The 230686-nt window shown below is 59.6% G+C and carries 199 protein-coding genes, 5 tRNA genes, 2 other RNA genes and 1 pseudogene; 66 read left to right on the top strand and 141 right to left on the bottom strand.

Translation table 11 applies throughout. From position 1 onward, the window contains the following. Positions 1-228 precede the first annotated feature (228 nt). A tRNA-His gene (locus tag DFR37_RS13120) sits at positions 229-304 on the bottom strand. Positions 305-515: 211 nt separating this feature from the next. Between DFR37_RS13120 and cls the strand changes: the two genes are divergently transcribed. After that, a complete protein-coding gene (cls, locus tag DFR37_RS13115) occupies positions 516-1967 on the top strand; it encodes a cardiolipin synthase (RefSeq protein ID WP_242341835.1) in 1452 nt (483 codons plus the stop codon). Between the two features lie 27 nt (positions 1968-1994). Here cls and DFR37_RS13110 read toward each other — a convergent pair whose 3' ends face one another. From DFR37_RS13110 to DFR37_RS13025, 18 genes are all read right to left on the bottom strand, one after another. Further along, positions 1995-3557, bottom strand: a complete 1563-nt coding sequence (locus DFR37_RS13110) for a malonate--CoA ligase (RefSeq protein ID WP_113933767.1) — start codon at positions 3555-3557, stop codon at positions 1995-1997. Between the two features lie 209 nt (positions 3558-3766). After that, entirely contained in the window at positions 3767-3979 is a 213-nt protein-coding gene (locus DFR37_RS13105) for a hypothetical protein (protein ID WP_113933766.1), read from the bottom strand. A 274-nt stretch (positions 3980-4253) separates the two neighbouring features. Further along, positions 4254-4964 (bottom strand): dethiobiotin synthase, encoded by a 711-nt coding sequence (bioD, locus tag DFR37_RS13100; RefSeq protein ID WP_113933765.1) that lies wholly within the window; start codon positions 4962-4964, stop codon positions 4254-4256. After that, the gene (gene bioF / locus DFR37_RS13095; protein ID WP_242341844.1) at positions 4961-6154 is read right to left on the bottom strand and encodes an 8-amino-7-oxononanoate synthase; all 1194 of its coding nucleotides are present in this window, start codon (positions 6152-6154) and stop codon (positions 4961-4963) included. The genes bioD and bioF overlap by 4 nt, the downstream gene beginning before the upstream one ends. A gap of 131 nt (positions 6155-6285) precedes the next feature. Then, a complete protein-coding gene (gene bioA / locus DFR37_RS13090) occupies positions 6286-7623 on the bottom strand; it encodes an adenosylmethionine--8-amino-7-oxononanoate transaminase (RefSeq protein WP_113933810.1) in 1338 nt (445 codons plus the stop codon). A 94-nt stretch (positions 7624-7717) separates the two neighbouring features. Next, positions 7718-8584 (bottom strand): alpha/beta hydrolase, encoded by an 867-nt coding sequence (locus DFR37_RS13085; RefSeq protein ID WP_242341834.1) that lies wholly within the window; start codon positions 8582-8584, stop codon positions 7718-7720. Between the two features lie 232 nt (positions 8585-8816). Further along, positions 8817-9515, bottom strand: coding sequence for an ABC transporter ATP-binding protein (locus tag DFR37_RS13080; protein ID WP_113933763.1), 699 nt, complete (start codon positions 9513-9515; stop codon positions 8817-8819). Between the two features lie 60 nt (positions 9516-9575). Next, a complete protein-coding gene (locus tag DFR37_RS13075) occupies positions 9576-10343 on the bottom strand; it encodes an ABC transporter ATP-binding protein (RefSeq protein WP_180148074.1) in 768 nt (255 codons plus the stop codon). Beyond that, positions 10340-11338, bottom strand: coding sequence for a branched-chain amino acid ABC transporter permease (locus DFR37_RS13070; protein WP_113933762.1), 999 nt, complete (start codon positions 11336-11338; stop codon positions 10340-10342). Before DFR37_RS13070 ends, DFR37_RS13075 begins: the two co-directional genes overlap by 4 nt. Before the next feature lie 31 nt (positions 11339-11369). After that, positions 11370-12290 carry a branched-chain amino acid ABC transporter permease gene (locus tag DFR37_RS13065; protein WP_113933761.1) on the bottom strand — a complete coding sequence of 307 codons (921 nt, stop codon included), beginning with the start codon at positions 12288-12290 and terminating at the stop codon, positions 11370-11372. Between the two features lie 161 nt (positions 12291-12451). Beyond that, the gene (locus DFR37_RS13060) at positions 12452-13615 is read right to left on the bottom strand and encodes an ABC transporter substrate-binding protein (RefSeq protein WP_113933760.1); all 1164 of its coding nucleotides are present in this window, start codon (positions 13613-13615) and stop codon (positions 12452-12454) included. A gap of 116 nt (positions 13616-13731) precedes the next feature. Then, positions 13732-14757 (bottom strand): 4-hydroxy-2-oxovalerate aldolase, encoded by a 1026-nt coding sequence (gene dmpG / locus DFR37_RS13055; protein ID WP_113933759.1) that lies wholly within the window; start codon positions 14755-14757, stop codon positions 13732-13734. A 17-nt stretch (positions 14758-14774) separates the two neighbouring features. Beyond that, on the bottom strand, positions 14775-15722 hold the full coding sequence (locus DFR37_RS13050; RefSeq protein ID WP_113933758.1) for an acetaldehyde dehydrogenase (acetylating): 948 nt from the start codon (positions 15720-15722) through the stop codon (positions 14775-14777). A gap of 40 nt (positions 15723-15762) precedes the next feature. Further along, a complete protein-coding gene (gene dmpH, locus DFR37_RS13045) occupies positions 15763-16551 on the bottom strand; it encodes a 2-oxo-3-hexenedioate decarboxylase (protein WP_113933757.1) in 789 nt (262 codons plus the stop codon). A gap of 13 nt (positions 16552-16564) precedes the next feature. After that, positions 16565-17350, bottom strand: a complete 786-nt coding sequence (dmpE, locus tag DFR37_RS13040) for a 2-oxopent-4-enoate hydratase (RefSeq protein WP_113933756.1) — start codon at positions 17348-17350, stop codon at positions 16565-16567. Positions 17351-17359: 9 nt separating this feature from the next. Beyond that, positions 17360-18814, bottom strand: coding sequence for a 2-hydroxymuconic semialdehyde dehydrogenase (locus DFR37_RS13035; RefSeq protein WP_113933755.1), 1455 nt, complete (start codon positions 18812-18814; stop codon positions 17360-17362). 26 nt (positions 18815-18840) lie between these two features. Continuing rightward, positions 18841-19539: a class II aldolase/adducin family protein gene (locus DFR37_RS13030; protein ID WP_113933807.1), complete on the bottom strand. Its 699-nt coding sequence runs from the start codon at positions 19537-19539 to the stop codon at positions 18841-18843. Positions 19540-19562: 23 nt separating this feature from the next. Beyond that, a complete protein-coding gene (locus DFR37_RS13025) occupies positions 19563-20426 on the bottom strand; it encodes a VOC family protein (protein WP_113933754.1) in 864 nt (287 codons plus the stop codon). A gap of 208 nt (positions 20427-20634) precedes the next feature. Between DFR37_RS13025 and DFR37_RS13020 the strand changes: the two genes are divergently transcribed. Continuing rightward, complete coding sequence (locus DFR37_RS13020) at positions 20635-21375, top strand: GntR family transcriptional regulator (protein ID WP_242341833.1); 741 nt, start codon at positions 20635-20637, stop codon at positions 21373-21375. A 93-nt stretch (positions 21376-21468) separates the two neighbouring features. Here DFR37_RS13020 and DFR37_RS13015 read toward each other — a convergent pair whose 3' ends face one another. From DFR37_RS13015 to DFR37_RS13005, 3 genes are all read right to left on the bottom strand, one after another. Then, positions 21469-22605 carry an ABC transporter substrate-binding protein gene (locus DFR37_RS13015; RefSeq protein ID WP_113933752.1) on the bottom strand — a complete coding sequence of 379 codons (1137 nt, stop codon included), beginning with the start codon at positions 22603-22605 and terminating at the stop codon, positions 21469-21471. Positions 22606-22718: 113 nt separating this feature from the next. After that, positions 22719-23678 carry a 3-carboxyethylcatechol 2,3-dioxygenase gene (locus DFR37_RS13010; protein ID WP_113933751.1) on the bottom strand — a complete coding sequence of 320 codons (960 nt, stop codon included), beginning with the start codon at positions 23676-23678 and terminating at the stop codon, positions 22719-22721. 46 nt (positions 23679-23724) lie between these two features. After that, complete coding sequence (locus tag DFR37_RS13005) at positions 23725-24630, bottom strand: alpha/beta fold hydrolase (RefSeq protein WP_113933750.1); 906 nt, start codon at positions 24628-24630, stop codon at positions 23725-23727. A 137-nt stretch (positions 24631-24767) separates the two neighbouring features. Between DFR37_RS13005 and DFR37_RS13000 the strand changes: the two genes are divergently transcribed. Next, positions 24768-25607, top strand: coding sequence for a DNA-binding transcriptional regulator (locus tag DFR37_RS13000; protein WP_113933749.1), 840 nt, complete (start codon positions 24768-24770; stop codon positions 25605-25607). 7 nt (positions 25608-25614) lie between these two features. Here the strand turns inward: DFR37_RS13000 and DFR37_RS12995 are convergent, their stop codons facing one another. Next, positions 25615-27114 (bottom strand): amidase, encoded by a 1500-nt coding sequence (locus DFR37_RS12995; RefSeq protein WP_113933748.1) that lies wholly within the window; start codon positions 27112-27114, stop codon positions 25615-25617. Positions 27115-27411: 297 nt separating this feature from the next. Here DFR37_RS12995 and DFR37_RS12990 point away from each other — a divergent pair, with 297 nt between their 5' ends. Next, positions 27412-28350 (top strand): tripartite tricarboxylate transporter substrate-binding protein, encoded by a 939-nt coding sequence (locus DFR37_RS12990; protein ID WP_170139910.1) that lies wholly within the window; start codon positions 27412-27414, stop codon positions 28348-28350. 97 nt (positions 28351-28447) lie between these two features. Here DFR37_RS12990 and DFR37_RS12985 read toward each other — a convergent pair whose 3' ends face one another. Both DFR37_RS12985 and DFR37_RS12980 read right to left on the bottom strand, forming a co-directional pair. After that, positions 28448-29086, bottom strand: coding sequence for a prepilin peptidase (locus tag DFR37_RS12985; RefSeq protein ID WP_242341832.1), 639 nt, complete (start codon positions 29084-29086; stop codon positions 28448-28450). Positions 29087-29174: 88 nt separating this feature from the next. Further along, positions 29175-29639 (bottom strand): type II secretion system protein N, encoded by a 465-nt coding sequence (locus tag DFR37_RS12980; RefSeq protein WP_113933745.1) that lies wholly within the window; start codon positions 29637-29639, stop codon positions 29175-29177. A 317-nt stretch (positions 29640-29956) separates the two neighbouring features. Here DFR37_RS12980 and gspG point away from each other — a divergent pair, with 317 nt between their 5' ends. From gspG to DFR37_RS12920, 12 genes are all read left to right on the top strand, one after another. Then, the gene (gene gspG / locus DFR37_RS12975) at positions 29957-30427 is read left to right on the top strand and encodes a type II secretion system major pseudopilin GspG (RefSeq protein WP_113933744.1); all 471 of its coding nucleotides are present in this window, start codon (positions 29957-29959) and stop codon (positions 30425-30427) included. 19 nt (positions 30428-30446) lie between these two features. Beyond that, positions 30447-30971 carry a prepilin-type N-terminal cleavage/methylation domain-containing protein gene (locus tag DFR37_RS12970; protein WP_170139909.1) on the top strand — a complete coding sequence of 175 codons (525 nt, stop codon included), beginning with the start codon at positions 30447-30449 and terminating at the stop codon, positions 30969-30971. Next, complete coding sequence (gene gspI, locus DFR37_RS12965; protein WP_113933742.1) at positions 30968-31339, top strand: type II secretion system minor pseudopilin GspI; 372 nt, start codon at positions 30968-30970, stop codon at positions 31337-31339. The genes DFR37_RS12970 and gspI overlap by 4 nt, the downstream gene beginning before the upstream one ends. Further along, entirely contained in the window at positions 31336-31941 is a 606-nt protein-coding gene (locus DFR37_RS12960) for a PulJ/GspJ family protein (RefSeq protein ID WP_113933739.1), read from the top strand. Before gspI ends, DFR37_RS12960 begins: the two co-directional genes overlap by 4 nt. 68 nt (positions 31942-32009) lie before the next feature. Continuing rightward, on the top strand, positions 32010-32876 hold the full coding sequence (gene gspK / locus DFR37_RS12955) for a type II secretion system minor pseudopilin GspK (RefSeq protein WP_113933806.1): 867 nt from the start codon (positions 32010-32012) through the stop codon (positions 32874-32876). Position 32877: 1 nt separating this feature from the next. Continuing rightward, entirely contained in the window at positions 32878-33903 is a 1026-nt protein-coding gene (gene gspL / locus DFR37_RS12950; protein ID WP_113933738.1) for a type II secretion system protein GspL, read from the top strand. Next, positions 33900-34499: a type II secretion system protein M gene (locus DFR37_RS12945; RefSeq protein WP_170139908.1), complete on the top strand. Its 600-nt coding sequence runs from the start codon at positions 33900-33902 to the stop codon at positions 34497-34499. Before gspL ends, DFR37_RS12945 begins: the two co-directional genes overlap by 4 nt. Positions 34500-34507: 8 nt before the next feature. Next, on the top strand, positions 34508-35248 hold the full coding sequence (gene gspN, locus DFR37_RS12940; protein WP_170139907.1) for a type II secretion system protein N: 741 nt from the start codon (positions 34508-34510) through the stop codon (positions 35246-35248). Between the two features lie 34 nt (positions 35249-35282). Continuing rightward, on the top strand, positions 35283-37751 hold the full coding sequence (gene gspD, locus DFR37_RS12935) for a type II secretion system secretin GspD (RefSeq protein ID WP_113933732.1): 2469 nt from the start codon (positions 35283-35285) through the stop codon (positions 37749-37751). Then, positions 37748-39169 (top strand): type II secretion system ATPase GspE, encoded by a 1422-nt coding sequence (gene gspE, locus DFR37_RS12930; protein WP_113933730.1) that lies wholly within the window; start codon positions 37748-37750, stop codon positions 39167-39169. The genes gspD and gspE overlap by 4 nt, the downstream gene beginning before the upstream one ends. Positions 39170-39190: 21 nt before the next feature. Next, positions 39191-40402 carry a type II secretion system inner membrane protein GspF gene (gene gspF / locus DFR37_RS12925; RefSeq protein WP_113933728.1) on the top strand — a complete coding sequence of 404 codons (1212 nt, stop codon included), beginning with the start codon at positions 39191-39193 and terminating at the stop codon, positions 40400-40402. Between the two features lie 256 nt (positions 40403-40658). Continuing rightward, positions 40659-42815, top strand: a complete 2157-nt coding sequence (locus DFR37_RS12920; RefSeq protein WP_113933726.1) for a sulfatase-like hydrolase/transferase — start codon at positions 40659-40661, stop codon at positions 42813-42815. An 80-nt stretch (positions 42816-42895) separates the two neighbouring features. Here DFR37_RS12920 and DFR37_RS12915 read toward each other — a convergent pair whose 3' ends face one another. From DFR37_RS12915 to DFR37_RS12905, 3 genes are all read right to left on the bottom strand, one after another. After that, entirely contained in the window at positions 42896-44053 is a 1158-nt protein-coding gene (locus DFR37_RS12915) for a formylglycine-generating enzyme family protein (protein WP_113933724.1), read from the bottom strand. Then, positions 44040-46217: a sulfatase-like hydrolase/transferase gene (locus DFR37_RS12910; protein WP_113933722.1), complete on the bottom strand. Its 2178-nt coding sequence runs from the start codon at positions 46215-46217 to the stop codon at positions 44040-44042. The genes DFR37_RS12915 and DFR37_RS12910 overlap by 14 nt, the downstream gene beginning before the upstream one ends. 180 nt (positions 46218-46397) lie before the next feature. Further along, positions 46398-46474 (bottom strand) — tRNA-Arg (locus DFR37_RS12905). Between the two features lie 244 nt (positions 46475-46718). Between DFR37_RS12905 and DFR37_RS12900 the strand changes: the two genes are divergently transcribed. Beyond that, on the top strand, positions 46719-48002 hold the full coding sequence (locus DFR37_RS12900; protein ID WP_113933720.1) for a phospholipase A: 1284 nt from the start codon (positions 46719-46721) through the stop codon (positions 48000-48002). A gap of 90 nt (positions 48003-48092) precedes the next feature. Here DFR37_RS12900 and DFR37_RS12895 read toward each other — a convergent pair whose 3' ends face one another. Next, complete coding sequence (locus DFR37_RS12895; protein WP_113933718.1) at positions 48093-50348, bottom strand: xanthine dehydrogenase family protein molybdopterin-binding subunit; 2256 nt, start codon at positions 50346-50348, stop codon at positions 48093-48095. Positions 50349-50749: 401 nt separating this feature from the next. On the opposite strand from DFR37_RS12895, the gene DFR37_RS12890 reads away from it, so the two are divergent. Beyond that, positions 50750-51226: a (2Fe-2S)-binding protein gene (locus DFR37_RS12890; protein WP_113933716.1), complete on the top strand. Its 477-nt coding sequence runs from the start codon at positions 50750-50752 to the stop codon at positions 51224-51226. Next, positions 51223-54171: a cytochrome c gene (locus DFR37_RS12885; RefSeq protein ID WP_113933714.1), complete on the top strand. Its 2949-nt coding sequence runs from the start codon at positions 51223-51225 to the stop codon at positions 54169-54171. Before DFR37_RS12890 ends, DFR37_RS12885 begins: the two co-directional genes overlap by 4 nt. A 111-nt stretch (positions 54172-54282) precedes the next feature. Here DFR37_RS12885 and DFR37_RS12880 read toward each other — a convergent pair whose 3' ends face one another. The 12 genes from DFR37_RS12880 to DFR37_RS12825 all read right to left on the bottom strand — a co-directional run bounded on the left by DFR37_RS12880 (position 54283) and on the right by DFR37_RS12825 (position 68193). Continuing rightward, a complete protein-coding gene (locus DFR37_RS12880) occupies positions 54283-54987 on the bottom strand; it encodes a Crp/Fnr family transcriptional regulator (protein ID WP_113933712.1) in 705 nt (234 codons plus the stop codon). Between the two features lie 34 nt (positions 54988-55021). Next, positions 55022-56059 (bottom strand): PEP/pyruvate-binding domain-containing protein, encoded by a 1038-nt coding sequence (locus tag DFR37_RS12875; protein ID WP_113933710.1) that lies wholly within the window; start codon positions 56057-56059, stop codon positions 55022-55024. A 23-nt stretch (positions 56060-56082) separates the two neighbouring features. Continuing rightward, positions 56083-57909 (bottom strand): PEP-utilizing enzyme, encoded by a 1827-nt coding sequence (locus DFR37_RS12870; protein ID WP_113933708.1) that lies wholly within the window; start codon positions 57907-57909, stop codon positions 56083-56085. Positions 57910-57960: 51 nt separating this feature from the next. After that, positions 57961-58863 (bottom strand): HAD-IIA family hydrolase, encoded by a 903-nt coding sequence (locus DFR37_RS12865; RefSeq protein WP_113933706.1) that lies wholly within the window; start codon positions 58861-58863, stop codon positions 57961-57963. A gap of 5 nt (positions 58864-58868) precedes the next feature. Then, on the bottom strand, positions 58869-60374 hold the full coding sequence (locus DFR37_RS12860) for a pyruvate/oxaloacetate carboxyltransferase (protein ID WP_113933704.1): 1506 nt from the start codon (positions 60372-60374) through the stop codon (positions 58869-58871). Position 60375: 1 nt separating this feature from the next. Further along, on the bottom strand, positions 60376-61740 hold the full coding sequence (locus DFR37_RS12855) for an acetyl-CoA carboxylase biotin carboxylase subunit (RefSeq protein WP_113933702.1): 1365 nt from the start codon (positions 61738-61740) through the stop codon (positions 60376-60378). Then, a complete protein-coding gene (gene accB / locus DFR37_RS12850) occupies positions 61737-62252 on the bottom strand; it encodes an acetyl-CoA carboxylase biotin carboxyl carrier protein (RefSeq protein WP_113933700.1) in 516 nt (171 codons plus the stop codon). Before accB ends, DFR37_RS12855 begins: the two co-directional genes overlap by 4 nt. 324 nt (positions 62253-62576) lie before the next feature. Then, positions 62577-63320, bottom strand: a complete 744-nt coding sequence (locus tag DFR37_RS12845) for an ABC transporter ATP-binding protein (RefSeq protein WP_113933698.1) — start codon at positions 63318-63320, stop codon at positions 62577-62579. Beyond that, the gene (locus DFR37_RS12840) at positions 63317-64093 is read right to left on the bottom strand and encodes an ABC transporter ATP-binding protein (protein WP_113933696.1); all 777 of its coding nucleotides are present in this window, start codon (positions 64091-64093) and stop codon (positions 63317-63319) included. Before DFR37_RS12840 ends, DFR37_RS12845 begins: the two co-directional genes overlap by 4 nt. Then, positions 64080-66005 (bottom strand): ABC transporter permease, encoded by a 1926-nt coding sequence (locus tag DFR37_RS12835; protein WP_113933694.1) that lies wholly within the window; start codon positions 66003-66005, stop codon positions 64080-64082. The genes DFR37_RS12840 and DFR37_RS12835 overlap by 14 nt, the downstream gene beginning before the upstream one ends. A gap of 69 nt (positions 66006-66074) precedes the next feature. Next, positions 66075-67220: an ABC transporter substrate-binding protein gene (locus DFR37_RS12830; protein WP_379881472.1), complete on the bottom strand. Its 1146-nt coding sequence runs from the start codon at positions 67218-67220 to the stop codon at positions 66075-66077. 487 nt (positions 67221-67707) lie between these two features. After that, positions 67708-68193 carry a MarR family winged helix-turn-helix transcriptional regulator gene (locus tag DFR37_RS12825; RefSeq protein ID WP_113933690.1) on the bottom strand — a complete coding sequence of 162 codons (486 nt, stop codon included), beginning with the start codon at positions 68191-68193 and terminating at the stop codon, positions 67708-67710. A 230-nt stretch (positions 68194-68423) separates the two neighbouring features. On the opposite strand from DFR37_RS12825, the gene DFR37_RS12820 reads away from it, so the two are divergent. The 7 genes from DFR37_RS12820 to DFR37_RS12790 all read left to right on the top strand — a co-directional run bounded on the left by DFR37_RS12820 (position 68424) and on the right by DFR37_RS12790 (position 75996). Then, positions 68424-70316 carry an LTA synthase family protein gene (locus DFR37_RS12820; RefSeq protein WP_113933805.1) on the top strand — a complete coding sequence of 631 codons (1893 nt, stop codon included), beginning with the start codon at positions 68424-68426 and terminating at the stop codon, positions 70314-70316. A gap of 73 nt (positions 70317-70389) precedes the next feature. Continuing rightward, positions 70390-70466 (top strand) — tRNA-Pro (locus DFR37_RS12815). A gap of 327 nt (positions 70467-70793) precedes the next feature. Beyond that, on the top strand, positions 70794-71321 hold the full coding sequence (locus tag DFR37_RS12810; RefSeq protein ID WP_113933687.1) for a Csu type fimbrial protein: 528 nt from the start codon (positions 70794-70796) through the stop codon (positions 71319-71321). 40 nt (positions 71322-71361) lie between these two features. Further along, the gene (locus DFR37_RS12805) at positions 71362-72117 is read left to right on the top strand and encodes a fimbrial biogenesis chaperone (protein WP_113933685.1); all 756 of its coding nucleotides are present in this window, start codon (positions 71362-71364) and stop codon (positions 72115-72117) included. Between the two features lie 127 nt (positions 72118-72244). Next, complete coding sequence (locus tag DFR37_RS12800; RefSeq protein ID WP_170139906.1) at positions 72245-74467, top strand: fimbria/pilus outer membrane usher protein; 2223 nt, start codon at positions 72245-72247, stop codon at positions 74465-74467. Next, entirely contained in the window at positions 74455-75456 is a 1002-nt protein-coding gene (locus tag DFR37_RS12795; protein ID WP_113933680.1) for a Csu type fimbrial protein, read from the top strand. Before DFR37_RS12800 ends, DFR37_RS12795 begins: the two co-directional genes overlap by 13 nt. 165 nt (positions 75457-75621) lie before the next feature. Beyond that, complete coding sequence (locus tag DFR37_RS12790; RefSeq protein WP_147251625.1) at positions 75622-75996, top strand: hypothetical protein; 375 nt, start codon at positions 75622-75624, stop codon at positions 75994-75996. A 22-nt stretch (positions 75997-76018) separates the two neighbouring features. Here DFR37_RS12790 and pstB read toward each other — a convergent pair whose 3' ends face one another. From pstB to ppk1, 5 genes are all read right to left on the bottom strand, one after another. Beyond that, the gene (gene pstB, locus DFR37_RS12785; RefSeq protein WP_113933676.1) at positions 76019-76795 is read right to left on the bottom strand and encodes a phosphate ABC transporter ATP-binding protein PstB; all 777 of its coding nucleotides are present in this window, start codon (positions 76793-76795) and stop codon (positions 76019-76021) included. Positions 76796-76846: 51 nt separating this feature from the next. Next, positions 76847-77707 carry a phosphate ABC transporter permease PstA gene (pstA, locus tag DFR37_RS12780; protein ID WP_113933674.1) on the bottom strand — a complete coding sequence of 287 codons (861 nt, stop codon included), beginning with the start codon at positions 77705-77707 and terminating at the stop codon, positions 76847-76849. A 13-nt stretch (positions 77708-77720) separates the two neighbouring features. Continuing rightward, entirely contained in the window at positions 77721-78659 is a 939-nt protein-coding gene (pstC, locus tag DFR37_RS12775) for a phosphate ABC transporter permease subunit PstC (protein ID WP_113933672.1), read from the bottom strand. Positions 78660-78871: 212 nt separating this feature from the next. Continuing rightward, on the bottom strand, positions 78872-79915 hold the full coding sequence (pstS, locus tag DFR37_RS12770) for a phosphate ABC transporter substrate-binding protein PstS (protein WP_113933669.1): 1044 nt from the start codon (positions 79913-79915) through the stop codon (positions 78872-78874). 124 nt (positions 79916-80039) lie between these two features. After that, entirely contained in the window at positions 80040-82124 is a 2085-nt protein-coding gene (gene ppk1, locus DFR37_RS12765; protein WP_113933668.1) for a polyphosphate kinase 1, read from the bottom strand. 258 nt (positions 82125-82382) lie between these two features. Here ppk1 and DFR37_RS12760 point away from each other — a divergent pair, with 258 nt between their 5' ends. After that, positions 82383-83870: a Ppx/GppA phosphatase family protein gene (locus tag DFR37_RS12760; protein ID WP_113933666.1), complete on the top strand. Its 1488-nt coding sequence runs from the start codon at positions 82383-82385 to the stop codon at positions 83868-83870. Positions 83871-83908: 38 nt separating this feature from the next. Here DFR37_RS12760 and DFR37_RS12755 read toward each other — a convergent pair whose 3' ends face one another. From DFR37_RS12755 to DFR37_RS12735, 5 genes are all read right to left on the bottom strand, one after another. Then, entirely contained in the window at positions 83909-84691 is a 783-nt protein-coding gene (locus DFR37_RS12755) for a GNAT family N-acetyltransferase (protein ID WP_113933664.1), read from the bottom strand. 65 nt (positions 84692-84756) lie between these two features. Then, positions 84757-86106, bottom strand: coding sequence for a phosphoglucosamine mutase (gene glmM, locus DFR37_RS12750; protein ID WP_113933662.1), 1350 nt, complete (start codon positions 86104-86106; stop codon positions 84757-84759). After that, positions 86103-86942 (bottom strand): dihydropteroate synthase, encoded by an 840-nt coding sequence (folP, locus tag DFR37_RS12745; protein ID WP_113933660.1) that lies wholly within the window; start codon positions 86940-86942, stop codon positions 86103-86105. The genes glmM and folP overlap by 4 nt, the downstream gene beginning before the upstream one ends. 21 nt (positions 86943-86963) lie before the next feature. Next, positions 86964-88868: an ATP-dependent zinc metalloprotease FtsH gene (ftsH, locus tag DFR37_RS12740; RefSeq protein WP_113933657.1), complete on the bottom strand. Its 1905-nt coding sequence runs from the start codon at positions 88866-88868 to the stop codon at positions 86964-86966. A 148-nt stretch (positions 88869-89016) separates the two neighbouring features. Then, positions 89017-89652 carry an RlmE family RNA methyltransferase gene (locus DFR37_RS12735; RefSeq protein WP_113933654.1) on the bottom strand — a complete coding sequence of 212 codons (636 nt, stop codon included), beginning with the start codon at positions 89650-89652 and terminating at the stop codon, positions 89017-89019. 17 nt (positions 89653-89669) lie between these two features. Here DFR37_RS12735 and DFR37_RS12730 point away from each other — a divergent pair, with 17 nt between their 5' ends. Further along, positions 89670-90257 carry a YhbY family RNA-binding protein gene (locus tag DFR37_RS12730; RefSeq protein WP_113933652.1) on the top strand — a complete coding sequence of 196 codons (588 nt, stop codon included), beginning with the start codon at positions 89670-89672 and terminating at the stop codon, positions 90255-90257. Positions 90258-90540: 283 nt separating this feature from the next. On the opposite strand, the gene greA is transcribed toward DFR37_RS12730, so the two are convergent. Next, positions 90541-91017: a transcription elongation factor GreA gene (greA, locus tag DFR37_RS12725; RefSeq protein WP_113933650.1), complete on the bottom strand. Its 477-nt coding sequence runs from the start codon at positions 91015-91017 to the stop codon at positions 90541-90543. A gap of 308 nt (positions 91018-91325) precedes the next feature. Next, positions 91326-92648 carry a solute carrier family 23 protein gene (locus tag DFR37_RS12720; RefSeq protein ID WP_113933648.1) on the bottom strand — a complete coding sequence of 441 codons (1323 nt, stop codon included), beginning with the start codon at positions 92646-92648 and terminating at the stop codon, positions 91326-91328. Positions 92649-92777: 129 nt separating this feature from the next. Between DFR37_RS12720 and DFR37_RS12715 the strand changes: the two genes are divergently transcribed. Continuing rightward, on the top strand, positions 92778-93206 hold the full coding sequence (locus DFR37_RS12715) for a YchJ family protein (protein WP_113933646.1): 429 nt from the start codon (positions 92778-92780) through the stop codon (positions 93204-93206). Positions 93207-93318: 112 nt separating this feature from the next. Here the strand turns inward: DFR37_RS12715 and DFR37_RS12710 are convergent, their stop codons facing one another. From DFR37_RS12710 to carA, 3 genes are read right to left on the bottom strand one after another with little or no spacing between them, the layout of a single operon-like run. Then, positions 93319-94080, bottom strand: coding sequence for an SDR family oxidoreductase (locus DFR37_RS12710; protein ID WP_113933644.1), 762 nt, complete (start codon positions 94078-94080; stop codon positions 93319-93321). A 16-nt stretch (positions 94081-94096) separates the two neighbouring features. Further along, complete coding sequence (gene carB / locus DFR37_RS12705; protein ID WP_113933643.1) at positions 94097-97336, bottom strand: carbamoyl-phosphate synthase large subunit; 3240 nt, start codon at positions 97334-97336, stop codon at positions 94097-94099. Between the two features lie 9 nt (positions 97337-97345). Then, entirely contained in the window at positions 97346-98500 is a 1155-nt protein-coding gene (gene carA, locus DFR37_RS12700) for a glutamine-hydrolyzing carbamoyl-phosphate synthase small subunit (protein WP_170139905.1), read from the bottom strand. Between the two features lie 247 nt (positions 98501-98747). Here carA and tal point away from each other — a divergent pair. After that, positions 98748-99704 (top strand): annotated as a pseudogene (tal, locus tag DFR37_RS12695) (transaldolase). Positions 99705-99819: 115 nt separating this feature from the next. Here tal and recR read toward each other — a convergent pair. From recR to DFR37_RS12665, 6 genes are all read right to left on the bottom strand, one after another. Continuing rightward, on the bottom strand, positions 99820-100428 hold the full coding sequence (gene recR / locus DFR37_RS12690) for a recombination mediator RecR (protein ID WP_113933638.1): 609 nt from the start codon (positions 100426-100428) through the stop codon (positions 99820-99822). Further along, positions 100428-100754 (bottom strand): YbaB/EbfC family nucleoid-associated protein, encoded by a 327-nt coding sequence (locus DFR37_RS12685; RefSeq protein ID WP_113933636.1) that lies wholly within the window; start codon positions 100752-100754, stop codon positions 100428-100430. The genes recR and DFR37_RS12685 overlap by 1 nt, the downstream gene beginning before the upstream one ends. 30 nt (positions 100755-100784) lie before the next feature. Beyond that, positions 100785-103022, bottom strand: a complete 2238-nt coding sequence (locus DFR37_RS12680) for a DNA polymerase III subunit gamma/tau (protein ID WP_113933634.1) — start codon at positions 103020-103022, stop codon at positions 100785-100787. Between the two features lie 96 nt (positions 103023-103118). Beyond that, positions 103119-103216: signal recognition particle sRNA small type (gene ffs, locus DFR37_RS12675), an RNA gene on the bottom strand. 81 nt (positions 103217-103297) lie between these two features. Then, the gene (locus tag DFR37_RS12670) at positions 103298-106621 is read right to left on the bottom strand and encodes a UvrD-helicase domain-containing protein (RefSeq protein WP_113933632.1); all 3324 of its coding nucleotides are present in this window, start codon (positions 106619-106621) and stop codon (positions 103298-103300) included. Further along, entirely contained in the window at positions 106611-109265 is a 2655-nt protein-coding gene (locus DFR37_RS12665; RefSeq protein ID WP_113933630.1) for a PD-(D/E)XK nuclease family protein, read from the bottom strand. The genes DFR37_RS12670 and DFR37_RS12665 overlap by 11 nt, the downstream gene beginning before the upstream one ends. A 201-nt stretch (positions 109266-109466) precedes the next feature. Here DFR37_RS12665 and xerD point away from each other — a divergent pair, with 201 nt between their 5' ends. Continuing rightward, positions 109467-110366, top strand: a complete 900-nt coding sequence (xerD, locus tag DFR37_RS12660) for a site-specific tyrosine recombinase XerD (RefSeq protein ID WP_113933628.1) — start codon at positions 109467-109469, stop codon at positions 110364-110366. Positions 110367-110375: 9 nt separating this feature from the next. Continuing rightward, on the top strand, positions 110376-110870 hold the full coding sequence (locus DFR37_RS12655) for an aminoacyl-tRNA deacylase (protein ID WP_113933626.1): 495 nt from the start codon (positions 110376-110378) through the stop codon (positions 110868-110870). Positions 110871-110882: 12 nt separating this feature from the next. Here DFR37_RS12655 and DFR37_RS12650 read toward each other — a convergent pair whose 3' ends face one another. From DFR37_RS12650 to DFR37_RS12635, 4 genes are all read right to left on the bottom strand, one after another. After that, positions 110883-111800 (bottom strand): SDR family NAD(P)-dependent oxidoreductase, encoded by a 918-nt coding sequence (locus DFR37_RS12650; protein ID WP_113933624.1) that lies wholly within the window; start codon positions 111798-111800, stop codon positions 110883-110885. A gap of 6 nt (positions 111801-111806) precedes the next feature. Continuing rightward, positions 111807-112625 carry an enoyl-CoA hydratase/isomerase family protein gene (locus DFR37_RS12645; protein WP_113933623.1) on the bottom strand — a complete coding sequence of 273 codons (819 nt, stop codon included), beginning with the start codon at positions 112623-112625 and terminating at the stop codon, positions 111807-111809. After that, the gene (locus DFR37_RS12640) at positions 112622-114349 is read right to left on the bottom strand and encodes an AMP-binding protein (protein WP_170139904.1); all 1728 of its coding nucleotides are present in this window, start codon (positions 114347-114349) and stop codon (positions 112622-112624) included. The genes DFR37_RS12645 and DFR37_RS12640 overlap by 4 nt, the downstream gene beginning before the upstream one ends. 72 nt (positions 114350-114421) lie before the next feature. Then, positions 114422-115582: an ABC transporter substrate-binding protein gene (locus DFR37_RS12635; protein ID WP_113933619.1), complete on the bottom strand. Its 1161-nt coding sequence runs from the start codon at positions 115580-115582 to the stop codon at positions 114422-114424. A gap of 137 nt (positions 115583-115719) precedes the next feature. On the opposite strand from DFR37_RS12635, the gene DFR37_RS12630 reads away from it, so the two are divergent. From DFR37_RS12630 to DFR37_RS12610, 5 genes are all read left to right on the top strand, one after another. Further along, a complete protein-coding gene (locus tag DFR37_RS12630) occupies positions 115720-116562 on the top strand; it encodes a helix-turn-helix transcriptional regulator (protein WP_113933617.1) in 843 nt (280 codons plus the stop codon). Between the two features lie 188 nt (positions 116563-116750). Further along, positions 116751-117521 (top strand): ABC transporter ATP-binding protein, encoded by a 771-nt coding sequence (locus DFR37_RS12625; protein WP_113933616.1) that lies wholly within the window; start codon positions 116751-116753, stop codon positions 117519-117521. Next, positions 117518-118519 (top strand): ABC transporter substrate-binding protein, encoded by a 1002-nt coding sequence (locus tag DFR37_RS12620; protein WP_113933614.1) that lies wholly within the window; start codon positions 117518-117520, stop codon positions 118517-118519. The genes DFR37_RS12625 and DFR37_RS12620 overlap by 4 nt, the downstream gene beginning before the upstream one ends. A gap of 110 nt (positions 118520-118629) precedes the next feature. Next, the gene (locus tag DFR37_RS12615; RefSeq protein ID WP_113933804.1) at positions 118630-119403 is read left to right on the top strand and encodes an ABC transporter permease; all 774 of its coding nucleotides are present in this window, start codon (positions 118630-118632) and stop codon (positions 119401-119403) included. 12 nt (positions 119404-119415) lie between these two features. Next, complete coding sequence (locus DFR37_RS12610; RefSeq protein WP_113933613.1) at positions 119416-120291, top strand: type 2 periplasmic-binding domain-containing protein; 876 nt, start codon at positions 119416-119418, stop codon at positions 120289-120291. On the opposite strand, the gene DFR37_RS23010 is transcribed toward DFR37_RS12610, so the two are convergent. The 11 genes from DFR37_RS23010 to DFR37_RS12550 all read right to left on the bottom strand — a co-directional run bounded on the left by DFR37_RS23010 (position 120272) and on the right by DFR37_RS12550 (position 130075). Next, positions 120272-120430, bottom strand: a complete 159-nt coding sequence (locus DFR37_RS23010; RefSeq protein WP_170139903.1) for an alpha/beta fold hydrolase — start codon at positions 120428-120430, stop codon at positions 120272-120274. The genes DFR37_RS12610 and DFR37_RS23010 overlap by 20 nt on opposite strands. A gap of 486 nt (positions 120431-120916) precedes the next feature. Continuing rightward, positions 120917-121933, bottom strand: coding sequence for a TRAP transporter substrate-binding protein (locus DFR37_RS12600; protein WP_170139902.1), 1017 nt, complete (start codon positions 121931-121933; stop codon positions 120917-120919). Positions 121934-121962: 29 nt separating this feature from the next. Beyond that, positions 121963-123240: a TRAP transporter large permease gene (locus DFR37_RS12595; RefSeq protein WP_113933610.1), complete on the bottom strand. Its 1278-nt coding sequence runs from the start codon at positions 123238-123240 to the stop codon at positions 121963-121965. Further along, positions 123237-123728, bottom strand: coding sequence for a TRAP transporter small permease (locus tag DFR37_RS12590; RefSeq protein WP_170139901.1), 492 nt, complete (start codon positions 123726-123728; stop codon positions 123237-123239). The genes DFR37_RS12595 and DFR37_RS12590 overlap by 4 nt, the downstream gene beginning before the upstream one ends. A gap of 44 nt (positions 123729-123772) precedes the next feature. After that, positions 123773-124567 carry a class II aldolase/adducin family protein gene (locus tag DFR37_RS12585; protein WP_113933608.1) on the bottom strand — a complete coding sequence of 265 codons (795 nt, stop codon included), beginning with the start codon at positions 124565-124567 and terminating at the stop codon, positions 123773-123775. 10 nt (positions 124568-124577) lie between these two features. Then, a complete protein-coding gene (locus tag DFR37_RS12580) occupies positions 124578-126065 on the bottom strand; it encodes an aldehyde dehydrogenase family protein (RefSeq protein ID WP_113933605.1) in 1488 nt (495 codons plus the stop codon). Between the two features lie 62 nt (positions 126066-126127). Beyond that, on the bottom strand, positions 126128-127750 hold the full coding sequence (locus DFR37_RS12575; protein ID WP_211317248.1) for a GMC family oxidoreductase: 1623 nt from the start codon (positions 127748-127750) through the stop codon (positions 126128-126130). A 1151-nt stretch (positions 127751-128901) separates the two neighbouring features. Continuing rightward, the gene (locus DFR37_RS12565) at positions 128902-129168 is read right to left on the bottom strand and encodes a hypothetical protein (protein ID WP_147251623.1); all 267 of its coding nucleotides are present in this window, start codon (positions 129166-129168) and stop codon (positions 128902-128904) included. Then, complete coding sequence (locus tag DFR37_RS12560) at positions 129165-129416, bottom strand: hypothetical protein (protein ID WP_113933598.1); 252 nt, start codon at positions 129414-129416, stop codon at positions 129165-129167. Before DFR37_RS12560 ends, DFR37_RS12565 begins: the two co-directional genes overlap by 4 nt. Positions 129417-129489: 73 nt before the next feature. Then, entirely contained in the window at positions 129490-129768 is a 279-nt protein-coding gene (locus DFR37_RS12555) for a hypothetical protein (RefSeq protein ID WP_147251622.1), read from the bottom strand. Positions 129769-129850: 82 nt separating this feature from the next. Further along, positions 129851-130075 (bottom strand): hypothetical protein, encoded by a 225-nt coding sequence (locus DFR37_RS12550; RefSeq protein WP_113933596.1) that lies wholly within the window; start codon positions 130073-130075, stop codon positions 129851-129853. A 345-nt stretch (positions 130076-130420) separates the two neighbouring features. Between DFR37_RS12550 and DFR37_RS12545 the strand changes: the two genes are divergently transcribed. Next, positions 130421-130738, top strand: coding sequence for a hypothetical protein (locus DFR37_RS12545; protein WP_113933595.1), 318 nt, complete (start codon positions 130421-130423; stop codon positions 130736-130738). Positions 130739-130795: 57 nt separating this feature from the next. Here the strand turns inward: DFR37_RS12545 and DFR37_RS12540 are convergent, their stop codons facing one another. The 17 genes from DFR37_RS12540 to DFR37_RS12460 form a co-directional block, all read right to left on the bottom strand. Next, the gene (locus tag DFR37_RS12540) at positions 130796-131014 is read right to left on the bottom strand and encodes a hypothetical protein (protein WP_147251621.1); all 219 of its coding nucleotides are present in this window, start codon (positions 131012-131014) and stop codon (positions 130796-130798) included. A 73-nt stretch (positions 131015-131087) separates the two neighbouring features. Then, positions 131088-133622 carry a transglycosylase SLT domain-containing protein gene (locus DFR37_RS23440; RefSeq protein ID WP_113933591.1) on the bottom strand — a complete coding sequence of 845 codons (2535 nt, stop codon included), beginning with the start codon at positions 133620-133622 and terminating at the stop codon, positions 131088-131090. A gap of 23 nt (positions 133623-133645) precedes the next feature. Next, the gene (locus DFR37_RS12530; protein WP_113933590.1) at positions 133646-134662 is read right to left on the bottom strand and encodes a hypothetical protein; all 1017 of its coding nucleotides are present in this window, start codon (positions 134660-134662) and stop codon (positions 133646-133648) included. Between the two features lie 5 nt (positions 134663-134667). Then, the gene (locus tag DFR37_RS12525) at positions 134668-134952 is read right to left on the bottom strand and encodes a hypothetical protein (RefSeq protein ID WP_113933588.1); all 285 of its coding nucleotides are present in this window, start codon (positions 134950-134952) and stop codon (positions 134668-134670) included. A 205-nt stretch (positions 134953-135157) separates the two neighbouring features. Beyond that, positions 135158-135778: a helix-turn-helix domain-containing protein gene (locus tag DFR37_RS12520; RefSeq protein ID WP_113933586.1), complete on the bottom strand. Its 621-nt coding sequence runs from the start codon at positions 135776-135778 to the stop codon at positions 135158-135160. Continuing rightward, positions 135778-136509 (bottom strand): hypothetical protein, encoded by a 732-nt coding sequence (locus tag DFR37_RS12515; protein WP_113933584.1) that lies wholly within the window; start codon positions 136507-136509, stop codon positions 135778-135780. The genes DFR37_RS12520 and DFR37_RS12515 overlap by 1 nt, the downstream gene beginning before the upstream one ends. Beyond that, a complete protein-coding gene (locus tag DFR37_RS12510; protein WP_113933582.1) occupies positions 136506-136910 on the bottom strand; it encodes a hypothetical protein in 405 nt (134 codons plus the stop codon). The genes DFR37_RS12515 and DFR37_RS12510 overlap by 4 nt, the downstream gene beginning before the upstream one ends. Continuing rightward, a complete protein-coding gene (locus DFR37_RS12505; protein ID WP_170139900.1) occupies positions 136903-137616 on the bottom strand; it encodes a helix-turn-helix domain-containing protein in 714 nt (237 codons plus the stop codon). Before DFR37_RS12505 ends, DFR37_RS12510 begins: the two co-directional genes overlap by 8 nt. Positions 137617-137711: 95 nt before the next feature. Continuing rightward, positions 137712-138662 (bottom strand): AAA family ATPase, encoded by a 951-nt coding sequence (locus DFR37_RS12500; RefSeq protein WP_113933578.1) that lies wholly within the window; start codon positions 138660-138662, stop codon positions 137712-137714. Next, entirely contained in the window at positions 138659-139000 is a 342-nt protein-coding gene (locus DFR37_RS12495; protein WP_113933576.1) for a hypothetical protein, read from the bottom strand. The genes DFR37_RS12500 and DFR37_RS12495 overlap by 4 nt, the downstream gene beginning before the upstream one ends. Further along, a complete protein-coding gene (locus DFR37_RS12490) occupies positions 139000-139872 on the bottom strand; it encodes a hypothetical protein (protein ID WP_147251620.1) in 873 nt (290 codons plus the stop codon). Before DFR37_RS12490 ends, DFR37_RS12495 begins: the two co-directional genes overlap by 1 nt. After that, on the bottom strand, positions 139869-140225 hold the full coding sequence (locus tag DFR37_RS12485) for a hypothetical protein (RefSeq protein WP_113933572.1): 357 nt from the start codon (positions 140223-140225) through the stop codon (positions 139869-139871). The genes DFR37_RS12490 and DFR37_RS12485 overlap by 4 nt, the downstream gene beginning before the upstream one ends. Next, positions 140226-140489: a helix-turn-helix transcriptional regulator gene (locus DFR37_RS12480; RefSeq protein WP_113933571.1), complete on the bottom strand. Its 264-nt coding sequence runs from the start codon at positions 140487-140489 to the stop codon at positions 140226-140228. Positions 140490-140581: 92 nt separating this feature from the next. Beyond that, the gene (locus DFR37_RS12475) at positions 140582-141568 is read right to left on the bottom strand and encodes a hypothetical protein (protein ID WP_113933570.1); all 987 of its coding nucleotides are present in this window, start codon (positions 141566-141568) and stop codon (positions 140582-140584) included. A gap of 1 nt (position 141569) precedes the next feature. Continuing rightward, complete coding sequence (locus tag DFR37_RS12470; RefSeq protein WP_113933569.1) at positions 141570-142802, bottom strand: tyrosine-type recombinase/integrase; 1233 nt, start codon at positions 142800-142802, stop codon at positions 141570-141572. A 165-nt stretch (positions 142803-142967) separates the two neighbouring features. Beyond that, positions 142968-143042 (bottom strand) — tRNA-Arg (locus DFR37_RS12465). 59 nt (positions 143043-143101) lie between these two features. Further along, positions 143102-144022 (bottom strand): tripartite tricarboxylate transporter substrate binding protein BugE, encoded by a 921-nt coding sequence (locus tag DFR37_RS12460; RefSeq protein WP_242341842.1) that lies wholly within the window; start codon positions 144020-144022, stop codon positions 143102-143104. A 454-nt stretch (positions 144023-144476) separates the two neighbouring features. Between DFR37_RS12460 and tsaE the strand changes: the two genes are divergently transcribed. Next, complete coding sequence (gene tsaE, locus DFR37_RS12450; RefSeq protein WP_113933566.1) at positions 144477-145028, top strand: tRNA (adenosine(37)-N6)-threonylcarbamoyltransferase complex ATPase subunit type 1 TsaE; 552 nt, start codon at positions 144477-144479, stop codon at positions 145026-145028. Beyond that, complete coding sequence (locus DFR37_RS12445) at positions 144962-146329, top strand: N-acetylmuramoyl-L-alanine amidase (protein ID WP_113933565.1); 1368 nt, start codon at positions 144962-144964, stop codon at positions 146327-146329. The genes tsaE and DFR37_RS12445 overlap by 67 nt, the downstream gene beginning before the upstream one ends. A gap of 149 nt (positions 146330-146478) precedes the next feature. Here the strand turns inward: DFR37_RS12445 and DFR37_RS12440 are convergent, their stop codons facing one another. Further along, a complete protein-coding gene (locus tag DFR37_RS12440; RefSeq protein WP_113933564.1) occupies positions 146479-147117 on the bottom strand; it encodes a VTT domain-containing protein in 639 nt (212 codons plus the stop codon). A 137-nt stretch (positions 147118-147254) separates the two neighbouring features. Here DFR37_RS12440 and mutL point away from each other — a divergent pair, with 137 nt between their 5' ends. Both mutL and miaA read left to right on the top strand, forming a co-directional pair. Beyond that, positions 147255-149126: a DNA mismatch repair endonuclease MutL gene (gene mutL, locus DFR37_RS12435; protein ID WP_113933563.1), complete on the top strand. Its 1872-nt coding sequence runs from the start codon at positions 147255-147257 to the stop codon at positions 149124-149126. Continuing rightward, a complete protein-coding gene (gene miaA / locus DFR37_RS12430; protein ID WP_113933562.1) occupies positions 149123-150073 on the top strand; it encodes a tRNA (adenosine(37)-N6)-dimethylallyltransferase MiaA in 951 nt (316 codons plus the stop codon). Before mutL ends, miaA begins: the two co-directional genes overlap by 4 nt. A gap of 150 nt (positions 150074-150223) precedes the next feature. On the opposite strand, the gene purM is transcribed toward miaA, so the two are convergent. Next, positions 150224-151273, bottom strand: coding sequence for a phosphoribosylformylglycinamidine cyclo-ligase (gene purM, locus DFR37_RS12425; RefSeq protein WP_113933561.1), 1050 nt, complete (start codon positions 151271-151273; stop codon positions 150224-150226). Between the two features lie 78 nt (positions 151274-151351). Here purM and hda point away from each other — a divergent pair, with 78 nt between their 5' ends. The 4 genes from hda (at position 151352) to folK (ending at position 154734) form a co-directional block, all read left to right on the top strand. After that, positions 151352-152044, top strand: coding sequence for a DnaA regulatory inactivator Hda (gene hda, locus DFR37_RS12420; RefSeq protein ID WP_113933560.1), 693 nt, complete (start codon positions 151352-151354; stop codon positions 152042-152044). A 16-nt stretch (positions 152045-152060) separates the two neighbouring features. Further along, positions 152061-152762 carry an HAD family hydrolase gene (locus DFR37_RS12415; RefSeq protein WP_113933559.1) on the top strand — a complete coding sequence of 234 codons (702 nt, stop codon included), beginning with the start codon at positions 152061-152063 and terminating at the stop codon, positions 152760-152762. Between the two features lie 9 nt (positions 152763-152771). Next, the gene (pcnB, locus tag DFR37_RS12410) at positions 152772-154133 is read left to right on the top strand and encodes a polynucleotide adenylyltransferase PcnB (protein WP_113933558.1); all 1362 of its coding nucleotides are present in this window, start codon (positions 152772-152774) and stop codon (positions 154131-154133) included. 127 nt (positions 154134-154260) lie between these two features. Then, a complete protein-coding gene (gene folK / locus DFR37_RS12405; protein ID WP_113933557.1) occupies positions 154261-154734 on the top strand; it encodes a 2-amino-4-hydroxy-6-hydroxymethyldihydropteridine diphosphokinase in 474 nt (157 codons plus the stop codon). 87 nt (positions 154735-154821) lie between these two features. On the opposite strand, the gene DFR37_RS12400 is transcribed toward folK, so the two are convergent. Then, entirely contained in the window at positions 154822-156345 is a 1524-nt protein-coding gene (locus tag DFR37_RS12400) for a fumarate hydratase (RefSeq protein ID WP_113933556.1), read from the bottom strand. Between the two features lie 41 nt (positions 156346-156386). After that, a complete protein-coding gene (locus DFR37_RS12395; protein WP_113933555.1) occupies positions 156387-157154 on the bottom strand; it encodes a crotonase/enoyl-CoA hydratase family protein in 768 nt (255 codons plus the stop codon). 292 nt (positions 157155-157446) lie between these two features. Here DFR37_RS12395 and glyQ point away from each other — a divergent pair, with 292 nt between their 5' ends. Genes glyQ through gloA form a run of 6 tightly spaced genes read left to right on the top strand, consistent with a single transcriptional unit; the run spans position 157447 to position 163088 of the window. Further along, complete coding sequence (glyQ, locus tag DFR37_RS12390; protein ID WP_113933554.1) at positions 157447-158355, top strand: glycine--tRNA ligase subunit alpha; 909 nt, start codon at positions 157447-157449, stop codon at positions 158353-158355. Continuing rightward, complete coding sequence (glyS, locus tag DFR37_RS12385) at positions 158355-160505, top strand: glycine--tRNA ligase subunit beta (RefSeq protein WP_113933553.1); 2151 nt, start codon at positions 158355-158357, stop codon at positions 160503-160505. The genes glyQ and glyS overlap by 1 nt, the downstream gene beginning before the upstream one ends. Continuing rightward, positions 160502-161038: a D-glycero-beta-D-manno-heptose 1,7-bisphosphate 7-phosphatase gene (gene gmhB / locus DFR37_RS12380; RefSeq protein WP_113933552.1), complete on the top strand. Its 537-nt coding sequence runs from the start codon at positions 160502-160504 to the stop codon at positions 161036-161038. The genes glyS and gmhB overlap by 4 nt, the downstream gene beginning before the upstream one ends. A gap of 3 nt (positions 161039-161041) precedes the next feature. Next, on the top strand, positions 161042-161779 hold the full coding sequence (locus DFR37_RS12375) for a lysophospholipid acyltransferase family protein (protein ID WP_113933551.1): 738 nt from the start codon (positions 161042-161044) through the stop codon (positions 161777-161779). Further along, complete coding sequence (locus DFR37_RS12370; RefSeq protein WP_113933550.1) at positions 161757-162641, top strand: M48 family metallopeptidase; 885 nt, start codon at positions 161757-161759, stop codon at positions 162639-162641. Before DFR37_RS12375 ends, DFR37_RS12370 begins: the two co-directional genes overlap by 23 nt. Positions 162642-162698: 57 nt before the next feature. Continuing rightward, positions 162699-163088: a lactoylglutathione lyase gene (gloA, locus tag DFR37_RS12365; protein WP_113933549.1), complete on the top strand. Its 390-nt coding sequence runs from the start codon at positions 162699-162701 to the stop codon at positions 163086-163088. Here gloA and DFR37_RS12360 read toward each other — a convergent pair. Further along, entirely contained in the window at positions 163085-165307 is a 2223-nt protein-coding gene (locus DFR37_RS12360) for an acyl-CoA dehydrogenase (protein ID WP_113933548.1), read from the bottom strand. The two genes, gloA and DFR37_RS12360, sit on opposite strands and share 4 nt — an antisense overlap. A gap of 278 nt (positions 165308-165585) precedes the next feature. Here DFR37_RS12360 and DFR37_RS12355 point away from each other — a divergent pair, with 278 nt between their 5' ends. Beyond that, positions 165586-166815 carry a nucleoside recognition domain-containing protein gene (locus DFR37_RS12355; RefSeq protein ID WP_113933547.1) on the top strand — a complete coding sequence of 410 codons (1230 nt, stop codon included), beginning with the start codon at positions 165586-165588 and terminating at the stop codon, positions 166813-166815. A gap of 43 nt (positions 166816-166858) precedes the next feature. On the opposite strand, the gene rsmA is transcribed toward DFR37_RS12355, so the two are convergent. From rsmA to DFR37_RS12340, 3 genes are read right to left on the bottom strand one after another with little or no spacing between them, the layout of a single operon-like run. Beyond that, entirely contained in the window at positions 166859-167644 is a 786-nt protein-coding gene (gene rsmA, locus DFR37_RS12350; protein ID WP_113933546.1) for a 16S rRNA (adenine(1518)-N(6)/adenine(1519)-N(6))-dimethyltransferase RsmA, read from the bottom strand. Between the two features lie 6 nt (positions 167645-167650). After that, the gene (locus tag DFR37_RS12345) at positions 167651-169129 is read right to left on the bottom strand and encodes a peptidylprolyl isomerase (RefSeq protein ID WP_245954022.1); all 1479 of its coding nucleotides are present in this window, start codon (positions 169127-169129) and stop codon (positions 167651-167653) included. After that, positions 169129-171513, bottom strand: a complete 2385-nt coding sequence (locus DFR37_RS12340) for an LPS-assembly protein LptD (RefSeq protein ID WP_379881470.1) — start codon at positions 171511-171513, stop codon at positions 169129-169131. Before DFR37_RS12340 ends, DFR37_RS12345 begins: the two co-directional genes overlap by 1 nt. Before the next feature lie 155 nt (positions 171514-171668). On the opposite strand from DFR37_RS12340, the gene DFR37_RS12335 reads away from it, so the two are divergent. From DFR37_RS12335 to DFR37_RS12325, 3 genes are all read left to right on the top strand, one after another. Next, positions 171669-172721 (top strand): aminoglycoside phosphotransferase family protein, encoded by a 1053-nt coding sequence (locus tag DFR37_RS12335; protein ID WP_113933545.1) that lies wholly within the window; start codon positions 171669-171671, stop codon positions 172719-172721. Then, positions 172721-173434, top strand: a complete 714-nt coding sequence (murU, locus tag DFR37_RS12330; RefSeq protein WP_113933544.1) for an N-acetylmuramate alpha-1-phosphate uridylyltransferase MurU — start codon at positions 172721-172723, stop codon at positions 173432-173434. Before DFR37_RS12335 ends, murU begins: the two co-directional genes overlap by 1 nt. A 172-nt stretch (positions 173435-173606) precedes the next feature. Next, a complete protein-coding gene (locus tag DFR37_RS12325) occupies positions 173607-174314 on the top strand; it encodes a DUF6776 family protein (RefSeq protein WP_113933543.1) in 708 nt (235 codons plus the stop codon). Between the two features lie 16 nt (positions 174315-174330). On the opposite strand, the gene DFR37_RS12320 is transcribed toward DFR37_RS12325, so the two are convergent. From DFR37_RS12320 to mnmC, 17 genes are all read right to left on the bottom strand, one after another. Then, a complete protein-coding gene (locus DFR37_RS12320) occupies positions 174331-175032 on the bottom strand; it encodes a TetR/AcrR family transcriptional regulator (protein WP_113933542.1) in 702 nt (233 codons plus the stop codon). A gap of 181 nt (positions 175033-175213) precedes the next feature. Next, positions 175214-176413 (bottom strand): FAD-dependent monooxygenase, encoded by a 1200-nt coding sequence (locus tag DFR37_RS12315; RefSeq protein ID WP_113933541.1) that lies wholly within the window; start codon positions 176411-176413, stop codon positions 175214-175216. A 100-nt stretch (positions 176414-176513) separates the two neighbouring features. After that, positions 176514-177146, bottom strand: coding sequence for an isochorismatase family protein (locus DFR37_RS12310; protein WP_113933800.1), 633 nt, complete (start codon positions 177144-177146; stop codon positions 176514-176516). Further along, on the bottom strand, positions 177146-178186 hold the full coding sequence (locus tag DFR37_RS12305; RefSeq protein ID WP_113933540.1) for a 2,5-dihydroxypyridine 5,6-dioxygenase NicX family protein: 1041 nt from the start codon (positions 178184-178186) through the stop codon (positions 177146-177148). The genes DFR37_RS12310 and DFR37_RS12305 overlap by 1 nt, the downstream gene beginning before the upstream one ends. A 24-nt stretch (positions 178187-178210) precedes the next feature. Further along, a complete protein-coding gene (locus tag DFR37_RS12300; protein ID WP_113933539.1) occupies positions 178211-179035 on the bottom strand; it encodes an alpha/beta fold hydrolase in 825 nt (274 codons plus the stop codon). A gap of 17 nt (positions 179036-179052) precedes the next feature. Beyond that, positions 179053-179787 carry an ABC transporter ATP-binding protein gene (locus DFR37_RS12295; protein ID WP_113933538.1) on the bottom strand — a complete coding sequence of 245 codons (735 nt, stop codon included), beginning with the start codon at positions 179785-179787 and terminating at the stop codon, positions 179053-179055. Beyond that, positions 179784-180542, bottom strand: coding sequence for an ABC transporter ATP-binding protein (locus tag DFR37_RS12290; protein WP_113933537.1), 759 nt, complete (start codon positions 180540-180542; stop codon positions 179784-179786). Before DFR37_RS12290 ends, DFR37_RS12295 begins: the two co-directional genes overlap by 4 nt. Beyond that, positions 180535-181494 carry a branched-chain amino acid ABC transporter permease gene (locus tag DFR37_RS12285; protein WP_113933536.1) on the bottom strand — a complete coding sequence of 320 codons (960 nt, stop codon included), beginning with the start codon at positions 181492-181494 and terminating at the stop codon, positions 180535-180537. The genes DFR37_RS12290 and DFR37_RS12285 overlap by 8 nt, the downstream gene beginning before the upstream one ends. Beyond that, positions 181495-182370 (bottom strand): branched-chain amino acid ABC transporter permease, encoded by an 876-nt coding sequence (locus DFR37_RS12280; RefSeq protein WP_113933535.1) that lies wholly within the window; start codon positions 182368-182370, stop codon positions 181495-181497. It abuts the gene before it with no gap. 52 nt (positions 182371-182422) lie between these two features. After that, on the bottom strand, positions 182423-183556 hold the full coding sequence (locus tag DFR37_RS12275; RefSeq protein WP_113933534.1) for an ABC transporter substrate-binding protein: 1134 nt from the start codon (positions 183554-183556) through the stop codon (positions 182423-182425). Between the two features lie 172 nt (positions 183557-183728). Then, a complete protein-coding gene (locus tag DFR37_RS12270) occupies positions 183729-184199 on the bottom strand; it encodes an MgtC/SapB family protein (protein WP_113933533.1) in 471 nt (156 codons plus the stop codon). A gap of 115 nt (positions 184200-184314) precedes the next feature. Next, positions 184315-184390, bottom strand: a tRNA-Lys gene (locus DFR37_RS12265). A gap of 74 nt (positions 184391-184464) precedes the next feature. After that, positions 184465-184881 (bottom strand): c-type cytochrome, encoded by a 417-nt coding sequence (locus DFR37_RS12260; protein WP_113933532.1) that lies wholly within the window; start codon positions 184879-184881, stop codon positions 184465-184467. After that, entirely contained in the window at positions 184878-185459 is a 582-nt protein-coding gene (locus tag DFR37_RS12255; RefSeq protein ID WP_113933531.1) for a ferritin-like domain-containing protein, read from the bottom strand. The genes DFR37_RS12260 and DFR37_RS12255 overlap by 4 nt, the downstream gene beginning before the upstream one ends. 128 nt (positions 185460-185587) lie before the next feature. After that, positions 185588-186295 (bottom strand): RNA polymerase sigma factor, encoded by a 708-nt coding sequence (locus tag DFR37_RS12250; protein ID WP_113933530.1) that lies wholly within the window; start codon positions 186293-186295, stop codon positions 185588-185590. Positions 186296-186364: 69 nt separating this feature from the next. Further along, a complete protein-coding gene (locus DFR37_RS12245) occupies positions 186365-188587 on the bottom strand; it encodes a glycoside hydrolase family 31 protein (RefSeq protein WP_113933529.1) in 2223 nt (740 codons plus the stop codon). A gap of 122 nt (positions 188588-188709) precedes the next feature. Beyond that, positions 188710-190581, bottom strand: coding sequence for a bifunctional tRNA (5-methylaminomethyl-2-thiouridine)(34)-methyltransferase MnmC2/FAD-dependent 5-carboxymethylaminomethyl-2-thiouridine(34) oxidoreductase MnmC1 (mnmC, locus tag DFR37_RS12240; RefSeq protein ID WP_113933528.1), 1872 nt, complete (start codon positions 190579-190581; stop codon positions 188710-188712). 188 nt (positions 190582-190769) lie between these two features. On the opposite strand from mnmC, the gene DFR37_RS12235 reads away from it, so the two are divergent. Beyond that, a complete protein-coding gene (locus DFR37_RS12235) occupies positions 190770-191636 on the top strand; it encodes an inositol monophosphatase family protein (RefSeq protein WP_113933527.1) in 867 nt (288 codons plus the stop codon). Between the two features lie 3 nt (positions 191637-191639). Here the strand turns inward: DFR37_RS12235 and DFR37_RS12230 are convergent, their stop codons facing one another. Further along, positions 191640-193313: an AMP-binding protein gene (locus DFR37_RS12230; protein WP_113933526.1), complete on the bottom strand. Its 1674-nt coding sequence runs from the start codon at positions 193311-193313 to the stop codon at positions 191640-191642. Between the two features lie 91 nt (positions 193314-193404). On the opposite strand from DFR37_RS12230, the gene DFR37_RS12225 reads away from it, so the two are divergent. The 3 genes from DFR37_RS12225 (at position 193405) to mgtE (ending at position 196702) form a co-directional block, all read left to right on the top strand. Continuing rightward, positions 193405-194613, top strand: a complete 1209-nt coding sequence (locus DFR37_RS12225; protein ID WP_113933525.1) for a M20 aminoacylase family protein — start codon at positions 193405-193407, stop codon at positions 194611-194613. A gap of 250 nt (positions 194614-194863) precedes the next feature. Then, positions 194864-195208, top strand: a complete 345-nt coding sequence (locus DFR37_RS12220) for an acyl-CoA thioesterase (protein WP_113933799.1) — start codon at positions 194864-194866, stop codon at positions 195206-195208. Positions 195209-195223: 15 nt separating this feature from the next. Next, entirely contained in the window at positions 195224-196702 is a 1479-nt protein-coding gene (mgtE, locus tag DFR37_RS12215; protein ID WP_113933524.1) for a magnesium transporter, read from the top strand. Positions 196703-197273: 571 nt separating this feature from the next. Here the strand turns inward: mgtE and secA are convergent. Then, a complete protein-coding gene (gene secA, locus DFR37_RS12210) occupies positions 197274-200003 on the bottom strand; it encodes a preprotein translocase subunit SecA (protein ID WP_113933523.1) in 2730 nt (909 codons plus the stop codon). Between the two features lie 98 nt (positions 200004-200101). After that, complete coding sequence (locus DFR37_RS12205; protein ID WP_242341827.1) at positions 200102-201079, bottom strand: M23 family metallopeptidase; 978 nt, start codon at positions 201077-201079, stop codon at positions 200102-200104. A 38-nt stretch (positions 201080-201117) separates the two neighbouring features. Between DFR37_RS12205 and DFR37_RS12200 the strand changes: the two genes are divergently transcribed. Next, entirely contained in the window at positions 201118-201603 is a 486-nt protein-coding gene (locus tag DFR37_RS12200) for a DciA family protein (protein WP_113933522.1), read from the top strand. A 57-nt stretch (positions 201604-201660) separates the two neighbouring features. Here DFR37_RS12200 and lpxC read toward each other — a convergent pair whose 3' ends face one another. Beyond that, entirely contained in the window at positions 201661-202584 is a 924-nt protein-coding gene (lpxC, locus tag DFR37_RS12195; protein ID WP_113933521.1) for a UDP-3-O-acyl-N-acetylglucosamine deacetylase, read from the bottom strand. A 245-nt stretch (positions 202585-202829) separates the two neighbouring features. Between lpxC and DFR37_RS12190 the strand changes: the two genes are divergently transcribed. Genes DFR37_RS12190 through DFR37_RS12180 form a run of 3 tightly spaced genes read left to right on the top strand, consistent with a single transcriptional unit; the run spans position 202830 to position 207699 of the window. Continuing rightward, complete coding sequence (locus tag DFR37_RS12190) at positions 202830-205889, top strand: xanthine dehydrogenase family protein molybdopterin-binding subunit (RefSeq protein ID WP_113933520.1); 3060 nt, start codon at positions 202830-202832, stop codon at positions 205887-205889. Continuing rightward, positions 205886-206440, top strand: coding sequence for a (2Fe-2S)-binding protein (locus DFR37_RS12185; protein ID WP_113933519.1), 555 nt, complete (start codon positions 205886-205888; stop codon positions 206438-206440). The genes DFR37_RS12190 and DFR37_RS12185 overlap by 4 nt, the downstream gene beginning before the upstream one ends. Further along, a complete protein-coding gene (locus DFR37_RS12180; RefSeq protein ID WP_113933518.1) occupies positions 206437-207699 on the top strand; it encodes a c-type cytochrome in 1263 nt (420 codons plus the stop codon). Before DFR37_RS12185 ends, DFR37_RS12180 begins: the two co-directional genes overlap by 4 nt. A gap of 116 nt (positions 207700-207815) precedes the next feature. On the opposite strand, the gene ftsZ is transcribed toward DFR37_RS12180, so the two are convergent. The 16 genes from ftsZ to rnpB form a co-directional block, all read right to left on the bottom strand. Beyond that, positions 207816-208988, bottom strand: a complete 1173-nt coding sequence (ftsZ, locus tag DFR37_RS12175; protein WP_113933517.1) for a cell division protein FtsZ — start codon at positions 208986-208988, stop codon at positions 207816-207818. Between the two features lie 173 nt (positions 208989-209161). Beyond that, a complete protein-coding gene (gene ftsA, locus DFR37_RS12170; protein ID WP_113933516.1) occupies positions 209162-210388 on the bottom strand; it encodes a cell division protein FtsA in 1227 nt (408 codons plus the stop codon). Between the two features lie 7 nt (positions 210389-210395). After that, the gene (locus DFR37_RS12165) at positions 210396-211187 is read right to left on the bottom strand and encodes a cell division protein FtsQ/DivIB (protein WP_113933515.1); all 792 of its coding nucleotides are present in this window, start codon (positions 211185-211187) and stop codon (positions 210396-210398) included. Between the two features lie 12 nt (positions 211188-211199). Continuing rightward, positions 211200-212156: a D-alanine--D-alanine ligase gene (locus tag DFR37_RS12160; protein WP_113933514.1), complete on the bottom strand. Its 957-nt coding sequence runs from the start codon at positions 212154-212156 to the stop codon at positions 211200-211202. Next, entirely contained in the window at positions 212153-213559 is a 1407-nt protein-coding gene (murC, locus tag DFR37_RS12155; RefSeq protein WP_113933513.1) for a UDP-N-acetylmuramate--L-alanine ligase, read from the bottom strand. The genes DFR37_RS12160 and murC overlap by 4 nt, the downstream gene beginning before the upstream one ends. Continuing rightward, positions 213556-214629: an undecaprenyldiphospho-muramoylpentapeptide beta-N-acetylglucosaminyltransferase gene (murG, locus tag DFR37_RS12150; RefSeq protein WP_113933512.1), complete on the bottom strand. Its 1074-nt coding sequence runs from the start codon at positions 214627-214629 to the stop codon at positions 213556-213558. The genes murC and murG overlap by 4 nt, the downstream gene beginning before the upstream one ends. Then, entirely contained in the window at positions 214626-215819 is a 1194-nt protein-coding gene (gene ftsW, locus DFR37_RS12145) for a putative lipid II flippase FtsW (RefSeq protein ID WP_113933511.1), read from the bottom strand. The genes murG and ftsW overlap by 4 nt, the downstream gene beginning before the upstream one ends. Beyond that, entirely contained in the window at positions 215816-217348 is a 1533-nt protein-coding gene (gene murD, locus DFR37_RS12140; RefSeq protein ID WP_113933510.1) for a UDP-N-acetylmuramoyl-L-alanine--D-glutamate ligase, read from the bottom strand. The genes ftsW and murD overlap by 4 nt, the downstream gene beginning before the upstream one ends. After that, positions 217345-218517 carry a phospho-N-acetylmuramoyl-pentapeptide-transferase gene (mraY, locus tag DFR37_RS12135; RefSeq protein WP_113933509.1) on the bottom strand — a complete coding sequence of 391 codons (1173 nt, stop codon included), beginning with the start codon at positions 218515-218517 and terminating at the stop codon, positions 217345-217347. Before mraY ends, murD begins: the two co-directional genes overlap by 4 nt. Next, positions 218507-221296: a bifunctional UDP-N-acetylmuramoyl-L-alanyl-D-glutamate--2,6-diaminopimelate ligase MurE/UDP-N-acetylmuramoyl-tripeptide--D-alanyl-D-alanine ligase MurF gene (murF, locus tag DFR37_RS12130; RefSeq protein WP_113933508.1), complete on the bottom strand. Its 2790-nt coding sequence runs from the start codon at positions 221294-221296 to the stop codon at positions 218507-218509. Before murF ends, mraY begins: the two co-directional genes overlap by 11 nt. Next, positions 221293-223029: a peptidoglycan D,D-transpeptidase FtsI family protein gene (locus DFR37_RS12125; RefSeq protein WP_113933507.1), complete on the bottom strand. Its 1737-nt coding sequence runs from the start codon at positions 223027-223029 to the stop codon at positions 221293-221295. Before DFR37_RS12125 ends, murF begins: the two co-directional genes overlap by 4 nt. Continuing rightward, complete coding sequence (ftsL, locus tag DFR37_RS12120) at positions 223026-223328, bottom strand: cell division protein FtsL (RefSeq protein ID WP_113933506.1); 303 nt, start codon at positions 223326-223328, stop codon at positions 223026-223028. The genes DFR37_RS12125 and ftsL overlap by 4 nt, the downstream gene beginning before the upstream one ends. Continuing rightward, a complete protein-coding gene (gene rsmH / locus DFR37_RS12115; protein ID WP_113933505.1) occupies positions 223328-224398 on the bottom strand; it encodes a 16S rRNA (cytosine(1402)-N(4))-methyltransferase RsmH in 1071 nt (356 codons plus the stop codon). Before rsmH ends, ftsL begins: the two co-directional genes overlap by 1 nt. Positions 224399-224406: 8 nt before the next feature. Beyond that, on the bottom strand, positions 224407-224835 hold the full coding sequence (gene mraZ, locus DFR37_RS12110; protein ID WP_113933504.1) for a division/cell wall cluster transcriptional repressor MraZ: 429 nt from the start codon (positions 224833-224835) through the stop codon (positions 224407-224409). Positions 224836-225106: 271 nt separating this feature from the next. Then, complete coding sequence (locus DFR37_RS12105) at positions 225107-225703, bottom strand: VOC family protein (protein ID WP_113933503.1); 597 nt, start codon at positions 225701-225703, stop codon at positions 225107-225109. 76 nt (positions 225704-225779) lie between these two features. Further along, positions 225780-226191: RNase P RNA component class A (rnpB, locus tag DFR37_RS12100), an RNA gene on the bottom strand. 112 nt (positions 226192-226303) lie between these two features. Between rnpB and DFR37_RS12095 the strand changes: the two genes are divergently transcribed. After that, positions 226304-228097, top strand: a complete 1794-nt coding sequence (locus DFR37_RS12095) for an ATP-binding cassette domain-containing protein (protein ID WP_113933502.1) — start codon at positions 226304-226306, stop codon at positions 228095-228097. A gap of 73 nt (positions 228098-228170) precedes the next feature. Here DFR37_RS12095 and pyrC read toward each other — a convergent pair whose 3' ends face one another. Then, positions 228171-229235 carry a dihydroorotase gene (gene pyrC, locus DFR37_RS12090; protein ID WP_113933501.1) on the bottom strand — a complete coding sequence of 355 codons (1065 nt, stop codon included), beginning with the start codon at positions 229233-229235 and terminating at the stop codon, positions 228171-228173. A 331-nt stretch (positions 229236-229566) separates the two neighbouring features. Between pyrC and DFR37_RS12085 the strand changes: the two genes are divergently transcribed. After that, positions 229567-229839 (top strand): SWIB/MDM2 domain-containing protein, encoded by a 273-nt coding sequence (locus DFR37_RS12085; protein ID WP_113933500.1) that lies wholly within the window; start codon positions 229567-229569, stop codon positions 229837-229839. Between the two features lie 231 nt (positions 229840-230070). On the opposite strand, the gene DFR37_RS12080 is transcribed toward DFR37_RS12085, so the two are convergent. Beyond that, positions 230071-230436 carry a DUF4870 family protein gene (locus DFR37_RS12080; RefSeq protein ID WP_113933499.1) on the bottom strand — a complete coding sequence of 122 codons (366 nt, stop codon included), beginning with the start codon at positions 230434-230436 and terminating at the stop codon, positions 230071-230073. Positions 230437-230686: the final 250 nt, after the last annotated feature.

Below are 230686 nucleotides of genomic sequence, written 5' to 3'. Positions count from 1 at the left end.
TTCCACATGCTGCAGGTGAAGCTTGCCTGCCTCTTCACGGCAATGCCAGCTACAAAACGAGCTCAAGCAAAAACTGCCGCCGTCGCCTATCTACCTATATTTCAGTAAACACAGGCAAGCGTATCGTGGCTTTTCGGGGCCCAGCTTCTAAAGTTTTTATTATTGCTTCTAATTTTCGTATTGCAAAATAGACTGGAATTCGCAATTCATCGAAAATAAAGGAATTTTTGGGGTGACCGATGGGGCTCGAACCCACGACAACCGGAATCACAATCCGGGACTCTACCAACTGAGCTACGGTCACCACTGTTCTTGCCAGGCATTATGCCTCGAAGAAACCGAGATTCTAGCATGAACTTGAAATAAGTTCATGGCGGCGTATTTGGAATCTTGCGGGGCTTCTATATACTTAGCTTGCGCTTGGCTTAAAGCCCGTTTATCCCGCCTTAACTTATTGATTGCCCGGCGGAATGCTTGTTAGCATTCAACGGGCGTTACCGCGAGCCCTGGTATTTATGACGCTGCATATACTATTGCAAGAGTACTGGCCCCACCTTGTCTTCCTGGTTACCGTAAGTGCCAGCGCGGCGGCGGCCGTCCATGCTGCCATGACTAAAAACGACGTGCGCGCCGCCATCAGTTGGGTGGGCGTAGTCATTATGTCGCCGCTGTTCGGGCCGTTTTTATACTTGATAGCCGGGATCAATCGCATCCGGCGCGACCAGATTTCGCAACAGCGCGACAAGTCGCTTAAAGAATATGCCCGGCTGCCGGTGCCCAAAGCCCTGGACATTGCCAGCCATTCCGCGCCACAGTTCGAATCGCTAAGCATACTGGGCGACAAAGTCAGCCACCACCCTTTGCGCAACGGCAATCATATTGTGCTGCTGCAAGGCGGCGATGAAACCTATCCGGCCATGATCCAGGCCATAGACGAGGCCACCAAGTCTATTGCCTTGCAAACCTATATTTTCGATCACGACAGCGAAGGCCAAAAAATCGTCGATGCCTTGACTCGAGCTCAAGAACGCGGGGTCGAGATCCGTGTCCTGATCGATTCTATTGGTTCGAAATATTCGCGTCCGCCCATCATCAAACTGCTGCGCAAGCGGGGTATCCGCACTGCCCTGTTCATGACCAACCCGCTGGGCATGCGCATGCCCTACGCCAATTTACGCAGCCACCGCAAAATCCTGGTCGTCGACGGGCGCATCGGGTTTACGGGAGGCATGAATATCCGCGCCGAATTCGTTACCGCCGTGGCCGGCGAGAAGACCTGCGGCGATACGCACTTCAAAGTGGAAGGTCCCATCGTCCTGCAATTGATTTCGGTTTTTGCGCAGGATTGGGAGTTCACCACCAAGGAGATGCTGCCGTACGACACGTGGTGCTGCGAGACCTGGGACCCGCCCCAGCCTCACGCTCCGGCCCGCTGCATCCGCTCGGGGCCGGACCGGTTCATTGAAAACACGCACAATATGTTGCTGGGCGCGTTTGCCGTGGCGCAAAAGCATATCCGCGTGCAGTCGCCCTACTTTCTGCCGGACGCCACGCTTCTAGGAGCCATCAATACCGCCGCGCGGCGAGGTATAACGGTGGACATCGTCATTCCGGGCAGCAATAATTTGCGCCTGGTGAATTACGCAATGACCGCGCAACTGGATCAGGTCATACGCAACAACTGCCGCGTATGGAGTGCGCGCGGCAATTTCAATCACTCCAAGCTTATAACCATAGATGGGGCCTGGTCATATGTGGGCTCGTCCAACCTGGACCCGCGCAGCCTGCGCCTGAACTTCGAACTGGATATCGAGATTTACAGCCACGACACGGCGCGGACCATAGAACAACTGATCGACGCCGAGATCCGCAACTCGGATCGCATCACTCCCGAAAGCCTTGCCGCCATGCCCTTCAGGAAGCGTTTGCGCAATAGGATCATCTGGCTGGCCAGCCCTTATCTGTAGACGGCAGCACGATGCCATCTCGGGACACTACGCCCATAAACTCTTGTAGTTGTCGCGCAGCATGTTCTTCTGTACTTTGCCCATGGTATTGCGCGGCAACTGGTCGATAAGTTCGATATGCTTGGGCACTTTGAAATTGGCGATCAGCGTTTTCAAACGGGACTGCAACGCGGCAACGTCGATATCCGCCCCGGCCCGAGGCACCAGCACGGCCACTACGGCTTCGCCGAAATCAGGGTGCGGCACGCCGATGACTGCCGACTCGGCAACGCCGGGCATATCGTCGATGATCATTTCAATTTCCTTGGGGTATACATTGAACCCGCCAGAAATAATCAAATCCTTGCTGCGCCCGACTATCGTCAAATAATCGGAAGGAATATCCTGGGTCGGCTCGCCGTCGTTGCTTGACGCCGCCCCCCAATGCCCGACGTCCCCGGTTTTGAACCAGCCGCCGGGCGCGAACTCTTCGCGGGTTTTCTCGGGCATGCGCCAATATCCGGCGAATACATTGGGCCCACGCACCTGCACATTGCCGATTTCGCCGGCGCCAAGCACCGTATTGGCGTCGTCCACTACCCGGGCCTCTACCCCCGGCAAAGCCCGCCCCACTGTGCCGCCAATGCGCCGGCCGGCCGACTCATCGTAAGGATTGGAAGTAAGCATGACGGTTTCGCTCATGCCGTAGCGCTCGAGTATCGTGTGTCCGGTACGCTGCTGAAAGCTGGCGAAGGTCTCGGTCAGCAAAGGCGCCGAACCGGAAATGAACAGGCGCATATTGCGGCAAAGCGGCCGGGTAAAGCGCTCGTCGGCCAGCAAGCGTACGTAATATGTCGGCACACCCATCATGACTGTGCATTCAGGCAGATACCGCAAGGTGTCTTCGACCTGGAATTTGGGCAGCCATATTGTTTTTGCGCCTGCCAGCAAGGCGCCGTGCGACGCCACGAACAAGCCGTGAACATGGAAGATAGGCAGCATATGCAGCAATACGTCGTCGCTGCGCCAGCCCCAGTAGGCCTTCAGGGTTTGGGCATTCGCCGCCAGGTTGCCATGCGACAACATCGCGCCCTTGCTGCGGCCTGTGGTGCCCGAAGTGTAAAGAATGGTGGCCAGGTCGTCTTTGCCGCAAGCCACGGTGGCAAAGCTGCGGGCCTGGCTTTGCGCCATTGCCGGCAAGGAGCCGCTGCCATCCTCTTCCAGGGTCAATACCCGAGCACCGCCGGCATCGCGCGCCAAGGCTTGCATCCATGGCAGGCTGCTTTGCGGGTACACCACGACAGAGGGTTCGGCATCGCTCAAAAAGTACGCCACTTCGGCTTCGCGGTAGGCCGTATTGAGCGGCAGATACACAAGGCCGGCACGCAATGCCGCCAAATACAGCATGAGAGCTTCCGGCGATTTTTCGACTTGCACGGCTATGCGGGCGCCCGCTTCAAGGTTGAAGCTGGCCAACAAGTTGGCATACTGCGCGGACAGCGTTTCTATGTCATTCCATGAATACGATTTGTTGGGCGTCTGGATGGCGACAGAGAAACGGTCGGCGGGAAAACCCGACTCCAGTAATGCATACAAGTTGGCGTTGCTCACGACTCTAGACTCCTGAAATAGCGAATTGCCCATTGGAAAACGCGACCTGGTCGGCGCGCCACTGGCAACTTTACCCTGATTCAAGCCCAGAGAGAAAAGCCCGCCCGGGAAGTCCTTTGAAGAAAGGGGGAAAACGGCAAAAAAGAACCCGAGCGATGCCGGGTTCTTTTTGAACGGCTTGAAAGAGCCGCTATAACGTAGCTATCTATTTATTGCGCCTTGGCTGCGGGCTGTGCAGACTGTTTCGCTGCCGGGGCCTTGGCAGCCGACTTGGCCTTGCTAGCCTTGTGGTGATGCGCCGATTTAGCGTGTGTCGTCTTGGCTTGCTGCGTTCCGGCCGCAAAAGCGGTTGGCGCCAGCGCTACGCCCAGAGACAAGATCGAAGAAGATAAAGCTAGTGCAATACGCGTAGTTTTGGTCATTTAAACGACTCCAATAACAGTTGCCTGGCGGCCTATGCCTCCCGGCGAGAGCCTGCTGATGTGCAAGACTCTGAAGCTAAGAACGGCGCGCACCGATTTAGTTCGGCGCACAGCGCTACGTTTCCGATTCGACTGTAAAAATGAGCAACATGAATGCAAGCTGAAAACGAATGCAAATGCGGGACTGTGCGCAGCCACCGCGTGCTGTTGTTACCTTGCATAACAACGTTGAATTCCAGTTGAAAGATAGATCAAAGCAGCGCCCGCCGCCGGCCTAGGCGCCGGGCCACCCGGGCAACATCGAGAAGTCGGCAAAACCAGCGGCCGCTTTGGCCGACGGCGCGGCCAACCGGGGAATGACGCCCAGCAAAGGCGCCGGCAGCCGGGCCCTTAAAGTATCGACGTTCTCGGCCAGAAACGGCATGTCGGCATCGACGGTGTTGGCCACCCAGCCCGCAAGCGGAAGGCCCCGCTGCGCTATGGCTTCGGCAGTCAGCAAAGCATGGCTGATGCAACCCAGGCGCAGACCCACCACCAGCACTACCGGCAAGGCCAGGCGGGCGGCAAGGTCGGCCGTATCGAACCCCGGCGACAGCGGCACGCGGAACCCGCCCACTCCTTCGACCACCACGGCATCGGCCTGCGCGGCAATGGCGGCATAGCAATCCAGAATGTGCTCGAGCCGCATCTCCACCCCTTCGCGGTGGGCGGCAATGTGGGGCGCAATGGCATCATGGAACAAATATGGGGTAACAAGTTCCAGCGGTAAATCAAGATTGCCCGCCGCGACCAGGCTGTCGACATCCTCGTTGTGCCACTCCCTTTGCACCAGTTGCGTACCTGCGGCGATCGGCTTCATTCCCGCCGCCCGCCCGCCCTTCTGGACCAATGCATACAACAAGGCGCTCGAAACCAGCGTCTTGCCTATTTCAGTATCCGTGCCCGTCACAAAACAGGCAAAGCCCGTTGATGCTTCTTTGCTCATATCGCCCAGCCTTTACCCAATTCATTCAATGCCAATATCAATTGCCGCAGTTCGCCAGCGGTGTGCGCGGCCGACAGTGTGACGCGCAACCTTGCCGTCCCCGGCGGTACAGTAGGGGGCCGGATAGCCGGCACCCACAAGCCCTGGTCCAGCAATCGGGCCGCCACGTTCATGGCGTCCCCATTGGCGCCGACAATGACAGGCTGGATACTGGTGTCGGATTCAAGCAATTGCCAGGGCCGGGAAACCAGTTCGGCCCGCAGGATTTGAATAAGGGACTGCACGTGGGCGCGCCGTTGCGCCCCTTCCGGACTCTCGATAATGTCCAGGCTGGTCAGCAAAGCATGAGTCAGGGCCGGCGCCGAAGCGGTGGTGTAAATATAGGATCTGGCCTTTTGCACCAACCAGTCGACAACGCTGGCATGAGCGGCCACAAAGGCTCCGCTGACCCCGGCCGCCTTGCCCAGGGTGCCCAAATAAATCAGATGTTCGGAGCGAATATTGAAATGCTGCAACACGCCATGGCCTTCGGAACCCATGGTGCCAAAGCCGTGGGCATCGTCGACCACCAGCCAGGCGCCATGACGTTCACATAATTGCAATAGCTGCGGCAACGGAGCCAGGTCGCCATCCATGCTGAAGACACTGTCCGTCACTACCACCTTGGTCGCTGCCGTGCTGGCCGTCAACAACTGCTCCAGCGCCTGTATATCGCCGTGGGCATAGACTTTGACAGTCGCACGCGCAAGGCGCATGCCGTCGATGATCGAGGCGTGGTTCAAGGCTTCCGAAAAGAATTCGGCCTGTCCGTCCATGGCGGCCAGTGCGGTCATGATGCCCAGGTTGGCCATATAGCCGGTACTGAAATACAAGGCACGGGACGAAGGCACGAACGGCGCCAGCCAACCGGCCAGCCGTTCCTCCAGTACCGCGTGAGAGCGGCTGTGCCCGCTGATAAGATGCGACGCCCCGCTACCCGCTCCGTACTTCAAGGCGCCTTCCCGCAGGGCCTCTACAACGCGCCCGTCGGCAGCCAGGCCAAGGTAGTCGTTGCTGCAGAATGCCAGCAAGGGACGACCCTGCACTTGCACCCGCGGGGCGCACGGCGTGTCGGCCTGACGCAAACTGCGGCGCAGGCCGCGCTGCTCCAGCGAGGCCAGTTCACGCTGAATCAACGCCAACGACTTCAGGTTGGAAAATTCCGGCTGCAAGGGCAAGGCCGAAGCTTCCGCGCCATTGCTCGGCGAGGATTTGGGTGATGGGGCAGCATTGCCTTGCTTGGCCTCGCCTGTAGCGGCGGAGTCCGCGCTTTGCTTCGTAGTCATGACAAGTTCAGCACTTCATTCAAAACAGTCAGTGTACGACTGGCAAGGTGCTCGATATCGTCGTCGTCAAGAATATACGGCGGCATCAAATACACCGTATTGCCGATAGGACGAAGCAAAAGCTCGTGCTGCAAGGCGGACGTAAAGTAGCGGCGCGCGAAACCGGACTGCTGTTCCGGGCCATCGAATACCACGTCGAAAGCCCAAATCATGCCCTGGTTGCGAAAGTGCCGCACGCGTGGATGCTTCGCCAGCGGTTGCAATGCCTGGGTCAGCCTGGCAGCCCGCTGACGGTTGACGTTGAGCACATCGTCTTCGGCAAAAATGTCCAAAGTCGCCAACGCGGCCCGGCATGCCAGGGGATTGCCGGTGTAGGAGTGGGAATGCAAAAAACCGCGGGTTACGTCGTTATCGTAAAAAGCCCGGTATATATGTTCGCGCGTCATGACCAGCGACAAGGGCAGGTAGCCTCCGCTTATACCCTTGGATAAACACAAGAAATCGGGCCATACGCCGGCCTGCTCGCAGGCAAAGAAAGTGCCGCTGCGCCCGCAGCCCACGGCGATCTCGTCGGCGATCATGTGCACATCGTAAGCGTCGCATACCCGCCGCAGCTCGGTCAGGTAGAGCGCATCGTACATGGCCATGCCGGCGGCGCACTGGACCAGCGGCTCGACAATGACGGCCGCGATCCGGTCGGCGCGCTCTTGCAGCAGCGCTTCCAGCCCCGCAATTGCCCGGTGGGCGACACCGGCGGCAGTTTCGCCGGGCCGCGCACCGCGAGCGTCGGGCGACGGCGCGATATGCGCCTGGCGCAGCAAAGGCCCATAAGCGTCTTTGAACAAAGCCACATCGGTCACGCCCAGGGCGCCAACGGTTTCGCCGTGATAGCTGTCCTTGAGGCAGACGAATTCCTGCTTTTGCTCGCGGCCGCTGTTGCGCCAGAAATGAAAGCTCATTTTCAAGGCTATCTCGACCGCCGAAGCTCCGTCGGAAGCATAAAAACAGTGACCCAGCACATTCTGGGCAAGCGTGGACAAGCGTTCCGAGAGCTGGACCACCGGCTCGTGGGTGAAGCCGGCCAGCATGGCATGCTCGAGGCGATCCAGTTGATCTTTAAGCTGGGCGTTGATGCGGGGGTTGGCGTGGCCGAAAAGATTGACCCACCAGGAGCTGATGCCGTCCAGATAACGGCGGCCTTCGTGGTCGTACAGCCAGGCGCCGCGCCCATGGCTTACCGCAACCAGCGGCATGGTTTCATGATGCTGCATTTGCGTGCACGGATGCCAGACGCTGCGCAGACTGCGTGCAACCCAGTCGGACGAGACGGGCACTGCCGTGTGCCCGGGAACAAGACTACTTTGCTTGGCCTTGCCTTGAAAGGCGGGACTCGCACTTTGCTTCGTGGTCAAAACGACTCCAGATTGTTCAGTTGCTGATAGCCTTGACGATGGTCTGGCTATAGATCGATGCCGGATCGCCCAGCAGATCCAACACCGTGAAGTGATGGGTATCCGGCACGCTGTAATGCGCTACCACCGCCTGCCCCCACGACTGCGCCAGCGCTGCCGCCTGCAGATGGAACTGTTCGGTTTCGTTTTCACCTACAAACGTGTGCACGCGAGTAGTCTTGGGAGCTGCCTTGGCAATCGGGCTTAGCGCTTCGGCGCGAGCGGCATCCAGTCCCAATGCATTGTTAATGGACGACGGCACCAAAGGCGGCACATCGTACACGCCGCTAATCCCAAACACATGCTCAAATACCGGCAAATCATCGTTCGCCTCGTCAGAGGCGGCCATCATGGTGACGAGATGACCGCCAGCCGAATGGCCCATCAGGGAAATACGCCGTGGATTCACGGAAAGATGCTCGGCATTGTCTCGCAGCCACCTCAGGGCGTTGCGCACCTCGACAACCATGTCTTCGATGCGCGCAGCGGGCGCAAGCGAATAATTGATGACCGCGACACTGATACCGGCCTGAATATAGGGCGCGGCAATAAAGCCTACATCCGCCTTGTCGCCGCCCTGCCAATATCCGCCATGAACAAAAACAAGCAAGGGCGTGTTGTTTGCCGGGGCTCGATAAAAGTCCAGATTTTGCAGTGCTTGATCGCCATAGGCAATATCGACCGCGGGGCGCTGCTTCAGCAGCAGCTCGCGGCTTGCACTTTGCCATCCCTGCAGCACCTGCGGAAAATCGGGAAAGGCGACTCGCAAGTTATAGCCCGCTTCACTGTCCTGCGGCGGGCACTGCACGCGCCCCTGCATAACGCCGTCCATACTATTCGACATAAACCTGCCTCCAGATGATAGTTTCAATTATTGCCGGCCGAGCGCGGCAGCGCTGCCAGCGGCTCCGGCTTCAAATCGCCAATTCTATTTGCGCAAGACAATATAATCCATAACCGCCAGCTTACGCTGGCGAGTTGAGTCTGCGGTACTTGAAGAGGGACTTCCGGCCAAGGGACTGAGTTTTGCGGCCTAAGCCCGGCCGGCTGGACGAGATGGGCGCCTTGACGCGCGCTCAAACGCCAACGTAACGGTCTACCAGATCGGGACGGGCGGCAAGCTCCGGCGAGCTGCCCCGCCAAACCGTAACGCCTTTATCCAGTATGAAATTGTAATCGGCCAGACGCAACAAGGCCTTGGTGTTCTTGTCGATCACAATCATGGACAGGCCTTCGTTCTTAAGCTCCTGCAGCACCTTCCAGATTTCGGCGCGGACAATAGGCGCCAAACCTTCGGTCGCCTCGTCCAACACCAGCAGACGGGGATTCGTCATCAGGGCGCGGCCTATGGCCAGCATCTGCTGCTCGCCGCCCGACAGCTGCGTGCCCAGGTTTTGCCGACGCTCTTGCAGTCGTGGGAAGAACTTGTAGATGCGCTCCAGCGTCCACTGCCCGTGAGCTGCCGAGCGCGAGGCCGTGGCAATGAGGTTTTCTTCGACGCTAAGGGTGGGAAATATCTGGCGCCCTTCGGGCACCAGCGATATACCCATACGGCCGATGCGGTACGAAGCCAGGCCATTAAGGCGCTGATTATCGAACTGTATGGTTCCGCCAACGACCGGCAGCAAGCCGAACAGGCATTTGATGACTGTCGTGCGTCCCATGCCGTTGCGCCCGATCAGGCCCACGACCTGCCCCGCCCCGACCTCCAGGTCGACATTGAACAAGGCTTGCGATGCGCCGTATTTGGCCGCCAGGTTTTGAATGGAAAGCATGCTCGAATCCTATGGTTTTGTTTCGGCCGGTCGCCGCCGCCCTCTGCATTCACGCCTGGATCAGGCGTCCTCATCGTCGCCAAGATATGCGCGCCGCACCTCGGGGTGATTGCGTATCTCGTCGACTGTGCCGGTTGCGACGATGCTGCCGTACACCAGAACGCTGATGCGGTCGGCCAACGAGAACACGGCATTCATATCGTGCTCGACCAGCAGAATCGTGTACTTGCCTTTAAGCGAGGCCAGCATCTGGATGGCCGCCGCGCCTTCCGCCGCACTCATTCCCGCCATGGGTTCGTCCAGCAACAAAATGCGGGGGTCGGCGGCCAGCGCCATGGCAATTTCAAGTTGCCGGCGTTGCCCATAAGCCAGGCTGTCGGCCGTGACGTCCTTGACTTCGTCCAGATGGCAATCCTCGATGACGCGGCGGGCGCGCTCGGCGACATCGCCATAGGCGGTAAGCGGCTTCCAGACGGCAAACCCCACACCCTGCTTGCGCCGAGCCGCCAGGCAGACGTTTTCGAATACAGTGAATGCATCAAAGACCGAGGTGATCTGGTATGAACGCAGCAGGCCCAACCCCACGCGCTGCTGAATGGCCTGCGCAGTAACGTCGGTCTGGCCAATGAAAATCCGGCCTTCGTGGACAGGCAATTCGCCCGTCAAGAGGTTGATAAGCGTGGTCTTGCCGGCGCCATTGGGCCCGATAATGGCGCGCAATTCGCCAGGTTCAATATCAAACGACACATCGTTGGTGGCCTTGAGGCCTCCGAAGTATCTGACCAGGCCTTGCGTGCGCAAGGCAAGCGGAAGCATAGCGGTATTCATCGGGTTTCCCTTGCCAAGCGGCGCTCGTTGACAAGCTCGGCCTTGTTCAGGGCGGGCTTGGGGCGATTGAAATACACTTTGAGCCAGGAAAACTGGTTCCTGCCCAACAAGGCGATCAGCACGATTACCGGTCCCATGACCAGCATCCAGTGCGTCGTCCAGCCTTTAAGGATTTCTTCCAGCAACAAAAAGGCAATGGCGCCAATGATGGGGCCGGTCACCAGCCCAATGCCGCCTATCACCACCATCACGATAAGCTCGCCCGAAACATGCCAGGCTATATAGCTGGGCGAGGCAAACGACGTAAGATTGGCCAGCAAGAAACCAGCAAAGCCCGTAATGACGCCGGAAAGCACGTAGGCCGCCAGTTGCACCCAGAATACCGAATAGCCGAAGGCGTCCACCCGGCGCGGATTGATATGCGTGGCGCGCAGCACCATGCCAAAGGGCGAATTCCGAAAGCGCAAGAGGAAAACGACCAATGCCAGCAGCAATGCCCAGGCCGCCCAGTAAACTTCGTTGCTGCCGCCAAGCTGAAACAGGCCGAAGTCGCTGGGCTCGTAGATATTCAGGCCGTCGTCGCCGCCGAACTCGGTAAGGCTGATCATCAAGAAATAGAACATCTGCGAAAAAGCCAGCGTAATCATGATGAAACCTATGCCGGACGTGCGCAGGCACACGGTGCCGACCACAAGCGCTACAACGACGCATACGGCAATGGTCGCCAGCAACTGTATCCAGCCGCTGCTGATTCCGTAATGGCTCAGTATGCCGACCGCATAGCAGCCCAGGCCGATAAACATGGCATGGCCGAAACTGACCAGTCCGGCCAGCCCCAGAACGACATTGAGCGCACAGGCTGCCAGCGCGTATACCAGCACGCGCGCAAAGAAGGTCACGTAAAACGGCTCATCCAGCGCATGAGCGACGAATGGTATGCAGGCCAGCACTAAGAAAAGAAATGCAATCCATAGGGCGGATTTGTTTTTAAACATGGTCGAGTTCCTTTATCAAGGCTTGCCGCGATCAGCGTTTGGCGGAACTCATGATGCCGTGCGGCTTGAACGCCAGCACAAAGGCCATGAGAATATAGATGAGCATGGAGGCCAGCGCCGTTCCGGTCGTGTTGGCGGCCGCCGGAGCCAGGACCAACCCAAGCAAATGAGGCAGATAAGCACGACCCAGGGTGTCGATGATGGCGATGATGATGGCGGCCAGCAGCGCACCGCGGATCGAGCCGATACCTCCGACCACAATAACCACAAGGGCCAGAATCAAGACCGGATCGCCCATGCCGGACTGCACCGACAGTATCGGACCCGCCAGCGTGCCCGCCAGGCCGCTCAATGCAGCCCCCAACATGAACAGCGACTTTTTCAATAGGTCGATATTGACTCCCAGCACGCCCACCATCGACGAACTGGTGGCGCCCGCCCGGGTCAGCATGCCGAAGCGCGTTCTCTGAATAAGAAACCAGGCGCCGAAGGCGACGAGCACGCCGACGACAATAATCAGCAAGCGATAAATCGGATACTCAGCTCCGAACATCATGACGGATCCCCTGATGACCTCGGGAATCTCGACAAAGTAAGGCCGATTGCCCCAGATGACGATGGCCAGCTCATTGAAGAACATCATCAGCCCGAACGTGGCCAGCACTTGATACAAGTGATCGTAGCGATATAGCGGCCTGGCCACCAGGTGCTCGATGATCAAGCCCACGGCAGCAGCCGAAGCCATGGCGGCCGCGATGGAAAAAAGGAAGGAACCGCTGGCGTTATAGGTGGCCGCGCCCACAAAGGCGCCGATCATATACAAAGACCCGTGCGCCAGGTTGATGAAATTCATGATGCCGAAGATCAGGGTCAAGCCCGACGACAGCAAAAACAACAGCACGCCAAGCTGCAAGCCATTGAGCAACTGCGACAGAAACAAGGAACTATTCATGCATCCATTCCATATCGTTTAAAAGTGCGCGCGCCGCAGCCCGGCTGCGCGCACACTGGCTTCACTATTCCATTTCCGGATTGCACGTGAATGCAAAGGTCGGACGCAGACGCCGATTTCATGCCTCTACGTCGGCAAGCCCACGGTTGGCAAAGCCAGAGTTACATCTTGCACTGGCCTACGTATGCGTCCTGATGATCGGTGAACACCGTGGCCAGCTTCTTGACGGCGATGCCGTCGCCCTCTTTCACCGCCTTGAACGCATACACGTTCTGGATGGGCATATTGTTGGTGTTGAAGGCGAACTTGCCGCGCACCGTCGGGAACTTCGAACCCATCTCCTTGACCGTGGCCACGAAAGCCTTGCGGTCGGAAACATCGCCCTTGAGCTTGCGCACCGAGGCATCCAGAAGATAGGCCGCATCGTAGGCGTTGGCGGCGTATTCGGACGGCGTACGCCCGTATTTGTCCTGGAACGCCTTGACGAACTTCGTGTTCTGGGCGTTGTCCAGAATGGGAGCCCAGGTGGCCCCGTATATAGAACCATCGGCCTGGGTCTTGAGAGCGGCCAGCGTGTTGGAGTCGATTGCGCCTTCGGAGAAGAACGGCAATTTGCCCATCAGACCAGCCTGGCCCAACTGGCGTACAAAGTTGATGCCCAGTCCGCCCGGATAAAAGACGAACAGCGCTTCAGGATTGGCCGCCTGCAGAGTGGAAATTTCGGCGGAATAATCCAACTGCCCGAGGGGGGTATAGGCTTCCTTGACGATAGTGCCCTTGTAATAGCGCTTGAATCCGCCCAGCTTGTCCTTGCCGGCCTGGTAGCTTGGCGCCATCAAGTAGGCGCTCTTGAGCCCCAGGTCCTGCACATACTGGCCCATGGCTTCGGACATGGTGTCGTTCTGCCAGGCCATGACGAACAAGTTGTTCGAACAAAGCTTGCCGGCAATCGGCGCCGGCCCGGCATTGGTGGAAATAGCCACCACGCCCGATTCTTTAATGCGGCGCAGTTCGGCCATCAGCACATTCGAAAAGCCCAGGCCCACTATGGCATCGACCTTGTCGCGCTCCAGGAACTTTTGCATGATCTGCGCACCGACATCGGGCTTGAGCTGGTCGTCTTCGCTGACCACATTGACCTTCTGGTCGCCGAACTTGCCGCCCAGTTGTTCAACCGCCAGCATGAAACCGTCGTGCTGATCCTGCCCAATCACCGCCTGGGGGCCAGAAAGCACCCCCGAAAACCCGACGGTTACGTCGGCCTGGGCCGTTGCGGCGGCCAGCAAGGATCCGGCGATAAAAGCCGCTCCAGTAATTTTTTTCATAATGTCTCCTGTGGTTTTTGTTTAAGCCTGCGGCTTCGTTTGAACCTGCGGTTCTTGAAACTTGCGATTTTTTACATGCTGCGCTTTTATTTTGAACTTCAGCCTGCTATTCCCGGTTACGCCTGAACCGACTGCTTTTGCAGTAGGTCCAGGGCCACGTCGACGATCATGTCTTCCTGGCCTCCGACCATCCGGCGCCTTCCCAGTTCGACCAGAATGTCCACCGTCTTGAGGCCGTATTTCGCGCCCGCCGCCTCGGCATGCCGCAGGAAGCTGGAATACACGCCCGCATAGCCCAGGGCCAGGGTTTCGCGATCGACCCGTACCGGACGGTCCTGCAACGGCCGCACGATGTCGTCGGCCGCGTCCATAAGCTTGTATAGATCGCAACCGTGGTTCCAGCCCAGGCGCTCGGCCGCGGCAATGAATACCTCCAGCGGCGCATTGCCTGCGCCCGCGCCCATGCCGGCCAGGCTGGCGTCGACACGGTCGCAGCCTTCTTCGACCGCAATGATGGAGTTGGCAACGCCCAGCGATAAATTGTGATGCGCGTGGATGCCGGTTTCGGTCTCGGGCTTGAGCAGGTCTTTGAAGGCGCGGAAGCGGTCGCGCACGTCGTTCATGTTCAAGGCGCCGCCCGAATCGACCACGTACACGCAAGTCGCGCCGTAGCTTTCCATAAGCTTGGCCTGCTGCGCCAGCTTGGCCGGTTCGTTCATGTGGCTCATCATCAGGAAGCCCACGGTATCCATGCCCAGCTCGCGCGCATACTCGATGTGCTGCTTTGAAATATCGGCTTCGGTGCAATGCGTCGCAATGCGCACGACGCGCGCGCCGGCATCGTAGGCGGCACGCAAATCATGCACCGTACCTACCCCCGGCAGCAATAAGGTCGTGACCTTGGCATGCTGCACAGTTTCAGCCACGGCTGCAATCCATTCAAGGTCGGTATGCGCGCCAAAACCATAGTTGAAGCTGGAACCGGCCAGGCCGTCGCCATGCGCGACCTCGATCGAGTCGACCTTCGCCTCGTCCAGCGCCTTGGCGATTTGCTTGACGTTGGCAATGCTGTACTGATGGCGGATGGCATGGCTGCCGTCGCGCAAGGTCACATCGGATATATATAGTTTCTTGGTGTTCATTGAATTCTCCATGTTCCTTACGCCACCACGTCGCTCAGGCGCGTTGCCGCCAGGCGCTCGGCACACGCCAGCGCGGCCGAAGTCATGATGTCCAGATTGCCCGCATAGGCCGGCAGATAGTGCGCCGCGCCCTCTACCTCCAGAAACACCGAAGTTTTCAGGCCGGTGACTTTGCCCAGTCCCGGCACATTCAAGGGGCGGCTTTCGTCGAACAAGTCGAACTGCACTTCCTGCTTGAGCCGATAGCCCGGAACGTAGCGCTGCACCGAGGCCACCATCTCTTTGATGCTGGCCTCGATGGCCGCCTGGTCGCCCGGCTCGGAAAGCGTGAATACCGTATCGCGCATGATCAGCGGCGGCTCGGCCGGGTTCAGCACAATAATGGCTTTGCCTCGCGTGGCCCCGCCCAGCACCTGGATTGCCTTGGATGTGGTCTCGGTGAACTCGTCGATATTGGCACGCGTGCCCGGCCCCGCCGAACGGCTGGAAATCGAAGCGACGATCTCGGCGTAATGCACCTTGGCCACGCGCGACACGGCCTTGACGATGGGGATGGTGGCCTGTCCGCCGCAAGTGACCATATTGATGTTCGGCGCATCCAGCTTCTCGTCCAGATTGATGGCTGGAATGACGTACGGGCCGATCGCCGCCGGCGTCAAGTCGATGACCTGCACGCCATGCTGCTGAAGGACCGCGTTGTGATGCGCATGCGCGCCGGCCGAAGTTGCATCGAACACAATGCGGATGTCCTCGAATCCCGGCAACGCAAGCAGGCCCTCGATGCCGTTGGAGACGGCCGTGACCCCCATGCGCTCCGCCCGCGCCAAGCCGTCCGAGGCCGGGTCGATTCCCACCATGGCGCTCATTTCCACCCGTTCGCCGTGGCGCAGGACCTTGATCATCAAGTCCGTGCCGATATTGCCCGACCCGATGATCGCTACTTTTACTTTACCGTTCTGAGTCATGATTTTTCCTTTACCCGAGCCGTCTTCCTGCACCGCGCCTTCAAACGAAGCGCAGCGATACCGAACCCAGGTGCTGATACCGCACATTGATAACGTCGCCCTTCGCCACCGCCACCGCTTCGGTCACGCCGCCCGTCAAGATAAGCGTGCCGGCGGGTATTTCTTCGCCGCGCGCGCCCAGCATATTGGCCAGCATGGCAACGCTTTGCGCAGGATGCCCCAACACCGCCGCGCCCGACGCGGTCGCCACCACCTCGCCGTTTTTCTCCATGACCACGCCCAGGTTCTTCAGGTCCAGTCCTATGGCATTGCCGCCGCTGCCGCCCACGACGTAGCGCGCAGCCGACGTGTTGTCGGCAATAACGCTTTTAAGGTCGAACTTGAAGTCCAGGTAGCGCGAGTCGATCACTTCCAGTGCTGGAACCACGAAATCGGTTGCCGCCAGCACTGCGCCGATATGGCAGCCCGGCCCTGACAGTGCGCGCTTGGTCACGAAGGCGATTTCGGCCTCGACCTTGGGATGGATCAGCCCGGACATTTCGCATTCGCCGCCGTCGGCGACCATGCCATAATCGGTAAGGAAGCCGCGCACGGGGTCGACCACCCCCATTTGCTTCATCTTGGCGTGCGAGGTCAGGCCCATTTTCAGGCCTGCAATGCGAACGCCGCGCGCCAGCTTGATGCCCCGCAAGGCATCCTGGATGGCATAGGCATCGTCCCAATCAAGATCGGGATATGCATCGGTGATCTTGACCACCTCTTTATGCTGCGTCTCCGCCTCGTCCAGATGTACCGCCAGTTTCTGTATAGTTGTTGCGTCGAGTGCCATGTCCCTTCCCGTATTAAATGAAACGCACGCTGGCCGAACCTACGCCACCCAACGTCATCCGCAAATTGTCGCCAGCCTGCACCGGCACCATGGCCGCCAGCGACCCCGAAAGAATCACTTCGCCGGCCTTGAGTCCCATGCCAAGCTGGCCCAGCGTATTGGCCAGCCAGGTAACGGCATTGACGGGATGGCCCAGCGCGGCCGCGCCGGCGCCGGTGGCAACGATTTCCCCGTTCTTTTCCAATGTCATGCCCACCACCGACAAGTCGATTTTGCGTGGATCGATCGCCGCATCGCCCAGCACGAACACGCCCGAAGAGGCGTTATCGGCCACGGTGTCCTGGATGCGTATCTTCCAGTCGCGGATGCGCGAATCGACGATCTCGAAACAAGGCAAAACATATTCGGTGGCGCGCAGCACATCGGCGTTCGTCACACCCGGTCCGATCAGATCGTGCTTCAGCACGAAGGCAATCTCGCCTTCGGCCTTGGGCGCGATCAAGGTATCGGCTTCGATAGCCGCGCCGTCGCCATACACCATGCCCGAAGTCAGGTGCCCGAAGTCCGGCTGGTCGACCTTGAGCATGTCCATGACGACCTGGCTTGTTACTCCGATTTTCTTGCCGATGACGCGCTCGTTGCGCTCGGCAAGGCGCCGCTCGATCATGCGCAGCTGAATGCGGTAGGCATCGGCAATGACGATATCGGGCTCGGTTTCAGTCAAGGGTGCAATCGCACGCCGGCTGGCCAACGCCTCATACAAGGCATCGCCATAGTGTTGAATTTTTTCGGGAGACATAATGGCCGCCTACAGTTTTACGCAGACGTTGCGCAATTCGGTATAGAACTCCAGCGAATGAACACCGCCCTCGCGGCCGATGCCCGATTGCTTGGCACCGCCGAACGACGTGCGCAGGTCACGCAGGAACCAGGAATTGATCCAGCAAATCCCGACCTCCAGCGCCGCGCCCATGCGATGGGCGACGCTCAGGTCCTGGGTCCACACGGATGAAGCCAGGCCATACGGCGTGGCATTGGCCAGCCGGATAACCTCTTCTTCGGTGTCGAAGGGCGTGATATGGCAGCACGGCCCGAAAATTTCCTCGCGGATGATGGCGGAACTTTCTGGCAGGCCGGTCCAGATTGTGGGCTGGACCCAGGCCCCCGCGCTTAACGCGCCCGGCATGGCGGGCACGCCGCCGCCGGTGACGGTTACCGCACCCTCGGCCTTGGCCTTCTCGTAGTAGCTCAATACTTTTTTCTTGTGCGTCATGGAAATCAGCGGCCCGAAATTTACCCCCGGTTCGAGCGGCTGGCCCATCTTGAAGGATTCGGCGCGCTGTTTAAGGGCCGCAACAAAGCGTTCGAAAATAGGCCGCTGCACATAGACGCGCTCGGTACCCAGGCATACCTGCCCGGTGTTTTCAAAGGCGGCACGAGCGATGCCCGCCACAGCCTTGTCGAAATCGGCGTCGGCGAACACAATGCCGGCGTTCTTGCCGCCCAGTTCGAACGACACCGGCCGCACGCCCTTGGCCGCCGCCCTCATGATGGCTTCGCCTGTGCTGGTTTCGCCGGTAAATGTAATGCCGTCGACGAGCGGATGCTCGGTCAGGAATTGCCCCGCCGAGTCCGGACCGAATCCGTGCACGACGTTGTACACCCCCGCCGGCACGCCCACTTGATTCATGACTTCGCCCAGCAACGTTGCCGTGGCAGGCGTGTCTTCCGAAGGCTTGACCACCACGGTATTGCCGCAAGCCAGCGCGGGGCCGACCTTCCATGTCATGAGCAGCAAAGGCAGGTTCCACGGACACACTACGCCGATGACGCCACGCGGAGCACGCACCGCATAGTTCAGTGCATGGCCATTGTCGGGCGTGTTCATGCCGAAGGTTTCATTGGGGACGTTGCGAATGAGGTCGGCAAATACCTTGAAATTGGCTGCGCCGCGCGGAATATCCACATGGCTGGCCAGCACATGCGGCTTGCCGGTATCGGCGATTTCAGCCGCCAGGAAGTCGTCGAAGCGATTGTTGATGCCGTCGGCCACGGCATGCAGAAGATCGACACGCTGGTCGACCTTCAAGCCTGCCCAAGGTCCCTTGAGCGCTGCCTTGGCGGCCTGGACCGCCGCATCGACCTCGCCGCGGCCGGCTTCGTGCACCGGGCCGATGAGGCTATTGTCGACCGGATTGCGATTTTCAAAGGTCTTGCCGGTGGCAACCCATTGCCCGTTGATGAAATTCTTGAATTCGTTCATTCGTTTTTATCCTGCCAATCAAAAAATCAAACGGCGCCGACCCATTCCGGATCGCCTGCCCCCAGGTATTCCCACATACGTTCAAAAATCCTGCCGCTGCGCGTGGCCCTTTGCTGCGCTTGCCCAGCCGTAAGAACGCCCTGCGCGTCCGCCAGGCCGGCACCGCGCAGTTGCAGCTCGATGCGGGCGGCGTCTTCCAGATACCAAGTAAGTCCCACCGCCGTTTGCAGGTCTTCGGCGGCTACCACAGCGCCGTTGCCGCGCATAACAACCGCGGCGGCATCGGCCATGGCCTGCGCCACGCCTACCGCCTGAGCTTCGCTGCGCACCAACTGCACGTCGTCCCAAAGCGGCACTCCCGGCGAGAAATACGAACCCATTCCGTGGCGCGGCGCAGGCGTAATGCCAGCCGCCGATAAGGTCATGACATCGCGCGGCATGCTGCGCACCACGCCGCCCACCTCGGGCCGGCTTCGATATATTTGTTGATGAATGCGCACCTCGCCCAACACTCCATCCGGCAGGTCGCCGTGCACCGGCACGACGGTGCCTTGATCGGCTGGCGTAATCAAGCCCATGGGCTTGGCGGTGCATACCAGGAACGCATGGGCATCAAGGCGCAAACTGCAATGCCCGTAGGCATGCACGAGGTTCGCCCGCGCCAATGAGCGCGCGGCTATGCGCAACAAGCGCTGTTGCTCTAGGCTGGCCGCTGTAAACGCCATGGCCGTTTCGCCTTGGGCGGCGCTCACGACTTGAACTCCGGGATATCGGGCCGCGAGCCCCACATGCAAAAGGACTCGGGCACGAAAGGAAAATTGCGCGGACGATAGGTGAGTTCGTCTTCCTCGGTAATAAGGCGCACGCCGGTGGAATATTCGTACACCATGCCGTCGGGGCCTTCAAAGTACAAAAACATGGCGCCTGAAGTGGGATGCCGGCCCGGGCCGAAGCGTATGGGGATGTTGCGCTCTTTCAGGATGTAATAAGCACGCATGACATCGTCGATGCTTTCCACCTGGTGATTGATGTGCTGAACGCCAGGGTAGGTGGAAGGGAACAGCGCAATCTTGTGATGCACCTCGTCGATGCGCAGCAATGGCGCAGCGCCTATGCGGTCGCTGACCCTGGCGCCCAGCAGTTGCGTCCAGAACAGCTCGTCGCGGTGCGGATCCAGCGTACGCAGTCCAATATGGCTGAAGCCAGTAATGCCCGCATCGCGCGACGGAAAATAACGCCGGCCGCTATGGTGCGGAGCATAGACCAGGTCAATGCTGTTGCCCGATGGGTCCTTGAAATTTATGAAGTCGCGCACGTAGCGCTGTTCGGCCTCGGCGGCCGACCCCTGATGCACCTGGCAGCCATTTTGGGACAGTATTGCAGCAGCATGGTTCAGCTCCTGCTGCGTGTCGACTTCAAATGCCGCGGTATGGTCGCGCGGATCGCCCTCTGTGTAGCACAGCGTGTGGTCGCGGCTGTCCGAGCGCAAGTAGACCGACTTGCCTTCGCTGCGGGCAATCTCCAGACCGAGGACGTCGGTGGCGTAGCGCACCGATGCCTGCAGGTCGGCAGTACCCAGCCTGACATAGCGAATGTCATGCAGATGAATCACGTGTTGTCTCCTTGCCCGGAAATTTCCGGACGCATTTTTAAGCGTTTTGCGGCCGTGTCGATTTAAAGAATAAGTTGAAGGAATCTCGATGTCAATTAGTATTATCGAGATTTTTATAAATCCTCATTATTTCTTGTTTTCGCCGAAAAATAAGATACACTGGCCTCGTTCGCTATAGTCGGCGCTAAATTAAGTCTTTCAAGCCACCATGTTTGATTCTCCGACCGCATCATCCATGCCAGTGCCGCCGACGCCCGACGGCGAAGCGGCGCCGGACGCCCTTCCCAAGACCTTGGTCAGCGGCGCCTACCTGCATTTAAGGCGCGACATCATCGAAGGCCGGCTGGCGCCCGGCGCCAAGCTGCGCGTCGAACACCTGAAAGACTCTTACGGCGTAGGCGCGGGCACACTGCGCGAAGCCCTGGCCCTGCTGGTGTCGGACGCCCTGGTCGTAGCCCAGGGACAACGAGGCTTCCACGTCAAGCCTATTTCCATGGCCGACTTTCACGACATCACGCAAACCCGCATCCTGCTTGAGTGCGAAGCCTTGAAGCAATCCATCCAGTCCGGCGACGACATCTGGGAAAGCCGCGTCGTTGCCGCTTTTCACCGCCTGGACCGAGCGCAGAAACGCCTTGCCGCCAACCCTTCAGAGCGCTTCGACGAGTGGGAAGACCGTAACCGCGAATACCATCAAGCCCTGATCAGCGCCTGCCGATCAGCCTGGGTACAGCACTTTTTAGCCATCCTGAACCAACAAGCCGAGCGCTACCGGCGTCTGGTCATTACCCGCAAGCCGATTCCGCGTGACCTGCACGCAGAACACCAAGCCATCCTGGACGCCACCCTGGACCGCAACTCCGACGCCGCCTGCAAACTGCTGGCCGAACACATCGGCATGACCTATGAAGCGGTAAAGCAATTGCCGGCCACTTTGTTCAACGATTGATCGCCACCCAAAGCGCAAGCCTTCGCAAAGCAAGGCTCGCGCTGGGTTGTTCACTTCAGTCCGTGTACGCGGCAGCACCGGACAAGGCAACCCCTACTTCACATAGCTCCATCGTCCGTCCTTGACCTGGATCAGTACCCGGCCGCGCTTATCCAGCCCAACGTGGTCTTCAGCGCTCATGTTGTAGACACCATTGACGCCCACAAGCTCTCGCGTGTTCTCAAGGCCGTCGCGTAAAGCCAAACGAAATGCTTCTGTCCCCGGCTTAGCCACTTTAAGTGCGCCAGGAATGGCGTTTTGCAGCAAAAGAAAGGCGTCCCAGGTCGACCCGGCAAATGTCGAACGCGAGTCGGCACCGTACATTTTTTCGTAAGCGCTATTGAAATCAACGCCCACCTTCTTGCTAGCCATGCTGTCCGGCAACTGATCGGCGACCAGAGTAGGCCCAACCGGAATCAAGGCACCCTCGACACTCTTTCCGCCAATGCGCAAAAAGTCTTTGGTTGTGACACCATGCGTTTGGTAGATTTTTCCGGTATAGCCGCGCTGCCTTAATTCCGCCTGAGGCAATGCTGCCGGCGTGCTGGATGCCCCGATAAATACCACATCGGGTTTGGCTGCCATTACCTTCAGCACCTGAGCAGTCACAGACGTATCCGGCCGTTGGTAGCGCTCGTTGGAGACAATCTGGATATTTGCCTCTTTGGCTTCCTTCTGAAGCGCAGCGTATACGGTGTCACCCCAGCTGTCGGCAAAGCCAATATATCCAACCGTCTTGACCTTGTTTTCGGCCATATCCTCAACGACTCGCTGAATCATCAAACCGGCTCCCTGGGTCGATTGGAACACCCATCGACGCTTGTCCTCCGGCGGAGGATAGGGAGTAATAAGGACCAAAGGCGTTTTTGTTTCATCGACCACCGATGTCATGCCGGCGGCATTGGGATTGGTGTTGGGGCCAATGATGGCATCGACCTTATTCTCAGATATCAGCTTGCGGGTATTTCGAACGGCAGTAGTTGGATCGGTGGCATCGTCCAGCACAATATAGTTGACCTTTTCGTTGCCAATTGTTGCGGGCATCAGCGCAACCGCTCGCTTGATGTCCGTACCCAGTGTCGCCGCCGGACCGGTAATGGATGTCACCACGCCAATATTTATATCGGCCTGAGCCGCTTGCGCAAAGGCTGCAACCACTGCCATTGCAATCAATGTTCTTTTAATAGTCATTACTTTGTCTCCGTACTTATAGATATGGATGAAAACCACTAAACCGCTGCACTACTGAAACTGCTCGCAATACCCGCGTTATAAAGAACCCGGCCATGAGGACGAACCCCGCGTTAGCCATAGTCAGCTTGCTCGTCCCCCTGCAATGTTGAAAACCCAGCAATCCACTCGGGAATCGGTGCGTAATAGTCGGAACGGACCACATAACGGCCACCGGTCGCCGCTGCCATGGCCGCATTGGCCGCCAACCACGTCTTGACTTCATGGGCGGACTCGCCTGCCGCCAAGCCGATCTGCGCGTTCTCGACCTTGTCGAATCCGATCAAGTCGCGCTGCTTCAGCCTCTCGAGAAAGTCCTTGTCCCAGGCGGGGTTGAGCGGATGCAAAGTCGACCCGCCGCCCGCAAATTCGCGGGCAACGTCAATCGTGCGCTGTTGACGCGCATTGCGCTGTTCAGCCGAAAGATTGCGCCCCGCGATCAATCGCTCAGCCACTTCCGGTGTTGCCCCCGCCAGCGAAGGCGCCGGAGGATTGTGCGACAAGCCCCCTGAACCCATGAAAAGCACGCGCCTGCCGAGCGTAGCCGCATAAAGCCCCACCGCATTACCGAGCAGGCGGGCACGCTTGAAGGACGGCAAAGGAGCGGCCAGACTATTGATAAAAACAGGTATCACCGGGTAGCGATCCAATGCGCCGGTCAACAACTCAAGCGGCTGGGCGAAGCCATGATCCACCTGCATTCTGAACGAAACAGCGCAATCCACCTCGGCGGCCTGGACCGCCTTGACGCACTCGATGGCGAGATTGCCAGGCACATTCAAAGGGCCGCTCCGGCAGCCATAGTCGCCAATCGAACTGGCCGCCGCGCCAATACAGAACGAAGGCATCAAATCGTAGAAAAATCCGTTGTAATGATCTGGCGCAAATAGAAAAATCAGCTCAGGATCGAAGGTCTCGAGATCTTCCTTAAGCGTCCGCAAGGCCTGCATGGCCGAACGCACCGTGGCTTCGTCGGGATCAACCAATCCCATTAGCGGCGTATGCGAAAGACACTGCAGCTTCATCGAGCTCATTCACGACTCCATTTTTGATATGCAAGGTAATGGCAAGATCGGCGCCTTAAGCTGCGCGGTGCGCGCCCCTGATCGGTTTGCCAAGCAGGAAATCGATGTGCAGTTCATCGAACAACTTCGTGTCCTCGAACTGCGGCCAATGGCCGCAACCTTCCATTACAGTGAACAAGGCTCCAGGAATCATTGATGCAATGCGACGGCCTTCGGTCACATCGGCAGTCGGATCGTCGGAGGTCCAAAGTACCAACGTCGGCGCTTTGATTCGCTCGTAATCCTGAGCACGCAAAATATTGCGCTGACGGACCTCCATATCCTGCAAGATCATGCAATGGCGCATATTGCTTTCCATTCCAGCTTGGCTGTAGATAGCCTGGCGCGTCGCTATCAGGTCGTCAAACACCTTGGACTTGTCCGCCATCAGCCATTCAAGCCTGGTCTTGATGAACTCCCAACTGGGATCAGTCGCGGCACGCATGGACAAGGCCTTGATTTTTTCCATGACGGCCGGATCCGCCTGGGAGCCGCCGGCGGTATTAAGCACCAGGCGATCGATACGATCGGGATGATCGATGGCAAACCGGGCGGCCACCCAGCCTCCAAGCGACTCTCCGCTGATGCTGGCCTTTTCTATGCCGGCGGCGTCCATGAACCGCAAAAGATGATCGATATAATGCTTGATCTCCAGATCGGTATCGGCAATATCCGTCCAACCGTGACCAACCATGTCGACAGCCCACGTCGAAAAATGGCTGGAATGCGCTTTCAGGTTACGAACATACGCTTCGGCATGCCCGCCTACGCCATGCAACAGAATAAGAGCTGGCTTGTTTTTATCGCCGGCATGAAGGTAGCGGGTATTGATGCCGCCAGCGTCCATCCATCCCTGCGAAAATTCAACGCCTCGCAAGTCGGCCCAAATGCTGTGGAATTTCTGCTGATGATCAACGGCCATGAGTGTCTCCGGAAATTTTGAATAGGTTTGAAGTCAAGATACGGTAGCGTCGGCGCTTCCACAAAAGAATTCCAGCAATGTGCACCTGGTGCACAATCTCGGTATCATGGATAACTCCGTCTCGAACGCCAAACACTATGCCCACCATCAAGCAGCCCGCGGAATACAAACATGTCAGAAGCCTGGAGCGCGGGCTAGATGTGCTGCAAGCACTGAATACCTGCATCGACGGCCAGGCTTCGAGCAGCGAATTGAGCACAATGACAGGACTGCACCGCACGACCGTTCGCCGCTTGCTTGAAACATTGACGCAAACCGGCTTTGTGCGGCGCAGCGAGTCAGACGATAGCTTTCGCCTTACCTTGAAAGTGCGCGAGCTAAGCGAAGGCTTTACCGATTCGGAATGGATTTCGACCAAAGCAAGTCCGGTCATGGGTGAATTGCTGCAGAAAGTCGTCTGGCCGTCCGACCTCAGCACCCCTGACGGGGACTTCATGCGGGTTCGCGAAACCACGCATCGCTTCAGTCGTCTTTCTTTTCATCGCGCCATGGTGGGCAAGCGCCTTCCAATGCTGATGACGGCCTCGGGGCGTGCCTACTTTTCGTACTGCGCCGAAAAAGAACGGGAAGAAGTCTTGCAATTACTGTGCGCAGGCAGCGACGACCAAGCGCGCCTGGCTGCGGACCCCCGTTTCATAAAAAATCTAATTCGGCGAGTGCGCACAGACGGCATGGGCACCAATACCGGCGAATGGAACCACGGCGGGGAAGCCGACAAGATAGGCTCTATTGCCATGCCAATATTGCATCAGGGAAACGCAATAGCGTGTCTTAATATTATTTATCTGGCTCGTGCCGTTAAGCTGGACGCCGCCATAGAACGCTTTGCACCCGCATTGCTCGCCGCCACCGAGAAGATCTCGGCGGCTCTGCATGACATGCATGGGGTTGAGCGCAGCAACAAGCAGGACGGCTAAGGCCGGCTTACTTCTTTTCCTGGTGCACCGCGTCAGCGACCTGGAACACCATGGATTCCTGGAAATGCCGGCCCACCACCATGAATCCTACCGGCCTGCCTTCGAACTCGCCGCAGCATACCGAGATGGCCGGGTGTCCGGTCAGGTCGAAGGGGCTGGTGTTGTTCAGCATTTCCCAACTGGCCACCAAAACCTCGGTAGGCGTGGCGTCTTGCGTGACGATTTTTGTGGCCGTCATGGGCGTAGTGGGCATGACCAGGACGTCGTACTTTTCCAGTGCGGCATCGTATTCTGCGCGCAGGCGGCGCTTGAGGTTTTGCGCTTTGGCGTAAATGCGCCCGCCGTGCCGGGATAGTACCTCGCCCGAAAGCAGCACGGCCTTGATGGTGGGGGCCAGCTCGTTGGCGTGCGATTTCCAGTTTTCGATGGCGCGCATATAGGACAAGGAATAGGCCCCATTGGCGCCATAGCCGACGCCGTGCCCATGCGCCAGATTATGGGCCGAGCCCTCTATGCCGATAGGCAGCCATAGCGCCGAGCCAATGTTGTGCCAGGGTATGGAGACGGTTTCGACAATGGCCCCTTGCGCCTGAAGCTGTTTGGCCGCCGCGCGCACGGACTCGTCCGTGCCGGCCTCGGATTCCGCACGCCCGAACCCTTCTTCAACGATTCCGATGCGCAAGCCTTTGACGCCCTTGCCTATGGCTTGCGTGTACGGCTGCGACGGTTCGCCTCTTTGACGCCCGTCGATGCCGTCGTCGCCGGCAATGACTTCAAGCAGCAAGGCGCACTCGGCCACGGTGCGTGTCATGGGGCCCAGGTGGTCGAAGGTATATTCGATGCTGGCCGCACCGGTATACGGCACCAGCCCATAGGTTGGCTTAAGGCCAACGATGCCGCAGAACGAAGCCGGCATGCGGATGGAGCCCGCCTGGTCGGCGCCTATGGCCATGTCCACTTCGCCCGCCGCGACCAGGGCGGCGCTGCCATTGCTTGAGCCCCCCGTCGTGTGGCCAGGCACGCGGGGATTCTGCACAGGGCCGGTCGAACTGGTGGCACTATTGCCTGCAAAGCACAGGTATTCGCATACCGCCTTGCCAAGGATTTCTCCGCCGGCGTCGAGTATGCGGGTCACGATAGTGGCGTCGGTCTCGGGTACATAGCCGTCCAGGATGGAAGCGCCGTTCGTCATGGGCACGCCCGCCACACTGACACTGTCCTTTATTGCAATTGTTTTTCCATGCAGCTTGCCGCTGGCTGCTCCTTTGATGGTGGACTTGTAGTACCAGGCGTTGTATTTGTTTTCAGCGCCTTCGGGCCGATAGCCCGGCGTGCGGGGATACTGGACTTGCGGGGCCACCTCGGGAAGCTGCTCGATCAAGCGAAAGGCCGGCGTCAGGCCGTCGAGAAAGGCGTGATATTCGGCGGCCTCGGCGTCGCTAAGATTCATGCCGAATTGTTCGCCGATGCCCTGGATGACCTTATGGTCGGGAAAAGAATAAGCCATGGATGGATACCTCCTTTTCTAATCTTCTAATAATGAACAGTCCTGGAACGCAAATTCCGTCAACGGACAACTCTCAGCCCGCCAGTTAAGGTCAACTCGTTTTTTTCGATTTGCCACTGCAACCATCATTTTCAGCACAGCCAATCGTAATGCATTTCCAGGCAATCGGTAAGCTGGCCATAAAAACCGGGAAGCCGCGCCGGCTTTCATTCGTACACAGCAATTACGTTATGATCAAAAGCTGTTTTTCTACTCGTTTTCAAACCAAAAAGAAAAAGCAATATGCAGTCCATCAATATGAAAAGAATCAGAACCCTTGCATATTCACTACTCTGGCTGCCGATGCTAGCATGCGCGGCCTACCCGGACAGGCCCATCACTATCATTGTGCCGTTCGCAGCCGGCGGCCCAACCGACGTCGTTGCGCGCGCCTTGCAAAAGCCCATGGGCGACGCACTTGGCCAGCCCGTCGTCATCGACAACACAGCGGGCGCGGGCGGAACCATAGGTACGCGCAAGGCGGTGCAGGCGCGGCCCGACGGCTATACCATTTTGTTCATGAATCTGGGCGTTTCTACCGCGCCGAGCCTATACAAGACGCTGGGCTACGACCCGCGCACTGACCTGACGCCTATCGGCAGCGTAGTCGATACACCCATGGCCATCATTGCACGCAAGGACCTGCCGCCTGAAACTTTGCCGCAATTGAAAGCCTGGATGAAGGCCCAAGGCGGCAAAGTGAATTACGGGCATGCCGGCATAGGCAGCGCCGCACATCTTTGCGGCGTATTGCTGCAAAAGGACCTGAACACCAATTTCACCGAGATCGGCTACAAAGGAACGGCACCAGCCGTGCAGGCCCTGATAGCCGGCGAAATAGATATTATTTGCGACCAATGGAGCAACATGACTGAACAAGTCAAAACCGGTACGGTCAAGGTCTACAGCACGACCGCTGCCGTCAAGGACTTCCCCGCGCTTCCGCAATACTTATCCCTATCCGCCTGGCACGCTCTTTACGCCCCCAAGGGCACGCCACCCGAATTCATTGAAAAGCTTTCCAGCAGTTTGCAATCCAGTATTGCCTCCGAATATTTTCGGACGCGCATGGAGCAAATCAATACGCTGCCCGCAACCCCGGAACAAGCACGGCCCGCAGCCTTGGCACAGCGCACCGCTCAGGAAGTTCAGCATTGGGGAATGCTGCTCTCGAACACAGGAACGGGCAAGCAGTAAATCCGCCATCGGTACAAAGCCCGTGCAATGCTGTCGATGTGGGCGCTATCTTCTACGATACAGGGCTGTCAACGCAAAACATGCGGCACGATGGCGCTCAGTACGACAACCTAAGCAGCGCCAGAATACCGGCCGCCGCCAGATAAGGCCCGAAATGCAAGGGCTCGCCAGCTTTCAAGCGGCCCGCCAGGCGCAGCGCCAGCGCCGCGATCAAGGCCAGCGAAGACGAGACCAGCAAAACCCAAGGCAAGCTGGCCCACCCCAACCATGCGCCAAGAGCGGCAAGCAGCTTGAAGTCGCCATGCCCCATGCCCATGCGCCCGGTGAACAATAAAAACACATAGCAAACGCACCACAGCGCCAGATAGCCTGCCGCGGCTCCCAGCACCGCGTCCGGCAGCGCGGTAAAAGCGCCGCCTAGATTCACCAGCAAGCCCAGCCATAATAGCGGCAGGCTTAGCATATCGGGCAGCAAGCCCGTTTCGGCATCGATCCAGCCCAATGCCAAGAGCGTCACAATATATACAATTGCCGCTGCGGCGGCGGGCGTAGGGCCCAATAGCCGGACGCAAAGCATGGCCAGGACTATGCCGGCCGCCCAGAAACCGGCACGATAGCGCCGATGTGCGCGGGAGGGCGGATTGGCGATCTGCGCGTCCAGCGCACGCGGCAACCGATAAGCGGCGCGGCTTAAAAGCGCCGCCAGGACCAGCGCAAGCGCCGCGGCTGCCAGCATGGCACCTATTGGCCCAATATTCCACGGCGTCCACATAGCCGGCATCAATACCTTGGCTGTAGCGGTCTGGCGGCCGTCGACGCCTTTTTCAAGGCCGAACTCCGGATGAAGAAACAGGAATGAAGCCCTGCACCAGGCTTGCCGGATTGGCGGGCATGGCCACTTCTTCGATTACGCCGTCTTGATTGATGGACACCGCATTGGGCGTCACGCCCGCCAAGGTTACCCCCGGCGCCAGCGTTTGCCCTATCCGATAAGCTTGCGCCGCAGCGCCATTGACAGCCAGCAAAGCCGCCCCGCGGCCGTTATCGGCAGAAATAAGGCCGACGACCGCCACACGCACGCGTAAAGCTCCCCCACCAAACCACCGGGCCACGGCACTGGTATCTTGCCCCGATGCCGAAACAGAGTCCAGCATAGGGGGCAGCGCGCGCGGTGCCGGCGCAAAAAGCAGCGCACCCCAGACGCCCGCGCCCACTGCCAGTGCCAGCACAGCCACGCCACGCACCCATGCCGGTCCTTCAAGACGAAACAACGCGGGTAATATCTGCATTGAGTAGGGTTCCTTGCTTGCGGCAAAAATCCTGCCGCTTTAAAAAGCGAAAGCAATATGATGCCCTTTAATTGAGCAGACGGCCATTACAAAAGCCCCGGACTTGCGAATAGGCGCACAACGGCCTGGAAAACCCGTAGTCCTTGCGTTATTTACCTGTACCATCGTGACCATGGCCGGAAAACGGATCAAGTCAAATCCTTGTCGCCTAGTCGGGCAGATCGCCATTGTCATTTTCGAATGAGTAAGTTAATTTAAAAAAGGTTGCCAAAAATGGCTTTGATTTCCAATTGATACCAGCCGCCACCCCCTACGAAATGAAGCATTTTCCGCCCTTTTTCCCACGAATTGCCGGCGCCGGCCGCCAGCTCGGCTTTTCCCTGATCGAAATCATGGTGGTTGTCGTCATCATGGGTATCATGGCCGCCCTTATAGTGCCGAACCTCATGGACCGCCCTGACCAGGCGCGGGCCGTGGCGACTCGGCAGGACATCGGCGCCCTGATGCAGGCGCTCAAGCTGTACCGGCTGGACCATGGCCGCTACCCCAGCGCCGAACAAGGCCTGCAAGTTCTGACAGGGCAGCCGCTGCCCGGACAGGCAATTGGCGGCCAGGCCGCTAACAACCAGCGCTCGTATATGGACCGCCTGCCTGTCGACCCGTGGGGCACGCCTTATCAATACCTGAACCCGGGCGTGCACGGCGAAATCGATGTCTTCTCATTGGGCGCCGATGGGCGGGCAGGAGGCGAAGGCAATAATGCCGATATCGGTACCTGGTCCAAATAATCCGGCGACGCACTTTGCTATGCAGCACAAGAGTTCGCCACCGGGTGGCCGAGCTGTGCGCCAGCGTGGGTTTTCGCTGCTGGAAGTGCTTATCGTACTGGTCATTATCGGCATCGCAACAACCACTGTCAGCGTCAGTGCATTCTCGGGCGGCGACGCCCAAGCGCTGCGCAAGGACGGACTGCGTTTGGCGCAGTTGTTTTCAGTTGCCCAGGCCGAGGCGCGCAAAGGCGGAAGTCCCGTCGTCTGGGAATACGACGCGCAAGGCTATGAATTTGCGCAGGCTACTCGCCGTCTATTCATGCCCGCCGGCATTGCGCAGGCGGCAAGGCCCGCGCAGGCCCAAGCTTTTGATGCCGACAGTTCGCTGCGGCCCCGCCCCTGGACGTCCGACAACGCGATTGAAGTACGCCTGGACCCACCTGCGGCAAATGTATTCAACACCGAATGGATATCGGGGCCGCTTGCAGTGGAACTGCGCGATGGCCTGAACACAGTACGCATCGTCCGCTCGGGCAACGGCCAGTATCAGGTGCTGCCATGAGTCCGCCTCATGCGCAGGCGGGCTTTACCCTGCTGGAAGTCCTTATAGCGCTGGCCATTGTCAGCATAGCCCTGGCCGCCAGCATGCGAGCCCTGGGGGTAAGCGCCAGCGGAGCCCAAGCCATGCAGCAACGCAGCCTGGCCCTTCAGGCCGCCGAAAACCGCCTGGCCGAGCTTCGCCTTTTGCGCACTTTTCCTCCGCCGGGGCGCACAATCGAACCCTGCCGCCAGGGACCTCTTGCCCTGGTCTGCGAACAAGAATCCCAAAACACCATGAACGGCAACTTCCGGCTGGTCACTGTGCGGGCACGCCTGGCTTCAGGCCCCGTGCTAGCGCAGCTGGACGGCCTGCTGTCCTCGCTGCCATGATGCCTACAGTCGTAAAACAGCAGGGTTTTACCCTTATTGAAGTGCTGGTCGCGCTGGCCTTGATGGCGGTGCTGAGCATCGTTTCATGGCAGGCGCTCGATATGGTCGAACGCTCGAGCGAACGCCTGAACGCCAGCGCCGACGACACCCTGGCGCTTGTGCGTGTGCTGGGCCAGATCGAAAGCGACCTCAGCCACCATGCGAACAGCGATATCCTTCCCTCACCCAGCCAGGTAACTCCTGCTGCGACCCTGGACACCATGCTGCCCGCCGGCATTCAATGGGCCCCGCCGGTACTGACGGTGGTGCGCTCCGCCCGCGACGGCGCCTGGCAACGAGTGGCCTGGGGACAGGACGGCAATACGCTGCGCCGCGCCGTGGGGCCGGCCGCTCAGACCCTTCCTTTACCGCAAGCCGGGTCCAGCGATGTGGTCCTTGACCAAGTGAAGAATTTTTCCGTTCGAGCCTGGATACCAGGACAAGGCTGGTCCACGCCCAACGAAGCCGCCACCCAGGCCAAGGCCACCGGGTTGGAAATCATGATCGAACGCATGCACCATGGCGCAAGCGAAGTCTATCGAAAGGTTGTGCTGCTGCCATGATTGAGCTTTCGCATAGCGTATTTCGCCCCCATCCTGCGGCAGGCACGCGGCCAATCCGGCAGCAAGGCATGGCAGTAATCGCCGCACTGATCGTCGTGGCCGCCGCCGCTGTCGCCACCGCGGCCATCATGGAGCGGCAAGCCTTGCTTGCCGATACGCTGGTCGGCGAAAAAGACCGCGCGCAGGCAAAATGGCTATTGCGCGGCGGGCTGGACTGGTCGCGCGTCATTCTATTCAACGACGCGCGCCGCAATGCCGTAACCCTGAAGGACGCGATCTGGGCCCAACCTATTTCCGGGCTTGAAGTCAGCACGCCGGACAATAAGCGCAAGGCCTATTTCTCGGGCCAGATCGAAGACGAGCAAAGCAAATACAATATTTGGGAACTGGCGCAGAATGGCGTGGTGCAGCCTGCAGAACTGGCCGTGCTGGAAAGCCTGCTGGCCGGCCTGGGCATCCAGACATCACTGGCTGGCGCCATAGCCCAGCGCGTGGCCGATACACAGGCCGGCCAGAATCCGGAACCCGCGGCTCCTGGGTTAAGAACCACCAACGACCTTATGGGCATCAACGGCATATCTCCCGACATTGCCGCCATTCTTGCCAACTACCTGACCATCCTGCCGCAAAAAACAGCTGTCAATGCCAATACCGCTAGTGCCGAAGTGCTAAGCGCCAGCGTTCCCGGCCTGGACCTGGCCCAGGCCCGCGACCTGGCCAGCCAGCGCGACCGCGGGCAATGGTTCAATAGCCGCGGCGATTTTTTCAACCGGCTGGGCAAACCCGACATTCGCTCCGGCGACCATATCGACGTCAGCAGCGATTGGTTCAAGGTCACGGGTGAAGTCACGCTGGACCATATTGCGGTCGGGATGCAGGCGCTATTGCATCGACCCGACGGCGGCCTACCCTCCATCCGATGGATCAAAGACTGACATGAAGAGCCGACTGCGCCTGGCCCTGCCGCCTCTGGCCGAGATAACGCCGGAATCCATAATGGCTTTTGCGCTGTTCGACCGCGACGGCCGGCTGCTGCGCAGCGGTGAGCTGCCCCTTGGACAACTGGCGCAAGCCGTTCCGGTCGACTATGTGCAGGCTATATTGCATCCTGGCGATGCCATTGCCGTTACGGTCCAGCTTCCGCCATTGCCTGCAAAGCGGCTGGACGCGGCCGTGCAGGCCAGCGTCGAACCCATGGCCCTAAGCGCCATCGCCGATCTTTGCATTGCGCATGGACCGCGCGCCGCCGACGGCAGCACTACGGTTGCGTGGACGGGGCGACACGCGTTGCTGGAAGCATGGCGGCAACTGGACAGCGCCGGACTCAAGCTTGCCGCCATAGTGCCGCTGGCCTTGGCATTGCCCGGAAGCGACCCCCATCCGAGCCGGCCGCTAACCCTTCCCGTTGACTCGCGCTGGCAAGCTCCGCTGCCGCGCTGGTCGCTGGCGCGGCCCGAATGGCGGCCGACCTCACAAATGCATCGCTGGCGCGGCGCGGCCCTGTGGGCTGGCGCTGCCGCCCTGCTATGGCTGCTGGGCCTGCAAATCTATGCCGCCCAATTGCGCGGCGAAGCGCATGCGCTGCAAACCTCGACAGAACAAGCTGTACGCACGGCCTTTCCCTCTATCCCCGTCATCATCGACCCCGTCCAGCAGGCGCGAAGCCAGCGCGATCTGCTGCGCCTGGCGGGCGGCACCGCTGGCGCGGACGATTTCATGCCGCTGGCCTTGGGCGCAGCCAAGGTGCTGAACTTCGCCGACGGCCATGTCGCCTCATTGCGCTATCAAAATAAAAAACTGACGCTGGTCCTGGCCAAAGGCTATACGCCGCCGTCCGACGAAGCCGTTTTGCACCAGGCGGCGGCCGTCCAGTCCCTGCAGCTTGAAAAGGACGACGGCGCAGCCCACACATGGCACTTCCAGCGTGTGAACAGCCAACCGGCCCGCGAGACCCGCCCATGAACATACGCCCCCAGTCGCCGCAGTCCACGCAAGCCGCCATTTGGCGCCAACAGCTCAATACATTGAAGTTGCAGGCCGCCGCCTGGTGGAACGAACGCACACAACAGGAACGCACGCTGTTGCGCGCGGGCTCGATTGTTGTCGCGATGGCCCTGGTCTGGACGCTGGGCCTGAAGCCGGCGCTGGACTCCATCGCACAATCGCGCGAACTGCTGCCGCGCCTGCATGCCAATGCCGCGCAAGTAGACGCCCTGGTTCTTGAGGCCCAGGCGTTGCAACGCATGCAATCAGGCAAGATAGACGCCGCCAGCCTGTCCCAGGCTTTGCGTACCAGCCTGCAACGCAGCGGCCTGGAAGACTCATCCACCCTGAACGAAATCCGCGTGTCCGGCGGCGATTCATCGCAGCAATGGGAGATCACGCTGCTTGATGCCAGTGCCGAACGCGTCATGCAATGGCTGGCAGGACTGCCCTATCTGCTTCAACTGCAGACGCAAACCGTCGAGCTTGCGCGTGCCAATACCGACGGCCGCGACAGACCCGGCCATGTGTCAGGGCGCATTGTCGTCCATCAACCCGCAAAGCCGGCTCCATGAACCGGCGCGTGATATTTTCCGTTGCCGGACTGATACTGCTGGCCTGCTGTGCCGCCCTGGCAGTGCTTCCCGCGCGCTGGATCATGGCCATGCTGCCGACCGCGTGGCCTTTGGCCGTTGTCAATGCCAGCGGAACAGTCTGGTCGGGCAGCGCCACGCTGGCAATAGGTACGGCCAGCCACCGGCGCACCATCGCCGAACCGCTGCGCTGGCACTTGTCGATCGCCGACGGTCCCAAGCTTCTTGTGTCGCACCCATGGCTGGGCGGCCCCTTGGCCGTAACTCCAGCGTGGCTTGGTCTTGCGGTGTCCGGCCAAACACTTCAATTGCCCGCGCCTGTGCTGGCAACGCTGGATGCCCGCATCGCGGCCGTCGGCCCTGGCGGCGAACTATTGCTTCAATGGCCCGCGACGGTTATCGGGCGCTCCAGCCGCCCTCCCGGCACCACGCTGCTGAACGTCCAATGGCGCAATGCCGCGTCGGCGCTGGCCCCCATCCGTCCTTTGGGCGACTATGCCCTTATCCTGAAGCAGGCCGACCAGGGCCGGGCGGACGTGGTTCTAAGCACTCGGCAAGGCCCCCTAATGCTTAACGGCACCGGCATATTGGACCGAAAAGGCGGCTTCCAGTTCGACGGTACGGCCCAAACCGACCCCACCGCCAGCACCGACACCCATGCCGTCCTGCGCGATTTGCTGGCCACGCTTGGCCCCCACCGGAACAACCAGACTCTTTTGCGTTTTCGCTAGCGCACCATAAAACCACAGGCCTATCGATACAGTCATGAAATATATCCATAAAACAATGAGCCGCAGCTATCATTTCCATCCGGCCTTGTCGACGCTGGCGCTATCCCTGGTTTTAGCCGGTTGCGCTACCCCGCCCCAATCTGGCGACCAGGCCGGCTCGCAACTTGTCGTCCACACATCCACAGGCCAGGGTTGGCGCCAGGAAGGCCCTCCCGGAACAGCCTCATCGCCGCTGCCGGAACCCGCGCCGCGTGCGCGGCCCGCCCCGCGGCGCCCATCCAGCCAGAACCAGAGTCTCGCGCCCGCATCCGCAACGGCCGGCAGAAGCTCGGCGGCCGACTCCACCACGCTTAACTTCGTCGGCGCCGATTTACAAGGCGTTGTGCGCGCAATGGCCCGATTCACCGGACGCAATTTTGTGGTCGACCCCCGTGTCAAAGGCCAATTGACGCTCGTCTCGGAGGTTCCTGTGAATCCGGATACGGCTTACTCAATGCTGCTTGGCGCCTTGCGCATGCAAGGCTTCGCCGTGGTCGACGTCGACGGCGTCAGCCGCGTCGTGCCCGAGGCCGACGCCAAGCTGCAGGGAGTCCCGGTAAGCAGCGGCGCCGGGCAGGCCGCCGCCCATAGCGGAGAACTTGTCACGCGCGTCTTTCAGCTGCGCTATGAAAATGCCACTAACCTGGTGCCCATACTTCGGCCCATGATCGCGCCGAACAATCCCATCAACGCCTACACGGGCAATAACACACTGGTCATTACCGATTACGCAGACAACCTGGACCGCATCGCCCAAGTCATTGCCGGCATCGACACGCCGGACTCCACCAGCACCGACGTCGTTCCCATTCGATACGGCGTTGCGCTGGACGTCGCGGCACTGGCAGCGCAATTGCTGGACACCCGCAGCAGCGGCGATGCCACCCAGCAAACCGTTGTGGTCGCCGACCCGCGCAGCAACTCCGTCCTGCTGCGCGCCAGCAGTCCCGACAAACTGGTGCTTGCGCGCGACCTGATCGAGCGCATCGACAGCCCCGAGTCCCGCGCCGGCAACCTGCATGTTGTGTACTTGCGCAACGCCCAGGCAACGCGCCTGGCCGAAGTACTGCGCGGCGCGCTCGGCGGCCAGGGTGCAAGCAGCGGCAATACCGGCGGTTCGGCGTCGGGCAATCTCTCGAACGGCGGCTTGTCAGGCACGATGCAGGGCGGCGCGGGCAGCGCCTCCGTAATGACCGGCATGCCGGGGATGAACGGCGCCGCGAAGTCCAATACAGGCTACAGCGCCAATAGAAATACCGCCATGGGCGGCGCAACCGGAACACTTGGCGGCACCGACAGCAACCCCATGCAGCCGGTCGCGTTTACAGCCGGCGGCGCAACCGTCCAGGCCGACCCTTCCACCAACACACTCATCATCTCCGCACCCGATCCGCTCTACCGCAGCCTGCGTGAGGTCATCGACCAACTGGACCAGCGCCGTGCGCAAGTCCTGGTCGAAAGCCTGATCGTCGAGGTCAACGCCGACGACGCCGCCCAGTTCGGCATCCAGTGGGCGGCGGGCGGCAACAATGTAAATAGCGGCGACTCATCGTTCTTCGGCGGTGCGAACCTGGGCGGCAGCGGCTTCAACCCCCAGGGGAAAACCACCATAGACGCTCTGGCCACGGGTTTAAGCCTGGGCGTCGTCAAGGGTACGGTCAACATCCTGGGCAGCGAAATCCTGAACCTTGGTGTGCTGGCCCGCGCCATGCAAACAAAAGTCAACGCCAATGTGCTTTCCACGCCCAACCTGATGACCATGGACAACGAAGAAGCCAGCATCATTGTTGGCCAGACCGTGCCTTTCGTCACCGGGCAATACACGACCTCGGGCGATGGATCCAGCAACCCCTTCCAAACCATAACGCGGGAAGACGTTGGCTTGACCTTGCGTATCCGCCCGCAGATTTCCGAAGGCGGCACCGTCAAGCTGGCCCTGTACCAGGAGGTCAGCAGCCTTGACCCTGCCTCCACCCAGGCCACAGGAATAATCACGCGCAAACGCGCACTGCAAACCAACGTACTGGTTGACGACGGACAAATCATCGTGCTGGGCGGGCTGCTGGAAGACACTATGTCCGGCGGCACAAGCTCGGTGCCCCTGCTGGGCGATATTCCCATTTTGGGCAATCTGTTCCGCTACGACACGCGCAGCCGCAAGAAGACCAATTTGATGGTTTTTCTGCGCCCGCATATTGTGCGCAACGCCCTGGACGGCGCCAGCGTAACGTTGGACCGCTACAACTACATGCGGTCGGCACAGGCGCGGCTACCAGCAAAATCCACCTGGTTTGCACCTGACACCGGCATGAGGCAGCTTCCCCAATTCGAACGCAATCCGAACACCGGCCTGCTGGACCTGCGTGAATCGGACAACTCCCTGCCCATGTCCGCGCCTGCGGGTTCAAACCCCGCAGCCGCTCCAATCCCGCCAACTGCGCCGATTTCCTCCAGCAAGCTATGAATACCCGGCTTCCGTATGCCTGGGCGCGCACTTACCGCGCCCTTATCCAGACCGGTACTTCGGGCATGATGCTGACGACCTCCGCCAGCACGCCGGACTGGGCGCTGGCTGAAATACGGCGGCGCCACGGCGAACTCGCCCACCGCGAAGTCCCCGACTCCGAACTGGACACTCTGTTAGCGGCCGCTTACGCGCAAACCGGCGACGCGGCCGCAGTGGTGGACGCGGCCGCCAACGAAGTCGACCTCGACCGGCTGATGCAGGACATCCCGGAAATAGAAGACCTGCTCGAAGCCCATGACGATGCCCCGGTGATCCGCATGATCAATGCGCTGTTCACCCAGGCCGCCCGCGACGGCGCCAGCGACATTCACCTGGAAGTCTTCGAAACACATTCGGTGGTGCGCTACCGCGTCGACGGCACTTTGCGCGACATCGTCAGCCCGCGCCGGGCGCTGCATAACGCCCTGGTGTCGCGCATCAAGATCATGGCCAGCCTGGACATAGCCGAAAAGCGCCTGCCGCAGGATGGCCGCATCGCCCTGCGCGTGGGCGGGCGTCCCATCGATGTGCGCGTCTCCACCCTGCCTACGGGACACGGCGAACGCGCCGTATTGCGCCTGCTGGATAAAGAAGCCGGACGGCTGGAGCTGGAACGGCTGGGCATGGCGCCCGATGTACTGGCCCAACTGGACAGGCTGATTCGCCAACCGCACGGCATTGTGCTGGTCACCGGCCCCACCGGCAGCGGCAAAAGTACAACCCTGTATGCCGCGCTCGGCCGCCTGGATGCCGCCACCACCAATATTCTTACCGTGGAAGACCCTATCGAATACGACTTGCCGGGCATCGGGCAAACCCAGGTGAACCCCCGCATCGACCTGACGTTTGCGGCCGCCCTGCGCGCCATCCTGCGCCAGGATCCCGACGTCATCATGATCGGCGAGATCCGCGACCTGGAGACCGCGCAGATTGCGGTCCAGGCCTCGCTGACCGGCCACCTGGTCCTGGCTACGCTGCACACCAACGATGCCATTTCCGCCGTTACCCGCCTGACCGATATGGGTGTTGAACCGTTCCTGCTGGCGTCAACCCTGCAAGGCGTGCTGGCCCAACGATTGATAAGAAAGCTATGCCCGCAATGCAAGACCAGCCGCGACGACGGCACGGCCGGCTGGAACCCCGGCGGATGCGCAGCTTGCAGCCATACCGGATACAGCGGACGCACCGGCGTGCACGAGCTGTTCTCCATGGACGACACTCTGCGCAGCATGATCCATGCCAACGCCGACGAACAGGCCTTGCGCCAGGCCGCGCAGCGTACGGGCATGCGCAGCCTGCGCGAAGATGGCGGACGCTGGATTGCCCAAGGCGTTACCACCGATGAAGAAATGGCTCGCGTAACACGCGACGCCTGATCCTTTTTAGACGGAGACGATATGCCCACCTACCAATACGAGGCCGCCAATGCGGCCGGACGCATTGAACGCGGGCTGATCGATGCTGACAGCGAACGCAATGCCCGCCAGAGCTTGCGCTCACGCGGGCTGTTGCCGCTGTCGCTGCGGGCCGCCAGCGGCGGGCGCGCCACGGCGGGCCAGATTCTGAAAGGTCCGCGCATCAGCGATTCCGATCTAGGCTGGCTTACCCGCCAGCTGGCCAGCCTGCTGGCCGCGCGCCTTCCCCTGGAAGCCGCACTTAGCGCCACACTGGAACAGGCCGAGCGCCAGCATGTGGCGCATACGCTGGCCTCGGTGCGGGCGGACATTCGCGCCGGCCATCGGCTGGGCGAAGCGCTGGCTGCACGCCCCCGCGACTTTCCGCCTATTTACCGCGCCCTGATCGACGCCGGCGAGCAGTCGGGCGACCTATCCCAGGTCATGGAAAAGCTTGCCGACCACATTGAAACCCGCGGGGCCTTGCGCAATAAAATCCTGACGGCCTTTATCTATCCGATCATCGTCACTATTGTTTCGATAGCCATCGTCATTTTCCTGCTCAGCTACGTCGTGCCACAGGTGGTGGGTGCATTCAGCCAGACGCATCAAACCCTGCCCCTCCTGACCCGCCTCATGCTTTCCGCCAGCGGCTTCGTGCGCGACTGGGGTGCCATTACGGTCGCGGCGCTGGCAGCGCTGTTCGCCCTCTGGCGCTGGCATTTGCGCCATCCAGCGGCCCGTCTGGCCTGGCATGCGCGGGTATTGCGCCTGCCCTTGCTGGGCCGCTATGTGCTGGGCGTGAACACCGCCCGCTACGCCGCGACGCTGGCCATTCTGACCAGTAGCGGGGTTTCCCTGCTGGTGGCGCTTGAGGCCGCGCGCCGCACCCTGGGCAACGACAAGCTGCGCGTGGCCGTGGACGAAGCTACCCGCCATGTCCGCGAAGGCAGCCCGCTGGCGGCCGCGCTGCAGGCGCAAAAAATCTTTCCACCCTTGCTGATTCATCTGATTGGCAGCGGCGAACGCACGGGCGAATTGCCCGCCATGCTCGAACGCGCAGCACGTACGCTTTCGAACGAACTGGAACGCCGCGCCATGACCATGACGGCGCTGCTGGAACCTTTGATGATCCTGATCATGGGCGGCATTGTGCTGGTAATTGTGCTGGCCGTCATGATGCCAATCATAGAAATAAACCAGATGATCCAGTGATGGCGAAAGGAAATTTTTGATTGTTCACCAAATGCAAATCTGTTACGATTTTTTCAAAATAGCTATATAAATCACAATTAATGACATTTATACAGACCACCCCAATGGTTATACCAACTGAAGCGATATTCCATTTACGGCTTGCATGAAGGCCAAAGCCCGACATCATTTTGATCAGGCTGCGCCGGCAATATCTATTTCTTAGAAGGAACTGGCCATATTTGCCGACAAGCGATGCCGCCCACTGGAGAATACCTTGAACAAGACGCTTCCAGCTTTGCTCGCGGCGGCAGCCGCCGCACTGACCTTAACTTCATGCAGCGACAGCGGCAACAATGTGGCTTCCAACGATCCGCCCCAGCCGCCAAATATACTTTTTGTCGTGCTGGACGATCTGGGCGTCGATCAGTTGCCCGTGTTCGGCTACGGTGGCGCCACTCCGGCGCAAACTCCCAACCTGAACGCCATTGCACATGCAGGCGTGCGCTTTCGCAATGCCTGGTCCATGCCCACATGCACCCCCACCCGGGCAACGTTCTTTCAGGGACGCTATCCCTTCCGCACCGATGTGAAGAATGCCGTCGTTGCTCTTGACCTTGCCAATTCGCAGGTATCGCCCTACGAAATCACGACCCCGAAGGTACTGAAACAGAAAGGCTACGTCAATGCCATCATAGGCAAAATGCACCTGTCAGGTTCCGACCTGAATCCCGCCAACAACCCGCTGGGCGACGGCGTCATGCACGAATTGGGCTGGGATTACTTCGAAGGCTATCTGGACGGCGGGCCTTATCCCATCGACACGACGGCGGGCGGCGTGGCTCCGGCCGGCACTTACGGCTGCGGCTTCGTGCCCAACACCACGGACGATCCGGCCAACGGCAAAGACGGCGGAGCCTGCTATCAGGCCACCGGCGTTTGCACCGAAATATCCACCGCGACTGCCGCCACGCCGGGCCGTACCTGCCTGGAAGGCGGCGGCATCTTCGACCCGGGCCAGTCGTGCAAGGCGGCAAAGCCGGCCTATATCGACTTCACCGTACAAAACGGCTACTACACCAGCGCACTGATCATCAACCAGCCCAACGGCAAGGTCGAAGTCTACCCACCCTCTGACCAACGCAGCCGCGGATACCGCAGCACCACGGAAACCGATGCGGCCGTGCGCTGGATCAAGCAACAGGCGCCGACCCAGCCCTGGATGGCCAGTGTCGGCTACTCCGCCATCCATACGCCGCTGCAGCCGCCTCCGGTTTCCCTGCTGCCGGCAAAGTCCTTCCCTACTGGCAGCTTTACATGCGGCGCGGACCTCCCACAGCAGCGCATACTGACCAACCAGATGCTGGAAGCCATGGACAAGGAAATCGGCCGCCTGCTGGTCGAGACCGGCCTGGCCCAGTACAAGAACGACGGCACGCTGGACTATCGACCCGAAAGCACCAACACCACGGTCATCATCATGGGCGACAACGGCACTTATGCACCCAGCGTAAAACTGCCATTCGACTTTACCCGCGCCAAGGGCTTTCCTTACCAGACCGGCGTCTGGGTTCCCTTAATCGTGGCCGGCCCCATGGTCAAACAGCCTGACCGCGATGTCCCGCACATGGTGAGCTCGACCGACATGTTCAGCCTATTCGGCGAACTGGCCGGCATCGACGTAAGCCAGGTGGTACCCGCCGCCCGCGGACTGGATGCCAAGCCGGTGCTGCCGTATCTGACCGATCCCGGCCACGCCAGCATCCGCAGCACCAACTACACCGAAATGGGAACCAATATTTCCGCCACCGCCGCACCCCCTTGCGTCATTCCTGCGTCCAACGTTTGCGTGCAGGTTTTTCCGCAGCAAGGCGTGTGCGAAGACCAGGGCGGAACCTGGTACGGCCCCGGCAGCGCGGCGGCCCCGGCGGGATTGGCGTCCTGCTGCGCGGTCAACGACTACCTGGCCAGTAAGGGCCAGGCAACGGTCGACATCCTGCCCGACTCGCAAAAAGCCATCCGCAACGACCTGTTCAAGCTGGTGCGCATTGAACGCCTTAACTGCGGCAGTGGAAACATTGAGCCCACCGAAGAGTTCTACCAAGTCGACCAGGCCACGCCACTCCCCATGCTTGACCGCGCCGGACTCAACCTTCTAGACCAGCCGGCATTGACAGCCGAACAGCAGCAAAACTACACGGCGCTGCAAACCGAATTGCAAAAGCTGACAAGCAGCAGAATCGTTTGTCCGGGCGACGGCAACCTGGATCTGGTGGTCGACAGCACAGACATTGAAAACTGGAAGCGCTTCAACACGTCCAACGGCGGCAAGTCCAGTTGGTACGACTTCAACCACGACGGCGTCACCGACGCGGCCGACTTGGCCGTCATCCAGCAAAACCTGGGCAAGGATTGCAGGCCGCCGTCCACCTGAAAACGCTGCGGCCAAATAAAATAAGCCCCGGGAAATAAACAATCCCGGGGTTTTGCTTTGGCCTTTGGGCTATTCCTGCCTTAAGGCTTGGCGCTGGATGCCAATTGCTTTCCAGGCGCCGGCGCGTCCTTCACCAGCCGGAAGCCCACATGGGACATCGGGCTGTATGGATCGGAACTGCGCCGCGCGCTGGGCCGGTACGACAGGCAGTAGGACTCGTTGCACAGGAACGAACCGCCGCGAATGACGCGCTTGGGCGCCCCGGCTGGCACGCCCGGCTCGGAAGGGTCGAACGAACTGGCCGGGCCTTTGGGGTTGTCGATGGTTTCTTTAAGGCGTGCCTGCTTGGCAAAGTAGTCGGCGCCATACCAGTCGGCCACCCACTGCCAGGCATTGCCCGTCATGTCCGACAAGCCATAGCCGTTCGGCGGAAAGGTGCCGGCCGCCACCGTGCCGACCGCGCCGCCCGCCTTGGGGCTTATTACAGGAAAACGGCGCTCGCGGGAGTCCCAATAGTTGGCCTGCATCTGACCCTCGGGCATGAGCTCGTCGCCCCAGACGTAGGTTGCCTGCTCCAGCCCGCCCCGTGCCGCGAATTCCCACTCCGCTTCGGTGGGCAGGCGCTTGCCCGCCCATTTGGCATACGCCAGGGCGTCCTCGTAGCTGACCTGAACCACGGGGTGGTCCCCCTTGCCTTCGATGGAGCTGCCGGGGCCCTGCGGGTGACGCCAATCGGCGCCGGGCACATAGCGCCACCACTGCGAATAGTCCTGAAGATTGACGGGCCCGCTGGTACCGACGAACACCATGGCGCCGGACACCAGCACGTCGTCGGGCGGCCGCGGCGTACCCGCGGGCAACTGCACGCGTATCGTTTCCCAGTCGGGTTTTTTCTCGGCGGTGGTAACGTAGCCCGTCTGGCGCACGAATTCGGCGAATTGATCGTTGGTAACGTGGGTGACATCCATCCAGAACCCATGAACTTTGACCGGATGGGCCGGACGTTCGTTAGGCTGGGCCAGCTTGCTGTCGCTGCCCATCAGGAAGACGCCCGAAGGCACCCAGGCCATGTTCTTGGGCGTGGAGACGCCATCGCCCAGAACGACCACCGGCTGTGCCGGTGCGTCGGGCTTTGCCGGCCAGGCGGCCCAGCCCAGCGCCCCGCCCGCGACCAAGACTCCGATTGCCGTGCCGACGGCCACTAGTAGCTGGCGGCGGGAAGGTTTAGTAGATAGCATGTGCACTCGCGCAGGTTTTGCCCAGATTGTTCTGAATGATGTCTCCGTCGACGGTATTCGTCAACCCATCGAAAACATTGTTGACCATGAAGTCGTAGACGCTGGAAAGCCCCCAGGCATGAGCTATTCGTCCCCAATTCGACAAGTCCTCGGCGTTGACCACGCCATCCTTGTTGCCGTCGCCGGGACAGTCCGGCTCGGAAGCCAGCATATTGTCGAGCTTGGACTTCAAGTCGTTGTAGGCGGCCTGCGTTTCCGCTGTCGTGGCCGGCAGAAGATTGCGAGTGGTCGTATCAAGCAGCGGCGTCGGTACGGCTTGGTTGATTTCGTACAGCTCTTCGGTGACCGCAGAACCAATCTTGTCCGTGCCCGGGTCGTAAGTCTGGGTCGTGTTCTGGACCAGCTTGTAGCGGTCATTGCGAATGGCCGTAGAGACCTCGGGCAGTATGTCCAGAAGAGTACGTGTGGGAGCGGCCTTGAAAAGCGCCCTGTTCACCTCGGCGCAACTGTTATAGCCGGCACCGCCGTTAGGAACGACGGACGCGTCGGTATAGTCCTTGCCCCACCAAATGCCCTGATTATCTTCACACACGCCTTTGGAAACCGGAATTTGCGTGCAACTGGTACTGATCTGGCACGGCTGGTTTCTGGTGCCGTTCGCTTGCTGATTGAAACCGCCCATGGTGAAGTTGACAGTACGCAGGCTGGACTGGCCGGGGTTGGTCAGATAGGGCAGGATGCCGACCGAGTCGAGCGTACGCGGCACTGCCTTGTGGGCGTCGATGCCGGCCAATTCGCCGAAAAACTGAAACAGGTCGACCATGTTCACCATGTGGTCGACCTCGCGGTCCGGCTGGACAACCTGCGGGCCCGCGATGATCAGCGGATCCCAAACGCCGGTCTGGTACGCAGTACCCTTGGCCTGGTCCTGCTGGAACGGTTCTTTTACCGCCGTACCCAGCGAGCCGTTGTCGCCGACGATGACAATGACCGTATTCGTGGCCTGGGGATCATAAACAAGGCTGCCGTCATCCGCGCGCCTGGCAAGGCCGGTCTCTACCATGAACCGTCCGAATTCGGCGTCCATGGCTTCGGTCATTTTGTCTTGCAGAAACCGGCCCTGTACCGTAGCTGTGCAGTTCCAGCCGTCGTCGGCCAGGCCGCTGTGCTTCAGCAGGCCGGCGGGCGGCTGCTGCCAGGGCGTATGGGCGGAGGTGTAGCTGAGCGTGGCCATCCAGGGTTTGTTGGGCGAACGGGTCTTGACCCAATCGATGGCGGCGTCGGTTTCTATGCGCGTGCGATAGCCCCTGGCCCGCGCATCGGTAAGCGGCACTTTTTCTACCTTGCCGCCATTGATGATGACCAGCGGCGAGACATAATATGCGTTCTCGCGGTTGAAATTCAGTGTAGCCGGAGCCGTGCCGCAGTTCTGGTCCGGAACAAAAACGCCGCCTGAATCCAGGCACTGCAAACCGGCCGCATCCTGCAAGAGCGAAGTGCGGCTGACCGGAGCGCAAGTATTGTTAGGTTGATAGCAGGCTCCCTTGTCCGTGCCGCCGGCATGCTTGCCAGGGACGAAACCGCAGACATAGGTTTTCTCGGGGGCAACGCCGCCAGCCGTGGTATCGATGGAACCCGGAAGCCCGCCGATCCAGCCATAAAAGTAGTCCCAGCCCAGAACGCTGGGCGTGGCGTTTTCCGCCTCGTTGTTTTCGGGCCCCGCCAGGTGGAACTTGCCGAACATCGCGCTTTCGTAATTGGCTTGCTTGAGCAGCTTCGGCACGGTTATGTCGTAAGGAGACACCTGGGCATTGGCGACGTCGTTGGGGCCGATAGCCTGATAGATCTTGGTGCGGAACGGATAACGACCCACGAAGAACGATGCCCGCCCCGGCGAGCATTCGGGCATGGACCAGGTATTGCGGAAACGCACACCCGCCTTGGCCACGGCGTCCATGTTAGGCATGCTGGGCGCCTTGAGGCCGCCGTAGCCGAACGAGCTCATCTGGTCGATGCCGACATCGTCCATGACGACAAAGACAATATTCGGAGTTTTCGACGACCCGTCGCTGGAAGCTATGTTATTGCTGCTGTCGCACGAGGTCAGTGTAAGTGCGGCAAATGCCGCCGCCAGAAAAACGTGCGGCTTATTCTTCTTGTACAAAAGTGTCTCCAGTGGGCAACTAGCTTTCTTGTACGAAAAACAGCCAACGCATTTACTTCCCCAGCGTCTTTCCGCACCCTGCTATTGTTGTAATTTCTCTGCTTTGTAACAGTTTTCTTTCAGCGGAACAATACAAATTTGCCAAGCAAAGCGCCGGGTGATCGGCTAAATACCGCCCGTTGGCGCCTCCGGCGTGACTCGAACACGCAACCCCCCGCTTAGAAGGCGGGTGCTCTATCCAGTTGAGCTACGGAGACTTACTGAATGCAGGGCTGCATTTTACATGGCTGCGCCTGAAACCCGAAAACGCAGGCAAAACCGTTAGCCACATCCGTGAAGTCGCAAAGTCGGGCACCGCCTCCGCCCCCGCCGAAACTCAATAAAGGCGTAGTGCCGTCATCGATCCGCGTCATTTACATCACGTAGCTAAATCAGGCGGTGGTGGTGTTACAGTGCGAACTAAATCATTCGGCCTTGCAAGGCCCGCCATAATTACCGCTTATGAATTCCACTTCGTCCTTCCTGGCGCGCGCCCTGCTTGTAATACCTGCGCTTTGGGCCTGCCAGGCGCAAGCCGGCATCACCTACCAGTTGGACAGCGTGCACGCTACCAACGGCGAAACCGTGCGCATCAAGGGTATGCTTTTTAACGACACGGCAAACTCGCTGTCATGGAAGCCGCCCAAAACCCTGGTGCTGCAATGGCGCGCCGCGGACGGACATGCAGTGCGCTCTTTGGCGTATCTTGACAGGCCGTCCGAGCAAATCAACCTTCCCGTCAATAACTTTGCCGCGTTGTCCTGGAGCGCCGTCGTACCCAAGGCGGTCAAAGGCCTGCAAGCCATCAATATAGAAGGCGAACAGGCATTGCTTGCGCTGGATACCAGCCCGCTTGAAAAAAGCGCCGTAACCGGCACTCCGGCCATGGGACCAGTTATCGATGCCGGCATACCCGCGCAACAGCCGCAGCCGCCTTTGCCCAATAATGTCGTGGCGGCTACCGGAGCATCCATCCATCAGGGCCCGCCGCCGGCCAGCGCGTCGCTGGGCACAGCGCCTTCCGCATTTGAAAATTTCCGTACCGCGATCTCTCCTTATGAGCCTATTTACTTCGACGTGGGAACAAAAGGCGGGACCAATGCACGCTTCCAGATCAGTTTCAAATATCGCCTTTCGTCGCCTAGCGACAGCCGCAATCCAGGGTTCATGGATCACTGGTACCTTGGCTATACGCAAACTTCACTGTGGGACCTGGAAGGCAGGTCCAAGCCCTTCGTCGACAGCACTTACAATCCCAGCCTGTTTTGGCACAACGACACCTTATGGCAGTCGCAGGATAAAGACTGGTATGCGGGCCTGAACGCAGGCGTCGAACATAAATCCAACGGGAAAAGCGGCGCGGACTCCCGCTCGATCAACGATGCATATCTTCAGCCCGAACTGAACTATCGTTTCAACGGCGGCAGCACGCTTACCTTTGCCCCGCGTATCAAAGGCTATTTTTCCAAAAAAGAAAATCCCGACTATGCGGATTACGCCGGCTACGTCGACTGGAAGTTGCGCTGGGCGCAAGACAATGGCCTGATCCTTACGGGCTTATATCGGCAAGGCAAGCAGGGTCACAACAGTGCGCAACTTGAGGCGGCCTGGCCATTGCGGCGTACCTTCCTGAACATGAACGGCTACCTGCATGTGCAGTACTTCAAGGGCTATGGCGAGACCTTGCTTGGGTACAACCAGAATAGCGGCTCGCAGGTGCGGGTGGGACTGTCATTGGTGCCTTGATACAGCCCTCTGCACCGGTCGCAATGCGCGTAGCGCAACCAATGCCCCGCACAGCGTCAAAGTTTGAAAGCCCCAAGCATATTGCAAGGCCTATGCAGTCACCGTTTCCGCCATGCGCAGGCCCTGAACGATTTTCTCTGGTGTAAAGGGCACTTCGCGAAAACGCACGCCGGTGGCGTCGAACAGCGCATTGGCAATGGCCGCCGCGCTGGGCACCGAGGACGATTCGCCCGCGCCCATAGGGGGTTGGTCCTGGCGCGGGGCAAGATAAATGTCGATAGCCGGAATCTCGGTAAACCCCAGAATGGGGTAAGCACCCCACTCCAGGTCGACCACACCTTTGTCGTCGAAGACCACGTGTTCTTTCAATACACGGCTAAGCGACTGAATAATATTGCCGTGCAACTGATGCTTGACGCCGTCGGGATTGACCATCATGCCGGTGTCCTGCCCGGCAACAACGCGCTTTACAGTAATGCGTCCCGTAGCCGGGTCTACCGAGATGTCGACCACCCACACCGACCAGGCCGCGCCATAGCCGGGAAACCGGCTGTGCACGTAGCGCGCATACGACACGCCCCTGCCGTGCAACAGCCCGTCGTCGCCGGCAATGCCGCGCGACCCATGCGCGCCCGCTTGCCATTGCGCTTTTTCGGCGGTTTCCAGCAACAGGGTATGGGCGCGTTCGTCTTTAAGATGATTCAAGCGGAACCGCACGGGGTCTTGTCCCGCTTCGGCCGCCAATTCGTCGATGAACGAGTCGTGGGCGAAAGAATTGGGCATGGCCGAAACGCCGCGCAACCAGGCCGAACGCACGATGGAGGCCAGGTCATGGCACACAATGCGCATATTGGGGTAGTCGTAAGGTGGCACCGAAGTGCGGTCGCCCATTTCAAGCATGCGCGGTTCGGCCGGAACCGCGCCCGTCAGCATCAAGGCCAATGTGGGCGCGTCGTTCGACGGGTAACGCGTTACGAAGTCGTAGGAAAGCAGATTGCCATGGGTATCGACCGCGCCGGTAATGTCGATAAGCTGGGCCGCCCCCTTGGGTTCCCAGCCATGTTCTTGTTCGCGGCTTAGCTGCACGCGTACAGGGTGGCCCACCGAGCGCGACAAGAGCGCGGCGTCGGCGCCGACATCGTCGGCGCAATTACGCCCATAGCATCCCGAAGCCTCCATGCGGATGACTTCAATGAAGCCTTCATCCATTTGCAGCAGGCGGCTAAGCTCGGTGCGCAGCATATGGGGATTTTGACTGCCCGTCCATACTTTGAGATGCTCCGGCGAGAAGTCGGCAACCGAGCAAGAAGGGCCTATGGAGGCATGCATTTGAAAAGGCCATACATAAGTACGCCTGAGCGTTGCTCCGGCCGCGGCTTGTGCACTGGCGTTGGCTTGCTCGACCAGCACGCGCTCTTTGTAAGGCTCGTTGCGCAAGGCGTGATCCAGATCGGCCAGCGGCACCAATTTTTCAGGCGTGCGCCAAGTAACCCTGAGAGCCTTGGCCGCCTTGATGGCGTGCTCTTCGCGCCGGGCTACAACCCCGACAAAGTCGCCAATTACGACGACACGGATATCGTCGGCAATATGCGCCACGGAAGACTCATCGACCGAAATGAGGCTTTTTCCGATAAAGGCGCCGCAGTCGCGCCCGGTATACGGCGGGCGCACCACGCGGCCGTGCCACATGCCGGGCAGGCGCATGTCGTGCACGTATATAAGCTGGCCCGTGGCCTTCAGAGGTAAATCGACGCGCGGTATGGACTTGCCGATAAGCTTGTATTGGCTGGCCGGCTTGATGGCGACTTGGGTGTTGTACTCAAGCTGGACATGTTCTTGGCCCAGCAAAGCCCAATAAGTGCTGCTGCGGCCATCGGGCAAACTGATGACGCCATCATCCACCAACAGTTCGGATGGCTCGACGCCGAGTTGCCCGGCGGCCTTGCGCAAGAAGAAGTTGCGCGCCTGGGCCGCCGCCTGCCGCAAGGGAACGGAGGTAATCTGGATAGTGGCGCTGGCAATGGTGGGGCCTTGATTGGGCGTGGCCTCGGTATGCCCCAGCACCATGCGTACGCGATCGAACGAGACATCCAGTTCGTCGGCCACGATTTGGGCCAGGGCCGTACGCACCCCTGTTCCAAGGTCGACATGCCCATTGAAGGCCATGACTTCGCCGCTGGCCAGTACAGCAATAAAGATGTCGGCATGGGCCTGCCGGTAGTCGGACGCAATGCCCGGCTGGCCGGGGGCAGGTTTGGCCGGCTGAACCGCGGCGCGCACCACCAGCAAAGCACCGGGCTGCTGAAATAATTGCTGGAATTGGGCTTTGGGCTGGGTATACAGCATTTCTACACCATGCAGTTGTAGCGGCAATCGCCGCAGCCGCCGGGCGCGCGGCCGGCGGACCGTTCTGGCGCCGTGAGTCAACGCCGCCATGACTGGCGACATACCGATAACAGCGTGTACACCATAACAACGACAATACACCAAAAAGCCGCCAGGATAAAGGCACAACGCAGCAAATCGGGCCGCGGTAACGCAATAGCCTTGGCAGCCGCCGCCACGGCTCGCAGAAGCTAGGTAATAACCCTTAATCTCAAGGCAAAACAGGCAAAAGCGGGACTATTTTATTTACCCTTAAAACTAAAGCGCATACACTCTAAACAACACAGGAGCTCCATCCAGGGCACCCTCTCATACTGGCGGCTTTTCCCGATACCAACCGAAAAGCAAGAAAAATTCGAACCATGAGCAGCAAAACTCCATCCACCTTCCTGAACGTCAATGGCTCGGCCCATCAGGTGCAGGCCGAGCCCGATACGCCGCTGCTGTATATACTGCGCAACGACCTTGAGCTTAACGGCCCCAAATTCGGCTGCGGGCTTGGCGAGTGCGGCGCCTGTACGGTGCTGGTCGATGGCGTCGCCGCGCGCTCATGTGTCGTTCCCATAAAAAACGTCATCGGCCACGAGATCACCACGCTTGAAGGCCTGGGCTCGCCCGAAGTGCCAGGCCCCGTGCAACAGGCCTTCATCGACAAGCAAGGCGCGCAATGCGGCTATTGCCTGAACGGCATGATCATGACCATACAAGCCTTATTGAATCGCACTCCCCATCCAACCGAACAGCAGATTCGCCAGGAACTTAAATATAATCTGTGCCGCTGCGGCACACATATGGAGATCATGGAAGCGGCCCTGCTGGCCGTGGAGCGCAGCCGATGACGCCGCAGGCCGCGGCCCACGCGCCCATTCCCAGCATCGGCTCCAATGACCTTGCACCGCCGCCCGCCTCGACGCTATTGCATGGAGTCGTATTGCGGCCACCGTCCTTGCTATGGGACGGCGTGCGGTATACCGGATCGATCCAGCATAACCTGGACGTGACGTCGGCGCGGCAAGTGCCGGGCGTGGTAGACGTTGTCGTCATGAACAACTTCATCGGCGTCATAGCATCGCAGGCGCGGCAGGCGGTTCATGCCCGGGCCCAGGTTCAGGTTCAATGGCTGGATGCGGCAACGCCGGCGCTGCAAGCGCCGTCCATGGAACACACCGCCGCTGCTGCGCCGCGGCCAAACAGCATAAGCAGCGACAGCCATGTCGAACGCAGCTACTCCTGGCCGCAAGCCGGTGGCTTGATGCAAGCCTGGGCCATTGCCCACTATGCCGGCGGCCGCCTCAACATCTGGACTACCTGCTCGCGCCCCGACCTTCTGCGAGCCGAGATCGCCTTGCTGTGCGAGCTGGACATCAGCGCGGTAGCCATTATTTCCAACGGCCAGGCGGGCGCCCACGGCTATGACGTCGCCGCCGACGCCGCCCTGCTCAGCAGATGGTGCGGGCAACCCGTTCGCGTTCAAGAAGACAGCAGCGCGGAAAGAACGCCGGCCGCCACCGAACTACAAATCCGGGCCGATGCCGGCTTACGGCCCGAGCAAGCCCGGGAAGCTGCAACGCCAGCATCACAATCGGGCAATGCTGAAGACCGCATGGGCCCTCGCGCCTATGACTACACCGTCGCGGCCCAACGCTACAACTTGCGCCGCCCTTCCATCGCCGCCCTGCTTTGCGGCTGCGAGCAGCAGGCACAGCCTGTAGGCATCGCCCTGCCGGCAGGCTACTATCCCGCCGCTACCCAGCACACCGTCGCCCCGGCAAGCGTCCCCATCGGTGCCACGCCCGACGAGTCGCTGGCGGCCGCCCAGGTATTCGCTTGCGAATCTTTTTTCGACGAATTGTCGCGCACGCAAAACAGCGACCCGATCGAAACGCGGCTTGCCCTGCTTGACGACCCGACGGGACAAAGCTTGATCCGGGCGGTTCGGGACAAGGCAAACTGGCAGCACCGGACACCGCGGACTGGCAGCGCGGCAACCGGCAAAGGCTTTGCCTACGCCCACGTCATCGACAACACGCAAGAGCCTGCGCAACAAGTCTGGTCGGCCTGGATCGCCGAAGTCTCGGTCGACAAAAATTCCGGCCTGGTCGATCTCACCAGCCTTACCGTCGGCCATAACGCCGAAGCCTTGCAGAACATGCAAACTCCCGCAGCGGAAGGCACAGAACGGCTGGAACAGCAAGTACGCGATGCCGCCACCAAACTGTTGCGCGGCCCCGACGGCTTCGATAGCTGGGGCGGCGACAAGCAGGACACGGCCGACTACCCGCTTAGCCTGCCCAAGGTCGAACTGGTAACTCAAGGCCAGGGCGCCTTGAATACCGGGTTGGGATGGAACCCGCGCGCCGAGCTGCCTGCGGCGGCGGCCATCGCCAACGCCATTTACGATGCAACCGGCGTGCGCTTTCGTCAACCGCCGTTCGACTCGGAAACCCTGAAAACCAAACTCGCGGCGGCGCCCGGCTCGTATAAAAAGCTGGCCTATACCTTGCTGGGAGGCATTGCCGCTACCGTTGCCGGACTGGTCGTCAGTGCCATGCCTTGGCGTTCGGCTATCGCGCCGCTGGCCAGCGTCGATACCTCTATTTATTCGCAGGCCGCGATCAATCGCGGCAGGCTGGTCGCCGCCGCCGGCGACTGCATTGTTTGCCACACAGTGGAAGGCGGCCAGGACAATGCCGGCGGCCGCCCGCTGGAGACTCCTTTCGGCACCGTCTACACCACCAACATCACGCCCGATGTCAAGACAGGCATCGGCGCATGGTCCTTCGCCGCCTTCGAACGCGCCATGCGAGAAGGTATACACCGGGACGGCCGCAAGCTATACCCCGCCTTCCCGTACACGGCATTCGCAAAGATCACCGATACCGACATGCAGGCGCTGTACGCCTACCTGATGACGCAAAAGCCGGTAGAGGCAGCCGCGCCCAAAACGAAGCTCGCATTCCCCTTTAACATACGCCCCGTGCTGGCCGGCTGGAACCTGCTGTTCCATCGCAACGAAGTCTACACGCCCGACCCCGCGCAAAGCACGCTGTGGAATCGCGGCGCCTATCTAGTGCAAGGAGCCGGGCACTGCGCCGCCTGCCATTCGCCGCGCAATGCGCTGGGCGCCGAAAAGAATGGCAAGAACGACTTTCTTGGCGGCGGCTTCGCCGACGGCTGGGAAGCCCCGGCGCTCAACACCTTGTCAAAGGCCCCCATCGCCTGGACCGAAGACACGCTATACGATTATCTGCGCACCGGCTATTCATCCCTGCACGGCGTAGCCGCCGGCCCCATGGCCCCCGTGGTGCAAAGCATGGCCGAACTGCCCGACTCCGATGTACGCGCCGTTGCCCACTACTTAAGCTCATTGAACCCGACTGTTCCGGGCGTGGAAACCCCCGCCATGCAAGCCGCCCGCCTGGAAGACAATAGCCGCAACAATCCGGCGGCCATGACTCATCCCGGCGAAAACCTGTTCGAAGGCGCCTGTGCGGTATGCCACGACGCCCGCGGCGGCCCGCCGCTATTCGGCAGCCGCCCTTCGCTGGCCCTGAACAGCAACCTGCACAGCGACTCACCCGACAACGTGATCCAGGTCCTGCTGCACGGCATCGAAGACCCTGCGGTCAACAGCCTGGGCAACATGCCGGGTTTCGGCGCCAGTATGAACAACCAGCAGCTGGAAACCCTGCTCTCGTACCTGCGCGTACGTTTCGCACCGGACAAGCCGGCGTGGACAGACCTTGGCAAAAAAATCGAGACGATACGGAATATAGGCCATTGATCGTTTTGAATTTTCAAGCGTTCGACGGCATGGCGCCCAAACCAAGGCCAGCCGTAAGTAAAGCGAGCATGGATGGATGGGCAAGCAAGGCGGCGGCACGCCCCGCCGCTTTCAGCGAATCAGCGCCCTCAAGGCCTCGACGTCCCGGATAGAGATGGCTCCATAGCCCAGATCTATCAGCCCTTCCCGCTTGAGCTTGACCAGCGTCATATTGCAGCGCTGGCGTGAAACCATTGCAAGGTTGGCAAGCTCCTCCTGCGAGATCATAAGATGATTGACTCCCAATGGGTTAAGCAAGGGATGCACCAAACCCCACAGCGCCCGAATCACCAGATGCTCGGCATCAAGCAAGCGATGAGCGCCCATGCTGCCCATGAACCAGTGCAGACGCTCGTTGATCTGGCGCAGTAGAAACTCGGCGAACGACGGCTCCGTACGCCGCAACCAGTCAAAGGTTTCAAAGGGCAACATGGCCACTCGACTGTGGCGCAAGGCGATGATGTCGGCCTGGCGGGGCTGGCCCCGCAGCAGCGTACCCTCGCCGAACCAGCTTCCCACCGATTGCCCGCCCAGCGTAACGGTACGGCCGTCCACGGCGTTAATAGACCATTTAAGCAAGCCTTCCATCACACCAAACCAGTATTGCTGCATTTCGCCTTGGCGGCCGAGCGTCTCTCCGGCCGCCACCGTCCGTTCAAGAATGTCCTGCGTTACATGAGCCTGCGCCTGGGTACTGAGCGTTGCGAACCAGTCGGCATCCTTGAGAAGTTGATCTCGGTTAAGGCTCACACTCCGCACGTGCAGCAAACGGGTCATGACGGCAGCTGCTCCAGAGAGAGAATTGGAAAGATCAACGCACCGCCGAGAGCACGCTAGCGGTCAGCCTGCTGATAACGTCGTCGGCTGCGGCGCCTCCAGGCAACTTGACAGTGACCGGCCGGCACTGCAACAAAACCAGATTATCGTCGGCCGGGAGGCCCCGGTCGATCGCAAACTCGATATCCTGAGGAGCATTGTGCATGCGCTCGAGCCGTTTGCCCATCTTCGCCAGGTTTATGGCCTCCGCATCGCTCAGGCAAAACTCATCTCTCCGCGCCCGGTCCACTGGAGTGGCGAGCCCGTCGGGACCGTACTCTAAATGCTTGTCGCCCAAGATACGCTCGACGATGTAGCCTTCGACCTTGGCTACCACATAGCGATCCGGCGTCACGTCGCCGCCCACCACGCCCAGGCCCAGGCCATAGCTGGCCTCGATCACGATGCGCGAACGATCGCCTGTGGTGGGACTGACGGTAAACATTACCCCCGCAGCGCGCGCGTCCACCACCTTCTGCACCACGACAGCCATGTGCACAGCCAGCGGGTCGATACCGTGTTTCCATGCGTAGGCCACCGCCCTTGCGGAGAACACGCTGGCCCAGCACCGCCGTATATGTTGTTCCATCGCATCGGCGCCGCGCATGCCGACATAAGTCTCGTACTCACCCGCGAAGCTCGTGTCAGCGGTATCTTCGGCCGTGGCGCTGGAGCGTACTGCCACGGCCAGATCCGGCAATTGCAGGGCCCGGGCCAGTTCGGCGTAGCCCTGGCAGACTACGTCGCGCAAATCCGGAGGCATGCGCGTGCCGTCAAACCAGGCAGCCACCTCGCGTTCGAGCGTCTCGCGAGCGACGAGCGAGTCGCGGTCCATACTGGCCAAAGCTTCGTTCAAACGCCGCTCGAGGCCCGTTTGCCGGAGATAGGCTTGATGCACTGACGTGGTGATAATGAAGCCCGGAGCCACCGGGATCCCCGCCTGAGCCATGACGGCCAGACCATGGCCCTTACCCCCTACCCGCGCCACATCAAGGGCGCCTTGCTGCTCAAAAGTCAGTATCTCGTCTTGCATGTCAATGGCCTCCAATATCAAGTTCAGACGCTAAGCGGTTCTACCGTGCCCTTATAGCCGTCAATGCGCACACGTTGGCCGGTCTTTAGCTGGGCCGTCGCAAAACCCGTGCTGACCACCGCAGGCATGCCGTACTCGCGGCACACGATCGCCGCATGGCTCATCAGGCCGCCAATATCCGTAACGACACCCGCCACCACCGAAAACGCCGAAGCCCAGGAAGGAGCGGTAATCGCCGCAACCAGAATCTCGCCTGCCTGTAAATGGCTGATCTCGTCTTCGTGGCGGATCACGCGCACCACGCCTTCCACCACGCCCGGCGATGCGCCGATACCTTGCAACCGGCCGGTTCCGCCCCCACGCGCCTGGTTCAGCCATTCCTGTACGCGCTCGGTCGTTACACCGTAGTTCATGATGGCAAAGGGATCGGTCACCTCGTCGGGCGGCGTGCCATAGGCCGGCGCCGCAGTCTCGCTGCGCAAAGCCGCCATGATCTTGCGGCGGGAGGCTATCTCGTGCTGCCAATGCCGCACCCCGCGCGCCGGTACGCCAATCGCCCAGGATTCGACTAGGTCGAACAGCGCCTGGTCGATCTCGAAGCGGTTGAGATAATAGAAGTCGCCCGCTTCGCGAAAGAATCCGGCCTGGGTGAACACGTTGGCCAGATCGCGTATCTTTTCCCAGAAGACGGCATGGCTCCAGTGCTCGACGTAGATGTTGTGCTCCTCGATATAGGGGAATACGTTGCGCGATAGCGCCAGGGCCTCGTCAAACGCCAGAGCCTCGTCAGGAGCGAGCAGCGCGCGATATTCGGCAACGATTTCGTCGCGATCCTCGTGCAGTTGCTCGACTGGACGGTCGATGACCTCGCCTTTATTGAGCCGCTGGATATAACGTCCGATCGCCAGCAGCGGTATGGACAGGTTGCCGTTCCAGGTTTCCTGATCATGCAGAAAACCATATTCGGCGAAGTAGTTGAACCAAGGATAGCGTGCTTCTTCGAAAGCGGCCAGCCATCGTTCTGCCCCGGGCAGCTTACTTACATTATCGAGAATATCGGCAGCGCTGCCGCCGTCGACAATGGGCGCTCCCAGCTTGAGCTCCACCGCCAGCTTGGCGAGTTTGCGCAGCTCGTCATCGGGCCGGAAAGCCATGCCCTCCACGCCGGCCACCATGCGCGCGATAGTCTGGTCCTGAATCTCTGGGAAGGCCTTTTTGCACAGACCGAAGAACACCAGATAAGCGCCATAGCCTAACCCGAGCATTTCAAAGTGGTACTGCCAAACCAAGAAGAAATCATCCACCAACTGGTGATAGTTTTCTACCAGATCCCAGGATACCGAACGTCCGCGACCTTCCAGGACCACCTCGATAGGCTCGAGTTCGGGCAGCGGTGCGAACTGCAGCGAATTCATGCGCTGCACCACGTCGGTCATCTTTTTCTTCCAGTTGTCGTAAAGGGAATCCCAGTTCTTGTAGTAATGGCCGGCGCGCTCCTGGAACAAGGCCAAGCGGCGCTCGACCTCGGCAGGGTCGGTCACCGCCTGCGGGCAAATATAGACAAATCCATTGACCATACGCACATCGAGCCCCAGGGCAGCGGGCAGCACTATGCTGCGCGCGCCATTGATACCGCAGCCGTAATACACGGCCTCGGCGCCAATGGAGTCGAACGGATGCACCGCGCGCGACCAGTGCATGGAATCGGCGAACCAAAAGCGCGCGTCCTCCGACTCCCGGCCTTCCGGCTGTGTTGTAAGGAAATAGGGATACATACGCTCCCAGCCTTCCGCGCCCACAGGGGTCTTGGCTTCATGCAGGTAGGCAAAACGATCGGTTATTGCGTTCATTTGATTGTCTCCTTGTAGAGTTTTATTTGTGTCGATTGGGGCAGATGCCCGTCAAGGAAGCACGGCACGCATCTGCTGCAGCAATTGGCCCACATCCCGACCCACCCAGTGCGGGCGCTGGTCCAGAGGCAGTCCTGGTAAATCCTTGGCCATGGTGGCGCCGCTCAGCACCAGTACGCCCAGGGCATCGATTTGGTGGGCCAGCTTCATTTCGGCGCCGGCGGCGTCGCCCACCACCACAAGTTGACTGCTGCTACCGCCCAAACGTTCGCGCAGCACCTCGCCCAACGCGGGTGAAGGCTTGCCGCAAACCTGCGGGATGGCGCCGGTAACCCAAGCAACGGCATTGGCCATGGCGCTGGATACCGCTACGCTGCGATCCACTCCGCCGTGAAACCAGGGAGAGCCCACCGATGTATAGAGCGAAGCGCCGCGATCGGCGACGGCCAGGCAGGCGGCGTTGATGGTGGACGAGGAATATTGATCCGCGGCGCCGACGGCCACAACATCGGCATTTCGGTCCGTTGACGAGGCCAGTTGGAGCCCGGCATCGCGCATGGCTTCGGACAGGCCCCGGTCCCCTAGCACAAGCACGCGGGCTCCGGCATGGTGCCGTGCGACGAAATCGGCCGTCGCGGTAGCCGCCGTCATGAGTTCGTGGTCGGCGATATCCAGGCCGCAATCGCGCAGATGACCGGCATAATGCGATACCGGGTGCTGCGAGGCATTAGTGCAGATAACGAAGCGACGCTGGTGTCGCCGCAGCCACGCCAACAACTGGGCCGCGCCCTCGATGGCGGCGCCGCCCGCTCCGCCAGCCTTCGTGGTGCGCACCAGACAGCCATCCACGTCCAGCATCCAGCCGTCGGCATGCACCAGTGCATCGATGACAGCTTCCGCAGGCTCGTTGGTCGCGAGATACTCGCGCTCTATGGACGATAGGGGTCGGCTCATCGGCTTCATGCTCCTTCAGAAATACTGCAAGTTCGGCGTCCGGTAAGGGACAACGTGGTGTCGCCCTGCGAAACGCGGATCGACAGCGGCCGTTGGGGGTCGCTTAGCGCCTCGGCAAGCTCGCGTAAACCAAGATCGCCCCCAGCGGATCGGGCCCGTCCGCGACTCTCGCGCGCACGCACCATGTCGTCCATTTGCTCGCCCGGCATCACTGCGCGCAGCAACAGGTCTTCGTCACTGACCTGAGCTCCAAAGCGGCGGCGCAGCTCGTCCAGCGACGGGGCGTCAGACTCTTCGGAGCGGGCTCGTTGGCGCGCGCGCGGCAAGCTCTGTACGCGATCCATCAGTTCGGGCGATACCGGCCCCGGCATGGGTCCCCAGTCGCCCAGCAGCATATCGACGACCTCATCGCTGATGCGCTGGTAACGTTCTCCGGCGATCACGTTAAGCGCTGCCTGGGTAACAATGTATTGAGCAAAAGGAGTGACCACGATAGGCCAGCCGAGATCGGCGCGCACTTGCCGGGCCTCTTCCACCACCGCCGGCATCAAGTCGGCGCGGCCCATTTCCCGCAACTGACGGGCGGTCGTACTGAGCACACCGCCGGGCAGCGTATGTTGATAGTAAGCTTCGTCGTAAACCTGGGGCTTTCCTTCAGGCAAGTTGCGCAGGCGCGCCTCGCGCGTAAGCGTGTCCGAGGCACGCTGCATGGCGTCAAGGTCAACGTCCACCCGATGGCCGCGCGCCCGCAGGTTGTGCACCAATTGCAGGCCCGAAGCATGCGAAGAACCATCGGCCAGCGGCGGCAGCGCGCAATGCAAACGCACAAGTCCAAGATCGGCTCCGGTAAGCAGATTAAGCGGCCCCAGGCCAGTGTTGCAATGAGTATGCAGTTCTTGAACGGCTTTTTTCTTGAGATTGCCGCGCAGGCGCGGCACCAGCGTTTGCAAGCGCTCCGGCGTAAGCAGGCCAGCGGGATCCTTGATGTAGATGGAATCGATTGCTTCGCATGCATCGAACTGAGCCACCTTTTGAGCGAAGTACTCGTCGGTATGCACCGGACTCACGGTATAGCAGATACCGCCGATAACTTCCTCGAAGCCGGCCTTCTTGGCCATGCGCGCCGTGGACATGGCCGCTTCCATATCATGCATAGGGTCGATTACCCACATGCGCGTAACGCCATGCCGGCGCAACAAATCGAAAGCCAATTGAAACAGGTTGGCCGGGGTACGCGAGAAGGTAATGAAGCGCTTGCCGGTAGTAAGAAACCCCAGCGTGGTGTCCGGCATGCCACGATGCAAAGCATCAAGCCGCTCCCAGGGGTCTTCACGGTGATACCGCACGGCGGTGGCGAACATGGTACTAGTGGCGGCCTCGACGGCAAAATACCCTACCGCGCCCAGGTGCGGCGCGATGCGCTGCACTGTACTGGTTCGTACACCCACAGCCCCCCACAAGCTCTGGTTGCCGTCCCGTAACGTCACATCTATAAGTTGAATATCGGACATGTCAGGTCTCCATGAGCTGCGGCAAGGCCTCTTCGAGCCAACGCGTGGTCACCGTAGCATCGACCACAGCAGGTGCAGCGACTAGTCGCTGCAGCAATGTCAAATTGGTGCCCGGGCCCTTAAGCTGCAGATGGGCCAGGGCCAAGCGCAGCCGCTCCAGCGCGCCGGCCCGATCGGCGCCATGGGCAATGATCTTTGCCATGAGTGCATCGTAGTACGGCGGGAAGCGATAGCCCTCATACAAATGAGTGTCCCAGCGCACCCCGCCCAGGGGCGGCGTGCGCCAGCGCTCGAGCCGACCCGGCGAGGGCAACAGGCCGCGAGCGGCGTCCTGGGCGACCAGACGCAGTTCAATAGCGTGGCCATGAAACTCAATTTCGTCCTGACGCAGCGACAAGGGCTCGCCGAAAGCCACGAGCAGTTGTTCGCGCACCAGATCGACACCGGTGACGGATTCGGTTACAGGGTGCTCGACCTGCACTCGCGGATTCACTTCCAGAAACCAGAAGGCGTCACGCTGCACATCGTAGAGAAACTCGATTGTGCCCAAGCTTACGTAGCCCAGCTTCGTGGCCAGACGCATGGCATGCCCATGAAGCTCGCGGCGGGCTGTCTCGCCAAGCGCCACGCAGGGCGCCTCCTCTAGCATCTTCTGATAGCGGAACTGTACAGAGCACTCGCGTTCACCCAAATGAATGCAATGGCCATGCTGGTCGCCCAGAATCTGGACCTCGACGTGCTTGGCGTCGCGCACATATCGTTCGATGAATACCGTGCCGTCGCCAAACGTCGATTGCGCTTCAGAAGCTGCAAGCTCCCAGGCGGCAACCAAGTCCTCGGGATTGTCGACAAGCTTCATGCCTCGTCCGCCGCCGCCGAACGCCGCCTTGACCAGTACTGGATAGCCGATGCGCCCCGCAAGCGCCAAGGCCTCCTCGCCCGAACACGTTTCGCCGCCCGGCGTCACCGGCACGCCGGCTTCTTCGGCTACCCGACGGGCGCTCAGTTTATCGCCCAGGATCTCCAAATGCTCCAACCGAGGTCCCACGAAGATCAGGCCGTGCTCTGCGCAGCATCGGGCGAATGCCACGCTTTCGGACAGGAAGCCATAGCCCGGGTGCACAGCGGTACAACCTGTGGACACCGCCGCCTGCACCGTCGCGTCAATAGACAAGTAGCTGTCCGCCGCATGGGCGGGACCCAGCACCACAGTACGTCCTGCCCGGCGTGCAGGCAACGAATCGCGGTCGGCTTGCGAAACCCCCAGCACAGCGTCGATGCCCAGCCGATCACAGGCATCTAGTATCCGCAGCGCAATCTCGCCCCGGTTGGCAACAAAGACCTTGTGCTGTTGAGCCCAGCTCATGGCGTTTCCGTTTCGCGAATACTGAAGAGCGGCTGGCCGAACTCGACCAGCTCACCGTCCCGTGCATGCACGGCAACCACTTCGCCGCAGAGCTCGGCATGCACCGAGTTCATCAACTTCATGACTTCGATGATACAAAGTACGGAGTCCGGCTCGATATGGGCTCCCACCTGCACGAAGGCAGGCTCGCCAGGCTTGGGTGCGCTGTAGAAGGTACCCAGCATCGGAGCGGTAACCGTGATAGTGCCGGGCATCGGTTCCAAGGGTGAGCCGCCGGCCGACGTCGATAACGCAGCAGAAGCTGAACGGCTGACCGCAGGCGACTCGCGGCGCGCCGCATTGTCCACCTTCGGAGCAGCCGCCCGAGTCGTCACCGGAGGAGCCTCAATATCGTCCACACCGCCGCGACGCACCATGATATGCACATCGCCTTTGTCATAGCGGAACTCGGTAAACTCCGCCTCTTTCAACAGCGCCACCAGCGACGCCAGCTCGGCCAGGTCAATATCCATGTGATGTCTCATGCCTCCCGTTTTTGGTTTGGAATGCCGCGGCGCCGTTGCTCGGCGACCTATTCTGCGTTCCAGTGTAGGCAAACCCGTCAGACGTCTCTGTCAGGGTGACGACATTTTGAGGCAGGGATTACACTAAGCTTTAGATGCAGTATCTTAGAATGCCCAGGCTTGCCACATGGCGCCGAAAATTTTCCTTGGCAGCCAAATAGCCATCGGATAAGGCGGCCCCGTAGGAATCAAAAACCCGCAACAAAAAAAACGCCGCGAATCAATCGCGGCGTAGTAGATCAAGAATCTCGGTCGGGTAACAGGCGCGAGCAGTCAAACCGTCAAATAAGACCTCTGCACTTCCTCATTGGCAGCCAACTCTTGCATAGAGCCCGTATAACGGATCTGGCCCTTTTCAAGCACATAAACCCTGTCGGACACCAGCGCGGCAAAATGCACGTTCTGCTCGGACAGCAGAATACTTACACCCTGCTTTTTCAGTGCCAAAATCATATGTACCATCTGTTCGACGATGACCGGGGCCACGCCCTCGGAGGGCTCATCAAGCAGCACCAGGTACGGATTACCCATCAGCGTACGCGCCACGGTCAGCATCTGCTGCTCGCCGCCGCTCATCTGCCCGCCCGGCCGGTCTTGCATCGCCCCCAAATTCGGGAACAAGGAGTATAAGTCTTCGGGCGTCCACACCAAGGCCTCTGTCCCATCGGGCCATTTCCTGGCCGGCTGGCGTCCCACCTCGAGGTTTTCAGTTACCGTCAAATCGCCGAAAACCCGGCGGTCCTCCGGCACAAACCCCAAGCCTGCGCGGGCTATTTCGTAGGGCTGACGGCCTGTCAGGTTCTGGCCCATGAACTGCACATCGCCCTTCCATTTGCTCATCAGGCCCATGATGGACTTGAACGTCGTGGACTTGCCCGCGCCATTGCGGCCCATCAACGCAACTACCTCGCCGCGCCGAACCTCAAGATCCACATCGAACAAAATATGCGCCGCGCCATACCAGGCATTCAACTGCGACACCGTCAACAACGGCGAACTGGAATCATGAATGCTCATTGAACTGCCCCGGCCTCTTTGTTCTCGAATGTTTTACCCGTGCCGAAATAAACTTCCTGCACCTTGGGATGATTGCGGATATCGTCCGCGCCGCCTTCGGCAATAAGGCGCCCGCGCGCCAGCACTATCATGCGGTCCGCGTAGGCGAACACCACATCCATGCTGTGCTCGGTAAACAGCACCGCCATATTGCGGTCCACCACCAGCTTCTTGGTAAGCGCCATCAAGTCGTTGCGCTCTTTTGGCGCCATGCCGGCGGTAGGCTCGTCCATCAGCAAAAGCTTGGGATCGTTGGCCAGGCCCATGGCCAGCTCGACACGCTTTACATCGCCGTAAGCCAGTTCGCTGGAAGGCCGGTCGGCCTGGGCCAGCATGCCGACCTGGCCAAGCAGGCTTTGCGCCTCGGCCTTGTATTGGTCGGCGGCAGCGCGCCAGAAAGAATAGATCTTGCGGTGGTGCGCCAGCAAGGCCATCTGGACGTTTTCAATTACGGTCAGCGATGAAAACGTTGCCGCTATCTGGAATGTGCGGCCTACGCCCATATGAGCGATCTTGCGCGGGGCAAGGCCTGTAAGCTCTTTGCCGTCAAGCGTAATGGAACCCGCCGTTGCAGCCAACTGGCCGTTCACCATATTGAACGTGGTTGTTTTACCGGCACCGTTGGGTCCTATCAGCGCCAGAAGCTCGCCGGCCTGCAGGTCGAAGCTGATGCCGTCGACGGCTACGTTGCCGCCGAACTTCTTTTTCAAATCCCTGACTTCAAGCAAGCTCATTTCGCCCCCTCTTGCCGAAGCGGCGTGCAATAAACCCACCCGGGGCCTCGAACAGCTCTTTGAAGTAACCGGCGATACCTTGCGGGAAAGCCAGCACCAGCAACAGAATGACGCCGCCGAACAAAGCGTGCCAATACTCGGTAATACCCATGAAATAGTCCTGCAAAATCTTGAATACCGCGGCGCCCACGGCGGGTCCGAGCAGAGTTTGCACACCACCCAGCAACACCATGACCAAACCGTCGACCGACTTGATCACCGAAATGATCTCGGGCGACGCGCTGCCTTTGGAAAACACAAACAGCACGCCGGCCAGCCCGGCAAATATGCCGGCAATGACAAACCCCACCCACTGAACCCGCTTGACGTTGATGCCCAGGGCGTCGGCGCGCAAGGTCGAGTCGCGGCTGGCGCGCATGGCGTAACCGAAGGAAGAGAACAATATGCGCCGCAAGACAAAGGCCGAAACCAGCACCACGGCCAGCGCAAAATAGTAATACGCCTTGCCTTCCAGCCAGTGGTCGGGCCAGATGCCTATCATGCCGTTGGACCCGCCGGTGAATTCGTCCCATTGGTAAACAATGGACCAGACGATTTGCCCGAATGCCAAGGTCAGCATGGCCAGGTAAATGCCCGACAGCCGAACGCAGAACCACCCGAATATCACCGCGCCCACGCCGGCGATCAACGGCGCCAGCGCAATCGACCAGCCCATGGAGAACGCCGCGGTTTTAAGCAGCAGCGCCGCCCCGTATGCGCCAAGGCCGAAGTATGCCGCGTGCCCGAACGAATGCATGCCGCCCGGCCCCATCATGAAGTGCAGGCTAAGCGCAAACAGCGCGGTCACGAGGATGTCCAGCATCAGCACGGGCAAGTATGGCGCCCAGTCAGCCATGAGCGGAATGGCGGCCAGCGCCACAACGACCACCGCGATAAATATCTTGAACGGCATTTTCGACGGACGCAAAGGAGCTTCCAGGGCCGCCGTGTTGCGCGTGGCCGCCTGCACTTTGCCGAACAAGCCCCAAGGCCGGAATACCAGCACAAACGCCATGAAGATGAATTCGACAACCAGCGTCAGCTTGGGAAAGGCAAAGCTCATGCCGAAGATGTCGACCGTACCCAGGGCTATGCACAAGGCCTTGAGCTCGGCGATGATCAGGGCTGCCACATAAGCGCCCGGAATCGACCCCATGCCGCCCACGACCACGATCACGAAGGCGTCACCGATGACGCTCAAATCCAAAGTAAGGTTGGCCGGCAGGCGGGGAATTTGAACCGCGCCGCCCAGTGCCGCCAAGAAGGAGCCCAGCGCAAATACGCCGGTAAACAGCCATGCCTGGTTGACGCCCAGGGCGCCAAGCATTTCACGGTCTTGGGTCGCGGCGCGCACCAGCGTGCCCCAACGGGTGCGCTTGAGCAACAGCCATAGCAGCCCCAGCACCACAGGTCCGATGAAGATCAGCACCAAATCGTACTTAGGCAAGTAGCGCCCAAAAATCTCGATGGAACCGTTCAGCCCCGGAGCCACCGGCCCCAGCAGGTCTTCCGGGCCCCAGATCCATAATGTGGCGTCGTTGATCACCAGCACCAGCGCAAATGTCGCCAATAACTGAAACAGTTCCGGCGCCCGATAAATACGCCGCAATAATATTATTTCAATCAGCGCGCCGAGCGCACCAACCAGCAGCGCCGCTGCAATCAAGGCAACCCAGAATCCCAAGGGGCTATGCCCGATGGACTGCACGACTGTGTACGCCAGGTAGATGCCTACCATGTACAAAGAGCCATGCGCAAAGTTGACGATGCGCGTAACGCCGAAAATCAGGGACAACCCGGCCGCTACCAGAAATAGCGACGAAGCTTCCGCCAGCCCATTTAAAAACTGGACGAAGAGACTCGACAAATCCATCTTGCTTTACACCTGTAGACGAACCCGCATGCCGCCCAATGGCAGCCATGCGAGTTCCTAATGAGCTACTTAGTTAGCGCTGGCAGGGCGCCATTGTTTGACTTGCGCGTCGGTGGGCTGTACTGCTGCGCCATCGATGTAGCGGATGTCGGTCATGATGCCTTTACCGTCTTTCTTGGCCAGTTTGCCCACATAGGCGCCCATGGTCGACTGATGGTCGATGGCACGGTATTCAATCGGACCGAAAGGCGTGTCGACTTTCAGGCCGGTGAATGCCTTGACCATGGATTCGGTATCGGTTTTCCCACCGGCTTTCTTGATACCGGCTGCCAGCGACTGGATGGCGCCGTAGCCCACAATGGTGCCCAGGCGCGGATAGTCTTTGAACTTGGCCTGATAGGCCGCCAGAAACGCCTTGTGCTCTGGGGTGTCAATGGCATACCAGGGATAGCCGGTGACGATCCAGCCTTCTGGAGTTTCATCGCCAAGCGGATCCAGGTATTCCGGTTCGCCAGTCAGCAGGCTGACCACGGGCAGGTCCTTGAAGAAGTTGCGCTGAGTACCGGCACGCACCAGCTTGGCCAGGTCGGCGGCGAACAGCACGTTGAAGACAGCGTCGGGCTTGGCGTCGGCCAGGGCCTGAATCACGTTGCCGGCGTCGACTTTGCCCAGCGGCGTGGCCTGCTCTGCCACGAACTCGACATCAGGCTGAGCGGCCTTGAGCAGAGTCTTGAAGGTAGCGACAGCCGACTGGCCGTACTCATAGTTGGGGTAGACAACGGCCCAGCGTTTTTTCTTGAGCTTGACGGCTTCGGGAATAAGCATGGCCACCTGCATGTAGGTGGATGCGCGCAGACGGAAGGTGTAGTGGTTGCCGTCGGCCCAAACGATCTTGTCGGTCAGGGGTTCGCTGGCCAGGAAGAAAACTTTCTTGTGCTTGGCATAATCCGTAACGGCCAAACCGATATTGGACAAGAACGTGCCGGTCAGTACGTCGACCTTGTCGCGCGCCAAGAGCTCTTCGACGGCGCGCACGGCGTCGCCCGTATTGGAGTTGTCATCGCGTATGATCAGCTCCAGCTTTTTGCCGTTGATGCCGCCCGCATCGTTGATCTGGCTGATGGCCAGTTCCATGCCGTTTTTATAGGGGCCCAAAAACGCCGGTTGAGTCTTGTAGCTATTGACTTCGCCGATCTTGATCGTGCCTTGAGCCATTGCCGCTGTAGATAGCGTGGCAAACAGCGCCGCGCCGATCAGCGATGAATACAAACCCTTGCCTTTCATGTGTCTTCCTTATCGTTATACAACGTAGCCGGTGGTTTTCGGAACAATGCCTCGCGGTGTGGATCGGCGACCAGAAGGCCGGCGCGCCTGGGTTATTGTTCGGGGAAGCCTTCGGCTCTTGGAGAGGATTTCCTCGCTTTGCCTCGACCATGGGGCGAGACAGGCGCTTCGATCCGAGGTTAAAAACGAAACGCTTTTTCAAGTGTACACATGTAATTTTTGTGAGTAAAGAAAACCCGTGATAGGGATAAACCCTTGATTCGCATTTAAAAAAAACGCAAAAAAACTCAAAATCCTGCGAAATTCCCAGCTATTTTTCCCGTCGAAAAAACAAGCAAACCCTGAAACACTGCGGGCTACAGGATGAACGCGGCAGGCAAAAATAAAAGCATTTAAAGCGTGTACACCCTAAAACAGTTTATTCTGGAAGGTCGGAAGAGCACATTTTATTAAGCAGGTATAAAAGCGCGGTGCGCTCGGCCGGATTGAAGCCCGTGAACGTCTTCTCGGTAATCTCGAACGCAAACGGAACTGTGGACTCCACCAGCCGGTTGCCGGCCGGGGTCAGGCTGACCAGCACCTTGCGCCTGTCGCTTTCGTCGTGGCGTACCGCCAGCAAGTGCCGGGACTTCAGGCGGTCGATAATGCCGCGTACCGTAGCCTGGTCGATAGCCGTTTGCTTGACGATATAGCTTAATGAGCAGGCGCCGCTGGCCTCGACGGCGCAAAGTACGACAAACTGCGCCGCAGTAAGCTGGGTGTCGGGAATGATCTGTTGGAACAAGGCCGTATGGCGCTGATACGCACGGTGCAGCAAGTGCCCCACTTGATCGGAAAAGTCGTAGGCCCCCTGAACAGAGGACACGGCAGCCGATTTGCCTGAGGCGGGTTTGGTTTTAGGCATCTTGGTTTGTAGTTTTGATTCTAATGAAGCGTTTGGCCGGCGGCCACCTTAACGCGGGTATCCTGCGATATAGTACGCCATGCCTTGCGAACCAAACCACGCAATCATGCCCTTTTGGGGATGGCCGTGCGAAAAGCCCGCGCAAGCAGCAAGTGCCGCCAGTCCTTGCGGCCCGGCTAAAAAAAGAACATAACCCGATAACCCGATATTTTCAATACGGCAGCCATTTCATGCGTCAACAAATACTGATATTCATCGTGGCCAGCTTTGCCCTGCTTACTCTTAGCCGTTGCCTGCTGGCCGCCTGGCAATGGTCGCGGGTAAGACAAGCCGGCGGCCTCGCGCCCATCATTAAAGGCGGCCTGCGCATCGACGCCAATCAGATAGCCATGTTGGCCGGCATTCCAGCCATGCTGTCCCCATGGCTGGGCCACTATCCGCTGGCCGTTACTATTACAGGCGTTTGGCTGCTGGTGGCGTGGTTTCTGCTGATCTTGCTTGAAGTCTCGACCCCACAGTTCATCTACGAATACGACACCCGCCCCAACCGTCTTTATATCGAATATCTCGAGCATCCCCAAGAGGTATTTGGCATGCTCTGGAAAGGCTATAAAGCGGTCATCTTCGGCGGACTGGCGGCGCTGGCGGGCCTGATGTGGCTGGGTTACATGTGGTTTGGCCAAGGCCCGGCGGACGCCTCCATGAACGGCTGGCTGCGCCCGGTGGCCACAATAGCGGCGGCGGCCATCATATTCCTGGCCATACGCGGCACGCTAAGCCATCGTCCCATCAATCCTTCTTCAGTGGCCTATTGCAGCGACAGCATGCTCAACACTCTGCCGCTGAATTCGCTGTATAGCGTCCTGTATGCGGTCTACAGCATGAAAAATGAACGCTCGGCAGCCGATGTGTACGGCAATATGCCCGCCGACGAAATGCTGGCCATCGTCAACAGTTGCGCCGGCATAACGGCCAGCAGCAGCGACATCCCTTCTTTACACTTGCAAACGCCCGCACGCGCACGCGAACGGCCTCTGAACATAGTCATGATCGTGGAAGAAAGCCTGGGCGCGCAGTTTGTGGGCAACCTGGGCGGCGCATCGCTGACCCCCTGCCTGGACGCGCTGGCAGCAGAAGGCTGGAACCTGACGCGCGCCTATGCCACTGGCACCCGCTCGGTGCGCGGCCTGGAAGCGGTGGTCGCGGGCTTTCCGCCCACAATTTCCGACGCCGCCTTACGCCTGTCCGGAGCCCAAAGCAATTTTTTCACGATGGCCCAATTGCTTAAGCAGCAAGGCTACCGCTCCAGCTTCATTTACGGTGGCGAAGCGCACTTCGACAACATGAAAAGTTTTTTCCTGGGTAATGGCTTCGACGAATTGCACGAACGCGCTTCGTTCATCGACCCGGCATTTGTCGGCACCTGGGGCGCGTCGGACGAAGACATGTTCAAAAAGCTCGACGAGCTGCTTGCGAACCCGCCCGACCAGCCGACCTTCACCTTGGCCTTTTCAGTGACCAACCATACCCCCTGGGAATATCCCAGCGGGCGCATTACCCCCGAAGGCGACCCCGCCACCAACGAAAACTCCGTGCGCTATGCCGACTGGGCCATCGGCCAGTTTTTTGAGAAAGCCAAGCAGTCTTCATATTGGGAAAACACCGTCTTCCTGGTGGTCGCCGACCACGATGCACGCGTCGGTGGCGCCAGCCTCATACCCTTGCGGCATTTTCATATTCCGGCGCTTATTCTTGGCGCCGATGTCCAGCCGCGCCGCGACGACAGGCTGGTCAGCCAGATCGACCTGCCGCCCACCCTCCTGGCACTGGCCGGCGTGCAGGCCGAACACCCCATGCCCGGACACGACCTGACCGGCGTGGGCGGCGAGCGCGCCATGATGCAATACAACGAAAACTACGGCTACCTGCGCAACGATCAACTGGTCGTTCAAGAACCGCATCGCGAGCCCACGCAATACCGCTACGAAGCGCCCGCAAGCTATACGCCGGTTGCGCTGGACCCCCTACTTGCCAAGGAGGCCCTGGCCCATGTGCTTTGGCCAGACTGGGTCTACAAAAACCAACGCTACACACTCCCTCATTTACGGATGCGCAATCAATAAAGGATCTTGGCGCCGCGTGAAAAAGCCTTTGCCAAGACAAAAAATTTTACTTATGCCATAATCTCGCTCTTGTCGGGGCGTAGCGCAGCCTGGTAGCGCATCTGGTTTGGGACCAGAGGGTCGAAGGTTCGAATCCTTTCGCCCCGACCATTATTCGAAGGGCCAATAGCTTTTAGCTATTGGCCCTTTTTCTATTTCCGCCGTGTATTCCGCGCAACTCAAAAGGTCGAATAAAGGCACTTTTTGACTTTTATTCTTCGTTTTTAATTGAAACAATAACTAACTACACGTAGAATTGCGTACACATTTGGTGAAAAGTTGTTAATAAAACTTTAAACCTGTGTCATGTGCAAGCCTGTATATCCAGCGTGTTGAATTGGGTAGGTCGCCTTGAGTTGCACACATCTGTTGCAAATATGGCACGAATATTTCTTTGAAAAAGAAAATTTTTCACACCCGGACTCAGGATATAACCCAATGAAAACAAAAAACTTTCTTCTTAGCACTGCAGCAATGGCCGCCGGGCTGATTGTATCTTCGGGCGTAATGGCCCAAAGCACCGCTACCGGAAACCTCAACGCCAAAATCGTCATTACCAGCAATTGCGCCATCGTTGGGACTGGTACCGACTTGGACTTCGCCAGCCATGTCTCCACCGAAACTTCGGCGGCAAGCGCCAGCAATGGCGGCTTCTCCGTAAGTTGCACTCCGGGTACCACTTACAAAATTGGCTTGCAGTCCTCGGCCGGCAGTTCGACCACCGATGGCAAGGGTCTTCTGAAAAGCGCCGATTCCGCTGTCACCCAAACCATTGGCTACCAGCTTTACCAAGACGCAAGCTTTGCCACAGTCTGGGGCAATAGCCCTACTACCTCGCCCAACATACAGGCAGGAACAGGCACCGGCGCGGCTCAGTTATATACCGTCTACGGTAAAACCACCTCTACACTCAACGTCCCTGCCTCCACTTACTCAGACATTGTCAACATCAGCGTCTACTACTAAAGCCCAACGCAACCCCAGGCTTTACCGAGCAAGTTTCTTCATGCAAATAGTGAGTTCCGATTTGATCAAACGGTTTGCGGTTGTCTTTTTAGTTACGTTTTTCGCACTGCCGGGTAAGCTTCTGCTGGCAGCCGGCCTGCAAATTGCACCGGTCAGCCTATCCATACCCGCAGATAAAAAAGCCGACGAAGTGTGGTTGCGCAATGCCAGCACGGAAACCGTACATGCCCAAGTTCGGGTATATCGCTGGTCGCAAGACCAAGGCGAAGACGTTCTTACTGCCGACAACGGTATGGTGGCCAGCCCACCCATGGTGCAAGTCGAGCCAGGCCAGCAACAACTGGTGCGGCTGGTGCGTGTCGGCCCAATGGCTGCTCCGGCAGCCACCGAGCGTACTTACCGCCTGCTTATCGACGAGCTACCTATAAAGAAAGTTACTAGCAAGGCTGGGTTGGATTTTGTCTTCCGTTACTCAGTACCGGTATTTATTGCCGGCACTGCGCCCGCCAAGCCGCAACTTGAATGGTCGGTACAAAATATTGGCGGGCGCGCCTGGCTCTTAGTCAAAAACTCTGGAAACAGCCATAGCCAACTAGCCGAGCTTGCCTTTACGCCTCCCGGCGGGAAAACTGTCATGGCTGCCAGCGGCCTGGCGGGCTATGTCTTGCCGGGCCAATACCGACGCCTTCAGCTTTCCATGCCGCCCAATTTGTTCGCGCAAGGCGGCGCTTTCACCGGGCTGATCAATGGCGTCAAGGCCACGACCCACGTTGCTCCGATTAGCAAAGCGCCTTAAGCAGTGCGTCATCGTCTCATTAGTTGGGAGTGGCCTATATATTGGGCAAGTTGCCGCACAACTCAGGCCTGCCGAAATCCCCAATACGCAAAAAACGAGTGAGCCGCCACATGAAAACAGCAATTCAGTGTTTTTATCGGCAACACTCAATGGCAACCCCGATGCGGATTTAACGCCATTTACCGAACGCGACGGACAGTTGTATTTATCCAAGGCCGGCGCAGCTCAATTGGGATTCAAGGACGATTTCCTGAAGAATATAGCGCCCGACACACCTCTAAGCGCCTACCCGGGCGTCAAGGCCGACTACAACCGTAGCATGCAAAGCGTCAGCATTACAGCGCCATTTTCAATTTTGAATGTCAGCACCGCCATCGTGGGCCGGCAAGCCGCGGTACGCACCGTAGCCAAGGCCTCGCCCGGCGTCATGCTCAATTACGATTTGTACTCATCGTATACGAACAAAAACGACATTGCCCTTAGCAGCTTTGCCGAATTGCGCGCCTTCAATAATTTCGGTGTACTCAGCACGTCCTATTTACTGCAAGGCCAAAGTCCCCACGACAAGCCTGAGTGGACGCGTACTACGGTACGCCTGGACAGCACGCTGGAGCATTCATTGCAAGAGTCGCAAATTACTTTCCGGGTGGGCGACACATTAACCAATGGCGTATCGTGGACGCGCCAAACCCGTATAGGCGGCTTTCAGGTCGGGCGCAATTTTGCACTACAGCCTTATCAGACCACAGCCCCGCTGCCCGCCTACTTCGGCACCGCCGCCCTGCCTTCCGCGGTAGAGCTATATATAAACGGCATGCAGCAGTACAGCGGCCAAGTGCAGGCGGGACCCTTCCAGCTCAATGCCATGCCCTCCATCAACGGCGCGGGCCAAGCCCAGGTCGTGCTTACCGATGCGCTAGGTCGGCGCACGGTCGTCAGCTTCCCTTTTTACAACTCCGCCCGCTTGCTCCGCTCGGGACTTACCGACTGGTCGTTCGAGACCGGCTATGTGCGCAATGCCTATGGATATCATTCGTTCGACTACAGCCGCAACCCCATGGCTTCAGGAACCATCCGCCATGGATTCAACGACTTCCTAACCGCTGAAAGCCACATAGAAGGCAGCAAAGGCATCGTCTCGGGCGGGGTTGGCGCCGTTGCCACTGTAGGCCTGCTGGGCACGGTTTCGGCTTCGTGGGCGCAAAGCAATGCCCAGGGCCTGAAGGGATCGCAATACACCTTGGGCTATCAACTACAACGCGGCATATTCAGCCTTGGGGCCAATACCCAGCGCAGCGCAGGCAACTATCGCGACGTAGCCAGCATGTATGGCGGTGTGCCAACCATACGCAACGACAGCGCCTACGCGGGTGTGGATACCGGCAAATTCGGCAGCCTTTCAGTAAATTATGTCCGCCTGCAGCAGGCCGATCAACCACGGTATCGTTATGGCGGAGTTTCGTGGTCGCGCGCATTCGACCACGGCGTCATGCTAAGCCTAAGTGCAAATCAGAACCTGGATGACCGCGGCGATCGATCTGTTTATCTAAGCCTGACATTCAATTGGGATAAAGGCATATCGGCCTATGGCTCCGCTGTACGGGCAAAAAACGCTACCACCTACTCGGCAGGAGTCAGTCGATCATCACCTACCGAAGACGGCTGGAACTGGAATCTTCAAGGACAAAAGACCGATCAAGCCATCAGCGCCAGCGGACAAGCCAGCAGGCGCACCCGATACGCAGATTTTAATGCCGGCATCAATAGCGCGGGGGCAAGTCAGAACGCCTATGTAGGCGCATCGGGCTCCGTCGTTGCCATGGGGGGAAGCGTGTTTGCCTCGCGTCGGATTTACGACGGCTTCGCCGTAGTATCCACCGATGGCATACCCGATGTGCCCATAAAAAATCAAAACCGCCCCGCAGGCAATACCGATAGCCAGGGTCTGCTATTGGTGCCCGGCTTGCAGTCCTACGAAAAAAACAAGATTTCCATCGACCCCACCAATTTACCCGTCGACATGCGCATCGAGCATGTCAACCTGGAAGTAGTGCCACGCCGGGGATCGGGCCTGAACGTGACGTTTGCCATGGAGCGCGTGCATGCCGCCTCGCTGATCCTGCAGCACCCCGACGGCCGAAACGTAGCCATGGGAGCCCAGGCATACTTAAATGGCGCAACACAATCGGCGGGCTGGGTGGGATATGACGGCCGCCTGTATCTGGAAGGCCTGAATGCCGACAATCAGTTGATCGTGCGCAGCGAAGGCACAAATTGCAGTGTGCGATTTTCATATAGTGCGAAAGCCGACAGCCTGCCCGAAATAGGACCGCTACCATGCATGCCATAAAAAAACTTGCGATATTTCTACATTGCGGCTTTCTGGCTTTGCTGCTGGCGGGAGCCTTCATAAGGCCTGCAACCGCCGCGCCAAGCTGCGACGGCCATTCCAGCAATCTGATGTTCGGCACCGTCAACCTGCTTGCCGGCGGCGTTACCGATGCCACATCCACCATAAGCTATGGCTGTAGTGCGGATCCGGGTACAGTGGTATTGCTATGCGTCAGCCTGGGGGCCGATCCTAACACCGGTCTCTATACGCTCAGAAACTTGGGCAGCGGCAGCAACCGCATGGCTTTCAACTTCTATACCGACGCCGCCAGATCCACTATCTGGGGCGCAGTCGGCGCGGCGGGCGGCTATGCGCCGGTTCCCATTATTATGACTTTCGGCTCTGGTGAATATTACAAATCAGCGACCACATTGCTATACGGACGCATACAGTCCGCGGGACAAACAGGACTACCTTCAGGAACATACGATACCGGCTACATCAGCGGCTGGCCAATGAAAATCGACTACAAAGCTGTGGCGAATTCCACATCGGCAAGCTGTGCAAACGGAGGAATGAGCAACAAGTCCTCTAGCTTCTACGCCCAGGCGGTGGTCAAAAGCGACTGCCGGATCGACTCGGCCTCGACCATGGATTTCGGCACGGTATTCCAGACCTTAAGCCAGAATATCGATAGTGCCGCCACCATAACGGTGACATGCAACGGCGGCATGGGAGCCAACGGCTATAAAGTCGGTCTAGGCAACGGCACAAACGCCAGCGGTACGCAGCGACGCATGAAGGGGCCTGGCGGCGGCTACGTAAACTATGAGCTCTATCGGGATGCGCAACGCAGCAGCCGCTGGGGCAATGACTACAACACCAGCTTGCCCGGCGTCGGCAATGGGCTGCCGCAGGCGCTGACCGTCTATGGCCGCGTTCCGCCGCAGTCGGCTCCCGGAATCGGGCTGTTCACGGACACTGTGGTCATTACCATCAGCTATTGATTTACTGCCCATGCCTTCTGGCTTCGACGTGCGGCGGCCCCATTCACCACTACCAAAATATTCTTCCGGCCAACCAATGCACTTTACAATAGCCTCACACAGACAATGCCGCTTCCGGACCATGCTTCCTCGCAATCAGGCAAAGAAATGATGAGGCGAACGCCCTTGCCAGCAAAACTGATTCTGCTGCTTGCCCTGGCGGCGGCCACTTCCGCCAGTGGGCAGAGCACGTTCAGCGCGCGCATAACTATTACTTCGCAATGCAATACACAGCAAGCCCTGTTCGGGCCTCAGGCCGAGCCTGATATAACGGTTATCTGCCAACCGGGCATGACACCCTTCCTGGCGCAATCGATAGATTTAAACGACGAAGACGCGGATCCCGACCACGACAAAACAGCAGTCAGTTCTGCCGGACAGCAGGATCAAAGCCAAAGTAGCGGTACCGCTGCCAGCAGGCTTTCAAGCAAAAAAATACTGTCCCCGCCCTTGCCCAGCGCCTCTACTTTCGCCTCGAAAGTGGTCTTCGTGGTGTTTTAGCCGCTAAAGCCTACAGCCGGCTTTAGCCGAAACGCCCGGTAATGTAGTCTTCGGTTTCCTTGCGGGCCGGTTTAACGAAAATGGTGTCGGTTTCGCCGAACTCCATCAATTCGCCCAAATACATATATGCGGTGTAGTCCGAGCAGCGCGCAGCCTGCTGCATGTTGTGGGTAACAATGACCACGGTGTAGTCGGATTTCAGCTCGGTGATCAGCTCTTCGATCTTGGCGGTCGAAATCGGGTCCAGCGCCGAACACGGCTCGTCCAGCAACAGCACCTCGGGCTTGATGGCCACGCCGCGTGCAATGCACAGACGCTGCTGCTGTCCGCCCGAAAGGCCGTTGCCGCTTTGCTGCAGCTTGTCCTTGACCTCATTCCACAAAGCGGCCTTGCTTAGCGCCCATTCGACGCGCTCGTCCATTTCGCCTTTGCTGAGCTTTTCGAACAAACGCACTCCAAAGGCGATATTGTCGTAGATGCTCATGGGAAACGGCGTGGGCTTCTGGAATACCATGCCGATCTTGGCCCGGATCAGCGAAATATCCATGCGCGAAGTAAGAATGTTTTCGCCGTCCAGATTGATCTCGCCCTCGGCGCGCTGGCCCGGATACAGCTCGAACATGCGGTTGAAGGTGCGCAGCAAGGTCGACTTGCCGCAACCGGACGGACCAATGAACGCCGTGACCCGATTTTGCTTGATCGACATATTGACGTTGTGAATGGCCTGGTACTTGCCGTAAAAGAAATTAAGATTCTTGACTTCAAGTTTTACACGATCGGCGGATTGGGGGGTTGTCATATTCAATTCCAAGCACAGGCCCGCCAAAGCGGACCGATGATTTAATTCGGTTTATTTACGGAACAGCGCACGTGCGGCAATGTTTATGCCCAAAACCAACAAGGTAATCAGCACCGCGCCGGCCCAGGCCAGGCGGTTCCAGTCTTCGAAGGGGCTGGCCGCATACTGGAAGATGACGACTGGCAGATTGGCCAGCGGCGCGTTCATATTGGCCGACATGAACTGGTTGTTCAAAGCCGTGAACAGCAGCGGCGCCGTTTCGCCCGAAATCCGGGCTATGGCCAACAGCACGCCAGTCATGATGCCCGAGCGTGCCGCCCTGTAGCAGATCATGGTAACGATGCGCCACTGGGGGCAGCCCAGTGCCGCGGCCGCTTCGCGCAGACTATTGGGAACCAGCATCAACATGTTATCGGTGGAACGCACCACCACGGGTATGACAAGAATCGCCAAGGCGAATGCGCCTGCCCAACCCGAGTAATGCCCCACCTGGGCCACATAGATGGCATAAATGAACAGGCCGATAATAATGGACGGCGCCGAAAGCAGGACATCATTGAGGAAACGCGTTGCCGGGGCCAGCCAGCCGCGCTTGCCGTATTCGGCCAGGAAAGTGCCTGCCAGTATGCCTACCGGAGTACCTATCAGCGTACCCACCACAGCCATCATGGCACTGCCCAGAATGGCATTGAGCAAACCGCCATCAGCGCCCGGCGCGGGCGTGCTTTGCGTAATCAGGGCCATGGACAACGCGCCGCCGCCCTTGATGATAAGAGTCAGGATGATCCAGAAAAGCCAGAACAGGCCGAAAATCAGGGCCGCCACCGACAGCGTCAGCATAAGGCGGTTGAACCATTGCCGGCGCCTGTAGACGCGGTTGGACAAACTGACAAGGGAGTTGGAGTCGAACATAGTTGGGCGCCGGTTAATGCGAAGTTCCTTCGTTCTTGGACAAACGAAGCAGCAGAACCTTGGAGAAGGCCAGAACCACCGTAGTGATAAGGAACAGAATCAATCCCAGCTCAAGCAGCGCCGACTTCTGCATGCCGCCCGCTTCATTGAATTCGTTGGCCAGGGCCGAGGCAATGGAATTGGAAGGCGCAAAAATCGAATTGGGCAGATTGAACGCATTGCCGATGACGAAAGTAACCGCCATGGTTTCACCAAGAGCGCGTCCCAGGCCCAACATAATGCCCCCGATGACGCCGTGCTTGGTATACGGCAGCACGACTCTCCACATGACTTCCCAAGTGGTCCCGCCAAGGCCGTAGGCCGACTCTTTGAGCATCGGCGGCACCAACTCGAACACGTCGCGCATGACCGCGGTAATGAACGGGATGACCATGATGGAAAGGATGAGCCCGGCGGTGAACACACCAATACCGAAAGGCGGACCCGCGAAAATCTGGTTCAGAACCGGAATGGGCTCGAAAAACGAAATGACATACGGCTGTATGTATTGCTGGAACAAAGGCACGAAGACAAACAGGCCCCACATGCCATAGATAATAGAGGGAATGGCCGCCAGCATTTCAATGGCGGTCCCGACCGGCCGGCGCAGCCAGGGCGGCGAAAGCTCGGTAAGAAACATGGCAATGCCGAACGACACCGGCACGGCAATGATCAGGGCAATGAAGGACGTTGCCACGGTGCCGATGATAGGCACCAAAGCGCCATAGCTATTGTTTACCGGATCCCAGTCGTTCGTCCATAGAAAGCTCAGGCCGAAGGTCGAAATCGTTTCACGGCTGCCATAGGCAAGCGACACCATGATGGCGGTCAATAGAATAAATACCAAAAAGGCAAATATACGGGTGACATTTTTGAACAAAACGTCCATGAAAACGCTTTCGCTTCTCTTCATGACGGCTCTTTTAGGCTGGCGCTAAAGACGGACGGCATTGGCTATCGAGTTCCTGTGCGATCTATGCGATCGATCAACTGAAAAATAACGAATTTTTATGCGGTTGCATCGCAGGCGTGAATAAATGCACGGCAGGTTACGCAACAAAGGCGGCGCTGTATCAGCAGCACCGCCCGGATTTGGGTACTAACAAACCCTAGATTCTACTAAACTTACTTCCAGACAGCCGAACCGTCCTTGGCTTTGATCTCGGTTTTCCACAAGTCCTTGATACCGCTGACAACTTGTTCAGGCATCGGAACGTAGTCGAGTTCTTTGGCCATTTCGCCGCCGTTCTTGAATGCCCAGTCGAAAAAGGCCAGGACTTCTTTGCCATTCTCGGGCTTATCCTGGGTTTTACGCAACAGGATGAACGATGCCGAGGTAACCGGCCACGAGTCGGCGCCGGGTTCGTTGGTAAGGATCACGCCCATGCCGGGGGCGCTTTTCCAATCGGCGTTGGCGGCGGCTGCGGCAAACGCTTCCTGTGAAGGCTGCACGGCCTTGCCGTCCATGTTGACCAACTGCGTCCAGGCCAGCTTGTTTTGCTTGGCATAGGCGTACTCGACATAGCCGATAGAGTTCGTCAACTGGCGCACATAAGCGGCCACGCCTTCGTTACCCTTGCCGCCCTGACCCAAAGGCCATTTTACAGCCTTGCCCTCGCCGACCTGCTCTTTCCAGGCGGGAGAGGCCTTGGACAAGTAGTTGGTCCAGCCGAAAGTCGTGCCCGAGCCGTCGGCGCGGTGCACCACGATAATGGACGTGGCAGGCAAAGCGACCTTGGGATTCAGCGCCTTGATGGCCTTGTCGTCCCATTTAGTGATCTTGCCCAGGAAGATATCGGCCAACACGGGGCCGGACAAAACCAGCTGGCCGGGCTCGATACCCTTCACGTTGATGACAGGCACTGTACCGCCGATAATCGCGGGAAACTGGAACAACTGGTTTTTTTCCAGGGCGTCGCCCTTCATGGGATCGTCGGATGCGCCGAAATCCACCGTGCCGGCAATAATCTGCTGCTGTCCGCCGCCCGAGCCAATGGACTGGTAGTTAATGCGATGACCGGTGGTTTCCTGGTATTTAGCGGCCCATTTGGCGTAAATAGGATAAGGAAACGAAGCGCCGGCGCCGGTGATGTCGGCGGCTTGAGCAGCCAACGACGCAGCGCCAAAAGCGATACCCACGGACATTTGCAATAAAACACGTTTAAACATTGAGCAATCCTCTTGAGCTGTTTAACAATCAGAACAGGCTATTCCTGCACAACATCAATAATAAACAGGCCATATGACAGGTTCATGACAAACGTATCTGGAATTGTGTTTTACCCCGCGCTGTTCAATTTCCCAGTGCCTGCATCAAGTGTCTTTGCAAATTCATGCTTTTGCCCCGGCCCTTGACCTTGATGTAGCTGCCGTCCGGCTGTTCGCGCCAGGCCAGTTGATTATCGCGCAAAGCATAGGTGAATGACTCGTTTATGACACGTTTTTTCAATGCGGCGTCCAAAACCGGAAAACCCAGTTCAACACGCCGGAAAAAATTGCGGTCCATCCAGTCGGCAGACGAAAGATAGACGTTTTCGGCGCCATCGGCATAAAAATAAAACACTCGCGAATGCTCGAGAAAGCGGCCCACAATGGAACGCACCTGGATATTCTCGGACAAGCCCGCCACGCCCGCGCGCAAGGCACACGCGCCCCGCACGACAAGGTCGATCCTGACGCCGGCCTGGCTGGCTTTATAAAGCTCTTGAATGACGATGGGCTCAAGCAGCGAATTCATTTTGGCCATGATGCACGCCTTTTTACCCTCGCGCGCATTCGCCGCTTCGGACTGGATCATGGCCACCATGGTTTCGTGCAAGGTAAAAGGCGACTGCAGCAACAGCTTCAGGCGCCGGCGCGCCCCCAGACCGGTCAGCAGCGAAAAAATCTTGTCCATGTCCTCGCAGATGCGCGGATTAGCGGTCAATAAGCCGAAATCGGTATAAAGACGCGCCGTCTTCTGGTGATAGTTGCCCGTGCCCAGGTGCCCATAGCGCCGCAAATGGCCTTTTTCGCGGCGCAGTACCAAAGCCATCTTGGCATGCGTCTTGTGCCCCACCACGCCATAGCTGACATGCGCGCCCACCGCTTCCAGCTTGGCGGCCCAGGTAATGTTGGTTTGTTCATCGAACCGGGCCATGAGTTCGACAATGACGGTAACCTCTTTGCCCGCCTTGGCGGCCCCCACCAGCAAGCTCATCAGGTCGGAATCCTCGCCCGTGCGGTAAATGGTCTGCTTGATGGCGACGACATCGGGATCTACGGCAGCCGCTGTCAGAAAGTCCAGCACAGGCTGGAACGACTGATAGGGGTGGTGCAGCAGGTGGTCGCGCTGGGCGATGGCCTCGAACATCTGGCTGGGAGTTTCGCAGCCCGCCTCGAAGGGTGCCGGCACCTTGGGCCGGTATTCCGGAAACAGCAAATCGGGACGCTCGACCACATTGCACAACTGCATCAGGCGGGACAGATTGACCGGCCCGGTTACTCGATAAGTATCGTGCTCTTCGAGCGAAAATTCGCGCTGCAAGAATTTTGCCAGCTTCTCGGGCATGACGTGATCGACTTCCAGCCGTACGGCCGCCCCGAAATTGCGCTGCGACAGTTCGCCCTGCAGAGCCTGGCGCAGATTGGTGATTTCCTCTTCATCGACGAACAAGTCGCTATTGCGTGTGACCCGCCACTGATAGCAGCCGTTGACTTCCATGCCGGGAAACAGCTCGCCGACGAATTCGCTGATGATGGTGGTCAGCAGCATATAGCCGTGCGGAATGCCGGAGATTTCGTCGGGCATTCTCATGATGCGCGGCAGGGCGCGCGGCGCCTGGACTATGGCAATAGAGGACTTGCGCTCGAACGCATCGGCCCCCGAAAGCGAGACAATGAAATTCAGGCTTTTGTTATACACCCGCGGAAATGGGTGCGCCGGATCGAGCCCGATAGGAGTGAGCAAGGGCATGATCTGGCTGATGAAAGTGGTATGAGCCCAATGACGCTGCTCGTCCGACCAAGTTTCAGAGTCGGACAATCCTATGCCTTCTTTTTCCAGGCTGGGCAGGACCGCGTCGATAAGCAGGCTGTTCTGTCTTTCGATAAGACGGCGAGCCGCCACCTGCACGAGTTCGAAGGCTTCGGCGGGCGTGTAGCCGTCGTCGCCCACCACCGTCGAGTGCTGGGCCAATTGCTCTTTGATGCTGGAAATGCGAATTTCGAAGAACTCGTCCAGATTGGAACTGACTATGCACAAATAACGCAGGCGTTCAAGCAGCGGCGTTGAATCGTATTCGGCCATGGACAACACCCGCTCGTTGAACTTAAGCAGGGACAGCTCGCGATTGAGCAATAAAGGTTCGGCGGGCGGCGGCGCGAAAATAGGCGGCATAGATATCCAAGGCTAAGGAAAATGACGCTATGTTTTACTGCATAATATTTACAGTACCATGACAGACGGCACACACAAGGTCAATAAGGTGGAAATAGAATCCGGCATTGTTTTTATTACGCCACACCGCGCCGTGCTCAAGCCCGGCCACGCGCGCAGGACAAATGCATACGCCAAACGCAGCGCAAGAACCGCATCTAAAACGCTAATTCCATTCCGTCCTTATAATCCGGGGGTATCAATATCAAGCCCAGCCAAATGGACCAACTTCTTGCCGCGGTCGACCTCGGATCGAACAGTTTTCGCCTTTCTATCGGGCGTGTCGTACAACATGAAGGCAATGCCCAGATTTACGCCGTCGACAGGCTGAAAGAATCTGTACGGCTGGCCGCCGGCCTCGGCCCGGACAACGTCCTGGACGACGAATCGATAGAACGGGCAATTATGGTCCTGAAGCGCTATGGCGAACGCCTCTCGGGCTTTCCGCAACACAACGTGCGGGCCGTGGCCACCAACACCTTTCGCGTGGCCCGCAACGTCGCGCAGTTCCTGCCCCGGGCCGAGAAAGCATTGGGATTTCCCATAGAAGTCATTGCCGGCCACGAAGAGGCCCGCCTGATTTTCTCGGGAGTGGCCAACGAGCTGCCGCCATCGGACAATCAACGCCTGGTCATCGACATCGGCGGCGGGTCCACCGAAGTCATTATCGGCAAAAGCTACGAACCGCTAAGGCTGTCTTCTTTGTATATGGGCTGCGTCAGCTTCACCCGGCAGTTCTTTGCCGACGGCTGCGTCACGGCGGCCCGTATGGAACAGGCGCAACTGGCGGCGCGGCGCGAGTTCGAAAGCATCTCCAAGCGCTACCGCAAAACCGGCTGGCAAGAAGCCTACGGTTCGTCGGGCACAGCCAAAGGGCTGCTTGCCGTCCTGCTGGACGGGGGCATGGCCAAAAAAGGTATTACCCTGGACGGCATGGAGCAACTGAAGGCTTTGCTCGTCAAAGAAGGCAAGGTCAATGTCGACTCGCTGCCGGGGCTGAAGGCCTCGCGCGCACCGGTATTGGCCGGCGGGCTGGCCATTATGCTGGCGGCCTTTTACGAACTGAAGATCGAAACCATGTTGCCGGGCGAAGGCGCCTTGCGCGTCGGCGTGCTGTACGACCTTCTGGGCCGGGATTCCAAACATGACAAGCGCGACGAAACTGTGGTGCAGTTTCTTAAGCGCTACAACGCCGACGCGCACCAGGCGGCCCGAGTCAGGCAGATCGCCCTGCGCCTGTATCAACCGCTGGCCGTCGACGAAACCGAAAAAGAAGACTTCACGCGCATTCTGGGCTGGGCGGCCGACCTGCATGAAATCGGCATGTCGATAGCCCATTCCGACTACCACAAGCATAGCGCCTACATACTTGAACACGCCGACATGCCCGGCTTTTCCAATGACGACCAAATACTGTTGGCGTGGTTTGCGCTGGGCCATCACACCAAGCTTAGCAAGCTCGGCACCCAGGATGCCACGCGCGCCCAATGGCTTGCCCTGCTTTGCCTGCGGCTGGCCGTGCTTTTGTCGCGACGCAGGGAAAACATGCCCAAGCTTCCCATCCGGGTAGAGGCCGACGGGAAGAATGTGAAAATTCTGGCCAGCAAATCCTGGCTGGCCACACACGCGCTGTCGGAGTATTCGCTGCGGGCCGAGGCTGGCGAATGGAAAAAAACCGACTTCGAGCTTGCGTTGCTGGAAGTGTAATTGGGCTTTGCCCGGGCTTGTGTTCAGGCCGAGCCGATTCAGGCCAAGCCGAAATGGCGCCGGTAACGCGGATCCATGCTTTCCAGGTCCAGCAAAATGGGAAAGTCCGCCGCATTGAAGTCGGGGTCCCAAGCGGGTTCGCCGCAAATGGTGGCGCCCAGTTTCAGGTAGCCTTTGATCAACGGGGGCACGCGGGCAGGCAGTTCGCTATTAAGACGCTCGACCGGATAACGGTGGCGCGGTTCGACTATGGGCTGGCCGGTGTTCTTGTTCAACATCTTGCGGGCCAGCCGCCATACTTCGGCAGCCGTTACGCCATCGTCGCGCAGGCTGACGCTGGCACAGCCAAGCACATACCGGAACCCATCTTGCTGCATCAGGGCGGCAATGCCCGACCACAGCAGCATAATGACAGAACCGTTGCGGTAATCGGCATGGATGCACGAGCGCCCCACTTCGGCCATTTGGCCGCGCAGGGAGTCCAGTGAGGAAATATCGAACTCGGATTCGGAGTAGTAGCCGCCCGCTTTCACGGCATTGGCGGGGCTAAGCAAGCGATACGTGCCCACCACGCGGCCGGAATCGACCTCTTTGACCATGATGTGCTCGCACCAGGGGTCGAAACGGTCGGAATCCACCCCGTCCAGCGCTTCGGGAAACACTACGTTCATGTCTTCTGTGAAGATCTTGTAGCGCATGCGCTGGATGGCTTCAAGTTCTTCATTGGTGCGGGCAAGCCCTAGGACAAGTCCGCCGCCTGTTGGATTGGGCCAAGCAGCGGAATTGCTGGCATCGGGTAGTACTCGCGCAAGTTCTATCATAGATAAGGCTCCACAAACATCCGGCAATTATGCACGCGTAATGTTTCAAGTATTCGATATCTAAGTTACCGCGTTGTTAAACTCACTGCAACCAATTCACGCACACCCTGCTCGGCCAACGCCGCGTCCTCGGCCTCGACCATCAGGCGCAGCTTGGGTTCGGTACCTGAAGCGCGGATCAATACCCGCCCACGGCCCTGCAATTGCTGCTCGACGCGGCTTGTTGCTTCTTGCAAGCCCGCGTGCGACTGCCAGTCCAGCCCCGGCGCCAGCGGCACATTGACCATTTTTTGCGGATACATCTTAAGGTCTGCAACCTGCTCGGCCAAAGTCTCGCCGCTGCGGCGCATGGAAGTCAGTACTTGCAGCGCGGCAATAATACCGTCCCCGGTAGTGTGGCAATCCAGACACAATAAGTGGCCCGAACTTTCCCCGCCGTACAGCCAACCGTGTTTTTGCATGCCTTCCAGCACATACCGGTCGCCGACATTGGCGCGCTCGAAACCGATGCCCAGCCTTTGCATTTCCTTCTCGAAGCCGAAATTGGTCATCAAAGTGCCGACAACGCCCTCTACGGGCTTGCTGGCCATGCGGCCGCGCACAATGGCATACAGGAGCTCGTCGCCGTTGTACAGGCGCCCGGAAGCGTCCACCATTTGCAGGCGGTCGGCATCGCCATCCAGCGCGATGCCCAGCGTTGCATTTTGCGCCCTGACTTCTTCGACCAGGCGCTCGGGATGCATGGCGCCCACGCCTTCATTGATATTGAAGCCGTCGGGCTGGCAGCCTATGGCATGGACCTCGGCCCCCAGTTCACGGAAAACCGGCGGCGCAATGTGGTACGCGGCGCCATGGGCGGCATCGACGACGATCTTCATGCCCGAGAGGTCAAGCTCGTTGGGGAAGGTGCTTTTGCAGAATTCGATATACCGGCCCGCGGCATCGTCGATGCGCCTTGCCCTGCCAAGGGCCTCCGAACCGACGCATCCCAGGGGTTCGTCGATGGCGGCCTCGATCTGGGCTTCGACATCGTCGGGCAGCTTCATGCCCTGGGCCGAGAAAAACTTGATGCCGTTGTCGTTGTACGGATTATGCGAGGCGCTGATGACTATACCGGCGACCAGGCGCAACGTACGGGTCAAATAAGCCACCGCAGGTGTTGGAATCGGGCCGGCCAGCAACACATCGACCCCCGCCGCCGACAAGCCGGCCTCGAGGGCGGACTCGAGCATATAGCCCGAAATACGCGTGTCCTTGCCGATGATTACGGTAGGCCGGCCTTTCTCGGGGTTATGCCGCTGCGCAAACACCCGTCCGGCCGCATAGCCAAGGCGCAGGGCGAATTCAGGGTTGATGGTTGGGCCGCCAACCTCGCCGCGCACCCCGTCGGTGCCAAAATATTTGCGCTTACTCATTCAGACACTCCATGTTCTACGGTTTGCCACACTTTGATGGCGTCGACTGTCGCGGCAACATCGTGCACGCGCACCATTTTTGCCCCCCGGGCAATGCCCGCCAGCGCTCCGGCAATGCTGCCGCCCAGCCGCTCCGACGCGGGGCGGCCCGTTATGTGGCCGATCATCGACTTGCGCGACAAGGCCACCAGCCAGGGGTAGGTCTCGAACTGCAATTGCGCCAATTGGCGCAACAGCAAATAATTTTGCGCGGGGGTTTTCCCGAAGCCGAAGCCCGGATCCAGCAGTATACGTTCAGGCTGAATGCCTTTCTCCCGCATGGCCCCGACACGCGCCAGCAGAAATCCGCGCACTTCCTGCACTACATCTTCGTAGCGCGGCGCCTGCTGCATGGTACGCGGTTCGCCCTGCATGTGCATGACGCAAAGGCCGCAACGCGATTGCGCCACGGCATCCAGCGCACCCGGCTGGCGAAAAGCGTAAATATCGTTGATCATGTCGGCCCCCGCATCCAGCACATGCCGCATGACGGGCGGCTTGAATGTGTCGATGGAAAGCGGCACGCCGCTGTCGCGCAGCGCCTCGATGACGGGCAGCAGGCGCTGGAGTTCGTCGTCCAGGGATACCGGGGCGGCGCCGGGGCGCGTGGACTCGGCGCCGATATCAAGAAGATCGGCGCCTTCATCGATCAGGCGCAGGCCATGTGCAATGGCGGCATCTGCATCAAGATGCAGGGCGCCATCGGAAAAGGAGTCTGGGGTGACATTGACGATCCCCATTATCAAAGGGCGCTCGAGTGACAACTCGAAGCGCCCGCAGAGCAAGGTTGAGCTCATTGACGTAGCCGATGCAACCTATCAGACCGGCGTTGTCGCAGCATCGCCGCTATCGCCAACCGGAGCCACGCCAGTGGGCGGCTTATTGTTTGGCGTATCGGACGCGGAAGAATCGAAATTCTTGGGTGGGCGCGGCGCCCGCCCTTGCATGATGTCTTCGATCTGTTCGGCGTCGATGGTTTCCCATTCGAGCAACGCAGCGGCCATCGCGTCCATTTTGTCCCGATTGCCTTCAATGATGGTGCGCGCCACCGTGTATTGCTCGTCGATAATGGCACGGATTTCCTGGTCGACCTTTTGCATGGTCGCTTCGGAGACATGCGTGGTTTTGGTCACGCTGCGGCCCAGGAAGACCTCGCCTTCATTTTCGGCGTACACCACCGGCCCCAGGGAGTCGGTCATGCCGTAGCGCGTAACGATATCGCGCGCGATTGCCGTGGCACGCTCGAAGTCGTTGGATGCGCCCGTGGTCATTTGATGCATGAAGACTTCTTCGGCGATACGGCCACCGAACAAGACCGCGATAGTGTTCAGCAGGCGTTCTTTGTCCATGCTGTAGCGGTCGCCCTCAGGCAACTGCATGGTAACGCCCAATGCACGCCCACGCGGGATGATCGTAACCTTGTGGACTGGGTCGGTCTTGGGCAGGCTGCGCGCTACCAGCGCGTGGCCGGACTCGTGATAGGCCGTGTTCCTGCGTTCTTCTTCGGGCATGACCAGCGCGCGCCGCTCGGCGCCCATGATGATCTTGTCCTTGGCTTTTTCAAAGTCGTCCATGTCGACCGTACGCCCGCTGCGGCGCGCGGCAAACAAAGCCGCCTCGTTGACCAAGTTGGCCAGGTCGGCGCCGGAAAAGCCCGGTGTGCCGCGAGCCAGGACAAGAGGGTCGACGTCTTGCGACAACGGCACTTTGCGCATGTGGACTTTAAGGATTTGCTCGCGCCCGCGGATGTCGGGCAGCGACACCACGACCTGACGGTCGAAACGTCCGGGACGCAGCAAGGCAGGGTCAAGCACGTCGGGGCGGTTGGTGGCAGCAATGACCAGGACGCCTTGGCCGGTTTCAAAGCCGTCCATTTCGACCAGCAATTGGTTAAGCGTTTGTTCGCGCTCGTCGTTGCCGCCGCCCAGGCCCGCACCGCGCTGGCGGCCGACCGCATCGATTTCGTCGATGAAGATAATGCACGGCGCCTGCTTCTTGGCGTTTTCGAACATGTCGCGCACGCGGGCGGCGCCCACACCCACGAACATTTCGACGAAGTCGGAGCCGGAAATGCTGAAGAACGGCACTTTGGCTTCGCCCGCTATGGCCTTGGCCAGCAGGGTTTTACCGGTACCCGGCGAACCCACCAGCAAGACGCCGCGCGGAATACGCCCGCCCAGGCGCTGAAACTTGGTGGGGTCGCGCAAAAAGTCGACCAGCTCGCGCACGTCTTCTTTGGCTTCGTCGCAGCCGGCAACATCTGCAAAGGTAATGTTGTTGGTGTTTTCGTCCATCATGCGGGCGCGCGACTTGCCGAAGCTGAACGCCCCGCCCTTGCCGCCGCCTTGCATCTGGCGCATGAAGAAAACCCACACGCCGATAAGCAGCAGCATGGGGAACCACGAAATGAACAAGCTGGTAAGGAAAGACGGCTCTTCGCGCGCCTTGCCCGAAACCTGCACGCCGGCCTTGACCAGCTCGGGAACCATCCAGAGGTCGCCGGGCGATGTCAGGCTGTATGCGCGGCCGGCATCCGGAGTGACATATAGAGTGTCCCCCTGAATGTCGACCTTATTGATGCGGCCAGCCTGGGCATCGGTCATGAATTGAGTATAGGTTACGGTATCCGTAGATGCCGTGCGCCCGTCGAACTGTTTAAACACAGTAAACAGCACGAGCGCGATCACCATCCAGACCGCTACTTTAGAAAACGAGTTGTTCAAAGCCAACCTCCTACTTGTAACCACCACCTGTAGACGCCACCCCGCAATACAGCGGCTATACAAGCATTTCAAGAATCCATTCTAACCTGATAGCCAGAACGATGTTTGGGATGCCTTTCGGCTATGGCGCGAACCGTTCCGGCGCCCTTCAGCGCTTGAGCCGGCGTCCCACCAAAAAAGTTTCCGACGACTTATCGCGCGATGCCTTGGGCTTGCGCTCTAGCACACGTTCGAAATGCCGCTTGAACATTTCAACGATCTGCGAAAACCCACTGCCGTGAAACGCTTTGACGATCAACGCGCCTTCAGGTTTCAGATGGCGGCAGGAGAAATCGAGAGCCAGCTCGCATACGTGCTGGATACGCGCGGAATCGGCCGACTCCACACCGGATAAGTTGGGGGCCATGTCGGAAATCACAAGATCGACTTTCTGATTTCCAACCAATTGTTGCAATTGCTCGAGGACCGCGTCTTCGCGGAAGTCGCCCTGGATGAACTCCACCCCGGCGACAGCCTCCATGGGCAGAAGGTCGAGCGCAATGACGCGGCCGTCGATAATGCCGCCGGCACCCAGCATGCGCTCGCGCGCCACCTGCGACCAACTGCCCGGGGCCGACCCCAGATCCACCACAATGTCGCCCCGGCGCATCAGTTTTTCGGCATCGAGGATTTCAAGCAATTTGAAGGCAGCACGGGCTCGATACCCTTTTTGTTGCGCCATTTTCACATATGGATCATTAATATGTTGCTGGATCCACTCTTTTGAGAATTTTTTTTTGGCCATTCCCGTACAATCTCATTATGTCCAAATTAGAAATTACTTCCCAGGAGCGCAGCGCGCTACGCGCCGCCGCCCACCCTTTGCGTCCAGTCGTCCTGATTGGCGACCGCGGCTTGTCCGAATCGGTCCTCAAAGAAATCGACGTCCATCTTACTGCCCACCAGCTAATCAAAATCCGAGTCAGCGGCGAAGACCGGGATGCGCGCGAAACCATGCTGCAAACCATTTGCGACAGCCTGTCCTGCGCACCGGTGCATCATCTGGGCAAAACGCTGATCATCTACCGCCCCGACGCTGCCGCCGTGGCGGCCGAAGCCGAGGCGCACAATGCCACACGCGCGCAACGCAAGCCCAGCGAACCCTATACGCCCAAAAAGCAGGCGGCCAGCGGTGTAAACCGCACGCGCAAGGGCGAAATCGCCAAGCGCGCCGCCCAAAAAACCGAACGCCTTGAAAATGCCGCGCCAAAGGCGCAAAATGCTGCGCCAAAGGCGCGCCGTACCCAGACGGCCGCCGATACCTCCGCGCACCGAATTCCGCGCCGCGCAGGCAGCGCCTTGTCGCTACGCGCCGGCCGGCGCAGCAGCCCCGGCGGACGCGGCCGGTAAACAAAAATCGCCAGGAACCCACGCCCGCTGTATCCAACGGGCCGCGGCTGGCGGCAATTTCGTCCACAGACCAGGCCCGAACACAACAGCCAAGCGCGAAGACTTACCGGCGCTACGCCGAAAACGCACGTTTGATATAAAGATGAAATGAAATATATAAAGCCCATCACAGACTGTATGGGCTTTTTCTTTTATCTTTGCATACCGGCTATTTAACGGCATTGCCGCTGCAAGCCGAAGGTATTTTACACGGTCGCGGCCAAACCGCGCCTGGCCTGGACGATTAAATGTAACTTACGCCCAGGACTTCGTACTCGCGCACGCCTGCGGGGGCCTGCACGGCAACCACGTCGCCCTCGGACTTGCCGATAAGCGCCCGGGCAACGGGGCTGGATACAGAAATACGGTTGGCGCGGATGTCGGCTTCGACGTCGCCTACGATTTGATAGGTTACGCGTTCGCCCGATTCGAGGTCTTCGATTTCGACGGTGGCGCCAAACACGGCCCGGCCTTCGACGTCCAGGGCGGCGGGGTCGATGATCTGGGCATTGGAAAGCGTGCCTTCAAGTTCTTTGATACGGCCTTCGACAAATGCCTGGCGCTCGCGCGCGGCGTCGTATTCGGCATTTTCCGACAAGTCGCCTTGTGCACGGGCTTCGGAAATGGCATTGATGATTTCGGGCCGCTCGATCGTCTTCAGACGGTGCAGTTCTTTTTGCAAGCGCTCAGCGCCGCTCGTAGTCAACGGGATCGCAGACATAATATTCCTGAATAAAAAGTAAAAAGACGCTCCCCTTAAAGGAGCGCCCGTTAGCTATCACGCGAAGCGGTTGAATACCGTTCGGAAAAATTGAACCTATAGGCCTACTGGATTTTTATAGCTGTTTACAGTAATTAAACCAGGTTCAAAACGAATCCCCGACGGGTTAGTGCCGGGGACATAGCCCTATTGTCGGCAAAGTTGGGCCAAATTGCAAGCCCTGAACTTTTCGCGGCGCGGCGGCGGAGTCGATGGGCCGCAATGGCGGCTTATGACCGCCACCCGCCCCGAAAACCCGATCTTTCTGTTTATGAGCGGCCGCGGCTGCCGATCCGCAACAAGGCATACAAGATAATGGCGCCAAAGGTAGCCGTGCCGATGCCGTCGAGCCTGAAAGCCCCGAATTGCACCGAAAAATTACCCGCGCCCAGGACCAGGGTGACGGCCGCCACGATAAGGTTGCGGTTGTCGCTGAAGTCCACCTGGTTGACAACCCAGATGCGCGCGCCCGCGATGGCGATCAAGCCGAACACCACGATGGACATGCCGCCCAGCACGGGACCGGGTATGGTTTGAATCAAGGCGCCGAACTTGGGTGAAAAGCCCAGCACAATGGCAATGAGCGCCGCCAGCACGAAGACTAGGGTGGAATAGATGCGCGTGACCGTCATCACGCCTATGTTTTCCGCGTACGTGGTGACGCCGGTGCCGCCCACGGCCCCCGACAGCATAGTTGCCACGCCGTCGCCCAAAAAGGCCCGGCCCAGATAGACGTCCAGATTCTTGCCCGTCATGGCGCTGACAGCCTTGATATGCCCGAGGTTTTCGGCCACCAGGATAATGGCAACAGGAATAATGACGCTCATGGCGTGCGATTCGAATACCGGACTGCTGAAGTGCGGCAGGCCTACCCAGGACGCGGCGGCGACAGCGCTGAAGTCAATGGGCTTGCCCAGGCCCAGGCCGTTGGTAAGCACTGCATAGACCACGCAGGCCAGCAATAGGCCTACCAAAATCAGCAGGCGCTGAACGGTGCCCCGGGTATAAACGGCAACGCCGCCGACGCACAGCACCGTCATCAATGCCATCAGGGCCTCGAAGGTAGAACCGCCCATGGCGCCCTTGGCCGCAATAGGTGCCAGATTCAGGCCAATGACGGCCACGATCGCGCCCGTCACTACCGGCGGCATCCAGCGGTCTATCCACTGCGCCGCCCCGCCTGTGCGCAGATTGATGAACCACACAAGCAGGCCTATCAAGGCATAAACCAGGCCGCAGGCGATAATGGCGCCCAGCGCCACGCCAATATTGCCATTGGCGCCCGAGCCCGCATACCCTGTTACGGCAATGACTCCGCCAATGAATGCAAAGCTGGAGCCCAGATAGCTGGGAACCCGGCCGCCCACGAAAACGAAGAAAATCAGCGTACCGATGCCGGACATTAAAATGGCGACATTGGTGTCGAAGCCCATAAGCAGCGGAGCCAGTATGGTCGAGCCGAACATGGCCACGACGTGCTGGGCTCCCATGGCGATATTCTGCGGCCAGGACAGCATCTCGTCGGGTTGTACAACCACCGCCTGCCCCTTGCTTTGCACCAGGCGCCAACGAGGAAAATAAGATTTTGACATTGCTATGCCTTGTTTATTAGTAAGTGGATAATATCGGGATTCCTTGAATCAGGCGAAAGTGTAAGGTCAGCCCCTTGGGGTCGCAAGACATATCTTGCGGCGCGTCCACATTGGCCCACCACCCTCATCATGAAAAAGAAACCAGCCGATCCCGCCTGCCCCTGCGGCGGGCTCCCGCCCGGCGCCGCCTACAGGCAATGCTGCCAACCCTACCTGGAAGGCACGGCAGCCGCACCCGACGCTGAACGCCTGATGCGTTCGCGCTATACCGCCTTTACCTTGGCGAACACCGCCTACCTGCTGTCCACCTGGCATTCCAGCACGCGCCCGGGGGACTTGGCGCTGGACCCGCCCAATGCGCCGCATGGCACACGCTGGCTGGGCCTGACCGTACATTGCCATGAACGCTCCGACGCCAATCACGCCATTGTCGAATTCACGGCCCGCTTTCGCGAGGCCGGCAAAGCGCAACGCATGCACGAAACCAGCCGCTTCATACAGGAAGGCGGGCAATGGTTTTATGTGGACGGCAAAGTGGAAGGCGGCGCCGCCGGTTAGCGGCTGGCCAAGCCGCGGTCCCAGGAATGGATTGGCGGAAATAGGCCGATGCGTCGCACGATCGCCAAGCCGCGAGGCGAAGCACTCGGGTCAACAAGCAAAAGACCTGCGTTCAGGGATGCAAACGCGGCTTGCGCTTGCGCCGGACTGCGAAATAATCGTAAAGCCCGTTGGGCACGCAACGCAGCAGCGCCGCTACCCACGCCATTTGCCATGGAATAACCTTGTACGAAACGCCGGCTTCAATAGCCCGGACCGCCTGTTCGGCGAAGCGCTCGACCGGCATCAGAAACGGCATTTTGTATGGATTGTGCGCCGTCATGGGCGTGCGGATGAATCCTGGAACCAGCGTCACCACCTTGATGCCCGACGGGCGCAGTTCGACCCTTAGACTTTCGCAATAGTTGCGCACCGCGGCCTTGGAGGCGCTGTATGCGCCCGCGCCCGGCAAGCCCCGTACCGCGGCCACACTGGCAACGCCCACCAGCCGGCTCTGCCCCCGCTGCTTCATCGATGCGATGAAAGGCTCGAACGTCGCAACAGTAGCGTTCAGATTGGTCGCCACGATGGCTTCAAACACATCGAAGTCATCCAGCTCTTCCGTCAATGTTCCGGCGCTGATCCCCGCGCTGGCGATCACCACGTCAACCGGGCCGCCCGCCAGGAAATGGCGAGCCGCGGCATGCAGGGCTTCCCGGTTGCGCACATCCAGCTCGTATACCTCATGGCCGCCGCCGGGCAAGGAAGTCCGCAGCGCTTCAAGCGCATCCGTGCGCCGTCCCACCAGGCCAAGCTGTGCGCCGCGCCGCGCATACAAAAAAGCGAGCGCGGCGCCTATGCCGCTGCTCGCTCCGGTAATGAATACGCGGTTCATGCGCACCCAATACTGATCATGGGTGCAAGGACGCGTGCAATTGCTGTAGCGAATACACCTTCAGTCCGCCGCCATTGCGCAAGTATTGCAGCCCTTCGACAGCGGCGCTGGCGCCGGCAATGGTCGTGAAGAAGGTGACCCGCGCCGCCAAAGAAACAATACGGATGGTGCGCGAGTCGGCAATGGCGTTGCGCCGCTCTTCGACCGTATTGATGACCATCGCGATTTCCTGGTTCTTGACCATGTCGACGATGTGCGGACGGCCCTCGGTAACCTTGTTGACGGTTTGCACCGTCAATCCGGCCGCCTGCATTGCCGCCGCCGTTCCGCGGGTAGCCACTATCTTGAAGCCAAGGTCGATAAGGCCGCGCGCAACCTCGACGGCCTCGGGCTTGTCCTGCGCGCGCACGCTGATGAAGGCCACGCCGGAATCAGGCAGTTGCACACCGGCCGCCAACTGGGACTTGACGAAGGCTTCGCCGAAGCTTTCGCCCACGCCCATGACCTCGCCGGTGGATTTCATTTCAGGGCCGAGTATGGTGTCCACGCCCGGGAATTTTACGAAGGGAAAGACCGCTTCCTTGACCGAAAAATACGGTGGGATCACTTCATTGACGACCGATTGGCTGGCCAGGGTTTTGCCGGCCATGGCGCGGGCGGCGATCTTGGCCAGTTGCAAACCGGTGGCCTTGGAAACGAACGGCACGGTACGCGAGGCGCGCGGATTCACTTCAAGCACGTAGACGTCGCCGTCCTGAACCGCAAACTGCACGTTCATCAGGCCTTTGACGTTCAAGGCACGCGCCATCAATGATGTCTGGCGCTTGATCTCGGCAATGATGTCTTGCGACAAAGAGTACGGAGGCAGGCTGCAGGCAGAGTCGCCCGAGTGCACGCCGGCCTGCTCGATGTGCTCCATGACGCCGCCGATAAAGACTTGTTCGCCGTCGGCAATGCAATCGACGTCGACTTCAGTGGCGTTGTTCAGGAAGTGGTCCAGCAAAACCGGCGAATCGTTGCTGACCTTGACGGCCTCGCGCATGTAGCGCTCGAGATCTTGCTGCTCGTGCACGATTTCCATGGCACGCCCGCCCAGCACGTAGCTGGGGCGCACCACCAGGGGGTAGCCGATTTCCGCGGCATGGGCCAGGGCCTCGCCTTCGGTGCGCGCCGTGCGGTTGGGCGGCTGGCGCAGGCCAAGCTTCGTAAGCAGTTTCTGGAAACGTTCGCGGTCTTCGGCAACGTCGATGGATTCGGGGCTGGTGCCGATAATGGGCACGCCGTTGGCCTCGAGCGCGCGCGCCAGCTTCAATGGCGTTTGGCCGCCGTACTGCACGATCATGCCGACCGGCTTTTCTTTGTGTACGATTTCGAGCACATCTTCAAGGGTAAGCGGCTCGAAATACAGGCGATCGGACGTGTCGTAGTCGGTGGATACGGTTTCCGGATTGCAGTTGACCATGATGGTTTCATAGCCGTCTTCGCGCAGCGCCAGGGCCGCATGCACGCAGCAATAGTCGAACTCGATGCCCTGGCCGATACGGTTCGGGCCGCCGCCCAGGACTATGATTTTCTTGCGGTCGGTGGGCGCCGCTTCGCATTCGTCCTCGTAGGTGGAATACATATAAGCGGTTTTCGTCGGGAATTCGGCCGCGCAGGTATCGACCCGCTTGTAGACCGGCCGGACGCCGAGCTGGTGGCGCAGTTTGCGCACTTCGGCTTCGGAGCTGTCCAGCAAGAACGCCAGGCGGCGGTCGGAAAAACCCCGGCGCTTGAGTTCGCGCACTGTGGTTTGATCCAGTTCAGCCAGGGTTCTTTGTTCGAGCGCCAGCTCGATGTCGACGATTTCCTTGATCTGGGCCAAGAACCAGGGGTCGATGCGGGTCAGGGAGTGCACTTCGTCCAGGCTGAAGCCCTGGGCAAACGCGTCGCCCACATACCAGATGCGCTCAGGGCCGGGCTCGCCCAGCTCGACTTGCAGCTTTTCGCGGTCGGTGGTTTTTTGATTGAGGCCGTCAACGCCCACTTCCAGGCCGCGCAAGGCTTTCTGGAAGGACTCCTGGAATGTGCGGCCGATGGCCATGACTTCGCCCACCGATTTCATCTGGGTGGTCAGGCGCGAGTCGGCTTGCGGGAATTTTTCGAAGGCGAAACGCGGCACCTTGGTGACCACGTAGTCGATGGACGGTTCGAACGAAGCCGGCGTGGCGCCGCCGGTAATTTCGTTTTTCAGTTCGTCCAGCGTGTAGCCCACGGCCAGGCGCGCCGCCACCTTGGCAATGGGAAAGCCCGTGGCCTTGGACGCCAATGCCGACGAACGCGACACGCGCGGATTCATCTCGATGACGATCATGCGCCCGGTATTGGGGTCGACCGCGAACTGCACGTTGGAGCCGCCGGTATCGACGCCGATCTCGCGCAGCACCGCGATAGAGGCGTTGCGCATGATTTGGTACTCTTTGTCGGTAAGAGTCTGCGCGGGCGCCACGGTAATGGAGTCGCCGGTGTGGACGCCCATGGGGTCCAGGTTTTCGATAGAGCACACGATAATGCAGTTGTCGGCGCTGTCGCGCACGACTTCCATTTCGTATTCTTTCCAGCCCAGCAAGGATTCTTCGATCAGCAGCTCGTTGGTGGGCGAAGCCTCCAGGCCGCGACGGCAAATGGCTTCGAATTCTTCGGGGTTATAGGCAATGCCGCCGCCCGAACCGCCCATGGTGAAGCTGGGACGTATCACCACCGGAAAGCCGGCGGTGCTGGCCTCTTCGGAAATGCGACGCTGCACCGCCCAGGCTTCGTCCATGGAATGAGCCACGCCGGACTTGGCCGATTCCAGGCCTATTTTCGTCATGGCCTGCTTGAACTTCTGGCGGTCTTCAGCCTTGTCGATGGCTTGCTCGTTGGCGCCGATGAGTTCCACGCCATGCTTTTCAAGCACGCCGTTGTGCGCCAGGTCGAGCGCGCAGTTAAGCGCGGTCTGGCCGCCCATGGTGGGCAGCAGCGCATCGGGCTTTTCACGCTCGATGATTTTTTCGACGGCCTGCCAGGTAATGGGTTCGATATAAGTGACGTCGGCCGTTTCCGGGTCGGTCATGATGGTGGCGGGGTTGCTGTTCACCAAAATGGTGCGGTAGCCCTCGGCCTTCAGGGCCTTGCAGGCCTGGGCGCCGGAATAGTCGAACTCGCAGGCCTGCCCAATAATGATGGGGCCTGCGCCAATGATAAGAATGCTTTTTATGTCGGTACGCTTTGGCATAGTGCTGAATTATTTTTGTCCGGCCATGAGGCTGATGAATTTATCGAAAAGGCCGATGATGTCGTGGGGGCCCGGGCTGGCTTCAGGGTGGCCCTGAAAGCAGAAGGCCGGACAGTCGGTCAGTTCGAACCCTTGGAGCGTGCCGTCGAAAAGCGACACGTGGGTTGCGCGGGCATTGGCCGGCAAGGTGTTCACGTCGACCGTAAACCCATGGTTCTGGCTGGTAATGAACACCCGTCCGGTGTCGAGGTCTTGAACCGGATGATTGGCGCCGTGATGGCCGGACTTCATTTTGACCGTCTTGCCGCCCAAAGCCAGGGCCATAAGCTGCTGGCCAAGGCATATTCCGAACAGCGGGATTTTCTTTTCCATGGCGACGCGGGCCGTTTCAATGGCGTAGTCGCAAGGCTCGGGGTCGCCAGGGCCATTCGAGAGGAAAATGCCGTCGGGCTTTAGCGCCAGCACTTCAGCCACCGGCGTCTGCGCCGGCACAACGGTAACGCGGCAGCCGCGGTCGGCGATCAGGCGCAGGATATTGGTCTTGGCGCCGAAGTCGTAGGCAACCACATGCTTGCCGTTGCAGTCGGGGCGCGCAAAGCCCTGCCCCAGCGTCCAGCTGCCTTCGGTCCAGGTTTCTGTGGACTTGATGGAAACCACCTTGGCCAGGTCCTGTCCCGACATTCCGGGAAAGCCCTGGGCCAGCGCGACCGCGCGCTGGGCATCGTCGCCGACCAGAATGCAGGCGCCCTGGGCGCCGCCGTCGCGAAGGATGCGCGTAAGCTTGCGCGTATCGATGCCGGAAATGGCCACGATGCCTTGCGATTTAAGATAGTCGGGCAGCGACTGCGTGGCGCGAAAGCTGGAAACCCGCAAAGAGCAATCGCGCACCACCAGCCCCGCGACATGGACGCGGCTGGATTCGACGTCTTCGTCGTTGACACCCGTATTGCCGATATGCGGATAGGTAAGCGTAACGATCTGGCCGTTATAACTGGGATCTGTCAGGATTTCCTGATAGCCAGTCATGGAAGTGTTGAACACGACCTCGGCGACGGTATATCCATCGGCGCCGATAGAGACACCCTTGAAAATAGTACCGTCTGCCAAGGCTAGAATTGCAGAAGGAGACGAGTTGGACTCCTCAGGAAAAAGTGACGGCAGCACAGTAAACCCCGGTTATAAAGTCAGTAATCAAACCCTCCGATTATACCTTGAGACCGCCTTTTCTCTGGACAGCCGCGCCAGCCAAGGCCCGCCAAGGATATCGGCACAGAAAACCGCGGCGCCGGCCGTTGTTGCAGGCTGGCTGCAATCATTTACTATTAGGGCTCTTTGCGCAGACCTTGCCTATGCATAAACTGTGCCGCAACCACGCGCTTGACCAATATAGCGCAACGACTGTTACGACGCCATGCAAAACCAACTCGATTCGCTACGCCAATACACTACGGTCGTCGCCGACACCGGCGACTTCGAAACCATGCGCGAGCACCGGCCCACCGACGCCACGACCAACCCCTCGCTGATTCTGAAGGCCGTGCAAAAAGACGCATACCGCCATTTGCTGGACCGGGTCCTGGCCGACCATGCGGGCGCGCCATTGGGCGAAATCGTCGACCGCCTGTTGATCGCCTTCGGCAAGGAAATCCTGGCCATCGTACCGGGACGGGTTTCGACTGAAGTCGACGCGCGGCTATCGTTCGACACACAAGCCACCATTGCCCGGGCGCATCAGATCATGGGCCTATACCGGGCAGCAGGCATAGCGCGCGAACGCATACTGATAAAAATCGCCTCCACCTGGGAAGGCATACAGGCCGCCAAGGCACTACAGGCCGAGGGCATCGCCTGCAACCTGACCCTGCTGTTCTCACTGCCCCAGGCCCTGGCATGCGCCCAGGCGCGGGTGCAACTTATCTCGCCCTTTGTCGGGCGCATTTACGACTGGCACAAGAAAGCCGCCGGCGGCCAATGGGATGAAGCCGCCAACGCCGGTGTGAACGATCCTGGCGTGCAATCGGTAAAGCGCATTTACGATTATTACAAGGCCCACGGCATTGCCACCGAAGTCATGGGCGCAAGTTTTCGCAATCTGGGGCAGATTCAGGCATTGGCCGGTTGCGATCTGCTTACGATCAGCCCCGAACTGCTGGCGTAACTGGCTGCCACCCGCGAACCGCTGGAGCGCCAATTGGATGCGCAAGACGCAATGAACAGCCCACCGCCGCAACTTGAAAGCAATGAGCTGGCATTTCGGTATGAACTGAACGAAGACGCCATGGCCACCGAAAAGCTGGCTGAAGGAATACGTGTTTTCATTGCCGATGCTATCAAGCTGGATAAATTGGTGGAGCAAGCACGGGGATAAATGCCATGGCGCTGTCCGTAGGCGCCGCCGGCCGGCGCGCTTGGCGGACAATACCGCGATAATCGCCGTCGTTTGGCCTGGCCCTGACGGGCAAGACCCACGCCTTGCCCCATGGTCAGGTCGAGCGTCTTTCCATCAGGGCCCAGGCAATGGTGCCCGCATCGACGTACTCGAGTTCGCTGCCGGCCGGCACGCCCCGCGCCAGCCGCGACACCGACAGGCCGCGCGCGCGCAGCAGCTCGGCCAGGTAATGCGCCGTGGTTTCACCTTCGGCGGTGAAATTGGTGGCCAATATGACTTCCTGCACCACGCCGTCGCCCGCGCGCTTGAGCAGGCGGTCGAACTGCAGCTCGGCCGGCCCCACCCCTTCCAGCGGCGCCAGATGGCCCATCAGCACGTAATACAGGCCCTTGTAGCCATGGCTGGATTCGATCATATTTTGATCGGCCGGCGTCTCGACCACGCACAGTATGGACTCGTCGCGCTTGGGGTTGGCACAGGTGGCGCACAGGTCGCCTTCGGTAAAGCTGTTGCAGCGGCTGCAATGGCCCAGGTTATGGACAGCATCGGCCAAGGCGCGGGACAGGCGGTCCGCCCCGGCCAGGTCGTGCTGCAGCATGTGGTAGGCCATGCGCCGCGCCGAACGCACGCCCACACCCGGCAGCCGGCGCAATGCGTCGATCAGCACCTTGAGCGGCTCGGGTTCGGGCAGAGGCGCTTCCATCAGAACGGCAGCTTCATTCCCGGGGGCAAGGGCATGCCCGCTGTCACGGAGGCCATTTTTTCCTGGGAAGTGGCCTCGGCCTTGCGCAAGGCATCGTTGAACGCCGCAGCGACCAGGTCTTCCAGCATGTCTTTGTCGTCGGCCAACAGGCTTGGGTCGATGGTAACGCGCTTGACATCGTGGCGGCAGGTCATGGAAACCTTGACCAGGCCTCCGCCCGAACCGCCTTCGACAACGATTTCCGCCAGCGCATCCTGCGCTTTTTTCATGTTTTCCTGCATTTGCTGCGCTTGCCGCATCAAGCCCGCAATCTGGCCTTTCATCATAATAAGTTTCCCAAAATAAAAATGGAGGCGCTAAGCCGCTTTATCGATAGGAGCCGCCCGCACCGAACCGGGCACGACCATGGCGCCGAAGTCGTTGATCAAGGTTTGCACGAAAGGATCGACCAGCACCGCCTGTTCGGCCTCTTGTTGGCGCCGCGCCCTTTCGGCCTGCGCAACGGCATGCGCTGTTTCGTCGCCCGTCGCGCCGTACTCAACATTCAGGCGCACGACTGCGCCGAAATGTTCGGACAAGAGTGTACACAACCGGGCCTGGCCCGGACTTTCGGCCAAGGTCTTGACCGCCACGCGCAAGCTGATTTCGTCATCGCGCACGTCCAGCCATTCGCTTTGCCGCGCCAGCTCGGCGGCCAGTCCGGTCAAAGGCAGTTGCGCCGCCAGAGTCGGCCACGCCGCTGAAGTCATGTCGCGCAAGCGAGGCGATTTGAATTTCTTGCGGGCGGGAGTAAATGCCGGCACCGCGACATCGTCGGGCACCGTCGCCATGGATTCGAAAGATTCGTCGTCGCCCGATTCCACCGCCGATGGGCGCTCGTAAGACTCGATCGGCGGCACATCATAAGATTCGTTCAGCGGTGGCCCGTCGTAGGCTTCGTCCAGGGGCGGCCCGTTGTAGGGCTCGAACTGCCCCGCGCTTTCGTCGACGGGAATGTCTTCCCAGGCAGGGACATCGTTGTTTTGTGCAACCGGGGGCATGGCCCGGGCGGGCGCCGCCTGCTGGCTGCTGTGCCGATCAACCGGCTGGTTCGCCTTCTCGTGCGGCGTGCTCTCGTCGGACGCGGCGGCCTTCGGAACAGGCCTGGCCTGGGAATTTGGGGCCGAGGCTGCAGGCGGCGGCGTAGACGCTTCGGGAACCGGTCTGGCGTTTGATGGCTGTGCAATGGAACTGCGCTGCGGGGCCACAGGCGGCTTCGGTGCAACAGCCATCTGGCTTGTGCGAGCGCCGCCTGCAAGCGGCGCGCTGGCGGCCGAAGCCGGCTGCTGAGCGGAGTCAGCTGGCTGTGCCCCCGAGACGGAAGCAAGCTGCGGCTCAGTTGCGGCCGCTTGGCCGTCGGCCACCGGCTCGGGCCGTGGCGCGCTTGCCAACGCCGCGTTTTGCCGAGGAGCGCTTTGCTGGGATGTGTCCTGCGGCGCTGCGGCCCCGCTACCCGGTTCAGGCGGCGGCGCGGCTGGCGCCAGGGCCAGCATGCGCAGGCAGGCCATGACGAAACCGGCGTATTCATCGGGCGCCAGGGACAATTCGTTGCGGCTATGCACCGCAACCGAATAAAACAGCTGGACCAGATCGGGCGCCAGTCCGGCACCCAGGCGGGCGATATCTTCGGCCAGGGGGTCGTCCGCCGGCACCGCGCCCGGAATGCGCTGCTCGATGGCAACGCGCGACAGCAGCACGGCCAGGTCGGCCAAGGCGCCTGAATACGACAGCCCCCGGGTAGCCAGTTCGTCGGCTACCAGCAGGACTTCGCTGGCGCTGCCTTCGGACAAGGCCTGCAACAGCCGCAGCAAGTAGCGCTGGTCTATGGTGCCCAGCATTCCCTGGATGGAATCGGTGGTGAGTTCTCCGGCGCTATAGGCAATAGCCTGATCGGTCAGCGAGAGCGCGTCGCGCATGGAACCCGACGCCGCCTGGGCGATAAGCCGCAAGGCGGGGGTTTCGTATCCGATGCTTTCGGCGCCCAGCACTTCCTGCAAATGGCCGACGATGGCATCGGCCGCCATTTGCTTCAGGTTGAACTGCAGGCAGCGCGACAAGACCGTGACCGGAATTTTTTGCGGGTCGGTCGTGGCAAGAATGAATTTGACGTGGGGCGGAGGCTCTTCCAGTGTTTTGAGCATGGCGTTGAACGCATGCCCGGTAAGCATGTGCACTTCGTCGATCATGTAGACCTTGAAGCGGCCCGAACTGGGCGCGTACACAGCCTGCTCAAGCAATTGCGTCATCTCGTCGACGCCGCGATTGGAGGCCGCGTCAAGCTCCAGGTAGTCGACAAACCGGCCCGAATCGATCTCGGTGCAGGCCCGGCAGACGCCGCAAGGCGTGGGGGTAATGCCCTGTTCGCAATTAAGCGATTTGGCCAAGATGCGCGACAAAGTGGTTTTGCCCACGCCGCGTGTCCCGGTAAACAGCCATGCATGGTGCAGGCGCTGGGTGGACAAGGCATGCGTGAGAGCGCGAACCACATGATCTTGCCCGATCAGGGTGTCGAATGAGCGGGGCCGCCATTTTCGCGCCAATACCAAATAAGTCATGCGTGGGAGCTCATGCCAAAAGGCTGTCGTTGGATAAACAAAAAGTTTACCGGATTCGATGCGGCTTGGGGGGACAAAGGCAAAGCGCAAGAAAGAGGAGGCGAGCCTGACTTCGGCACTGGCTCTGAACGACTATGGCTGCTTCGTTCCCGACCTGACCAGTTTCACCGCCGAACCATGCGAAGGGGCCCGCCAAATTGAAGTTTAACAGGACTTGGCCCTTCTTGCCCCGCCCTGCGCGACTATATTGCGCAACAGGACGATACCCGCCGTTTTTAACAATCTATCCAGATGTCAGCGCGCGGAAAATAAAGCGCCCCACGGGCCGGACGCCCGTCCAGCGCGCCGACGTAGGCGCAATACCGTTCTATCTGCTCCAGATAGCGTTCGCGCATGCGGATCTCGAATGCAGCCATGGCTTCGCCGGCACGAGGCACGCCGGTCTTGTAGTCGACCACCAGCCAGCCGGCCTCTTCCGAAATAGCCAGATCGATTACCGACACCCGGCCGCTGACGTCCAGCAGCGACCATTCGCGATAGGCCCGGGCCGCGCGCAGCAGCCACCGACCCCGTTCACTGGACAAGGTCGCCGCCAGAGTTTCATGCACGGCCCGGGTGGCATTGTCCAGAGCCGCGCCGCTTAGCCCCGCCCGGCTCAACTGCTTGCCGATCACCGGCAAACTTGCATTGACTCGTTCAACCGGCCAGGCGTCGATGCCGTCACGTCCCAGCCGTTCCAGCCAGGCGTGCGCCACCGTGCCGGCCAGCGCCTCGAAGTCCGAAGCCGCCGGCCATTGCCAGGCACCGGAACGGCCGGCGGAGCTTGCAGGCATGGCGGGCTCTGGAGGCGTGCTGGCGGTTTTCATGCGCACCAGATATGCCGGCCGGCGCAACGGCCCGTTCTCGCCCGGTTTGGCCGCCACCTGCGGACCCGATCCCGGCGGCTCGGGCTGGCGGATATGCTCCCAAAGCCGCCCCAGCAGGCTGGAAGAAGGCGGCGCCTTGACCGCGCCCTGCTCGTCCACGGCCACCTCGCCGACCAGATGAAGCTGTTCGCGCGCCCGGGTAACCGCAACATATAGCAGGCGATCGGTTTCAAAGCCGGCCCGCAATTTTTCCCGCGCGGCCAGATAGGCGGAAACCGGATCGGCCTCGTCAGCGGTGCGAGGCTTGATGGGGCCCAGCAGCAGGCGGCCCTCGCTTTGTTCGATACGGACCAGCGGCGCGGTATCGCCACGCCCCCGGCGATGCAAGCCCATCAAAATAACAGTGTCGAACTGCAAGCCCTTGGATTTGTGTATGGTCATGACTTCGACCGCGCGCCCCGTGCTTTTGGGCGCTGCAAACAGGCGGTCTATCTGGGCATCGAACTCGACCGGATTCAGGCCGCCGTACGGAGCCAGCTTCTCGATCAGGCGAAACAGGCTTTCAGCGTCGGCCGCATCTTCCGGACTGGCATAGACCGCGGCACCGCCCAGTCTTTCCCAGCATTGCTGCAGCCAGGCGGCAAACGGAATGGTGCCCGCGGCGTTGCGCCTATCCAGCAGCACGGTTGCTGCGCGCCTCAAGCGCCCGGCCTCATGTTGGTCCAGGCCCGCCTCGTCCTGGCCCGCGGCCAGCCAGGCCGACAGCACGGCCGGCACGGCCTGGCTGTGGTCGGCGCCAAACAGGGCATGCAGGCTTTCCAGCCGCAATCCGCACAAAGGCGAGCGCAAGACAGACAACCAGGCCAGCCGGTCGGCCGGATGCGACAAGGCTCGCGCCAACTGCACCAGGTCGCCCACCACCTGGCGCGACTTCAGCGAAACCAGCTCCACGGCCCGGCACGGGATGTTTTCGCGAGCCAAACGCAAGACGATTTCCTGTAAATGCGAGCGCGCGCGCACCAGGATGGCGACAGGATGCTCGCTTTGCGGGTTGCGCTCCAGCGCCTCTCTGACGAGGCCCACGACCAGCTCTTCGCCGGCGGCCGCCTCGCCATCTTCGTCTTCGCCGCGTCCCGCCGTCGACCATACCGGATGCAGCAAGACCCCAGGGATTTCAAGCGCCTCGTTGAAAGCCACCGAGCGTGTATATGGGATCGCTCCCATGGCGGGGTTTTCGTATTGGGGAAACAAGGGCGCAAAAACCGTATTGACCCAATCGACCACGCCGGCCTGCGAGCGGAAGTTGTTGGTCAGGGCAAGCGGCTGCAGTTTGACTTCGCCCAAGCCTTCTTTTTGAACCTTGAGAAACCAGCCCACTTCCGCCTTGCGAAAACGGTAAATGGATTGCATGGGGTCGCCCACCAGAAACAGAGTGCGGCCGTCGTCCGCCTGCCAGCCCGAGGTCAGCCGCCGCAGCAAGTCTATCTGTGATTGGCTGGTGTCCTGGAACTCGTCCACCAGCAAGTGGCGAATGGATGCATCCAGGCTTAGCAATAGATCGGTGGGGTCGTCGGCCCGTCCCAGGGCCAGGACGGCGCGCTGGGCAATTTCGACGAAATCGACCTCGCCGGCTTCGGCGAAACGCAAGCTAAGCTGGGCCGAGGCCAGCCATAACACTTGCACCAGCGCACGCAGCGTTGCCTCCTGATCCGGCAAATATCCGTCCACCGGCATATTGCGCACGCCCGCCAGCCCCGCGATCCATGGTTCGCAAGCTTCACAGCCCTTGAGCCATTCGACGAACTGCTCTTTATGAGCGGTCTTGGCATCGAAGCCCTGCTTTTTCGTTACCGTGCGGCGCAAACTTCCTGTGGCGGTCAGCAGCACGTTGGCCAAAGCCTGCCATTGCTCGACGTCGAAGCAACTGGTTCCCAAAGGGTCGCCCGACCAATCGCGCAAGGCGCTAAGATCGAATGCCTCGCCGCTTTGCTGCAAGGCGGCTGCCGCAAGCGTCACCGACGGCGCCAGGCTTTGCGCCCATCCCAAGGGCATGGCCCGCGCCACGGTGGCCAGGTCCTCTTCGATGGCCTGTTCAAGATTGTTCTGCAACTGCTCCACATCGCCGCTGTCGGCCAGCAACGGCAGCCATTGGTCCCGGCTGGCCAACATGTCGGCCAGCAAGTCTTCGGCGGCGCGAGTGTCGACATCCATGTGCGACACCAGGGAGGCAACCGCTTCAACATCATCGATCATGGCCAGCGTCGCGCGGGCCGCCGCCAGATAGTGCTCTTGTGCGTTGTCCGCCACGGCCGGCATGCCGCCCAGGCCGCTCAGCCAGGGCATGCCGCGCACCAGGTACGAGCAAAATGCGTCGATGGTGCGTATGCTCAAACGAGCCGGATACTCCAGCAGATTCCAGCCCAGTTCGTCGTTGCGCCGCATGGCCTGCTGCGCCAGCAGCCAGCTGTTTTTCTTGTGTTCTTCTTGCGGCGGCGCCAAGGTGCCGGCCTTGAGCTTGCTAAGGACCCGCGCATGCATTTCCGAAGCGGCCTTGCGCGTAAACGTGATGGCAACAATTTCTTCAGGGCGGTTCACCGTGGCCAGCAGCGCCAGGATGCGGTCGGTCAGCAGCTCGGTTTTTCCCGACCCCGCCGGCGCCTGAATCAAAAACGATTTACGCGGGTCCAGCGCCGCAAGACGAACGGCAATATCGTCAGGCTGCTTAGACGTCATGGCGGATCTCTTCATTCAAGCGTAAAAAGGGCAAAGTATCGCAATACTTGATGTCGTCGGCGCGCAAACTGCGATTGACCGCCACTCCTTGCGAATACTCTTGCGCCAGGCCTTCGATGGTGTGGCGCCAATCCGCCATAAGCTGCTGCCAGCCGCGGCCGGCGAATTCGGGCCAATCGTCCAGCGCGGCCAGGCCTTCAAAACCGTAATTGCCATCGGCCAGCCCTTTGACCTCGACCTTGCGCGCATGCAGCCTGGCCAATACCAAGGCGCCGACGCGGGCGTCTTCCCGTGCCAGGACCGACGCATAGAACGGCAACTGCAAGCCTATGGGGCGAGTGCGCATCCAGTTGCTTTTGGGGTCGATATTGCCGCCACCTGTTTTGTAGTCGATGACGGCAAGGCGGCCGTCATCCAGCTTGTCAATGCGATCCAGCCGCAAGGTCAAGTCCAGGGCGCCGTGCGTCCATTGAAAGCTGCGCTCCACCCCTTCGATGGCAAACGGCTGCCGTTTCAGTTCAAGCTCGAACCAGCTTTCAAGAACCACCCTGGCCCTTTCAACTTCCAGCTCGCGCAGCACGGGACTGTAGTCGCGCAAATGCTGCTCGGCCGAGTTCTGAATGGCTTGTTCAGCCAGGGCCAGCAACTCGCCGCTGGCGTGCTGCTGCGCCAGGGTCTCCTGGCTATCGACTGAACGCCACACGAATTCAATGGCCTCGTGCAAGAACAGCCCGCGTGCGTTCTGATCGGACAAGACGGCATAATCAGCCAGCTCGCTGGCGCCCAGCCGGTATTTGACAAAGGCCCACAAGGGATTCCGCGCCTGCGTGTCGATGACGGCAATCCCGCCCCGGGTTTGGCTGCCCTGCGCCAGCGGCGGCCCCTGTTCATCCCGCAAAAACTCCAGCTCGCATGGCTGCGATGGCGAAGGCAAGGGAGGCGCCTCGCCAGCCGCCAGATTCTCGATACATGGACTGGGCCGCAATTCGCGTTCGCCCTCGTGCAGGGCGTGGCTTACCCATACTTGCGGCGCGCAACGCAACAGGGCGCCATACAAGTCCTGAGCCCATTTCAACTCCCGCTCGGGTGTCGCGCGCGGCGCATCGGCCTGCCTTAGCGCAGCCAGAGGAATCAGGGGATTGGGCTTGGGCGAAGCCGGCAGGACTTCGTCGGTCAGGCCCAATATCCATACGCCGTCCCAACGCCCGCCTTCAGCCTCCAGAAACCCTTGAACGTCCAGGCGCGCAGCCGGATCGCGCTGCGGCTGAAACGGCGTTTCGCGCGCAAGCCGGGCCAATAGCGCAACGGCCTGGCCGAAATCCACACTGCCCAGCACCGCCGACTGGCGCGCAAGACGGTCGAAAGCCCGATCGAGCGTTTCGACCACTTGATAAGCATGGCTGTCCAGCATGGCCTCGCCAGGGAACCCCAGCGCCTGCAGTACGGAACGGAAACGCTGCACCCAAGCGTCCAACGTGCCGTCGCGCCAGTCTGCCGCCATGGCAAGGCAGTCGCTCCATGCTTGTGCCAGCCGCGGCGTCCATTGCGCCAACTGTTCTTCAAACCGTCCTTTGGACACGCTGACGACAGCTTTCCTGCGCCAGGCGGCATCGATCAGCGCCCGTCCCGCCGCCTCGGCCGCATGTGCAACGCAACCGCCGGCCAGCAGTGCCTCGCCGGCCAGCTTCGGTTCGCATTGCTTGCGCCGCAAGAGCGTGTGCAACAGCCGCAACCAGGCAAGCGCGGCGCGCACCAACGGCCAATCGGCCAGCGGCCGCGCCACCGCCACGTTATAGGGCAAGGCCGGCTCGTGCTCTGTTCCCCGCAAGGCCTCGCGCAAGACCCGATGCGCCAGCACCACATCGCTTTCCAGGCTGGCCGCCACAATGGCATAACGGCCGCCCGGGTTGGCGCGCAACTGCGTTTGTGCCCAATGCGCCGCCAGGCGCCATTCGGTATCGGGATCGGAAGCCTGTATACGTTGCAGCGCGGCGGCGGGCTGCTCGTCGGCCCGCAGCGCATGAACGCTGACGCCCTGGCCGAGCAGGGCCTGCACCAACCCCGACAAACGCGGCGCAAGCTCGTTGAAGCCGGCCAGCACCAGATGCTGAAAATGGAAGGGCAAAACGCCCTGCGCTATCGCTTCGTGTACACGTTCAAACCCCAGCACGCTGTCCTCGGCGTCCATGCTTTGCAGACTTTGCCGATAGGCCTGGCGCCAGACTTTGAAACGCTGGTAATCACTGGTCTCCATTTCGGGCGGCACCTGAAGCTGCCACTCGGAAACCAGGCGGTCGGCGTCTTGCGCCAGGCGCGCGGCCAGGCCCACGTCCAGCAAGACACGGTCGGGCTCAGCGTCCAGAATAACCTTCTGCCACAGGCAGCGCGCGCCGAAGGCGTCGACCGTATGGGACGCCAGGCCGCTGTCCGCAATGAACGAAAGCTGGTCGCTGGCCTGTTGCAGCCACGCGGACAAGGGCACGATGTCGGGCAGCGACATGACTTGCCTCTGCGCATCGAGCTGAACCGACAGGTCGGCCAGAATACGGCGGGCGTAGCGATTGTTGACCGTCAGCACCAAAGTTGCCGTGCTGGGCAGGCCTGACAGTTCATCCAGGGATATCGGCGTCGATTCCGTAAACATGTTTTATCCGCACATCGAAAGCGCCAATATACCCTCTGTGCTTCATCCGTTGGGACCCTGACTGCTCTCGAGCCTGCCCACCGCTCCCCCAGGGGCAGGCGCTCTGCCTTCAAAAACTCCGGAGGCCCCCACGGGGCGGTGCCGCTCGCCCACGCCGGTGCGTGATACTCTTTCAACAATATTCTGTATGAGGCCGGCCGCGTGAGCTTTACCCCCCCTTCTTCCATCGACGCTTTTCTGGATGCCGTCTGGCTGGAAGACGGCCTGGCTGAAAATACGCTGGCCGCCTACCGGCGAGACTTGACCGCCTTTGCAAAATGGTTCGACGCCTCGGCGGCCAAAAACATCGACCTGGCGCAGGCCGCCGACATCCAGGACTGGTTCGCCGCCAAGCATGACAGCACCCGGGCTTCGACCGCCAACCGCCGCCTTGCGGCCCTGAAACGCTATTTTTTGTGGGCCATGCGCCAGGGCCGCATACATGCAGACCCCTGCCTGACGCTGCATGCGGCCAAACAGCCGGCGCGCTTTCCCAAGACACTGTCGGAAGACCAGGTCGACGCGCTGATGCAGGCGCCCAACCCCGACACTGCCCTGGGCCTGCGGGACCGGGCCATGCTTGAAATCCTGTATGCCACCGGCTTGCGCGTCAGCGAGCTTGTCGGCCTGAACGTGCTGGACGTCAATCTGAACGAAGGCGTCGTACGAGTGAATATGGGCAAAGGAGGCAAAGACCGGCTGGTACCGCTGGGCGCCGAAGCCGCCCATTGGGTCGACACTTATACAAAGCAATCGCGTGTTGCCTTGCTGGGCGCACGCCGCTGCGACGCGCTGTTCGTCACAGCCCGGGCCGCGGGCATGACGCGGCAGGCATTCTGGTTCATCATCAAAAAATACGCCCTGCAAGCCGACATCCACACGCCGCTTTCGCCCCATGTTTTACGCCATGCGTTCGCCACCCATTTGCTTAATCACGGAGCCGACCTGCGCGTGGTGCAAATGCTGCTGGGCCACGCCGACATCTCGACCACGCAGATCTATACTCATGTTGCCAGCGAACGCCTCAAGGCTTTGCACTCCAAACACCATCCGCGCGCCTGAGCACCTGCCATGTCCAAAGAAAAACACGTATCGGAAACGCCTGCCACGCATTTGCTGCGGCACAACCGCATTGAGTTCCATGAACATCCCTACGACTATGTCGAGCACGGCGGCGCGCGCGAATCGGCGCGCCAATTGGGCGTAGACCCGCACCAGGTTGCCAAGACTCTTATCATGGAAGACGAGCACGGCCGCCCGCTGGTTGTTCTTATGCACGGAGACTGCGAGGTCTCCACGAAAAACCTGGCGCGCCAGATAGGTGTAAAAAAAGTCAGCCCCTGTACGCCCGAGACCGCCCAGAAAAATTCCGGCTACCAGGTGGGCGGCACTTCGCCCTTCGGCACCCGCAAAAAAATGCCCGTATGGATCGAAGCCACGCTGCTGGACTATCCTGTAATCTATCTTAACGGAGGACGGCGCGGCTATCTCGTCAGCCTTGCCCCTTCCGCGGTAACGGCCCTGCTTGGCGCAAAGCCGGTCACTGTGGCATTGGCCAAGGACTAACGCACCGAAAAACTATTGCCCCGTCGCCGGCGGAGCAATCATCGGTATGCCGAATGTTTCCAGCTCCTGCCCCACCGAACTGTCCCATGCCTGCGCTATTTTTTCGGCCGTCCAGCGCGAGTCGCTATAAGCCGCGCGTATTTCCTGGGGATGGCTCCACAGGGTCAGCTTGCCGCCGCCCAGGCCTATGCATTGGCCCGTTATGTGGCTGGCAGCCTGCGAAGCCAGAAAGACAAACAAGGGCGCCACGTCTTCAGGCAGGCCCATGCCCATGCCAAGACGCACCTCGGGCGGCAGTTCCTGCCCGTCTTCAAGCAGTTTCATATAGGGCTGCATCGCCGGAATAGTCGCCACCATTTGCGTAAGCGCAGTCGGCAATACCGCATTGACGGTGACCTTGAATTTGGCGCACTCCAGCGCCCAGGTACGCGCAAAGGCGGCGATACCCGCCTTGGCCGCGGCATAATTGGTTTGGCCGAAATTGCCGCGCTGCCCGGCCAGCGACGACACCAGCAGCAGCCGTCCGCCTTCGCCTTGCGCACGAAACTGGCGCACGGCCGCGCGCGCACAAGTAAATGTGCCGCGCAAATGCGTTTCGGTCACGCTGTCGAAATCGTCGTCCGACATATTCCACAACACCTTGTCACGCAAAATGCCGGCATTGGCGCACATGATGTCGAGCCGGCCAAACTGGGCAACCGCCTTGTCGACGCAAAGCTGTGCGGCTTCGGACGAGCCTATGGCTGCTGCCTGGGCCACGGCCTGGCCGCCTTCGGAAAGAATCGTGTCCACCGCGGCTTGTGCCACCTTGGCGTCCAGATCATTGACCACCACCGCGGCTCCGGCCTGCGCCAGCGCCCTGGAGACCGCCAGTCCCAGGCCACGGCCTCCGCCCGTAACAACCGCCACCTTTCCCGTCAGACTCAGCATGGATTTTTATTTTCCTTTGTAGATTGCAGGCCGCCTCTGCATAAAAGCCCTGGGACCTTCTTTGGCGTCCTCGGTTGCCATGACGCGATCATAACTGGCATTTTCGAGAGCAAAAGCTTCGGACAATGGCAGGCCTATCGACTGTATGGCTGTTTTCTTGATCTCGGCTATGGCCACCGGCGCATTGGCCGCCAGGCCTTCGGCAACGGTGCGGGCCCGAGCCATTACTTCACCGGGCTCTACGACGTAGTTCACCAGCCCCCACTGCAAGGCCTTTTGCGCTTCGATGGCCGCGCCGGTCAGCATCAGCTCCATGGCCTGGCAATGCGAAAGCTGCGCGGGCAACCGTGCCAGCGAACCGGCAAATGGAATCAGGCCGCGCTGCACCTCGGGCCAGGCGAAGCGAGCCTGGCTGGATGCAATGCGAATATCGGTTGCCAGCAGTAATTCGGCGCCGGCCGCCACGCAGGTTCCGTTCACCGCCGCGACCACCGGCTTGTATAAGGGAAAATCGCGCAGGCTGCTTACAGAAAACACCGTGGGATCGTCCAGGAGGCGGTGGTCCCATTCCGTTTCAGGCTTGCGGTCGCCCGTCAGCAATGGCAGGGTCAGGCCAAGGTCGCCGCCCGAGCAAAAAGCTTGCGTGCCCGAGCCCGTAAGAATCAAGGCCCGCATGTCGGCATCGGCCTGAAAATCAAGCAAGGCATCGGCAAAGCGGCAGAGCACCTCGGGGCTAAGGGCGTTGCGCGCCTCAGGCCTGTTGAAGGTGATAACGGCGATATGCCCGGCCTTCTCGTACAGCAACGGCAGTTCTGCTTGCGTCATGCGCCTTCACCCTTATTCAAGCCCAGCATCTGAAGCGCGACCTCACGCAGGACATTCTTGCGGAACTTTCCGCTGGCCGTCAAGGGAAACTCATCGACGAACAAGAAGTACTTGGGTACTTTGTGGCGGCTGATTCGGGCACGGCAATACTCGCGCAACACGGCTTCATCCAGGCTTGCGCCCTCGGCCAGCCGCAAAATGGCCGCGGCCTCCTCGCCCATGTACTCGTCCGGCACGGCCACTACCGCAGCCTGTTCGACCGACTCGTGGCCCAGCAGGAACTCTTCGATCTCGACGGGATAGATATTCTCGCCGCCGCGTATGATCATGTCTTTGAGGCGACCGATAACACGCACATAGCCGTTCTTGTCCATCATCCCCAAGTCGCCCGTATGCAGCCAGCCTTGTGCGTCGATGGTCTCGGCGGTTTTTTCGGGCATCAGGTAATAGCCCTGCATCAGCAAATAGCCTTTTACCAGCAGTTCGCCGGGCTGATCGAAGCCAAGCACTTCCCCTGTTTCCTGGTCGACCACCTTGACGCTGGTGTGCGGCAACGGCTGGCCGACGGTGGTCGACTTAAGTTCGAAACTGTCGTCGGGCAAGGTCTGGCACACAATGGGGCTGGTTTCCGTCAGGCCCAGGACAATCATGGGATTGCCGCCTATGCGCTTGTGCACTTCGTCAATAAGCACGACGGGAATCGATGTGCCGCCAGTCAGCATTTTGGTAATGCTGCGCGTATTGAACCGGCCTTGCTGGAACAGCGGGTCGCCCAGCATGGCGATCAACATCGTAGGCACCATATTGATGATGCTGGGCTTTTCGGCGTCGATAAGCTCCAGCATTTTGCGCGCGTCGAAATACACGGCCATGATGAGGGTACCCCGATGCAACAAGGTACTAAGCACGTTCACCACGCAGCCGGCCGTATGGAACAGCGGCATGCTTGCCAGAAAGCGTTCGCCATCGGCCAGTCCGGCTCGGCGCGCCGTCAGCAAGGCATTGTTCAACGTGCTGTGATGCGTCAGCATGACGCCTTTGGGATGGCCCGTTGTGCCGCTGGTGTATTGAATCTGCGCCACATCATGCGGCTTTACGCTGGCCTGCCTGGCACGCAGCTGCTCATCGCTTATCGCCGTCCCCAGTTCCAGGACCTGGTCGAACGGCAGGCAGCCGACGTAGGAAGATTCGCAGCGCATCATCACGACGCGCCTCAAGCGCGGCAAGGCCTGGGTCCGCAGCAAATCGCGCGCCGGGTCGCGGCATTCGCGCAGCTCGGGCAGCAAGCCGTCAAGCGCTTCGATGAACGAGCTCTTGCGATACTTGTCCACGGTGAATAACGTGTGAATATCGCCATTGCGCAGCAAGTATTCCAGCTCGGCCGCACGATACCCTGTGTTGACCGTAACCAGCACCGCGCCGACTTTCGCCAGTGCAATCTCCAGCAACAGCCATTCTGGAATATTGGGCGCCAGGACAGCCACTTTGTCGCCCGCTTCGATACCAAGCGCAATAATGCCCTTGGCCAACTTGTTGACTTCGGCTTGAAACGAGCGGTAATCCAGCCGCAGGTCCATTCCAAGCTCGGGATACTTGTAGACCACCGCTTCGCGCTCGGGAACCGCCTCGGCTCCCTGGTCGAACATATCGCCGATAGTCAGGTCAAGCAACTCCACGTTATCCGTTTCGGCGGTCCAAACAGCCCTGTCTTTTGCTACGCCCACTGCAACTCCTTGATTCGCTTGCGCCATGCCGGCGCCGGCGGGCAGCACCCGCCGCTTTCCGGCCCTGCTGCTTTACTTAACGTAAACCCACTTGCCGTTCTCGATCCTGGCCATCACTTGCGAACGTTCGTCGACCCCGTTATGGTCCTTGTCGCTGAAGTTGTAGACGGCGGTCGACGTGACTACATCACGGCTGTTTTCAATGGCGTCGCGCAGCGCGGTACGAAACTCCACCGTGCCGGGCTTGGCGGTCTTCAGCGCCTGCGGCACGGCATGCTCCAGAATAAGCATGGCATCCCAGGCCGACGCCGCGAAAATGGATGCACTGCCCGCACCGTTGTGCTCTTCGAACAGCTTGTTGAACGCCATGGCGGGCTTGCGGATAGGGTTGGATTCGTCAAGCTGGGATGCGACCATCAAGGGCGACAGCGCGATGTATGCGCCTTCAACGTCCTTGCCGCCTACGCGCAGAAAGTCGTTATTGGCCACGCCCTGGGTTTGGTAGATCAGCCCTTTGTAGCCGCGCTTCTTGAGTTCGATCTGCGGCAAGGCGCCGGGCGTTCCCGCGCTGATGATGAAAACCGCGTCGGGCTTGGGCAAAGCCAGCTTGGTGACCTGCGCAATGACGCTTTGATCGGTCTGGTTGTAGCGCTCGATGCCGGTGGTCTTGATATTGTAGGAAGGCGCCATCTGCTCGAACGCCTTGACGTATCCCTCGCCATAGGCCGTGGTGATCGAAATCAGACCCACTGTGGCGATTTTGTTCTTCCGCATATGCTCCAGAATCAGCTTGACCGCATATTTTTCAGGAGCGCTTACTTTGAAGGCCCATTTTCTATGCCCTTCCTGCGGTTCGACAATAGCGCTGCCGCCACCCAGGGAGATGACCGGCGTCTTGGCCTGGGCCGCCACTTCGGTAATCGTCAGGCTGGGCGGAGTAAGGCTGGAGCCGATAATAATATCGACATTGTTTTCGGCCACAAGCTTGGACGCGGCCTTGGATGCATTGCTGACATCGGTCGAATCGTTAAGCATCGTAACGTTGAGCTTTTCGCCCGCAATGCTGGCAGGCCATAACTTGACGGCATTTTGCTCGGGCAGGCCCAGCGAGGCCCCCGGACCGGTCAAGGAAAGAATAACTCCTACATTGATATCGGCGCGGGCCGAAAGCGGCAGCGCCAATGAGAACCCCAGCACCGCGATCGAACGGCATAATTTGTGCGACAGTTTCATTTTTGTCTCCTGAACTTATAATTGCGGATTGCAAGCTGCGCAGAGTCCGTCGACCTGCATTGGCTGCGATGGTAGCAAGCGCGCAAGCATAAGCGTGTCATCCAAAAGAAGGACAGCGTCCTACCGGAGACAAACACATGAGAAACTGGGAAATCGCCCCAGCCGCGGGACCCGAAGTTCAACAAAGCATTCTTGCGCTTCTCGCGCAGGTGGGCCAAAGCACCTTCAGCGATGCCGTGCTGGGCCAGTTGAACCAGCTCTTTCCTGTCGGTTCCTGGAATGTCTATCGCACCTGGGCGGATCGCCCCCCGGTTCTGCTGTTTTCCCGCAGCTTCCAGCGGCCCGACGTTACGCAAAGATGCTTTCAGGCTTATCGTAACGGCATTTACCTGAACGACCGCTCGTTCGACTCGGTGCGCTCATGCCGCCAACGCGGCAAGCTCGTCCTTCAGCATCTTAGGGCGGACGAATTCAAAAACCCGGAACACCGGGAAATCATTTACACACGCAACCGCGTTTGCGAACGCCTGTCGGTAACGCGCAACGAACACGACGGCTCGGTCACCAGCCTGAACCTGTACGGCCACGAAGACCATACCAGCTACACCGACCGCCATATCGGCCGCTTCGAGGCCTTGGCGCCAGCCCTGTTTATCGGTATCGAGCGCCATATCACTCTTTGTTCGGAACCCGCTCCAGGCAATAGCTCCATCCCCTGCGCCGTCGCGCCGGGCGCCGCGCCGCCGGCCCGTTTCTTTCTTGAAAACCTGAACGCGGGCCTGCCCGCACGCGAACTGGATGTCTGCGAACGGCTGCTGCAAGGCATGACCTACGACGGCATCGCCGCCGATATGCAATTAAGCCGTCCGACGGTCGTAACCTACCGCAACCGGGCATTCGCCCGCCTGGGCATCAATTTCAAGAATCAGCTGTTTGCCATGCATGCCGACTACCAGCGGCAAAGAAACGTGGCGGGTTAGCCACGGCCAGGCCCGGCTTGAATCGCCTTGGGCCTCTCGCCCAACCGTTGATTTCCCGGAGGCCGCGGCTACTCTCCGGGCACGCGCTTCTTATTACCGAAAGTTATTAATAAAGAAGATAAAAATTCTTGTTGGGTATTTAACGGTGCCGTACAGTTCGTTATAACCATATTGCGAAACGAATACCCATGAAGCTGTCATTCAAGAATATAGAAAAGGATTTTTCTGGCCTTCAGGTCATTAAAAACTTCAACCGCGAGATCCAGGACGGCGAGCTTGTCGCCCTGGTGGGACCTTCCGGCTGCGGCAAATCCACCTTGCTGCATATCGCGGCAGGCCTGGAAAAGCCCAGCAGCGGCGACTTCCTCGTGGACGGCGTGCCTACCCTGGACCCAAATCCCGAGCGCACGCTGATGTTCCAGGAAAACGCGCTGTATCCGTGGTTGACGCTAGGCCAAAACGTGGCGCTGGCCCTGGAATTCCAAAAAGCCAACAAGCAAGTCGCCCTGGCCCAGGCCCGCGACTGGCTTGATAAGGTCAACCTTAAAGGCTTCGAAGACTATTATCCGCACCAGGTCTCGGGCGGCATGCGCCAGCGTGCGGCATTGGCCCGGGCGTTTATCTCGCAACCCAAGGCGCTGCTGCTTGACGAGCCGTTCGGCGCGCTCGATGCCTTGACCCGCATGACCTTACAGGACGCTTTGCGCCAATTAATACGCGAAGCGCGGCCGACCGTGTTGCTGGTTACCCACGATGTCGACGAAGCCCTGTTCCTGGCGGATCGCATTCTGGTGTTCAGTTCGCGCCCCGCCACCGTGCTCAAAGAGTTCCAACTCTCGCATCACGAAAAAACCCATGATTTGTCGGAATTCGCGAACATGCGTCGCGAAATCCTGAGCCTGCTCGGAATTCACGCCGAAAAAGAAGAATCAGCATCACTAGAGGAAGTTGCAGCATGAAATTGTCACGTTTTTTAGCCCCATTCCTGGTTGCCGCCGTTGCCTTGACGGCAGGCCCCGCCTTTGCCGCCGACAAATTCAAGGTCGGCTACTTGCGCGTCATGGACGACGCCCAGGCTATCGCGGCCTACGAAGGCGGTTTCTATAAAAAGCATGGCCTCGACGTCGAGCTGGTCGAATTCAAGTCCGGAACAGACCTCATCAAAGCCATTGTCGGCGGACAGCTCGACACCGGCGTTTTGGGCTTCACCAACGCGGCATCGTGGTCCTCCAAGGGCGCCGACCTGAAGGTCATCAGCGGCGCTCAACACGGCTTTCACGCCGTGGTGGTACGTGACGAAACCGGCATCAAGGACGTTGCCGGCCTCAAGGGCCACACGCTGGCTTCCCAAAAAGAAGGCAGCACCGCCGACACAGTGCTAAGAGGCGTTGTCCTGAAAAACGCCGGCCTCAAGCCCGACGATCTCACCATCATGGGTGTAAGCCCGCAGGTGGCGGTCCAGTCGCTGGTAGGCAAGCGCGTTGACGCCGCCTTCCTGTTCGAACCCCAGGCCAGCATTGCGAAGCTTATTGCGCCTGTCACCCAAATCTACGAAATCGGCGAAGTATGGCCTTTCCCGTGCATGGTGGTGATTACCTCGGGCAACACACTGAAAAACCGCAAGGACGATGTCTGGAAGTCGCTTGATGCACAGCGTGAGGCCATCGACTTGCTGCAAAACAAGCCGCAAGAAGCCGCCAAGCTGATTTCATCCTACTTTGTCGCCGAACCCACCATCAAGACGCTGAAACACGGCGAAGTGCCCCGCGACGACGTTATTACCGCCGCCATCAAGAGCCAAACCTTCAGCCCGATCCTGACCGACAAAGAACAGGCCCGCATGCAGGAAATCGCCGACATCATGCAAGAACAAGGTGCGCTCAAGACCAAAGACGGCAAGCCTTTCAATGTAAGCGACATTATCGATCTTGAATGGCAAAAGGCGCGCAAGCTGTAAAACGCCTGCCGGTTCGGTTGTAAAATCGGACCCGCAGCGCCTTGCGCAACTAATGTCTTCTTACCAAAGGATGGCCGGTCTTGCCGGCCATCCTGCTTTTTGAAACTTCCATGAGCACACAGATTCGTCTTTCCGGTTACCGTAAAAAACTCGCCATGCTTGTAGCGATCCTCAGCATTCTGCTGCTGTGGCAAATCGCCGCCTGGTTCCTGCCCGACTTCCTCATGCCCGGTGTCCCCACCGTCATGCAAAGGCTGTGGGAAGACGTCCAATCGTCCAAATTCCAGGCCGCCTTGTCGGGCAGTCTTACACGCCTGGGAATCGGCTATATCTTCGCCCTGCTGTTCGGCATAGGCTTTGGCCTGCTGGGCGGCGTGCTGTTTTTCTTTCGCGAAGTGCTCAAGTCGGCCATCATTATTTTGCAGTCGATCCCGTCCATTGCCTGGGTGCCGCTCTTCCTGATCCTGATGGGCTTCGGCAATCTGCCCATGATCGTCGTCATTGCGCTCGCGGCCTTTTTCCCCGCCGCGCTGTCCGTCATGAATGCCACTGAAAGCGTTCTGCGCGTGCATGTGTCGGCGGCAAAAGTCATGGGTGCCAGCCATTGGGCCATGCTGCGGCGCGTTTACCTGCCCGCCGTCATGCCCGAGCTGATCACCGGGGCTCAACTGGCGTTCGGCAATGCATGGCGGGCGTTGATCTCCGCCGAAATGCTGATCGGCTTCGGCCATGGCCTGGGCCGCTCGCTGGCCTATGCCGGCGAAACCGCCGACATGGTTGGCGTGATGTCCAATATTCTTACCATCGCCATCCTCGCCACCCTGATCGACCAGGTCATCCTGGAAAACCTGAAACGCCGTCTCTTGCGCTATCAGTACGTTTAATACTCCGCCACCATGACACCGCTTTTTTCGTCCTGCCTTGCCTCATCGGCCCGCCGCGCGGCCGCCTGCGGCCTTGCCGCAGCGCTGGCTTGCGCAGCGGCGCCGGCCCAGGCAGCCGCGCCGACAAGCCCGCAAGCCACCCTGCGCACGGCGGTGCATTACGTCGTCCCGCCCTTCGTGGGCGGAGCCAAGGTCCGCACTCCCGAAGCCGTGGACACGCAGTTGGCGCAAGCTCTTGCAGACCAACTGCATGCAAGGCTGCAAACCACGCCGATCAGCATTCTGAAGTTTGGCGGCGGCGCGCAGCCAGCTACGCCAGAAGGCGCAGGAAGCTCGTTCACCATTCCAGCGCAGGCGGACCTGGCGCTGGTATCCATGCCCGACGGCGCCACCCCGCCGGCGTCCACGGTGGCCATCGACACCAAATATGTATCGCGCCCCATGGCCATCATGCGCAGCGACACCGCCATCAAGTCATGGGAACAGCTGAAAGGCCGTACGGTGTGCGTATCGGAAGGCGGGCTGTATGCCGGCACCCTGGCCGCGCAATACGGCGCCGTTGAAAAAATATACAAGGCCCCCGCCGACTCGCTGCTGGCGCTGCGCACCGGCGGCTGCGACGCCGCTGTGCACGACGACGTCATGCTTAAAGAATTGCTTAAGCTGCCCGAGTGGAAAAAATTCTCGGCCACGCTTGCGCCGCCCGCCAACGCCAAGTCCTCGCTAGCCTTTATCGTGCCGGCAAGCCAGGCCGAAACCATTGCGACGGCCAAAGACCTGGTCAAGCAATGGCGCAGGCAAGACTACCTGAACGCACTGAACAAAAAGCGCGTGCAGGACATAGCATTCGAAGTCTATCTGGACCAGGTCATTCCGGATTGCCACTAAAGGCTTTCAGAAATCCCACGACCAGTTCGTTGAAGGCCTCGGGCTTTTCCAGGTAGGGGCCATGGCCTGTTTCGGGAATCTCTTCATAGACTTCCGGGCCAAGAAGGTCGCGAACCCGATGCCCTACTTCAAGCGGCACCGCTCTGGGACCAGCGGACCTTCTCCGGCGTCAAAGACCCGCGTTTCAATCCCTTGCGCCGCGCATAGGTAATTCTTCATTCAATTTCACCGTAGACAAAATGCCGCATGGCTTTCCGTTCAAACCGCCACAACGCTTGCAGCGCCTTTGACTTGCGGTTTGGACTTGCATTTTTTATGGCCGCGATGCGAGGGGTGCCAAGGTATCAACCGCCGTTCGATGAAGTCGACCGCGTAGAACAGAATGGCCCCCAGTACTCCTAAAAGAAGAATGGATACTCTGGGTTCGAGTCAAATATAGGGCACGCGCCGAAATTCGGACAAGCGATTTATCTGGCGGCCATGCATGAATAATAATCAAGTGTCGAGCGAATATGCATCCTAGCCAGTGCAAAAGCTGACCAAAGCTGACAAGACTACAACGAAAAGTCCAGGGCTAGTATTGCAGCCCTGGACTTTTACAAATGACCTGGTTGGCCGTGAACGTTTAGTTTTTGCGATATTTCTCGGCAACTGCTTTGAAAACCTTGTAATCTGCCTGCTGCTTGGCATTGCCGCTAAATACCGCTTCGGCGCTTGCCCCCGCGTCTTTCACGAAAAGCGCGGCGTCCGCACCATCGAGCGTGTAAGATTTTCCGCCGTTCTGTTCCCATAGCTTACGGGATTTTTCCGAGTCCTCGATAGCCCATTTATAAATATGTTCGTCGGCCTTGCGTGCCTCTTCTTTGACTATGGCGCTAAGCTCGGGCCCTATGGACTTTAGGAACTGCGAATTGATGATCGCCACGACTGCAATATGAGTGGAAGGAAGATAGGTCATGGATTTGGTCACGTCGTAGAATTTCAGTGACGTAAAAATCGTGTTGCCTCCAACTGCCCCGTCAATCGTCCCATTTTGCATTGCCGGCAGCACTTCGCCCAATGACATTGACAGCGGCGCCGCCCCTAACGCTTTGAACGTATGTAGAAAAAGCGGAGACCCTGGCACCCTGATTTTTTTCGACTGGATATCATTCAGCGTTTTAAACGGCTTGGTAGTTACTACGGCAACGGGCGTATGCATGAATACGCTCAATACCTCGTACCCCTTGGATGCTCCATAGGTGGAGAGCAACTTTCGAATTTCGGGGTCATTCAAAACCTTGTTGCCCTGCTCCATACTGTCGAATATGCCGGTCGCCGACAAAACACCGAAACGTGGGTCCAGGCCTTCGTAAAAGCCCGACGCATTCAGCGCCACCTCGACCGTGCCCATCGTAACGCCTTCAATTGTGCGCGGGGCCGAACCCAATTGGCTGGCGGGATAAACCTCAACCTTGATTCGCCCGCCCGAGCGGGCGTCAATGCCTTGTTTCAATGTATTGAGCCACTCGACGTCCGCGTCGTTGGCTGTCGTGGTGGTGAGTTTCATGGTGAACTGAGGAGCCGCGACAGCTGCGGCGGAAATCAGAAACGCCCCGAACAATCCGGCCAGCGCCATAGTGATCATGCTTTTTGTTTTCATAACTTTGTCTCCTGAAAATAAGTTAAAAATCAGCCCATCAGCATCCGCATGCTTCCCAGAGATATCCATGGGACATACGTAATAAGAATCAGTGCTGCGAGATAAATCAATAAAAAGGGAATAATGCCGCGGTAGATCGTTTTCAGGTCCAGACCCAGCACCGATTGCGCGACGAAAATATTGATGCCGAACGGAGGATGAAATAACCCAATAGCCAGGTTGACCGTCATGATGATGCCAAAATGAATGGCATCTACGCCAATAGCCTGCATCATTGGCACCAGCAGCGGACTCAGCAGCAAAATGGCCGAGATCGGGTCAATAAAACAACCGACGGCCAACAACAAGATATTGACAGTCAACAAAAGCATCCAATGCGGCACTGCCAAGCCATTGATCCATTCGATCAAATTGGCTGGCACCTGATTCACTGTCAGCAACCAGCCGAATACACTGGCGCACGCCACAATGATCAGAATCTGCGACGTGAACAGCGCTGTTGTCCTGGCAATTTCCAGCACATCCCTAAGCCGCAGCTCTTTAAACACCACGCAGGTGACAAACATCGAATACACACAAGCCACCGCTGCCGCCTCGGTAGGCGAAAAAATGCCGCCATAAATGCCGCCCAGGATGATGACCGGCGCCCCAAGCGCCCAGGCGCTGCGTGCGGTGGCATGCAAGAACGGACGCCAATGAAATTTACGCTCGGCGCCGATCTTATGCTTGGAAGCGAACCAGATCACATACGCGGCCACCATCAGCGAGATCAGGATGCCGGGGATTACGCCCGCCGCGTAGAGTTTTGGCAAGGACTGCTGCGCCGCCGAAGCATAAATGATCATCGGCACACTGGGCGGGATAACCACATCGATCGCGCCCATGGCCGTGATCAGGCCAGCCGAAAACGGCTCGGGGTATTTATCCTTGCGCAGCGCCGGCAGCATGGCTCGGCCAATCGTGGCGACGCTCGCCGCACTCACACCCGAAATAGCGCCAAAAATGGCGGACGTTCCCACTGTCGTCAGTCCGACGCTGCCTCTTACCGGTCCGACCCCTTCCTGCACAAAATCCACAATACGGGTCGTAATGGAACCGCGCCCCATCAACTCGCCGGCATAGATGAAAAATGGAACCGCCAACAACGGGTAGGAGTCGAGCGCCCCGAATAAGGTCTGATGCAGGACCGGCATGGGCATCTGCATGAAAAACACCAGCGCGACCGACGCGGATGCGATCAGAACAATAAAGATGGGAAAGCCGCAAAGCAAGAACAGGACGGGCAAAAAACCTAATGCAAAACTCATACCTCACCTGCCTTTTTGCCCGCGGCAAACACCGCGCGGCAACGGGCCACTATCTGAACCACAGTAACCGCGGCCGTCAATGCAAAGCCTATCGTAATGACGGCGTGTGGGATCCACATGGGAAGCCCGACGTTCTCGCTGGTAATACCGAGCTGAAACATCCTTGCCACATATTCGAACGAGACAAACAGCAACAACAGCGCCACCGCCAGTGTCAATACCCGCTCGGCTACCTCTAGCATGACTTGCAGCCAAGGCGGTGCGTTGCGCACCAGCACGTCCATGCGTAGATGACGCTGACGCCAACTGACGACGAACAAACCTATAAAACTAATGGCGATCATGCCGAAGATCTGTAATTCGTCGGCTCCGGTGATCGAGTAGTTGAAAAAATATCGCCCGGCAATATTCACGCAGTTGAGCAGCACTGCGCCAATCAGAATCAGGGCGAGCAGTGTCTCCACCCGATTCACCAGCTTATCCACCATGTTGTTGTCTCCTTGTACTATTTTTCTTTGCGGGTTGTTCGCGCTTATCTTAGATATCCCGCCGTGTGCTCCGCCTTTTTCTTCCACAGATCCCATGCACGTCCCACCTGGGTTTCAATCGTCGCAGTCGTTGCCTGCGCTTCGGCCGGCGACAGAAAGGTGATCGCGCCAAGCTGAGAGGCCTGAAGTTGCGCCCTGGCATTGATCTCGGTATATACGGCCCGGTACACCGCCTTCTTCAGCGTATCGGCGACCACTGTCGAGCCGTGGCCGCGCATCAGCACCACTGAACTGCCCGCCAGCGAGGCAGCCAAAGCCGCACCCAGACGATTGTCCGTAACGAGCAAGCTGCTGCCGTCGCCCACCACATCGCGTATTTCGAATATGGGAGCGCCCGCGCCAATAAACCCGGCCATATGGCACAGCGGGCGCAACGGCGCCTCTTTGACCACACTGAACGGCACAACGGACGGCGAATGGCTGTGCACAACCGCCATTACGTCGGGACGCGCCTTGTAGAGTTCGCCATGAATGAACCGCTCCAGATATACCGGGCGCCCTGCGGCATCAATTGGCGTGCCGTCCAGCTGAAATTGCACGATGTCCTGGACCGTGGCTTGGGCCGGCGCCATATTCCGGCATAAAAGAAACCGATTTGCATCGTCAGGATGTCGCATGCTGACATGGCCGAAAGCATCCAGCACGCCCTGGTCGAACAGGATGTGGTTTGCGAACACCAGGTCTTGAATCAGGCTGGGATCCACCGCAAGCGGCGCCTCTGCGCTGTCGTTGACCGTAGAGCTTGCCGCGGGAATAGTATTGTCATGATTGCTGCACATAATGAGCTTCCTAGTATTTGCTTTTCAAATTGACATGAATATGCTTTAACTGCGTAAACGCCAACAGTTCGTCAATGCTTTCCGTACGCCCGATTCCCGATTGCTTATAGCCACCGAAGGGTGCACCGATAAAATGCCGGCTGGTTTCGTTCAGCCAGACAAATCCCGTCTGCACGCGAGACGCCAACTTATGCGCACGCACAAGATCATTGGTCCAGATCGAACATGTCAAGCCATACTGCACGGCGTTCACCTGCTCCAACAACTTCTCTTCATCGCGCCACTTGATAACGGAAAGCACCGGCCCGAATATCTCTTCGTTCGCGATACGCATGGACTGGTCGACATCGACGAAAATAGTGGGTTCTACAAAAAAACCTTTCGACAACGATGCGTCCCGGGGTGTATCCCCGCCACATAACAACGTGGCTTCGTGCTTTCCTATCCGAATATACTCGAGCACGCGGTCGTACTGGGCACGGTTATTGATGGCTCCCATCGTCGTTTCAGGACTGGTCGGCAGGCCCGGTTTGTACGCCGCCGCATACTCCTTCAACAGCGGCAGCACCTGGTCGTAGATTGACTCATGGATGAATGCCCGGCTGGTTGAACCGCAGGACTGACCGCACCAGGTGAAGTTCATGCCCGCAATGGCAGCTTGCGCCGCAGACTCTGGCGTCACGTCCGGATAGGCGATCAGTGCATTCTTGCCACCCAGCTCAAGCAGCACGGGTTTTAAGGTGTCTGAACAGGCCCGCATGACAGCGCGGCCCGTAGCGGCACTGCCTATCAAGCCCACCATGGCTACGTCCGGATGGGATACAAGCGCTGCACCAAGGTCATTGCCGCCGTTCAAAATACTCAAAACGCCAGCAGGCAGAATGTCGGCCGCAAGTTCCGCCAATCTTAATGAAGACAGCGGCGCCTGCGCGGGGGGCTTCACAATGACGGCATTTCCCGCCGCCAAAGGGGCCGCCGCATTAGACATGCAGAACATGAACGGATGATTGAACGGAACAATCCGAACGACAACGCCCAAAGGCTCGCGAATCGAAAAATTGATAGCGTCTACGCCGGCCGGCACCGAGCTGCCTTTCATCTCGGTGACCAGGCCAGCGAAATAATCGAACGCCGCCGCAGCCATCATGACGTCGTTGGTCATTTCGCGAACGGGATTGCCGCCGTCAAGTGCGTCCAGCATGGCCAGCTCGTCGGCATGCTCCCGAACCAGTTGGGCCAGCGCTTTCATGCGCCGGGCCCGCTCCTGCGGGAGCATCTGGCTCCAGGTTTCGAACGCTTTTCGCGCTTCCTGGACGGCCAGGTTCGCGTCCTGGGTGCCGCCTTCGGCGACCTGGGCCAGTAGTTCCGCGGTTGCGGGACTATGCACGTCGAAGAATCTTCCTTCCACCGGGTCGTGCCATTGCCCACCGTAATACAAACCGAAATGCCGGGGCATTATGGTCTGCTTGGCTTCTTGGTTTTTCACAACGTAATCCATGTTGCTCCTCGCATATTCTATGTTCTGGTTCCCGGCCTTCAGTCGGGATTCAAGCTACAAACTTAATGCGCCAGAATGTTGGCGCCAAGCATGTCGTCGGCAATTTTTTCCGCCATCATGATAATGGGGGCGTTGATCGGCCCTCGCACGATTTTCGGGATCGCAGATCCATCGACCACCCGTAGGCCGTCCACGCCACGCACACATAAATTTTGATCCAATACCCCTAGCGGATCGCTTTCCACGGCCATCTTGCAAGTTCCGGCAGGATGGTGAAGCGTAATCGCGGTGTTTCGAATGAATGCGTCTATCGCTTCATCGCTGACAGCCGACGCCCCAGGGGCCAGCTCTTCAGATATGAAGGAGGCCAACGGCAGCTGTCCGCCAATGCGGCGCATCGTGCGAACCATTTCACGAACCGCCAGACGGTCGGACTCTGCCGACAGAAAGTTCTGTTGAATTAACGGAGGCTTGGTGGGGTCGGCGCTCGAAAGCCTGATTCTGCCTCGGCTTTCGGGTGCCAGAAACACGCCCTTGATCGCAAACGCATCAACATAAGGTTTAAGAAATGGCCCGAAATGAGGTCCTGCCGTCATAGGCGCCGCTGCCAACATTAATTGAAGGTCCGGCAGCGCCAGATTCTGGCGGCTCCGTACTAGACCCACCGCTGCCGCAGGTATCTTGCCGGAGAGCCCCGTGCCGAACATCCAGGTACGCAGTACGTCGACGGCAATTCGATCCAGCCTCAGCGCACGATACAAAGGCCCCGGCGAACTACGGCGCCAACGAACATCGCAGACAATATGATCATGCAGATTTTCGCCGACTCCAGGCAAGTCCACCATGGGTTCAATGCCAAGACCCTGTAGCGCCTGGGCGCTGCCGATGCCCGACAGCATAAGCAATTGCGGAGAGTTGACAACACCGCCACATAAAACCACCTCTCTGCCGGCACGTACGAACTCAAGCTGTCCTTTACTTGAAAACTCTACGCCGACTGCGCGGTTGCCCTCAAAAACCACTTTGTGGACCAGAGCGCCCGTGCATACTGTTACGTTCTTTCGTGCTACGGCCGGGCGCAAGTACGCGGAAGCGGCGCTCCAGCGGCGCCCGCGCCGGATAGTCACTTGCATTGGCCCGAAGCCTTCCGCGCTGGCCCCGTTGTAATCATCGCTGCGCGTATAGCCCGCAAGCTCAGTGGCTTGCATGAACGCATCGAGCAACGGATCTTCGTATATCAAACGAGTAACGGTAAGCGGCCCGCCGCTCCCGCGAAACTCGTCTGCCCCGCCTTCCCAGGACTCGCTACGCTCGAAGTAAGGCAGAACATTATCGTAAGACCAGTTGTTCAGGCCCAGCTCCTGGGCCCAGCCGTCGTAATCTTCGCGCATGCCCCTGGCATAAGCCATGCCGTTAATGGACGTACAGCCACCGAGGACACGACCGCGGGCGCACTCGATACGCCGGCCATCCATACCGGGCTCTGGCTCGGTGTTGTAACCCCAATCGTACAACCGGTGCTTCAGAATCAAACCCCATGTCAACGGTATTTTGATAATCGGCGAGTTATCAGGCCCACCGGCCTCCAGCACCAGAATTTTCAAAGTGGGATCTGCGCCCAGCCGATACGCAAGTGTGCAGCCCGCCGACCCAGCGCCAACAATGATGTAGTCGTACTCCGCCACTTTATGCAACCTTCATTTCGAGGCTTGTCGTCGACATTAAGCCGTTGAAAAAGCAATAGCATGTCGGCGGGATCTCGGGAGGAAGCCTGTGGATGCGCATTTATCTGTCTCAGCCTTTTTACTTGAAGCAATCTCAAAAAATCAAAGAGGCCGACCCACAGCCTCATGACTCCGTTACTACGGATACTATGACGGCTGAACACATACGTCTAATTCAAAATAATGTGGGTGAACATAGCCATTTGGCTATGTTTTTGCTTGGTGGCAATACGGGTTTGAGGCAAACCAGCGGCCGCACCCTTATAAAGCTCGACTCCTGCGAAAGCCTTCGGCTCGCCCCCGGTCCCCTTTTAGCCGCGACCGGGTCTTTGCCACCGGCGAGCAGATCATGCGGCGCCTGGTGGGCCGCTGTCTCGCAAACAGGTACAAGTCGCTTGGGTACACGTATATCGACAACAAAAAACCCGCAATGTCAATAAACATGCGGGTTTGTATATGGCAATCCATTAATGGATATCTTGATTGGCGTCCCCGGCAGACGCCGAACTGTTGCTTTAAAACCTCGCCAATGCTTGATTGCATTAGACATTTATAAAAACATACCCCCAAATGTACCCCCAGGAATCAACCATTGGAATGCGGAGCAAAAGGAATGGGGTAACACGGCTCTCCTTTATCAATGTGGCACCCGGCCGGGTCAAAATACCGCCACTTTCGAGTCGATAACCCCCACCCCAAACCGTACAATATATTAAGCGGTAACGGGTACCCCAAACCGTACAGAGGTGGAAGTCACAGCCGTGGGTTCGCGCAAGTGATAACCCCACCCTCAAACCGTATATATCTTTAAGCGGTAAGGTAGCCCTCAAACCGTATAGCGGAATCAGTCCGCTTGCTTCCTCGGCCTACCTCCGCGTTTGCTTCTACCCTCGGTGTGCGCATCAATCCACGCCATGATGTCGCTACGCCTCCATTTTGGTTTGCTACGCCGTCCGCCAGGGCCGGTCAGCCGGATTGCAGACGGGAACCCCGGCGTGATTGCATACTGGGATGTAACGTATTTAGCGGTGCATCCAAGCATCGCCGCTACGTCTTCGGCATTTAACAAGGCGTCGGGGGCCATGCGGGCGGCTATCTGGCGCGCAAGCTCTTCAATTTCTTCGGGCGACATTCAAAGCTTCCAGCGCTGGGGCCGCTGCAACATTGCTCTCCATACGAGCCATCAGGTTTTTCACCTCAAGCAATGCGCTTGCCTGTCCGGCCATGTCGCAAAGCGTCTTTAACAGGTAGTACACGGTTGGATCATCCTCTTCCGGGTTCAGTCGGTCGAAGGCCGCCGTAGCAAACGCAAATATCTGCTCTTGCTGCACTGACAACTCTTTCATCGCTGTTTCCATAGCTGCGTTCGGTGTCTTCATTTGTCGGCCTCTTCGCTGGCCTCGTAGGCCCAGTTGTCGAACAGGTCGCGGCCAGCGATTGCCAGCGCCTTGACGTGGTGCGACGTATTGCCGTGCTTAGCAAGCGCTTCAAGGATGGATTCAAACAGCGCGTGTGCGCTTTGATCGTGTTCCAGCGCCCTCGCCTGCAACCGGGCGATTTCTTCGGCCGGAGTGCGTTTGGCGGGGCGTGTGGGCAAGGCGGTAACGGCTGTTGTTGCAGTTTTCATAATCGAATCCTAAATTCAAAATTGCGGCCAGTGTCGGCCAGGTACAGTAACTTTCGGCAATGGTGGATATGGGTTAGACGCGGCCAGCCGCCCCCGCGATGACTTCACCAATACGGCGGGCAAAGGCGATATCGAAAGTCCGCTTACGGGCGTGTAGCGCCTCGGCATCGAAGCCAAGTCCGGACTGCAAGGCGTCAAAGCGGTTGTCGCGCCAAGCGGCCATCGTCAACGGCGCGGTTTGCCACCATAGATCAGCGGCATGGCGTGCGGCCTGTTCGACCAGGGGGAAGGGTTGCACCGCCACATTTGGACGAACGGGGGCGCTCGATACGATAAACTCTTGAATAGCCATAATTGAACCTCTCAGATAGGTCGTTGTGGTCAGGGTCTGGCCAGTGTTCCCGCACCGGTCAGGCCCGCTTTGCCTGATACCGTCAGGCGTCGGTGTGCTTGCCCGGTTTGGGCGGTACTACATAGACATCGTGCAAACGCTTCACTTCGAGCGCCATGCCCAAGAACTTAGGAACCCAGCCAGGGATAGGCACCTCGCCCTTAACCCAACGAATGGGGGTGATTTTGTTGACGCCAGCCATGCGACAGAAGTCGTTTTGTTTCCAGTTCAGGGCTATCAGGGCGGCGGTAAATTCTTCTGGTGTCATGCTGCCTACTTGGTTCGTATGTGGTCTCGCGTGCGGGCGAGAATGAGGCTTCATGATAAGGCTTTGATTTACTAAATGCAACCATTTAATGGAAAAACGGTCGCATTTAGTTAACATAACGCCCGTTATGAGAATGCGCCCATGTGGACAAGTTTTGTACGCATAACGAGAAACACAGCATTCATGCGGCTTTGCCCGGCTTATCCACACTGAGCAATAAATAGCCAATTGCCGTTTTCGGCCCAAAAAATAATTATCGAAAGTTATCCACAGCCCACCATCATTACCAACTTCGGCAACACCATGCCTACAATGGTGCTTTACTGACAGGCAGGGGCCGCACACATGTCTTACTTCGAAGAAAAATCCAGCCAACTAAGCACCGGGGCCATAGAAGCTTTTGGGATTGACCTTCTAACCCGCTACGCTCGGGCGGGGGAGATGGCCGAAATGCTGCAATTCGCTGAACTGGTCGCTGAACAGGGCCACCATTCCCTGCTGGTCTCGGTTTTCTACGACAGCAACGCTTGCCTTTGCACCTTCACCTTGGTTGATGGCCTAGATCCGCTGTCCGACGTTGGGGAAGCCATCAAGCAGTGCGCCATCGAGACCATCAGCCAGTTCGATTGGGATGGCTCGGTCTATCATGGCCGCCAGCATTGAAAACGCCCTGTCATCGCTCGGCGAGTCATTGCTGTTCACTTCCATCGCTGGTGGGATTCAGCTACGTATGGCGTCGGCGAAGCGGACAAGCTCGCCGAACACGGCCCGCAGTTCCGCATCGCGCTCGATAGGCAAAGCGTCAGACAGCCGTACATCGCCGCTACTGTACGCTTCGCCCACCCGCGCCAATCGCAATAACAATTCGTGTGCCTGGGCGGGCGATACGGTGGGCCACTTGTCGGCCAACACAAGGGGGTATCTTCCATAATTGAACACGCTTGGTACTCCTGAAAATCATTAGTGTGTTTTGCGACTTGATCGTAAAAGCCCATCAAGCCGCAATGCGGCATCAGGACGAAAGGCCGCCCGTGACAATGTGAGCAATGCGGCGGTCTCGAACGTCCTGCCCGGCATCGGGAGGCGGCACATTGACCTGAGTGGGCTTGCCGTTGTCGCCACTGCCCAGTGGCACGGCCACTTTTGGCGCGTCGGCTACGACAGGCGGGGCCGGCACAGATGGCGGCGTAACGGCAGGCACTGACGCGGTTTGCACCGGAGCGACTGCCATCAAAACAGGGGAAGCCACGGGCGAAGCCGCCGGGGCTGTCACCGCTGCCACTTGATCCGGGGATACTGCGGGCAACACACCAGCCGCGCTACCAGCAACAGCCGTTTGATAACGTGAGTCCAGCGCCGCCTTGTTCTTGGCAAGGTACTCTGCCGCCGTCGAAGAGCTCGAGCCGTAATTGAATCCGACTCCTTTCTGTGTGCCCTGTGAAAGCTCGGATATCTGCTTACCAGACTGTGCGCCCGCAATTACCTCGGCAGCGGCACCGGGGCCAAGCTGATGGGCCATGTATAGGTTCTCAGGCGTGACCGGCAGGCCGCGCTTTTGTAGGATGGCCGCGTTCTGCTGGGTCAGTTTCATTCCGCCCTCGATGTTCTGGTCAGCGTCGAAGCGGTCTTTGATGCCAACACCCGTGGCCGTCTTGCCCGTGAACTGGAATACGCCAATTGCGCCCGTGCTACTGATGGCATCGGCATTGCCGCCTGACTCCATGGCCGCAATGGACAGCATCATTTCGGGGTCAAGGCCGTGCTGCTCGGCGCTGGCCCGCACCTTCTGCTGTATGTCGGCAGGCATACCACCGGCCAGATTCGCCCCCGTGTTCGCGCCGCTGGTCTTCAATTCCCGAATGCGTTCAGCCTCGGCTGACGTGTACGAACCGTTCTTAGCCAGCCCAGCACCGCCCTTGATGCCGTCGAATGTTTCCTTATGGCGGTAGCCTGGCACCAGCTTTTCGGCGGTCGCATTAAACGCCCCGGTCGCTTTGTCACTGATCCAGTTCTTGGCACTGGATGCCTTCTCACCTAGCCAGCTAGCGCCTTCCTTGGCTTTATCCACGGCCTTACCCGCGCTCTCCTTCAAATCAACGCCTGTCTTTTCCTTTACGTACTCATTGGTCGCATTGCCTGCATCCTTGACCGCCTCGACGGCCTTGCCGGCTGTTTCCTTGACGTTGACGCCGGTTTTCTCTTCAATCCATTTATTCGCTGCCTCGCCTTTCTCTTTGGCCCAGTCCAGCGCCTTTTCTGCTGCACCCTTGATGCCGGCCCATACCTCGGACAGCTTATTCATGGCCGTATCCCACGTTGAGCGAATATTGGCCGTGGTTTCATCCCAGGCGGCAACAATCTTGCCGGGGATATCGGCCTCCCGCAGTTGAGCCACCCAGCCCCCGACCGTCTCGCCAAGAATTTTGCCCGCCTTGTCGCCAAAGAACATGCCCGCCGCACCGCCAACAACGCCGCCAATGGCTATGCCAATCGGGCCGCCCAGCGCACCCACAGCTGCGCCCAGCTTCGCACCGGCCAAACCACCAGCCAGCACACCACCAAGCCCGCCAATGGCCTTACCGCTGCGTACGTCCTTCTCGCCACGGGTTAGGCTGTCGTCTGACTCGCTTTTGAACAGATCAAACATGTTCATTGCGCCGGACAGCAGGCCGCCAACAACGGGCACCTTTTTGAGCAAGCCCATAACCAGGGGGATGATGGCCGCGAGGAACACCGGAATCATGGATAGAAAACCGCCACCACCATCGCCGCCACCTTCCGCGTCCGGTTTTTTCTCAATGTCTTTGAGTGTGCGGGTGGTCGCCTTAGAAAACGCGGTCTCTTCCTTGCGAAACAACCGCAGTTCGCCAAATATGCGCCGATACCAACGCTCCTGCCTCTTCGGCCCACCAGGCAGGGCACCAGACAGGGCGCTATAGCCTTGCATCACGGGCTGGGCCACCTCGCCCACCGCCTGCAATGTGGGGTCAACCTGGCTGTTGTTGCGCGTTACGCCCGATACAGTCGCTGCAACGCGGCCCACCACGCCATCAAGTAGGGATTTCTCGCGCGCTTTGGCCTCACCCTTGTCTGACGGCCCCGCACCACCAGACGCCACAAACCGCCCTGATGCATCGCGCTGCGCCTGTGGCTTGGCTGCTGCGCCTGGCGTAGCGACAACCGCATTGGGTCGCTGGCCTTGCATCACGGGCTGGGCAACTGCTGATACAGGCCGTGCAATGCCCGATAACGTCCCGGCTGCTGCCGCCAACCCTTGCCGACCGCCTGGCTGAACGCCACCGCGCGGCACGACCACGGTAAAAACTGGATTGTCAGCCCGGCCCGATGGTGTCGCGGCCTTGGGCGCACGTTCAAGGCCTGTTCGGATAGCTGCAATATCGGTACTCATGCCATCCCACACGTCAATGATGCGGGCCTGTGCGGCTTCATCCCCAAGTGCAGCGCTCGGGTGACTCGGATCACCGCGCGGCTTATCTTTTTGGATCGGTTCGCCTTTCAAGAACCCGTTTTCATCGTGATTAAGCATTCCCGCTCCCTGTGGGTGTATGGCTATTTGCCGGCCGCATTGATGGCGGCAATCTGTTGCTCGGATAAGCCCATCTTCGCCAGTAGAGCGAGCTGGGCCTTGTTCATGCCGCCGCCGGCCATGCGCCGGGTGGCTGCTGTCGGTTTCTTTGGCTTTGAAGGGTTGGCAGTGACTGCTTGTGCCAAAGCCCGCCGTTCACGCGCTGCGGCTGCGGCCTTCTGGCGGTCTGTCGTGGTCTTTATTTCGCGGGGGCGCTTGTTGGCGGCAAGCTGGGCCTCGGCGTCTCGCTGCGCCTGGCGAACCTTGGCGTTGCCATCATCGTTTTCGCGGCCACGCGCGATTACCTTGCTCAAGAACAACGCCACCGTACCGGCTGACTCCACCTCGGCCATGACGCGCAATACGTGCTTGCAGCCCACGCCGGACAAACCAGGATTACGAATTTTCGGGAAGCCAGTTTCAGCCCGGCCAGCGTTAAAGCCACCGATGGTGCTGATGTAGCGAAACCAAAAGGTATGCCGCTCACAGTCACAATCGAACTTCAGGGGTTGCTTGCGTAGCCAGCCGGCGGCCTGTAGTGGGGTCTTAGAGCCAGCAGACACCGACGCGCCGAAGCTCATGAACTCGACCGTGACATGATGCCGTGACACCTTGGAATCAGGTCCAGCACTGGTGACAAAGCGGACGCGGCCATTGCTGGCGGACATCGGCACCGCCTGGCGGATTTGGCTTTGAGCGCGGTTCCTGTCGTCAGCCCATGAAAGATCAAGCACTTTGCGGGCAGTAATGCCGCCCTTGAGCCGCTTTTGTGCTGTCCCGACGTTCCGACGAAAGGCGGCAAGATCATCGTGCGTCAGGGGGCGTATCTCACCCCCCAGCGTGGTCATTAGCAGGCGGCTAGCATCGTATTCACCCGTGATTTCGTTCGGTCGAAGTATGCTGGGCGCTGCCAGCCGTTCGGCCTTCTCACTTGCGGCGCGTGCCTTGGCTTCGCCTGCTGCGCCTGCTAGTTTGCCCAGCCAACTGCCTGTCGTTGCCATGATGATTACTTGCGCTTGCGTGAAGGGGTGCGTTTGGGCTGGGCAGATTCCGCTTCGGCAAGGCGCGTCAGTAGGTCATCCCAGCCTTCCTGCAATTCACTAATAGCCACGGTTGCCTCGCGGAATGCGCTCACCAACTCACCAGAAAAGGCGGCTACCACCTTTCCGACCTGTTCCGCGTCGTGGTTAGCCAATGATCTATGTATTTCGTGAATCACCGTAACCATGCTGGGCGTATCTTTCAGCGCAATGCGGGCCAATATCTCGGGGTAGATAGTTTGTTCTGACATGATTTGCTTCTCCGTTAAAAAGTGGCGGCGGGCTTCAATGGACGCTAACCCGCATCCCCCAGGTATTCGCCGAAACCGGCTGTTTTATTTCCCAGGCGTACACCCGCCATTGATCGGTACTTCCTGCGTTTGGTGGCCGGGCGCATGAGACCCCGAACGTAGGCCCCGTGGTATTGGGTATTTCCACGACCCCCGGCCATAGTCTTTACTCCTGATCCCCGGAAGAATCAGGTTTTATGCCCAAGCGCTCCATGCGCCCGGTAATGATCTTGCTTTCCGATTCCTTGCTCTCGGTAAGAAGCCGCGTGTACATTGCGTCAAGCTCCGCCTTAGGCGGGAAGACATTCAAATTGATATCTTCCTTGACCTCGATTTTGTCTTTCCACTTGTGCGGCTGACGGTTTCGCAACCATAGGGATGCGGCCCCCGTGTCCGGCGGGTAATGCTTCATCGTCGGCGTGATAACAATCTCACTCATGCCGTTGCCTATCGAAACCGTCCGAATATCGTCTTCGGGGTGCGAGTAGCCCACGGCGCGCTGATACAACGACCGCGCCACATTTCCATCAGCGGGCAGCTTGGCGGACTTTAGGACGGCAGATAACTCAACATGCCTTCTCTTCCAGTCCGTAAAGGTTCGTTCACTCACCTCGAAGGCGGCGGCCATTTCCGCATCGGTCGCACCAAGCAGCGCCATCCCTTCGGCAATACGAACAAACTCGGGGCGGTACAGGGTTCTCTTGCCCTTGCCTCCGGCATTGCCGGCGGCATTCTTGTTGCCCTTGGGCGCGCCGCCTTTAACCGGCGCTTTCTTCGCAGTAGCCATTACCCAATCACCGAATTTTCAACCATCGCTTTGGCGTCAGAGTCCAGCGCAGAACGTGGCGGCTCGATCCGAATACGGGGATGAATGTGTTTAGGCAGCAAAGCTGTATCGCCTGTTTTCTGAAACAGGTGCAACTTTTCACGCTCCGCTTCCAGAACCGCCTTCTGCGCAAGCAATGCCTCGGTTGTTTCGTGAGTGCCGCGCAGGCGTTTTATTTCAGCCTCGCTCACGCCCTGTCTGCGTAGATCCGCAGCGCGGCTATCCCGCTTACTATCGCGCAGCCGGTTCTCTTCAATGCAGCGGTGAATCCATTCGATACGCTGTCGAATTTCACCAAGGCGATCAATGACGGGGCCAGTCCATTTGGACAGGCGCTCGTTCTCGGCTTGCTTCAATATCTCGGCTTTCGTGGCAATGGCCTTTGCCTGCGCACGAAGGGCATTGAACTCGGCGGCCAGCTTCTTTGCAGCAACGGCTAATGCGTCGTCGGGGTATACCTGGCTCGCAAGAATCAGCGCAGCACGCGCACCAAGATCACCGGCGAAGCCTCGGATAGCCCGCATTGCTCGGGCGGCCTCTTCCAGCGCCACAGCATCAGGTGTATTGAAAACTTCGTCGCTTTGTTCGTTTTGATTCAAGGTCAAGGTAAGCATGGTGGCTCCAGGTGATTCGTTACTGCCATTCTGGCGTAAGAAAAAACGCCGAATTTTCAAAATTTCCGAAATTTTCATTTTTTGGGGAATTTCGGCCCAGCATCTGCAACTGACTCACCCCCAGCCTGAACCGCTTTGAGATTCCGCCGCACCTGGTTGAACAGGAACCAGAAGCCGCCGGCGAACCGCAGCCGCACGTATTCCTCAAGCCTTTCTCTGTCGGGGTCTGTTGTCGAAATGTCCATCAAGAATCCCTCAAGCGCATGGCCCAAAGCCAAATCGGGGGCGGTCGCATCAATGCGTGCCGGGATCACGCCACCATCAGCGAAGTAGTCCGGCCCTTCTTCCAGCCACCGGGCGGCCTCGACCGCGCCGGAACGCACCATGTCGCGCTGCATGGGGTCTACGTAGCTGGCCGGGGTCAGCACAGCACCAGGCGCAAGGGCAATCAGCGTCTCGAAGCTCAAAGGGTCAGACATTAGCGGCCTCCATTACCGGCGCATTCAGTGCTGGGCTTACCGCTGTCACGCCCTCCATGAAACGCAAATGTCCAAGGAATCGCTGATAGACCTCATTGGCGCTGGCAGCACCGTCAGCGGCATGCTCAACAGCGGCCAGCAGCGTTGAGCCGGCGCGCATATCTTCAAATCCGGGGTTAAGCTCCCGGAACCGGGCAAGCGCGCGGGCCACCTCAAGGGCCTGGGCGTGCGTCTTGGGGCACACATCCATGACGCGCGATACCTGGTCGTTCACAGCGTGCAGCGCATCCAGAATGAGCCTTTCTTGGGCGGTCACCTGGGCGAACATCCAACGTGACACCACCCGCTCAACAGTCGCACGGGGCGACACCTCGAAGTCTTCCGACAGGCCAAAAAGGTAATCGACGCTGACCTGATACATGGCCGCCGCCCGCACAATCAACAGCAAAGGTACGGAGTTGGTATCGATGGCACCTTCAATCTTGGACAGCTTGCTGGGGTTGCGGTATCCAAGTTGGCGGGCCGCCTCAATCTGACTCAGGTTGCACAGTTCCCGGGCCTGGCGCATACGCTGGCCGATGGTTTGAACCAGTACGGCCTGTTCGTACTTGGGGTGGTCAGCATCCGCCCGGATCAAACTGTTCAGGTCTTTGGGCCGTGCAGCTTTCTTTGCTGCGGGAACGCTTTCAATTACTGCTTCTTGCATGGCTGTGGTCTCTTTGCTGGGGGCTTTGACAGGGGCGTGTGGCTGCCACCACGCTTCCGGCGGGATATCCAAAATCGCGTATTTCAGGATTCGGTTCATCGGTACACCCCAAGCATGTCCAGGGGGGCGCATCGGTTGTCAGGGGTGTATTGCAGGCTTTGCGGGTGATACCAAAGGGCTACGCTGCCTTCCCATTCGCCGTGCCGGTTCTTATCGACCACCAGCATGGCATCAGGGCTACTGCGGGTTTCGTCGTCTACCGGCTGATTCTTGCGCAACAAGCTGGCAATGGTCTTTTCCTTTTTCTTGTTGCGCCACACCGTCAGCACCTGATCCACTTGGTCGCTAATCGCGCCGGAGCCTTTGGCGTCGAACTTGCCCGGTACCTTCTCTTCGTTCTCACCCTTGCGAACGTGGTGGACAAGGTGAATATGCACATCCAGATCACGGGCAAGACCGGTCAGCATGTCTACAAAATCCTTCTGACCGTTGTAGTCATCTTCGCCGCGAACGCACTTCATAAGGCTGTCAATGACGATGTGCTTGATTTTCAGCTTGTCGGCGCAATAGCGAATTACGGCATAGATCATTTCTGGTCGTACCGTTCCAAGCTGGTCGTACAGCCAGAACTTGCCTTGCAGCCAGTCCATGAACCGCGCCGCCATAGTCTCGCCGGGCTGATCGTTCATGGCAGCCTGGCGAAGCATCCGCTTGAGCGTCGAAACGGGCTTCATTTCAAAGCTGGCAATGCAAACCGGCTCACCTTGCCCGGCAAAGCCCATGCAAGCCTGGCCCAGCATCTGCGACTTGCCGTGGCCGTTGATGCCTTGCCACAAGCTGACCTCACCGCCGCGAAAGCGGATATGGTCGTGGGTTTTGGCCCATGGCAGGCGCGCGCCGGTCACTGTCGTTCCGTTCTTGACGGCATCAATGAGGCTGTCGCGCCACGTCTCGGCCCCCAGCACTTTGGCCTGTGGCTCGGTCTCGGCCATGTATTGGCGAAAATCGAACGAATCGGGCGTAATAATCGGCGCGACCTTGCTCATGCCGCCACCTTCTCGGGTTGCCAGTCATGCACAAAGTCAGGGCTGGACGTAATGACCCGCTCGGGGGCGAACTCTCGCAGCCTGGCAAAGACGGCGCGCAGTCGGTTTTTCTCCGTACCTTGCAAAAGAACCGTCAGGCCGGTCAAGCACCGTAAATCCAGCGTGCCGGGGATTTCTTCCGCCCCGATATGAACCTCGGGCCGCCCGCCCAGCATGACGCTATGCTCGGCGTCCAAGAAATAGCGCTTGGGGCATGACCCATCAAGGGCATGAAGCCAGACCATGGAAGGCCTGTAGCCCGATAGGCGCATACGGATGATGGTGTTTTGACCGCGCATCAGATTGCCCCCTCAAACATGTTTTCAGCCGTAGACGGGTCGGCAGGCTGCTCGGGAAGATCATCATTCCAGCGGGATTGATTGATGTACGTCAGGGGCGCAGGCTCGAACCCTTCACGCCACTGCTTCGTTTCCCGCACGGCGATAACGTGGGAAATGATCTTGTCGGCCAACTGATCCAACTGTCTTGCAGCCCAGCGCTTGGCACAAGTCGCTTTGGCTACTTTTCTGCCCGTAGAGGGGTACGCCTTCCAAAACTCCTCGAACCGTGAGGGATTGCGCACGTCGGGTTCACCCGATATATATATCCCTTCCTTTCCTTTCCCTTCCCCTACAGAGGCGTGCGCACGCGTGGCTGACGCGTCGTTTACGCGTACCTCACGCGTGGTTGACGCGTCAATGTCGCGTGGCGGGATTTTGCTGCCTGTCTCTCGGTTGTTGATGACCTGATGCTTCAGGAAGCTGGGTATCTCCGCGTACTGCTTACCATCAACCGAATACAGCACCACCAAGCCTGCCTCAATCAGTTCTGCCGACAAATCGTCAATGTCGCAATCGTCGCCCGGCAAGTACCGCAGCTTATGGGTACGCGGCTTCCATTCCAAACGTCCCTCACGGTCGGCCTCACACCAAAGCGCAATGTAAAAAATGCGGGCCAGTGGCGACATGCTCACTATGTCGTCGCTCGTGAAAAACTCTGGCTTGATTGTTCTGATGCGAGCCATTTGGCTCTCCTTCAATGCTTGAATCGTCGCAGCCGCCCAGGCGTGAACCAGGGGGGCTTGTTCTTTGTGGGTGCGGGTAGCGGCGAGTTGCCGGGAAATGCGCTTGGCTTCTGCTGCATAAATGTTGATTTGGCTTCTGGTCATCATGATCCGGCCTCGACCAACATCTGCCGCTTCAGCCAACCCACGATGGCCCGGCGGTCTGCTGGGGTCAGGCTGTACTCGCCAACCTCGCAGGGCCGCCCGTCGCGGTCAATGCGCGGCAATAGGTTGCACGGAACGGCAAGGCCTTTACCGCGCAACTGACGAACAACGTCAGGGCCGTTCGATGCCCCGGCCACGCGGTCTAGCTCTTCGCGGGTAAGCTTGCGCAGCACCATCAGCGCCTGCAAAACGCGGACGTGACGCGGGCTTCTGGTGCCGGTAAAAATTGGGGTAGAATTGGCTGTCCGCCTGCCAGCGACAGCCCCCTTTTCGGGGCTTTTCTTTTTCTCCGCCACTTATGCCACCTTATTAGCGGCCTGCCAGCCCTGAGGGTCAGCCATCCATTCACGAACGGACGAAAGCCACCAGCGAGTGCAGCGATGCGATATTTTGATGGGTGCGGGGAACTTGCCTTCGCGGGCCAGCGTCCAGGGCCACGACCGGGATACACCCAGCAAGTGGGCAACCTCACGGTCATTGATCATACGATCCGCTTCGGTTGAAACCGGCGTAATTAAAGGCTTGCGGCCTTGGTTTGCTTGTGTGGTTTGATGCGCCATGTTGTAGCCTCATGTGTATTCAACATGGGTACAGTTTGGCGATTAGCGGCGAATCTTAAGAGGGTAGTTCTTTGTGAAAATTAGACGAACAACTACCCCTGTTTCACCAGCGTCCGCGCATTTGGCATGATGTCCCGAACATCAAAATCAACTGGAATGTCCCGGAACGACTTAATGATTCCTTTTACGTCCAAATCGGGTTTTTCCACGCCGCCAGCCTGAATAATATTGGCGATTGCAGTTGTTTTTGGCTCTCCAAAAAGACTGTAATGGCCTTGCCAAAGACGAAACATCAACAGTCTCTCTCTGGCAGTGTCGTCAATTCGTTTAATGGGCGGAACTTTGCCGCGCGCCTTCTTCATAGCTCTTGCCATCGAATCCCGCGCATTGACAACATGATGGCGTACCGGTATAGCCTCTTGCGCCATCGGCGGCCAGGTCTTATTGCTGATTACCTCAATTTGCTCCGCAGCCTCAAAGCCACGCATTGCGGTCGCCTCAAGATCATCCAGACGTTTATGCTCTTCCACCATCCGCCGCGCTGAGTCTTGGTCGTAGTGATATTCCAGCAAGGCGCACAGAATAAGAATCGACCAATTCAAGCCTAACGGGGCCATGACCTCGAAAGCCTCTTGAATCACCCTTGGGGACACCACCCCATCTGTTTGGTCTTTCAAAATATGCCCGCGTTTCAATAGGCCGCAGGCAAGCACAGCCTGGTGTCCCGATAAATCCTCAAGGTGCCAGCCTAGGCGCAAGGACTTCCAGGCCGCCTTCATGGATGGGAATCCGTTCAGCCATTGGCCAGCGCTGGAACGAAACCCGGCGTCAATCTGTGTGTCTCGCCAAAGCCATACTTCCTTTATCAACGACAACAGGCCGGCCAAATCGTCCATGTAGCCATCGTCAATTTCTTCGCCAACCGATTCCCACGGCCTGTAGTTGGCATACTTTGGCGAATCCAGCAGCATCACGTCCAGCGTAAACTTGTTTAGCAGCTCGGCGGGCATGGAACTGGCATACAGCCGGATCGTTTCTAGTATTTCCTGCCTGGTCGGCACTTTTGCTACAGCACGCATATCATGCGCTCCTTCTCGGGGCCAACGGCACCACGTTTGAACCAGCTTTGCTGTCCAAAAAATCAGACCACCATTGCATCATCGTCACGCGCTCAGGCAGACGCTGGGAATGGTCGTAGGCCCGCCGCACCTGATTTTTTTCTTTATGACTCAACTGGCGCTCAATGGCATCAGGGTTAAAGCCGTTTTCATTCAGGATAGTGCTTGCCAGACCTCTAAAGCCATGGGCGCTTTGCTCGTCGCCATAACCTATTGTGCGCAATGCCTTGTTGATGGTGTTCTCACTGATTGGCACGCCTCGTTTCTGCCCTTCGAACATGAGGGGGCGGTCGCCAGTATGTTGGCGTAGCTCCGTCAGCAATTCGATGGCTTGCCGCGACAGTGGCACGATATGAGGGATACCGGACGCCTTGAGTGTCTTGCTGCCCTTGCGATGGGCCGATGGAATTGTCCAAGTCGCCGCCTCAAAATCAATCTCTTCCCAAGTCGCCTGCCGTAACTCTCCGCTACGCATGAAGCACAGCATAACCAGCTTTGTGGCGATACGGGTTTGGGGCAAGCCACCATAACGGTCAATTAGCGTCATCAGTTTCCCAAGCTCTTCTTTCTCAACATGCGGATGATGCTTGGTGGGCGGCTTCGGCTTTAAGAAACTGTTCAGACCGGCGGCCACATTCACGGGTGCGCGTTTTGTGACCACTGCATAGATAAATACCTTGTTCGTTTGGGCCAATGCCTTGTAGCAACTTTCGCCCAGCCCCTTGGCCTCCATCTTTCGGATGGCGTCCAACACGTCCAGCGACGTGATATTGGCTATCGGCTCTTCGCCAAACTCCGGGTAGATATGATTCTTGAAAAAACCGTTTACGCGTTCAATGTGTGCCTCAGACCACCCAGACGATTGTGAGTCAACCCATTCCTTAGCTATAGCTTTAAAACTATTCTCCTGTGCAAGCCTATTTGCTTTCCTGGTCGCTTTCTTCGACGCCATCGGGTCAGTATCTGCCGCAACAAGGTCGCGTGCAGCCTGGTGGGCTGCTGTCGCCTTCGCCAATGTCACCTCGGGATATACACCCAGCGCAAGCACTTTCTCTTTGCCATGGAAGCGGTACTTGTAGCGCCAATACTTTTTGCCGTTCGTGCTTACCAGCAGATACAGCCCGCCCCCAGCAGCTAACTTATAGGGCTTTTCCTTTGCAACTGCCTGTCTGCACTGAACGTCTTTTAGGGCCATTTTGGGGGTACTTTTTGTAGTGAAAGATTTGATACCCCCAAATGTACCCCAACAAGGGGGTATATGACCATAGCAGCATGAAGCATGTCGCAGACATTAAAAAACCCGCACAACCAATGTTTATGCGGGTTTCTATATGAATGAAGCTTGTAAAACACTAAAATCTGGCGTCCCCGGCAGGAATCGAACCTGCAATCTTCCCTTAGGAGGGGAAAGTTATATCCATTTAACTACGGAGACGTAAGGCCGGTATTTTATCAGGACTGGAAAATACCGGCCCGACGCCGTTTTGACAGACGCTATTCCAGTTTGATATTGCCTTTGCTGACGACCTCGTGGGCCCAGTCGTACTGCTCTTTGATCTCTTTGCCGAACTCTTCCGGCGTGTTGCCCGATGGCGCGGCGCCTTGTTTTTCAAGGGCCTGCACCACACTCGGGTCTTTCAGGGCCTGTACCGCCGCGTCCCGTAGCGTCTTGATGATTTCGGGGGAGGTCCCTTTTGGCGCCAACAGGCCGTACCAGGCGGGCCGGTTCAACTGCGGGTAGCCTTCCTCGGCCAGCGTGGGAACATTGGGCAAGGCCTTCAAGCGCTCGGGCCAGGCAATTGCCATGGGCAGCAGTCTGCCGGCCTGGATCTGCCCCATGGAGGAAGGCAGATTGTCGAACATGATTTCAATGTGGCCGCCTACGGCATCGGCCACAGCGGGGCCGGCGCCTTTATAGGGCACGTGCTGGGCTTCGGTGCCGGTAGCCTGCTTGAAGGCCTCGCCGAACAAATGCAGCACGCTGCAAGTACCCGAACTGCCATATGAATACTTGCCGGGGTTGGCTTTCAGGGCTGCGACGAAGTCCTTGAAGTTCTTGGCCGGAAACTGGGGATTGACCTCGATGACGTTGGGCACGTTGGCAAAGTTGGTAACCGGCAAAAAGTCTTCCAGCGGCTTGTAGGGAAGATTGTCGGGACGGCACGCGGGATTGACAGCCAGCGTAGAGATGGTCGCAATCGACAACGTGTAGCCGTTGGGCGCGGCGCGAGCCGCTTCCTGGGCGCCTATGGCGCCGCCGGCGCCGCCCTTATTTTCAACCACAATGGGCTGGCCCAGCACCTGGCTCATTTTCTCGGTGACGATACGCGTGACAATATCGGTGGAGCCGCCGGGCGCAAATGGCACAATGACGCGTATGGGTTGGCTTGGATAATTCGCCGCCTGTGCCGCCATTCCAAACACGGTCAGGCATCCGGCAACAACAGCCAGCGGAACGAGCTTTGCTTTTAATTTTAAGTTGGCCATCTATCTCTCCTGGAATAAATATAATCACTAGCTACATACATCGTTCATATTCGCCCTCGCAAGACCGAAGGCTGTATTTGCCAAAGCGCGTTCAGAATGCACCTGGTCAGATCCGAGGAACAACAATAGCAGTAAAAGATGCCGGCGCACTTGCCACACACCATCCAAAAGGCAACTTTTTGTTTGCCGCATGCCAGGCCGGCACGCCAATACTGTTGTAATTTCGCGCCGGTCAGTTCGGCGACGCCGCTTTGGGGCCAGCGCCGCACCGCGCTCTTTGCGGCAAATGCCCAGGCCCTGGCGTTGTTGCCAGCGGCTGCCCATGTCCTGATACCGTTTACTTCGCCCCGTGCCTGCCAGGCCGCTACCAAAGACTACCGTCATGCAAGAACAAAAGAAGTTAAAAGAAATTAGCCTGTTTTTGGCCGATGAAGACGCCACAGTTGCATTAGCCCAGCAACTAGCGCCCATGCTTACTGGCACCCATCCCGCCTTTGCCGGCCAGGCTCCGGGCGGCCGCATTCACCTGAAAGGCGACCTGGGGGCGGGCAAAACCAGCTTTGCCCGGGCCTTGCTGCGGGCCTGCGGAGTCGCCGGCCGAATAAAAAGCCCTAGCTACGCACTACTTGAAAGCTATAAACTTTTTAACTTATACTGCTATCATCTTGATTTTTATAGGCTAAGCGACCCCCGAGAATGGCTGGATGCCGGGTTTCGCGAAATATTGCAGAAAGAAGCCATTATTTTGATCGAATGGCCAGAGCAGGCTGGGGCCACTTTACCTCCTCCCGACCTGGAAATACATCTGGTTTACGCAGATGCCGGCCGGCAAGCGCATCTAACGGCCTATAGCAACAAAGGAACATCATGGCTGACAACTCTAGTGCTGCCCCAGCAGGAATATCCCCCCCAGGACTTTCCCGGCGACGCTTGATCGCAAGCGCCACGACCCTGTTCATTCTTCCGGTTATTCCGCGGCTGGCGCATGCCGCCGGCACCATACTGGCCGTACGCACCTGGCCCGCCGACGAATACACGCGCGTCACGCTAGAACTTGATACAGAGCTCAAGGCAGAACATTTCACGCTGGAGCATCCTGACCGCCTGGTGGTCGATATCAATGGCCTGACCATGAGCCAGACCATCAATAACTTGATCTCAAAGGTCAAGCCCAACGACCCTTATATCGCCTCAGTGCGCGTCGCCCAGAACCGGCCCGATGTCATCCGCCTGGTGTTCGACCTGAAGCAAGCCATAGCGCCGCAGGTTTTTACCTTGAAGCCAATCGGCGAATATAAATACCGGCTGGTGCTGGACCTGTACCCGAAAGTCGCGCAAGACCCATTGCTGGCCATCATGAACGGCGCCGACAACGACCCGCTGGCCGAAGTGCTGGAGAACCTTGCGCAGAACGCACCCGACTCCGCCCCCATTCCGTCGGTGCAGGGGCAAAAGCTGCCCCCTGTCGCCACGAAAAAGCCCGACCTCGACCCGCTTCCGCCCCCTGCCGCCAACGGCCCGCCCGGAATCAATCGGCCCATCCTCATTGCGCTGGATCCGGGACACGGAGGCGAAGACCCTGGCGCGATCGGGCGCAATGGCACGCGCGAGAAAGACATCGTCCTGAGCATTGCGCGCCGCCTGAAAAAGCTGATCGATTCCCAGCCCAATATGCGCGCCTACCTGACCCGCGACAACGACTATTTCGTCCCGCTGCAAGTACGGGTACAAAAGGCCCGCCGGGTAAAGGCCGACCTGTTCATCTCGATACACGCCGACGCCTGGATAAAGCCCAGCGCCCGCGGTTCGTCCGTGTTTGCCCTGTCGCAACACGGGGCCACCAGCGCGGCTGCGCGCTGGATGGCCAAGCGCGAAAATGAAGCCGACTTGATCGGCGGCATCAACCTGGGCTCGCATAACAAACAAGTGGCTCAGGTCTTGCTTGATTTATCGACGGCGGCGCAAATCAACGACGCCATGCGCGTAGGCGGACGGGTGCTTAGTGAAATAGGCAAGATCAACAGCCTGCACAAGGCCAGCGTCGAACGAGCCGGGTTCGCTGTGCTCAAGGCGCCCGACATCCCGTCCATCCTGGTGGAAACCGCCTTCATCAGCAATCCCGAAGAAGAGCGCCTGCTGCGCAGCCCCGCGCACCAGGACCGGATTGCCAGCGCCATGCTCAGCGGCATCAACGGGTATTTTGCGCAGGGCCCCGCACTGGCACGCAAGTCCTGACACGTTCAAGGCAGCGCAAGGCCAAGCCGGGCAGTACAACGCCCCAAGAATTCTGGAGAGCTTCCAGGTTCTTGGGGCGTTTCATTCAGGCCGGCGTCGACACGGCCTTGCGTTTCCACGGCCCCGGAGCTTCAGGCCCGGCCAGGCGCCTAGGCCTCGCGCGCTTTGCCGAACAGCTTCCAGAGCGCGCCAAGAACCACCGGTACGACGGCAGCTCCAACCCCGATCAGCACTATGGTGCTCAGGTGCTCTTTGATAATGGGTACATTGCCGAAAAAATAGCCCAGCGTAATCAGGCTGACCACCCACAGCGTTGCGCCCGCAATATTGAACAACTGAAAACGCACGATGTTCATGCTGCCCACCCCCGCGACAAATGGCGCAAAGGTACGGAAGACAGGCAGGAAACGCGAGAGAACAATGGTTTTGCCGCCATGTTTTTCGTAAAACGCATGGGTTTTTATCAGCGCCTTGCGGTCCAGAAACCGGAAATTGCTGGTAAATACGCGCGGCCCCAAATAACGGCCGACATAATAATTGACCGTATTGCCCAAGACCGCGCCCACGATCAGCAAGACGGCCAGCAGTATGGGATCGAAAGCCCCGGTTGCGCCATAAGCCCCTGCAATGAACAATAAAGAATCGCCTGGAAGGAATGGCAGCACGACCAGCCCTGTTTCACCAAAAACGATCAAAAACAGCACCAGATATATCCATTCGCCATATTCGGCCACCCAGGCCCCCATGAATTGGTCGATATGGACAATCATTGTCATAAATTCGGGCATAGTCTTCGCTTGCAAGGATAGAGATAGCGCAATATAGCGCAACGCGGAGCCGGGCACAGCGGCGCCCGGTTCCGACCGGTTAAAATGAATCTCTTATGTTAACGCTGCATAGACCTTGCAGCCGAACGGATGTTGCCATGCCTGAACGCCGAACCATCGCTCCCCTGCCCGACCTGCTGATCAGCCAGATCGCGGCCGGCGAAGTTATCGAGCGCCCCGCCTCGGTGCTGAAAGAAATCCTGGAAAATGCCATCGATGCGGGTGCGCGCGCTATCGAGGTCCGCCTGGACGGCGGCGGAATCCGGCGCATTGCAGTCACCGACGACGGTTTCGGCATCCCGCAAGAAGAGCTAAGCCTGGCGCTGACACGCCACGCCACCAGCAAAATCCATACGCTCAACGAACTGGAGTCTGTGGCTTCCATGGGGTTTCGCGGCGAGGCGCTGGCGTCCATCGCCTCGGTTGCACAGCTAAGCATTACCTCGCGCACCGAACAGGCGCCGCATGCCTGGCAGCTTCGAGCGCAAAGCGGTGAGCAGCCGCAAGCCGCATCCGGTCCGGTAGGCACCACGGTCGAGGTGCGCCAGCTGTTCGACGACGTGCCGGCCCGCCGCAAATTCCTGCGCACAGAAGCAACAGAATACGGCCATTGCGTGGATGCGCTCGAGCGCATCGCCCTGGCCCAGCCGGGCGTGGCCTTTCGGCTCTTTCACAACGACAAGCCGCAACGCCATTGGCGCGCCAGCGATATTTACCAGCGCATCCACGATGTGCTTGGCGTGGAATTCGTCGGCCAGGCGCTACCCGTACAGCGCGAACACGGGCTTATCGCGCTACAGGGCATGATTACGCGCCCAACCTACGCCCGTGCACGCGCCGACCAGCAATATCTTTATGTAAACGGACGCTACGTCAAGGACCGCACAGTCGCGCACGCCGTCAGGCAGGCCTACGCCGACGTGCTGCATGGCGACAGGCAACCCGCCTACGTGCTGTTTCTGAATGTCGATCCAGGCACCGTCGATGTCAATGTCCATCCTGCCAAGCACGAAGTGCGTTTTCGCGAAAGCGGAGCCATTCACCGTTTCGTTGGCCAAACCCTGGGCGAGGCGCTGGGCCAGGTCGGCGCCGCACACGCGCCGGCGCCGAACGCAACTCCGGACGCCTCAGCCCCGTCCGCGAACCCGCAAGACAGCCAAGACGCGCGGGCAGCCGCTACTTTGCCATATGGCGGCCAACAACCGGCCACTGCGGACCGGCAATACCCATCCGCATGGCGGCCGCAACAAGGCCAGCAGGCCTTCAGCTTGCGCGATGCCGCGCCCGCCGCGACATCGGACTGGCAATCGCTGTATCGCCCTCTGGACGCAGCGCCTGCCCCAACCGGTATCCCCACGCCGTCGCTGCCCACACAGACGCCGGAAGAGTTCCCCCTGGGCATGGCGCTTGGGCAGTTGCACGGCATTTACATCCTTGCCCAGAACCGCTCCGGCCTGATCCTGGTCGATATGCACGCAGCCCATGAACGGGTCGTGTACGAACAACTCAAACAGGCCATGAACGCGCGCGAGCTGCCGCGCCAGGAGTTGCTGGTTCCTGTCGTATTCAATGTCGCCGAAAAAGAAATCGGCCTGGTCGAAGAATATGAAGATATCCTGACCGAGCTTGGGCTGGTCCTTAAGCCGGCGGGGCCGGCCGCCTTGATGATCAGAGCCGTGCCGGCCTTGCTGGCGGGCGGCGATATCGAATCGCTGGCACGCAGCGTATTGCGCGACCTGGCCAGTGTGGGCAGTTCGGCCCGCCTGACCGAACAGCGCAACGAGTTGCTCTCGACCATGGCCTGCCACGGTTCGGTACGAGCCAACCGGCGCCTTACGCTGGATGAAATGAACGGCTTGTTACGCAAGATGGAGCACACCGAGCGGGCCGACCAATGCAATCACGGCCGTCCCACCTGGGTACAGTGGAAACTGAACGACTTGGACAAACTATTCCTGCGCGGCCAATGACCAAGCCCATACTGTGCCTGGCCGGGCCCACCGCCTCCGGCAAAAGCGCCACGACGCTGGCGCTTGCCGCAAGATGGCCCATTGAAATTATCGCGGTGGACTCGGCCACAATCTACTGCGGCATGGACATCGGCACGGCCAAACCCTCGCCGGCAGAGCGGCTGCAAATTCCCCACCATCTGTTGGACATCCGCGATCCAGCCCAAAGCTACTCGGCCGCCGAATTCAGGCAGGACGCCTTGCGGCTGATCGCGGAAGTTCAGGGGCGGGGCCGGATTCCGCTGCTGTGCGGCGGAACCATGCTGTACTACAAGGCCTTGCGCGAAGGCTTGAACGACCTGCCGCAGGCAGACCCCGCCATACGGGCGCAAATCGAGCTTGAGGCAGCGCAATCGGGCTGGCCCGAAATGCACCGGCAACTGGCCGAATTCGATCCCATCGCCGCCGCAAGGCTGGCTCCCAACGACAGCCAGCGCTTGCAACGAGCCATCGAGATCTACCGCGTCAGCGGCACGCCCATGTCGCAGTTGCTGGCCGTCGAACGCACGGCTCCCGGCCCGCAATCCAACTACATTACCATCAGCCTGGAACCCTCGGACCGCCTGGCGCTGCATGCGCGCATCGCGCAGCGCTACCGGCAAATGCTGGATAGGGGCCTGGTCGACGAAGTGCGCAGGCTGCACTCGCGTCCCGACCTGCACCTAGGCTTGCCTTCGGTGCGCTGCGTGGGGTATAGGCAGATATGGGCTTACCTGGATGGGCAGTGCAGCCTTGACGAAGCCGTCGAGCAGGCCATCGCGGCCACCCGCCAGCTAGCCAAGCGCCAATTGACCTGGCTGCGCGCCCAGCCCGAACGCCTGGTCATCGACTGCCTGGCTCCAGACAGCGCAAGCCAGGCCGTCGATCTGGCAGCGTCGATCTGGAAAGCAAGTCCGGGACAAGACTAAGCGAATCGCTGAAATCCCGCCCTCTGCAGCGGGGTTCCGGACCCGGCCGGCGCTGGCAATAAAAAATCGACGCTGCCAGGAGCGTCGAGATCCACGCAAAAGCCGGAAACCGACTTCAAATATGGCTGGCCGCCTGTACGCGGCAAGTTTTTAAACGACCACGGTTTGCGCCATGCCGGGTTCTTGTTCGACGATATTGCCCAGGTTGTACACCTGCTCGCCATGCGAGGCCAAAGTGGCCGATACCGCCTGCGCTTGATCGGCGGGCACCACAATGACCATGCCGATGCCGCAATTGAAGACGCGGTGCATTTCAGAGTCGGCCACGCCGCCGTTTTGCTGCAGCCACTGGAATAGCGAAGGCATGGTCCAGGCATCCCGCTGCAGGCGGGCGCTTAAGCCCGGCTGCAAAATACGCGGCACATTGTCGAGCAGGCCGCCGCCGGTAATATGCGCCAGCCCCTTGATGGCCGCGCCATGCTCGGCCAGGGCCGCCAGCACCGAACGCACATAGATGCGGGTCGGTTCCATGACGACATCGGCCAATGGGCGCCCGCCAAGGTCCTGGTCGGGCTTGGCGCCGGCATGCTCGAGGATTTTGCGCAACAAGGAAAACCCGTTGGAGTGGGCCCCGCTTGAAGCCAGCCCCAGCACCACGTCGCCCGGAACTATGGACTTGCCGTCGATAATCAGCGACTTTTCGACCGCGCCCACGGCAAAGCCGGCCAGGTCGTATTCGCCATCGGGATACATGCCGGGCATTTCGGCGGTTTCGCCGCCGATCAGGGCGCAATTGGACAGCTCGCAACCCTTGGCAATGCCGCCCACCACGCTGGCCGCCGTGTCGACGGACAGCTTGCCGCAAGCGAAGTAATCCAGGAAAAACAACGGCTCGGCGCCCTGGACCAGGATATCGTTGACGCTCATGGCCACCAGGTCGATTCCCACGGTATCGTGGCGCTGCCACTCGAACGCCAGGCGCAGCTTGGTGCCCACCCCATCAGTGCCGGACACCAGGACCGGTTCGTTGAACCGCTTGGGCACCTCGAAAAGCGCGCCGAATCCGCCGATGCCGGCCATGACGCCCGCACGCATGGTCTTGGCGGCCAAAGGCTTGATTCGGTCGACCAGCGCGTCGCCGGCGTCGATATCGACCCCTGCATCGCGATAGGTCAGGGAGGCGGATTGTTTGATTGTCATGAGAAAAGCCGTGGGATATGTAAGAATTGCATGTTGAATAGAATATCAAGGCGCATTTTACGCTTTTTACCGCCTCCAATGACCCAGCAACTTATTCTTGACCTTCTTGCCGCCCCACCGCCCTCGCTAGACAATTTCATTGTGGGCGAGAACGGTGCCGCCCTGGACGCGCTGCGCAACTTTGCGCCCGGGCGAGCGATCTACCTTTGGGGGCCGTCGGGCGCGGGGCGGTCGCACCTGCTCAAAGCGCTGGCGGCGGGCCCCAGCGCCCACTATTTCAATGCGCAAAGCCCCTCCGGGGCCATGCGCGCCCTGGCCAGCTCCGAGGCCTTGCCCTTGGCACTGGCCGCCGTAGACGATGTCCATCTTCTGGACGAACCGGCCCAGGCCGAGCTCTTTGCCCTGTACAATCGCTGGCGTGAGACGGCCGCAAGCGACAAGGCTTTTGCCTTGCTCGTCGCAGGCGACCGCGCCCCGCTGGCCATGCCTTTGCGCGAAGATCTGCGCACGCGCCTGGGCTGGGACCTGGTTTTTCGCCTTGAACAGCTGTCCGACGACGACCGCGCCAACGCGCTACGAACACAGGCCGGCGAACGCGGCCTGCAACTCTCGCCCGAAGTAATCGGCTGGATACTGACCCACTACGCACGCGACATGGGCCAGCTTAGCGCCCTGGTGGACGCGCTGGACCGCTATTCGCTTGAAAAGCACCGCGCCATTACCCTGCCCCTTTTAAAAGACTTGCTGGCTACAAGCCAGCCCCAATCGTGACACCGATACATACACTATGACCGCTGCAAAACGCCTGGCCCTTTTCGATCTTGACCACACCCTGCTGCCCCTGGACAGCGACTATCAGTGGGCCGAGTGGCTGGCCCGCACCGGACGCGCAGGCGACCCCGAGGAAGCGCGGCGCCGCAACGACGACCTGATGAACCGCTATAACGCGGGCAACCTTACCGCCGAACAGGCCGCCGAATTCATGCTGGGCCTGCTGGCCCGCACCAGCAGCGCCGAACTGGCCCAATGGCATGAGCTTTTCATGTGCGAAGTCATCCGCCCCAGCATCCAGCCGGTAGCCCAAAAACTGGTGCAACAGCACCTGGCCCAAGGCGACCTCTGCGCCATCGTCACGGCCACCAACGAATTCGTCACGGCGCCGATAGCGCGCGCCTTCGGCATTCCCCACCTTATTGCCACCGTGCCGGAATACCGCAATGGCCGGTATACTGGCGCTATCCAGGGGATACCCAGCTTCAAAGAAGGCAAAATAACCCGCGTCAATGACTGGCTGGCTGGCCTGAACCTTACGCTGCACGATTTCGAGCAATCGTATTTTTACAGCGATTCGCCCAACGATATACCGCTGCTTGAAGTGGTCACCCACCCTATCGCCACCAACCCCAGTCCTGTTCTGCGCGAGCTCGCACAGAACAAGGGCTGGCCCATCCTTGAAATTTTCAAGGACATGCAAGACGCAAAGTCTTAAAATACACCCATGCTAACGTCAACAATAAAAAAATTCGTCAACCGTCTCTTCACCACACCCGCCCAGGGGCCCGTACGCTACTCGCGCGATAAACACGGCATAGACCGGCGCTACGTATCGCGGCACGCTATCAAAGTGTGCGAAGTGCTCAGTCAAAAAGGCTACGACGCCTATATCGTCGGCGGCGCGGTACGCGACCTGATCGTCGGGCTCGAGCCCAAAGACTTCGACGTTGCAACCAACGCCACGCCCGAACAGATCCGCCCCTTGTTTCGCCGTGCGCGCATCATCGGCCGCCGCTTTCAACTGGTTCATGTGGTGTTCGGCCAGGAAATCATCGAAACGTCCACATTCCGCGCTCCGGCCTCCGAAGGCCACGAAACCGACGAACACGGACGGATTTTGCGCGACAACCAGTTCGGCACCAACGAGCAAGATGCCGCGCGGCGCGACTTTACCTTGAACGCCCTGTACTACGACCCCATCAAAGAAGAAGTCATCGACTACCACCACGGCGTGCCCGACCTGAAGAACCGGGTGGTGCGCATGATAGGGGACCCCGAAACCCGCTACCGCGAAGATCCCGTGCGCATGCTGCGCGCCGTGCGCTTTGCGGCCAAGCTCAACGCCACCATCGACCCGGCTACGCGCGCCCCCATCGAGAACATGGCGGCGCTAATCAAAAACGTGCCCTCGTCGCGCCTGTTCGACGAAATGCTTAAGCTGCTGACTTGCGGCCATGCGATGGACTGCCTGCAGCGCCTGCGCGAACTGGGCTTGCACAAGGGCATGTTGCCGCTGATCGATATGATCTTCGAAGAAAGCGGCGGCCAGCAGTTTGTCGAGCTTGCGCTGGAGCGCACCGACGCGCGCGTACGCTCCGGCAAAACAGTCAGCCCCAGCTTCCTGTTTGCCGCATTGCTGTGGAAGCTGGTCGACAAGCGCTGGAATCAGCTTATTGAAAAAGGCGAACCCACTATCCAGGCGCTCATGACGGCCGCCGACTACGTTATCGATGGACAAACCGAGACCCTGGCCATCCAGCGCCGCTTCCAGGCCGACATGCGCGAAATCTGGTTGATGCAGCCCCGCTTCGAGCGTGCCACGCCCAAAGGCATGTGGCGCATGCTGGACCACCCGCGCTTTCGGGCCGCGGTGGACTTTCTGCAATTGCGCGCCGAAGCTCGCGAAGTCGACAGCGTTCAGGCGCAATGGTGGATGGACCTGGCCAATGCCGACAATGCCACCCGCACCGAAATGATAGATGCCTGGCAGCACAGCAATAAAACCTCGACCACTACCGGTAAAGCCCGCCGCCGTCGCCGGCCCCGCCGCAATCCGGCCAGCCAAAGCGCGCCGGCCGCGGAATGACTTCTTCAGGCCACATCCGAGCCTTGTAGGATTGGCTTGCCTGACCGCACAGGCGAATGCCCGCCATTCGCCTGTGCGCCCTGGTTTGGTCTGAAGTGAAGTGAATGCAACCTACAGCAGGTTTTTTATGGTCTTTGCCTATATCGGCCTGGGCGCAAACCTGGGCCAAGCACAAGCAACGCTGCGCCAAGCCGCGGATGCACTGGCCCGGACGCCCGACGTGCAAAGCCTGGAGCTTTCGCCGTTCTATCGCAGCGCGCCTATCGATTCCAGCGGCCCCGACTACGTCAACGCGGTAGCCCGCATAGAAACCATGCTTGCGCCACTGGCGCTGCTGGACGCCTTGCAAGCCATCGAGCACGCGCACGGCCGCTTGCGGCCTTACCGCAATGCACCGCGCACCCTGGACCTGGACTTGCTGCTGTATGGCAACCAGACCATCGACACACCAAGACTGACCGTGCCGCACCCGCGCATGCACGAACGTGCATTCGTGCTTAAGCCCTTGAGCGACCTGGCCGCGGACCTGTGCCTGGCGCAAGGACCGCTGGACGCACTGCTGGCGCTTTGCGCCGGCCAGGACCTGCAACGCCTGCCTTGATAATGCTTTGCGGCAAGAACACAGCCGCTGGCTTCAGAAACTGAAAAGCCGGCGCACAGGCCGGCTTCGATCGGTTTGCCAATGACTTTACACCGGCATGATCGCAATTTCAGCGATGCGAGACTTCCATTCGCGCGGGCCGGTTTCGTGCACCGATGTGCCGGTGGAGTCGACCGCCACGGTAACCGGCATGTCCTTGACATCGAACTCGTAAATGGCTTCCATGCCCAGGTCCTCGAAACCAACGACCTTGGCGCCGCGTATTGCCTTGGAAACCAGGTAGGCCGAGCCGCCCACCGCCATAAGATAAGCCGAACCATGCTTGCGGATGGACTCGATCGCAACAGGGCCGCGCTCGGCCTTGCCTATCATGGAGATAAGGCCGGTTTGCTCGAGCATCATGTCAGTGAACTTGTCCATGCGCGTTGCCGTAGTTGGGCCCGCTGGCCCGACAACTTCTTCGCGCACAGGGTCGACAGGACCGACATAGTAAATAACGCGATTGCGGAAGTCGACCGGCAGGGATTCGCCGCGCTCGAGCATTTCCTGGATGCGCTTGTGCGCCGCATCGCGGCCGGTAAGCATCTTGCCCGACAGCAATAAAGTCTGGCCGGGCTTCCAGCTTGCCACTTGCTCTTTGGTCAGCGTGTTCAGGTCCACCTGCAGCGACTTGTTGTAGTCGGGCGCCCAATTGACGTCGGGCCAGTCCGCCAACGAAGGCGGAGTCAGTTCGGCGGGGCCCGAGCCGTCCAGCACAAAATGCACATGGCGTGTTGCGGCGCAATTGGGGATCATCGCCACCGGCTTGGAAGCTGCGTGCGTGGGGAAGGTATTGATCTTGATGTCGAGCACGGTGGTCAGGCCGCCCAGGCCTTGTGCGCCGATTCCCAATGCGTTGACCTTTTCGTAGAGTTCGATGCGCAGCTCTTCGATCTTGTTCTGTGGGCCGCGGGCCAGCAGCTCGTACATATCGATATCGTCCATCAACGATTGCTTGGCCATCAGCATGGCTTTTTCGGCTGTGCCGCCAACGCCTATGCCCAGCATGCCGGGCGGGCACCAGCCCGCGCCCATGGTCGGTACGGTTTTAAGCACCCAGTCGACCAGCGAATCGCTGGGGTTGAGCATGGCGAACTTGGACTTGTTTTCAGAACCGCCGCCCTTGGCTGCAACCTGCACGTCAACCGTATTGCCGGCCACCAGCTCGACGTTCACGATACAGGGCGTGTTGTCGCGCGTGTTCTTGCGCGTAAACAATGGGTCGTTCAGCACCGAGGCGCGCAGCGGATTGTCGGGGTTTAGATAACCCTGACGCACGCCTTCGTCGCAGACGTCCTGCAGGCTGCGCTGGGTATCCAGCCGGGCGTTCATGCCTATCTTCAGGAAAACATTGACGATGCCGGTGTCCTGGCAAATGGGCCTGTGCCCTTCGGCGCACAGGCGCGAGTTGGTCAGGATCTGCGCAATTGCATCCTTGGCCGCCGGGCTTTGCTCGCGCTCGTAGGCGCGGGCCAGATGCTGGATGTAGTCGGCAGGATGATAAAAGCTGATGAACTGCACGGCGTCCGCAATGGACTGGATCAAGTCGCTTTCTTTGATGATCGTTGTCATAACACTCTGAGTCTGAAAATTGAAAATACCTATAAACCTTGTTACTTGCCCTGCCACACCGGCTGGCGCTTTTCAGCGAATGCGGTGGCGCCTTCCTTGGCGTCGGCCGACGCGAAAATATGCTGCACGCGCGGACGCTGCAGGTCGAACATGTCGGCCTGGCGCCAGTCTTTGGCCTCGGTGACGATTTTCTTGGCCGTTTGCACCGCCAATGGGCCGTTGGCCGCGATGATGCGGGCCAGGGCCATGGCGCCTTCAATGGCCTGGCCGGGCTCGGTCAGGCGGTTGACCAGCCCATGGTCGTAAGCACGCTGCGCCGGCAGCATTTCGCCGGTAAGTATGATTTCCAGTGCAATGTGGTGGGGAATACGCTGAGGCAGGCGCAACATGCCGCCCGAACTGGCCACCAGGCCGCGCTTGGTTTCGGGCAAGCCGAAATTGGCGTTGTTGGCAGCGACGATAAGGTCGCAAGCCAGGGCCAGCTCGCAGCCGCCGGCCAGGGCATAGCCTTCGACCGCTGCGATCAGCGGCTTTTTGGTTGCCTGTTCGCACAAGCCGCCAAAACCGCGCCCCGCCACCAACGGACGCTGGCCCGTTGCCGCAAACGCCTTCAGATCCATGCCCGATGAAAAAGTGCCGCCCGCACCGGTCAGTATGCCCAGCGCCACGCCGTCGTCGGCATCGAGCTGGTCGAAGACCTGCGCCATTTCGTGCGCGGCCTCATAATTGATTGCATTGCGGGCTTGCGGGCGATTGATGGTGATAATCATCACCCGCTCGACAACTTCCACCTTTACCAGATCTGACATAAAGCATTCTCCCGAACCTGGGCGCAGCGCACCGCAGTTTAAAAACCAAACATTAAACAATAACTTAGTATGATACGACCAATTGCCCTCACTCCAAAAACCACCCTAAGTTCGGCGCCCGAAGCCGCCATACTGCGTTGTCTGGCAGCCCCGGCCATCCGAACTCATGACGCTACCAACTGACCAAACAGGGCTCTATAAAACGCGTGTTACCAACCGCGCCCTGCATCCCGACGCCGAAGCACGGTAAAATCCAGTTCTTTGCGGCTATTCGCTTTATTGGCTTTCGTTCATGCTTACTTTTCAGCAAATCATTCTGACGCTCCAGCACTACTGGGACAAACAAGGTTGCGCGCTTTTGCAGCCCTACGACATGGAAGTGGGCGCGGGCACCTCGCATACCGCCACCTTCCTGCGCTCGATCGGTCCCGAGCCCTGGCGCGCGGCCTATGTCCAGCCTTCGCGCCGCCCCAAAGACGGGCGCTATGGCGAAAACCCGAACCGGCTGCAACACTATTATCAATTCCAGGTGGTGCTCAAACCCGCGCCGCCCGAAATCCTCGATCTATACATAGAGTCGCTCAAGGCGCTGGGCATCGACCCACAGCAGCACGATATCCGCTTCGTTGAAGACGACTGGGAAAACCCCACGCTGGGCGCCTGGGGCCTGGGCTGGGAAGTCTGGCTCAATGGCATGGAAGTCACGCAGTTCACCTACTTCCAGCAAGTGGGCGGGCTGGATTGCACGCCGGCCACGGGCGAAATCACCTACGGCCTGGAGCGCCTGGCCATGTATTTGCAGGGCGTGGAAAGCGTCTACGACCTGGTCTGGACTGAAGGCGCCGACGGCCAGCGCGTGCTGTACCGCGACGTTTTCCACCAGAACGAGGTCGAACAATCCACCTACAATTTCGAATACGCCTCGACCAGCATGCTGTTCGCCCATTTCAACGACTACGAGGCCGAAGCCGCGCGCCTGATTGAAGTGCCGCTGGCTCTACCCGCCTACGAAGCCACGCTCAAGGCGGCCCACACCTTCAATATGCTGGACGCCCGCGGCGCCATCAGCGTCACCGAACGAGCCGCCTATATTGGCCGCATACGCAACCTGTCGCGCTCCGTCGCCCAGGCTTACTTCGATTCACGAGAAAAATTGGGCTTTCCCATGCTTGGCAACCGCCTCAGTACGGAGGCTGCGTAATGACTGCGGCGTCCTCTTTTGAAACCCGTCCCCTGCTGGTCGAACTGCTTACCGAAGAACTTCCTCCCAAAGCCCTGAACAAGCTGGGCCTGGCGTTTGCCGAAGGCATACGTTCGGTACTGGACAAGCAAAATCTGTTGGGTGGCGCTTGCGTGACCAGCGACTTCGCCACGCCGCGCCGGCTGGCTGTGCACCTAAGCCATGTCCTGGCGCAGGCACCCGAACAGGCCTACACAGAAAAGCTCATGCCCGCTTCCGTTGGCCTGACTCCTGAAGGCAAGGCCACGCCTGCCCTGGTCAAGAAACTGGCCAGCAAAAACCTGGAGCACCTGGGCCCCGACGATCTCGTCCATGAGTCCGACGGCAAACAAGACTACCTTTACGCCAAAGGCACGGCCCCGGGCCGCAGCCTGGCCGACGCCATCCAGGAAGCTCTGGAGCACGCCATTGTTTCGCTGCCTATTCCCAAGGTCATGCGCTATCAATTGGCCGACGGCGTCAGCAGCGTCAAGTTCGTGCGGCCGGCGCACCGCCTTATCGTTTTATGGGGCGGCAACATCATCAAGGCGCACGCCTTGGGGCTGGAAGCCGGCAACGAAAGCGCGGGCCACCGTTTCATGGCTCCGGCCGCCATAAGCATCAAGCACGCCGACACCTATGCCCGGCAACTGCTTGACGAGGGCAAGGTCATTGTCTCGTTCAACGAACGCCGCCAGGCTATCGCGGGACAATTGCAAGACCATGCGCAAAGACTCAACGCCACACTGGGCACCGACCCGGCCGTCGAAGCGCTGCTCGACGAAGTTACCGCGCTGGTCGAGCACCCTACCGTCTATGTCGGGCAATTCGATCAAGGCTTTTTAAGCGTTCCGCCCGAATGCCTGATTCTGACCATGCGCCTGAATCAAAAATACTTCCCGCTGTTCGAGCCCGGAACAGGCCAACTGACGCACCGCTTTCTGATTGTCAGCAATATGCAGGTGGCCGACCCGTCCAACATCGTCCAGGGCAACGAGCGCGTCGTGCGCCCGCGCCTGGCCGACGCCCAGTTCTTTTTCGAGCAAGACCGCAAGACGCCTTTGGCGGCGCGTGTCGACTCGCTTGCCAACAGCGTCTATCACAATAAGCTGGGATCCCAGCTGGAACGCGTCGAACGCGTGCGGCAAATCGCCCGCTACCTTGCCGCCAAGCTCGATGCCGACGGCGACCTGGCCGATCGCGCCGCCCTGCTGGCCAAGGCCGACCTGAATTCCAACATGGTGGCCGAGTTCCCGGAACTGCAAGGCATCATGGGCGCTTATTACGCCCGGGCCGACGGCGAGCCCGAAGAGGTCGTGCGCGCCCTGGGCGACCAGTACCGCATCCGCATCGACGAGCCGGTTACGCCGGACACCATTACGTCCACCATTTTGTTCATCGCCGAGCGGGTTGAAACCCTGGTCGGCATCTGGGGCATTGGGCTGGTTCCCACCGGCGAACGCGACCCCTTCGGCCTGCGCCGCGCGGCACTTGGCATCATCAGCGCCTTCGAGCAACTAAGCGCGGGCGGCTATCTTGCCACGCCCAACGCCGCCGGCCTGCATGTGCGGCCCTTGCTTGAAGAGGCCTTCCGGCTCTACGCCGCGCATCCGCTGAATGCGGGCACGGTTCCCGAAGTGCTGGGCTTTATCTACGAACGCTACCGCAATCAATTGGGCAGCGGCTACGATCGCAATGTCGTCGACGCCGTGCTTAGCCAGCAGCCGCCATTGCATGAAGTGCTGTTCCGCATCCAGGCCTGCGCCAGCTTTGCCGAACGCACTGAATCGGCCAGCCTGGCCGCGGCCAACAAGCGCATTGCCAACTTGCTGAAAAAAGCCGAAGGCGCTCCCGGCAAGGTCGATGCCGGGAAATTGTCCGAGCCGGCCGAGCAAGCCCTGGCCAAAGTCATTGCTACGCTCAAGCCCCAGGCCGATGCGCAATTCGAACTGGGCAACTTTACCGACAGCCTGGCCATCATGGCGCAAGCCAAAGAGGCCGTCGACGCTTTCTTTGCCGACATCATGGTCATGGCCGAAGACCCCGCCGTGCGAGCCAACAGGCTGGCCTTGCTGGACGAACTGCACGGCGCCATGAACCGGGTCGCCGATATTTCAAGGTTAGCCCAGTGAAACTAGTCATTCTGGATCGCGACGGCGTCATCAACCAGGACAGCAAGGCCTTCATCAAAAGCCCCGCCGAATGGATCGCGCTTCCCGGCAGCCTGGAAGCCATTGCGCGGCTGTCGCAAGCCGGCTGGCGCGTCGTCATTGCCAGCAACCAGTCCGGGCTGTCGCGCGGCATGTTCAGCATGGAGACTCTTAACGCCATCCACGCCAAAATGCGAACCGAGCTTGCCCAGGCAGGCGGCCACATTGATTCGGTGTTCATTTGTCCTCACGGCCCCGACGACGGCTGCGCATGCCGCAAGCCCAAACCGGGCATGTACACCGACATAGCACGCCGCTACGACGTCAGCCTGAAGGACGTCCCGGCAGTGGGAGACTCCTTGCGCGACCTGCAGGCGTCCGTTGCGGCAGGCTGCGCCCCCTGGCTGGTCCTGACCGGCAATGGCCAAAAAACCCTGGACCAGGGCGATCTTCCCGCCGGCACGCGAATCGTGAAGGACCTGGCCGCCTTCGTCGACTCGTGGCTGGAGGCCTGACGCATGGCTGCCATCCGGTCCTTTCTTTTCCTTCTGTTCCTTGTCGTAACGGTCATTCCCTATGCGTTCGCCTGCATGCTGTGGGCGCCGCTGCCATTGCGCATGCGCTATCGGCTTACGATGGGCTGGCCCCGCCTGGCTATCTGGGGGGCACGGGTCATCACGGGCATCCGCTGGCAGATCAAGGGCGCCGACAACTTTCCAGACGGACCCGCCATCGTACTGTCCAAACACCAGTCCGCCTGGGAAACGCTGTTTCTGCCGTCCCACCTGCCCCGCGAAGCCTGCTTCGTCTATAAACGCGAATTGCATCGCGTACCGTTTTTCGGCTGGGGCCTGGCCTTGCTGCGCATGATTCCCATCGACCGCGCCAAACGCCGCGACGCCTTCGAGCAGGTGGTGCAACTTGGCCGCCAGCGCCTGGACGAAGGACGCTGGCCTGTCCTTTTTCCTGAAGGCACGCGCATTGCGCCAGGCAAGACCGGACGTTATAAAATGGGCGGAGCCCTGCTGGCCGTACGCACCGGGGCCGGGGTGATTCCCATTGCGCACAACGCCGGCGAATGCTGGCCGCGCAACGCATTTATCAAGAAGCCGGGGCTGATCACCGTATCCATAGGCCCCTTCATCGAGAGCGCGGGGCTGGATGCCGAAGCGCTGAACCAAAAAGTCCAGCAATGGATAGAAGATGAAATGCGCCGACTCAACCCGGAACGATATGGGCCAGGTTCTACAACTTGATCTGTTCGCCGCCGACCCGGTGCCTGTCGAGACGGCGCCGGTTCCTGCTGCCCGTCCATCTCAGGCCCCGCCCGAAATCACTGTCGTTGCCACACCGCGCCCTCCCACTTTGCCCGAAGGCGCCCGTTGGCGCGAAGTACGCACCCACGAACAGGTCATCGGATTCATCTTGAGGCGCTCGCGCCGCAAAAGCATCGGCCTGGTCATCAACGACGACGGCTTGCACGTTACCGCGCCGGGCTGGGTTACGCTGGCGCAGGTCGATGCCACGGTAGCCGAGAAATCGCGCTGGATACTTGGCAAGCTGCAAATCCGCCAAGCCCGCCAGGAACAGTTGGCCATGGCCGACACGCACTGGCAGGACGGCGGCAATATTCCCTACCTGGGAAAGCGTATTATTCTTAAATTGGGCAATGCCCATGACGGCCACGCCTTCGAGGGCGATGCATTCAAGCCCAGGGACGGCGACATTCTGCGCCTGCCCCTGCCCGGCACTGCCGAGCACCAGCGCGTGCGCGACAGCGCCCATGCCTGGCTGCAACTGAAGGCGGCCGAATGGTTCGGACAGCGCATGGAGCACTTCCAGCAATCCAGCCAATTGCAGGCAAGACGCTGGCGCTTGTCGTCGGCCGCCACGCGCTGGGGTTCGTGCAACAGCGACGGCAACATCATGTTGAACTGGCGCTTGATCCACTTCGATCACGCCATTATCGACTACGTTGTCGCCCACGAACTGGCCCACCTGAAAGAAATGAACCACAGCAGGGAGTTTTGGCGCGAAGTGGGACGCATACTGCCCGGCTTCGAGCAAGCGCGCAACGCACTGCGCCAGCACGACCCTGCCACCCTGCCGCTTATCTAGTGCGCTGTTCGGCCATGCGTTCAAACTGGCCGGCGACCCAATTTTTGGAGATGAACCATGCGATTACTGCACACCATGCTGCGCGTCGGCAACCTGGACCGTTCCCTGGCCTTTTACACAGAAGTCCTGGGCATGCGCCTTTTGCGCCGCAGCGACTACCCCGAAGGCAAGTTCACCCTGGCCTTTGTCGGCTACCAGGACGAAAGCGAAGGCGCGGTGCTTGAACTGACCCACAACTGGGAGACTTCAGAGTACGACCTGGGCAACGCCTATGGCCATATTGCCCTGGAGGTCGAAGACGCCTACAAGGCCTGTGAGCAAATCAAGCAAAAAGGCGGGCGCGTTACACGCGAAGCCGGTCCCATGAAGCACGGCAAGACGGTCATTGCCTTCGTCACCGACCCCGACGGCTACCAGATCGAACTGATCCAGCGCAAGGCCGCCTAAGCAGGCTTGCGCGCAAAGGCGTCGGGCGCGAAATCGTCGACGTTGACCACCGCCGCAACAGCCGCCTGCATCCGTTCCAGCAATTGCGCCTGGGCATCGGTCAAGGCGCCTTTGGCATGCGCCACGCGCCAGTCCTTCAGGCCGCCGTGCTTTAGCCGGTCGAGTATCGGCTGGGCCTGCACCACCTGTTCGAACGCATATTCCAGTTGCTCGACGCTGGCGCTATTGCAGGTGGTCCACACGGCGCCCACCAGCCGGTCACGCGACTCGGAGGGCTCAAGCAGAATATCGGCGCACGTGGCGGTAAGCTGGTCGGACGGCGGCTTGGCTTTCATTGCGGGCGGCTGCAATAAAAAACGCAGCACTATCGCCAGGCCCCGCGCCGGAAAGTTGAACAGCACATCGTTAAGCCGCCGCTCGATCGTAAAAAACGACTGTTCGGCGCACCACCGGACCAGCGGCAAGTCGGACTCGTGCTGGCCTTCGTCGTGCCAGCGCTTGAGCACGGCCGAAAGCAAAAAGAGCTCGGCCAGGACGTCGCCCAGGCGGGCAGACAGCATTTCACGGCGCTTGAGCGAGCCGCCCAAGGTCAGCAGGGTCAATTCGGAAACCAGCGAAAACGCGGCCGCATAGCGGCCCAGGCGCCGGTAATAAATCCCCGCCAGGCCGGCCTGCACAGGCGACTTAGCAAACACCGCCTTGGTCCAGGCGTGCCCGATGGCCCGCAAGGCATTCTTCGTGCTGTGGCCCAGATGCTTCCAGATTACGGCATCGAAGGCCGCTTCACCTGCTTCCTGGTCGCTATTGCCCAGTGCCGCGACCTCTTGCATAAGATAAGGATGGGCGCGGATAGCCCCCTGCCCGAACACGATGAGATTGCGCGTAAGGATATTGGCTCCTTCCACCGTTATGCCCACAGGCAAGGCCCGGTACAACCCGCCCAGGTAATTGCTGGGCCCGTCGATGACGGCTTTGCCGGCATGCACATCCATGGCGTCATTGACGGACTGGCGCATGCGCTCTGTCGCGTGCAGCTTCATGATGGCCGACACCACCGAAGGCTTGTATCCCTGGTCCAGTCCTGCGCAGGTAAAGCGCCGGGCTGCTTCAACCAGGTAGGCATTGGCCGCCATGCGCCCAAGCTTTTCCTGTATGCCTTCGAATTTGCCGATAGGTATGCCGAATTGCGTACGCACACGCGCATAGGCGCCGGCGGTGTGCGCCGCAAACATGCAGGCCGCCGAAGACAGCGAAGGCAGTGAAATGCCGCGTCCCGCCGCCAGCGCGCTCATCAGCATGGCCCAGCCCTGCCCGGCTTTTTCAACCCCGCCGATCAAGGCACTGATGGGAACGAAAACGTCTTTTCCCTGGTTGGGCCCGTTCTGGAAGGCCTGCATGGAAGGCAGGTGCCGGCGCCCGATGGTGATGCCGGGCAAATTGGTCGGCACCAGGGCAACCGAAATGCCAACCTCGGTGTCGCTGCCGATAAGATGGTCGGGATCGAGCAGCTTGAAAGCCAGGCCCAGCACCGTGGCAACCGGGCTCAAGGTAATGTAGCGCTTGCCCCAGTTCAGGCGTATGCCCAGTTCTTCCACCCCGTCGACCATTTGTTTGCACACCACGCCGGTATCGGTCATGGCGGCGGCATCGGAGCCGGCTTCGGGGCTGGTCAGGCCGAAGCTTGGGATTTCCTGGCCTTGGGCCAGGCGCGGCAGCCAGTAGTCGCGCTGCTCTTGTGTGCCGAACTGCAACAGCAGTTCGCCCGGCCCCAAGGAATTGGGCACCATGACAGTCACCGCGCAGGTAACCGAACGCACGGATATGCGGCTGACCACTTCGGAATGCGCATACGCCGAAAACCCAAGCCCGCCGTACTGGCGCGGGATAATCATGCCGAAAAAGCCGTTGTCCTTCAGAAACGACCATACTTGCGGCGGCAGATCGTAGCGATTCCAGGAGATATCCCAATCGTCGAGCATGGCGCACAGTTGCGCCACCGGGCCGTCCAGGAAGGCCTGCTCCTGCGCTGTCAGCGCTGCGGGCGGCGTTGCAAAAAACGCCTGCCAGTCGGGCTGCCCCGAAAACAACTGCGCATCCCACCAGACATCGCCCGCGTCTATGGCCTCTTGCTCAGTTGCGGACAGGCGCGGCATGGCCGCACCCGCCTTGCGATACAAAGGTTCGGTCAACCACTGACGGCGCCAGGCTCTCCAGTCCATAACATTCCTTTTGATAAGATCCCTGAAGTATTATCCCCCAGAAGAACCGGCCCTGAACAGCCCGCGACAGACCGCGCACCGCATGCCGGCATGGCAGATGCCAATTAATGCGTGCCTGCGCGGCCAGACTCTGCGACAATTTCACGGCTTGCCCACCCAACCCTCAACCATGGAATCAAGACCTGTGCCCTAGTGGCCGGTTGCCGCAATCAAGTTCGGATGCACCGAACCAGACCAAGCAAGACGACCAGGACACTAAAGGCTCACCCGGCAACTCTATGCTCAATACGCTTTGGCTGGCATTTTTTCTTATTGCGGCGCTTTCAGGCCTGCATCAATGGCTGTTTCTGCATGACCCCGAAGTCTTCGCGCGCATTGTGCAAAGCCTGTTCGAAATGGCCAAGCTTTCCGTTGAGCTCATGGTTTTGCTGTTTGGCTTGCTTACGCTGTGGCTGGGCTTTTTGCGCATCGCCGAAAAGGCCGGCCTGATCAACCAATTGTCCAGGCTGCTAAGCCCGTTGTTTCGCCGCCTGATGCCCGAGGTGCCGGCAGGCCACCCTGCGCTGGGGCTTATTACCTTGAACTTTGCCGCCAACGCCCTGGGGCTGGATAACGCGGCAACGCCCATTGGCCTGCGCGCCATGCGCTCTCTGCAAACGCTCAACCCCGACCCCAAAACCGCCACCAATGCGCAGATCCTGTTCCTGGTCCTGAACGCGTCCTCGCTGACCTTGCTGCCGGTCACTATCTTCATGTACAGGGCCCAGCAAGGCGCTCCCGACCCGGCCATGGTTTTTTTGCCCATTCTCCTGGCTACGACAGCCTCGTCGCTGACCGGCTTGCTGGTGGTTGCCATGGTGCAAAAAATCAAGCTGCGCGATCCGGTCGTGCTGGCATGGATAGGCGGATTCATTCTTGCCCTGGGCGTCTTCATGGCCTTCTTGTCCACGCTCACGGCCGCCGCCCTGGGCGCCCTGTCCTCGCTGATGGGCAACCTGACCATGTTCGGCATCATCGTCGCCTTTCTGGTCGTGGGCGCCTGGAAGAAAATACCCGTCTACGATGCGTTTATCGAAGGAGCCAAAGAAGGCTTCGACATATCCAAAGAACTATTGCCGTATCTTGTGGCCATGCTGTGCGCCATCGGCGCCTTGCGCGCCTCGGGCGCGCTGGATGTATTGCTTGACGCCATACGCTGGAGCGCGCACGCGCTAAGCCTGGACACCCGCTTTATCGATGCTTTGCCGACAGCCCTGGTCAAGCCGTTTTCGGGCAGCGCCGCACGCGCCATGCTGATCGAAACCATGCAGCACTTTGGCGTGGACAGCTTTCCCGCCTTGCTGGCCGCAACAGTCCAAGGCAGCACCGAAACGACCTTCTATGTTCTTGCGGTGTATTTCGGCGCCGTCGGCATCCAGCGCACCCGGCATGCCGTCAGTTGCGCGCTGACGGCCGACATAGCCGGCGTGCTGGCTTCGATTGGCGTGTGCTACTGGTTTTTCGGCTGATCCCGCGAAGGCCTGCAAATCGGGCTGCGAGCGGCGCCCTGCGCTAGCCCTTGAGCACGCCTTTGGCAAACAGGCTGTCGGAAAGCGCAATGAATTGCGCCACCGACAATTCTTCGGCGCGGGCCGTCTCGGGTATGCCCAAGCCAGTCCAGTCGATGGAACCCGCCCATTCAGCCAGTCCCCGGCGCAGCATCTTGCGCCGCTGCGCAAATGACTTAAGCACGACCTGTTCAAAGGCGTGAAAGCTCAGGGGTTGGGGTCGGTCTTCAGGCAGCGGCGTCATGCGCACGATGGCGGAAACCACGCGCGGCGGCGGATCGAACGCCTCGGGCTGCACGTCGAACAGCTTGACCATGTGATAGCGCGATTGCAGCATGACCGACAAGCGGCTGTAGTCGGACGACGAGGGTTTGGCCACCATGCGATCGATGACTTCGCGCTGTAGCATGAAATGCTGGTCGACCACCTGCCCGGCATAGGGCATTAGATGAAACAGCAAGGGGCTGGAAATGTTGTAAGGCAAATTGCCCACAATGCGCAGCTTGTCGCCCAACGCGGAAAAATCGACCTTCAGCACGTCGTCTTCCACAACAACGAGGCGATCCGGCGGATATGTCTTGCGCAGGCGGGCCGCGAGGTCGCGGTCGATTTCGATGACCGTCAGGCGATCCAGCGACCGCAGCAGGGGCTGGGTCAATGCCGACAGCCCTGGGCCGATTTCCACTACGTTTTCGCCCGATGCCGGCGCGATGGCCCGCACGATCGACTCGACAACCCCTTCATCGACCAGGAAATTCTGGCCGAAACGCTTGCGTGCCTGATGCGTCATTTAGGCTTAACGCGGCTTTTGACTGGTTTGCGGGTCGAGCCGGTTATCGATATAGGCCTGGCCATGCAACTGGCTGAGCCAATCTTCGAATGCGGGCTCGACGCGGCGCTGGAACAAAGCCTGGCGCGCCTGCATGCGCTTGAACTCGGTTTCCATGTCCTTGGTGCGGCGATCCTCGACCTGGATAAGATGCCAGCCGAACTGCGTCTTGACGGGTTCGCTGATCTGGCCCGGCTGCAGGGCGTTCATGGCTTGCTCGAAGGGCAAGACGGTTTCGCCGGGATTGACCCAGCCCAAATCGCCGCCTTGCGGTGCGGACGCATCTTCTGAATAGCGCTTGGCAAGGTCGTCGAACTTTTCGCCCATTTCAAGCCGCTGGCGCAGTTGCACCAGGCGCTCGTGGGCGCGTTCGTCGGACATGGCTTTGTCGACCTTGATAAGAATGTGGCGCACGTGGGTCTGCGTCACCATCATCGGCCCTTGCGGCTGCGTCGGAGCGTTTGTGGACGTGATGTCCATCGGCGCCGATGCGGCGGCGGGTTCTTGCCCGCGCGTCAGGACCTTAAGAATGTGAAAACCATTGCCGCTTTGCAATATGCCGGTGATTTGGCCGGCTTTAAGATTTTGCGTAGCCTTGAGGAACAGATCGGGCCAGCCGTCGGCCGGCCGTACGCCCAGTTCGCCGCCCTTGAGCGCTTGCGGTCCGTCGGACGAAGCCGCCGCTGTGCTGGCAAAGTCGGCGCCGCCCTTCAGGCGGGCCAAAATGGCTTCGGCCTTGCGTCGCAATTCTTGCACCTTGTCGGCTGGCGCGCCTTCGGGCACCGCGACCAGGATTTGCGCCAATCCCAGGACCCGCGGCGCGGCCTGCTGTGCGCCGGCCTGGCCCGCGGGTTGCTGCCCCTGGGGCTGTGGCAGGCCTTCTTGCGGCGGCGGGTTTTTCAGGTAAGCGTCGATATCGCTATCCGAAATGCGTATCGTGCTGTCCACCGCGCGCTGGCGCAGCATGTCGACGCTGATTTCGTGGCGCAGGTTCTTGAGGTAGTCGTCCCAGCTGACGCCGGACTTTTCGATTTCCTGGCGCAAGCGCGCCACAGGAATCTTGTTGCGCTGGGCAATGGATTCGACCGCCTGCTGCAATTGGGCATCGTTTACCTTGATGCCGCGTTTGTCGGCTTCCTGGCGGATGAGTTCATCGGTAATCATGCGCTGCAACACCTGCTTGCGCAAAGTCTGGATATCGGGCGCCTCGATTTTGCGCTGGCGCAGCTGGGCCAACGCAAGCTTGGTCTCGGCCTCGACCTGGCCCAGGGTAATGACACGCTTGTTGACGACGGCGGCAATGCCGTCCACAAACTGTTCTTTGGCGGCCTGGCTCGGCTGCTGCTTGGCCGCAGGCGCGGCCTTGGCTGCCCAGGCCGGCGCCATGGCCGCCAGGGCGGGAAGCATGGCGCATGCAAGCCATTGTTTCATATGCAGACTACGCATTACTCATACCTCTCGAAGGTGGTTTTGTCTGGCACTGGTGACGTAATATTTTGATAGCCGGTAATGGACCTGCCCAGCAATCCGATGGGATCCGTACCCAGCGACCCCAAGCCGCCCAGCACAAGCTGGAAGAACACGGCGGTGTTCGTATCTTTAAGCGAAACCGCATAACGTTGATATACAACGCGCGCCGTCCAGCAGCAGTCGCCCTTGTATTCCAGCCCGACAATAGACTGCGTTGATCGCTTTTCCTGTAAAGAATAGTCGATACGGCCCAGCGTGAAGAGTTTTTTGGTAAGCGGCCATTGCGCGGTTACGGAAACCTGCTCTTTGGTCAGGTTTACATAATTGGGGTTGTACACAATGGCCGGGTTGCTCATTTGCTGCGGGTCGCGCTCGTAGCGATAGGTGGCCGCCAGTGTGGCCAGGCGCTTGGGCTGCCAGCGCAAGCCCGCAGTCATGCGGTTACGCTTGTTGTTCTCGGGGTTGAACTGTGCGTCGAATCGCGTAGTCAGCGTATCGGTCAGTGCGGCGTTGACGCCAACCAGATAGTCGGACTTTTTGTCCAGCCGCGGAGCACCGCCAGGCAAGGTGACATATTGATTGGCAAAATAAATGCGCTGGGCGGCAGACAGCGACAAGCGCTCGAATCCAGTGGACTCGTCCAGCCAGCGGGTCGTCAGCCCCAGCGTAAGCTGGTTGGCATCGGCAATGCGATCCCAGCCGCCGCTGAAGATGTTTTCGTCGAAAGCCTGCGAGAAATTGAAGGTAGCCAGCCCGGTATCGAACACAGGAATCTGCGATTGGTCCCGATACGGCACTTTCAGATAGTAAAGGCGCGGCTCAAGAGTCTGGATTGCATCGTTGCCGAAAAACGATGCCTTGCGCTCGAAGGTCATGCCCGAGTCGACCGACATGATGGGCACGGCGCGCGATTGCGTCCTGGGGAAGCCGGCATACTGCGGCAAGCCGTACCACTCGGTGTTGTATTGGCTTAGATGCATGCCGATCTTAGGCGTCACATACCAGCCGGCCCGCACTATTGGATACGAGATAGTGTTGTACGAAGAGTATCGCGTGCCGTCGGGCAAAATATGTATGCCGTTGTACGGCTGATACTGCGGGACATTGCCTTTGTACACCGGCGAAACAAAGCGGGTTGCATAGTTGGTGGAGGCCACATCAAACCCGCCCCAATCGTAGCGCGCTCCGCGCACATATAGTTCGGGCAATTTGTCGTAAGGCGGCGCAAGATAGCCGGCGCCTTCACTGGTGTCTTGCAAGGTTTGGTAGGTATACGCCTGCACGGACGCGGTCCAGTACTTGGCCCCGCTCCAGCCCAGGGTAGCCATGCGTGGCAAATAATTGGTGGTGGCCTGGTTCAGGCCTATGACCGAAAAGTCGCGAAAATAATTATCGTCGGAAACCTTGCTGACATCGACGTTGGCATAAAACCCGCCGCCAAAGGTCTGCTGGTGCTGCCACCAGTACATCCAGCGGTTTTGCTGGGCCTGCTTGTCGTTGTTCAGGTAGGTACCGCTTACCTGCCCGCTGTAGTCGGCGCCCAGGTAGCGGAATTCGCTGCCCAACTGCACGCCGCGCTTGGCCATATAGCGCGGCGTCAGCGTCAGATCGTAATTCGGAGCCAGGTTGAAGTAATACGGCAGGGTGAATTCCAGGCCGCTATTGCTTGAACCGCCATAGGTGGGCAGCAAAAACCCGGACTTGCGCTCTTTGCGCAAGGGGAAGGACAAATAAGGCGACGCCAGCAGCGGCACGCCCTTGAAATACAGCACGCCGTTGTGCGCCACGCCTTCGTTGTCGTCGATATGGAAGTCGACCTTGGGCGCCTCGATGTACCACGCGGGGTCCGGGCAAGGGCAACCGGCATAGGTAACGTCGTTGAGGCGCATTTCGCTGCGACTGAACATTTCGCCTTTTGAAGCGGTGCCCGAGCCGCCGCCGGCCCCCAGCCAGAAGTCGGGGAAGTCCACTTCGCCGGACTCGTGGTCCATGTTGTAGTCCATGGCCGGCCCGCGAATGATGCTGCCGTCGCGCATGATAAGGCCATTGCCCCGCACGCGTACCTGGCCGGTGTCTTTCTGGTAATCGATATAGTCGCCCTTGACCACCGAATCGATGCGCCGCACCTGGGCCGAACCGATCAGTATGACCTTGCCGTCCTGGTCGGTTTCCATCTTGTCGGCGACCATGAAGGACGCAATATCGTTGTCCTGGATTTTCGTGTGCAGGTTGAGCTTGGGCGAAGCCTGCAGCGGGGCAAGCTGCGTACTTGCCGCCGGCGTGCCGACAGCCGGCTCTTGGGCCTGAGCCGTCGCCGCACCACCTACCGCAAAGAAAATTGCCAACCAAGCCAAACGCACGAGTATTTCGCCCCCAAAAAACAGCCTATATTTTGGCACAGTTACCAGCACAGGATGTTCGGCAACCCGGTATTATAGAGAAGCCGAGCATTCTGCGGTTAACATTCATATCACTTTAGCCGTCCCTTGCCGGACGGATATTTCTCCAAGTACTCATGGCATCCACTTCACATACCGGCGCCGATCCTCGGCTGGCAACCTTAACACACTGGCTTGAAGGCCTGGCTTCCACCCATGGCCTGGACCTGGCCTCGTTGCGGCCCGCTTCCAGCGACGCAAGCTTTCGCCGCTATTTTCGGCTTGACAGCAGTTCGGGCACGGCAATTGTCATGGACGCCCCCCCGGCGCACGAAGACTGCCGCCCCTTTGTGCATGTTACGGGCCTGCTCAAGAGCGCAGGCATCAATGTCCCCAGCATACTTGCGCAAGACCTGCAGCAAGGCCTGCTGCTGATCTCCGACCTCGGGCCCACCACTTACTACCAGGCCATCCAGTCGGGCCTTGAAGACGCCGCCCTGCAAACGCTATACCGCGACGCAATTGGCGCCCTGGTCGGCATGCAGCAGGCCCAGACCACCGGGCTGCCGCTCTACGACACCGAACGCCTTGCACAAGAACTGGCCCTGTTCCCCGAATGGTATGCCCGCCGGCATTGCCAGGCCCAGCTTGGCGACCAGGACCTGGCCATGCTGGAAAAAACCTTCGCCGCCCTGACCCGCGACAACGCGGCGCAGCCCACGGTGCTGGTTCATCGCGACTTTCATTCGCCCAATCTTATGGTTTGCGCCAAGCCCGAGCATGGCTCAAATCCGGGCGTCATCGACTACCAGGACGCCCTGGCCGGCCCGCTTACCTACGACCTGGCCTCTTTGGTCATGGATGCGCGCCACACCTGGGAAGAACCGCAACAACTGGACTGGGCCATCCGCTACTGGGAAGCCGCCCGCGCCGCGGGGCTGCCGATAGCGCCGGACTTCGCCGACTTTCATCGCGCTTACGAATGGATGAGCCTGCAACGCAACCTGCGCATCCTGGGCGTATTCGCGCGCCTGTCGCATCGCGACCAGAAGCACCACTACCTTGACCACATGCCGCGCGTCAATGCCTATGTCAGGCAAGTGGCGGCTCGCTACGGCGTGTTTACGCCCCTGCTGCGCTTGCTCGACAAGCTCGACAATCGCCAGGTCACGGTCGGGTATACATTCTGATGCAGGCCATGATCCTGGCGGCGGGGCGCGGCGAACGCATGCGCCCTCTGACCGACGCCACGCCCAAGCCGCTGCTGCGGGCCGGCGGCAAGCCGCTGATAGTCTGGCATATAGAACGCCTGGTTCGCGCGGGCATCCGCGATATTGTCATCAACCACGCATGGCTGGGCGGCCAAATCGAAGCGTACCTGCAAGACGGCAGCCGCTACGGCGCGCGCATCCGCTATTCGCCCGAATCGGAACCGCTGGAGACCGCGGGCGGCATCGCCCATGCGCTGCATCTTCTGGGACAAGAGCCGTTTCTGGTGGTCAACGGCGACATCTGGTGCGACTGGGACCCGGCCGCCGCGCCGGCCATTGCCATGCAGCTGGCCCGGCAAAACAAGCTGGCGTGGCTTTTACTGGCCGACAACCCCGAACATCATCCCGACGGCGACTTCGGACTGGCCGGCGACAGCGTCGTATGCAACGACGACCATAGTCCGGCAACTTCGGCATCGCGGCCCGACTTGTTTACGTTTACCGGCATCGGCATCTACCAGCCGGCCCTGTTCCAGGGCCTGAGCCCCAGCGCCCCCGCCAAACTGGCGCCCTTGCTGCGCCAGGCCATGGCGGCTTGCCAGGTTTTAGGCCGGCACTACAATGGACGGTGGACAGACGTCGGTACGCCGCAACGCTTGGCGCAGTTGGACTTGCACCTTGGGATGGCCTGACGGCCCATCGCACACAGCCCGGGCGCATCAGGCCCAGCGCCAAATGTATCAAAACCCGCCAGTCCGCAACCAAAGTAGACCCGTGGACTTTAAGCCCCGATTCCACGTTATGCTTTAACGCTTTTATTTTCACAAATCAAGACTTTTTGTACTGTATCTCAGGATTTGCACCATGGCTTTATTCGGCTCGTCGAAACGCAACGTATTCCAACCCACCCCATACGGATCATCACGCCGCAAGCGCCGCATTCCCCGCTGGCTGGTTTTGATACTGACCGGCATCGTTCTGGGTTCGGGCGGCGTTTTGTTCTTGCAAAAAAGCTATGGCCCCACTCGCCTTACCGCGGAGCAATCATTGCAATTGCAAAGCGATCTGAATAGCGCAAACCTGGACAAACAACGCCTGCAGGCGCAAGTCGACTCGCAATCGAACAATCTTGGCGAGAGCAAATCGGCGCAAGCCAAACTGGCTACGCAGTTAAAGCAGTCGCAAGAGCAAATCGCCAAGCTCAAGAACGACCTTGAACTATTTGCGCAGTCGATTCCGCCCGATCCGCGCGGCACCAACCCGGGCATTCGCGCCACCGACTTCAACGTCGTCGATGGCCAGCTGAACTATAAAATCCTTGTCATGCAAGACAAGGAAGACGCCGCGCCATTCCAGGGCGACATGGAGCTGCGGATAGCCGGCTACTACCCCAACGGCAACGGCGCCACCATCAATACCGAGCCGGAAGCAATAACAGTGGGATACTACAACCAGCTTCAAGGCACCGCCACCCTGCCCCGCGCTTTCACGCCGCGCACCGTGACGGTCATGATCAACCAACGCGACAGCAAAAAGCTGGCGGCCACCCGCACGCTGCGAGTCGGCCGCTAAGCCAGGCCGGGCCCGTTCAAACCGGATGTACCGGCGGGGCCAGTAAACCCGCCGTTACGAAAGCGGTAATCTGCTCGAAAATTTCTTCGGAGTCGTTGGGGTTGCAGACATTGGGGGCCAACTGTTCCAGGCGGTGCGTGTCCGAGAACGCATACATATACGCCCCCACCATCAACGCCACGCGCCAGTTGATATCTTTGTCCGACAACTGCGGACATATTTCCTTGAAATACTCGACGTAGGCCCGGGTCGAGGCGTCATAGGCTTCGTTGCGAAGCTTATAAGAAATTTCGGCGGGCTCGGTATGCAGGCGCGCTTGCAAACGCAAGAAAGTTCGGCCCCCCGGGACCGCTCGTAAAGCAATGGTCGGCGCCAGAAAAGCCCGCACCACGTCGTTGACCGTTACCGGCTGCTTGCGTTTCTTCAATTCTTCCAGGCGCGTCATGCGGTCGTCGGAAATCGACCTCCCGCGACGGATGAAAACCGCTTCATACAAGCCGTATTTCGATCCAAAATAATAATTGATCAGCGCCTGGGTGACGGCCGCCTTGCTGGCGACATTGCGCAAACTGGCGCCGGCGTAGCCAGTCTCGGCAAACACCAATTCAGCCGCATCCAATATCCGTTCGGATGAATTGTCGCCGATGCCTTCCGGCCTGCCCGGACGGCTACGTTTGGTCCACGTCTTCAGATCGGACGACTTTTGCGCACTACCCATAAAGCTCTCGATTCAATAATAGGGAACCGGGAGACCAAGGCGCCCCCGGAATCTGGCCATGGCCAACCGCATAGTACCAAATCGGCCCTCCCGCAGGGCAATTTATGCGCCGGCGTCCCTGCGCCGGCGCGCCTGTCCATGATGGCGCCAGCAAGGCAGCCGCAGCAGGGCTGATTCCGCTTCAGACCGCAGGCCGAAAATCGGTGGCGTTGTAAGCGTAGACCCAGTTCGCCTTGATCCCCCCAGCATGAGGATCTTTTTTCTGCTGCTCCCGGTATTCGGCGTCGCGCTTGGCTTGTTCGTCCTTCGAGGCCAAGTGATAGGTCTTGCCGCGCTCGCGCGCCTCAAGCAACACCCGGCTGGTACGGCCTACCCGTTCGGCTTCGTATTGGGCCAGCGCCTGCTCAAGCTTGTCCGGCATGGCCGCAAGCGCCTGGGCCAGCACGTAGGCGTCTTCGATGGCCATGGCCGCCCCTTGGGACAAAAAGGGCAGCATGGGATGGGCAGCGTCGCCCAGCAAGGTAACCCGCCCCTTGGACCATTTTGCCATAGGGTCGCGGTCGAACAATCCCCAGCGATAAACCTCGGTGACCCGCTCGAACAACTTGGTGATATTCGGGTGCCAGCCCTTGAAATCGGCCATAAGGTCTTCGCGCGTACTCAAGGCATTCCAGGACTCTTCCACCCACTCGGCCGTTTCGGCCACGGCGACAATGTTCACCGCTTTTCCGCCGTTCACGTAATACGTCACCACATGGCTTTTCGGCCCCAGCCAGAAAGAAGACTCGGGCGCAACGAAGTCCGGCATCTCATCGAACGGCACAACCGCGCGATAGCACATATGCCCCGTGAAATGCGGCGCTTCCGTGCCGAACATGGCGTGGCGGACCTGCGAGCGCACGCCGTCCGCTCCGACGATAAGATCGGCCTCGAACGTAGAGCCGTCGGCAAAATGCGCCACCGCCTTGTCGGCGTCCTGCGTGACGTCGATGCAATGCATGGAGAAGGTCACGTTAGCCCCGGCAACCAAGTCGGCCAGCAGATGATGCAGGTCCGCGCGATGGACATGATAGAACGGCGCACCGTACAAACGCGGGCAATCTTCTTTCAGTGGGATGCGGAAGGTTTCTTCACCCGTATCCCAGTTGCGCCCGACCAATGCCTCCGGCAAAAAACCAACCTTGTCCAAGGCCGGCGCGGCACCCAACGCCGTAATGACTTTGACCGCATTCGGAGTCATTTGAATGCCGGCGCCGACGTCTCCGAATTGCGCCGCATGTTCGAATAAATGCGTCTCGATGCCATGCTGCGACAAACCCGCGGCCAGGGTCACTCCTCCGACTCCGCCGCCGATAATTCCCACTTTCAGCTTCTTGCTCATACCGTTACCTTTTCCACGTTGGGTCTTGTACTGCCGGACGGCTCTGCGACCCGCCCGGCTCTAAAATATTAATTATCTAAACAAATAATAAAGAGCGACGTTAATCGACTGGACCAGCGAGCAGTTGAGTCTGCAACGCCGAATAGGCCAATACTTCGCCATATTTCTGTTGAATATCGAACAGGCTTGCGTCATGCGGCGCTTGCGCGCGATCGCCGACGCAATCCTCCAGCACGAATGGCCGAAACCCGAACGACATGGCATCGACAACGCTGGCGCGAACGCACCCGCTGGTCGTGGCCCCTGCTATCAATAACGTTTGCACCGCGCGCTGCGCAAGCCACGCCGACAAATTCGTTCCGAAGAATGCCGAAGGGACCGTCTTGCTCACAACAAGCTCGCCCTTTGCGGGCGCCAGTTCGTCGACTATCGCGCTGGCAGCGTCGGCTTGCTTCAGTGCCGTCAGCGGCGGCACCTTCAGGCCGAATATATTCAGGTCCGCATCGTCGTCGGCAAACACGATGCGGCTGTGGGCCACCGGCCAGCCATGCTTGCGCGCATCGGCCAGTACTTGCCTGGTATTGGCGATGGCTGCGGCGATGTTGCCGCCGCCGAATGCCGCCGGGTCCGCAAAGCCATTGACGAAATCGACAATCAGCAAGCCGACCCTGCCCTTGACCTCAAGACGGCTGCCGAATCCCTGGCGCGAATAAACATCTTGTTCCGTGGCCATCATGAACCCTCCTTGCATACGACGCCCCGCCGAACAACCGTTTTATCGTCCACCGTCACCGTGCATTGGCGCAATGGAATATCGATATGGCAAGGCGTTGCACGGCTGCCGCCTACTTCGTTGTTGGGCCCCAACGAAAAAAGAAAATTGCCCGCATAGGCCCTGGCGTCCATGCCCAAAGTCTGTTCTTTGTCATACAGGCCAAGCGTGGACCAATAGGCGCGAGGTTGCAGTCCCCAGCCTATATGCGACATGGCGTAGGCATCGGGATCGTCGAACGACGCCATGTATTCATTCAAAAGGTCGGCGTCCAGTCCGCCCTCGATCCTGGTGACGAACCCGTTCTCAACAGTCATTTCAATTGGGTCGGCAACGTAGGACTTCATCGGCAAAAGAATATCGCCGCGATCCAGGACAATCTTTCCTTGGGCGCCGCCTTCGTTGGGCCACGTAAGAATGAAGCCGCTGGGCCAATGGTCCCATCGTCCCGGCTCGTCCACGAAACCGTACTCTTTCATCACCGGATATTGCCCAAGCGGCAGGTGCAGGTCGGTGCCCGCATCCGAAACCGCGCGCATCAGCTTGGCGCCTTCAAGAATTTTTGCGGCCTGCAAGACACGGTCGCGGTCCTCCAGTGTGGGAACCAACCGTACCAATACCTCGGGCGGCTCGGCGGCAAGCAGGATCTTGGTTCCGGACTGCAGTATCTCGTGCTGCTCCGGCGAGAAAAGCAGCGTCATCAAGTCCAGCACCAGGTCGCTGGCCTTCAAGGCTGCAATTGCCGCGGGATTTCCGGTTAGAGGTGTCGTCCCCAAATAGGCAAGGACGTCACGGCTTAAGGAAAGTTCTGCGTTTATCGGCGGCAAGTCGATTTGCACCATATTGGCACCAAGCCCTGCCAAGGCGATTTTCGCGGTGGCCAGAGTTTGAGGATGCGTACTCGAACTCGTCAAAATACTGACCATCTGGCCCGCCTGAACGCCCGACAAGTCGAGCACCTGGTTCCAGGCTTGAATCAGTTGATAATCAGAAACTGCCATGATCGCCTCCCTTCATGTTCATGTTTAAATATCCACGCCGAGAAACTCGGCGCACGCATGATAAAAGCCTTCCGCGTCGTCCCATGGGATCATGTGGCCGGCGGCCTGGACACGCGCAGTCTTGAGCAAGGGATTCAAGGCGCGCATCTCGGCAATATCGTCGTCAAGAATGACCCCGCCCTTGCCGGCCGACATAACCAGCGTAGGCACGGACTGGATGCGGGCAAGATCGGGAAACATATCGTCGGTGTGGAACCAGCCATAGCTTTCGACTACCGCCCGCATGTCGCAGGTGTGCAGCCATTGCGCACGCAACTGCAACTGCTCAAGCGTCCATGTCGGACAAAACGCCTTCATCTGTTCGGCGCCGGCGCCTTTGCGCATGAGCGAGATCGACTCGGTATACCAGTCAAGGTTCGATGGGTAGGCCCTGCGGCCCGGACCAGATACCGGCGGGTCGGCCAGCACCATCCTGCCAATGCCCGCCGGGCGCCGCGCTGCGGCCCGCAATGTAATTCTTGCTCCCATGGAATGGCCCAACAGCACCACGTCGCTCAGCCCCAATGCGTCGATGAATGCGCTTACATCGTCCGCACATGCGTCGACGCCATAGTCCAGCTTATCGGACGCTTCGGATAGGCCTCGGCCCCTGACGTCAAGAACATAGGTGTCGAACCGCCTGCCCAGCCTTTCTGCCACAAAGCCCCAGGTCGGCGCAGGGCTTGTAATGCCGGGAACCAGCACCAGCGGTACTCCCGAACCGCCATAACGCAAGTAATGCTGGCGGATATTATTGGCGTGGACATTGGCTCCATAGCAAAAAGTCGACGGTACAGCTGCTGAGGTCATGCATTTTCCTTTAACGGTCATCCACCCAGATAGGCGCTTAGCAAATCCGGGTCATTCAACAAACTTTCACTGCTTTTTTCGGCAATCACTCGTCCGGTCTCGAGCACATAGGCGCGCGATGCAACGCTCAGCGCGTTATGTACGTTCTGCTCGACCAGCAAAATAGAAACGCCGTGCGAATTGATCTCGCGCACCACATCGAACACCTCGAATGCCATCTTGGGGCTCAGGCCCAGGCTGGGTTCGTCCAGCACCAGCAGGGTGGGCTCGGACATCAGCGCGCGGGCAATTGCCAGCATTTGCTGTTCACCGCCGCTTAAAGTGCCGGCCAGTTGGCCGGCGCGCTCCTTGAGCCTGGGGAAACGGTGGAACGCAATGTCCTTGCGCCGCTGCAGCTCCGTCTTGGACTTGAGCAGGTAGCCACCCAACTCGACGTTCTCGGCAACAGTCATTTCCGGCCAGACATGGCGCTCTTCAGGGCAATGAGAAACCCCAAGGCGCAGAATTTTTTCAGGCGCATTGCCCACAATGGAAGCGCCCTTCCAGCGCAAACTGCCGGCCGATGGCTTGATCAGGCCCGAGATGGTGCGCAGAGTTGTCGACTTGCCTGCGCCATTGGCTCCCAGCAAGGCCACCACCTCTCCTTGCTTTACGTTCAGGCTGACCCCATGCAGGGCCGTCAGGTTTCCGTATCCCGCGACGACGTCTTTCAGGTCAAGCAAGACTTCCGCTTCTGTATTGATGACGCTCATGCCGCCTTCCCCATGTATGCTTCAAGCACTTGTTCGTTGTGCTGTATTTCAGCGGGCGTTCCTGTGGCCAGCTTCTTGCCGAAGTTCATCACCACAATATTGTCGGAGACCTTCATGATCAAATTCATGTTGTGCTCAACCAGCAAAATGGAATCAACCCACTTTCCCGGCAAGGCCGACAACAGCTCGGCCAAGCCTTCCGCCTCACGCGTATTCAAGCCAGCCGCTGGTTCGTCCAGCATCAACAGGCGCGGCTTGGCTGCAATAGCAACGCCCACCTCCAGCAAGCGCAGTTCGCCGCAGGACAACGCCCCCGCCTCCACATGCAGGCGCTTGCCCAACCCCATGAGCTCAAGAATCGCAAAGCTCGATTCGCTGATTTCCTTCTTGACGGCGGCCGTCTCCGAACTCGGCCAGAAGGTGCGCCAAAGCGGTGTGCGGCCTTTCAGGTATTGGGCATGCGCGACATTCTCGAACGCGGTCAAGTTGCGCAGGACATTGGTTTTCTGGAATGTTCTTATGACGCCCAACCGCGCCATGCTGTGCGGGTTCGTGGCAGTCACATCGGCGCCGTCCCACAACACCTGGCCGCGAGTGGGCCGGTAGAAGCCGGTGATCAAATTAAAGCAGGTGGTCTTGCCCGCCCCATTGGGGCCGATCAAACTGACGATGCTGCCTTTGGCAACGCTGAAGTCAATATCCTGGACTGCGTGAATACCGCCGAACGACTTACTAAGGCTTTTTACTTCAAGCATGGCTGGCCCTTTTAAAGAACGGCAAGAATCGTTGCCGCACATATCCCATTACACCGTCCGGAGCAAACAGCACGACCGCCATCACAATAAGGCCGAACAACGACAAGCGCAGCTCTTTGAACTCGCGCAGATAGGCCTCGAGCAAAGTCACGATAACGGCCCCAAGCACCGGCCCTATCAGGGAGCCTTTGCCGCCAAGCAAAACAATGATGATCATGGTTGCCGTAAACGGAAAGCCGAACACTTCGGGGCCCACAAAGGAAATATAAGTGGCGTAATAGGCGCCGGCCACGCCCGCCAGGAAGGCGGCGATCACAAAGACGAACATCGAGTAGCGGAACGGGTCTATACCCACGGACTGCGCCACATAGCGGTTCTCGCGCAGAGTCACCGCGGCGCGGCCGGCGCTGGAGTACACAAGCCGGTATCCCACATAGAAAGTAATTGCGGCAAGCAGCACGCCAAGCATCACAAAGCCTCTTTTGCCTTGCAGCCAGGGCACCATATCCAGGAGCGCGGGATGCGGAATGCTTGATATGCCCATCGGACCATTGGTCAGCGAAATCCAGTTGCCGGCAAGCAGGCGCAACACCTCCGAAAACGCCAGGGTGATGATGACAAAGAACGGGCCGTTCAATCTCAGGGTAATCCGCCCGATCAACCAGCCCGCCGCCGCCGCGACCACAGCGGCAGCTGGAATGGTCAGTGTCAGCGGCACGCCCACCGATGGAGCGCTAAGAATGGCCACGGTGTATGCGCCCAAGCCAAAGAATGCCACGTGCCCCAACGGAAACTCGCCCACGTAGCCGACAATCAGGTTAAGGCTGCTGGCCAGCATGGTGTACATCAGGACCAGCACAAGCAGGTGCAAGAAGTAGTCGTTTTGAAGGAATGCCCCCAACAGCATCGACAAAATCAAGAACCCCACCAATACATTGCGTTCAAATTTCATTTAGGCACGCTCCGCACGAACCGAGAACAAACCGTAAGGACGGAAGAAAAGAATCAGTATTACTAACGCGAAACCCACCATATCGACGGTTCCGGTCTGCACATAGCCGCCCCACAAGGCCTCGGCAACGCCCAGAATCAGTCCACCAAGAACCGCCCCGGCAAAATTGCCCATGCCGCCAAGAATGACGACAACAAACGCCTTCAGGCTGATCAAGCCGCCTATCGATGCCTGCGCGACATAGATGGACCCCAGCAACATTCCCGACGTTGCAGCCAGGGCGGAGCCCAGCGCAAACGTGGAGGCGTAAATCGACGCCGTATTGATTCCCACCAGGCTGGCCGCCGTGGCGTCCTGGAAGGTTGCGCGCATGGCTTTCCCCAACTTCGTCTTTTGTATAAGCAACCGCGCTCCCACAATTGCGACGATGGAAACCGCGATGGCAAACAGGCGTACTTGGGTAATAACGATGGGCCCGATGAACAACGGGGCGCTGGAAACCGGCGCCAGTACTTTCTGGGGCGCCGTGCCCACTATCATCAGCGCCGTGTTCGTCAAGAAAATAGCAAGCCCTATGGTCAGCAAAATACCGGGCTCTGGTCCCTTGTCGCGCACCCGCACCATGACATAGCGGTCAAGCAGCCAGCCGAACAAGGCCATGATGGCCACCACCAGGAGCAGACCCGAGAAGAAATCCATGGCCAGCTTCTGGGTGACCACCCATCCCAGCAGCCCTCCCATCATGTAGAACTCGCCATGCGCGAAATTCACCAGCCGCATCAAGCCAAAGATCAAGGTCAGCCCAAGCGCCGACAACGCATAGAACGTCCCGTTGACCAGCCCATTCACCACAAACTGCAAAAATAAATCGAACACAATCCTTCCCCTTTGAAAGACCGGCCGCGCTTGCGGCCTGTCCTCCAGGCACTTATTCGTCGGCGGTTACAGTGGCTTGGGCGACAATCTCCGGTTCGCCCTTGTTCAAGCGCACCAGTACCGCGTCAAACCCGTAAGCCTGGCGTTTGGAGTTGAATTTGAAAGAACCATTTGGGCCGTTGTAGTCGGTCTTGGCCAAGGCTTGCCGGATTTTGTCCGGGTCGGCCGCGCCAGCCCGTTCGATGGCATCCATGATGATGTTCAAAGCGTTATAGCCGGCGGCAGAGTACTTGCCGGGCAGTTCGCCATACGCGCTTTTGTACTCCGCAACGAATTTTTTGTTTTCAGCGCGATCGATGGTGTAGGCATAAGGCACGGCCGCATGTATGCCCTGCGAAGCGTCGCCCGCCAACCTGGCAAAGTCCGCGGTAGCCCAACTGCCCACACCGAACACTTTGCTTTGAAGATTGACTTCCTTCATCTGCTTGACCAGGATGGAGCCGTCCTGCGTTTCAGCGGCAACAAAAACGCCGTCCGGCTTGGCGGCCCGCACGCGGGTCAGCATGGTGTAAAAGTCGGTCGTGCCATGGTCGAAATACAGCTTCATGGCCGTTTCGCCGCCCATGCCCTCTATCTGCGTGGAAAACTCCGTCATGCCGCCGCGGCCCCAATCGTCGTTCACTCCGATGTAGGCAATTTTCTTCAGATGCAATTGGTCGACCAGGATTTTCGCGAAAGCGCGCGCCAGCAAACCGTCGGTTTCCGCCGTGCGGAAGAACCACTCGTTGCCTCGTTCAGTCAGGTCGCTTTTCGATGAAACGCCCGACAGCAGCGGCACCTTGTACTTTTGCGCGACTCCCATGGCGGCGATCGTGGCCGAACTGCAGAAAGCGCCGGAAATCACCGGCACCTTGTCTTGCTGGACCAGCTTCTCCGCGGCGCTGACGGTCTTGGACGGCTGGCATTCGCCGTCTTCAATCACCAGCTCTACCTGCTTGCCCAGTACACCGCCCTTGGCGTTGCGTTCTTTTACCGCGATCTTGGAACCGTTCACGTCGGCTGCGCCGTTATAGGCCACCGATCCGGTCAAGGGCTGAATCACGCCGATCTTGATCGTGTCGGCGGCCTGGGCTGCCATTGCGACGGCACTTGCGGCAATCGCCGCCGCTATAGTTGTCATCCTCATTGCTTATCTCCTTAATTTCTCGGTGGCTGCCGCGCGAGTTATCAACCCAACGTAGCAATGCAGAATATTAACTAATCGAACAATAAATAAAACCTAGGGATTTCCATTAATTAACTATTTAATTAATAAACAAAGCGGGATAGCAAGCAGGTTTTTTCATCACGCAGGAATACTACTTCTTCTCCAGGCGACCAAGCACTGCCAGGACAAACAAGGCAACCAGCGTACTGGCAACGGCCGTGCCCTCTCTTCCGTAGCCTGCCGCAATGCCGACAGCGGCGGCAACCCAGATGCTGGCAGCGGTGGTCAGGCCTTTTACCTCGCCATTCCTTTCCAGTTTCAGAATGGCCCCGGCCCCCAGAAAGCCGATGCCGGCCACGACGCCTTGCATGACACGGCTTACGTCCGTGGCCTGCATCCCGCTGGTAACGGGCACCAGGATGAAGATGGCAGCGCCCAGCGACACCATCATATGCGTACGCAGACCGGCGTCTTTACCCCGAAGTTCGCGCTCAAAGCCGATTGCGGCGCCCAGCGCAATAGCAACGATCAGGCGCACGCCAATAACCGTGGCCTGCCTGATGTCGCCAATATCTGAAAACTCGCTCACCACCGTTTGCCAAATACTTGTCAGTACCGACATGGCCAGCCCCTGAAAGATCGGAGCAATTTACAGAGCAAGTAACGCGCCAGCGGGCAAAGAAAAGAAAAAAGCCGCTTAAAAAGCGGCTTTGATCTTTGATTTCTTTAGGTTTTAATGGTGGGTTGGCCGGGGCTCGAACCCGGGACCAACGGATTAAAAGTCCGGTGCTCTACCAACTGAGCTACCAACCCATCGGAAAACTAAAGAACGCGATTATGAGGTTTTTTTGGTTGGCTGTCAAATTAGCGGCCCTGTAAACAGAGCTTCACGGCTTTGATGCGCACTCCGGGCCGGCATCCGCTTTTTTCAAATACGCGATCAAATCAGCCCTTTCCTGCGCGTCCGGAATGCCCGCGTACCCCATGGCCGTGCCGGGAATGGCCGTCATGGGACTGGTCAAAAACCAATTGAGGGTTTTCTCGTCCCAGATGATCTTGGAATTCTTCATTGCCGTGGAATAGGCGAAGCCGGGCACCGACCCGGCCCGCCGCCCGAACAGACCGCAATGCCGCGGCCCGGTGCGGTCGTACGCCAGCGCATGGCAGGCCAGGCATCGCGAATATATGGCTTCGCCGCGCGTCGCATCGCCGGTCAAAGGGGTATCGGCCAGCGCCTGGCTTGCACCAGTGCCGCCAAACGCCAATACGCAGGCGCAGGACAACCACGCTAGCCGCCGGCTCATGACATAAACGCCGAAGGAACAGGGGCTTCGCCCAATGCCTGGCGCAAGACGGCCCAGTGCATGGCTTCATCGCCCAGGATACTGGCAGCCGCCTTGGATAAATCGCGATTGTCGAAGATCGGCACCGCCCCCAGATAAGCACTGACAGCGCCCTTTTCCAGCATGGCGGCAAAGCGCAGGACGTCGTTCTGCGTCTTTAGCTTATCCGTTGGAAAAACGTATTTCTCTTTGGCGGAAACCGGCTTGCCGCCCAGTTTCGTAACTGTCTTGGAAAGCAGATCGGCGTGTTCCTTATGCTGGCCTTGAAAGGTTACGGCCAGATCCAGCACCGGCTTTTGCAGCAGGCCGCTTTCAGCGCCCAGTTGATAGGCAGCAATGGCTTCAAGCTCGGCCCCAAGCGCTGAATTCAGAATACGCACATCGGATTCGGCCGATTTCGATTTTTGCCCTTTGGCCAGCACATCGTTGCCCGCCATCAGGGCAATAGCCGCGCCAGACAACATCAAGCCGGAGCGGCCAATGAAGAAGCGGCGGGATTCATTCAAATCAGCGCCCGACAAATAATCAAGAAATGACATGGTAATACTCCTTATCAAGGAACTCATACAATCACAGACAACACAACACCCGCCCTCGAAGGACGAGGCCTGAGGAAAATAAAAGGTGGGAAAGGTGCCGCCACGCGGCAACTAAGGATTAAGGCCTATCAGGGCGGCGGCACAAACATGTGCGCCAGTCTGGCCTGCACAGCGGCGACGATGCGGTCGCAACGTTCTCCGGCAAAAGAGAACGCATCTTCCAGGCCGACGCCGACCTCTTGCGCCAGCATTTTGCGCAACAAGCCCTTGGCCCGAAAATAGCGGGTACGCACGGTCGACGCGGGAATGCTAAGGCACGCAGCCACCTCGTCGACCGGCAAGTCCTCGACTGCGCGCATGATGAATACAGTCCGGAACTCGCTGGGGAGAGCGTCTATTTTGGCTTCTATCAAGCGACGCATCTCTAGACGTGCCATGGCCTGCTCCGGCTGATCGGGCCGAGTACCGTTATAGCCTTCACGCGACCCATCGTCGAAAGGCTCGAGGTCGTCATTGAATTCCAGCCAGGTAGACAAACGCTTGCTTTTGCGCAGGCGCCGGGTCGACTCGTTGACGACAATACGAGTCAGCCAGGTAGACAAACTGGAGTCGCCGCGGAATTTGGCCATGGCGCAAAACGCCAGATAAAAAGCTTCTTGGACAGCTTCTTCGGCGTCGGCCTCGTTGCGCAAAATGCCGCGTGCAACGCGATAAAGCCTTTGGTTGTAGCGCCGCATCAGCAAGACCAGCGCGCGGCGATCGCCCTGCGCGACACACTGGGCCAACTCTGTATCCCCGGCCGGCAGTTCGGGCGGCTGTACTAGCGTGAGCGGCATGCGGCATCCTTTTTATAGTTGCTTCACCCCATTAGAGGCCCAGATGCGCGCTCACGTTCCCAGCCGGTATCAGCGTATGCGGGAAATCCTTACTTCGGCTCCGCGGCGCTTTACCTCCAGGCCTTCGGACGGCAAAATCCGCAGGCCCTCCAGGCCCTTGATATAGCTTGAACCTTGCATTTGCATGACGCGGATCTTGTTGCGCATGACCACGGGGCTGTGCTCGGGCATGCCGAACATCCAGACCTCGTCGAGCAAGCGCGCCGAATTGAACTCGCCGGTATGCTGCGCCAGCGGCCCCAGGCACAGCATATGCCCTTCGCGCCCGAATATCGGCAAGGTGTCCAGGCCGGCCCGGACGGTCCAGGTGGTACCGCCCTCGTAGCGCCAGCCGGTATTCAGGTCCCACCACGCATCGCCCGCGGGCAAATAAACTTTGGCCTCTTGCCCCGGTTCGAGAACCGGCGCGACCAACAAAGCCGGCCCAAGCAGATATTGGGTGTCCCAGGCATGGGCAATGGGGTCCTCGGGAAAAGCCAGGGCCATCGAACGTTGCACAGGCAGGCCTGTGCGTACGGCGTCTTCAATCAGGCCCAATACATATGGAACCAGGCGATATCGCCACTGCAGCCAGTGCCGCACCAAGGCTTGCGTTTCGTCGTCGAAAGCGCTGGGCAGCAAGGCCGGCAAGCCTTGAAAACTGAAATTGCCCGAAAACACGCTGGCGGCAAGCCATCGTATATACAATTCTGGGGTCATGCCCTGCACAGGAGCTTGCGAGTTGCCAAGCAGGTGGGTTTGAACATGGACGCCGCTGGCTCCAAGCGACAATGCGGTACGCAAAGAGTGCTCGAAGCCGGCCCAGCTGTTCTCGACCAGAGGGCCGCGCTGCCAGGCATAGCGCTGGACGCCGGGGAATAGATCAGTACTGACCATGACGCCTTCCTGGGGCGTTTTATGGCCGGCCACGGCGTCGAACAGCGCGCTGCGAGCCAGCATCGGGTAGATGGTGCGCAGCACCGCGCCGCTTTCGCCCCCGCGCGCGGTAATGCCGTCGGGGATATCGTATTGCGCATCGCACACGGGCGCGCCCAAGCCTTCGTCGAAGGCCTGGCGCTGGCGCTCGGACCACAGCTTGTAAACGTCTTTGTAGGTAAGGTCGAGCAGCGCGAAAGGCCGGCCCGCCGTCGCGGCGCAGCCTTCGAACACATGCGCGCTACCGTCTTCGTCGTTCATGAGCAGCCAGCCCCGGTCTTCCCATTCGGTAAACATGATGGTGTCTGCCAGCACGCCGGGAAATGTCGGTGCCGCCACCTGGACAGCCTGCTCTTGAAAGTCGCTCAGGACGCTGCGGGGGTCGGCCACCCGAGCTGCATCCCATTCGAACGCCGGTTTGTCGGCCTGGAACCCATATACGGCCGGGTCAGCCAGTTGCACGGCATCCAGCCCGAGCCCCGACTGACGGAACTGGCGTACTTGGTCGAGCGTAGCCGCAACTGTCTGCCCGGGGGCCTGGTCCAGCCACACCCCCATGGGCCATAGCGCAGGCTGTCCCGCCCTGCCGGTAAGGGCTGTGTATTGATTGAGAATTTCAGCGGGCTCGCCGACAAAAAGAAAGATATCCAGGATGTTGGCGTGCAGATAAATCGAATAGACTTCGGAGCCGTCGGTGTCCAGGTCGTGCTCGACGCGGCCCAGGCTGTTGACATAAATGCCCCAGCCCTTGGGACTCCATGCCAGCGGCAAGGCTCGCGCCTGCGGATGGTCGGCCTCCACGCGCTGCCCGCGCCGGTCCAGTTCGCCGGCCGTTTCGCCCAGGCCATACAAGGCATCGTCGCCATCCAGGTCCAGACCCAGGCGCCACACTTGTTCGCCGCTCTCGGTCTGTACTACGCTAAGCGCCTGGCGCGGGTCGGAACGCAGCAGGCAGTCGTCGCCTTTGCTTATGCTGAATTGCAGGGGCGAATGCGAGATCTCCAGCACAATGTCGCCCTGTTCAAGGCGCCATCCCTGCTGTTCTCGTTCGGGAATGGAACTGACCGCCAATTCGCCCACGGCCTCTTGGCGCGCCAGCAGCAGCTCTGTGTGCAGGCGAGTGCGCGCGCCGGGTTTTTCGTCGAGCAACACGCTTGCCTGGGCACAGCGCAAGCGATAGACGCCGGGGGCATGCGCTTCGATGTGAAGCTGCATTCCAGCGTCCTCGATAGAGAAATCGGCACGCGTCGATTTCGCCGTCAGGAATTGTAAGACGTTAAGTTGCGTCACGTGAGCAAAGTCAGACTTGGGCGGCACAGCGCAATCCTTGGTAATTAGAGATGGTCTAAAACATACTTAAAAGACACTATTTTGACGGATTTACGCTATAAAATAAAATCGGTCTTATTACGGACGACCCGGAAAACTTGAAAACCCGCTTAACGAGGCGCTATCGCACGCAATAAATCACGCTCCAGCGGCATAGGCTCTTGGTGCAGCGACGCCGCAATAATATCTCCTGCCAAGGCAGACCATGTCAAGCCGCGCGACCCATATGCGCAAGCCAACCATAATCCCGGCGCCTGCCTTACCGGGCCGATCACGGGCAAGCGCCCCGACACCACAGCCCGCCATCCAGCCCAACCCAGCCCTTTTTTCGCCCAATCCAGCAATTGTTGCTGCGGCAAGCCGACCAGGCCGGTCAATTTGCGGGCGATATCCGCGTGGCCCTGCGCGCTGACCTGGGCCTGAATGGCGTTCGGGACATAGGTGCTGCCGCCCACACATACACCGTCCACACCCGGCAGCCAATAGCCGATCCCGCCCAATACCACCTGGGGATCATACACGGCTTCGGGCGAAAAATAACTTACTTGTCCCGCCAGAGCGTGCATGGCGCGCAATTTGGAGAGCTCGTGGCTTGGCAAAAACTCGGGCAGCAGGGCGGGAACCTGCATCGCACCCGCCAGAACAACCGTATGGGAACTTGCCAGCACGGCGCCGTCGGGGCCGAATGCCTGCCACCCTTCTCCGGCTCGGGACCGCTCCAGGCGCACCACGCGCGACCCCAGGCAACGCACCGGGCCCTCTCCCAGCAAAGCTTCGATCAGCGGCTCGGGACGTATCAGTTGCCCATCGGCAAAATACACCCCGCCCTGGACTACATTGAAACCCAATCGCGCCGATGCCTGGTCCGCGTCCTGCCATTGCACCCAGTCCGCGGGAAACGACAAGGCGGCCAGGGTTTGCCGTCGTTCGCGCTCTTCTTCGGCATCCTGCACCAATTCGACCGTGCCGCAAGGGCGTGGACGCGCTATCTCCGCCAGGCCCTGCCAGCGCTGCAATGCGCGCCGCCCTCCGGACCGCGTCAGACGGGCCCGGAAATCATCGTCGCGGGAAATCAAGGGCGTCAATGCCGCCGCAATATGGCCTCGATGGCTGGCGCCCAAACCTTGCGCAAACACTGGGTCGATTACTGTCGAGGCCTGCCCCCGCAACCCCAGGCTATGCGCAATGCCCGCAGCGGCCAGGCCTCCCCCGATGATCAGAACCGGCTCGCGCGAGGCCGCGGGCGGCTCTTCGCGGCCCAGGTTCGGACGCAGCGTCGCCACCGTCATATCGCGAGTTTGTCCCAGGCCCTGGGCTTTGGAAACCAGAAAACCCGCATCCGACATAGTGCGGCGCACCTCGGCCGCGGTGCACCAGGTGGCGGCGGTCGCCCCCTGGGCCGCCATGCGCACCAACTGCCCAAAAAGCGCGGGCGTCCACATTTCGGGATTCTTCAGCGGCGAAAATCCATCCAGGAAAAAGGCATCCGCCCTGGCCTGCACCAGCCTGGCCAGCCGGTTTACCGTTCCAAAAGCCAGGGTCAGCGTTACTGCGCCGCCCTCGAACTCCAGCCGATGCATGCCCGGCAGCAGGGGCGGCCATTGGTCCACCAACTGCCGCGCCAGGCCAAGCAAGCCCTCGGGCAGGCGCGCCAGCAAGACACTGGCAAGATCGGCTCGGCTAAAGGGATGGGCCTCGAAGGCCACCATATGCAGGCGCCGCGAGCGCTGCGGATCGCCGCGCCATGCCTGCCACAGGGCCAAAAAGTTCTGGCCCAGGCCGAATCCCGTCTCGCAAACAGTAAACCCGGCCCGACCGCGCCAGCGCTGCGGCAACCCATTACCGCCCAAAAAGACATGCTCCGCCTGCGCCAGCGCCCCCTGGCGTGCATGATAGATATCGCCGTACAACGGGCTCATGGGCGTTCCGACCCTGTCGAACGCCACGCAAGCCGGAACCAGGGGTTCAAACTGAAAGCTCATGATAAAAAGCGGGGATATGGCAGAAGCAGAATTGGCCTACTGAAAAAAGGCATTGGACGGCAAGCAGCGGCCGGGTGCGGGCTGGCCAATTCGGCCATGAGCCCACCAAACAGCATGCTGACCAAGACGCCGGACAGAATGTTGCGTAAACTAAAAGCCTCGAACTTCCGCAGGCTAGATCGAATTGTATGAAATCTTCTTCCTTGCATCTTAGCGAATGCCTCAAGACCGCCGTGAACGCCGCGCATGCGGCGGCCGCCATCCTGCAGGCGCATGCGCGCCATCGCGGCGACCTCATCATCGATAAAAAAGCGCAAAACGACCTGGTTTCCCAGGCCGACCGCGAAGCCGAGGCCGCCATTATCGAGACTCTGCGCGAGCAGACACCGAATTTCGGCATTGTCGCCGAAGAAAGCGGCGGCAGCAGTGCGGCAACAGCCACCTGGTATATCGACCCGCTGGACGGCACAACGAATTTCCTGCATGGCATCCCCCATTATGCGGTATCCATTGCGCTTATCGCCCATGCCGGATCCACCTGCACGGGCGAGCAGGCCTTGCAACAGGATACGCCCGTCATTGGCGTCGTCTACGACCCCAACCGCGAAGAGCTTTTCACGGCCATGCACGGCGTAGGGGCCTGGCTTAACGAATACCGGATCTCATGCTCGCACACCGAATCGCTTGAAGACTCTTTGCTGGCCACCGGCTTGCCGTTTCGCGACTTCTCGTTTTACGATCAATACATGCCTACGCTAAGCGCCGCCATGCACGGCACGCGCGGCGTACGCCGCTTTGGCTCGGCCGCGCTGGACCTTGCCTGGGTCGCCTGCGGGCGCTATGACGGCTACTGGGAAATGGGCCTGGCGCCGTGGGACGTCGCCGCGGGCACACTGATAGTGCGCGAGGCAGGCGGCATAGCCGAAGACCTGCACCATGTTGCTCCGTGGCCGATAGGCGGCCACCTGTATGCCGGCAACCGGCATATTGCGCCCGCCTTGCACGCCTTGATACAGCCGCATCTGACCGTTGCGGCGACCACCGGCGGGCAGTAAGCCCTACTGCATGGCCTCGTCGCGCAACACCCGGCGCAACAGCTTGCCGGCATTGCTCTTGGGCAGGCTGGAACGAAATTCGATAACATGCGGGCGCTTGTAGCCTGTAAGCGACTTGGCGCACCAGTCACGCAAGTCTTGCTCGGTCAGCCCAGGATCCTTCTTGACCACATACAGCTTGACCATCTCGCCGGTCTGCTCGCTTGGCAAACCCAGAGCCACGCATTCCAGCACGCCCGGATGCTGGGCCACGACCTGCTCTATTTCGGTGGGATACACGTTAAAGCCCGACACCAATATCATGTCTTTCTTGCGGTCGATGATCCGCACCCTGCCTTGCGCGCTCATGACACCGATATCTCCCGTCCTGAAGTAACCATCGGCGGTAAACGCCGCCGCGGTTTCAGCCGGCTGCTGCCAATAGCCTTTCATGACTTGGGGTCCGCGCAGGACCAGTTCGCCGGCTTCGCCCGCAGGCATGGGCCGGTCTTGCTCGCCGAGCACGAGCGCGTCGGTCGAGGGCAACGGAAAGCCGATATCGCCCGAATACTCGGTCGCGTTGGTGGGATTGACCAGCGCCACCGGCGAAGTCTCGGTCAGGCCATAGCCTTCGATAATCGGCAGGCCCGTGACTTTTTGCCATTTCTGGGCAACGGCCAGCTGCACCGCCGAACCGCCGCCGAAACACAGGCGCAACGCTGAAAAATCCAGGCTGGAAAACGCAGGGTGGTTGACCAGTCCGTTGAACAGCGTATTGACGGAGGGAAAGATATTGACCGGATCGCGGCGCCAGGCTGCAATTATCGTTGCCAGCTTGCGCGGATCGGCGATAAGCACGCTGCACATGCCTGCGTGCGCCGCAAACAGCCCGCACACGGTCAATGCAAAGATATGATAAAGCGGCAGCGCCGTCAGGATGACCATGCCCTGCCCCTGCTTTTCACCCAGCACGGGGCGCGCCACGGCCTGTACCTGCAGGACGTTGGCAACCAGATTGCGATGCGTCAGCATGGCGCCTTTGGGCAGGCCGGTCGTGCCGCCCGTGTACTGCAGCACCGCAATGTCGTCCCCGCTTATATTGGGCTTGACGAACCGCTGCAACGCCCCCTGGCGCAGCACTTCACCGAACCGCAAGCATGAATCCAGCCTGTAAGGCGGGATCATCCGCTTTATATAGCGAACCGCGAAATCAAGAACCCGGCCCTTGAAGCCCAGCAAATCGCCCACCGACACCAGCACCGTATGGCGCGGGCGAACGGCGGCCGGCACCTGCGCAAGAGTTGCGGCAAAGCTCTCGAAAATAAAAATGGCGTCGGCGTCGCAGTCGCGCAATTGGTGCTCGAGCTCGGGCGCCGTGTACATGGGATTGACATTGACTACCACCATGCCGGCACGCAACACGCCTACCAGCGCCACCATATAGGCCATGGCATTGGGCATCATCAGCGCCACGCGGCTGCCGGCCGCAAGCCCCTGCGCTTGTATCCAGCCCGCCACCGCGTTGGCGTGCCTGTCCAGGTCTGCGTAGGCAAGGCTGCGGCCCATGAAGACCAGAGCGCGTTTATCGACGTGCGTTGCGCAGGCCTGATCGATAAGATCGACCAAAGAACCATAACGGTCGGGATCGATTTGCGCCGGAACGCCGTCGGGGTAGTGCGACAGCCAGGGTTTTTGCATGGGCGGAACCTTAACGAATGCTACACAGTTTGATGATACCCTGCGATCAGGGTAAAGTTGACCAGTAAGCATTAAAAACAGGACATGGACCATGAAATTAGCCGAACCCATCGTTGGGTGGCAAGCCGAACTTGCCGCCATCCGACGCGACATCCATGCCCATCCCGAACTCGCCTTCGAGGAAATCAGAACCTCCGACCTGGTTGCGCAGCAGCTTGAGTCGTGGGGCATACGCGTGCACCGGGGCCTGGGCACAACAGGCGTCGTAGGCATCATAGAAGGCAAGGCCCAAAACGGCCATGCAATCGGGTTGCGGGCCGACATGGATGCCCTGCCCATGCAAGAGGTCAACACCTTCGAACACGCCAGCCGGCATCCCGGCAAGATGCACGCCTGCGGGCACGACGGCCACACCGCCATGCTGCTTGCCGCCGCGCGCTACCTGGCCGCACACCGAGACTTCGACGGCACGATCTATCTTATCTTCCAACCCGCCGAAGAAGGCCAGGGCGGCGCAAAGAAAATGATCGACGACGGCCTGTTCACGCTGTTTCCCATGCAGGCCGTATTCGGCATGCACAACTGGCCCGGCATGGAAGCCGGCACCTTCGGCATGGTGCCCGGGCCCATCATGGCCTCCAGCAGCACCTTTGAAATCGCCATTCAGGGCAAAGGCGCCCACGCGGCCATGCCCAACCTGGGCAACGACCCCGTCATGGCCGCCGTGCAATTGGCGCAAGCCTTCCAAACCATCATCTCGCGCGACCTGGACCCGCTCGACCCGGCCGTGCTCAGCGTTACGCAAATACACGCCGGCTCGGCCGACAACGTCATCCCCGACGAAGCAGAAATGCGCGGCACCGTGCGCACCTTTTCCACCGAGGCTCTCGACCTGATTGAAAAGCGCATGGCCCAGACCACCGAGCTTATCTGCCAGGCCTTGAACTGCAAGCCCCGCTTTACGTTTTCGCGCAATTACCCGGCCACCGTCAACCATCCCGACGAAGCGGCATTCTGTGCGCAAGTCGCTTCCGACATCGTGGGCGCCGAGCGCGTCAACAAGGCCGTACGCCCTTCCATGGGAGCCGAAGACTTCGCCTTCATGCTGCAAGAAAAGCCCGGGTGCTATGTCTGGATAGGCAATGGCCAAGGAGACCACCGCAGCGCCGGCCACGGCCTGGGACCATGCACCTTGCACAACGGCAGCTATGACTTCAACGACACCCTGCTTCCCATCGGCGCCACCTACTGGGTCGAACTGGCCAAACGGTGGCTCGCCAAAGCCGCGGCTGCCGGATAGCCGGGTCTGTCGGCATACTCGCAAATCCCTTGCTGGCAGCGCGATTCCAGCGCTCGGCCCCCTATCGCGACAGACCCGTTAAAATAGCGTGGCACAGTCGACAAAGCGGGCCGGCGCCCTTCCAGAATCAAGCGCGTCAGTCCACCGCCACCCGGCTCGCCCCGCAAGCCAAACCTCTGGAGCTGCTATCGTGGACGCAGAAGCCCCAAAAACCTCGCTGCCGCCCAGCCGGCACGCCATTTTGCGCGTCATGCCCCAACCGTCGGACGCCAACATCCATGGCGACGTTTTCGGCGGCTGGATCATGTCGCAAGCCGACATCGCGGCCTCGGTTCCCGCCGCCCGGCGCGCCAACGGCCGCGTTGTCACGGTTGCGGTCAACGCCTTCACCTTTAAACAGCCGGTATTCGTCGGCGACCTGGTCAGCTTCTATGCGCAGATCGTAAAAACCGGCAAGACCTCGGTTACCGTCTTCGTCGAAGTCTACGCCGAACGCCAGCACATGCAGTCCGACGTCGTTAAAGTCACCGAAGCCACTTTCACCTACGTCGCCACCGACGATACGCGCAGGCCCAGCCCCCTGCCCGTAATTTAATCAAGGTTTTTGCCCATGCAGGATACCCAAGCCGTGCCGGAAAACGAGCCTATCATCATCCCGCGCCGGCTGGACCCCGAAGACGCACAGCAGGCGCTGCAAAAGCTGCAAACCATCCTCAAGCGCCAAGAGGTCGTCGAAGCCCTGGCCAAACGCCAGAACGAAGACGAAGAGCGTTCGAACCTGCTCGAAGGCATGCTGCTGCGCCAGCACGAAAACGAGATCAAGGCCATTGTCAACGACCTGCACCCGTCCGACATCGCCTTCATCCTTGAATCGCTGCCCGTTGTAGAACGGCAGGCCGTCTGGCAACTGGTCAACGCCGAACACGACGCCGACGTGCTGCTTGAAGTCGACGACTGGGCTCGCGAGTCGCTCATCGAGTCCATGGACCACCAGGACCTGGTGGCGGCCACCGGCACCATGGACGCCGATGAAATCGCCGACCTGGCAGCCGATCTGCCGCCCGACGTCATCGCCGAAGTGCAAAAAGGCCTGACCGACGAAGAGCGCGCGCAGCTCATCGAAGCCATGGGCTACCCCGAAGACACCGTCGGCGCCATCATGGACTTCGAAATGGTGCGCGTGCGCGACGACGTCTCGCTCGAGGTCGTATTGCGGTATCTGCGCCGCCTGCATGAACTGCCCGACCACACCGACCAGATCTTCGTCGTCGACCGCCAGGACAAGCTGCTGGGCACCCTGGCCCTTTCCCGGCTGCTCGTCAGCGAACCCGAAGTCCAGGTCGCCCAGGTAATGACCACCGACTACCTGGCGCTGCACCCGCTGGACTCCGACGCCGACGCCGCCGGCGCATTCGAGCGCTACGATCTCGTTTCCGCCCCTGTCGTGGACGACCAGGGCCGCCTGATAGGCCGCGTCACCATCGCCGAAGTGGTCGACGTCATCCAGGAAGACTCCCAGGAACAAGCCTTGTCGCGCGCCGGTCTGCAAGAAGAAGACATGTTCGCCCCCATCCTGGACGCCATGAAAAACCGCGGCCCCTGGCTGCTGGTCAACCTGTGCACCGCCTCCATCGCCTCCTTCGTCGCCTCCCGCTTCGAAGAAACCGTCAGCCACATCGTCATCCTGGCCTTCCTCATGTCCATCGTCGCCGGCATCGGCGGCAACTCCGGCAACCAGACCATGACCATGATCATCCGCGCCATGGCCGTCGGACGCATCAGCGGCGCCAACGCCTGGCAACTGGTCCGGCGCGAAGCCTCCGTCACCCTGCTGGTCGGCCTGTGCGGCAGCGTCATCACCGCCGGCTTCGCCCGCTTCATCTCCGACTCCTGGGCCATTGCCGCCGTCATGATGATAGCCATGATAGGCAATATGCTTATCGGCGCCACCCTGGGCGTCCTGATCCCCATCCTGCGCGACCGCTTCGGCAAAGACCCCGCCATGGGCTCCTCCGTCCTCCTGACCTTCGCCACCGACACCCTCGGCTTCTTCCTATTCCTGGGCCTAGCCTCCGTTTTCCTGATTTAAAGCGGCGGAATCCCCCACGCGGAGCCTTCAGCTCAGCCGATTTCGCAACAGCAACAAGCAGCGCCGCCAGGCCGTTTAGCTAAACTGATTTTGCGAAGTCGGAGCAAACCACCGCGCCTGCCACTTCCGGCAGGCCCACGTGCCCGTCAGCGCATAGGCATTCAACGATTGCCAATTCACGAAGCCGACTCCAATCCACAAGAGTGGCCAACCATCCCCCACGCGAGGCCGTTTTCGCTCAGCTGATTTTGCGAAGTTGGAGCAAGCCGCGCCATCGGCCGTTTTCGGGATGCAAGTGAGCATCCGTTCAAGCGCGGCGTTTACGAACAGCCGGGGGCTGTTCGTTCGCGCGCGTTATGCGAACGCCCGAAAACGGCCGATGGCGCGGGTAGCCCCGGCACAGCCGGGCCGCAGCGACCTGAGCAAAATCAGCTGAGCGAAAACGGCCGCTTAAAAACCCAAAACACGGCCGAATAGGAGAAGGCATGCAACCCGGAGTTGCAATAAAAAAAAGGCCAGATGCATTGCATCCAGCCCCTTTTAAACTTAGCCAATAAAAGCTAATCCAGCATCACCCCAGCTTCCCATGGCAATGCTTGTACTTCTTTCCGCTGCCGCAAGGACAAGGATCGTTGCGCCCCACCTTCGGCACCGCCGCGGCCGCGGCCGCATCGGCGATTCCAGGATCCGCGCCGCTCAGCGCCGCATCGTAATCCGAATGATGGTACTTCACATTGTCCAGATTCGCCTGCTCCTGCTCCGGCACCTCGACCTGCTCGGCCGACTGAATTTTCACCGTCATCAACAACCTGACCACATCATTGCGAATACGATCCAGCATGTCCGAAAACAGCTCGAAAGCCTCGCGCTTATATTCCTGCTTCGGATCCTTCTGTGCATAACCGCGCAAATGTATACCCTGGCGCAGATGGTCCAGCGCCAGCAAATGACTGCGCCATTGCGTGTCGATCGACTGCAGCAGCACCGAACGCTCGAACGGCGCCCAGTTTTCCTGGCCCACAAGATCGACCTTGGACTGATACAAACGATTGGCCTCGGCCACCACCCGCTCATGCAGGTCGTCGTCGGTCAAGTTCGGCTCTTTCTCGAGCATCTCGACCAAAGGCAGTTCAATTTGCCAATCCGATTCCAGCAAAGCCTGAAGCGCGGGAACATCCCACTGCTCTTCCATCGAATGCTCGGGAATATACGCCCGGAACAACTCGGAAATCGCCGCAACACGCAAACTGCCAATAGTTTCTGAAACGTCGGACGACTCCAGCACCTCGTTGCGCTGGGCATACAAGACCTTGCGCTGATCGTTGGCGACATCGTCGTATTCCAGCAGTTGCTTGCGCATATCGAAGTTGCGCGCCTCGACCTTGCGCTGCGCCGACTCGATAGAGCGCGACACCATCTTGGCCTCGATTGGCTCGCCCTCGGGCAAACGCAGCCGCTCCATGATGGCGCGAACGCGATCACCGGCGAAAATCCGCATCAGCGAATCCTCAAGCGACAGATAAAAACGCGAAGAACCCGGATCGCCCTGCCGGCCAGCACGGCCTCGCAACTGATTATCGATGCGGCGCGACTCATGCCGCTCGGTTCCAATAATGCGCAAACCGCCCGCGGCCTTGACCGCCTCGTTGGCCGGAGCCCAGCCTTCCTTGACCTTCTCGATAAGCGCCGCTTTCTCTTCGGCCGCGATGCTGGCGTCCGCTCGTATCAGGTCGATTTGCTTTTCAACGCTGCCGCCCAGCACGATATCGGTACCGCGGCCGGCCATATTGGTGGCAATCGTGATATGGCCGGGCTTGCCGGCCTCTGCCACGATCTCGGCTTCGCGCGCATGCTGCTTGGCATTCAGGACTTCGTGCGGCAAGCCTTCTTTCTGCAGCAAGCCCGACAACAGCTCGGAGTTCTCGATACTGGTCGTACCCACCAGCACCGGCTGGCCACGCTTATGGCAGTCGGCGATATCCGCCTTGATGGCGTTGTACTTTTCGTGATCGGTCTTGAACACCTGGTCGTTCTGGTCGATACGCGCCATCGGACGATTTGTCGGAACGATGACTGTCTCGAGACTGTAGATTTCCTGGAACTCGAAGGCCTCGGTGTCGGCCGTACCCGTCATGCCCGCAAGCTTGTCGTACATGCGGAAGTAATTTTGAAAGGTAATCGACGCCAGGGTCTGGTTTTCGTTTTGAATGCGAACGCCTTCCTTGGCCTCGACCGCCTGGTGCAGGCCGTCGGACCAGCGCCGTCCCGCCATCAACCGGCCGGTGAACTCGTCGACAATGACCACTTCGTCGTTCTGCACCACGTATTGCTGGTCGCGAAAGAAAAGGTTATGCGCACGCAATGCCACCATAAGATGGTGAATCAGCGAAATATGGCGCGGGTCGTACAGGGACTCGCCCGCGGGCAACAGGCTGATGTTGGCCAGGATCTGCTCGGCCTTGGTCATGCCGGCCTCGGACAAATGCACCTGCTGGCCTTTTTCGTCGACCCAGAAGTCACCCTCGGGCTCGGGTTCGTGAGGCTTGGGCTCGCCCGCCATGCGCTGCATCATCGGCGGCACGATATTCATGCGGATGTACAGATCGGTATTGTCTTCGGCCTGGCCCGAAATAATAAGCGGCGTACGGGCTTCGTCGATAAGAATCGAGTCGACTTCGTCGACAATCGCATAAGACAATTGGCGTTGGCGGCGGTCTTCCGCGCGGTATTCCATGTTGTCGCGCAAATAGTCGAAACCGTATTCGTTGTTCGTGCCGTAGGTTATGTCGGCCGCATAGGCAGCTATTTTTTCTTCGTTTTCTTGCTGCGGGACGACAACGCCCACCGACATGCCCAGGAAGCCGTACAGCCGGCCCATCCATTCGGCGTCGCGCCGGGCCAGATAGTCGTTGACGGTCACGACGTGCACGCCCTTGCCCGACAAGGCGTTCAAGTAGACGCTTAGCGTTGCCATCAAGGTCTTGCCTTCGCCCGTACGCATTTCGGCGATTTGGCCGTTATGCAAGGCAATCGCACCCAGCATCTGGACATCGAAATGACGCATGCCGAACACTCTTTTGCTGGCCTCGCGAACCACCGCAAACGCCTCGGGCAGCATGGCATCAAGCGAAGTACCGGCCTGGAAACGCTGACGGAACTCGTCGGTCTTGGCCTTTAGCTGCTCGTCGGACAAAGCAGCCATACCCGGCTCGAGCGCATTGATTTGCTCGACCTGTTTGCGATACTGCTTAAGTATCCGGTCGTTACGGCTGCCGATAAGCTTTTTTAGCAAAGAAACCATTCTTGTGTCGATTCTGCGAGCACAGCGGCCTGCGGCCAGCTACCCAGCGCATTTATTATTTGAGGTTGGCGGCAAATGCCGCAGGAAAACGAGACAGTTTAACGCACCTCGGGCAAGATGGCTTCAACTTGTTTCGAAGCGTCTACAACCATACTGGGCGGGGCTTCTTGCTTGGCCAGGAACAAAGTGGGATCCAGCGGATGGCCTGCCATCCGCACCTCGAAATGCAGGTGTGGGCCTGTAGACCGGCCCGTACTGCCCACATTGGCAATCAACTGGCCTTTCTCGACGATGTCGCCCACCGCGACATTCAGCTTGGAAGCGTGGGCATAACGCGTTACCAGTCCGTTGCCGTGCGTAATCTCGACCATTTTTCCGTATCCCGAAATGGAGCGCGCCTCGGTAACCACGCCGCCGGACGCGGCCCGGATGGGCGTGCCCCTGGGAGCGGCAAAGTCCAGCCCTTCGTGCATGACATGCCGGCCGGTAACTGGATTGCGGCGCCAGCCGAACGACGAGCTTAAATATGGATAATTGACAGGCGTGTAGGTGGGCAGGCTGGCCTCGACGCCGGCCCTGCGCGTCAGTGCAACATCAAGCATGGCAAGGCGGTCTTTTTGCCGGGCTGCCTGTTGCTGCAGGGAGTCAAGTTCGCGCCCCAACCCTTCAGCGGAACCGAAAGCCGCGTCATCGGGGGTAATATAGTCCATGACCTGAGCCGAGGCATCGACGATGCCTGCCTGGATTTCGGGGTCGGTGTACGACAGCCCCGCCACCTTGGCCACACGCTTGCTGAGCCCTTCCAGTTCGATAAGCCGGGCCTGCAAGTCGCCAACCTTCGAGGCCAGCAGGTCGACATTGCCGCGAATATAGTTGGAGTCGCGCGTTGCCAAGTCGTTGATGGCTTGCTCTTGCACTACGCTTAGCGTTGCGGGCTGGCTTACGCGGCCCTGCACCCATGCGCCGGCCGCCGCCGCGGCTCCTAGCCCGGCAATGGCGAATACTGCAGCCAGGGACAGCTTGAGCCCCTTGGCGCTGGAATCGCCGGACGGTCCTTTCGAAAATACAATTCTCACTACATAATTCCTTACTTACTATACTTATTAAGCGCCGCATGCCCCAGATACCAGGACGATTCGTCAATAAACGCAAATCGGTCAGCCACACACTGACGGACTGGTTGAGCAGCGACCAGCAGGGGGCCAATGTTCTTACGACAGCCCGCATGCTGCTGTCGATAGAGCAAGCGGCAAAAAAGGTTTTGCCGCCGGCGCTGGCGCAAGTTTGCAGGGTAGCCCGTATAGACAGACAACAAATCACGCTGGCAGTTCCCAGCGCGGCCTATGCGGCGCGACTGCGGCAATTGGCTCCCCGCATAATTCAGCTATTGGCGGAAAGTGGATGGAACCTTAACGAAATTAGCGTGAAGGTTCAAGCTGGTTTATTGCAAAACCAGACAAAAACGACACGCCCCAAAGAGACCGTGCCTTTGGATAGTGGCGCATTGCATGCCTTTGAAGAATTGCGCAACAATCTTGCGCCGGGGCCTTTGGCGGACGCCGTAAGCCGCTTGCTTGTCCGCCACCGAGAAGGCGGTTGACCGCAAATCCTGGGCATATTCTAACGCAAACTCGTTTAAAAGCCCCTTAAAGGGCTGTTACGCAAATTTCCATTCGTTAGCGAAGGCCTTGGGCGCCGCGGCAGCGGATTCGAACGTAACAATTTCCCAGGAGTCCTGGGCGGCCAGCAATGCACGCGCAAGCTGGTTGTTCAGGCCATGGCCCGACTTGCACGCCACGTACTTGGCTATCAAGGGCTTGCCCAGCAGATAAAGGTCGCCGATGGCATCAAGGATCTTGTGCTTGACGAACTCGTCGTCATAACGCAAGCCATCGGAATTGAGCACGCGGTATTCGTCCATGACGATAGCGTTGTCCAGGCTGCCTCCACGCGCCAGGCCGGCGGCGCGCAAGGCCTCGACCTCGCTGACGAACCCGAAGGTACGGGCGCGGGCGATGGTTTTGACGTATGAGTCGCGGGCAAAGTCGACTTCGGCAAAATTGGCCGTGGAGTTGATGGCGGGATGGTGGAAGTCGATGGCAAACGACAAGGCAAAGCCGTCGTAAGGCTCAAGACGCGCCCATTTGATGTCCTCGCCTTCGCCCTCTTGCACCTCGATGGTTTTAAGCACCTTGATGAACTGCTTGGCGGCTGGCTGTTCAAGCAGGCCGGCCGAGCGCAGCAAATACACAAAAGTACCCGCGCTGCCGTCCATAATGGGCACTTCTTCGGCGGTCAGGTCGATATGCAGATTGTCGATACCCAGCCCGGACAGCGCCGACATCAAATGCTCGACCGTCGAAACCCGAACATCGCCCTTTTGCAAAACCGACGCCATGCGCGTACCGCCCACAGCCGCTGCTTGTGCGGGCAGGTCGACCACCTGAGGCAGGTCGACGCGATGAAACACAATACCGGTGTTGGGGTCGGCGGGACGGAGCGTGATCTCGACTCGACGGCCAGAATGAAGCCCCACACCTTTTGTGCTGATCGCTTTTTGAATGGTGCGCTGACGTAACATAAACTGTGATGAGTTCCTGGAGGAGCTAAGCTGAAATTAAGGCAATATAGCCTAGCATTGTAACAAACTCGCGGTCCTATCCTTCGCTTATTTTAACGCAGGCGGCCAGGAACTAATATAGGATGGAATGCTACTCTGTCCAAGCATCCGCCGGGCGCCCCCTGCGCGGGTGTCATGTTCCTTTCGGGCTTGATTTTTGCTGGCCCGCATGGCCCATTAATCGTCATACGCAGTCAGGAATCTCTATGTCCCGTACCAGCCTATCACGTCGTCGATTTCTTCAGGCAAGCAGCCTTGCCGGCATCACCGTCTATATTGCTCCGTTCGGGTCCACGGCTTATGCAGCCCTGTTCGATCAGCGGGTGCTTACTCCCGTGCGCTGGGACCCGGCAACCGGCAAGGCGCAGTTTCGTGTGGATGGCATCGCCAAGGTAAGCGGGGCCAAAGTCTTTGCCCGCGACATACGGGCACGCGACCTGCCCAATTGGCCAGAACAGCAAAGCCACGCGCTGATTCTTCGCGCTGCGCGGGCCGACGCTGTCTACCAAGGCTTCGACTTGACCAGGCTGGGCCAGGACCTGAAGCCCGACAAGATCGTGACCGCAGCCGAGCTGCAGCGCGACGGCATTGCCTTTACGGAATTTTATGGCGACGACATGCTATTGCCGACAGGCAAGACGCCCGCCTATCTGGGCCACGCTGTCGCCATACTGATTTTCCATGATTTCGCGCGCTTCCGGCTGGCCAAGGACGCACTCCAATTCCAGACAGACGTCATCAAATACGGCAACCAGACAGGGCCCTTGCAGCGCGACCCATGGGGCAACTTTCGATATGTACGGGTAGGCGGCAAGGATGGGTACGCCGAGGATGTCTTCTCCAGCCTTAAAGACGCGCCGATATTTCCGAGCCAGATGCGCAAACATCTTCCCGTCTGGCCCGACGGCAAGAATCACGGCGACATCGGGCAGGAAGGCATGCACTTCGCCCAACAAATCCAGCACGAACTGGACAACCCGCCCGAAGGCTGGCTGGTCTTGAAGCGCAAGTTCACATCGCAGTCGACCGACACCGCGGCACTGGAGCCCGATAACGCCAACTGCTGGCATGATGCTGCGACGCAGACCATGCACCTGGTAGTGCCCACGCAGTCGCCCAGCGAAGTGGCGGCCACGGCGGCCGCCATGCTGGCCAAGACGCATTTCAACGTCAAGACATTGGTCATGCATCCTTGCTACACCGTCGGCTATGGGTCCAAAGACCATTGCAATATGCCGTTCTACGGCATGGTGTGCGCCCTATATTCAGACGGCAAGCCGGTACGGATCGCCAATGACCGCTATGAACAGTTCCAGACATCGCTCAAGCGCCATGCCTTCGATATGGACTATACGATCGCAGTAGACCGCAAATCGGGCCTGATCCAGTGCTGTGCTGCCCAGTTTGTGGCCAATGGGGGCGGCCGAAGCAATTTCTCTCCTTCCGTCGCCATGGTGGCGGCCACCGCTGCACAGTCCATCTACTACCTGCCCAAGTCCGACTTTACTGCCCGGGCCGACGCCACGCGGGCGATCGACGCCGGCTCTGCCCGAGGCTACGGCACCTTGCAATCCATGGCCGCCACCGAAATGCTGGTTGACGAACTTGCGCACGAACTGGGTCTGGACCCCATTGAATTCAGGCTGCGCAATGTACTGAAAACCGGCATGAAGAACACCCAGGGCGCAATCCCCGCGGGCGCTGTGCGCGCCGACGAGGTTCTGCAGCGCGCACAGCAACATCCTGTCTGGCGCGATCGAGAGAAACGCAAAGCCGAATTTGAAGCGCGCGATCCGGCGCGCCTCTATGGTGTCGGGTTCGCATGCGTGCAAAAGGACTTCGGAACAGGCGCGGAATCATCGCTTGCCAAGGTAGAACTCAGTCCCGAGGGCAAGGTGTTGTTGCGGCACTCCGGTACGGAAATCGGAACCGGCATGAGCACCTCGCAGGCCCTGGCCTGCGCGCGCTGGCTGGGAGAACCGGCCACCGACTTGGGATTCGCCATCACCGACTGGCCCGATCTTCCCATGACCTCCAGCGGCGATCCATATCTGATGAGCCAGGAAGACCAGGACAAGCTGTCTGCCGATCCAACATGGACGCCCGCGTATGCCTCGCCTGCCAGCGCATCGAACTCGGCATTCTATTACACCCATACTACGCGGGAAGCTTGCCGCATTATCTTCGATCACGGCCTGTGGCCTGCCGCCGTGGCAATCTGGAGTCACGGGATAGGCGGCGGACAGGCGGCGCCCTACTCACTGCGCCGCGAAGACGCGCGGTGGGAAAACGGCCTGTTGACCGCCAATGGCATGCAAGGCCTAAGCTTGAAACAGCTGGCGGCCAAAGCGCATGAGATCGGAGCCGTAGTCGGCGCCGCCGTCCATGGCTTTAACCGCTGGCAATGGACCGAGGCCGACTTCAATATCAAAGGTACACAAGTTCGCCTGCCTCTTGATGGGCTGGCGCTGTGCTTTGGAAGCCCATCCTCCGGCACGCCGGGGCAAATGCCGTCCAGGCCGGGCGCAGCCGGCAGCGCCGCCACGCCCAACACGCGTCAATACACTGGAGATCACGACGAAAATGGCGGGCATGGCCCCGACGCGGGCGGCAACGCCGAAACAGGCTCCAATGCCAAGCCGGACGGCTCGGCTGGCACGGCACCGAACTCCGCCGCCAGCAGCAACAAGCCCGGCGTCGCCACGATAGACGCAGGAGCCAATACAAAACTTGGCACGACCCGCAAAAGCATGGGCCGCTATCAGTTCACCCCCCGCAGCGCAGTCTATTATCCGCCGGTCCAACGCAATAATGCCGCCGTCACGTATTACTCGGCCATGGCGACGCTGGCCGAGGTCGCGGTGCATCGCGACAACGGACAGGTGCAACTATTGAATCATCACTCAGTTCTCGAGTGCGGAACACTGATCTCTCCGGAATTGGTCTCGGGCCAGATACAAGGCGGCATTGCCATGGGCATAGGCCACGCTTTATACGAACACCTGCCTTTGTATGAAGACGGGCCCGGCGACGGGACCTGGAATTTCAATCGCTTTCACGTGCCGCTGGCCAAGGAAGTGGCCTTGTGGACCCAGACCGCCGAGATACTGCCGCCCTTGTCCGAGACGGATCCACCGAAGGGCATGGCTGAAGTGGCCATGATTCCGATCGTCGCCGCCATCGTGAACGGCATTACCCATGCCACGGGGCACAGGTTCCGCTCCCTGCCCGTTACGGCCGAGACAATCCAGGAGGCGCTGGCATGAGCATCAAGACAATTACAGTTTCCATGACGATCAACGGAGCCGCTGCAGGGCCCTTCGATGTGCCCGAAAGCCTGATGATGATCGATTTGCTGCACGAATATGCAAATCTTACGGGAACGCGACTGGGCTGCGGCCAGGGCATCTGCCGCGCCTGCGTCGTCATACTGGACAACGACAACGGCCGCAGCGAAGAGATCCGCACATGCATCACCGGAGCCGCCTACTTCAACGGCCGCAAGATCCGCACAGTCGAGGCCCACGCCACGCGCAACGAGGCCGGCGAAGTCACAGGCTTGTCCACCGTTCAACAAAAGTTTCTTGAAAACTACGGCTTTCAATGCGGCTATTGCACGCCGGGATTCGTCAATGCCGCTACGGTGCTGATCGAACGACTGAAGCGCGAACCGATAGAAGCCAGCCAGATCGAGACCGTGGTCACCGATAGCTTGAACGACCATATCTGCCGCTGCACGGGGTATGTCAGATACCACCAAGCCATGAAAGAAGCCATCCTGGCGACGCCTGGGCTAATTAAAGGAGCGCACACATGAAAGCCAGAATAGCCGTAGGCGGCGTGATCCTGGTGGCGGCAGTCGTTGGCGTCGTCGTATTGTCGGGCCTGCTTGATCCGCGTTACGAGACCTCGGCCGTCGACCAGGCGGCACCGTCGCAAGAGCTCATTGCCAAAGGAAAATATCTGGCCAAGGCCGGCGACTGCACTGCGTGCCACACCAGCAAGGCCGGCGCCCAGTTTGCCGGCGGAGTTCCCATCCCCACACCGTTCGGAACAATCTACGGAACCAACATCACGCCGGACAAGCAATACGGGATAGGAAACTGGACGTCGGCGGATTTTTACAAGGCCTTGCACGATGGCCTTGCGCCGGATCATCCCTTGTATCCGGCCATGCCTTACACCACATACCGCGGCGTGACGCGCGAGGACAGCGACGCCATCTTCGCGTACTTGCAAAGCATACGGCCCGTCGCGGTGCCGAACCGGGACAACGAAGTGTCCTTCCCCTTCAACTTGCGCCCCTTGCTGCGCGGGTGGAACCTGCTTTTCCTGAAAGACACTTTGCCAGATGTTTCCGCAGGGAACTCAGCGGAATGGGTGCGAGGCCGCTACGTCACCAATTCGCTGGGACACTGCACGGAATGCCATACGCCGCGCGGCAAATTTGGCCAGTTGAAGCTGCATGACAGTCTTCAAGGCGGTAATCTGGGCGGTATCGTCGGCCCGGATATCACGCCCGACGCGCTGGCGGCGCGCGGCTGGAGTCCCCAGGCGCTGCAACAATTCCTGGCCCAGGGCATTGCGCCGCAAGGCTCCGCCTATGGCGAAATGTTCGATGCCTTCCATCACAGCACCCAATATCTGACCGAGTCGGACAACAAAGCCATGGTCCGGTACCTGACCGGAGATAAACCAGCCGAGCCAGTGCCTTTTACGCCAAGCGCCGCAATCGGCCAGGATCAGTCTACGGGGCGGCGGCACTACCTTGCCCTGTGCGCGGGCTGCCATGCGGCAAACGGGCAGGGAAAGCCGAATGTGACTGTCGCGTTGGCGGGAAACTCCACCGTCAGAAACGATGATCCCAACAATCTGGTCCTGGTCATGCTGCATGGGATCACAGCCAAGCAGTTCCCCGGAAATCAAGCACGCCAAGACATGCCGGGCTTTGCCAACAGTCTGGACGACAAGCAGATGGCCGAGCTGGCCAACTACCTGCGAACCAGTTTCGGCGGCCTTAAGGGTAATGTGCAACCAGCGGATGTACAGGCATTGCGCGCAAAGAAAGCGCCATAGAAACACGAACGCACGCTCTCCCGGGGAAAGGAAAGCGTGCGTGCCTGAACAAGATCGGTGCCAAATCAATGGCACCTACAAACATGTGAGGGCCGGATTTCGTGTTTGACCGGTCCTCAGTCCGCTTGCTTGCGTAAAAACGCGGGAATGTCGAAGTGGTCCATGCCTGCAGTCTCCAGGGCGCGTACCTGGGCCGTGGCCTGGCTGCGCGGATTGCGGATTACGGCGGGAACATCCGAATTGGTGAAATCCTGGCCACCCATTGCCGGGTAGTTGTCGGTGCCGGTGCGCAGAACCTCAGAGTGGTTCTGCACCAGTTGGGGGCGCGATACCGCTGTGCGTCCCAGGCCTGTGGCAACGACGGTCACACGCAGGTTTTCGCCCATGGATTCGTCGTAGGCCGTGCCGTAGATAACGGTGGCGTCATCGGCGGCATAGCTGCGGATAGTATCCATGATTTCGCGTGTTTCACGCATTTTCAAGGTACGGCTGGCGGTAATGTTGACCAGCATGCCGCGCGCGCCATGCAAGTCCACGCCTTCCAGCAATGGGCACGCAATAGCCTGTTCAGCGGCAACGCGTGCGCGATCGGCGCCCGAAGCGATGGATGTGCCCATCATGGCCTGGCCTTGCTCGCCCATGATGGTTTTCACGTCTTCGAAGTCGACGTTGACATTGCCTTCGACATTGATGATCTCGGCAATCCCGGCGCATGCGTTATGCAATACGTCGTCGGCGGCCTTGAAGCAATCTTCCTGTGTGGCATCCTCGTCCATCAGGTCGTACAAGTTCTCATTGAGAACCACGATCAGCGAATGCACATGCTTGGACAGTTCGCTGATGCCCTCTTCGGCCATACGCAGACGCTTGGAGCCCTCGAACGAAAAAGGCTTGGTGACTACGCCCACGGTAAGAATGCCGAGTTCTTTGGCCACTTCCGCGACCACTGGGCCCGCGCCCGTACCGGTGCCGCCGCCCATGCCTGCCGTGATGAAAACCATATGCGCGCCGGTCAGGGCCGCACGGATTTCCTCACGCGCCGTCTCTGCGGCGGCACGGCCTTGTTCGGGCTTGGCGCCGGCGCCCAGACCTGTGCGCCCCAGACGGATCTGTACAGGCGCTTCGCTGGTGGCCAGTGCTTGCCCATCGGTATTGGCGCAAATGAAATCCACGCCATGAATACCCGAGCGGATCATGTGCGAAACGGCATTGCCGCCTGCACCGCCCACACCCACTACTTTGATAACGGTACCGCTGCCGCTGTTATCGAGCATCTCAAAATTCATCATGATTGACTCCCTCACATTTCCAAATAAAAAGCGATAAACACGAAAAAAAATCCCCAGTACTGCTATTTCGGAAATCGCTTCAAAAGAAATGCCAGCCTGTTGACTCGCACCTAATTTGACACGTCTCCCGAGGACAGGTCTTCAAGCCCGCCCCTTAAGGCTTTCTATGAGCCCTAATTAATGAACCACTCCTTCATCCGCGTCAGCAGGCTCTTGACGCTGCCCTTTTGCTGAGCCACTTTGCGTCCGCGCACTCGCTGCAAGCGCGCTTCAAGCAACAGGCCCATCACGGTTGAAAAGCGCGGATTGTGCATAACGTCGGCCAGACTGCCTTCGTAGTTGGGCACGGCGATACGCACTGGTTTCAAGAACACATCTTCGGCCAGCTCGACGATGCCGGGCATAAGCGCCGTGCCGCCAGTCAGCACGACGCCCGAGGCGAGCAAGTCTTCGTAACCCGACTCGCGCACGATCTGCTGGACGAACGTAAATAATTCTTCGACACGCGGCTCGATGACCGCGCCCAGCGCCTGGCGTTTTACCTGGCGGTTGGGCCGGTCTCCCAGTCCCGGAACTTCGATGTGCTCGTCGGCGCTGGCCAATACTTGCTTGGCAATGCCGAACCGCAGCTTGATCTCTTCGGCGTCGGGGGTGGGCGTGCGCAACATGGCGGCGATGTCGCTGGTAATCTGGTCGCCGGCGATCGGCACGACCGCGGTGTGGCGTATGGCGCCGCCCGTGTAAATGGCTATGTCTGTCGTACCGCCGCCCACATCGACCAGCACCACGCCCAATTCCTTTTCGTCCGCCGTCAAGCACGACAGGCTGGAAGCCAGCGGCTGAAGAATCAGGTCTTGAACTTCCAGGCCGCAGCGGCGCACGCATTTCACGATATTCTGCGCCGCGCTGACCGCGCCGGTGACAATGTGCACGCGCACTTCCAGCCGCAAGCCGCTCATGCCTATGGGCTCGCGGATATCTTCCTGGGAGTCGACAATGAACTCTTGCGTCAGCACATGCAGAACCTGCTGGTCGGTAGGAATATTGACGGCCTTGGCGGTTTCGATGACACGGGCGACGTCGGTAGGCGTCACCTCTTTGTCCTTGACCGCCACCATGCCACTGGAGTTGAAGCTCGTAATATGGCTGCCCGCAATGCCCGTATAGACCTCGCGGATCTTGCAGTCGGCCATCAGTTCGGCTTCTTCGAGCGCACGCTGGATCGAATTCACCGTCGCTTCGATATTGACCACCACCCCCTTGCGCATGCCCTGGGACTCGTGCTGGCCCAGGCCAATCACTTCAAAGCGTCCTTCGGGCAGTATCTCGGCCACTACAGCCACCACCTTGCTGGTGCCGATATCGAGTGCGACGATCAAATCCTTGATATCACGGGTCATAGTTTTTCTATTTAGTAGAGGTAGGTGAAACAGGCGCCAACGTTATTGCAAAACCGTTGGCGTAACGTAAATCGGCACTATTCACTGCACGGCCGTTAAGCCGTTGAGTCAGCCCAGGCCAGGCGTTCACAAATCGTTCTATCCGGGCGGCAAAAGGCTGCGCGCCAGCGCGCCCATGCGGGTCAGCCACATCGGCGGCCGGGTCGCGCCCCAGGCTCAGGCGCAGGCCGTCGGACAGCTCGACCGACCAGGCATAGCGAGGGCTCAGGCTGATCTCGCGCACGTGCATGTTCAACGGGGCAAACCAGCGGGCCACTTCGGCATAGCGCTGCACAACCAGGCGCTCGGAATTATCAGGACCATAAAAATGCGGCAGGCCCGAATCGTCGGGCAATTCTCCCTGGTTGGCGCTGAACGCTTCGCCCCAGGTATTGATCATTTGATTCTCGTTCCATAAGGCCAGCGGCTGCTGTTCTTCTATTTGAACGCGCAGTGTATTGGGCCATACACGGCGAATGCGCGCGTGGCGCACCCAGGGCGCGGTTTCAAGCAAGTCGCGGGTGCGATCGAGGTCCACGGTAAAGAAATTGCCGGTGAGCTGGCCCGCGATGGTCGCCCGCACCGCGGCGGCGGAAACATAGCTGAGGTCGTCGCCCTGAACCGGTTCTATCTGAAGCTGGGTAATCGTGAAATACGGCCGTTGGGCCACCCAGATGACGACGCTCGCGATCATAGCCAATACAGCCAGCAAAGCCAGCGTATTCGCAATGAAGTTAGTGAGACGAGCGTCGTTGAACACGGTTCGATTTTCCTATTTGGCGGCGGAATCGGGCGGCGGCTGCACTTTGCAGGAGGCGCTTTCCAGAATTGCCAGGCATAGCTCGGCATAGCTCATGCCGGCAGCCTTGGCCCCCATGGGCACCAACGAATGGCTGGTCATGCCCGGCGACGTATTCATTTCCAGCAACCAGGGACGGCCTTGCGCATCCAGCATGAAGTCGGCACGCCCCCACCCTTCGCAGCCCAGCGAGGTATAGGACCTCACAGCCAAATCCATGATCTGCGCTGTCAACTCGGGGGCAAGCGAGGCGGGGCAAATATATTGCGTATCGTTGGACACATACTTGTGCTCGTAGTCGTAGTTGCCCTGGGGCGCCACGATTTCGATCACCGGCAGCGCACGGGCCGTTTTGCCCTTGCCCAGCACGGGCACCGTCAGCTCGCGCCCGGCAATGAACTTTTCGGCCAGCACAAATTCGTCGTAGCGCGCAGCCAGGCGATAGGCTTCGCGCAGCTGCGCCCCTTGCTCTACCTTGGTTACTCCGAGGGTCGAGCCTTCGTGGGGCGGCTTGATAATAAGCGGCAAACCCAAGGCCTCGACCACCGCGTCAAGATCGGTATCTTCCGTCAGCACGGCGTAGCCGGGCGTCGGCAAGCCGTACTGCTGCCACACCTTCTTGGTCATGATCTTGTCCATGGCCAAGCCCGAGGCCATGGCGCCGCTGCCGGTATAAGGCAGGCGGATCAACTCCAGCAGGCCCTGCACCGTTCCATCTTCGCCGTAGCGGCCGTGCAAGGCGATGAATGCACGATCGAATTTTGCCTGAATCAATTCAGTCAGGGGCTGCGTGCCGGTATCGAACAAATGAGCATCGACTCCCGCGCCGCGCAATGCTTCGTATACGCCCTGGCCGGACATCAGCGAGACCTCCCGCTCTGCCGATCGACCTCCGTACAACACGACGACACGTCCAAATTGCATGCTCATACCAACTCTCCAACTTGCGCGGGAACCTTGCTGATGGACCCGGCACCCATCACAATCACCACATCGCCATCAATGACAAAATCGACGATGGCTTGCGGCAAATCCGACACAGCCTCGACGAACAAAGGTTCGACCTTACCCGCCACGCGGATGCCGCGGGTCAATGCGCGGCCGTCAGCGGCCACCAGCGGCTGCTCTCCGGCGGGGTAGACATCGGTCAGCAAGACCGCGTCGGCCGAGCTCAGGACCCGTACGAAATCCTCAAAGCAGTCGCGCGTGCGGGTGTAGCGGTGCGGCTGAAATGCCAGCACTATGCGCCGGTTCGGCCATGCGCCGCGCGCGGCGGCCAGCGTTGCCGCCATTTCCACGGGGTGATGGCCATAATCGTCGATAAGCGTGAACATGCCGCCGCCGCGAGCCTGCGACACAGGAAAATCGCCGCACGCGGTAAACCGGCGCCCTACGCCGTTGAAGACCGCCAGCGCTTCCGAAATGGCCGCATCGGAGACACCCAGCTCAGTCGCCACGGCAATGGCCGCCAGCGCGTTAAGCACGTTGTGCAGCCCCGGCAGATTCAAGGTAATCGACAGAACCGGCAAGTCGCCCGAGGCGCCGCGGCGGCGCACGTCGAAATACATGCGCGTACCCTGCGCACGCACATTGACGGCACGGACCAAGGCGTCTTCATTGACGCCATACGTAGTCACCGGTCGGGAAATAAAAGGAATGATCTCGCGCACATTGGCGTCGTCGCTGCAGACGATTGCGCTGCCGTAGAACGGCAGGCGCTGAGTGAATTCGATGAAGGCGCTTTTTAGCTTGGCGACATCGTGCCCATACGTGTCCATATGGTCCACGTCGATGTTCGTGATGATTGCCATCACCGGCAATAGATTCAGGAACGACGCATCAGACTCGTCGGCCTCGACCACAATGTAGTCGCCCTGGCCCAGACGGGCGTTGGCACCGGCGGAATTCAAGCGTCCGCCAATGACGAACGTGGGATCCAGCCCGCCGCTGGCAAGCACGCTGGCCACCAGGCTGGTGGTCGTGGTTTTTCCGTGCGTACCCGCAACGGCAATACCGCGCTTGAGTCTCATCAGCTCGGCCAGCATCAGTGCGCGCGGCACGACCGGAATACGCGCGGCACGCGCGGCCAGCACCTCGGGGTTGTCGCCCGACACCGCGGTCGACGTCACAATGGCGCCGACGCCTTTAACATTCGCGGCATCGTGTCCGATGCTGACACGGGCTCCCAAGCTTGCCAGGCGCCGCGTCACGGCGGACTCCTGTATGTCGGACCCGCTTACGGCATAACCCAGGTTCAACAGCACCTCTGCAATGCCGCTCATGCCCGAGCCGCCTATTCCCACAAAATGCAGGCTGTGTATTCTATGCTTCATTCGGCTCTCCTAGATACTTGCTCGCAGGCGTCCGCTATTTGCTGCGCGGCATTGAGGCAAGCATGCTCATGCGCATGGCTTGCCACCTGAAGCAACTCCTGGCGAGTACGTTCCTTCAACCACTGCGCTAGCCAGGACGCCGAAAATTCAGATTGTTTCTGCAGCCAGCCGCCGCCGCATTCGCTTAAATAGCGGGCGTTGGCCGTTTGATGATCGTCGATGGCATGAGGCAAGGGAATAAACAGCGCAGCCACGCCGGCCGCCGCCGCCTCGGCCACCGTCATGGCTCCGGCGCGGCAAATCAACAGATCGGCCTGCGACAGCGCAGCAGCCATATCGTCGATAAACGCCACGCAATCAGCCTGCACGCCAGCCTGGGCATATGCGGCGCGCACGGCGTCGATCTGTTGCTCGCCTGTCTGGTGCGTAACGACGGGACGTGAATCAACATCCAGTTGCCCAATGGCTTGCGGCACAACGCTATTAAGCGCCTGCGCCCCAAGGCTTCCGCCTATGACCAGCACGCGCAGGGCGCCCTGGCGCTCGCCATAGCGCCGGCCCGTCGCTGGCAGACTCACGACTTCGCGGCGCACCGGGTTGCCCACCATCAAGGCGCCGGGCAATGCCCCCGGAAAGCCTACCAGCACTTTGCGCGCGATTTTCGCAAGCCAGCGATTGGCCGTGCCGGCCACGGCATTCTGTTCATGAATGACGACCGGAATGCGGCACAGCGCCGCCATCAGTCCGCCTGGGAATGCAACATAGCCGCCCATGCCCAGCACGACGTCCGGCCGTATGTCTTTAAGGCTGCGATAAGCCTGGCGGCACGCGGCCAACAGCGTAAACGGCAGCTTCAGCAGCGCCCCCGCGCCTTTGCCGCGCACGCCGGCAAAACGCAGGGCAACCAGTTCGATACCTTGCGCGGGAACCAAACGGCCTTCCATGCGTTCGGGGTGGCCCAGCCACACAACGCGCCAGCCCCGCTGCTGCATCTCGTGCGCCACGGCCAGGCCCGGCATGATGTGCCCGCCCGTGCCGCCCGCCATGATAAGCAAAGTACGCTGGCTCATGTCCGCTTACCTCGCATCATGTTTCGGTTTTCGTGGTCGACGCGCAATAGCAAGGCAACGGCCACCAGGTTCATGACTATGCCCGAGCCGCCGTAGCTGACCAATGGCAAGGTAAGCCCCTTGGTCGGCAGCAAACCCACGCAAACGCCGATGTTGATGAACGTCTGCACGCCAAACCACAGTGCTACGCCCTGGGCGACAAGACCATTGAATGTGCGCTCCATCGCGATTGCCTGGCGGCCAATATCGAAACCGCGCCATACAAGAAAGGCGAACATGATCACCAGGCCGGCCACTCCGATGAAGCCGAGCTCTTCGCCGATGACTGCAACAATGAAGTCGGTATGCGCTTCAGGCAAATAATGCAGCTTCTCGATGCTGGCCCCCAGGCCGACGCCCAGCCATTCGCCTCGGCCGAAGGCAATCAATGAGTGCGACAACTGGTAGGCGCTGCCGTATGTATTGTCCGGATTCCATGGGTCCAGGTACACGAACAGCCGCTCGCGCCGCCAGGGCGAGGCCCAGATCAGAAGCAAAAAGCTGCCCACCAGCACAGCCAGCAGGCTGGAAAACAGTTTGCCGTTGATACCGCCAATGAACAAAATTCCCACGGCGATGGCCACGATGACCATAAAGGCGCCAAGGTCGGGCTCCAGCAGCAGCACCATGCCTACCGCGCCCAGCGCGGCTGCCATGGGCAAAAAGCCCCGGAAGAAATTATGCATGTGCTCTTGCTTGCGCACCGTATAGTCCGCGGCATACAGGATGATGGCGACTTTCATGAGCTCGGACGGCTGGAAATTGATGGGCCCCAGGGGCAGCCAGCGGCGTGCGCCATTGACCTCGCGGCCTATGCCGGGCACCAGCACGACGATCAGCAGCAATATGCTTATTGCAAACAGCGGCAAGGCCAGCTTGTGCCATACCTTCATCGGCACGCTAAGGACGAATCCCATGCACAGCACGCCGACCATGGCAAACAACCCATGGCGGATCACAAAATAGAAACGGCCGTAACTTTCGTAGCGCGGGCCATCGGCCAGCGCAATCGACGCCGAATACACCATAAGCAAACCGAACAGCACTAGCGTCGCCGTAGCGACGATGAGCGACAAATCGAAATTCGGCATTGTCGTGCGCCCGGGTCTTACGGCATTCACACCTGAGGTCAGATCCGCGAAACGGCTCATGCTACCTCCCCGTGATCCAGGGCCAAGTCCTGCACCGCCTCGACGAACATGGCGCCGCGATGCTTGTAGTTCTTGAACATGTCCATGCTGGCGCACGCCGGCGACAGCAGCACGGCGTCGCCTGGCTGCGCCAGGTCAAATCCGCGCCCCACCGCTTCGTCGAGCGTTGCCGCGAACTCGAGCGGAACGCCGCAATCTGCCAAGGCCTCGCCGATTGCCGGGCCGTCCTGGCCTATCAGCACGACAGCGCGGGCATGCTCGCGGACCGCTTTCGCCAATGGCGAAAAATCCTGACCCTTGCCCAGCCCGCCGGCGATCAGCACGCTGGTTTGCCCCAGGCCTTCCAGCGCCGCCACAGTAGCGCCGACATTGGTGCCCTTGCTATCGTTGACGAAGTCGACGCCTGCAACCGCCCGCACGAACTCGACGCGATCGGGTTCGCCGGCGTATTCGCGCAGCCCGCGCAGCATATTGCCCCACCCCAGCCCCAGGCTGCGGGCCAGCGCCAAGGCAGCCAATGCATTAAGGGCGTTATGCTGGCCTCGTACGCGCAAGGCGTCGGTCGGCATCAGCCTGGAAAGCCGCCCGGCTTCGCGCAATGGTTCTTCCGCGGCTTTGCGGCGCTTGCCCGCCGTGGGAGCGGGCAGATCGAAATCATTGTCCTCGCAGACGCATAGCCATGCCAGCCCATGGTTGCCCTCCAACCCAAAATCGCCTGCCCAATGCGGAACATCGCGCCCGAACGAGCGCACCTGCAAGGCGCGGGGCTCGGGCGCCATGGCCAGAACCATGGGGTCGTCGCGGTTTATCACGACAAGCCTGGACAATTTCAGCAGCTTGGCCTTGGCCGCGGCATACGCCTGCATGGAGCCATGCCAGTCCAGATGATCCTGCGTCACGTTAAGCACCACTGCGGCATCAGGCGTCAGGCTGGACACGGACTCAAGCTGAAAGCTGGACAGCTCCAGTACCCATACGTCGGGAAGATCGCCGGCCTGTATCGCTTCGCTCAAGGCGGCCAGCGCGGCCGGGCTGATGTTTCCTGCCGCGCGGACACTGCGCCCGCAAGCCTGCACCAACTGCCGCGTCATTGCGGTAACCGTGGTCTTGCCATTGGTGCCTGTGACCGCCAGCACGCCGGGCCGATAGCCCTGCTCGGCCATGTCGGCCAGTGCGCGGGCAAACAGCTCGATCTCGCCCAGCACTTCGATTCCACGCTTTGCCGCCAGCGCCAAGAACTCTTTGACCGGCTCTTGCAAAGGCGACAGCCCCGGGCTCAGGACAATACGTTCAACGTCGATCAGGGCATCGTCGTTCAAGTGCCCGGCGCCCAAGCGAAACTCGACGCCGGCATCGGCCAGTTCGCCGCGCAAAGCATCCATCCCGCCGGGCTGCTCGCGCGTATCAAGCACGCGCAAGCGGGCGCCATGGCTGGCGCACCAGCGCGCGGCGGCCGCACCCGTCTCGCCCAAACCGAGAATCAGGGTTAGCTTGCCCGCAGCGACCGAAGGGAAGGAATATGTATTCATCGCAATTTCAACGTCGACAGGCCAATCAGCACCAGCATCATGGTAATAATCCAGAAGCGCACGACCACCTGCGTTTCTTTCCAGCCGCCTACTTCAAAGTGATGATGCAAGGGCGCCATCCGGAAAATGCGCCGCCCCTCGCCATAACGTCTTTTGGTGTACTTGAAATAGGAAACCTGAAGCATGACGGACAAGGTTTCCACCACGAACACGCCCCCCATGATGAACAGCACTATTTCCTGGCGCACGATGACGGCAATCGTGCCCAAGGCGCCGCCCAGGGCCAGCGCGCCCACGTCGCCCATGAAAACCTGGGCCGGATAGGTGTTGAACCATAGAAAAGCCAGGCCGGCGCCGGCAATGGCCGCGCACAGGACCATAAGCTCGGATGCGCCCGGAATATAGGGAAACAGCAAATATTTGGAGTAATCGACCCGTCCCACCACATAGGCGAAGATGCCAAGCGCGCTGCCGACCATCACGGTCGGCATGATGGCCAAGCCGTCCAGCCCGTCGGTCAGGTTGACCGCATTGCTCGAGCCGACGATCACCATCCAGGTCAACGCCGCAAAGCCGAATACGCCCAGCGGATAGCTTACGCTTTTGAAAAAAGGCACGATCAAGTCAGCGCGCGTGGGCAACGGCAGGGTAAAGCCGCTTAGTATCCAGTCGCGAAACAGCGGCCACAATTCGGCATTGGCGGGAGCCGATACGGCAAAGGTCAGGTAAATCGCCGCGACAATGCCGATCAGCGTTTGCCAGAAAAACTTGCGGCGGGAAGACATGCCTTCGGGGTCGTGGTTGACAACCTTCTTGTAGTCGTCCGCCCAGCCTATCCATCCAAAGCCGAACGTAACCAGCAGCACCACCCAGACGAAACGATTCGTCCAGTCGGCCCATAGCAATGTACTGACGGCGATGGCGATCAGGATCAATGCGCCGCCCATGGTGGGCGTGCCGGTTTTCTGCAAATGCGATTGCGGACCGTATGAACGCACGGCTTGCCCGATTTTCATTTCAGTCAGCTTGCGAATGACGCGCGGCCCGGCATACAGCCCGATAAGCAGGGCCGTGCCGCAAGCCAGCATGGCTCGCAATGTAATGTATTCGAACACGCCAAATGCCCGCATATGGGAATCCGCCAGCCAGCGCGCCAACTCAAGCAGCATTGTGCTCCCCTTTGTTCTTGTTCATTGTTTGCTTTAAAAAACCCTGTACTACGCGTTCCATGCGCATGCTTCGCGAACCTTTCACCAAGATGTTGGCCGGGCCCAAGGTATTCAGGTAGCCGACCAGCTCGTCAATGGAATCGTATGCTTGCGCGCCCTCCCCGAATGCCTGCGCGGCATGCCGCGCGGCGGGGCCGAACGCCAGCAGCGCTCCGATGCCCCGCTCTTTGGCATACGCGCCCACTTCGGTATGCATGGCGGGACCTTGCGCCCCCACTTCGCCCATGTCGCCCAACACCAGCACCCTGGCTCCGGCCAGGCTCGCCAGCACATCGATGGCCGCGCGTACCGAATCCGGGTTGGCGTTATAGGTATCGTCGATCAGCTGCAAACCGCCATCAAGGCGATGCGGCTGCATGCGTCCCGAAACGGGGTGGAAGCTTTCCAGCCCGCGCTTGATGCAGTCCAGCGGAACTCCGGCCGCACTGGCGCAAGCCGCGGCGGCAAGCGCGTTACGCAAATTGTGCAGGCCTGGTACGGCCAGCGCCAATGCGCACATGCCCGATGGAGTATGCAATTGGCATAAAGTGCGGGCCGGTTCCGCGTGAATCTGATCGGCATGGACGTCGAACGACGCATCCAGCCCAAAAGTCAGACAGCGGCGCCCGCCGGCCAGCTCGCGCCATAAACCGGTGTATTCGTCGTCCCCGGGAAAGACAGCAACGCCTTGCCCAGGCAAAGCCGCCAGCACAGCGCCGTTTTCGCGGGCCACGGCCTCGACCGTGTGCATGAACTCTTGATGCTCGCGCTGTGCATTGTTTACCAGGGCTATCGTCGGCTGCGCCATCGCCGCCAAATGCGCGATCTCTCCCGGGTGGTTCATGCCCAGCTCGAATACAGCCGCGCGATGCGGCTCTCGAAGACGCAGCAATGTAAGCGGAACGCCAATATCGTTGTTGAAATTGCCCGCCGTGGACAGGGCGCCTTCGTCCCCCTGCCAGGCGCGCAGAATCGAGGCGATCATTTCCTTGGTCGTGGTTTTTCCGTTGCTGCCGGTAACCGCAATAGCGGGCAGTTCGAAATGGCGGCGCCACACCGCGCCTATTCGTCCCAAGGCGGCGCGCGTATCGCCCAGCTCGAACTGGGCCAGGGCCACAGCCCCATTACGATGCTCTACGATTGCCGCGCAGGCGCCCGCAGCGCCAACTTGCTCTAGATAAGCATGGCCGTCGAACACATCGCCTTTCAAGGCCAGGAACAACTGTCCGGGTGTTATCGAACGCGAGTCCGTCGACAGGCTTGGATTGCGCAACCAGGTCAGCGCAAAACGCGACCACTCGCGATCGTCGAATGGTGACCGGCGGCCATGAACTTCCTGATATGTTTCGTGCCCCTTGCCCGCCAGCAGCACGACATCGTTCGATTTCGCATTCCAGATGGCCGAAAGAATAGCCTGGGCACGGTCCGCTTCGACCATGGGAGCCTGCGGCATGCCGGCAATGATTTCGTCGAGTATGAGACGCGGGTCTTCGTCGCGCGGATTGTCGCTGGTCAGAATCACATGGTCGGCCAGTTGCGCGGCTATACGGCCCATCATGGGGCGTTTGCTGCGATCGCGATTGCCGCCGCAGCCGAACACGCAAATAAGCCGGCCGCCGCGCACCGAAGCCACTTCGCGCAGCGCCGACAAAGCTCTTTCCAGCGCGTCCGGGGTATGGGCGTAATCCACCACGGTCATCGGCGTTGCCGCAGACGCATCGCCGCAAGCCTCGGCCTCGACGATCTGCAAGCGCCCTTCGACCGAACGCAGGGTCGTCAGAACTCGCGCAATGCGCGCCAGCGTCCAGCCCAGATACTGCAGTACCCCCGCCACCAGCAACAGGTTGGAGACATTGTGCTGCCCCACCAGACGCGTAACGATTTGCGCCACGCCGTCATGGGTCGTCAAATTGAAAATCAGCCCATAGGTGCCGGTCTGAATGTCGCGCGCCTGAATCGACGCGCCGCCTGCCTGCTCTACTGAATAAGTAAGCGGCTCCAGGGCGGCAACCGCCCCGGCAAGCTCGCGGCCGGCGGCATCGTCGACGTTGATCACGGCATGGCTGAGCCCCGGCCAATTGAACAGCGCGAACTTGGCTGCCTTGTAGTTGGCCGGCGTCTGGTGATAGTCAAGATGATCGTGCGTCAGATTCGTGAAGCCCGCGATTTCAATATGCACATGATCCATCCGTCCTTGATCCAGGCCGATGGACGAAGCTTCAATGGCGGCTGCCTTTGCGCCCGCATCACGTATGGCCGCCAGGCTGCGATGCATGGTCAGGACGTCGGGCGTCGTCAATGCGCCGCCCAGGTTCGATCCGTCGGGCAACGTGACCCCAAGCGTGCCTACGGTTCCGCAGGGCACGTCTTCGGCATTCAGGGCGGCGGCAACCCATTGCACGGTGGTGGTCTTGCCGTTGGTTCCGGTAACCGCCACCACCGACAGCACCTCGGAAGGCTTGCCATACCATTCGTGCGCCAGCGCGCCCAGCAGGCCAGTCAACCCCTCGACTTCCAGCAAAGGCACGTGCACGGCGCGAACGTCGCCGCGATGCCCCGGCTCGGCGACGATGGCGGCAGCGCCGTTATTCATCGCTTGTTCAATGTAAAGGCGGCCGTCCGTCGTAGCGCCCGCGCAGGCGAAAAACACATCGCCGCGCCCGATCAGGCGCGAATCGAGACATAGATGGGCCGTCGGCCCGGCATTCTGTTTTAACCAATCAATTATTTTTGCGATCATCTTGGCGACTCTCCATTGGAGCCTACCGCCACCAAGGACTCAATCGGCGCATCGGGCTGCACACCCAGGCGCCGCAAGCTGCTGGCCACGACAGAGGAAAACACGGGAGCCGCCACGCGGCCGCCGTAATAGCCCCCCGCTTGCGGTTCGTCTATCGTGACGGCCACCACAATACGGGGGTTGGAAACTGGTGCAAAGCCCACAAAGGAGCTTCGATACTGCGATGTGCTGTAGCGGCCATTGACGATTTTACGTGCCGTACCGCTCTTGCCCGCAACGCGATAGCCCTGGACCTGCGCCAGTTTGGCGCCATCCGGCCCGGCGGCGGCCTCGAGCATCGACCGGATCAGGCCCGCCACCTTCGGGGTATAAGCCTGGACGCTCGTCGGCTTGCCCTGACGCTTCAGCAAGGTCAGGGACACCATGTCGCCATTACGCGCAAACGCCGTGTAGGCATGTGCGATTTGCAGCAGCGATACCGATAGGCCATAGCCGTAGGCCATGGTCGCACGCTCGATGGGACGCCAGCGCTCCCAGGGGCGCAGCTTTCCAGAAGCCACGCCCGGGAAGTTCGCCTGCGGCGCCCGCCCGAAACCCAGCTCGGTAAACTTGGTCCACATTTCCTTGGAAGTCAGCATCTCGGAAATCATCGTCATGCCGATATTGCTCGAACGGCGCAAAATGCCGGCCACGTTGAGCACGCCGTTGCGGCTGACGTCGGAAATGGTGGAGCCTTGGTAACGATAGTGCCCATTGCCCGTGTTGAACATGGTCGATGTGGTTATGCGCTGCAGGTCCAGCGCCAGGGCCGCCGTAAAAGGCTTCATGATGGAGCCGGGCTCGAAAGTATCGGTAAGGGCACGGTTGCGCAGGCTTGCCCCTTTGCGATCGTCGCGATCATTGGGGTCGTATGTGGGCAAATTGGCCAAGGCCAGGATCTCGCCCGTGTTCACATCCACCACAATGCCGGCTGCGGCCTTGGCGTTGTGTTCTTCCCTGGCTTTTTTCAAGGCCGCATACAAGTCGAACTGCAAGCCAGCATCGATCGACAGGCTGAGGTCCTGGCCGTTGACGGGGGGCACGACCGCCGTCACGTCTTCGACCACCCGGCCCAGGCGGTCTTTAATGACGCGCCGGCTGCCTGGCTGGCCCGAAAGCTCGGAATCAAAAGCCAGCTCGACGCCTTCTATGCCATGGTCTTCAATATTCGTAAAGCCCACGATGTGGGCCGTCATATCGCCCTCGGGGTAAGAGCGGCGCATTTCTTCTTGCTGATGAATGCCCGGAATCTTGAGGCTCTTGATCTTGGCGCTCAGGTCGACCGAGACTTGCCGCTTCAGATAGACGAAATTCTTGTCCTCCTTGGACAAGCGCCTTTGCATTTCGCTAATCGGCATATCGAGCATCTTGGCCAGTTGCTCCATGTCGTGCGACGTCGCTTCTTTTGTGTCTTCGGGAATGGCCCAGATGGCGTATGCCGGCACGCTGGAAGCAAGCACCACAGTGCCGCTGCGGTCGAATATTTTGCCGCGCGTCGCGGGCAGCACCAAGGTGCGCTCGTAGCGTCTCTCGCCTTGCTGCTGCAGAAAGTCCTTGGACATGCCCTGCAAGTACATGGCTTTGGCCAGCAGCGCAGCAAAGCCCATCAACAATAAAACCAGGACAAGCTTGGACCGCCACATGGGCATCTGGATGTTCAGCACCGGGCTGTTGTAGAAACGGCCGCGCTTCATGGCCGCCCTCCCGCGGCGGCTGCGGAGGAAGCCGCCGGAACGCCCTTGAGGTAAATCGTGCGGCCGGGTAATGTGGTCGTCATTTTCAATTCGTCGCGAGCCAGCTCGTCGATACGGGCGTTGCGAGCCTGTTCGGCACGCTCAAGCTGCAAACGCCGCCAATCGATATCCAGCTCGCGCGCCTTGAGCGCCATGCGCTCGGACGCCACAAACAACTGGCGCGACTGAAAGCGCGCCGTAACCAGGGAAATGGCCGACAACATAAGCAGCGCGGCAAATACGATGCTGAGGCGTCCCATCATTTCCTCCTGCGCATGTGCTGCTGCTCGGCCGAGGCGAATGCCAGGCCGGCCGTCTTGATAAAAGAAGCGCCCAGATCGGGCGGCAGTGGAACCGAAGTGCGCTCGGCCACGCGCAGCACCGCCGAGCGCGCCCTGACATTGCCGGCCACCTCTTCCTTTTCGGGCAGCACTCGGCCAAGGGAACGCAGCACGGGCTGGGGCATGTCTTTCTCGAGAATAGGCATGCGCGCCTGCTCCGCGCCGGGCCGGGCCGCGGCTGCGATGCATTGCTTGACCATGCGGTCTTCAAGAGAATGGAAGCTGATCACCGCCAAACGCCCCCCCGGCGCCAGAATTTTTAAAACTGACGCGAGGGCGCCCGCGAGTTCTTCAAGTTCTTGATTGAGGTAAATCCGTAGAGCCTGAAAGGTGCGAGTGGCCGGGTGTTGACCCTTTTCGCGCGTACGGACGACACTGGCGACGAGCTCGGCGAGGTCGAGCGTTGTGCGCATCGGCCTGGATTCGCGGCGAGCAACAACCGCCTTTGCAATCTGGAAAGCAAACCGTTCTTCGCCATATTTCGCTATGACCTCCTTAATTTCTTCAATACTGGCTTGCGCCAGCCATTCCGCGGCCGTAAGCCCGCGGCTAGTGTCCATGCGCATGTCCAGGGGACCCTCGCGCATAAAGGAAAAACCTCGTTCGGCGTCGTCGATCTGAGGCGACGACATCCCCAGATCCAGCATGACCCCGTCAACCTGTTCGATACCCAACTTGGCAAGCTCTTCGCGCATGGAAGCAAAGCCGCCGTGCACGACCGCCACGCGGCGATCCTGGGCGGCAAGCTCCTGTGCCGAAGCAATAGCCAGAGGATCTTTATCAAATACGACCAGCCGCGCATCCGGAGCAAGCCTGTCAAGCAAAAAACGGCTGTGTCCGCCGCGCCCATATGTGCCGTCGACGAACACACCACTTAGCCTCGACGCGGAACCACCCGTGCGTTCGACCCTCTTGGACTTGCCGAAATCATCATCAATCAGGGCGCTGACCGTGGGCTCCAACAGCACGGACCGGTGTACAAGCTGCATGGGCGCCCTTAAAAAGAAAAGTTTTCAAGAACGTCAGGCATGCCCTTGGCCAAATCCTCGGCCTCGCGGCGCGACCATTCAGCGGCATCCCACAACTCGAAATGACTGCCCATGCCCAAAAGCATGGTGTCTCGCGTCAAGCCTGCCGCGGTACGCAATTCGGGAGCGATCAGGATGCGGCCGGAGCCGTCCATGTCCACGTCCTGGGCATTGCCCAGCAGCAAGCGCTGCAGCGGTCGGGCGTTCATGGGAAAGGCGGCGATCTGAGCTCGCCGCTGTTCCCACACAGAGCGGGGATACACTAGCAAGCAGCCGTCGGGGTGGCGTGTAAGCGTGAGCCGGCCCTCGACCTGGGAAACCAGGGCGTCACGGTGCCGGGTAGGTATCGAGATCCTTCCCTTGGCATCCAACGTGAGTGCACTGCTTCCCTGGAACACGCTTTTTACTCCACTTTATTGCACAAAATCCTACTTTTTCCCACTCTACGGGATCAAACGAACCCGGTCAAGCGCTAAGTTGCAATTTTTTCAATTACAACAAGCACTTAGATTGGTTATAGAGAAATTAAAACAAAGAAATTCATAGATAAATCAAGAAATTGCAGATCTATCTACAAGTGCTTTGTCAGCAGTGGAGGGAGAAATATAACGATACGCAGTTGCCGGATGCTATGAATTGCAACCCGCAGTGAGCTTGAACCCGGACGGCTTAGTTTTGCGGAGCCCACAAACGGGTTTTCGCATTTTTTTCGTAGGCCATGCCGTCGGGATAGCTGATCAGCTCCAACTGCATTCCCCATGGCGTAAGCACATAGGTTATGGCCTGGCCCGCAGCTGGGCCCTCTTTAAGCTCGAAGGGACCCATGAAGGTCTTCAGCCCCAAGGCCTTGGCCTTGTCGACCGCGGCCTTGATGTCTTTGACGTAGAAGGCGATATGGAAACCGCCATAGTCGCTGTTGCGCGGCATTACGGTTTTTTGGTCGGGCGCGCTGTACTGGAAGAGCTCTATGTTGGAGCCGTCGCCGCAGCGCATCATGGCAATTTGCTTGATGACCGCGCGCGGATCCACATTGACAAGGTCTTTCATGAAGGTGCCTTTGTCGTCGCTGAAAGGCCCAAAGCGCATCGCCTCGGTACAGCCCATGACATCGCGAAAAAAGTTCACGCCCTGGTCGATGTCGGGTACCGTAAAGCCAATGTGGTCGATGCCGCGCACCCCGGGAATGCCCGCGGTTTCGGCGGCCCCGGCGCTACCGGCCGACAAGCACAAAGCAGCGCAGGCTGCGGCCATGGCAAATATCTTCATGAAAGCATCTCCTTTGAGACCGGCAATCAGACAACTGCTTCATGGTACGCGCAGCAACAGGAATACGGCAAGTAAAAAGCGAGACAGATCTATAGGCCGGATTCTGTACACCAAGCAAACTTGGCGGGCAATCATTCCTCTGGATACGGCATTGCTGCCGTATTCTAGCCACCTACCCGCATGCTCGGACGAGCCGCCCTTTTGGCCCGAGGGCCAGGCGCATGCCTATTTGGTGTTGCTCCGGATAGAGGTTACCGCGTTTCACCCTGCTGCGCTGCGCCTTGCAATAAGGCGCGCCGCACGGAAGTAGCCGTGTCAGTGCATGCCAGGCATGCCCGCGCCGCAGTCTCGTCTCTGTGGCCCTGTTCCTCAACCTGCCGCACGCCAAGGCGTTACGGCAGGTTGGACGGCCGTTAGCCGTTATCCCGCTCTGTGGAGTCCGGACCTTCCTCGGTGTTGTAAAACACCGCGACTGCCCGATCTGCCCCGCAACCGCTATTGTATAGGAAGCCAGGCGGCATAAACGCAAGTAGCGGCAACCTGCGACAATAGAGGCTTGCGGTTTATCTTCCGCCCTCTTCGCTTTTCTCTTTTCTACGTATGGCCGCCTTAATTACTCTTACCAATCTTCAGCTCGCCTTCGGGCACCACCCCCTGCTGGACCACGCCGACCTGGCTGTACAGCCCGGCGAGCGCATCGGACTTATTGGGCGCAACGGCGCGGGCAAATCGTCCTTGCTGAAAATACTGGACGAACGCATCCAGCCCGACGACGGCGAAGTCATGCGCCTTAGCGGCCTTAAGATAGCCACCGTCGAACAAGAGCCCGAACTGGACGAGTCCCTGACCGTATTCGAAGTGCTGTGCGGCGACATCAACGAAAGCGAAGACTGGTCCCGGCCCGCCCGGGTGCAATCCCTGATCGACGAACTGGGACTTACGGCCGAGGCGCCTATCGCCGGCTTGTCGGGCGGCACGCGCAAGCGTGTGGCCCTGGCCCGCGCGCTGGCCGACGAACCCGACCTGCTTTTGCTGGACGAGCCCACCAACCACCTGGACTTCATCGGCATCGACTGGCTTGAGCAGCGCCTGCTCGGCGCCCGCTGCAGCATTATCCTGATCACCCACGACCGGCGCTTCCTGGATGTTGTCACTACACGCATCGTCGAGCTCGATCGCGGCCGGCTCTTCAGTTTTCCGGGCAACTTCACCAGTTGGCAGCAACGCAAGGCCGAATGGCTGGAAGCCGAAAAGCAGCAAAATGCCCGCTTCGACAAAGTGCTGGCCCAAGAGGAAGTATGGGTACGCAAAGGCGTCGAGGCGCGCCGCACCCGCAATGAAGGGCGCGTGCGCCGGCTCGAGCAGCTGCGCCGCGAACGCAGCTCGCGCCGTGAACGCGTGGGCAATGTAAACCTGGCCATCGCCGAAGGCCAGCGCTCGGGCAAGCTGGTCGCCGAACTCAAGCATGTCAGCCATGCTTTCGGCGATCTCGTAGTCGTGAAGGATCTCTCGACCACCATCTTGCGTAAAGACCGCATCGGGCTTATTGGGCCCAATGGCGCGGGCAAGACCACGCTAATAAAGATACTGCTGGGCAAGCTCAAGCCCGACGCGGGCGAAGTCAAACTGGGCACCAACCTGACCGTCGGCTATTTCGACCAGATGCGTTCGCAGTTGGACGAAACCGCAACGGTGGCCGACACCATCAGCCCGGGAAGCGAATGGGTAGAAATCGGCACTCAGCGCAAGCACATCATGAGCTATCTCGAGGACTTCCTGTTTTCTCCGGCGCGCGCGCGATCCCCGGTCAGCAGCCTTTCGGGCGGCGAACGCGCCCGGCTGGTGCTGGCGCGGCTGTTTGCACGACCAACCAATGTGCTGGTCATGGACGAACCCACCAACGACCTGGATATCGAAACTCTTGAGCTGCTCGAAGAGCTGTTGCAAGACTATCCCGGCACCGTGCTTATCGTCAGCCACGATCGCGAATTTCTTAATAATGTCGTCACGCAGACCCTGGCCGCCGAAGGCCAAGGAGAATGGCGCGAATATGTGGGCGGTTACGACGAATGGCTGGCCCAGCGCCCCGCACGGCTTAACGCCACGCCGGACAGCGACAGCAAAAAAGCCAAGGCCGCCGCGGCTCGCGCCAAGCCTGCCAAGGCGGGCCGGATCAGTTCGTGGGAACTGCGCGAACTTGAAGAAATGCCCGAAGCCATTGCGGCAATAGAAGCCAGGCAGGAAGAACTGGCGGCCAAATTGGCCGACGGCAAGCTGTACATCGAGGCGCCCGACCAGGTCGAACTCATCAATAAAGAACTGGCCGAGCTTGAAGAAAAAATGTCTGTTCTATTCGCCCGCTGGGAAGCCTTGGAAGCCAAGCAAAACGGCTAGGCTGTGATGGCTGCTTGCGCCGTCAACGCAGGCAGCCCAGGCATGGCAGCAACCACGGGAGAGCTGCTGCACGTCAATCCTCTTGCAGGCTCCATCCCAAGGACTCTCCCGCAGCCAGCGGCACCACTGTTGAATCGCCCAAGGGCAGCTCTTCAGGTATCTTGTAAGCCGAACGCTGCAGGGTAATCGTGCCCTGGTTCAGTGGCAAACCGTAAAACGCAGGCCCATTGCGGCTGGCAAAGCCTTCCAGGGCATCCAGCTTGCCGACCGAGTCGAAGGCCGTGGCATAGAGTTCCATGGCGTGCAACGCGGTATAGCAGCCCGCACAGCCGCAAGCGTGTTCTTTCAGGCCGCGCGGATGCGGTGCACTGTCGGTGCCTAGAAAGTAGCGGGCGTTGCCGCTGGTGGCAGCTTCCAGCAAGGCCACACGATGCGTTTCCCGCTTGAGCACCGGCAGGCAGTACCAATGGGGACGTATGCCGCCCTGGAAAATGGCGTTGCGGTTGTACAGCAAATGATGCGCGGTAATTGTGGCGCCTACCGGCCCTTCGGCATCACGCACGTAATCCACGCCATTTTTTGTGGTCAAGTGCTCGAACACGACCTTGAGGTTCGGATACGAACGGCGCAATGGAATCATTACGCGGTCAATAAACACGGCTTCGCGATCGAACAGGTCGATAGAAGGATCGGTGACCTCGCCGTGCACCAACAGAGGCATTCCTTGCTTTTCCATGGCCTCCAGCACCTTGGCGCAGCGTCCCAGCAAGTCCGTCACGCCGGCGTCGGAATTGGTAGTGGCCCCCGCCGGGTACAGCTTGACGCCGTGCACGAACCCCGACTGCGCCGCGCGTATGATTTCGGCGGGCTCGGTATTGTCGGTAAGATACAGCGTCATCAGGGGCGTAAACGCGCCTTCCGGCACCCCGGCGCCAGCAAGCGCCGCCATGATCCGGTCCCGGTACGCGGCCGCCAACGCGGTGCTCACGACCGGCGGCTTAAGATTCGGCATGATGATGGCCCGCGCGAACTGGCGCGCGGAATCGCCCACCACGGCGGCCAGCACCGCAGCGTCGCGCAAGTGCAAATGCCAATCGTCAGGACGAATCAAGGTCAGGGAGTTGGTAGCGGATGACATAGGTTTGGAAAGATAAAATGGTCCAGCAGCAATCTTAACGCGCTTTAGCCGTCGCAGCCTGAGACAGGCGCCGACCCCGGCGTGTTGACACCTGGGGGATCCGACGCCTTGCGCACGCGCCGCTCTCCAATGAGCATCAAATAATCATGGCTTTTGAAGCCTACCGCTCTGTAATTGGCCAGGATGGCCCTATGGCGGCCCGTCAAATGCCCTGGCAAACGTTCAGTTTCCGGTTTTTTACGTGCTAGTGCATAAATCGCTTTGTTTTTCGGGCAAACTCAAGTTATGCTCGGGATACCATTTATTCAACAATTCTTTGGAGCACCATTTCATGGCAACAACCGCAAAACCCGCCCGTAAGCCTAATGCGGCGTTTATGAAGCCACTTACACCCAGCCCTACCTTAGCGGCCGTCATTGGCTCCAGCCCGCTGCCACGCACCGAGGTCACCAAGAAAATCTGGGAATACATTAAAAAGCACGATCTGCAAGATCCGGCCAACCGTCGCAACATCAATGCAGACGACAAGCTGCGCCCCTTGTTCGGCAAAGAGCAGGTCTCGATGTTCGAGCTCACCAAGCTGGTCAGCGGCCACCTCAAGTAAGCAACGGCTCTTCCGGAAGGCCAGATCCACTAATCTCGCAGGCCGCCTACGCGCCTCGGGGCCACACACTTGTTGTCGCGCCCGCCTTCCCAATAGTCACGAATAAAAAAACACTGCCCTTGCCGGCAGTGTTTTTTCTTGCATTTTCCAAGATACAAATAAAAAAGCCCCCACAAGGGGGCATGAAGTGCAGCGACGCTGTGCTGTTGCAGCCGGCCTGCCACGCCTGGATTACAGGTCTGGCGTTGGCAGTTCGCCTGCGAACAAGCCCAGCCAGCCGCGAATAACCCGATAGACCAGCCAAACGCCAAGAACCAGCAGGGCCGGCCAGCCAAGATAGAACAGCGTGGCGATAAGGCTAAGCACCAGCCACAGCAGGCCCCACCAGAACGTCCTGAGCACCCAGTCCATATGCGCGGCGTATACCGTGCCCGCGGCGTCGGCGCGCTTCAGGTAAGCCAGTACGACGGCTGCCACGGTGGCCAGGCCCAAAAAACCGGCGCTGATCAGCCCAAGAGCAAAAAGGCCATACATGACATGCGTTACCGTACGCATGGACAAACCATTGCCATTGTCTGGCGGTGACACTTCGATCATGGAACCCCTCTCTGAGACAGGCGAACAGTAAAGAATACTGCTGCCGGATAAGAAAAAATAAAAGCGGGAAAATCTTCGAGCCTATTTTACCTGTTTCCGCATAACCAAAGAAAACCGGCCTTCAGGGCCGTACAAAGACAAAACCCCTCAACCGGGTGGGTTGAGGGGTTTTGAGGGATAAGAGCCTGACGATGACCTACTTTCACAGACGTTAATCAACTATCATCGGCGCAAAGGCGTTTCACGGTCC

This window comes from Eoetvoesiella caeni (assembly GCF_003315175.1).
Taxonomy (GTDB): domain Bacteria; phylum Pseudomonadota; class Gammaproteobacteria; order Burkholderiales; family Burkholderiaceae_B; genus Eoetvoesia; species Eoetvoesia caeni.
Note: the sequence above shows the minus strand (reverse complement) of the source record. Positions and strands in the feature narration are given on the sequence as shown.

Bases quoted from the DNA above. Each gene is read 5' to 3' on its own strand.
- cls (WP_242341835.1), top strand. From the start codon at position 516: ATGACGCTGCATATACTATTGCAAGAGTACTGGCCCCACCTTGTCTTC.
- DFR37_RS13105 (WP_113933766.1), bottom strand. From the start codon at position 3,979: ATGACCAAAACTACGCGTATTGCACTAGCTTTATCTTCTTCGATCTTG.
- bioD (WP_113933765.1), bottom strand. From the start codon at position 4,964: ATGAGCAAAGAAGCATCAACGGGCTTTGCCTGTTTTGTGACGGGCACG.
- DFR37_RS13085 (WP_242341834.1), bottom strand. From the start codon at position 8,584: ATGTCGAATAGTATGGACGGCGTTATGCAGGGGCGCGTGCAGTGCCCG.
- DFR37_RS13080 (WP_113933763.1), bottom strand. From the start codon at position 9,515: ATGCTTTCCATTCAAAACCTGGCGGCCAAATACGGCGCATCGCAAGCC.
- DFR37_RS13075 (WP_180148074.1), bottom strand. From the start codon at position 10,343: ATGAATACCGCTATGCTTCCGCTTGCCTTGCGCACGCAAGGCCTGGTC.
- DFR37_RS13070 (WP_113933762.1), bottom strand. From the start codon at position 11,338: ATGTTTAAAAACAAATCCGCCCTATGGATTGCATTTCTTTTCTTAGTG.
- DFR37_RS13065 (WP_113933761.1), bottom strand. From the start codon at position 12,290: ATGAATAGTTCCTTGTTTCTGTCGCAGTTGCTCAATGGCTTGCAGCTT.
- DFR37_RS13060 (WP_113933760.1), bottom strand. From the start codon at position 13,615: ATGAAAAAAATTACTGGAGCGGCTTTTATCGCCGGATCCTTGCTGGCC.
- dmpG (WP_113933759.1), bottom strand. From the start codon at position 14,757: ATGAACACCAAGAAACTATATATATCCGATGTGACCTTGCGCGACGGC.
- DFR37_RS13050 (WP_113933758.1), bottom strand. From the start codon at position 15,722: ATGACTCAGAACGGTAAAGTAAAAGTAGCGATCATCGGGTCGGGCAAT.
- dmpH (WP_113933757.1), bottom strand. From the start codon at position 16,551: ATGGCACTCGACGCAACAACTATACAGAAACTGGCGGTACATCTGGAC.
- dmpE (WP_113933756.1), bottom strand. From the start codon at position 17,350: ATGTCTCCCGAAAAAATTCAACACTATGGCGATGCCTTGTATGAGGCG.
- DFR37_RS13035 (WP_113933755.1), bottom strand. From the start codon at position 18,814: ATGAACGAATTCAAGAATTTCATCAACGGGCAATGGGTTGCCACCGGC.
- DFR37_RS13030 (WP_113933807.1), bottom strand. From the start codon at position 19,539: ATGGCGTTTACAGCGGCCAGCCTAGAGCAACAGCGCTTGTTGCGCATA.
- DFR37_RS13020 (WP_242341833.1), top strand. From the start codon at position 20,635: ATGTTTGATTCTCCGACCGCATCATCCATGCCAGTGCCGCCGACGCCC.
- DFR37_RS13015 (WP_113933752.1), bottom strand. From the start codon at position 22,605: ATGACTATTAAAAGAACATTGATTGCAATGGCAGTGGTTGCAGCCTTT.
- DFR37_RS13010 (WP_113933751.1), bottom strand. From the start codon at position 23,678: ATGAGCTCGATGAAGCTGCAGTGTCTTTCGCATACGCCGCTAATGGGA.
- DFR37_RS13005 (WP_113933750.1), bottom strand. From the start codon at position 24,630: ATGGCCGTTGATCATCAGCAGAAATTCCACAGCATTTGGGCCGACTTG.
- DFR37_RS13000 (WP_113933749.1), top strand. From the start codon at position 24,768: ATGCCCACCATCAAGCAGCCCGCGGAATACAAACATGTCAGAAGCCTG.
- DFR37_RS12995 (WP_113933748.1), bottom strand. From the start codon at position 27,114: ATGGCTTATTCTTTTCCCGACCATAAGGTCATCCAGGGCATCGGCGAA.
- DFR37_RS12990 (WP_170139910.1), top strand. From the start codon at position 27,412: ATGAAAAGAATCAGAACCCTTGCATATTCACTACTCTGGCTGCCGATG.
- DFR37_RS12985 (WP_242341832.1), bottom strand. From the start codon at position 29,086: ATGCTGGCAGCCGCGGCGCTTGCGCTGGTCCTGGCGGCGCTTTTAAGC.
- DFR37_RS12980 (WP_113933745.1), bottom strand. From the start codon at position 29,639: ATGCAGATATTACCCGCGTTGTTTCGTCTTGAAGGACCGGCATGGGTG.
- gspG (WP_113933744.1), top strand. From the start codon at position 29,957: ATGAAGCATTTTCCGCCCTTTTTCCCACGAATTGCCGGCGCCGGCCGC.
- DFR37_RS12970 (WP_170139909.1), top strand. From the start codon at position 30,447: ATGCAGCACAAGAGTTCGCCACCGGGTGGCCGAGCTGTGCGCCAGCGT.
- gspI (WP_113933742.1), top strand. From the start codon at position 30,968: ATGAGTCCGCCTCATGCGCAGGCGGGCTTTACCCTGCTGGAAGTCCTT.
- DFR37_RS12960 (WP_113933739.1), top strand. From the start codon at position 31,336: ATGATGCCTACAGTCGTAAAACAGCAGGGTTTTACCCTTATTGAAGTG.
- gspK (WP_113933806.1), top strand. From the start codon at position 32,010: ATGGCAGTAATCGCCGCACTGATCGTCGTGGCCGCCGCCGCTGTCGCC.
- gspL (WP_113933738.1), top strand. From the start codon at position 32,878: ATGAAGAGCCGACTGCGCCTGGCCCTGCCGCCTCTGGCCGAGATAACG.
- DFR37_RS12945 (WP_170139908.1), top strand. From the start codon at position 33,900: ATGAACATACGCCCCCAGTCGCCGCAGTCCACGCAAGCCGCCATTTGG.
- gspD (WP_113933732.1), top strand. From the start codon at position 35,283: ATGAAATATATCCATAAAACAATGAGCCGCAGCTATCATTTCCATCCG.
- gspE (WP_113933730.1), top strand. From the start codon at position 37,748: ATGAATACCCGGCTTCCGTATGCCTGGGCGCGCACTTACCGCGCCCTT.
- gspF (WP_113933728.1), top strand. From the start codon at position 39,191: ATGCCCACCTACCAATACGAGGCCGCCAATGCGGCCGGACGCATTGAA.
- DFR37_RS12915 (WP_113933724.1), bottom strand. From the start codon at position 44,053: ATGCTATCTACTAAACCTTCCCGCCGCCAGCTACTAGTGGCCGTCGGC.
- DFR37_RS12900 (WP_113933720.1), top strand. From the start codon at position 46,719: ATGAATTCCACTTCGTCCTTCCTGGCGCGCGCCCTGCTTGTAATACCT.
- DFR37_RS12895 (WP_113933718.1), bottom strand. From the start codon at position 50,348: ATGCTGTATACCCAGCCCAAAGCCCAATTCCAGCAATTATTTCAGCAG.
- DFR37_RS12890 (WP_113933716.1), top strand. From the start codon at position 50,750: ATGAGCAGCAAAACTCCATCCACCTTCCTGAACGTCAATGGCTCGGCC.
- DFR37_RS12885 (WP_113933714.1), top strand. From the start codon at position 51,223: ATGACGCCGCAGGCCGCGGCCCACGCGCCCATTCCCAGCATCGGCTCC.
- DFR37_RS12880 (WP_113933712.1), bottom strand. From the start codon at position 54,987: ATGACCCGTTTGCTGCACGTGCGGAGTGTGAGCCTTAACCGAGATCAA.
- DFR37_RS12875 (WP_113933710.1), bottom strand. From the start codon at position 56,059: ATGCAAGACGAGATACTGACTTTTGAGCAGCAAGGCGCCCTTGATGTG.
- DFR37_RS12870 (WP_113933708.1), bottom strand. From the start codon at position 57,909: ATGAACGCAATAACCGATCGTTTTGCCTACCTGCATGAAGCCAAGACC.
- DFR37_RS12865 (WP_113933706.1), bottom strand. From the start codon at position 58,863: ATGAGCCGACCCCTATCGTCCATAGAGCGCGAGTATCTCGCGACCAAC.
- DFR37_RS12860 (WP_113933704.1), bottom strand. From the start codon at position 60,374: ATGTCCGATATTCAACTTATAGATGTGACGTTACGGGACGGCAACCAG.
- DFR37_RS12855 (WP_113933702.1), bottom strand. From the start codon at position 61,740: ATGAGCTGGGCTCAACAGCACAAGGTCTTTGTTGCCAACCGGGGCGAG.
- accB (WP_113933700.1), bottom strand. From the start codon at position 62,252: ATGGATATTGACCTGGCCGAGCTGGCGTCGCTGGTGGCGCTGTTGAAA.
- DFR37_RS12845 (WP_113933698.1), bottom strand. From the start codon at position 63,320: ATGAGCATTCATGATTCCAGTTCGCCGTTGTTGACGGTGTCGCAGTTG.
- DFR37_RS12840 (WP_113933696.1), bottom strand. From the start codon at position 64,093: ATGAGCTTGCTTGAAGTCAGGGATTTGAAAAAGAAGTTCGGCGGCAAC.
- DFR37_RS12835 (WP_113933694.1), bottom strand. From the start codon at position 66,005: ATGGATTTGTCGAGTCTCTTCGTCCAGTTTTTAAATGGGCTGGCGGAA.
- DFR37_RS12830 (WP_379881472.1), bottom strand. From the start codon at position 67,220: ATGGCTCAAGGCACGATCAAGATCGGCGAAGTCAATAGCTACAAGACT.
- DFR37_RS12825 (WP_113933690.1), bottom strand. From the start codon at position 68,193: ATGCCTAAAACCAAACCCGCCTCAGGCAAATCGGCTGCCGTGTCCTCT.
- DFR37_RS12820 (WP_113933805.1), top strand. From the start codon at position 68,424: ATGCGTCAACAAATACTGATATTCATCGTGGCCAGCTTTGCCCTGCTT.
- DFR37_RS12810 (WP_113933687.1), top strand. From the start codon at position 70,794: ATGAAAACAAAAAACTTTCTTCTTAGCACTGCAGCAATGGCCGCCGGG.
- DFR37_RS12805 (WP_113933685.1), top strand. From the start codon at position 71,362: ATGCAAATAGTGAGTTCCGATTTGATCAAACGGTTTGCGGTTGTCTTT.
- DFR37_RS12795 (WP_113933680.1), top strand. From the start codon at position 74,455: ATGCATGCCATAAAAAAACTTGCGATATTTCTACATTGCGGCTTTCTG.
- pstB (WP_113933676.1), bottom strand. From the start codon at position 76,795: ATGACAACCCCCCAATCCGCCGATCGTGTAAAACTTGAAGTCAAGAAT.
- pstA (WP_113933674.1), bottom strand. From the start codon at position 77,707: ATGTTCGACTCCAACTCCCTTGTCAGTTTGTCCAACCGCGTCTACAGG.
- pstC (WP_113933672.1), bottom strand. From the start codon at position 78,659: ATGAAGAGAAGCGAAAGCGTTTTCATGGACGTTTTGTTCAAAAATGTC.
- pstS (WP_113933669.1), bottom strand. From the start codon at position 79,915: ATGTTTAAACGTGTTTTATTGCAAATGTCCGTGGGTATCGCTTTTGGC.
- ppk1 (WP_113933668.1), bottom strand. From the start codon at position 82,124: ATGCCGCCTATTTTCGCGCCGCCGCCCGCCGAACCTTTATTGCTCAAT.
- DFR37_RS12760 (WP_113933666.1), top strand. From the start codon at position 82,383: ATGGACCAACTTCTTGCCGCGGTCGACCTCGGATCGAACAGTTTTCGC.
- DFR37_RS12755 (WP_113933664.1), bottom strand. From the start codon at position 84,691: ATGATAGAACTTGCGCGAGTACTACCCGATGCCAGCAATTCCGCTGCT.
- glmM (WP_113933662.1), bottom strand. From the start codon at position 86,106: ATGAGTAAGCGCAAATATTTTGGCACCGACGGGGTGCGCGGCGAGGTT.
- folP (WP_113933660.1), bottom strand. From the start codon at position 86,942: ATGAGCTCAACCTTGCTCTGCGGGCGCTTCGAGTTGTCACTCGAGCGC.
- DFR37_RS12735 (WP_113933654.1), bottom strand. From the start codon at position 89,652: ATGGCCAAAAAAAAATTCTCAAAAGAGTGGATCCAGCAACATATTAAT.
- DFR37_RS12730 (WP_113933652.1), top strand. From the start codon at position 89,670: ATGTCCAAATTAGAAATTACTTCCCAGGAGCGCAGCGCGCTACGCGCC.
- greA (WP_113933650.1), bottom strand. From the start codon at position 91,017: ATGTCTGCGATCCCGTTGACTACGAGCGGCGCTGAGCGCTTGCAAAAA.
- DFR37_RS12720 (WP_113933648.1), bottom strand. From the start codon at position 92,648: ATGTCAAAATCTTATTTTCCTCGTTGGCGCCTGGTGCAAAGCAAGGGG.
- DFR37_RS12715 (WP_113933646.1), top strand. From the start codon at position 92,778: ATGAAAAAGAAACCAGCCGATCCCGCCTGCCCCTGCGGCGGGCTCCCG.
- DFR37_RS12710 (WP_113933644.1), bottom strand. From the start codon at position 94,080: ATGAACCGCGTATTCATTACCGGAGCGAGCAGCGGCATAGGCGCCGCG.
- carB (WP_113933643.1), bottom strand. From the start codon at position 97,336: ATGCCAAAGCGTACCGACATAAAAAGCATTCTTATCATTGGCGCAGGC.
- recR (WP_113933638.1), bottom strand. From the start codon at position 100,428: ATGGAAGCGCCTCTGCCCGAACCCGAGCCGCTCAAGGTGCTGATCGAC.
- DFR37_RS12685 (WP_113933636.1), bottom strand. From the start codon at position 100,754: ATGATGAAAGGCCAGATTGCGGGCTTGATGCGGCAAGCGCAGCAAATG.
- DFR37_RS12680 (WP_113933634.1), bottom strand. From the start codon at position 103,022: ATGACTTATTTGGTATTGGCGCGAAAATGGCGGCCCCGCTCATTCGAC.
- DFR37_RS12670 (WP_113933632.1), bottom strand. From the start codon at position 106,621: ATGACGTCTAAGCAGCCTGACGATATTGCCGTTCGTCTTGCGGCGCTG.
- DFR37_RS12665 (WP_113933630.1), bottom strand. From the start codon at position 109,265: ATGTTTACGGAATCGACGCCGATATCCCTGGATGAACTGTCAGGCCTG.
- DFR37_RS12655 (WP_113933626.1), top strand. From the start codon at position 110,376: ATGTCCAAAGAAAAACACGTATCGGAAACGCCTGCCACGCATTTGCTG.
- DFR37_RS12650 (WP_113933624.1), bottom strand. From the start codon at position 111,800: ATGCTGAGTCTGACGGGAAAGGTGGCGGTTGTTACGGGCGGAGGCCGT.
- DFR37_RS12645 (WP_113933623.1), bottom strand. From the start codon at position 112,625: ATGACGCAAGCAGAACTGCCGTTGCTGTACGAGAAGGCCGGGCATATC.
- DFR37_RS12635 (WP_113933619.1), bottom strand. From the start codon at position 115,582: ATGAAACTGTCGCACAAATTATGCCGTTCGATCGCGGTGCTGGGGTTC.
- DFR37_RS12630 (WP_113933617.1), top strand. From the start codon at position 115,720: ATGAGAAACTGGGAAATCGCCCCAGCCGCGGGACCCGAAGTTCAACAA.
- DFR37_RS12625 (WP_113933616.1), top strand. From the start codon at position 116,751: ATGAAGCTGTCATTCAAGAATATAGAAAAGGATTTTTCTGGCCTTCAG.
- DFR37_RS12620 (WP_113933614.1), top strand. From the start codon at position 117,518: ATGAAATTGTCACGTTTTTTAGCCCCATTCCTGGTTGCCGCCGTTGCC.
- DFR37_RS12615 (WP_113933804.1), top strand. From the start codon at position 118,630: ATGAGCACACAGATTCGTCTTTCCGGTTACCGTAAAAAACTCGCCATG.
- DFR37_RS12610 (WP_113933613.1), top strand. From the start codon at position 119,416: ATGACACCGCTTTTTTCGTCCTGCCTTGCCTCATCGGCCCGCCGCGCG.
- DFR37_RS12600 (WP_170139902.1), bottom strand. From the start codon at position 121,933: ATGAAAACAAAAAGCATGATCACTATGGCGCTGGCCGGATTGTTCGGG.
- DFR37_RS12595 (WP_113933610.1), bottom strand. From the start codon at position 123,240: ATGAGTTTTGCATTAGGTTTTTTGCCCGTCCTGTTCTTGCTTTGCGGC.
- DFR37_RS12590 (WP_170139901.1), bottom strand. From the start codon at position 123,728: ATGGTGGATAAGCTGGTGAATCGGGTGGAGACACTGCTCGCCCTGATT.
- DFR37_RS12585 (WP_113933608.1), bottom strand. From the start codon at position 124,567: ATGTGCAGCAATCATGACAATACTATTCCCGCGGCAAGCTCTACGGTC.
- DFR37_RS12580 (WP_113933605.1), bottom strand. From the start codon at position 126,065: ATGGATTACGTTGTGAAAAACCAAGAAGCCAAGCAGACCATAATGCCC.
- DFR37_RS12565 (WP_147251623.1), bottom strand. From the start codon at position 129,168: ATGAAGACACCGAACGCAGCTATGGAAACAGCGATGAAAGAGTTGTCA.
- DFR37_RS12560 (WP_113933598.1), bottom strand. From the start codon at position 129,416: ATGAAAACTGCAACAACAGCCGTTACCGCCTTGCCCACACGCCCCGCC.
- DFR37_RS12555 (WP_147251622.1), bottom strand. From the start codon at position 129,768: ATGGCTATTCAAGAGTTTATCGTATCGAGCGCCCCCGTTCGTCCAAAT.
- DFR37_RS12550 (WP_113933596.1), bottom strand. From the start codon at position 130,075: ATGACACCAGAAGAATTTACCGCCGCCCTGATAGCCCTGAACTGGAAA.
- DFR37_RS12545 (WP_113933595.1), top strand. From the start codon at position 130,421: ATGTCTTACTTCGAAGAAAAATCCAGCCAACTAAGCACCGGGGCCATA.
- DFR37_RS23440 (WP_113933591.1), bottom strand. From the start codon at position 133,622: ATGCTTAATCACGATGAAAACGGGTTCTTGAAAGGCGAACCGATCCAA.
- DFR37_RS12530 (WP_113933590.1), bottom strand. From the start codon at position 134,662: ATGGCAACGACAGGCAGTTGGCTGGGCAAACTAGCAGGCGCAGCAGGC.
- DFR37_RS12525 (WP_113933588.1), bottom strand. From the start codon at position 134,952: ATGTCAGAACAAACTATCTACCCCGAGATATTGGCCCGCATTGCGCTG.
- DFR37_RS12520 (WP_113933586.1), bottom strand. From the start codon at position 135,778: ATGGCTACTGCGAAGAAAGCGCCGGTTAAAGGCGGCGCGCCCAAGGGC.
- DFR37_RS12515 (WP_113933584.1), bottom strand. From the start codon at position 136,509: ATGAAAATTTCGGAAATTTTGAAAATTCGGCGTTTTTTCTTACGCCAG.
- DFR37_RS12510 (WP_113933582.1), bottom strand. From the start codon at position 136,910: ATGTCTGACCCTTTGAGCTTCGAGACGCTGATTGCCCTTGCGCCTGGT.
- DFR37_RS12505 (WP_170139900.1), bottom strand. From the start codon at position 137,616: ATGCAAGAAGCAGTAATTGAAAGCGTTCCCGCAGCAAAGAAAGCTGCA.
- DFR37_RS12500 (WP_113933578.1), bottom strand. From the start codon at position 138,662: ATGAGCAAGGTCGCGCCGATTATTACGCCCGATTCGTTCGATTTTCGC.
- DFR37_RS12495 (WP_113933576.1), bottom strand. From the start codon at position 139,000: ATGCGCGGTCAAAACACCATCATCCGTATGCGCCTATCGGGCTACAGG.
- DFR37_RS12490 (WP_147251620.1), bottom strand. From the start codon at position 139,872: ATGATGACCAGAAGCCAAATCAACATTTATGCAGCAGAAGCCAAGCGC.
- DFR37_RS12480 (WP_113933571.1), bottom strand. From the start codon at position 140,489: ATGGCGCATCAAACCACACAAGCAAACCAAGGCCGCAAGCCTTTAATT.
- DFR37_RS12475 (WP_113933570.1), bottom strand. From the start codon at position 141,568: ATGCGTGCTGTAGCAAAAGTGCCGACCAGGCAGGAAATACTAGAAACG.
- DFR37_RS12470 (WP_113933569.1), bottom strand. From the start codon at position 142,802: ATGGCCCTAAAAGACGTTCAGTGCAGACAGGCAGTTGCAAAGGAAAAG.
- DFR37_RS12460 (WP_242341842.1), bottom strand. From the start codon at position 144,022: ATGGCGGCACAGGCGGCGAATTATCCAAGCCAACCCATACGCGTCATT.
- tsaE (WP_113933566.1), top strand. From the start codon at position 144,477: ATGCAAGAACAAAAGAAGTTAAAAGAAATTAGCCTGTTTTTGGCCGAT.
- DFR37_RS12445 (WP_113933565.1), top strand. From the start codon at position 144,962: ATGGCTGACAACTCTAGTGCTGCCCCAGCAGGAATATCCCCCCCAGGA.
- DFR37_RS12440 (WP_113933564.1), bottom strand. From the start codon at position 147,117: ATGCCCGAATTTATGACAATGATTGTCCATATCGACCAATTCATGGGG.
- mutL (WP_113933563.1), top strand. From the start codon at position 147,255: ATGCCTGAACGCCGAACCATCGCTCCCCTGCCCGACCTGCTGATCAGC.
- miaA (WP_113933562.1), top strand. From the start codon at position 149,123: ATGACCAAGCCCATACTGTGCCTGGCCGGGCCCACCGCCTCCGGCAAA.
- purM (WP_113933561.1), bottom strand. From the start codon at position 151,273: ATGACAATCAAACAATCCGCCTCCCTGACCTATCGCGATGCAGGGGTC.
- hda (WP_113933560.1), top strand. From the start codon at position 151,352: ATGACCCAGCAACTTATTCTTGACCTTCTTGCCGCCCCACCGCCCTCG.
- DFR37_RS12415 (WP_113933559.1), top strand. From the start codon at position 152,061: ATGACCGCTGCAAAACGCCTGGCCCTTTTCGATCTTGACCACACCCTG.
- pcnB (WP_113933558.1), top strand. From the start codon at position 152,772: ATGCTAACGTCAACAATAAAAAAATTCGTCAACCGTCTCTTCACCACA.
- folK (WP_113933557.1), top strand. From the start codon at position 154,261: ATGGTCTTTGCCTATATCGGCCTGGGCGCAAACCTGGGCCAAGCACAA.
- DFR37_RS12400 (WP_113933556.1), bottom strand. From the start codon at position 156,345: ATGACAACGATCATCAAAGAAAGCGACTTGATCCAGTCCATTGCGGAC.
- DFR37_RS12395 (WP_113933555.1), bottom strand. From the start codon at position 157,154: ATGTCAGATCTGGTAAAGGTGGAAGTTGTCGAGCGGGTGATGATTATC.
- glyQ (WP_113933554.1), top strand. From the start codon at position 157,447: ATGCTTACTTTTCAGCAAATCATTCTGACGCTCCAGCACTACTGGGAC.
- glyS (WP_113933553.1), top strand. From the start codon at position 158,355: ATGACTGCGGCGTCCTCTTTTGAAACCCGTCCCCTGCTGGTCGAACTG.
- DFR37_RS12375 (WP_113933551.1), top strand. From the start codon at position 161,042: ATGGCTGCCATCCGGTCCTTTCTTTTCCTTCTGTTCCTTGTCGTAACG.
- DFR37_RS12370 (WP_113933550.1), top strand. From the start codon at position 161,757: ATGGGCCAGGTTCTACAACTTGATCTGTTCGCCGCCGACCCGGTGCCT.
- gloA (WP_113933549.1), top strand. From the start codon at position 162,699: ATGCGATTACTGCACACCATGCTGCGCGTCGGCAACCTGGACCGTTCC.
- DFR37_RS12360 (WP_113933548.1), bottom strand. From the start codon at position 165,307: ATGGACTGGAGAGCCTGGCGCCGTCAGTGGTTGACCGAACCTTTGTAT.
- DFR37_RS12355 (WP_113933547.1), top strand. From the start codon at position 165,586: ATGCTCAATACGCTTTGGCTGGCATTTTTTCTTATTGCGGCGCTTTCA.
- rsmA (WP_113933546.1), bottom strand. From the start codon at position 167,644: ATGACGCATCAGGCACGCAAGCGTTTCGGCCAGAATTTCCTGGTCGAT.
- DFR37_RS12345 (WP_245954022.1), bottom strand. From the start codon at position 169,129: ATGCGTAGTCTGCATATGAAACAATGGCTTGCATGCGCCATGCTTCCC.
- DFR37_RS12335 (WP_113933545.1), top strand. From the start codon at position 171,669: ATGGCATCCACTTCACATACCGGCGCCGATCCTCGGCTGGCAACCTTA.
- murU (WP_113933544.1), top strand. From the start codon at position 172,721: ATGCAGGCCATGATCCTGGCGGCGGGGCGCGGCGAACGCATGCGCCCT.
- DFR37_RS12325 (WP_113933543.1), top strand. From the start codon at position 173,607: ATGGCTTTATTCGGCTCGTCGAAACGCAACGTATTCCAACCCACCCCA.
- DFR37_RS12320 (WP_113933542.1), bottom strand. From the start codon at position 175,032: ATGGGTAGTGCGCAAAAGTCGTCCGATCTGAAGACGTGGACCAAACGT.
- DFR37_RS12315 (WP_113933541.1), bottom strand. From the start codon at position 176,413: ATGAGCAAGAAGCTGAAAGTGGGAATTATCGGCGGCGGAGTCGGAGGA.
- DFR37_RS12310 (WP_113933800.1), bottom strand. From the start codon at position 177,146: ATGGCCACGGAACAAGATGTTTATTCGCGCCAGGGATTCGGCAGCCGT.
- DFR37_RS12305 (WP_113933540.1), bottom strand. From the start codon at position 178,186: ATGGCAGTTTCTGATTATCAACTGATTCAAGCCTGGAACCAGGTGCTC.
- DFR37_RS12300 (WP_113933539.1), bottom strand. From the start codon at position 179,035: ATGACCTCAGCAGCTGTACCGTCGACTTTTTGCTATGGAGCCAATGTC.
- DFR37_RS12295 (WP_113933538.1), bottom strand. From the start codon at position 179,787: ATGAGCGTCATCAATACAGAAGCGGAAGTCTTGCTTGACCTGAAAGAC.
- DFR37_RS12290 (WP_113933537.1), bottom strand. From the start codon at position 180,542: ATGCTTGAAGTAAAAAGCCTTAGTAAGTCGTTCGGCGGTATTCACGCA.
- DFR37_RS12285 (WP_113933536.1), bottom strand. From the start codon at position 181,494: ATGAAATTTGAACGCAATGTATTGGTGGGGTTCTTGATTTTGTCGATG.
- DFR37_RS12275 (WP_113933534.1), bottom strand. From the start codon at position 183,556: ATGAGGATGACAACTATAGCGGCGGCGATTGCCGCAAGTGCCGTCGCA.
- DFR37_RS12270 (WP_113933533.1), bottom strand. From the start codon at position 184,199: ATGTCGGTACTGACAAGTATTTGGCAAACGGTGGTGAGCGAGTTTTCA.
- DFR37_RS12260 (WP_113933532.1), bottom strand. From the start codon at position 184,881: ATGAGCCGGCGGCTAGCGTGGTTGTCCTGCGCCTGCGTATTGGCGTTT.
- DFR37_RS12255 (WP_113933531.1), bottom strand. From the start codon at position 185,459: ATGTCATTTCTTGATTATTTGTCGGGCGCTGATTTGAATGAATCCCGC.
- DFR37_RS12250 (WP_113933530.1), bottom strand. From the start codon at position 186,295: ATGCCGCTCACGCTAGTACAGCCGCCCGAACTGCCGGCCGGGGATACA.
- mnmC (WP_113933528.1), bottom strand. From the start codon at position 190,581: ATGAGCTTTCAGTTTGAACCCCTGGTTCCGGCTTGCGTGGCGTTCGAC.
- DFR37_RS12235 (WP_113933527.1), top strand. From the start codon at position 190,770: ATGAAATCTTCTTCCTTGCATCTTAGCGAATGCCTCAAGACCGCCGTG.
- DFR37_RS12230 (WP_113933526.1), bottom strand. From the start codon at position 193,313: ATGCAAAAACCCTGGCTGTCGCACTACCCCGACGGCGTTCCGGCGCAA.
- DFR37_RS12225 (WP_113933525.1), top strand. From the start codon at position 193,405: ATGAAATTAGCCGAACCCATCGTTGGGTGGCAAGCCGAACTTGCCGCC.
- DFR37_RS12220 (WP_113933799.1), top strand. From the start codon at position 194,864: ATGCCCCAACCGTCGGACGCCAACATCCATGGCGACGTTTTCGGCGGC.
- mgtE (WP_113933524.1), top strand. From the start codon at position 195,224: ATGCAGGATACCCAAGCCGTGCCGGAAAACGAGCCTATCATCATCCCG.
- secA (WP_113933523.1), bottom strand. From the start codon at position 200,003: ATGGTTTCTTTGCTAAAAAAGCTTATCGGCAGCCGTAACGACCGGATA.
- DFR37_RS12200 (WP_113933522.1), top strand. From the start codon at position 201,118: ATGCCCCAGATACCAGGACGATTCGTCAATAAACGCAAATCGGTCAGC.
- lpxC (WP_113933521.1), bottom strand. From the start codon at position 202,584: ATGTTACGTCAGCGCACCATTCAAAAAGCGATCAGCACAAAAGGTGTG.
- DFR37_RS12190 (WP_113933520.1), top strand. From the start codon at position 202,830: ATGTCCCGTACCAGCCTATCACGTCGTCGATTTCTTCAGGCAAGCAGC.
- DFR37_RS12185 (WP_113933519.1), top strand. From the start codon at position 205,886: ATGAGCATCAAGACAATTACAGTTTCCATGACGATCAACGGAGCCGCT.
- DFR37_RS12180 (WP_113933518.1), top strand. From the start codon at position 206,437: ATGAAAGCCAGAATAGCCGTAGGCGGCGTGATCCTGGTGGCGGCAGTC.
- ftsZ (WP_113933517.1), bottom strand. From the start codon at position 208,988: ATGATGAATTTTGAGATGCTCGATAACAGCGGCAGCGGTACCGTTATC.
- ftsA (WP_113933516.1), bottom strand. From the start codon at position 210,388: ATGACCCGTGATATCAAGGATTTGATCGTCGCACTCGATATCGGCACC.
- DFR37_RS12160 (WP_113933514.1), bottom strand. From the start codon at position 212,156: ATGAGCATGCAATTTGGACGTGTCGTCGTGTTGTACGGAGGTCGATCG.
- murC (WP_113933513.1), bottom strand. From the start codon at position 213,559: ATGAAGCATAGAATACACAGCCTGCATTTTGTGGGAATAGGCGGCTCG.
- murG (WP_113933512.1), bottom strand. From the start codon at position 214,629: ATGAGCCAGCGTACTTTGCTTATCATGGCGGGCGGCACGGGCGGGCAC.
- ftsW (WP_113933511.1), bottom strand. From the start codon at position 215,819: ATGAGCCGTTTCGCGGATCTGACCTCAGGTGTGAATGCCGTAAGACCC.
- murD (WP_113933510.1), bottom strand. From the start codon at position 217,348: ATGAATACATATTCCTTCCCTTCGGTCGCTGCGGGCAAGCTAACCCTG.
- mraY (WP_113933509.1), bottom strand. From the start codon at position 218,517: ATGCTGCTTGAGTTGGCGCGCTGGCTGGCGGATTCCCATATGCGGGCA.
- murF (WP_113933508.1), bottom strand. From the start codon at position 221,296: ATGATCGCAAAAATAATTGATTGGTTAAAACAGAATGCCGGGCCGACG.
- DFR37_RS12125 (WP_113933507.1), bottom strand. From the start codon at position 223,029: ATGAAGCGCGGCCGTTTCTACAACAGCCCGGTGCTGAACATCCAGATG.
- ftsL (WP_113933506.1), bottom strand. From the start codon at position 223,328: ATGGGACGCCTCAGCATCGTATTTGCCGCGCTGCTTATGTTGTCGGCC.
- rsmH (WP_113933505.1), bottom strand. From the start codon at position 224,398: ATGCAGCTTGTACACCGGTCCGTGCTGTTGGAGCCCACGGTCAGCGCC.
- DFR37_RS12105 (WP_113933503.1), bottom strand. From the start codon at position 225,703: ATGAAGATATTTGCCATGGCCGCAGCCTGCGCTGCTTTGTGCTTGTCG.
- DFR37_RS12095 (WP_113933502.1), top strand. From the start codon at position 226,304: ATGGCCGCCTTAATTACTCTTACCAATCTTCAGCTCGCCTTCGGGCAC.
- pyrC (WP_113933501.1), bottom strand. From the start codon at position 229,235: ATGTCATCCGCTACCAACTCCCTGACCTTGATTCGTCCTGACGATTGG.
- DFR37_RS12085 (WP_113933500.1), top strand. From the start codon at position 229,567: ATGGCAACAACCGCAAAACCCGCCCGTAAGCCTAATGCGGCGTTTATG.
- DFR37_RS12080 (WP_113933499.1), bottom strand. From the start codon at position 230,436: ATGATCGAAGTGTCACCGCCAGACAATGGCAATGGTTTGTCCATGCGT.